This window comes from Sphingobium sp. Cam5-1, assembly GCF_015693305.1.
In the GTDB taxonomy this organism is placed as follows: Bacteria; Pseudomonadota; Alphaproteobacteria; order Sphingomonadales; family Sphingomonadaceae; genus Sphingobium.
Genome location: NZ_CP065139.1, coordinates 286,641 through 517,326, shown reverse-complemented (window position 1 = coordinate 517,326; position 230,686 = coordinate 286,641). Strand labels below are relative to the sequence as shown.

Below are 230,686 nucleotides of genomic sequence, written 5' to 3'. Positions count from 1 at the left end.
AGGTCCATGGTCTCGGCCGGGCGTGAGGTGAGGGCGCGGACGGCCTGGGGGATGCCGAGCTTTGGCCCTGCCCGATCGCGGGTCCAGTAGGTCAGCAGGAAGGTGGGATAGCTTGCATCGCAGATCGCCGCATAATGGGCGCCGCCGTCACCCAATCCCATGACCGTGTCCGGATGCGTGATCAGGTCATGCACCGTGTCGAGGCTGCCATTATAGAAGTTGCCGAGCGTGTTGTAGAGCATCCCCCTGCCATCGCCGCCGTTCATCATGAGGTCGTAGGCGACCTCCTCCGGCGTGAGGTTCAGGCTGCGCGCTTGCGCTCCGACGCTGCTTTCCGCTGGGGGTTCGTAGTTGGGCGGGTCGGAGAGCGGGAAAATCCAGTCCCAATTGCGGGTCATCATCGCCAGGGGATGGCCCTCATGCGGTTGTTCCGCGATGAGCTTTGCGCGGAAGGCGGCATCACGCAGATGCGCGAGTTGCTGATCGAGCGGCAGGGCGGCGATCGCCTCATAGCTTGGGCAGAGCGAGAAGGGATGGCTGGATAGTTCAAAGCCGCAGATCATGCCGACGGGGCGGGGGAGTATTTGGGGGCTGATCTTCAGGCCCTGCGCATTGGCTTCCTCGCAGATGCGTAGCGCGTCCTGCCAGACGGGCTCGCCTGTGTTGGAGGTGCCGAGCGTGAAGGTGGCTGGCCGGTTCGCCGCCTTTGCGACAGCGAGAAGGTGGGCAAGCTCGTCGGTCCAGCTGGAGAAGGGAGCGTCCAGCACCATTTGCAGGACGCCGGTGTCGGCTTCCCGCATGGCGGTTGCTATGGCTTTGAGTTCTTCGACATCGGCCTGATAGCTGGGGATATTCTCTCCAGCCTTTGTGCGGTGGATGAGGAGGCGCGAGCTTGCGAAGCCGATCGCGCCCGCATTTAGCGCCTCGCGGGTGAGGGCCTGCATCTTTTCAAGGTCGGCAGGGGTCGCGGCTTCGCGCTGCGCGCCGCGCTCGCCCATTACGAATACGCGCAAGGGGCTGTGCGGCAGAAGGGCGGCAACGTCGATGTCGCGGGGACGGCTTTCGAGGGCATTCAGATAGTCTGGGAAGCTTTCCCAATCCCAGCTGAGCCCTTCGGCCATGACGACTCCGGGGATGTCTTCGACACCCTCCATCAAGCGGATCAAACGGTCGTGATCAGCAGCGCGGCAAGGCGCGAAGCCCACGCCGCAATTGCCGATCACGACCGTGGTCACGCCATGGGAGGAGGAGGGGGAGAGTTCCTCCGACCAGATGGCCTGACCATCATAATGGGTATGGATATCGACAAAGCCGGGCGTGACGGTGAGGCCCGTTGCGTCGATGACTTCGCGGGCTTCGCCCGTAAAAGTGCCGACGCTGACGATTTTTCCATCATGGATGGCGACATCGCCCACGAAAGGCTCGCCGCCGCTGCCGTCGACGATGGTGCCGCCACGGACCAGCAGGTCGCATGTGCTCATTCGGCTGCCCTCGCGATGAGTTCGAGGCTGGTCTTGCCGTCCGACGCCCAGAAGGCGCCTTCTTGTGACGTATCGACATCTTCGACGCCGCGCACGCCCAGCGCCTCGCGCGCTTCGGCCAGCGGCAGGTGGAATACGGTTTCGAGCTTCTTCATGAAGAGGGCGTCGCTTTGCTGCCCTACCTTCATGCCGCGCTGGATCGCGTTGACGGCGGTCGGCCACACTTCGGGATAATGCAGCATGGTGCGCACGGTGTAGCGGAGCGATCCGAAAATCTGGATCATGTTGACCTCCGCCGCGAGATGCGGGTTGCGCATATGTTTGGGCACGTTGGTCAGGCGATACCAGTAGGGCACCAGTTCGCCCATGAAGTTGAAGCCGCCGCCGCAGAGAATATGTTCGAAGTCATGCGTCTGGCCGGAACGCAGATTGTAAAATTGAAGCTGTGTTTCGGGTTCTTTCCAGGGCGTGATCTGGATCTCATAATCTCCGGCCGTCATCTGCTGGTAGAAGATGCCGCCGAGGGAGCCGGGTTCATATTGTTGGAAATCTTCGATCTTGTAGGTGGAGATGAAGCCTTCGCTGAACCATGCGTCCAGTTCGGGATTTACCTTCCTCTCCTGTGTGAACATGTCTTCGATGGCGTCGAAGTCGCGGAGTGAATCCAGGATCGGGAGGAACTCGTACATTTCCGCAGGGGGTGGCACGTCGGGGCCGTTGCGCCGCAACAGGATCATCGCCAGCCATTCGCGCAGGCGGGGATTGTTCAGATATTTGGACGAGGAGATGAGTATGCTGCTGTCCGTTTCGACGGGCATCAGGCCGCGCGCGAGATAGGGAATGTCGACCATCTTTTGTAGTTCCTTCAATCAAGTACCAATTGCTTGTTGCCTGAACCCCAGGCGCTGATCCGTTCATCCCCCACCTTGAATTGCGGCAGCAGGTCGAAGAAGCTCTTGTCCGCGACGACGATGCGCTGGAGGCGGCGGGGCGTCATGCCGGTGAGGTCGCAGCGGGCATGCTGGAGCGCGATATTGTCCCAGATGACGAGGTCGCCATTGTTCCAGTGGTGGCGGTACACGCGATCATCGCGATAGAGTTCGGCAAACAGGGCGTTCAGCGTGGCGTCGCTTTCCGCCTGATCCATGCCGGTGATGCGGGCGGTCTGCATGTCGCTGATATAGAGGATGGGCTCGCCAGTCCGGGGGTGGAGGATGATGACCGGGCGTATCTGATGCGGCATGTCGGTCGAACTGTCATAGCCGACCGTTCGGTGCGTCTGGATCGGCGCGATCATCGTGACGGCTTCCCGGCCTGCGACGGCGGCCTTCAATTGCGGTGGCAGAACGGCGGCGGCGGCCGCGCCATTGGCGAAGTCGGTCCAGCTTTGCCCGTCATTCACGGCGACGGCATGCAGCGAGATGATCTTGAAGGGTTCTTCGGTGAAGGCCAGATCGCTGTGCCATGTGAGCGGCCCCGATCCGAGGGCGCCATCGCTGGAGATTTCGCGATATTCACCGTGCGACCCCAGGACCCGGCCGAAATTTTCGAGCAGCCGGACCTGATCGGCCTCGCTGAGCTTCTGATCGCGGAACAGGATGAGCTTGTGGCGATCGAATAGCTCGGTCAGGCGCTGTTCGAAGCCGTCGGGCAGCGGCCATTGCAGCCCAACGCCGATTTCTACGCCGAACGGTTCCAGCGGCCGTTCCGTCCATGGCAATGCCATTTTATCGCTCTCCATCTTTCTATATGACCGAACGGTATCGAACCGTTCGGTTTTCGTCAAGAAGCATGGGTGCATCGGTGCCTGAGCCTGTTATAGCAGGTTCCAATGTGCGGGGATGCTGAATGAAAGTGGTAGCGGAGGCCGGGAGCCAACTGGCGTCGCCGCGCGTCCGGCATTTGCTGTCGTCGGCGTGCGCGCAGTTTGTCGAGCGCGGTTTTGACGCAGTGAGCATCGATTCGATCGCCCGCACCGCAGGCGTCAGCAAGGAAACAATCTACCGCCATTTCGCCGACAAGGAAGCGCTGTTCCGGGCGGCGCTGGATGCGCAGGGCGCGGAGTTCGATGCTCGCGCGGCGGCGGTGCATGAAAGCGCGGCTACTGGCGGATCGGAACTGGCGGGACTCGCGCGGGCGATTCTTGATTCGGCGCTGGATCAGGGCATGTTCGGCGCGCTTTGGGTTGCGGCGGGCGTGGCACACAAGATGCCGGACCTGGCAGCATCACTACAAAGCGGGCAGGGCATGCGGCTGGAGCCTGTGCGGCTGGCACTGGAGGAGTATGCAAGGGAGAAGGGCGTTGACCGCCCGGTGCCGCTGGAACTGGCGCTGGATTTTGGATCGCTGGCGGTGGAAGGCCCGGTTGTCCTCATGGGCTTTCCTCCCGCTTCGCCAGAACATCGCGAGCGGATAGCGCAACAATCGGTCGCGCTTTTCGCTCAGGGTATCCGGCCGGGAGAGCCGAATGGCTTGCCTTCCCCGGAGCCGTTATTCGACGCCGAGCCGCCACTGCGTGAGGAGCCGCTTCCTCATATTCGGACCTTGCTGGATGTAGCAGGGCGCCATTTTCTGGATGAGGGGTATGAAGGCGCCAACCTGAACCTTATCGGGGAAGAGGCACGGGTGGGGCGGGGTACGCTCTACCGGCACTTCGCCAGCAAGGCCGGGCTGTTTGCAGCTGCCATGCGCATAATGGCCGAAGACTGCGCGCGTGAGGCAAGGCCGCCAGTGTTGCCATTAGGGGAAGCCGATCCGGCGGGATTAAGCCGCTATGTTGAAGCGGCCCTGGATAACCTGGCTTCCAGTCTTTCCATCCGGTTGCACCGCGTCGTCATTAGTCAGTCGCGTCGGGACGCTGCATTGGCGCGGGACGTCTACCTTATCCTGCGAAGGCCGTGGGTGACGGGTCTGATCCCCTGGCTGGAAAGCCTGAGCGTCAAGGAGAGTGCGGACTGGCACGCACGCCAACTGTTGGTGCTTGCGATGCGGGGCAACCGTCTGCTGGCGGGCGGGCATTCCATCTCAAAGATTGAACGGCGGCATTATGCGGAACGTGCGGCGTCGATGTTCCTGCATGGGTTCATGGCGGTGCTTTGAGCCTGTCTCGAATCCGCAGAAGCTGGTGAAGAAGGTTCCCAATTCACATCCTACGGTGTGACAGGCGTTCCCGATCGGATGAATGCTGCGGTTTCGGGCTCGCACGATTTCATCTGCTCCAGAAATTGCTGGATGCGTGGTTCCGCTACGCCAAGCCCGCGTGCGCAGAAGAGGATCGCGTCGCGCAACACGCGATCTTCCTCATAGGGTATCGCAGTCTTTTCATGGCAGCGCGCCACCAGCATCATCGTGCTGACATGTTCTATGAAAGCGCCGACATTCGTCGTCGAAAGCGCCTCTCCGGAGATTCCCCCGTCGGCCCTTGCCGCCTGCAACGCCTTTTCCAGATTGGGCAGTGTCAGGCGCAAGGCCCGGCGATAGACGAGGCGAGCGTAGCCTCCGTCGCCGGCAAGGCTGCCCAAGACCATGCGCAAGCCTTCTGCATTGAGGGCGTACATCCCGGCGGTTGCATATCTGAAGGTGCGCAGCAAAATTTCGAGCAAGCCCTCTGTGCTGGCTTCGGCGTCACCGAATGACCGGAAGACCCTATTCTGGTCTGAGATCACCTCGCGCAATACGGCCCGATAGATATGCGTCTTGGTAGGAAAATGCCGGAACAGCAGGGCTTCCGACACACCTGCGGCGCGGGCGATCTGCTGCGTCCGCGCGCCTTCCAACCCGTGGCGCGCGAAAACCGCCCTGGCCGCTGCGATGATGGAAGCGCGGCGACCGACGCTGGAAAGACGGGTGGCGGACATCGTTTGTACTATTACTCCGGGACCATGCTGGGCGGTCGGCGTCCCCGCCTCGGGAAATGTGAGAGGGCAGTTTAAGGCGTTACGGATCGGAAACAAGGCAGATGCATGTTGACCGCTATTCCGGTGAGGCGCCTGCCGTGGCTTTCCCGTCAGGCTGGTCCTGTTCGATCGTCGCGATAAATCGGCTGAGCAGCGCCTTTTGCCGCTCGATCATCGCTGGAGAGAGGGGGTCAATGCCTGCCAATCCTCGAGAAAGAGGGGCGGCCCAGAAATAGCCGAACATCATGTTGAAGATGGCAACGATCTGGAGGATCAGATCCTCAGCCGGAGGCTCTACCTCAGCCGCGCGTGTGATCCGCCGTCCATAATCCATCAGCCGTTCTACCCAGGCCATGCCGATTTCATCCCGATCCGATGGGGGCGACAGGATCGACCGGATAAGCAGCATGGACACATTGGGATGCTGTGCCAACACATCGATCAGCTTGTCGGACAGCGTGCGAAAGGAGGCTTCTCGCGGCGAGCGGCTGATTGTTGCCTCCATCTCGTCAGCCAAGGGTTGGAGCGCCCGTTGCAGAACCTGCCGGTACAGGGCGTCCTTGCTTTCGAAATGCTTGTACAGGCCGGGCTGCTGGATATTTGCCGCTGCTGCGATGTCGCGTAACGCGGTCGCTTCATAGCCCTTCTGCGCGAACAGCAGTTCCGCCGTGTCGAGCAAGCGGTCGGCGGTGCGCTGTCCCTTGCTGGTGCGTTGGACGACATGTTCGCTGATGGCGCGCTGGACGGTGCTGGTCATGGGTTTGTTCGTAACGGGCCGACCGGGATTTGGCCATATGTCGCGGCTGATCTGGTCTGAAAGCACAGCCGTTCCTATATGCTCACGGGCCGCCGCCACCCATGTGGCAGGGTGCGCATTGTCCTTGACAGTTGCGTGTGGGGGCGCATGAGCGCCTGCAAGTGCGGAACGGCGCATCCCATTGCTCAGAGGATCAGAGATGGAAGATATCTACATTGTCAGCGGCGTCAGGACGGCGATTGGCGATTTCGGCGGCTCGCTGAAGTCCTTCATGCCTTCGCAGCTCGGCAGCATCGTCGTGAAGGAAGCGCTGTCCCGTGCCGGTGTGTCGGCTTCCGACGTTGAGCATGTCGTGATGGGTCAGGTGATGCCGACTAGTGCCCGCGATGGCATGCTGTCGCGCGTCATCGCCTTGCAGGCAGACGTCCCGTTTGAGGTTCCGGCGCTGACATTGAACAGGCTTTGCGGATCGGGCGTACAGGCGATCGTATCGGCCGCGCAGATGATGAAGCTGGGCGAAGCGTCGATCACCGTCGCGGGTGGCGCTGAATCAATGTCCAATGTGCCTTATCATGATCATGGCACGCGCTGGGGCCGGAAGATGGGCGACAATCCGGTAGAGGACGCGCTGGTCTGCGGGCTTCAGGATGCGATCGGCGGATACCATATGGGCGTGACGGCGGAAAACTGCGCCGAACGGCATGGCATCACGCGCGAACAGCAGGATGCGCTGGCGGTTGAAGGGCATCAGCGCGCGGCGCGGGCTATCGCGGAAGGCCGGTTCAAGGAACAGATCGTGCCGGTCGAGGTCAAGACGCGCAAGGGCGTGACCATTTTCGACACGGACGAACATCCCCGCGCCGACACCAGCGCAGAGACGCTGGCCGCCATGCGTCCTGCGTTCAAAAAGGATGGCACGGTTACCGCAGGCAACGCGTCCGGCATCAATGATGGCGCGGCCGCCGTCGTCCTGGCGACGGCAAGCGAAGTGGAACGGCGCGGGTTGAAGCCGATCGCGAAGATACTTGCCTGGGGCCATGCGGGCGTGGAGCCGGAATATATGGGTGAAGGCCCGATCAAGGCGGTGCCGGTTGCCCTGAAGCGGGCCGGGCTGACACTGGATCAGATGGACGTGATCGAAGCCAACGAAGCCTTTGCGGCGCAGGCTCTTTCGGTAGCCAACGCGTTGCAGTTCGATGGGGAAAAGCTGAACCCGAACGGGTCGGGCATCGCCCTTGGCCATCCTGTCGGTGCGACCGGCGCGATCCTGACGATCAAGGCCGTTTATGAACTGAAGCGGATCGGCGGCCGCTATGCCCTTATCACCATGTGCATCGGCGGCGGTCAGGGCATCGCGCTGGTGATCGAGAATGTCGACTGACGATTGAATGTCACGCCGAACCCCGGACATGCGGGGTTCGGCGTGACTGTTGATGCCTGTGCGAGTGCGGCTCTGCTGCTTCCGATGGCCCTATCCCGAACATGATGCGTCATCTTCTTTCCTTATTTCGAGAACTCAATCACTTGTCGTGCGTTTGGACGAGGCGGCGGTTTGACCACCCGCTGGCATGGAGTAGATCATGTCCGTTCTCGTCGAGTTTCCCGGAGGCGTTTGCCGCGAAGTTCCCAGTCAACTCCGGGCGATCGGTCCTCGGCAAAATGGTGCGCCTGAATTTGAACAGGTCCCGCTCAATTGCGATTCCCACTGGAAATTTGAACGCGAAGATGGCCGTTGGATCGCGGTGCGCCGTCAGGGGCAGTTGTTGGCGCTACGTCCCGCTACCCCTGCGTGGTGGCATTTTGTCGCACTGATGATGGAGCCTGAACGGCTCCCGAGAGCTGCGGGCATTGAGGATCAGGGAGTCGAGGCAGGGCTTCAATCGGCGGCTTGATGGGAAAATTTCGCGTCCTGATCAGGGCGCTTTGCGCCGCCGGGCCTTGATGGCTTCCAGTTGACCGATGCATCCTGATCCCGATCGATGGGATCACCGATCAATCCCGGTCGGGATCACCCGATGATCCTGTCGCCCACTTGTCCGGCAGTGAACTTGCAGTGGTCGGCCGGGTCGCGATAGCCTGCATCCAGCACGATCGCCCCTAAGAGGCGACACAGATGCAATGGCTTCGGCTCAAGGGAAAACAAGCCTCAAGAGGAGAGAGAGATGACGGACATGTTGATCCGTGGCGGCACGGTGGTCGATGGCACAGGCGCGCCCGGCTATGCTGCTGACGTGCGCGTGGCAGGCGGCCGAATCACCGAGATCGGCGCGGGTCTGACCGCCACCGCCGCTGAGGAAGTGGTGGATGCCAGCGGCAGCTATGTGACGCCGGGCTTCATCGAAAGCCACACCCATTATGACGCGACGATGTGGTGGCAACCGGATCTTGATCCGCTGCCCGGCAACGGAGCGACCACGGTGATCCTCGGCAATTGCGGCTTCAGTGCAGCGCCGCTTTCGAAGGAGAAGGCCGCGCAGTTGGAGATGATCAAGATTTTCTCCTTCTTCGAAGATATTCCGTTGAAGCCCTTCCTTCAGAACGTCCCATGGGACTGGGAGAAGTGGTCGGAATATAAGGCATCGATGGAGCGCAACATCAGCCTGCCTGCCAATTACTCTGCGTTCGTTGGTCATATTGCCCTGCGTCTTGCGGCGATGGGTGTCGAAGCGTGGGACCGCGAGGCAACGGCTGAAGAGATTGCGCGCATGGCCGAACTGCTGGAGGATGCGCTGGCCGCTGGCGCGCTTGGGCTGTCGGACAATCTGCACGACCATGATGGCGACGACCGCGCCATCCCCACATTGCTCGCGGATGATGCGGAGTTCGAAGCGCTATTCGCCGTGATGGAGCGTTATCCCGGCACCACCTATCAGGTCATCATCGACACCTTCATGCGCAAGACCGGACCGGAAAGCCTGGAGCGGCTTGGGCGGCTGACGAAAGGCCGGGCGATCCGGATGCAGGTGGCGGGTGCTGTTCCAACGCTGGAATTCCAGAAGGATATTCTGCCCCGATTGCAGGACACCCTTGCGAAGCTGAAAGAAGAAGGGATCGATGTCTGGCCCGGCTATGCGCATGTGTCGCCGACCAGCACGCTGAGCCTCGTCAAGTCGCTGATCTTCGCCCAGTCCAATGATTATGTCTGGCATGAAGTCGTGCTGGCCGAAACGCATGAGGAAAAGGCGCGCCTGCTTGCCGATCCCGATTGGCGGGCGCGGGCGCGGGAAAGCTGGGACACCAAGGCCTGGCCGCATTCGCCGATGAATAATCCGCAGGACCTGTATCTGTTGGATAGCGAGAATGGCGCGGGGCCAGTCGGCGGAACGCTGAAGGAGTTCGCCGATGCGCGCGGGTTGCATCGTTCGGACGCGATGGCGCAGTGGATTCTTGAGAATGGCACCAAATCGACTGTGCACATGGCGCCCTTCCCGAAGGATGAGGAGCTGACCATCCAGCTGATGCTGGACCCGCAGACGGTGGGGAATATCTCTGACGCGGGCGCGCATCTTCAGATGCTGTGCGGTGGTGGCGAGAATATCCTGCTTTTCACCAAATATGTGCGGGAAGGGCTGCTGACGCTTGAGCAGGCGATCCATGTGAAGACGGGCAAGCTCGCCAATTTCTTCGGCCTGCACGATACGGGCGAGATCAAGGTCGGGCGGCGCGCCGACATTGCCGTCTTCAACCTGAGCGAGGTCGAATATCGCAATATGGAGAAGCGGTTCGACGTGCCCGATGGCGACGGGGGGACGACCTGGCGCTTCACCCGTCCGGCGGCGCCGATGCGGCTGACGCTGGTGAACGGAGTCAAGACCTTCGACGGCAACAGCTATACCGGTGCGCGTCCGGGCGAATATTTGGTGCCCACCGCCGCCGCAAACGACGCGCTGGCTTCGTTGGAAGCCGCTGAATAAAAGAAGGGGTGCGGGCGGTGCATGCCGTTCGCACCCTGTCCTTGCAAATAGGAATATGGATTTGGCTAAATTCGGCGCGATCGACCAGATCGGGATATTGGTGGACGATCTCGATGCCAGCATAAATCGCTGGATCAGTCATTCGGGCGTGGGTCCATGGACCCTATTCCGCAATGTCGCGCTGGATGGCCAATATCGTGGCGAGCCGACGCGGGTCACCATGCATGTCGGATTATCCTATCAGGATGGCGTGCAAATTGAGTTGATCGAGGCCACCAACGACGCCCCGTCACCCTATCGAGCTGATGATGGGTCGCGCTTGCTAGGCTTTCATCACATCGCCCGCATAGTCGATGATCTGGACGCGGCCGTTGAAACGGCGGTGGCGGGGGGCATGGAAGTGCTTTTCACGGCGCATAACCCTGCCACGCGCGTCGCCTATTTGCGCGTCCCCGGCGAGCCGGGGCAAATGTTCGAATTTATCTGCGGTCCCGATATGCGCGGCATGTGCGAAGCAGGGATCGCGGCGGCCCGCGACTGGGACGGCAGCGATGCTGTAACGGTGATCGACTTCGCGGCAATGTAGGTGGCGGCTGCCCCTCATTAGAGGAGCAGCGCCAGTCCTGATTTCACTCCGCCGCCATGGAGGGCATGCCCTGATGGCTTGGCCTGGGGTCTTCGCTGATTGCGGTAGTCCATGCCCATTCACCGGGCTTTGGCGGATTGGTGATGCCGAATTCCTCGCGAATATCAGTGACCTGCCAATCGAGATAATCGCGATAGGGTATGAGGAAGAGGGGGTGCTTCCAGTTACGCCCTTGTGCTGCGCCAATGTCTTCGGCGTCCAGTTCTATCTTCACCGATTCCGGATAGAAAAGCCCGCTCTTCATCATTGTCTTGGCGCGCAGATAGGAACCGACGCGGTTGAAGAAGGATGCGAGTTCGGGCGTGAAATATTTATAAATCGCCCGCATGTTCGCTGCCAGCAGCGCTATTTCACCGGCATGATTTGTTTCAAAACCCGTGATCATATGTTCGATATCATGGGTATGGGTCCGCTCCTTCATATAGAAGTCGAAATCGGTCTCTATCTCCATCCCCTGGAAGAAATGGTCCATATTATAGCCGCTGTTGACCACGAAATCGTAGATCACGGCGCGTAGCGTGCCGGGCTCCGCGCCTGCCAGTTCCTCATTCTTGAACAGCGAGACTTTTTTGCCGTCCAGCCATGTCTTGAATTCAGGAAGGCGCGCCTTTTCTTCCTCGAACAGCTGGAAGATACGGGGCCAGTTTTCTAGCTCCATCAATATCTTAACGACATCGGGAATATAGGCGGTGTTAGGCAGTTCAGCGCCATTCCGCCGCAGCATTTCCTGAGCGATCAGCGCGCGCAGTTGCGGGTGGTTGAGATAGGGCGAAGAACTGATCAAGACGGAGCTTTCGGTGGTGAAGCCCGGCCCCGAGCCATTATAATATTCAAAATCCGCGCTGCTTACGCGCGCTGAAATCTCGTTTTCCATCATCTCTCTCCTCTTCATTCTGTCTTTTAGAAACTTACCCCAAGCTCAACACCATAGGTGCGCCCGCGTTCGCAGCTGCGGTCAACGTTTCTGCTTTGTAGGGAATGCTGCTCAATATCCCTCTCGTGACATTGCCGGTGGATACCTTGCCATGGATTGCACGTTGCTGATGCGCAGTCGGTCGCGTTGTTCCGCGCCGATGGCGCTCACTGCGACGGGCGCCCCCTGCTGGCGTTCCTCGCGCCGTTGCGCTGTCATTAGCATCTCGGCCAACTGCCGTTGGACCGCAGCCTGTGGGGCCGGGTCGGCAGTCTGCGCCAGAGCCGCTGTCGTTTCGAGCGATGATGCCCGCTAACGCAACGGCAATAGATGAACGCATGGCAATCCCTTCCTTTCGTCGGGCGATGCCATCCCTCGATACGGGCCGTGCTCTGTTTAGAAGCGCGGTCCACCATCCGGGGCCGAACACGCGTGCGCGCATCCGGAAACGGACGTTTGGCGGTGTTCCGCCATTATATTGTTCATGATGCAGCCTGATCTGCGGCACATGGCCGCGAGTCCTTTCTGCATCCTCTCCTGACAGCTTCGGCCACCGATCAGCTCTTCGGCCGAGCTATCTTGTTTGCATGCAGCGTGTCTTGAAATGATCCCTTCGTCAAGGGTCGTCCACAATCAGCGAGGTTTTAGCGGCGCTACCGGACATGCCACTGCAAGAACAGCGTACCATTCCCCGGGCAGGGCCGAGGTGCGACGATCCGCCTGCGCGATTTCCCGTAGTTCGGCCCTGAAACGCTCGATCCTTTCGGCGACGCGCGCGACGCCCACGGGCGACAGCTTGACCGTTTCCACGCCGAAGATCGTATCTGGGTCCCCATAGTCCAGACTGAAGAACAGATGCTTCATATGCTGTTCGAAATGCCTGCGCATGGGTTCGCGTTGCCACACATGGGCCGGGTCCAGCCGCGCGCGCAGACGTCCTCCCGGCAGGCGATCGATCAGCGCCAGCCTTTCCAGCCGTTCGACATGTTGCGCGATATGTTCAGGTGGTATGCCAAAGCCTTCCTCGGCTTCGGACACCGGCCAACCCGTGACGATGATGAAGAAAATGGTGGATAGTTCGGGGCTTGTGGTCAGCGCCTTTTCCTGCGCCAGCGTCAGCTTGTCGGATGACCGATCGCGCACGGCGGCCTCTTCGGCGATTTCGGTGAGCGTGGTGTCGGCGAGCGCACATAGCTGCGACAAGGTGCGCAAACCCAGCCCGCGGCCATGCAGCCATCGTTTGACGGTAGCGGTGCCCACGCCAAGCTTTTTCGAGACGTCGGCCTGAGTCAGGCCCGCCGCTCGTAGCCGCCGCCGGAGTGCTGCCAGCAGCAGTTCATGTTCCATTCCGAAAGGGTCGTTGGACGGATGAGTGGGGCTCATCAGATGATCCCTTCCCACGCTGCAAGGATGATGTGGGTCGGTGACGGCGCTAGATCATATTCCGCGATGTTTGATCGTGGATGGTTCTGCGATCGATATCCATCCCTCGACTCTTCGGCTGCACGGCTTTCGTGCAGCCGAAGCTTCTTGTCTTCTCCAGTCATGGCCTCTCCAGCTTATTCTTTTGGGCAAGGGTAAGTAACTCGACGCCGCTGACAAGGTCCAACTGACCCTCGTCACCATTGGAGCATTTTCCTATCGCATTCGCGCATGCTTGTGCATAGTTTCGCTCTTGGAGCAGCGTGGGAGATGAATGGAATGAGCCAGTTTCTCGATTATCTTCAGACGCGGGCGGACGAGGAAGATGTGTCGGACTGGCTCCTGGTCAGTCAGGAGATGATCGACCAGTTCGCCGAAGCGACCAAGGATCATCAATATATTCATGTCGATCCGGAGCGCGCGAGGCAGTCACCCTTCGGCGGGACGATCGCTCATGGTTTCCTGACGCTTTCACTCCTGCCGCACCTATGTGCGGATGCGCGAGGCGACATCGTTCCCGACGGCGCTACGGAGATTAATTATGGGAGCAACAAGCTGCGTTTCCTGGCGCCCGTTCGATCCGGCAAACGTGTGCGCGGAAGGTTCAAGCCGCTGGAGATCGTCGAAAAGCGGCCGGGGCAGATTCAGCTGACCACCGAGGCGACGGTAGAGGTCGAAGGTGAGAGCAAGCCCGCCCTCATCTGCGAATGGATAACCCAGTTTCAGCTTTGATCCGACAATCGTCGGAGTAAGCGGGTTGGGCTATCCATTTAGGCCGCAGTGTTGGTCGTGTGCAGGCCGAAGGCCATGCGCGCGGCGTTGATGGTGTATTCATACTCCTCGCCGTCCGGTACGAGATCGTGCCAGTTCTTGTGCGTGATCGCCGCGAAACTGTCCTGCCATATCTTGCAGGCGATCAGTTGTATTTCTGTTTCCTTGGGGGGGCGCTGTGCTTCCAGGCAGTCACGCAATATCGCGTGAAAAACGGCGCCCCTTAATGGTGCGTGCTTCATTGGCATCCTCTCCAGGCTACTGATTCTTTGTCCAGATTGCCGAAGGGGAAAATTGCATAGAGGCGAAAAGACGTCAACTACGTCTCAAAATTTCCACGGGTATTTATCATGTATTCTATTGCGGTTTGACTGTTGCCCTGTCCACTTTTACTTTATAAACATCGCCGTTCATTATGTAAGCCATTGATCGGGAAGGCCGCGGGCTCTTTCTAGAAGCGGCCTTCCCCAGCATCAGAAGCTGAACTTGACGCCGCCCCTCACCGTTCGCGGTTCGACGACGCGGCTCAGCCTTCCCTCGACAGGCTCCACATCGGCGGCGGGAAGGTAGGACTCGTAATAATAAGCGATGTCCTTGTCCCGGCTGCCAAGGATGTTGAGCAGTTCGGCATAGATTTGCACCCGTTTTCCTTTCCATGCGGCGCGCGCGTTGACGACCGTGCTACCGGAATCGCGCACGCTATTGTCTTCGATCAGCGGCGAGGGGCCAAGGTGACGGACGCGGATGCTGGCTTCCCATGGATCGAACACGATGGCGGCCCCGGCGGAGGCGGCGTTTTTGAAGGCGTTGGGGATATGGTCGCCATTGGTGTAGCGGCTGTGGCTGGCGGTGTAGTTGCCGTCGAAGGCGAGCCAGGGGAGCGGGCGCCAGAAAGCGACAAGCTCATAGCCGTGGCGGCGGCTGGCACCGGTGGGTTCGACCGCGTTGGAGTCACCGACGAAGCGCAACTCGCTGCCCACATTCAGCCACCAATAGGTAGCGGTGAAGGTGAAGCCGGGCAGCTGGACGCGCGCGCCCAGTTCCTTGCCGGTTCCGCGCACCAGCAACGGTACGGGCGTGTCCACATTGACCGCGCCGCGCGCATCGTTGGAATGGAAGCCCCGGCCCCAATTGGCGTAAAGTTCGATGCTGGGATTGAGCCGCCAGGCGATCGCGGCCTTGGGCGAGAGGAGCGTGTCGGAACCGCTGCCTTCGCCCAACGCGTCGGCGTCGGCGTCCTTTGCTGTGACCGAATAATGATAATAGTCGCCGCGCAGGCCGCCCGTCAGACGCAGGCCCGGCAGCGGGGTCAGCGTCGCTTCGCCATAGAGAGCGGCGGAGGCTTCGTTCACGCGGTAGCGGCCGAGCGAGGAGAGGAAGGTGCGGACGGCGGTGCGGTTGACGCCGACATTGCCGATCGCGTCATAGCGGTTTTCCGTGCCGAGCTTCAGTTGCAGCGCCGAGCCAAGGTCCCATCGTTTTTCGCCGGTCAGGCCAAGGATCCAGCGGCGGTCGAACTGCTCGATCTGTGCGCTGGTGCCGTCGGGATCGGTGTAGGTGGGGTTGGAGAACATCGTCCAGTCGTAATATTGCGCGTAGAGATTGGCGCGCCATGTCGGCTGAACGGTGGCAAGATTGCCGATGATGCGCGTCGTCTCACCGCGCGCCGATGGATCGGGCGAGCAGAAGACATCGGGGCAAAGCGGCGTGCCGATGATGCGTTCGGGGATCTGTTCGGTCGGACGCCATGTCGCGCGATAGGCGTGCAGCGTGGCGTCGATCTTACCGGCCCCAGCGGGAAGCGTATATTTGGCGAAGCCCGCATAATGGCGCAGATGTTCAGCCTCCTGCCACGGGCCGTCATAAGCCTTGGCTTGGGCGACGAGGGTGAGATTGCCTGCGCCCGCCTTTACGGTGCCGCCTGATGCCAGCCTGCGCCAGCCGAAGGAGCCGCCCTCCGCCGCGACCCATGGACGGTCATAGCCGTCGATCGTGGTCATATAGGCCGCACCCGCGAGCGCGAAGTCGCCACCATCGGCGCGATAGGGGCCTTTGCGAAAATCCTCGCGCGCGATGATTTCGGGGATGAGGCCGTTCAAGTCGAGATAGCCCTGGCCGTGGCCATGGCTGCGGAAATTCATCTGAACCCCGTCGATATAGGTGGTGAAGTCCGATCCATGGTCGAGATTGAAGCCGCGGAGGAAATATTGATTGGCCTTGCCGCTGCCCGAATGTTGGGCCGCAACCATGCCCGGTACGGCTTCGAGCAATTCGGCAACGCGCAGCAGCGGGCGGACGAGCAGGTCCGCGCCGCTGATGCTGCCTTCGCTGGCCGCATGGGCGGTGCCGATCTTGTCCTCGCCCCGGCCGAAGACGATGATGGTGTCGGCGTCGTCGCCCGCGTCGTTCGCATCGGCGGCGAAGGCGGGCAAGGGAAGGAGCGTGGCGGTCAGCGCGCAGGCGGCGCGGTGGAGTTGATTGAGTAGTTTCACTTTATGCACTCCGGGCGTCTGGCGACATCCGGCAAGAGACCTGTCGCCCGACGACGACCGGCGCGCGCGAGCGACCGGACGCCCCCAAAGGCGGCCGCCAGCGTCACCGAAGCGGCCTCTTGCCGCTCGTTCGTCGCTCAGACGGAAACTACCGTGCCGCGGCCATCCCCTGGACCAAGGCAAGAGCGACCAGACGCTGGCAGGTCTCCTGGCTCGCGGGTCATCGCTTGATGCACGGCCTTCCCAGGCCTCGCAGGATTTAGCGTCCGGCCCAGTGACTTGCCCCAACCTGCCTGTGAGGTGGGGCGATGTGCATCGCGCTCGCCGCTTACAGTTGCAGGGACAGCCCTGGCTTGGGGAGGCGGGTGCCTCCTTTACCATGTTCCCTTTTAAGCCTCTTTCGAGGCACCGGCGCGATCATACCCGGGGTTGCCCCGAGTGACGGGGGCGATAGCGGAGGTGGTGAGGTGGGGCAAGTGGGGTTACTCCCTCTCCCCTTTAGGGGAGAGGGTTGGGGAGAGGGGAGTAACGTGGGTTGCTTTACAGTCCCCTCTCCCGCCTTCCCCCCGCCTTCGCCGGGGTCGGCACCTCGGCCAGAGTCACGTGCCTCTGGCCGACCCCTGAAGGGGAGAGGGGATGGCCGATGGATCAGTTCAGGGTCGCGCTGCGCTCGCGCTGAAGGCGCAGCGCCATGGCTTGGTAGCGGACGGCGCGTTCGTTGTGGAGGGCGATGGTGGCCTGGTCGGCGCCGCGCAGGCGCGCTTCCCTGGCTTGCCGCGCTTCCTGGGCGGCGCAGGCGGAAAAATGTGACGCGTCATTGGGGCGCATGGCCCTTATCCTCTCTCAATTTCTTATGGCTCGAACGATAACATCGGCCTGTTTCCCGCTGCTATTACGCAGGTTAACAGGGGAAAGCTTCTGTTTTTTGACAGTCGGCTTGCAAATGATTTCAGGAGGGGATTTCTACGCTTTTCAGGCAGTTGGGCGGGTGGCGCCAAGGTGCTTCTTGCTATCAGTCGCCCCGGTTCCACGATGCATCGCGGAAGATGTCGCGCAGGAAGCCGATGAAGGCGTCTACGGCGGCGGGACGGCCTGCGGCGCGGGGGTGGACGGCGTGGACGGCGAGGTCCTCGGGTCCTTCCCAGCTATCGAGGACGCGGACGAGGCTGCCCTGCCCGATCAGGTCGCCCACGTCCCAGAGCGAGCGTAACGCGATGCCGACGCCCGTCAGGGCGAGTTCGCGCACGATTTCGCTGCTGTTGGTGCGGACACGGCTTTGGCCATCGACCAGTTTGCGCGCGCGGCCGTTGACGAGCCGCCATGGCAGCTGCCCTTCGGCGGCGAGCAGGTGATGATGGGCCAGGTCGGCGATCTTTTCCGGCAGGCCATGCGCCGCGAGATAGGCGGGGCTGGCGCACAGGATGCGGCGGTTGGCGGCGAGGCGATGCCCCTCCAGATGCGCGGGAATGTCGCTGGTGATGCGGATGGCGACGTCGATCCGCTGGGCGAGGAGGTCTTCATAGGCGTCGGTCAAGTTGAGTTGGAGGTCGACACGTGGATGCTGTTGAAGGAAGCGGGCGACATGGCGCGCGACGTGTAGGCGGCCGAAGGAGGTGGGGGCAGAGATGCGCAACGGCCCCGACGCCGTGCGATGGCGGTTGGTGACGCGATCTTCGGCCTGCTGGATGGCGTCGAGGATGGCGACAAGATCGCGGTGCAGGCTGGCGCCTTCCTCCGTCAGGGCAAGGCGCCGCGTGGTGCGATGGATGAGGCGGACGCCAAGCCGCGCTTCCAGCCGGGAGATGCGTTTCGACATCATGGCGGGCGAGATGTTCAATATGCGGCCTGCCGCCGAAAGGCTGCCTGCCTCTACCGCGCGGGCGAAGAGAAGATAATCGGGATCCATCGATGATCTTTTCCTATGAGGAACAGATGCTTTGAGTTCTTATTGTCTAGTGCGAGGATGGGCGGGGGTCTATAGGCTTTTGCCACGGTATTTTGGATGGAGAGTTGCCCATGGGCGGGATGATCGAGAAATCGGGCCTGAAGGTCGCCGCCGAGCTGGCGCGCTTTATCGATGAGGATGTCCTGCCGGGGACGGGGCTTGAGGCGGAGGCATTCTGGCAGGGCGCTGCGGGAATTTTCGCGCGGTTCGCGCCGCGCAACGCGGCCCTGCTGGAAAAGCGCGATGCGATTCAGGCGCAGATCGATAGCTGGCATTGCGAGCAGGCGGGGCGGCCCTTTGATGCGGAGGCTTATCGGGCATTCCTAACTGAGATCGGCTATCTGGTGCCGGAGCCTGCGCCCTTTTCCATCGGGTCGGGCCGGGTGGACGCGGAACTGGCGACCTTGGCGGGGCCGCAGTTGGTGGTGCCTATCCTCAATGCGCGGTTCCTGTTGAACGCGGCCAATGCGCGTTGGGGCAGCCTTTATGATGCGCTGTACGGGACCGATGCGATCCCCGGCGCGGCGGCGGGCAAGGGCTATGATCCGGCGCGCGGCGCACAGGTGATTGCCTGGGCCAAGGCGTTCTTGGATCGGGCGGTTCCTCTGGCGGAAGGAAGCTGGGCCGATTGGGCGGGTGGCACGCCGGTCTTGCGCAATCCCGCGCAACTGGCCGGGCGGGCAGGGGATAACATCCTGCTTCGCAACAATGGGCTGCATATTGAGCTGGTGATCGACGCAAGCCATCCGATCGGGCGGGATGACCCGGCGCATCTGGCCGATGTTGTTTTGGAATCGGCGCTGTCGACCATTTGCGATCTGGAGGATTCCGTTGCTGCGGTAGATGCGGCGGACAAGGTTGCCGCCTACGCCAACTGGCTCGGCCTGATGAAGGGCGACCTGGAGGACAGCTTCGAGAAGAATGGCGCGATGATGACGCGGCGGTTGAATGGCGACCGTTCTTATGTCGCGCCGGATGGAAGTGCGTTCACGCTGCCGGGGCGGTCTTTGCTGTTCGTGCGCAATGTCGGGCATTTGATGACGACGCCTGCGGTGCGGCTGGCCGATGGGGCGGAGGCGCCTGAAGGGATATTGGATGGGATCGTTACGAGCCTGATCGCCTTGTATGATCTTCGGCGCAACGGCCGCTTCGTCAACAGCCGGGCGGGCAGCATCTATATTGTGAAGCCCAAGATGCATGGGCCTGAAGAGGTCGCCTTCACCAACGAGCTGTTCGACGCGATCGAGGATTTGTTGGGGCTGGAGCGGCATCAGCTGAAGGTTGGGGTGATGGACGAGGAGCGGCGGACTTCCGCCAACCTCGCCGCGTGCATCCATGCGGTGCGGGACCGGATCGTGTTCATCAACACGGGCTTCCTAGACCGCACGGGCGACGAGATCCACACGTCGATGCGCGCGGGGCCGATGATCCGCAAGGGCGAGATGAAGGGCGCGGCGTGGATCAAGGCTTATGAGGATCGCAATGTGCAGATCGGGCTGGCCTGCGGATTGTCGGGCAAGGCGCAGATCGGCAAGGGGATGTGGGCGGCTCCTGACAGGATGGCGGACATGCTGGAGCAGAAGGTTGGGCATCCGGTGACGGGGGCGAATACAGCTTGGGTGCCTTCGCCGACTGCCGCAACCTTGCACGCTACGCACTATCATGAGGTCGATGTTTTTGCTCGGCAGGAGGAGCGGAAAGCGGAGCCTGTGGCGGGGTTGGACACGCTGTTGACGATACCGCTGGCGGCGGGGGTGAACTGGTCGGCGCAGGATGTCCGCGATGAGCTGGACAATAATGCGCAGGGGATATTGGGCTATGTCGTGCGCTGGGTGGACCAGGGCGTCGGCTGTTCCAAGGTGCCGGATATTCATGATGTGGGGCTGATGGAGGACCGGGCGACGTTGCGGATTTCTTCGCAGCATATCGCGAACTGGCTGCTGCATGGGGTGTGTTCGGCAGACGAGGTCGAGGCGGCGCTGCGGCGGATGGCGGCCAAGGTCGACGCGCAGAATGCGGGCGATCCGTTGTACCAGCCGATGAGCGGGCGGGAGGAGAGCAGTCTGGCGTTTCAGGCGGCGCGGGCGCTGGTGTTTGAGGGCGTGGCGCAGCCTAACGGCTATACCGAGCCGCTGCTGCATTCTTATCGGGCGCGGGTGAAGGCGGCTGCTTGAACGGCTGTTGTGGGCTTTGATTTTCGCGCAGAGGCGCAGAGGTCGCAGAGGGGTTTTGCGCTGGCGTTGCTCTGCGGTCTCTGCACCTCTGCGCGAATATTATTTCATGAGGAGACGCGGAGAGGGTGCGTGTGAGGTGAGCGGGTGCGTCTTACTGACTGCACGTTGGATGCGAGGTTTTGAGGAATGCGCTGCGCGGGCCGGTTTGCCTTCGCGGCTCCGGGTGAAATAAATCAGTCTCGCAGCAGTTTGATCAATGCACGGGCTGCGCGAGTTACATCGTCCCATGTCTCATCGAAGCCTTCGTCCTCGCCGAAATAGGGGTCGGTGACGCTGGTGCCTTCGCGGCCGGGGATCAGGTCCATGAGGAGGCGGAGGTCGGCGGTGCCATCTGACGGGCGGATGCGGCGGAGGTTTTTGAGGTTTTCCCCGTCGAGGGCGAAGATGTGGTCGAAACGGTGGAAGTCCTGCGCGGTGACTTGGCGGCCGCGATAAGTGGATATGTCGATGCCGTTGCGCAGGGCCACGGCCTGCGCACGCTTGTCGGGCGGGGAGCCGACATGCCAGTCGCCGGTGCCTGCTGAGTCTATTTCCATGGATAGGTCCGCGCGTTCGGCTTCGGCGCGGAGGGCGGCTTCGGCCAATGGCGAGCGGCAGATGTTGCCGAGGCAGACGAAGAGGACGGAAATGGTCATCCTTCGGCTGCGGCTGTTGAGAGGCCGAGTTGCGGGACTCCGATCGAGCGGCGGCCGCCGAAGTCGGTGCGGGCGACGATGACGCCGATCTTTTCCATATAATCGATTAGGCGGCGGACGCGGCCTGGCGAGCTGGTGCCATAGGCGCGGGCGAGGGCGCTGTCGTCCGGGCAGGGCAGGCCCTGCATCGCGGCGCGGGCGATGAGGAGGAAGGGGGCGAGCATATCCTCCGGCAGAGGCTGGGCGGCTTTCATCGCGTCATCCCAGCGCGGGTCGGCGGCGTCGAACATGCCCGCCTGCGCCATAGCGAAACGCTTGCGGAAGGCGGCGAGGTCTAGTGGGGGCGTGCGCAGGCCCTTCATGCGGCAGCGGACGCCGAAATCCTGATAGAGGGTCGCGGCGCTGGGTTGCGCGTCTCCGAGGTCGGCTACGATTTCTTCGAGGACGGCGATGACGACGGGCTCATTCTGGCCGAAGTCGAGTTCGGGTGCGGCGGGCTTGGCCAGCGGCGCGGCGGCGAGGGCGCGCATCAGTTCTTCGGCGGGGAGCGGCGGCGGTTCGGCGCGCGGCGGGGGAGGGGGCGGTACGTCCTCCTCACCTGCGCTGGCGAAGAGCAGTTCCTGCATATTTTCGGTCGCGGCAGCGGGGGGCGGCATCAGCTTGTGGGTGCCGCCGCGCGTGCTGGTTTTCACGGTGCCGATCTTCACCGCGACGGGGCGGCGGCAGATGGCGGGGCCGAGGGCGAGGAAACGGCCGCGTTCGAGATCACGTATCTGTTCGGCCTGGCGGCGCTCCATGCCGAGAAGGTCGGCGGCGCGGGCCATGTCGATGTCGAGGAAAGTTCGGCCCATGAGGAAGTTGGATGCTTCGGCCGCGACATTCTTGGCGAGCTTGGCGAGGCGCTGGGTGGCGATGACGCCAGCAAGGCCGCGCTTGCGCCCACGGCACATGAGGTTGGTCATGGCGGCGAGGCTGAGGCGGCGGGCTTCGTCGGAGACGTCTCCGGCGGCGACGGGGGCGAACATCTGCGCTTCGTCGACGACGACGAGGGCGGGATACCAATGGTCGCGCGGGGCGTCGAAAAGGGTGGAGAGAAAGGTCGCGGCGCATTTCATCTGCGCTTCGAGTTCGAGGCTTTCGAGGCTAAGCACCACCGAGGCGCGATGTTCGCGGATGCGCGCGGCCATCTTTATGATTTCGCGTTCGTTATAGTCTCCGGCATCGATGACGACATGGCCATATTCATCGGCGAGGGTGACGAAATCGCCTTCGGGGTCGATGACGACCTGTTGGACGAGGGGCGCGCTTTCTTCCAGCAGGCGGCGGAGGAGATGCGACTTGCCGGAACCCGAATTGCCCTGAACGAGCAGGCGGGTGGCGAGCAATTCCTCTACGTCGATCGGAACGGGGTTGCCGTTGCCGTCGGTTCCTATGCTGATGGTGGCGGTCACGGACTTCCTTTGGCCCAGGCGGTGGGGTTCGCGCAAGGGTAGTGTGGGCATGTCTCACTCCTCCGTTCGCCCTGAGCTTGTCGAAGGGCTTTACTTCTTGAGAAGTGGAGGGCCTCGACAAGCTCAGCCCGAACGGGTGAGAGGTAAGTGCGCGGGAGGAGGGGAGGAGGCCCGACAGCGCAGATTCCCTTGACCCATAGCTTGTTGCGGCGCAGCATCGATCTCATGGCGACTCTTTCCTCACCTGTTCCTCCGGTCACGCAAAATCCGGACATTCGTTACCTCGGCCGTCTGCTGGGCGATGTGATCCGGGCTTATGGCGGCGAGAGGCTCTATCGGCAGACGGAATATATCCGTTCGGCCTCTGTTGACCGGGCGCGGGGCATTCATGGCGCGGATGTGGTGGATACCGGGCTGGAGGCGCTGAGCCTGGACGACACATTGTCCTTCGTGCGCGGGTTCATGCTGTTTTCGATGCTCGCCAATCTGGCCGAGGATCGGCAGGGGGTGGCGGCTGATCCGGATGCTGATGTGAAGTCGGCCATCGAGCGGCTGGAATCCCATGGGATTGGCCGCGATGCGGTGATGGCGCTGCTCGACCATGCGCTGATCGTGCCGGTGCTGACGGCGCACCCGACCGAGGTGCGGCGCAAGAGCATGATCGATCATAAGAACCGCATCGCCGACCTGATGGCGATGAAGGATGCGGGGCATGAAGAGACCGACGATGGCGAAAATCTGGACGAGGCGATCGCGCGGCAGATCGCGTTGCTGTGGCAGACGCGACCGCTGCGGCGGCAGAAGCTGTTCGTGCAGGATGAGATCGACAATGTCCTGACCTATTTCCGCGACGTGTTCCTGCCCGTGCTGCCTGCGCTTTATGCGCGGTGGGAGCGGGTGTTGGGGGAGCGGCCGCCCAGCTTCCTGCGGGTAGGAAACTGGATCGGCGGGGACCGGGACGGCAATCCGTTCGTGCAGGCGCCGCAGTTGCGGTCGGCGCTGGGGCGCGGGTGTGAGGCGGCGGTCGCTTATTATCTGGATGCGGTGCATGCGCTGGGGGCTGAGTTGTCGCTCTCGACGGAACTCGCGCAGGTGCCGCAGGCGGTGCTGGATCTGGCGGAAGCGAGCGGGGACAGCTCGCCTAGCCGAGGGGATGAGCCTTATCGCCGGGCGCTGTCGGGTATTTATGCGCGGCTGGCGGCGACCTACCGGGCGTTGGTGGGGAAGGAGCCACCGCGTCCTTCGCGATTGACGGGCGAGCCTTATGCGCTGCCGGGGGATTTGCGGCGCGATCTGGTGACGGTGGCACAGGGGCTGGCGAGTGAGGGCGATGGCGCGCTGGCGACCGGGGGAGCGCTGGGGCGGTTGATCCGGGCGGTGGAGACGTTTGGTTTTCACCTTGCGACGCTGGACATGCGGCAGAATAGCGATGTGCATCAACGCGTCGTTGCCGAGTTGCTGAAGGTCGCTGGCGTGGCGGAGGATTATGCCGCGTTGGATGAGGAGGCGCGGGTGGCGCTGCTGCGGCGTGAATTGGCGAGCAACCGGCCCTTGGGGTCACGCTTTTCGGAATATTCGGAGGAGACGACTTCCGAACTGGCGATCGTGCAGGCGGCGGCGGATGCGCACAGGACTTACGGGCCTGCCTGCATCAGCCACTACATCATTTCCAAGGCGGAGAGCGTTTCGGACTTGCTAGAGGTCAATCTGCTGCTGAAGGAAGCGGGGTTGTGGCGCGCGGGGAGGGATGGCGGCCCGGCGACGGCGGCGATCATGGCGGTGCCGTTGTTCGAGACGATCGCCGACCTTGAGGCCGCGCCGGACATCATGGCTGCCTATTTCGGTCTGCCGGAGATTAGGGGCGTGGTGCGGGAGCGAGGCCATCAGGAAGTGATGATCGGCTATTCCGACAGCAACAAGGATGGCGGTTATATCACCTCCACCTGGGGGCTGTATCAGGCGAGCAAGGCGCTGGCCCCGGTGTTTGAAAAGGCGGGGACGGCGATGCAGCTGTTCCACGGACGTGGCGGCGCGGTGGGGCGTGGTGGGGGATCATCCTTCGCGGCGATACAGGCGCAGCCGCGCGGCACGGTGCAGGGGCGCATCCGGATCACCGAACAGGGCGAGGTGATCGCGGCGAAGTTCGGCACGCGCGACGTCGCGATGACCAATTTGGAGGCTATGACGAGTGCGACTTTGCTCGCCAGTCTGGAGCCGGAGGGGATTTCCGATCGGGATGCGGCTCGATTTGCGGGGGCGATGGATGCGCTGTCGAAGACGGCTTTCGCGGCTTATCGGGACCTTGTTTACGGGACGCAGGGGTTCAAGGAGTTCTTCCGGCAGCTGACACCGATTCAGGAGATTTCAGGCCTGAAGATCGGGTCGCGGCCCGCGAGCCGGACGAAGAGCACACGGATTGAGGATTTGCGCGCCATCCCCTGGGTGTTCAGCTGGGCGCAGGCGCGCGTCATGCTGCCCGGTTGGTATGGGATGGGGCAGGCGATTCAGGCTTTCAAGGACAAGGCGTTGCTGGCCGACATGGCGCAGAGCTGGTCTTTCCTGCAATCGGCGCTCGCCAACCTGGAGATGGTGCTGGCGAAGTCGGATTTGGGGATTGCCGCGCATTATCTGCCGCTGGTCGAGGATCAGGCGGCGGGCGGCGCGATTTTCAAGCGTATTCGAGAGGGGTGGCAGCTGACGCATGACGGGCTGCTGGCGGCGACCGGGCAATCGCGGTTGCTGGAGAAGAATCCGAAGCTGGATGAATCGATCCGGTTGCGGTTGCCCTATATCGAGCCGCTGAACCTGTTGCAGGTGGAGTTGATGAAACGCCATCGCAGCGGGGAGGATGATCCGCGCATCAAGGAAGGGATCGAGCTGTCGATCAATGCGATCGCTACAGCGCTGCGCAACAGTGGGTGATCGGGGGAATTCGGGACGGCTGCAGTCCATGCCGCCCCGAACCCCTGACCTCCTCTTAAGGGAGGCGCGAGCCGATAATGAGGGGCGCGTCGATACGTGCCCGTTGTCAGAAATCCTAATCTATCCAATAAGATGAAGGTCGCATGAATATGCATGCCGACACGCGACGAACAGAGTTGGCTTTCATTCACAACCAATTCAACCTGCAGACGTTATCCTGTCTGTATTGGAGAAAAGGAGAAAGGCAATGACGTGGTCCGGACAGAAGTTTCTGGCTGCGATTAGCCTTGCCGGTGCGGTGGCACTGGGCGGCTGCGCCTATGATGACGGCTATTATGGCGGCGTGAGCGTGGGATCAGGCTATTACGGCGGTGGCTATTACGACGATTATTATGGCCCCGGCTATTATGGTTCGGGCTATTACGGTCCTGGCTATGGCTGGTACGGGGATTATTATTATCCCGGCAGCGGCTATTACGTCTTTGACCGCAGCGGTCGGCGCCATCGCTGGAATGATGATCAGCGCCGTTATTGGGAAGGCCGTCGCAATGAACGAGGTGATCATTGGCGCGGCAGTTTGGCGCGGCCGGAAGATGGTAGGCTCTATCGCGATGGACGCCCCGTAAGAGATGGGCGCTGGCGTGGGCGGGACAGGAATGATGCTGCCGCTCCTCCTCCGTCAGCTCAGAGCCAGCCGCGTGCGGGTAGTCCGCGGGGCAGCTGGGGCGGTGGCCGATCCGGGTCGGGATCTGGTTCAGGTTCGGGTTCTGGCTCCGGTAATGGCAGTTCCGACGGAAACCACTGGCGCGGGACGCTGCGTCGCTGATGCGGGCTGGGTGGGGCGCTGTAACGCTAATCACATGCCTCTCGCTCGCCGGTTGTGACGGGCGGGAGGAAAGCGCGATCGACAATCTCGCCAACGGCGCCAATGCGACGCAGGTGGAAAACAGCTTCCGCGCGGAGGCGCAGGCGGCGCTGGAGCCGCTAAGGCCGCCTGAACCGGGCACTCCGGGTGGATTGCCGCCGGACGCGGCGCCGATCGAGGAAGGGTCGATCGATCCCAAGGGACCGCAAGGCGCTGCGCAGGTTGTGCAGGGCTATTATGGCCTGTTGGAAGAACGCCGCTTCGACGACGCGCAGGATTTGTGGAGCGAAAAGGGCGCGGTTGGTGCGGAGGATGACGAGGCCTTTGCCCGGCGATTCCGTAATTTCAGTGAAATTCATGCGCATGTCGGGGCGCCCAGTGAGATGGAGGGCGCGGCGGGGTCGCTTTATGTGACGGTGCCGGTGCAGGTTTACGGGCGGCTCGCGGCCAATGGGAAGCCTTGGTACATGCTGCGGCAGGTGACGCTGCGTCGGGTCAATGACGTGCCGGGGTCGAGCGAGTCCGACCGGCGGTGGCATATCGAGACGATCGGGGCTTATGTTGCGCCGGTTGAGGGTGAGGCTGAGGTCGGGAACAACGCTTCAGCGGCGCGATGATATCGGGGCGAGCGGACATTACTCCGCTCGCCCTTGCGCCTGATCAGGAAACGGCAGCTTTCAGGATCTTGCCCGGGGTGCGGGGCGGTTCGCCCTTGGGCAGGGCGTCGACATGTTCCATGCCGGAGGTGACTTCGCCCCAGACGGTGTACTGGCCGTCGAGGAAGGTCGCGTCGTCGAAGCAGATGAAGAACTGGCTGTTCGCGCTGTTCGGGTTCGATGAGCGGGCCATGGAGCAAACGCCACGGACGTGGGGTTCGCGGCTGAATTCAGCCTTGATATCGGGGAGCTTCGATCCGCCCATGCCAGTGCCGGTCGGGTCGCCGCCCTGTGCCATGAAGCCGGGGATGACGCGGTGGAAGACGACGCCGTCGTAAAAGCCTTCCTTCGCCAGCTGAGAGATGCGTTCGACATGACCGGGTGCCAGATCGGGGCGCAGCTTGATCACGACGTCGCCGCCGCTGTCGAGGGTAAGGGTGAGCGTTTCTTCGGCCATGGAAATCTCCTCTTGAGGGGGAGTGGGGAAATGTTGGTCCATATAGAGCGTTAGGACCGGGATGGAAGCGTCTCAATCAATCTTTGGGGCATTGCTTTTAATTCATTCATGAGCAAAAGCAGCCAAATGTTACAGGAACCGGACAGTAGGGGACGCGATGAGCGAGCGAGCCGATATGGCCGAACCCCGGCCGGACGACCTGCCTGTTGACGACAGGATCGTTGAACAGCCCGAATCCCGTCATGACGAGGATGACCGGCTGAAGCCTGCATTTGTTTCCGCCGTGCTGGACGCGGTGGAAGATGAGGACCGCGATCGCGCGCGCGAACTGGTTTCGCCGTTGCATCCGGCCGACATTGCCGACCTTTTGGAACTCACCCCGTCCGACCGGCGCGGGGAAGTGGCGGCCGCGCTGGGCGATCTGGTCGGCGCGGAAGTGCTGTCCGAGCTTAACGATTATGTGCGCGACGACCTGCTCGACGCGCTGGAGCCGCAGCAGGTCGCGGACTTTGCCGCTGAACTCGACACCGACGATGCCGTCGCGATCATCGAGGATATGGAGGAGGCCGATCAGCAGGCCGTCCTTGATGCGATGGAGCCGGAGGACCGCGCGGCAATCGAAAGCGCGCTGGCTTACCCAGAGGAGTCCGCCGGGCGATTGATGCAGCGCGATCTGGTCGCGGTGCCCGAACATATGACGGTCGGCCAGGTGATCGACTATCTGCGCGACAATCGCGACCTGACCACCGATTTCTGGGAAATCTTCGTGGTGGACGAGGCGCACAAGCCTATCGGCACCTGCCAGTTGAGCTGGATACTCACCTGCCCGCGATCTATCGCGATGGCCGACGTTATGAAGCGTGAGCAGACGCTGATCCCTGTCGATATGGATCAGGAAGAAGTGGCGCTGCGCTTCCAGAAATATGCGCTGATTTCCGCCGCCGTGGTGGACGCGAGCGGGCGGCTGGTCGGCATGATCACGGTCGATGACATCGTCCACATCATCTCCGAGGAAGCGGGCGAGGATATCCTGCGCCTGTCCGGTGCGGGCGAGGGCGACATCAACCAGCCGATATTGGAGACGGTGCGCACGCGCCTGTCCTGGTTGGTGGTAAATCTGGGCACGGCGGTGCTGGCGGCGTCTGTGGTGGGCCTGTTTCAGGCCACCATTTCAAAATATGTGGTGCTGGCCGTGCTGATGCCGATCGTGTCGGGCATGGGAGGCAATGCGGGGACGCAGACTATGGCGGTGGCGGTGCGCGCGCTGGCGACGAACCAGCTGACCAGTTCGAACACGATACGGCAGATCGCGCGGGAGTTCCGGATTGCGAGCGCCAATGGGACGGCGCTGGGGATATTGATCGGGGTCGCGGTGGGGCTGATCTACGGCAATTACGATCTTGGGCTGGTGATTGCGATGGCGATGCTGATCAACAATCTGGTCGCGGGACTGGCGGGCATATTGGTGCCGGTTACGCTGGACCGGTTCAACGTCGATCCGGCGGTGTCTTCGGCGGTGTTCGTGACGACGATGACCGATGTAATGGGCTTCTTTTCCTTCCTTGGGCTGGCGACGATCTGGGGTTTGTGACGGGGCTTGACCGTTCGCGTTCAGCGCCCATCTTCTGCTGATGCCGCTTCATCTCACCAAGATCGCCTTTGGCAGTGAAAGTCCTGCGACGCTGCGTGCGTGGCTGGAAAGTCATGGCGAAGAGGCGCGGTTGACCACGCGCTATTTGCCCAAGCGGGTGGCGGAGATGGAGGGCGGGTCGCTTTACTGGATACATCAGCATAGGCTGGTGGGGCGCAGTCCGCTGATCGGGTTTCAGGAGACGGGGCAGGGGCGGTTCTGGATCAGGCTGGAGCCCCGACTGATCGCGGTGCGGGGTGCGCCGAAGCGGGCGCATCAGGGATGGCGCTATCTGGAGGGGAAGGACGCGCCGCCTGATCTGGGATCGGGCGAGGTGGATGATCTGGACGCTATGCCGCCCGCGATGCTGGGGGAGTTGGCGCGGTTGGGGTTGGTTTGATTTTCGTGGAAATAACGTCCGTTCGCCCTGAGCCTGTCGAAGGGCCCTACTTCCCTTTCTACCCGTGCCTTAAGAAGTGAAGGGCTTCGACAGGCTCAGCCCGAACGGAGGTGAGGTTATCCCTTCGAGTGTTAAGCCGCTTTGCCTTGGAGCGCTTTTTGGCGGCGCCTTTGCACCGAGGAGCCTATTCCCAAGGACTCGCGATATTTCGCGACGGTGCGGCGGGCGAGGTCCATGCCTTTGGCGCGGAGCAGATCGACCAGAGTGTCGTCTGACAGGATCGCGTCGGGCGCTTCGGCGGCGATCAGGGCCTTGATGTGGCTTTTTACTGCTTCGGCCGACACGGCGCCGTCGCCACCGGCCGCCGAGACGCCGCTGGTGAAGAAATATTTGAGTTCATAGACGCCGCGCGGGCAGGACAGATATTTGTTCGATGTCACGCGGCTGACGGTGGATTCGTGCATGCCGATGGCTTCGGCCACCATCTTGAGTGTCAGGGGCTTTAAGTGCGCGACGCCTTTGCGGAAGAAATCTTCCTGGCAGCGGACGATCTCGGTCGCGACCTTGATGATCGTCTTTTGCCGTTGATCGAGCGCCTTTACCAGCCAGTTCGCGCTGGCGAGACAGTCGGCGAGCCACGCCTTTGATGCGCGGTTCTGCGGGCCGGACGCGAGTTCCACATAATAGGAGCGGTTGATGAGCAGGCGGGGGAGGGTCGCGTTGTTGATTTCGATCGACCAGCCATCTCGCGCCGGATTGACGAAAATGTCCGGGGTCACCGGCGCGGCGCGATCGGTGGAATAGCGCAGGCCGGGCTTGGGATCATAGCCGCGCAGTTCGCGGATCATGTCGGCCATATCCTCCTCATCCACGCCGCAGATGCGGCGCAGTTGGGGCAGCGCGCCACGGGCCAGCAGGTCGAGGTTGGCGAGCAATTTCGCCATGCAGGGGTCGTATCGATCAGCCTCTTTGGCCTGAAGCGTCAGGCATTCGGCGAGCGATCGCGCGCCGACGCCTGTGGGATCGAAGCTATGGATCACGCCCAGAACGTGTTCCGCCTGCGCGAGTGGGACGCCCAGCGCATGGGCGGTTTCGAGGAGGTTGGCTTCCAGATAGCCCGCCTCGTCAATCTGGCCGATCAACTGCGTGGCGATGAGCAGGTCCATGCCGTCCAGCGCGCTGCGCGCCTGGTCCATCAGATGTTCCTGAAGGCCCTGTTCGGGGTTGGCGAAGCTGTCGAAGTCGATCGCTTCGCCGCCGCCCTGAAGCATGTCGATGCCGCCTGATCCCACGGCGCTGACGGCGCGATCGGAGGGGCCGTCGTCGATGAAGGTTTCCGCGCCATAATCGACGTCGAGCGGTGCGTCGGATTCGGCGCGGCCCTGGCCGATCAGAGCGTCGATCCCGCCGCTTTCGGGAGCGAGCGACGGGAGGTCGATCTGCGCGTCTATGCCATCAGCGGCGGGAGAGTTGTCGAGGGGGCCGCCCGTCTCCAGCAATGGATTCTTTTCCAGCTCGGCGGCGACGAAGGCGTCGATTTCGAGATTGGAGAGGGTCAGCAGTTTGATCGCCTGCTGAAGCTGCGGCGTCATTACCAGCGACTGGCTTTGCCGCAGGTCGAGACGAGGCCCGAGCGCCATCAGCCGGAGCCCTTGCCGTCATGCTGAAGGGAAGGGCGGGGGTCAGTCATTTCAGAGCGAGAAATTCTCGCCCAGATAGAGGCGGCGGACCTCGGCATTGGCGACGAGTTCAGTGGGGCTGCCGGTGAAGAGTACTTGCCCGCCATAGATGATGCAGGCGCGATCGACGATTTCCAGCGTCTCGCGCACATTATGGTCGGTGATGAGGACGCCGATGCCCCGCGTCTTGAGCTGCTTCACCAGGTCGCGAATGTCGGCGATTGATAGGGGATCGATGCCCGCGAAAGGCTCGTCGAGCAGGACGATGGATGGGTTGGCGGCGAGGGCGCGGGCGATTTCGCAGCGGCGGCGTTCACCGCCGGACAGCGCCATGGCGGACGAGTTGGCGAGCCGGGTGAGGCCGAATTCGTCGAGCAATTGCGCAAGGCGAGCCTCGCGGGCGGACTTGTCGGGCTCCGCCAGTTCCAGCACGGCGCTGATATTCTGGGCGACGGTGAGGCCGCGGAAGATGGACGTTTCCTGCGGTAGATAGCCAAGGCCCAGGATAGCGCGGCGATACATGGGCAGGCCGGTGATGTCCTCACCGTCAAGGATGATGCGGCCATGGTCCGGGCGCACCAGACCCATGACGGAATAGAAGCAGGTCGTTTTGCCCGCGCCGTTCGGGCCGAGCAGGCCGACCACCTCGCCCTTGCCCACCGTCAGCGATACGTCGGTCAGGACGGGGCGCTTGTCATAGCTTTTCGCGATGGAGACGACGGACAGTCCGTCGCTCACTTCCTGCGCGGGCATGTGCGCGCTGGCGCTTTGTCTATCCTGAATCACGACGTCGTCCATTACTCACCCTTGCTGCGACATGGTTAGCGCCAAGTAAAATACTCGCGCGGCCGAGGCAATTGGCAAGCTTTGTGCATGGGATCGCCGCCGGGGCAAGGGGAAAATCGGTGATCTTGGCATCCAGGGCGTCAAAAGCTTGATTTGGTGGGCCGCAAGGGTCAGGGCGGTAAAGCTGAGCCATCTGGTTGAAGGGCCAAGCTATATGCTGCTGTGCAATCGACGCGGATAAGAGGCGAGGAATGAGGGTAGAAGCGCTGATCCGGGAGCCGGTGGAGTCGCTGATCGAACAGGCTGAGGCAATGACCTTGGCCGCATTCGGGGCGACCGTCACCTATTCGCGCAAGGTCTTCATCCCGCTGACGCATCTGTGCCGCGACGTTTGCCATTATTGCACCTTTGCCAAGGCGCCGCGCAATGCGGGGGCGCCCTATCTGTCGATCGAGCAGGTGCTGGAGATTGCCCGCGCGGGCGAGGCGGCGGGATGCCGTGAGGCGCTGTTCACGCTGGGGGACCGGCCAGAGGATCGTTATGAGGTGGCGCGGACTGGGCTGGCGGCGCTGGGTCATGGCACGACGCTCAGCTATCTGCGTGAGGCGGCGGCTGCGGTGCTGGCGGAGACCAGCCTATTGCCGCACCTGAACCCCGGCATCATGGGTGACGATGATCTGGCGATGTTGCGGCCGGTCGCGGCGTCGATGGGGCTGATGCTGGAAAGCACATCCGAGCGGCTGTGCCAAAAGGGCGGCCCCCATCATGGCTCGCCCGACAAGGTTCCGGCGGTGCGGTTGGAGGCGATCGAGGCGGCCGGACGCGCGCGAGTGCCCTTTACCACCGGGCTGCTGATCGGCATTGGCGAGACGCGGATGGAGCGGATCGAGGCGTTACTGGCGATCCGCGATGCTCATGCGCGGCATGGACATATTCAGGAAGTCATCATCCAGAATTTCCGGGCCAAGCCGGGGACGCGGATGGCCGATCATGTCGAGCCGCCGCTGGAAGAGCATCTGTGGACGGTCGCCGCCGCCCGGTTGATCCTGGGGTCGGAGATGACAATTCAGGCGCCGCCCAATCTCCAGCCCGATGGCCTTACGGCGCTGATGCGCGCCGGGGTCAATGACTGGGGCGGGGTGTCTCCGGTGACGCCCGATCATGTGAATCCGGAAGCGCCCTGGCCGCATCTGATGGCGCTTAACGCCGCGACGGCGGCGGCCGGGCGGGTGCTGACCGAAAGGCTGGCGGTAGGGCCGGCCTATGCCAAGGAGCCGGAGCGCTGGCTGGAGCCGGACATCGCGCTGAAGGTCCGCCGGGCGGTGGACGCGAGGGGTCTGCCTATCGTGGAGCGGTGGCGCGCGGGGGCGGGTGAGGCGCCGCCGCTGCTGCCACTTGGCGGACGGACGCTGTCGGCCAAGCGGATTGACACGATATTGGACAAGGCGACGGCGGGTCAAGGGCTGGACGAGAGCGAGATCGTCACGCTGTTCCAGACTACGGGTTCCGATGTGCGACGGGTTATGGATGCCGCCGATGCATTGCGGCGCGAAGCGGTGGGCGACGCGGTCACTTATGTCATCAACCGCAACATCAATTATACGAACATTTGCACCTATAAATGTGGTTTTTGCGCCTTTTCCAAGGGGACGGCGAAGGCGCTGCGGGGGCCTGCCTACCGGCTCGATCTGGACGAAGTGGGACGTCGCGCGGCCGAGGCGCAGGGACGAGGCGCCACCGAAATATGCCTGCAGGGCGGCATCCATCCGGACTATGATGGCCACACCTATCTGTCGATCGTTCGGGCGGTGCGGGACGCTGCACTGGGCATCCATGTCCATGCCTTTTCCCCGCTGGAGATTACGCACGGGGCATCGACGCTGGGCATGGGGCTGGAACCCTATCTGGCGATGTTGAAGGAGGCGGGGCTGTCGACCCTGCCCGGCACGGCGGCCGAAATACTGCATGAGGAAGTGCGGGCGATCATCTGTCCCGACAAGCTGTCGGCGGATGAATGGGTGGCAGTCATGCGCGCCGCGCATCGGGTCGGCCTGAAAAGCACCGCGACCATAATGTTTGGCCATGCCGACGATTATCGCCATTGGGCGCGGCATTTGCGGGTGGTGCGCGATCTTCAGGCGGAGACGGGCGGTTTTACCGAGTTCGTGTCGCTGCCCTTCGTCCATATGGAAGCGCCGATGTGGCGAAAGGGCAATGCACGGTCAGGCCCGAGCTTCCGTGAAGCGATGCTGATGCAGGCGGTGGCGCGGATCGCGCTGCATGGTGCTATCCCGAACATTCAGGCGAGTTGGGTTAAGCTGGGTGAGGAGGGCGTGATTGCTGCACTCGGCGCGGGGGTCAATGATCTGGGAGGCGTGTTGATGGACGAATCGATCACGCGCGCGGCGGGTGGCGCGCATGGGCAATTTTTCGATGTGGAGCGTATGCACCGCACGGCCGAGGCGGCGGGCCGTTTCGCCCGGCAGCGCACGACGCTCTATGGCATGGTCAAGCAGGAGGTGGCCGCCTGATGGATGAAACTGGAACCCCCCGGTCGCGGCGTTTGCGATCATTGCTGTTCGTACCGGGCGATCGGCCCGAGCGGATGCGCAAGGCGTTGGGAAGCGGCGCGGACGCCCTGATCCTCGATCTTGAGGATTCCGTCGCCATTGGTGCCAAGGCGGGGGCGCGGGAAGAGGTGGCGGCGTTCCTGAAGGAGGCTGCGGACAGCGGAGTCATGCTTTTCGTCCGGGTGAATTCGCTCGACGGCGGACTCACGGATGCGGACCTCGACGCGGTGATTGAGGGTCGCCCGGCCGGGATCATGTTGCCCAAGGCAGAAGGCGCGGCATCGATCCGGGATTTGGACGAGCGCCTGCGCCAACGGGGCGATGATCGGGCGCTGATCCTGCCTATCGCTACGGAAACGCCCAAGGCGATCTTCCGATTGGGTGAATATGGCGATGTGCCGGATCGGCTGGCGGGCCTGACCTGGGGCGCGGAGGATTTGCCCGCCGCGATTGGAGCCCTTTCCGCACGGCATGCCGATGGCAGCTATACGCCGCCTTATGAGATAGCCCGTGCACTCACGCTATTTGCCGCCTGCGCGGCTGAAGTGCCGCCGATCGAGACGGTTTATCCGGCGATTCGGGATTTGGACGGTCTCGCGGCCTATGCGCAGCGGGGCGCGCGCGACGGTTTTCTGGGCATGATGGCCGTGCATCCTGATCAGGTTCCCGTGATCAATGCCGCCTTTACGCCGTCGGAAGATGAGATTGCGCGGGCACAGGCGGTAGTCGATGCCTTTGCGGCCAATCCCGGCGCCGGGGTCCTGACACTGGATGGCAAGATGATCGACCGGCCCCATCTAAAAAAAGCGCAGGCGCTACTGGCCCGCTGTTAAGCCCGGCCTGCTCGGCTTGACGGCCCCTCTCCCATATGGGAGAGGGTGGGTATGGGTTCTCTCTGGGCTGATCAGAATGAGCTGTTCCTGCCTCTGGTGGATGGGATTCATGAAAGCCCGCCTTTTGGCGCTTTCATCCGCAATCTGGTGGGGCGCACCTATGCGCGGCGGGCTTTCCTGATCATATCGCTGGCCAATGCCATGCCTGAGCAGGAACCGACCGTCATCCACATCGCCGCCCCACGTGCGTCGCAGGAGCCGCCTTTGGACTTCCGACGTCTGGAAGCCTTGCGCCTGCATCCTTATGGATCGCTGCGTCCGGGGCGTGTCTATGCGCTGGACGAGATGCTGAATTATGATGACGCGGATGAACTGGCGCGGCAGCGCGAGGCGTTGAATGAAATGAACATCCGCTATGGTCGGTGGTTGCGTGTGGCGGCGGGCGGGGTGGCCGATGCACATTTCCTGCTGGTGAGAGAGCGGGAGGATTTTTCTGCATCTGCCGTTGCCGTGCTGTCGAGCATTGCGCCGCATTTCGCCGCGGCGCTGCGGACCCTGGTGGCGTTGATCGAGGCGCGATTGCAGGTTGCCATGGCGCAGGGCGCGCTGTCGCGGTTGGGCGTTGCGCAACTGGCGTTCGATTGGGGCGGTCGGGTGATGGCCGCTGATCCTGCGGCCGAGGCGATGCTGGCCTTCACGATGAAGCCGGGGCCAAGTCCGGAGCGGCGGCTGCAGTTGTTGCCCGACGCTACCCATGCGCTTAACCGGGCATGCGCGGAAATGGCATCGGCACCACCGGGCGCGACGCGGGTGATCCGGATCGACGATAACAGGGATATCGACCTGCTGCTGCGCAAGTCTGACCTGGCGCTGAGCGAACCGTGCGCCTTGCCCGCCGTGATCGGCATCGTGCGTACCGCCCGTCGCGAACCTGCGCAAGCGGCGGCGGGGACTTTGGCGGCGCTGCATGGTTTGTCGGGCAGCGAGGCGGCACTCGCTCACGCGTTGAGTTTGGGCGAGAGCATCGTTGGAGCGGGTGAGCAGCTTAATCTGACCACGGAAACGGCGCGCAATTATTCCAAGCGGATATATGAAAAGACGGGGGCGAAGGGGCAGGCGGATCTGGTGCGGCTGATCCTCACGGGGCTGGCGCCCTTTGCATGATGGTGGGCGATCTGGCCATTTCCGCTGTTTTGAAACTGCAGATTTTTCGTCGTTCGGCTGCAAGTTTCGCGGCCTGTCGTCTGGCGCTTTGACGGAAAAGTGGATAAAGGGCCGCCCAACGCTACGCATATCAATTTGGAGGGGCAGGCGACTATGAGCAATAAGAAGGCAGCCCTCGAAGGCATCCGCGTCATCGACATGACCCGCGTGCTCGCAGGCCCCGTGGGCGCGCAGATATTGGGCGACCTGGGCGCCGACGTGATCAAGGTGGAACGTCCGGGCGTGGGAGATGATGGCCGGGTATATGGTCTTGCCGAGGTCAAGGGCAAAGATGGAATGAATGTCCGCCAAGCGGGTTTTTTCACGGCGGCTAACCGCAACAAGCGGTCGATCACGCTGAATCATAGCAAGCCCGAGGGGCAGGAAATCCTGCGCAAGCTGGTGGAGACGGCCGACGTCCTGATTGAAAATTACAAGGTTGGTGATCTCAAGCGGTTCGGGTTGGATTATGAGAGCCTGAAGACGATCAACCCGCGCCTTATCTATTGTTCGGTTACAGGCTTTGGCCAGACGGGGCCAATGGCTGCGCGGCCGGGCTATGATGGTTTGTTCCAGGCGACGGGCGGGATGATGGCCGTCACCGGCATTCCGGATGGGCAGCCGGGAGCCGGGCCGCTCAAGGCGGGACCGAGCCTCGTTGATTTCATCACTGGCCATAATGTCGCCATTTCCATATTGGCCGCACTCCAGCATCGTAACCAAACTGGTGAAGGGCAGCATATCGATATCGCCCTTCTGGATAGTTCGGTGGCGATGGTCAGCCATATCATGCAGGATTATCTGTTGAGTGGCGTGGTCCCGCCGCGCCTTGGCAATGGCGGCAATGGCGGCGGCCCCGCCGATCTCATCCATACCAAGGATGGCATGCTGTATCTCACCGCTGGTGGTGACGAGCATTGGCGGCGTTTGACGGTGCTGATGGGCCAGCCTGAACTATATCAGGACCCCCGCTTCGATGAGAATTTCAAGCGCGGCAAGTTGAACCGGCTGGAGTTGATGGACATCATCAATGAATGGAGCCGTGGCTTCACTTCGGAAGAGCTTCAGGCTAAGTTTGATGAGGTGAGCATTCCCGCTGCGCGTTACAATGAGCTGCCTGAGGTTTGGGAAGATCCGCAGGTCCAGCATCGCGGCCTTCGTGTGACGACGCCGCATCCCTGGGCGGAGGCCGGTACGGTTGACCTGATCGGAAGTCCGCTGGCCAATATGTCGGAGTCTCCGGCGACGATCCGCCGCGCGCCGCCGCTTCTGGGCGAACATAGCGCCGAGGTTCTGGGTGAGCTTGGCTATGACGAAGCGCGCATCGCCGAACTGCAAGAATCAAAGATCATCTGATCGGGTGGCTCCGGCGGCTCTTATGGTGCCGCCGGATATTCCTCATCCTCTGGGTTCTCTTGGCATAGCTAATCCGCGTTCGGCGATGATGTTGCGCTGGATCTGGTCGGTTCCGGCGTAGATGGTATCGGATCGAGACATGAGGTGCATGGTTGTGAGGGCGCCCATGCGTTCGTCGTTGATGCCTATTTCGCCCTCTTGTCCCATTACCGCCATGGCGAGGTCGCCAAGCGCGACATGCCAGCGGGACCAGTAGAGTTTGTAGGTGTATGCGGCGCCGGTGAGTTCGGGGTTGGCTTCGCCGCCTGAGAGCATGCGCAGGGCGTTGTAGCGCATGATCTTGAGCCCGGCATGGGCGGTGGCGATCTTCTGGCGGGTGAGCGGGTCTTGTGCCTTGCCGTTGGCCTTGGCGATGGCGATGATGTCGTCCAGTTCGTTCCTGAACTGCATCTGCTGGGCGAGGGTGGAGACGCCGCGTTCAAAGCCAAGGAGGGCCATGGCAACCTTCCAGCCTTCGCCTTCTTCGCCGATGCGGTCCATGGCGAGGGCTTGCGCTCCATCGAAGAACACCTCGGCAAATTCGGCCTCGCCGGTCATCTGGCGGATGGGGCGGGGGGTGACCCCGGGCTGGTCCATGGGGACCATGAGGAAGGAGAGGCCCTTGTTGCCGACGCTGCCGGGCTCTGTGCGGGCAACGACGAAGCACCAGTCGGCGATCGTGCCCATCGAGGTCCAGATCTTCTGCCCGTCGATGATGTACGTATCGCCTTCCAGGCGTGCCTTGGTCTTCACATTGGCCAGGTCCGATCCTGCGCCGGGTTCAGAATAGCCCTGGCACCAGATCGCCTTGCCGGTGGCGATGTCGGGGAGGAACCGGGCCTTTTGCTCCTCGGTGCCCATGGCGATCAGCGTCGGCCCGAGCAGTTCGACCCCCAGATGCCCCGCGCGCGGCGGACCCTTGGCTCTGGCATATTCCTCGGCGAAGATGATCTGCTGCGCGATCGAGGCGCCGCGCCCGCCCCATTGCTCAGGCCAGCCAATGACGCTCCAGCGCGCCTCACCCAGGGCTGCTTCCCAGGCGCGGCGCTCCTCGACATTGTCGACCTGGTTGGTCTGGCCGCGAATGGCCTTGAACGGACCGCTAAGCTGTTCGTTGAGCCAGCTCGCGGCCTCTTGCCGAAAGGCTTTCAATTCAGGGGCGAAGGCGAGTTGCATGGATCAGGCGACCTCGAACAGACCGGCAGCACCCATGCCGCCCGCGACGCACATGGAGACGACCACATATTTGACGCCGCGGCGCTTGCCTTCGATGAGGGCATGGCCAACCAGGCGCGATCCGGTCATGGCGAAGGGATGGCCAATGGCGATGCCGCCGCCATTGACGTTCAATTTCTCAGGATCGATGCCGAGCGTGCGCTGGCAATAGATCGCCTGGTTGGCAAAGGCTTCGTTGATTTCCCACAGGCCGATGTCGTCCATCTTGACCCCGGTGCGTTCCAAGAGCTTGGGGATGGCGAACACCGGGCCGATGCCCATTTCGTCAGCGCCGCAGCCTGCAACCTGAAAACCCCGATAGATGCCCAGGATAGGGAGCCCTTCCTTTTGCGCGGTGGCAAGGTCCATGACGACCTGGGCAGACGCGCCGTCGGAGAGCTGGCTGGCGTTACCCGCCGTCACATGCTTGCCTTCCTTGATGACGGTGCCGTTTTTGAACACGGGCTTCAATTCAGAAAGCTTCTCGTAAGTGGTGCCCGCGCGGATGCCCTCGTCCTTGGTCAGGGTCAGCTCTTCCTTGCCGGTCTCATTGCCTTCCTTGTCGAACAGGGCTTTCGTGACCGTGATCGGCACGATTTCATCGTCGAACTTGCCCGCTGCCTGGGCGGCGGCGGCGCGCTGCTGCGACTGGGCGGCAAAGCGGTCCTGGTCCTCGCGGCTGATGCCATAGCGTTCAGCGACGATCTCGGCGGTCTCGATCATCACCATGTACGCGTTGGGATCGCGCGCCTTGATGAACTCGGAGCGGTTGCGGAAGGCGGGATAATGTTTGTCGATGGTGAGCGAGACATTCTCCACGCCACCCGAGACGGCGCAGTCGATCTCGTTGGCGATGATGCCGCGCGCCGCGAACGCCAGCGCGTTCAAGCCCGACGAGCATTTGCGGTCCATCGAAAAGCCGCTGGTGGTGTCGGGGAGGACCGATCCGTGGACGGTGAGGCGCCCGACATTGTAGCTTTGCGTGTTCCACTGGTTGGCAACGCCCAGATAGACGTCGTCGACGCGGGCGGGATCGATCCCGGCGCGGGCGATGGCGGCATCGACCACATGGGAGGACATGAACGGCGCTTCGGTGTCGTTGAACGCGCCGCGATAGGCTTTGCCAACGCCAGTGCGGGCGGTGGAGATGATGGCTGCTTCACGCATTGAACAATATCCTTGGATTAAAAGCCGTGCATGTTGGTGGGGCCCCAATAGGCGCGCATTTCGACGACCTCATTGGCTTCGTTGAAGCGGAAGGTGTCGATGACGTCGATGCGCTTGGCCCCGCCATCGAAGTTCAGGTTCACCGAGAAGGGAAAGACGGCATAGTCGCCCGCGACCCGGACCGGGCCTTCGAGCTTGAGCTTCGCGCCGGTCTTCATGGACTGTGCGTAGAAGGCGCGGATTGCTTCGCGGCCCTTGTGGATGGGGGAGCCGATCGGGTCTTCGACGGTTGCATCAGCGGCATAGAGGGCGGCGACCTGGTCGGCGCTGCCTGCTTCGAACGCTGCGACATAGGCGTTGACGGCGGCTTCCATTTTTACAGGATCGGGCATGGGTCTTGCTCCAGCAGGGGTGGCGAGGAGAGCCAGGACGCAGGCGATGACGGTGCCCCGGCTCATAGTCCTTCAGCTTTCGGGAAAATAGCGGTTGATGGTTTCGACCACGCAGGCGGGCTTGTCTTTTCCTTCGATCTCGACGGTGACGCGGATCACCGCCTGGATGGCGCCGCCCTTTACTTCCTCGGCCGAGACGATTTCACCGGTGCCCCGAATGCGCGATCCGACCACCACCGGATTGAGGAAGCGGGTCTTGTCCATGCCGACGTTCACGCCTGCGGAAAAGCGCCGGACCTCGACGATCTGCGGCATGAACAGGTTGACGAGGGAGAGGGTCAAGTAACCATGGGCGATGGTCGCGCCGAAGGGCCCGTCTTTCGCGCGCACCGGATCGACATGGATCCACTGATGGTCGCCGGTGCAGTCGGCAAAGGCGTCGATGCGCGATTGCTCGATGGTGAGCCACTCCGAGGTGTCGAGCTTGGTGCCTTCCTTGCCCAGAAGATCGTGGGGATTTTCGAAGATGGTCGCCATGTTTACGCTCGCTGGCTGGAGACCGCGACGATTTCGCCGGTCATGTAGGAGGAGAGGTCAGAGGCGAGGAACATCATGACGTTGGCGATTTCCCAGACCTCGGCGGGGCGCTTGAACGCTTCCTTTTCAACCAGCTTGTCCAAGGCTTCCTGGGTCGTCACCTTGGCGAGGAAGGGGTGCATGGCAAGGGATGGCGAGACCGCATTGATGCGCACGCCATGTTCGGCCGCCTCGATCGCGGCGCAGCGGGTGAAGGCCATGACGCCAGCCTTTGCGGCGGCATAATGGGCCTGGCCCTTTTGCGCGCGCCAGCCCAGCACGGAAGCGTTGTTGACCATGACGCCCGACTTGGCGGCGTACATGGCGGGCAGGAAGGCGCGGGTCATGCGGAACAGCGAGGTCAGCGTCACGTCGAACACGCGGGCCCACTGCTCGTCGGTCATATCGACGATATCGGCTTCACCGCCGAGGCCTGCATTGTTGATGAGCACATCGACCCGGCCCAGCGCGGCGAGAGCGGCGTCGCGCAAGCCCTGCACGGCTTCCTCGCTGGTGACGTCGCACACAAATACAGCGGGCCGCTCGACCTTGGCTTCGTCGGCGATGCGGTCGGCCGCTTCATTGAGGCGGCGTTCGTGGAAGTCGCTGATGAGGAGCTTGGCGCCTTCCTCGGCGGCGCGCTTGGCGGCGGAAAAGCCGATGCCGGTGCCGGCCGCCGCGGTGACGACCACGGTCTTGCCCTTGAGCATGCCCAGCGGGGTCGGATAGGGGGAACAGGCGAGGTCGGGGTCATGCGGCGTCCTTCATGATGATCTTTGCGAGCGCTTCGCGATGCTGGTCTGGGGTGCCGAGCCAGCTGGCGCAAGCTCTGGCGCGCTTGAAATAGAGGTGGGCGTGATGTTCCCAGGTGAAACCGATGCCGCCATGGAGCTGGATGGCGTCGCCCGTGACCGAGCAATAGGCGTCCGACACATAAGCGCGCGCGGCATGGGCCGCTTCAGCCAGTTCCTCGCCATTTTCATCGATCGCGGCGGCGGCATAATAGGCGGCCGAGCGCGAGGCTTCGACCAGCAGCATCATGTCGGCGAGCATATGCTTGTACGCCTGGAATGAGCCGATGAGGCGGCCGAACTGGACGCGCTGCTTGGCATAATCGACGGTGGCGTCGAGGCTGTATTGCATGCCGCCGGTCTGTTCAGCGGCGAGCAGCCCTGCGCCGATGGTCAGCGTGCGTTCGATCGCGGCCTTGGCGCTGCCGGGGACGCCCAGGATCAGCTCCGGCGCCACGTCGCAATCGAAGGTGAGGGTGGCAAAGCGGCGAGTGCGGTCGAGCGCGGGCAGCGCCTCGATGACGAGGCCGGGGGTGTCGGCTTCGAGGACGACGAGGCTCTCGTCAGCGGTGGCCACCACGATGAGCTCTGCGACATGGCCGAAGGTCACGAACTGCGCGGTGCCGGTGAGCTTGCCGTTCGACAAGGTCGGGCGGCTTGCGGTCCCTGCAAAACAGGCGCGCGTGCCCGATGCCAAGCGGGGCAGCAATGCTGCCTTCTGTTCCTCGCTGCCTGCGCTCAGCACCGCCTGGACGGCGAGCACGGCGGTTTCGAAGAAGGGGACGGGCGCAAGGACCCGGCCGGTTTCTTCGAGCACCAGCGCCATTTCCACAGCGCCAAGGCCAAGCCCGCCTTGGGCTTCGGGTATCATGAGCCCGGCAAAGCCCATTTCACCAAGGCTTGACCACAGGCTTTCATCAAAGCCCGTGGCGCCTTCGACGGCGGCGCGGATGACGTCGGGGTTGGCGGCGTCGGTCAGGAAGTCGCGGGCCGCTTCCTGGATCGCGCGCTGGTCGTCGCTGAGCGCGAAATCCATCAGGCGGCTCCGTAGACGGGCTTTGCAGGCTCGCGGGTCTCGATGAGCTTGCGTACGATCGCGTCCATTTCGCTTGCCTCCAGGCGCGCGCCCTTGTCGAAGGCCGGGCTGTCGGTCCAGCCTTGCGAGAGGAAGACCTGCCCGCCCTTGAGTTCAAACACCTGGCCGGTGACGCCCTTGGACTGTTCCGAGACCAGATAGGCGACCAGCGGCGCCATGTTTTCCGGCGCGAACAGGTCGAACTCGCCTTCTTTCGCCTCCATGTCGAACGCGCCGGTATTGGTCATGCGGGTACGGGCGTTGGGGGCGAGCGCGTTGGCGGTGATGCCAAGGCGGCCAAGCTCTGCGGCCTGGACGAGGGTGAGCGTCGCGATGCCGCCCTTGGCGGTCGAATAAGCCGACTGGCCGACCGAGCCTTGGAGGCCCGCGCCGCTTGTCGTGTTGATGATGCGCGCATCGACCGGATTGCCCGCCTTGGACTGCGCGCGCCAATATTCGGCGGCATGGCGCGAGGTACAGAAATGGCCGCGCAGATGGACGCGGATGACCGCATCCCATTCTTCCGGGCTACAGGTGAAGAACATGCGGTCGCGCACGAAGCCTGCATTATTGACCACGGCGTGCAGCGCGCCGAAGCTGTCGAGGGCCTGTTCGACCATGCGCTTGCCCGACTCCCATTCAGCGACGTCGTCGGTGTTGGCGACGGCTTCCCCGCCCATCGCCTTGATCTCGTCCACCACCTGTTCGGCTGCGCCCTTGGTCGCGCCTTCTTCGCCATGGGTGCCAACGCCAAGGTCATTGACGACGACCTTGCAGCCTTCTGCGGCGAGGCCCAGCGCATAGGCTTTGCCCAGCCCATTGCCCGCCCCGGTCACGATCGCAACACGTCCTTCGCAGATACCCACTTGCCTTACTCCTCAAAATGCCTTGCGCGTCATGGTGCGACCGGGATCAGCAGATGCTGGCTCACGTCGCCGATAAGATCGAGCAGCGAATAATCCCGCTGCGAAAAATGCCATGCGCCGTCGGTGCGGACGAAGGCGTCATGATAGCGGCCCGCGCAGATCGCCTGGAGCGGCAGGTCCGGGGTCGCCTGGAACACGGTGTAGTAGGAGCGGCAGCTTGCCGTGCCTGCATCCTCGTCCACCTCGACGATGGGATTGGTGATGACATGCTTGGTGCGCGGCGTGCCGCAGGGGTAGAGGCGCACATGGGCCTGCCAGAGCGCGAGCATCGGTGCTGACCCTTCGATCGTCTCGTCCCCGCCAGTCTTGATCCGGGCGCGTTCGAACAGGGCGGCGACGCCTTCAAGATCGCATTCGTCCATCAGTTCGGCATAGCGGTAGAGGAGGTTGGTGATGGCGGTGGCGCTGTTCATGGCTTGGCTTCCCGCTCCGCCGCCTGTTTCTCGCGATGCTGCGCGGTCTCGCCGGTCAGGCGCACGGCCACCGCTTCTGACTGGCTGCGCTGGCCAAGCCGCTCTGCGTTCGCCTCGCGCAGCGGCTGCGCTTCGACCAGCCCAGTCCGCGCGGCGCGGGCGAGCTTTTGATATTCCCCCTCGCCATTGTTGCGCCAGGTGACCTGGTGCGGCTCGAAGGTCTTGACCACCTTGGCCGGGTTGCCGACGACCAGGCTGCGCGGCGGGGTCACCGTGTCGGACTTGACAAGGGCAAGGGCGGCGACGAGATTTTCGTCACCAATGATGGCATTGTCGAGGATCACCGCGTTCATGCCGATCAGGGCATTTTCGCCGATCTCGCAGCCATGGATGATCGACCCATGGGCGATCGTCGCGCCGCGCTTGATCACCGTGTCGCGCAGCTGGTTGGCATGGACGGTGACGCTGTCCTGGATCGAGCTGTCGCCCTCCACCACGATCCGCCCGAAGTCGCCGCGCAGGGAGGCGCCCGGCGCGATGAAGCAGCCTGGCCCCACGATCACGTCGCCGATCAGCGACGCCAGCGGATGGACGTAGCTCGATGGATCGACGACGGGTGTGATCCCCTGATAGGCGTAGCAGGGCATGGGGCCGCGCGCTTTCCCGTTAGAGCCGCTCGATGATGGTGACGTTGGCCTGGCCGCCGCCTTCGCACATGGTCTGGAGGCCATAGCGGCCGCCGGTGCGTTCGAGCGCGCCCAGCAGCGTGGTCATCAGCCGCGCGCCGGTGGCGCCGATCGGATGGCCGAGCGCGATCGCGCCGCCCTGCACATTGACCTTTTCGTGCGGGATGGCGAGTTCCTTCATCCAGGCCATGGTGACGCTGGCGAACGCCTCATTGCATTCGAAAAGGTCGATGTCGGCAATGCTCATGCCCGCCTTCTTGAGCGCATATTGGGTGGCGGGGATGGGGCCGGTCAGCATCCATACCGGATTGGCGGCGCGGACCGAGAGGTGATGGATGCGCGCGCGGGGCGTGAGGCCATGGTCCTTCACCGCCCGCTCACTGGCGATGAGGAGGGCAGCGGCGGCGTCGCAATTCTGGCTGGCGACCCCTGCGGTGATGATGCCGCCTTCATTGACGGGCTTCAAGGACGCCAGGCCCTCCAGCGATGTAGTCGGACGGATGGTTTCGTCGCGGGTGAGGCCTTCGAGGGGGCTACTTCATGATCGAACCAGCCATTGTCCCAGGCGGCCTGCGCGCGCTGGTGGGAGGCGAGGGCGAAGGCTTCCATCGCTTCACGGCTGATGCCCCATTTGTCGGCGATCATCTCGGCCGACCTGATCTGGTTGACCTCTTCCATGCCATAGCGCTCAACCCAGCCCTTCGACCCGTGGAACGGGCTGTCGAAACCATATTGCGCGCCCGCAATCATCGCCGCCATGATCGGGATCTGGTTCATTGCCTGGCTGCCGCCCGCGACGACCAGGTCCTGGGTGCCGCTCATCACGCCTTGGGCTGCGAAATGGACGGCCTGCTGCGAGGAACCGCACTGGCGGTCGACGGTGACGCCGGGGATTTCTTCAGGGAGGCCTGCGACCAGCCATGCGGTGCGGCCGATATCGCCCGCCTGGCCGCCGATCGTCTCGGTGCAGCCCCAGACCACGTCCTCGACACAGGACGGATCGATGCCGGTGCGCTTGACCAGTTCCTTGATCGGGTGCGCGCCAAGGTCGGCCGGGTGAACGGCGGCAAGGCTGCCCTTCTTGCGGCCAACGGGCGTACGGACGGCGTCGATGATATAGGCTTCAGGCATTTTCATGTTCCCGGGCAAAGGTCTGGTCCGGCCCCATGGGCTGGGTGAAGATGCGCGTGGCGATGCGCGCGCGGTGCTGGGCGGGCGTGCCCCATGTTTGCGTCAGCGCAAGGGCGCGCTTCAAGAACAGGTGGACGTCCACCTCCCAGCTATAGCCCATCGCGCCATGCACCTGGATCGAGGCGCGGGCGGCCTTGTCGGCCGCTTCCAGGGCCACGAGCTTGGCATGGCTGACGCGGGCGCGGGCTTGTACGTCACGCGCGCCGATCTCGGCGGCCGCCGCAGCGACCACGGGCTTGGCAAATTCGATGGCGACCTGGGCGGAGGCCAGGTGATGCTTGACCGCCTGATAGCTGCCGATGGGCTTGCCGAACTGCTGGCGTTCCTTGGCATAGTCGACGGCCAAGTCGACCGAGCGCTGGGCGAGGCCCAGGCCAAAGGCGGCGTTGAAGAGGGCCGCGCGGTCGAAGACGAGATTCCAGTCGGCCTTGCCGAGAGCCGTCGCCTTGTCCTTGTTCCACGCGACCGAGAAGAGACGGCGGAAGGGATCGATGCTCGGCTGCGCGGTCAGCGTCACCTGGTCGGGCGTGGCGAGATACGCCTCGCCATCGGCATGCAGGAGGATGCCGCCTGCGCTGTCGGCGTTCGCGACATAGAGGTTGGACGGATGCTGGATGGCGATGGTGGCGCCGGGGTCAGCGAGCAGTGGATGTTCGGGTGCCAACGCGGCGAGCATCGGCGCGGCAACGCCTGCGCTTTCAACCAGCGGTTCGGGCAGCGCGACATAGCCCGCCTCTTGCGCGATCAGGGCAAAGTCGATTTCGGCAAGCCCGATGCCGCCCGCGCTTTCGGGTAGCAGGACGAGCGTGAGGCCGGTCTCGACGATCGAGGCCCAGCGCGCATCGTCGCGTGCGACGCCCGCTTCCATCATACGGCGCCAATGATCGGGCGTGCAGCTGTCGGCAAACAGCGTCCGCGCCGTTTCGGCGAACATCAGCTGTTCGTCGCTGAGGGTGAAATCCATCTGTCTTCTCCCTTAGCGCGGCAGGCCGAGCATGCGCTCGGCAATGATGTTGCGCTGAATCTCGTTCGACCCGGCATAGATCGGCCCGGCGAGTGCGAAGATATAGTCCTCGATCCAGTCGACGGGGTTCGCGTCCGACGCCTCATGGGTGAGTTCGGCTTGCGGACCCAATATGGCGAGCGCGGTTTGCGTCAGGTGAATGTCCAATTCCGACCAGAAGATCTTGTTGGTGGACGCCTCCGGCCCGATCTTGGCGCCTGCCATCAGCCGCGAGGCGGTTTGGTAGATGTTGAGCGCATAGGCGTCGGCATTCATGTGCGCGCGCACGACATCGGCTTCGAGGGCCGGGTCGGCGCTTTCCTTGTTGGCGGTCCACAGCTCGGCCAGTTTCTTCGCTGCTACCTGATAGCGGGCGGGCGAGCGTAGCATGAGGCCGCGTTCAAAGCCTGCGGTCGCCATGCAGATGTGCCAGCCCTGGCCCTCGTCGCCGAGGCGATTGAAGGCGGGGACGCGGACATTTTCGAGGAAGATTTCGGCAAAACCGACATGGCCGTTGATCTTCTTGATCGCGTTCACCGTGACGCCGGGCGCATTCAAGGGGAAGAAGATGAGGCTAAGCCCCTTATGCCGCTCGGAGCCCGGCTCGCGGAACAGGCCGAACGCCCAGTCGGCGAACACCGCGCGGCTCGACCAGATCTTGTGGCCGTTGAGGATATAGTCGTCGCCCTCGCGGACGGCGGTGGCGCGCACGCCGGCAAGGTCGGAACCTGCCATCGGCTCGGACCAGGCCTGCGCCCAGATTTCCTCACCCGACGCCATTTTGGGCAGGAAGCGCTGCTTCTGCTCGTGCGTGCCGAATTCGATCAGCGTCGGCCCAAGCAGAAAGATGCCGTTCTGGTTGACGCGGCCCGGCGCGCCTGCGCGATAATATTCTTCCTCGAAGATCAGCCACTGGATAAGGTCGAGGCCGCGGCCGCCATATTCGCGGGGCCAGGTGACCATGCCCCAATCGCCGGATTTGAGCGTCTTTTCCCATTCCCGGTGCGCCTCGAACCCTTCGCGCGTCGCGTCGAAATGTTCGAGCGGATGCTCAGGCACATGGGCTTCAAGCCAGCTGCGCACTTCGGCGCGGAAGGCCTGCTGCTCTGGAGTATAGTTCAGGTCCATCAGAATTTCGCCGCGCCCTTGTTTTCCACGAAGGCGTCGCGCGCCTTCTGGCTGTCTTCATGCATGTACATTTCGAGGGTGAAGCCCTGTTCGATCCGGTAATGGGCCGAGGGGTCGGTGGGCTCGATGAGGTTCAAGGCCTGCTTGGCGATGACGAGCGCCGCGCGGCTCTTGGATGCGATCACCTCGCAAAAGGCGTAGGCCTCCTCTTTCAGCTTCTCGAGCGGCACGACCTTGTGGATCGAGCCATGGCGATGCGCGTCCTCGACCGGGATGCGGCCGCCGGTGAAGAAATTGGCGCGCACCATCTGGACGGGCAGCATGCGGCTCATGAAGGCAGCGCCGCCCATCGCGCCGCGATCGATCTCGGGCAGCGAGAAATAGGCGCCTTCCGCTGCAATCAGCGCGTCGCAGGCGCCCGCGATATTGACGCCGCCGCCGATGACGAAGCCGTGGAGCGCGCCGACCACGGGGATCGCGCATTCGCGGATCGCCTTGAAGGTGAGGTAATTATCCTTGTTGAGCTTTGCGATGCGCTCAGGGTGGGCGGCCATTTCCTTGATGTCGACGCCGCCGCAGAAACCACGGCCTTCGGCGCGGATCAGGATGACCTTCACATCCTCGTTCGCCGCTGCTTCGTACACCATGGCCGGGATCGATTCCCAGCCCTTGGTGTCAAAGGCGTTGACCGGCGGGTGGTCGAACAGGATTTCGGCGATGGCGCCGTTGATGCTGAGCGTGATCGGCATGGGTCTTCCTTCTTTCTCAGGCGGCGCTGGCGGTTTGCTGGCCCATCGCGGCAAGCGCGGCCAGGCGCTCGTGCGCTTCGGCGACGATACGATCGACAAGCTCCTGGCAGGTCGGGATTTCGCCGATCCGCCCGCCAACCACGCCGGTCGCCATCACGCCTTGTTCGATGTCGCCTTCGACCACTGCCTTCTGGATCAGCATCGGCATGGTTGCGGCCATCATCGCCTGTTTCAAGGGCATGGCGCCATGGGCGGTCATGCCGCGGGCGGACTTGATGAAGTCCATCCAGCTGGCGCCGGTCTGCTTCTTCATCGCCATGCCTGCTTCGATCGCGCGCAGCCACATGGCGAGCGGGCCGGACTTTTCGATCCGGTCCATGAGGCGGGTGCGGACCATCCGCTGGGGGATGCCGTCAAGCTTGGTGGTGACGACGATGCCGTCGGTCGTGGCTTTCAGATAAGCCGCCTTGGTCGTGTCGGGCACCGGGCTTTCTTTCGTCAGCAGGAAGCGGGTGCCCATGGCGATGCCGACCGCGCCATAAGCGAGGGCAGCTGCAAGGCCGCGCCCGTCGGCAAAGCCGCCGCTCGCGATCACCGGCACCTTGACGGCATCGAGTACCTGGGGAAGCAGCACGGTGGTGGGGACAGAGCCGGTATGGCCGCCGCCTTCGCCGCCCTGGACATTGACCATGTCGACGCCCAATTCGACCATCTTCTGCGCATGCTTGACCGCGCCGACGGTGGGGACGCAGAGGATCCCTGCATCCTTGAAGCGGCCGATCATCTTGGCATTGGGACCACGGCCGAAGCTGACAGCGCGCACCTGATCCTTGTTGGCAAGGATCAGCTCGACGATTTGGTCAGCGCCGGGCTGGAAGCTGTGGAAATTGACGCCAAAGGGCCGGTCGGTGCCCTGGCGCACGGCGAGGATCTTTTCGCGCGCTTCGTCCGGCGTCATGACCGCTGCGCCCAGAAAACCGAAGGCGCCTGCGTTGCTCGACCCGATGACGAGGCTGGGTTCCGCGACCCAGCCCATCGCGGTCTGGATGATCGGCCAGCGGCACCCCAACCGCTCGACAAGGATGGTGTGCAACGGATCGCCCATCATTCGCTCGCCTGTTTCTTATTGGCCTCTGCCATCTTCTTGGCGTCCAGCCCTGCGATCGAGCTGCCTTGCACAAGATCATTCTGGGCGTGGGCGAAATGGTGCATATGATATTGCGCCTCCATCGCGTTGCGCTTGCCCATCAGCTCCTCGACATGGTTGATCGCCTGCTTGGTGAGCCAGTTGCCAAGGCGCGGTTGCGCCACGAGCTTGGCCGCCATCGTCGCGACGGTTTCGCGCAACGCCTCGCGGGGCACGATCTTGTTGACCATGCCGAAGCTTTCGGCCCGCTGCGCGCTCATCCGCTCGCCCAAGAGCAGGAATTCCTTGGCGACGCGCGGAGGGAGTTCATAGGCGTGGGCGAAATATTCAACGCCAGGGATGCCCATGCGGTTGACCGGGTCCTGGAAGAAGGCGTCGTCGGTCGCGACGATCAAATCGCACACCCAGGCGAGCATGAGCCCGCCCGCGACACAGGCCCCCTGCACCATGGCGATGGTGGGCTTTGGCGCATCGCGCCAGCGCCGGCACATGCCGACATATTGCTCCTTCTCGCGGGTGTAGAGCAATTCTGCGGCAGGCTTGTTGACATGGCCCGGCACCATGAGGCGATTTTCGAAATGCTTGTGCACGTCGCGGCCGGGCGTACCGATGTCATGGCCCGCCGAGAAATGCTTGCCGTTGCCGCCCAGCACGATCGCGCGCACATCGTCATCGTTCACCGCGCGCACGAACGCGTCATCAAGCGCATAGGTCATCTGGCCGTTCTGGGCATTGTTGAAGCCCGGACGGTTCATCATGATCCACGCGACATGATCGATCACCTCATAGGTGACCGGCTCATCCGTTTCGTAAACAATGTCGACCTGCTGCGGTTCGACCAGGCGGTCGGTCTCGTTCATCTCAGGCTGCCCTTCTGTCTCCGGCCGGGTTGTCCTTGAACACGGTCGCCCGGACATTGTTGGGATCGATCCTGGCGATCAGCTCCAGCTGCTCTGCCGTCGGCGCAGGCGTCACCGGAATTTCGCCATCGACCTTTGCCAGCGGGAAGCCGGTATTGTCCTGCACTTCCTCGAAGGTGACGCCCGGATGCAGCGAGATCACGCGGATCTGGTGATCGGGGCCGCCAAAGTCCATCACGCAAAGATTGGTGATGATGCGGCGCAGGTCCAGGCCCTTAGGCGGCTGCCCATTGCGGTAACGCGCCGGGTTGTAGCCTGCCATGCAGACGAAATCGACTTCGCCTTCCACGAACGCGCGCTTGTTGTGGCTTGCAAAGAAGAAGCTGTTTGGATGGCTGATCGAGTTGCCCGGAAAACCGCGCGCGCCGAGCATCGCCGCCTTGGGCTTCTTGTGGTCGCCGATCACCGAGATGTTCGCCTGGCCGAAGCGGTCGATCTGCACCGGGCCGACCAGCGCATGGCGGCGGCCGCTCCACAGGGCGGAGAAGACGCGGTCATAATTGGCGATGCCTTCAAACTCAGGCTCGGCGGTGCGCTTGCCAGGGCCGACGGGCTCGCTGGTGTACCAGCATTCGCCATCGGTGGTCTGGATCGCGGGCGCGAAGGAAAGCTTGGCAAGGCCTGCGCCGATGCGGGGGAGGGGGCCGATGCCGGTCGCCATCACCTCGCCATTGTCGCGCCAGACTTCGGCGCAGGCGGCGATGACGAGTTCGGCGAGCGAATAGCTGTTCTGGGTCATGTCGGTCTCGCTCAGTAAATGGGGACGGGGAGCTGCTTGACGGCGTCCGCGCCGCCGATCGCTGCCTGATAGTCGGCTTCGGACACGTCGATATATTTCGCCTTATACTCGGCCCAGGCTTCGGGTGAGGCGGCGCTTTCGACATAGGTCTTGATGTGCTTGAGATCGAGCTGATAGTCCGGGTCAGCGCTTGAGGGGTGCGCGCCCAAGGGCGCTTCTGCAACGCCGGTGATCATCGCGCGCTCGACGAGGTTGTAGCGGCTGTTGGCCTTCATATCGAGCTGTGCCGTCGGCACGATCTTCTCGACCGTCACATAGCTTTTCTTCGCCGCGCGCACGAGCAGTTCGTCGAACAGCGCGTCCTTGCTCAGCGTCAGCAGGTTGCCGCGCTCGTCGGAACGGTGGGCGTGGATGAGCGCGATGTCGGGCACCAGCGCGGGCATGGCGACGAATTCCTCGCCATCTTCATAGGGGCTTTTGACAAATTTGAAGTCGAAGCCCGATTGCGTGATGATGTCGGTGCCGATGCCGACGCGGGTGGGGAGGAAGGGCAGCTTCATCGCGCCGGCGCGCAGGCCCCAATGATACATGCCCTCGTCAAGCTCCAGCACCTCGAAGCTGCCTGCCTGGCGGGCGTTGCGAAAATGCGGTTCGAGCGGATAATGGTCAAGGCTGGCAAAGGCGAAGACCAGCTTTTTGATCTTGCCGGTGGCGGCGAGCAGGCCGATGTCCATGCCGCCATAGCCCGCCATGACGGTCAGGTCCTTGAGGCTTGACCGGGCGATGGCGCGAATGAGCGCCATGGGCTTGCGGCGCGTTGCCCATCCGCCGATGCCGATGGTCATCCCGTCGGAAATCTGGTCGACGATGTCGTCGACGCTCATGCGCTTGTCGAGCATTATGTCAGTCATCCTTTTGCGTCACTCTTGGCAAGGCAAGCCCTGCGATTAGTCCTGCTCGTGGGCCCATTTATGGCCCCAGTCGCTGACCGAAAGGCTGGTGGTGGGAACCCATGTGTCCGGGTCTATGATGAGGCCGTTCCAGCCATATTCAATGTCGAAGCCGCCCGGTGTCTGCATGTAAAAGCTGGTCATCTTGTCATTGACATGACGGCCAAGCGTTGCCGAGAGCGGCACCTTGCCCTTGCTCTTCAAGACCCGGTCATAGGCGCGGCCGACATCCTCTAAAGAGCCGACCTCCAGCATCATGTGGACAGCGCCATTGGGGCTTTCAGGCAGCTGGCCAAGCGCCAGGCTGTGGTGGCGCGGGTTGCAGTGGAGGAAGGCAAAGCCCACGCCCGGATCATCCTCGCCCCCGCCCATCATGTAGAAGCGGCCAAGGTCGGTGTCGCCAAAGCCCATGACTTGCCTGTAGAAGGCGTGGGTCTCGTCGAAATTGGGGGCGGTCAGCACGACATGGCCCATCCCCATGTCGCCGTCCGCGCCCTTGGGGCTGCCGGTCACGAAGCGGCTGACGCCCACAGGCGAGACGAAGGGGACATAGTCGACGAAGCGGCCGTAGAAGATTTCCATGGGATTGCCCGCAGGGTCCGATGAACGGGCGAGTTCATAGACCTGACGGCCACGCGCCTCCATGACGCCGGCCCGTTCCACAGGACGGCCCGCTGCCTCAAGGCCAGCCAGCACCGATTCGAAGGCTTCGCGATTCGCGCATTCCCAGCCTGGCGCGACGAACCGGTCCTGTTCGCCTTTTTGCACCCGCAGGCGCCAGGGCCGGTCGTCCATGCGAAAGAGCGCCGCGTCCTCGTCCGGCGAGGAGGCTTCCATCAGCCCCGCGATGTTGCAGGCGAAGTCCCGCCAGGCCCCAAGGTCCCGTGCTTCGATCACCACATAGCCCAGCGCTGTCACTGCCATTTCCGCCGCCTCGCCCTTATCTGTGCCTGCCTGCCGCCATAGCCTTTGCGGAGCGTTTCAAAATGGCCTTCCCCATACGCAAATGGCAAGCGCTCAAGCCTTGGCATCCGCGCTTGGCGAGGGGCCATCAAGCACGCTCAACGAGCTTATGGCAATTCGTTCCCGATCCGCCTATAAGCAACGGCCCAAATGCGCAAGCCCTGTTTGCCTTGACAGTTTGCGTAATAGCAGTTTACATAAACTACGCATATAGCAAATTTGAAGAAGAGTCGCCTACAATGGAGAAGATCATGACCGGGGCAGTAGCAAGCCGACCCATTGACGAGGCGAATGCCGGGATACCTTCACCCGAAAGTCTGATCGCCTGCGCCCGGGCCATGATCCCGACGCTGCGGGAACGCGCGCGCGCCTGCACCATCGCCCATGACGTGCCGAAAGAAACCGTCGCCGAGATGAAGGCGGCCGGCTTCTTCCGCGTGCTCCAGCCCAAGCGCTATGGCGGCTATGAGATGCACCCCAATGTCTTCTTCGAAATCCAGAAGGCGCTCGCCGAAGGCTGCATGTCGACAGGCTGGATCTACGGCGTGCTTGGTTGCCACCCTTATGAGCTCGCCCTCTTCCATGACGAGGCGCAGAAGGAAGTGTGGGGCGATGATCCCGACATGCTCGTTTCCTCCACCTATCAGCCGGTCGGCAAGGTGGAAAAGGCAGAAGGCGGCTTCTACCTTTCGGGCCGCTGGGGCTTCTCGTCGGGCTCCTCCCATTGCGGTTGGGTGCTCTTGGGTGCGATCAATTTCGACACCGATGGCGGCCCGCCCGACATGCGCACCTTCCTCTTGCCGCGCTCGGACTATCAGGTGATCGAAGGCACCTGGGATACGTTCGGCCTCCAGGGCACCGGCAGCTTCGACATCGTGGTCGAGCGCGTCTTTGTGCCCGAACATCGCACCCACAAGGCGAGCGACGGCTTTGCCGGGACGAATCCGGGCCAGGAAACCAATACCGCGCCGCTCTACCGCATCCCCTGGGCGCAGCTCTTCATCCGCTCGGTCTCCAGCGCCGCCTTTGGCGGCATCCGTGCCGCAACCTCGGCCGCGATGGAGATCATGGCAAGCCGGGTCTCGACCAACACCGGCAAGGCCGCCAAGGCCGACCCCCATCTCCACGCCGCCATCGCCCGCGCGATCGCGGAAACGGGCGAGATGGAACTGACGCACAGGACCACGTTCAACGAACTGATGGACTATGCGACACGCAATGAGCCCATTCCGATGGAAAAGCGCGCGCTCTATGCCTATCAATCCGCCAATGTCGTGCGCCGCATGGCCGACCTTGCCGACGACATGGTCAAGCTCATGGGCGGCCGGGCGATCTACATGACAAGCCCGATCCTCCAGCCCTGGCTCGACCTCCACGCCGCGCGCGCCCATGTCGCCAACGATCCGGCCAACCGCACCAGCGACGTCATCGGCACGATGAACGGCGAACCGCCCGCCTTCACCTTTATCTAGCGTCTTGCGCTGGAGCGCGCGCCGCGCGCTCCAGCCTTGCCGTCACGTTCAGCGGGACTGGAAAACCAGCTCCCCCTCAGGCAAGACCCAGGGCCAAGCTTTTCGCACGATGCCCCAAAGGAACGATCCCCATGGCCAGTGAAGTGACCCGCAAGAGCTACAGCGTCGCGGGTGGATATGAGATTTCGATCGCGGAAATCGCAGGGGCGCAGGCAAACGCCCCCGCCGTCATCTTCATCCACGGCAGTGGTCCTGGCGCATCGGGCGCGTCCAACTTCCGCAACAATGCGCAAGATTTTGCCGACGCGGGCTACCGCGTCATCCTGCCTGACCTTATCGGCTATGGCGCTTCCTCCAAGCCCGAGACCGACTATCCGCTCGAGCTGTTTACCGAGACTTTGCTCGATGCGCTGAAGCAACATGGCGTCACCTCCGGCCATCTCATCGGCAATTCGCTGGGCGGCGGCATCGCCCTCCAGATCGCGCTCGATCATCCGCAATTCACCATCGGCAAGCTTGTCCTGATGGCGCCCGGCTGCGTCGCGGAACAGGCGAGCTATTTCACCATGCCCGGCATCGCCAAGATGCGCTCGGGCTTTGGCAGCCCGGAATTCAACATTGAGGAACAGCGCCGTCTGATCGGCAACCTCATGCACCCCTCGTCGGCGCATCATGTGACCGACGCGCTGGTCGAGGAACGCTTTGCCGTCGCGCGCACCCAGCCCAAGGATGTGCTCGCCCGCGTCAAGACCCCCGACCTTGGGCCGCGTCTTGGCGAGGTGAAGCAACCCATCTTCGTGCTCTGGGGCCTCAATGACGAATTCTGCCCCGAAAGCCACGCGCGGCTCTTCCTCGACGCCTGCCCTGACGTGCGCTGCCTTACCTTCTCGCAGACCGGCCATTGGGTGCAGGTCGAGCGGGCGCAGGAGTTCAACCGCTACTCACTGGACTTCCTGAAGAATGGCTGACGCCCTCCCTGCGCAATCCGTGCCTGTTCCAGAGCCTATCGACGTCACCACTGGCCTCAAGGGCGCGATGCGCCGCCTGCCCTCGGGCGTGGCGATCGTCACCGCGCTTGGGGAAGGCAAGGCGCCCGTCGGCATGGCGGCGACCTCGATCACCTCGCTTACCATGGACCCGCCCGCCGTCCTCGTCTGCGTCAACCAGACGGCCGGCATCCACGCCCATCTCTCGCCCGGCTGCCCGATCAGCATCAACCTCCTCTCGCGCCACCAGCGCGAAGTGTCGGCAGCGTTCGGCGGCGCTGTGGCCCGCGAGGCCCGCTTTGGCGTTGGTAGCTGGACCGCTGACGCCCATGGCCTCCCCATCCTCGATGAAGCGCAGGCCAACCTTAGCTGCACGGTCGAGAGCATGACCCCCTTTGGCACCCACAGCATCGTCATCGCCCGGGTCAAGGCGGTGCGCCTGTCCGACGCGGTCGATCCCCTCATCTTCCAGGACGGAGCCTATCTGTGAGCGATCTGAACAACCGGCTTGCAGACGAGCTCTACCAGGCGCTGCGCGAGGGGCGCACCGTGCCGCCGCTGATGGCGCGGCACCCTGAGCTTACCATCGATGATGCCTATGCGATCTCGCTGGGCGCGCTCGAACGGCGCAAGGCGGACGGCGAGCGCGTCATCGGCAAGAAGATCGGCGTCACCTCAAAAGCCGTGCAGGACATGCTGGGCGTCCACCAGCCCGACTTCGGGTTCCTTACCGACCGCATGTTTATCGAGGGCGACATCGATGTGGCGGCAAACGGCCTCATCGCGCCGCGCGCCGAGGCCGAGATCGGCTTCATCCTCAAAGACAGCCTCAAGGGGCCGGGGGTGACGGCGCAGGACGTGATCGCCGCCACCGACAGAATCGTCCCCTGTTTCGAGATCGTCGACAGCCGCATCCAGGACTGGAAGATCGGCATCGTCGATACCGTCGCCGACAATGCGTCCTGCGGCGTCTATGTGCTGGGCGAGGCGCGTGTCGACCCCAGGGCGCACGATCTTCCCAATCTCCATGTCACCGTCACCAAGAACGGGCAGCCGCTCAGCGAAGGCTATGGCCATGCGGTGCAGGGATCGCCCGCGCAGGCGGTCGCCTGGCTCGCCAATACGCTCGGCGCCTATGGGGTAACGCTTGATGCTGGGGATGTGATATTGTCAGGCAGCCTGGTGCCGCTCGAACCGGCACAGGCAGGCGACGTGTTTAAGATGCAGCTCCACGGGGTTGGCAGCTGCACCGCGCGCTTTATCTGAAAGATTTGAATGTGGCGCATCGCTTGGACGCGATCGCCGTGAGGAGTGAAGAATGACGGGCAAGGTCAAGGCGGCGATCATCGGGTCGGGCAATATCGGCACCGACCTCATGATCAAGATGATCAAATATCCCCAGAATATGGAACTGGTCGCGGTCGTGGGCATCGACGAGAAGTCCGAAGGCCTCGCCATGGCGCGCGAGCGCGGCGTCGCCACCACCCATGAGGGTTTAGAAGGTCTCATGAAGATGGACGTCTATCCCGAAATCGGCATCGTGTTCGACGCGACCAGCGCTTACGCCCACAAGGTGCATGACGAGGCGCTGCGCAAGGACGGCAAGCAGGTGGTCGACCTCACCCCCGCCGCGATCGGCCCCTACACCATCCCGACGGTCAATGGCGAAGCCAATCTCGACGCTGGCAATGTCAACATGGTGACCTGTGGCGGCCAGGCGACGATCCCGATGGTCGCCGCCGTTTCGCAAGTGGCGACCGTCCATTATGCCGAGATCGTGGCCTCGGTCTCCTCGCGTTCGGCAGGTCCCGGCACCCGCGCAAACATCGACGAGTTCACCCGTACCACCGCAGGCGCCATCGAAAAGGTCGGCGGCGCGGCGCAGGGCAAGGCGATCATCATCTTGAACCCCGCCGAACCGCCGATGATCATGCGCGACACCGTGTTCACCCTGTCGGAAGGCGCCGACGAGGACACCATCCGCGCCTCGGTCGAAGCCATGGTGAAGAAGGTCCAGGCCTATGTGCCGGGCTATCGCCTCAAGCAAGAGGTGCAGTTCGAGCGCTTCGGCGACAATAACAAGCTCACGATTCCTGGCCGCGGCGAGTTCACCGGCATCAAGACCATGATCCTGCTCGAGGTCGAAGGGGCGGGCGATTATCTCCCCAGCTATTCGGGCAATCTCGACATCATGACCGCCGCCGCCAAGGCGACCGGCGAGCTGCTCGCGCAGCGCATCGCACAAGGAAAGACGGTGGCGGCCACCGGCTCGCTTGCCGAGACGGAGAATTAAGACATGACCAGCACATTCAACGTCGAAGCGGGCGACAAGCTCTACATCCAGGACGTGACCCTGCGCGATGGCATGCACGCCATCCGCCACATGTATGGCATCGATCATGTGAAATCGATCGCCAAGGCATTGGACGATGCCGGCGTCGATGCGATCGAGGTCGCCCATGGCGATGGCCTCAACGGCGCGAGCTTCAACTATGGATTTGGCGCGCATACCGATTGGGAATGGCTCGAAGCCGTCGCTTCGGTGCTGACCAAATCGGTGCTCACCACCCTCATCCTGCCGGGCGTCGGCACGGTCGAGGAACTGCGGCGCGCCTATGACATCGGCGTGCGGTCGGTGCGGGTTGCCACCCATTGCACCGAGGCGGACGTCTCCAAGCAGCATATCGGCATCGCCCGCGACCTTGGCATGGACGTCTCAGGCTTCCTGATGATGAGCCATATGATCGATGCGGAGAAGCTGGCTGAACAGGCCCTGCTGATGGAAAGCTATGGCGCGCAGTGCGTCTATGTGACCGACAGCGGCGGCGCGCTCGACATGGATGGGGTCAAGGCCCGGCTCGAAGCCTATGACCGGGTCCTGAAACCCGAAACCCAGCGCGGCATCCACGCCCACCACAACCTCTCGCTCGGCGTCGCCAACTCGATCGTCGCAGCCCAGTGCGGCGCGGTGCGCATCGACGCATCGCTGACCGGCATGGGTGCGGGTGCGGGCAATGCGCCTCTCGAAGTGTTCATCGCCGCTGCCGACCGCAAGGGCTGGAACCATGGCTGCGATGTCAACGCGCTGATGGACGCGGCTGAGGACCTCGTCCGTCCGCTGCAGGACCGCCCGGTCCGGGTCGACCGCGAAACCCTGGCGCTTGGCTATGCCGGGGTCTATTCCTCGTTCCTGCGCCATGCCGAAAAGGCCGCCGAAACCTACGGCCTCGACACCCGCACCATCCTCGTCGAGCTCGGCCGTCGCAAGATGGTTGGCGGGCAGGAAGACATGATCGTCGATGTCGCATTGGATATGGTCAAGGCGCGCCAAACGGCCTGATCAGCCGCCGGGCGCGGCTTGTCCGCGCCCGGCACGGCTCACACGCCATGCAAGGAGGAGAGGATATGGCCGAAAGACGCCTGTCGCTCGACCATATCACCGTCACCGACACCACCCCCTGGCAGCTCGCGCAAATCGCCGCAGAGGTCGGCTGCCAGGGCATCTGCCCGTTCCTCCATTCCATGGAGGTGCTGCCCGCCATGCCCGCCTATGACCTGGTGCGCGACCCCCAGGCGCTGCGCCAGACCCGCGACGCGCTCGCCGCCACCGGGATCACGGTCGACCTCATCTACCCCTTCACCATGGCAGGGCGCACCAATCCCGCTGACTTCATCCCCGCGCTCGAGGCAGGCGCCGCGCTCGGCGCGCCGCTTGCCAATGTGCTCTGCTACGATCGCGATCCCATCCGCCGTACCGAAAGGCTCATTGAACTCGCCGAACTTGCCGCCCCGTTCAACATCGCCCTCGCTATCGAATTTTATCCCCCCTCCCAGGTCCAAAGCCTAAGCGCCGCCCTCGAGGAAATAGCCCGCTCCGGCCGATCCGACATCAAGGTCACAGCAGACCTCCTCCACATCATGCGCGGACCCGAACCCGACACCAGCTTCCCCCTCCTTGCCCACCCCGCCGTCGCCATCGCCCAGATAGCCGACGGCCCCCCAACCATCGATCCCAGCGAACTCGAACGCGAAGCCGGCATCCAGCGCCAACTCCCCGGACAAGGCACGTTCAATATCCCAGCGTTCCTCCACGCCCTCAATCCCAGCACACCAATCAGCGTCGAAATACCCCAGCAAGACGCCATCGACCAAGGCATCAACGCCAACCAGCGGGCAAAGTGGGCCGTGGATTGCGTGAACGAAATGGTCAAAAGAACCCACTGAACAACAAGAAATAGGAAAAATAGGAAAATAGGATGGGGCCGCAGAATTTTTTACATAGCGAATTTGTGCGGTTGTTACGCATCGGGTCGCTGAGCGATCATCTCGGTCGTGATATTCGGGGAAGCGGGTATCGGGCGTTGCGTCCTCGCAGGCCGCGCCAGGGTTTATGCCCCTGCCTTTACACGCCTCATGTGGCACTCTCCATTTCCACACGCTATACCTCCGTGGATCGACGGGAGTCATGGCGGCATGCAGATAAGAAATGGGCGGATGACAGCGCCGCCCTCATTGGACGCGCTGGACAATAATATCATCGAAATCTTGCGGACTAACGGACGAGCGACCAATCAGGATATTGCGCAGCAGCTATCGGTGACCGCCGCGACCGTTTCGGCACGGTTGCAGAAGATGGAAGATGCGCGCGCCATGCGGGTGGTCGCCGTTACCGACTTCGCCGCCAGAGGATATAATGTCATCCTGGCCGTGGGCGTCAGGGTGCAGGGGCGCGGCATTCAGGATGTGGGCCGCGATCTGGCGAAATTCCCCGAGGTGCTTAGCGTCAACGCCATGAACGGCGGGTATGACCTGGAACTGATGGTGGCGCTGCACGATTTTTCCGAGGTTCAGCAATTCCTCTACGATCATATTTCCGGCATCGAGGGTGTTGCCCATATCGATTCCGGTATCGCGGTGGATATCGTGAAATATGAATTCAATGTGGTGCCCTTGGGGCCGACCTGACTTTCACGGGGTTTGCCCTGTGGAGAGCGACGGCTTGGGCCTGATGGCGCAGGCGGCGGCGAGATCGTTGGTTACGTTGCCCACCGTGCGAAACAGGTCCGGGATCGCCTCGATCGCGAGGAGCAACGGCAGTGCTGTGACGGGAATGCCCGCAGCAATGCAGACAGGGGCGATCGTCGCGAAAAAAGATATTTGGGCCGGAAGACCTACTGCGCCAAGACTGATGGGAACGGCGACGAGTGCGATCAGCGCGAGGGTTGCGGCCCCCGGAAGAACGCCGTGTACATGTCCGAGATAAATAGCGACGGCGACGTTTGCGGCTACGCTGGCCGCGCGGAACAGCGAAACCGCCATCGGCAGTACAATGGCAGCTGTTTCTTCGGGAACATCCAGTTTGCGGGCCGCATCCACCATCACCGGCAAAGTCGCGAGCGATGATTGGGTGCCCAGCGCTACCGCCTGGGCGGCCAGGGCCGATCGCCCGAAACGCAACGGGGAGCGACCGCCTGTCAACGCAGCCCAGATATAGGCGAGCAGCGTGGCGGCAAGGCAGCAGGCTATGACAACCGCCACATATTGGGCAAAGGCGCCGACCACGCCGACGCCCAGCTTCGCGCCCGCGCCGAATGCCAAGGCGGCCACGCCGACAGGTGCAACCGCCAGCACCCAACCCACGATGATCAGCATGGTTTCGACCAGTCCGCGCAGTAGCCTAAGCAGTGGATCGGCCAGGTCCGCGCTGATGCGGGAGATGGCGAAGCCGAAGAATATCGCGAATGTGACGAGGGGCACCATGGCCGTTTCGGCGGCGGCTTTCAGAGGATTTGCAGGAATGATTCCGCGAAACCATTCGCTTTGTGAAAGAGGGGGAGGGGAGGTGCTTCCGACCTCCGCCAATCCTTGAGTGACAGGCCATAGCCGCAACAGCCCTTCTGCCAATAATGCGGCTGTTACAGAGGCGGCGGTCAGCATCAGGGCGAAGAGGACAAGGGCGCGGGTCGCGATGCTGCCAGCAGCGGCATTGCGGGAGGCGGAGGCGATGCCGGTGACGAGCAGGCCGAAGATTAGTGGGACCACCGTCATGGTTAAGGCATCGAGCCACAGACTGCCGATCGGCAGCAGGATTTTACCGACCAACTCCTGTGCCCGCCCACTGGTGGCGATGCCTGCAATCAGGCCGATGAGAAGACCGGCAAGAAGGTGCAACGGCCGACCCTTCACCGCGATCAAGCTGCGCTGTCCTTTCGTTCGATGATCGCGGCTATGAGCGCGATGCGGTCGACATCGGAATAGGCCTGATTTTCAAGTTCTTCGCCAAACACATCCGGGTCGATTTCGGTGTAGCGCAGTGCGCAGTTCCGCGCCGCCGCAAGATCGGCCAATCGGTCCTTCAGCTGGTCGCGGCCATCAACGATCGCGCTACCAGTATAAAGGATGAAGCGCCCGCCAGCGGTCAGCCTGGGAAGGGTCTGCTGTGCCATCATCAGCGATACTTCAGCGCCGTGCATGCCCCCGCCGTCACGATAGGCGCGGCCTGTGGCGTCCATGATATAAGGAGGGTTCGCGAGCAGGAGGTCGAACGTCCCATGTGCTGCGGACAGATCGCCGGTCTGGCGGAAGCGGGCCGTGATACCGGCGGCCCGCGCGTTGATGCGGGCGAGATAAAGCGCGAGGGGATTGATGTCGGTCATCATAATATCGACAGCAGGGCAAAGATGACCGGCCACGATTCCGCCTACACCAGCGCCCGTGCCGATATCGACAAGCCGCGCGCCCTCCTTTTGTGGACGTCGAGACAATTCATCGTTGATCAATCGCGCGAAACGATAGCTGTCAGGTCCGAAGAATACCGCTTCCTGACAATCGGTCGGATAAGCGGAGTGAAGGAATAGGTCGTTCCCAAGCGATGACACGCGGAAGCGGCATTTCAAGCCGTCTTCATATCTTTCCAGTGCGTTGGCCTTTGTCAGGATGCGAGCAAGTTCCGGGTCCAGCAGCCTTGGATCGAACGCTAGCGACCAGCCGAAAATATCCCGCAGGTCATGGGCGGGCCGACGCGACGCTCGTTTGACAACCCGTGCATGCGTGGCGGGCGTGGGCGTGACGAAACTATATCCACGGTTCTTCAGGACGTGTAGCAGATCAAGCAGAGCGGCGGCCCGGCCGTCGCCAGCCGTGATGTCCCCATCCATGCCATCTTCTTCCGATGGCTCGGCCGCCACCGGTGCCCCCAACTCCATGTGCTCCATGCACGCTTCTCCCATCATGAGGGCAAAACGCGGAGAGTGGCCTGTCGGGTCCCGTTATCGCATTTCTCTGAAGGAGTGGGAAAGTCAGCTGTCCATTTTGTCCAGGTTCGAACGGATGCCGTTCAGGAACAGTCCCGTGACCAACCGTGCATGCGCAGCCATTTCGCTCAGCCTAAGCGGAGGCCCGCCGAACAATAAGCGGCGTTGCCATTCGCCCAAGGCCATGGCGACGAATTGCGTGGCGAAGCTGCGGCTTTCCGCGGCGGAGGCGCCTTCTTTCTCCAACATCGCCGCCACCGGACTGACCTGAAACCGTTCAAACTGGTGACGAGCGATCTTCCGCAGTTCGTCGAACTCTCCGCCTTCCCGGTAGATCAGCCGGGAAATCCGCATGCTGCGGGTCGAGGAAAGCTGGCGCTGCATTTCCGTCGCGTAGGTGACAAGGCGCGTGTGCAGGTCACCCTTTAGGTCGGGGACGTCCGGCTGAAGCTGTGCGCCGGAATATTCAAGGCAGGCGGCAAAAAGCGCCAGCTTGTCGGGGAAATGATTGTAGAGGGTGCGGCTCGACACCTGCGCCTTTTCCGCGATGTCGCGCAAGGATGCCGCGTGAAAGCCTGCACGGGCAAATTCCTCCACCGCGATGAGAATCAGGTTTAGGCGCTTCTGTTCAGCCACCTCCGCCGTCGGGCGGCCCGCTCGCCTCTTGGTGCTCGTTTCATTCATCTTTTGCCTCGTCGCGCAGCGGAAGGGGAATGGCAAGCAAAGTCGTCATTGATCAATTACACACTAATGTGTAATTCATCTTCATCAGGTCCGAAAGCGGGCACATATGAGGAGAAACGGGATGCACGAACGGGTGCTGGACATGAATGCCAGGGTCGATGCCGCGATCGATGCGCTGGACCCCACCATGGCGCACCGCGCGAAATGGAAATGCTGACTATCTGATCAGATGATATAAGCTGAAACCAACAAAGGAGAGAACAGATGGAACTACCTTTTGGTGCGGAACAAGATATCGACTTCATGTTCCTGAAGTTGATCGTCCATGATATCGGTAAGTCAGAGCAATTTTACAAATCCGTATTCGGTCTTGTGGAAATGAACAGGATGGAAGCGAAGATCGTTGGTCGCGATGTCGTGGAAATCGTTTACCAGTCGACTTACAAGGGTGGCCCACTGTTCATTCTGGCGAGCTTTCCCGAGGATACGCAGCCTGCTCGCAATGAATCCATCGTCGGCTTTGCGAGTGGAGACCTCGACGCCTGCTTGCGGCGTGTCGAGAAGGCGGGCGGCACTGTGGTGGAAGACCGGGAGGTGCCAGGCTTCGGGCGTCACGCTTTTGTGAAAGATCCTGAAGGACACCTTCTTCAGATCAGTCAACGGCACGGCTGAGTGGCTATGCAGGGCCATATGCGGACGCACCGTAGATCGCTGCCCGATCGAAAGCTGTTCGACCAATTGCACCGGACGGTTGCACCGGGCGATCATTATGGTCTTGTATTCCCCATCTCTCCAGAAATGCTGGCGGAATTTGGTGCGGCGTTTCTGACAGAGGCCTTCCGGGCTTCGGGGGTCATGTCCGCCGACAATGAAGTCACGGCAATAGTCGCGCTGAATCCGATCAGTGTTCCAGGAGCATCCGAGCGAGCGCTTCTTACCGTAGCCTATGCGCGGGACGAAGAAGGATTGCACACCGAACTGTTCGCCAAGTTTCCACCGGCGGATGCCGATCATAAATTTGGCCTGATCCGCCTTGGTAGCGGCGAGATCGATATGCAGCGCCTTGCGCGTGAAGTTGATCTTCCGGTCACGACGGCGAAATATTATTTCGGTGACTATTCTGGTAGCACGACCAACTATATCCTGATTACGGAGCGTATCGCCTTCGGCGTGGCGCCGATCGAGCCGGCTCACCGCAAGGGATATGATCACGAGATCAGCAATGTCGAGGATCATTATGTGCTGCTCGCACGATCGTTGGCGCGTCTGGTCGCGGCGCAAAAACGCGGCGCGCTCGGGCCGGACATCGAGAAAATATTTCCCTTTGGAAAAGCCGCGCGCGACTTCGATCCGATACCGGATGCCACCGCCAAGATCGCGAGGCTGGAGAAATTCGTCACACGTACCGCGCCACATCTATTCATAGATGAGGTGTCCGATCCAGACTTCATGGCACGTTGGCGAGAGGATGTGCTGTTCGGGCTGGAGCATAAGGATGCGGTTATCGCCTATCTGCACGAGGACCGTGATTATACTGGCCTTTGCCACCCAAATCTGAACGTGGATAACGCCTGGTATTGGCGCGAACCGTCGGGAGAGCTCAAGGTCGGGTTGCTCGATTGGGGAGGCGCGGGCCAAATGAGCATCGCGCAGGCGTTGAGCGGCATGATGATGATGCCGGAGCCTGAAAGATACCGGGAACTGGTTGATCTGGTCCTCCGGACCTTCACGGCTGAACTGGAGGAGAAGTCCGGAATCCTGTTGGATCCCGTCGAGCTACGCCTGCAATATAAGGCATCGCTCTATTCCACGGCGATCTGCTCGATCCTGGATATAATCGCCGCTGTGCTTGATCAGGTTCCGGCAGATGTCTGGGCATCAATTCAGAACCGTTCGGATCAGGCATTGATGGATAGTGGATTGCTGCCCGCGATAATCTGGGTCGACAATATATTCCGCGAATGGTGCGAAGACATCACTCCTGGAGATGCATGCCGCCAGATCGTTGCGCCGATCCAATCCGCGAAGGCTTCATCCGGTCAAGGTCGCTGACGGCATCGACCTTGATCTATCTGGAGGGCCGAGCCCGAGAAGCCATGCGGTGCGGCGTGGAGAGTTTACTTGTGATGACGGTTCGAAAGGACATAAGGGTCGTAGAGTGTAAACTTTGGGTGGAACATGCCGCTTACGGGAAAGACGACAGAAGAGGCGGATTCCGGTGAGGCAAAGGCCGCCGATCGGCTGACGCCCAATCGCCGAACCGGCCGACCGCCCAAGAAAAAGGCAGGCCAGATCGATGAGGCGATCCTGAGCGCGGCGCGAGATCTGTTCCTGTCGGTCGGATATGAGGCGACCACCATGGAGGCGGTGGCACAGGGGGCAGGGGTTTCCAAAAGAACCCTGTATGCGCGCCATTCGACCAAGGAAGCGCTCATGAAAGCGGTTGTGGAAGACCGTGTGCGTAGATGGTCCAATGAAGCAAGCGCCAATAATGTCGATCTTCCGCAGGAGTTTCCCGAGCGACTGAAACGTCATGCCCGGATTGCGATGACGTCATTGGGAAATCCGGAAATTCAGCAGTTCGATCGGCTGATCCTGACAACAGCTTCGCGGTTTCCCGAAATCGCCGAAACCTTCTACAAGATCGGATATTGTTATGAACTTCAGTTCCTGACCGACGAAATCACAGAGGGAACGAAGAATGACCCGGTTCCTGCCGCAAATCCACAGCGCGTCGCCCGGCAATTGCTGAGCATGATCCAGGGATGGCGTCGGACGGAGGAAACGATACGGGTCTTGAGCCGGGAAGAAGCGGCGAGTTTCGCTGACGATGCGGTCGATGTCCTGTTACGCGGGCGGGACAGCTGGTAGTCGTTTAAAAGGGGGGAGAGAAGTCGATGGCCAGGGGCAAGAGCATGGCGATGCGCGTCCTTAAATGGCTGGTGGCGTTCATTGTCCTGGCGGTGATCGCGCTGGCGGTCATGTTCACGATGGCGGTGGGGCCGGGCAATGCGGGCCGCCTCGTCTTCGGCATTGGCGCTGGCTATGACAAGACCCCGCCGCAGCTGCCCGCCAAGCTTTCCGGCAACGCCATCCTGATCTTTTCGAAGACGAATGGTTTCCGCGACGATGAGCAGATCGTCGCCGCAAATCGCGCGTTGGAGGAGATTGCCCAGGCGCGTGGCTGGACCAGTTATACGACCGAAAATGCCGCCATATTCAATCCGGCGCAGCTCGCCCGGTTCAAGGCGGTGGTTTGGAACAGCGTCAGCGGCGACGTGCTGACGCCGGAGCAGCGCAGCGCCTTTCGCGCGTGGCTGGAAAAGGGCGGTGGCTTCGTTGGTTTGCATGGCGCGGGTGGCGACCCGCAATATGCGTGGCGCTGGTATGTCGATGACCTGATCGGCGCGCAGTTCATCGGGCATATCATGGACCCGCAATTTCAGACGGCGAAGCTGAATGTCGAGGATCGCGATCATCCCGCGACGCGTGATTTGCCGAAGGTCTGGCGGCGGACGGACGAATGGTATTCCTTCGCGTCAAATCCCCGCGACAAGGGCTACCGCATTCTCGTCACCATCGACGAGAAGAGCTACAGCCCGTTTGAAAAGCTGCTCCCCTTCACCAAGCCCAAGGACATCCGCATGGGCGCCGACCACCCGATGGTATGGACCCATTGCGTGGGCGATGGGCGCGCATTTTATTCTGCGCTGGGTCATGCCGCGTCCACCTATGGCGAACCGCTGCATCGCAAGATGATCGGCGGGGCCATCGCCTGGGCGGCTGGGCTGGAAGGACCGCGCTGTGTGGGCGGCGCGCTTTCGAAATAAGGGTCAGGCGGCGTGTAGCCGCCGCAATTCGGAAGAAAAACGGCGCAGGGTTTCGCTGGCTTCAACCCGCCCACTGCTGGCCGGGTCGATCAATATCCCGATCTTGCGACGTTGATCGAAGCCGGAAAGCGCGGGCATCGCTATGCCGGGTTGCAGGAAGCAGCGTGGCATGACGGTGATGCCCAGCCCGGCGCGGAGGAAGGCGACCGCGCGGTCGTCACTCACCGTGCGAGCGGTGAAGAAGGGGCGGACGCCGCGCTGTGTGAAGAAGCGGCTGACCGCGGCAAGTGCCTCGCAATTGCGGCGGACGATCATGTCCATGCCTGCGACCTCATCTGCGTCCAGCCTTTCTCGACTGGCGAGCGGATGCCTGTCGGACATGGCAAGGGCGTAGCCTTCCTCGAACAGGGTTTCGCGGGCGCGGGCATCATTGTCCAGCACGCCAATGACGGCATCGATCCGGCCACGTTCAAGGCGCGGCAGCAATTCCCTCATGCGTCCTTCAACGATTTCCAGCCTTTCACCTTTCGCCTGACAGGCTTCACGCGTGGCTTGCTCGATCCAATGGGAAGGCAATGTCGATATTATGCCGAGGCGGATGAGCTTGCTGCTGTCATTTTCCGCCATAGCCTGCTGGGCGCGGGCGAATTCCGCTTCGATCCGGCGGGCATGGGCGGCAAACCGGCTGCCTGCCGGGGTCAGTTCCACGCGTCGATTGGTGCGATGGAACAGGACGTGCCCGATCTGCGCTTCCAGCTTGGCGATGCCCACGGACAAGGTGGGCTGCGACACGCCGCATTGTTGGGCCGCGCGGGAAAAGTTGCCGTGATCCACCACTGCCAGAAAATAGTGGATGAGGTAGCGTTCAATCATAGATCGTATCTATGATATCATTAGTGTCTGGTCAATTTTCCAGCCGTCCCGCGGCATGGTAGAAAGGCGAAAGACATTCAGGAGAGGCCATGACGCCCGATTTCGATTTCGCTCTGGGTGACAATGCCCAGATGATCCGGGAAACGACCCACCGCTTTGCGACGGATTTGATCGCGCCACTGGCCGTGCGGATCGATGCGGAGGATTGGTTCCCGCGTGACCAACTGTGGCCCGCCATGGGCGCGCTCGGCCTGCACGGCATTACGGTTGCGGAAGAGGATGGTGGCTTGGGCCTCGGCTATCTGGAACATGTGGTCGCGCAGGAGGAGGTTGCGCGGGCCTCTGCCTCCATCGGGCTCAGCTATGGCGCGCATTCGAACCTTTGCGTCAATCAGATTCGCCGCTGGGGCAATGCGGAGCAGAAGGCGCGCTACCTGCCCAAGCTGATTTCCGGCAAGCATGTCGGAAGCCTTGCCATGTCGGAGGCGGGTGCTGGGTCCGATGTCATTTCGATGAAGCTGAAGGCGGAGAAGAAGGGCGACCGCTATATCCTGAACGGCACCAAATATTGGATCACCAACGCACCCTATGCCGATACGCTGGTCGTCTATGCCAGGACGGGAGAGGGATCGAAGGGGATCACGACCTTTCTTATCGAAAAGGGGTTCAAGGGTTTTTCGATCGGGCAGAAGATCGACAAGGTGGGGATGCGTGGATCGCCGACCGGCGAACTGGTGTTCGAGGATTGCGAAGTTCCGGAAGAGAACGTCATGGGGCCGCTGAATGGCGGCGCTGGCGTGTTGATGTCGGGTCTGGATTATGAGCGCACTGTGCTGGCCGGAATCCAGCTGGGTATCATGCAGGCGTGCCTCGACACGGTGGTGCCCTATGTTCAGGAGCGGCAGCAGTTCGGTAAGCCGATCGGCGCATTCCAGCTGATGCAGGCCAAAGTGGCGGACATGTATGTCGCGCTGAATTCGGCGCGCGCTTATGTCTATGCGGTGGCGCGGGCGTGTGACGCGGGCAGGACGACGCGCTTCGACGCGGCGGGCGCGATATTGCTGGCGAGCGAGAATGCGGTGCGGGTGTCGTTGGAGGCGGTGCAGGCGCTGGGCGGCGCGGGTTATACGAAGGACTGGCCGGTGGAACGCTATATGCGCGATGCCAAGTTGCTGGATATCGGGGCTGGAACCAATGAGATTCGCCGCATGCTGATCGGCCGGGAGCTGATCGGCGCATGAGCGGGCCAGCGCTCGACACGAAGCTGTCGCCGGAAGCGGAAGGATTTCGCACCAATGCTGCCCATAATCTGGCGTTGGTGGAGGAATTGCGGGCGAAGGTTGCCGCTGCGGCGATCGGTGGGCCAGCCAAGGCGCGGGACAAGCATGTCGGGCGCGGCAAGCTGTTGCCCCGTGAGCGGGTGGAGCGGTTGCTGGACCCCGGCAGTCCTTTTCTGGAGATCGGGCAACTCGCGGCCAATGACATGTATCATGGCGAGGTGCCGGGCGCTGGGCTGATCACTGGGATAGGCCGCGTTGAGGGGCGGCAGGTGATGATCGTCTGCAATGATGCGACGGTGAAGGGTGGCACCTATTACCCGCTGACGGTCAAGAAGCATTTGCGGGCGCAGGAGATCGCGCTCGAAAACCGGCTGCCCTGCGTCTATCTGGTCGATAGCGGCGGCGCGAACCTGCCTAATCAGGCCGACGTATTTCCCGACCGCGATCATTTCGGGCGCATCTTCTACAATCAGGCGCAAATGTCGGCGCAGGGCATCCCTCAGATTGCCTGCGTCATGGGCAGTTGTACGGCGGGTGGGGCCTATGTGCCCGCAATGTCGGACGAGACGGTGATCGTGCGCAATCAGGGGACTATCTTCCTCGCCGGGCCGCCATTGGTGCAGGCCGCCACGGGCGAGGTCATCAGCGCCGAGGATCTGGGTGGCGGTGACCTGCACGGGCGCAAGTCCGGCGTGGTGGATCATGTCGCGGAGAATGACGAGCATGCGCTGAGCATCGTGCGGGACATCGTCTCGACGCTTCAGCCGGCACCCGCGATCGACGTTAACATGCGCGAGCCGGTGTCGCCAAAATTTGATCCGCAGGAACTCTATGGCATCGTGCCGCAGGATGTCCGCGCGCCCTATGATGTACGGGAGGTCATCGCGCGGATTGTCGATGGCAGCGAATTTCATGAGTTCAAGGCGCTGTACGGGACGACGCTGGTGTGCGGCTTTGCGCATATCTGGGGGATGCCGGTGGCGATCCTTGCCAATAATGGCGTGCTGTTCAGCGAGAGCGCGGTCAAGGGCGCGCATTTCATAGAATTGGCGTGTCAGCGACGGATACCGTTGCTGTTCCTGCAAAATATCTCCGGCTTCATGGTGGGGGGGAAATATGAGGCTGAGGGCATCGCCAAAAATGGTGCGAAGCTGGTGACGGCAGTCGCTACCGCCAGCGTGCCGAAAATCACCCTGCTGATCGGGGGCAGCTTTGGCGCGGGCAATTATGGCATGTGTGGCAGGGCCTATAGTCCGCGTTTCCTGTTCACCTGGCCCAACAGCCGCATTTCCGTGATGGGCGGCGAACAGGCGGCGAGCGTGCTGGCGACAGTGCATCGGGATGCGCAGAAATGGACGGCGGAGGAGGCGGAAGCCTTCAAGGCGCCGATCCGCCAGAAATATGAGGATGAGGGCAATCCTTATCATGCGACCGCGCGGTTGTGGGATGATGGCGTGATCGATCCGGCGCAGACGCGCGATGTGCTGGGCCTTGCCTTTGCGGCGACGCTGAACGCTCCTGTCGCCGAGCGCCCGTCGTTCGGCATTTTCCGGATGTGATGGCGATGATCCAGTCTCTTCTCATCGCCAATCGTGGCGAGATCGCATGCCGGATCATCCGCACCGCGCGGCGGATGGGCATTCGTACGGTCGCCGTCTATTCGGACGCGGATGCCGATGCGCTGCACGTCCGTTCTGCTGACGAGGCGGTGCATATCGGCGCGTCGCCGGTGCGCGAAAGCTATCTGCTGGGGGGGCGCATCATCGATGCGGCTTTGCAGACCGGCGCGCAGGCTATTCATCCTGGCTATGGCTTCCTGTCGGAAAATGCGGAGTTCGCGCAGACGGTGATAGACGCCGGATTGATCTGGGTCGGACCCAATCCCGCCAGCATCACCGCCATGGGTCTCAAGGATGCGGCGAAGAAGCTGATGGGCGAGGCGGGCGTGCCGACGACGCCCGGCTATCTGGGGGAGGATCAGAGCCCCGACAGACTGAAAGCCGAGGCGGACGCTATCGGCTATCCGGTGCTGATCAAGGCAGTCGCTGGCGGTGGTGGCAAGGGAATGCGTAAGGTCGATAGCGCGGCGGACTTTGCCGATGCGCTACTGTCCTGCCAGCGTGAGGCGGCGTCTTCCTTTGGCAATGATCAGGTGCTGCTGGAAAAATGGGTGACGAACCCGCGCCATATCGAGGTGCAGATATTCGGCGACAGCCACGGCAATGTGGTCCACCTGTTCGAACGCGACTGCTCGCTTCAGCGGCGGCATCAAAAGGTGATCGAGGAAGCGCCCGCGCCGGGCATGGATGAACAGACGCGCGAGGCGATCTGCCAGGCGGCGGTTCGCGCGGCCAAGGCGGTCGACTATGTGGGCGCCGGGACGATCGAGTTCATTGCCGATGGGTCGGAGGGGCTTAGCGCCGACCGCATCTGGTTCATGGAAATGAACACCCGCCTTCAGGTCGAGCATCCGGTGACGGAGGAGATCACCGGGCAGGACCTGGTCGAGTGGCAGTTGCGGGTGGCGTCGGGCGAGCCTTTGCCCAAGGCGCAGGATGAACTGTCGATCAGCGGTTGGGCGATGGAAGCGCGCCTTTATGCCGAGGACCCGGCGAAGGGCTTTCTGCCTTCGATCGGCAGGCTGGACCGTTTCGATGTCGGGCCATGTTATCGTGTCGATACCGGGGTGGAGCAGGGGGCGGAGATATCGTCCTTCTATGATCCGATGATCGCGAAGCTGATCGCCTGGGGGCCTGATCGCGATGCTGCGCGGCTGAGTCTGGCCGCGACGCTGGAGGAGACGGTCATATGGCCGCTCAAGACCAATGCGGGCTTTTTGGCGAAGGCGCTCCAACATCCGGATTTCGCTGATGGTCGGGTAGATACCGGGCTTATCGGGCGTGAGGGGGAGGCGCTGTTGCCAGCGGCCTTGCCCTCAACGGCGGCTTTGGAGGATGCGGCCTCGAAGCTCGCGGCACCGGGGCCGATGGCGGGCTTTCGTCTGAATGCGGAGGCGCGGCGCGACGGCTGGTTCCTGTTGGATGGAGCGCCGGTGGAGGTTGCGCTGGCGGCTTCGAGCGGGGCCGGGACTGGACGCAGCGCGATCGTCGCGGAAGGTGGCCAGAGTTGGCAGCTGACGCCTTGGCGAGCTGCGGGACTGGGAGGCGGTGAGGCGTCCGATGGCGCGATCCTCTCGCCAATGCCGGGGCGGATCATTTCCGTGTCCGTCGCGGCGGGGGACAGGGTGACGAAGGGCCAGAAGCTGTTGACGTTGGAGGCCATGAAGATGGAACATGGCCTTGTCGCGCCGTTCGACGGGGAAGTCGTCGAACTGCATGGCGTCGAAGGCGGGCAGGTGAGTGAAGGCACGCTGCTCGTCAAAATAGCAAAAGCGGAGGCAGGTTGATGGCGGGGAAGTTTTTCGAACAATGGGAAGTGGGGCAGACCATTGTTCACGAAATCCGGCGGACGGTTACGGAAACCGACAACCTGCTTTTTTCGACAATGACGCATAATCCGCAGCCGCTGCATCTGGATGTCGAAGCGGCCAAGGCGAGCGAATTTGGCCAGATACTGGTCAACGGCACCTTCACCTTTGCATTGATGATCGGCCTGTCAGTGGGCGACACGACTTTGGGGACGCTGATCGCCAATCTGGGCTATGACAAGCTCGTCATGCCCAAGCCCGTATTCCTGGGCGACACGTTGCGCGCCGAGACCGAAGTCATGGAGCTGCGGCCGAGTAAGTCCCGGCCCGGTGCGGGTGTCGTCACTTTTTCGCATCGGATGCTGAACCAGCGGGACGAGCTTGTGTGCCAGTGCCTGCGCATGACGCTCATCAAGGGTGGCGATGCATGATCGTTGGTGAGCACCTATATTGGCAGTGGCACCGCTCGCTCGCGCTTGAAGGAAATTGTCATGCAGAATGATCCTGTTGTCATCGCTGGTTATGCCCGCACGCCGATGGGTGGGTTTCAGGGTATCTTCTCCCCTTTGAAGGCGACCGATCTGGGTGCGGCTGCGGTCAAGGCGGCAGTGGAGCGCGCGGGTGCGCCCGTGGACGCGATCGACCGCATCTATATGGGCTGCGTCCTGCCAGCGGGCTTGGGGCAGGCGCCCGCGCGGCAGGCGGCGCTGGGAGCGGGCCTTGGCCTTGATACAGAGGCGACCACCGTCAACAAGATGTGTGGTTCGGGCATGCAGGCTGCCATCATGGCGCAGGAAGCGTTGCAGGCAGGCGCTGCCGATCTGATCGTGGCGGGTGGCATGGAAAGCATGACGAACGCGCCCTATGCCCTGCCCAAGCACCGTTCCGGCGCACGCATTGGTCACGACCGGATCATTGACACGATGATGATGGACGGGCTGGAGGATGCCTATCAGCCCGGCAAGGCGATGGGCGTCTTTGCCGAGGAGGCGGTGCGGGATTATCAGTTCACGCGCGCGGAGCAGGATGGCTATGCGGTTCGATCGCTGGAGCGAGCGCAGGCAGCCATCGCGAGCGGCGCTTTCCGGCGCGAAATCGCGGGCGTGACGGTGCCCGGACGTGGCGGCGATACGTTGGTGGATACCGACGAGCAGCCGGGCAAGGCCCGTCCGGACAAGATCCCCTCGCTAAAGCCGGCATTCGTCCCCGATGGCACTATCACCGCGGCGAACAGTTCGTCCATCTCCGACGGGGCAGCGGCACTGGTGATGACGCGGCGCAGTGTGGCGGAGCGTATGGGTTTGCCGGTAATAGCCACGGTAGTGGCCAGCGCCGCACACGCCCATGAACCGGCGCGCTTTACGACCGCGCCCGTTCCGGCAATGCGTAAGCTGCTGGACAGGGCGGGCTGGTCCGTCGCCGACGTTGATCTGTTTGAGGTGAACGAAGCCTTCGCCGTTGTTGCGATGATCGCGGCCAAGGATCTTGGCATCCCCGCCGACAAGTTGAACGTCAATGGCGGTGCGACTGCGCTGGGGCATCCGATCGGGGCTTCGGGCGCGCGGATCATTGCTACTCTGCTGGGTGCGCTGGAGGAGCGCGGCCTCAAGCGCGGCGTGGCGAGCCTGTGCATCGGCGGTGGCGAAGCGACAGCGATGGCATTTGAGCTCGCCTGACGCATTGGCGCCTTCCCTTTTCAGCGCGGCAACAATAAGCCTCTCGCCCTGAGATCGGCTATAGAGAGACAGGCGCTGGATGAAGGCGGTGGGATTCAGGCAAGGCGGCCCGTTGGAGCGGGAAGACTCGCTGATCGACATTGAAGTCGCCGATCCGTCGCCCGGCCCTCGCGATCTGCTCGTTCGTGTGCATGCTGTGTCCGTCAATCCGGTCGACACGAAAGTGCGCGGCGGCGCCAAGCCCGGTGAGGAGCCGATGGTTCTGGGCTATGACGCGGCGGGCGTGGTGGAAGCCATCGGCTCTGACGTCACGCTTTTCGCGCCGGGTGACGAAGTCTTCTATGCTGGCACCATCAAGCGGCCGGGGACCAATTCGGAACTGCATGTCGTCGACGAGCGGATTGTCGGGCCAAAGCCGCGTTCCTTTGATTTCGCGCAGGCGGCGGCGCTGCCGCTGACCGGGCTTACGGCCTGGGAGCTGTTGTTCGACCGTCTGCGCGTGCCACGGGGCGGGGGTGAAGGGCAGACGATCCTGATCGTCAACGGCGCTGGCGGCGTTGGTTCGATGCTGGTGCAATTCGCGCGGCAGCTGACCAAGCTGCGCGTGATCGCTACCGCTTCGCGCCCGGAAACCATCGCCTGGGTGAAGCAGATGGGCGCGCATGATGTGATCGACCACCGCAAGCCGTTAAATGAAGGGCTAGCCGCGATCGGCGTCAAGGCGGTCAACTTCGTGGCAAGTCTGGCTGCGAGCGAGCAGCATCTGGCAGCATTTGCCCGCATCATCGCGCCTCAAGGAAGCCTGGCGGTTATCGATGATGTGAAGAGCTTCGACATTGTGGCCCTCCGGCAAAAGTCGATCACCGTCGCGTGGGAGGGTGTTTTTACGCGCTCCATCTACGAAACCCCGGACATGATCGAACAGCATCGCATCTTGTCCGAGATCGCGCGGCTGGCGGATGAAGGGGTTTTGCAGGGGACAATGACGCGCGATCTAGGACCGATGAGTGCCGCCACCCTTAAGGCCGCGCATGAACTGGTCGAAACGGGAGCGTCGATCGGGAAGATTGTTCTACGGGATTAGGTTTTCCCACTGGGCTTCTTCAGCCATGCTGCCGCAGCCTTGACCTTCCCCTCCCAAGATATGCAGAGACGCACGACGATCAGCAGAAGAACAGCATGGGACGAGGGGATGAGGTGTTGAGCCACGGCAGGGCCACTCTACGGCAAGGGCATGTCGCGCTCGGCATATTCCTTGTCGCCTACATCCTTTCCTTCGTCGACCGACAAATATTGAGTCTGATGGTCGAGCCGATCAAACAGGATCTGGCCCTTAGCGATTTGCAGGTCGGGTTGCTTCAGGGATTGGCCTTTGCCCTGCTCTATGCGGTGGTCGGCATTCCCATCGGCATGCTGGCCGACCGGATCAGCCGCCGCCGGATCATCGCCGTGGGAGTTTTGTTCTGGAGCGCCTGCACCGCGCTTTGTGGCTTTGCGGGTAGCTATGCACATCTGTTCGTCGCGCGCATGGGCGTCGGTTTGGGGGAGGCATCGCTATCCCCTTCGGCGCACAGTTGGCTGAGTGACGCCTATCCGCCAGCGCAGCTTTCGCGGGCGATGGCGATCTATAATCTGGGCATCACCATTGGCGGCGGGTTGGCGCTGCTTGTCGGGGGTGCCGTTGTCGATATGGTCGCTGCGCAGGGTGCCCTGGTGCTGCCCGGGATCGGGCCGATGCCTACCTGGCGGGCGGCATTCCTGCTGGTGGCCTTGCCCGGCCTGTTGGTGACGGCGCTGGTTTTCGTGGCCCGGGAACCGGCGCGCCGCGCAGGGTGGGTGAAAGCGGGCATGCCGTTTCGCGCGGCGCTGTCTCACCTGCGCGCGCATTGGCGGACATTCGCGGCGATCTATGCCAATTCCACCTTGCTGGGGACCATGGGTTATGGCCTTTCGGCATGGTATCCGACATTGCTCATCCGGACCTTTGACATGACGCCCGGGCAGGCTTCGCTTCGTCTGGGGCTGATCTACCTGCTGCTTGGGAGCCTGGGTTCCTTGGCGGGCGGTTTCGCGGCGGAGAGGCTTTCGCTGAAAGGCGTGCGCGATGCCAATTTGAGGATGGCGATGATCCTCGCCTTTCTGTGCGTTATTCCGGCGACGCTTGCGCCGGTCATGCCTTCCTCAACGCTGCTGCTGCTGCTCTTTTCAGTGCTGACCTTCTGCTTCAACGGCTATTTCGGCTGCTCGCTGGCTGCGATCCAACTCGCGACGCCGCCCAGCATGCGAGCAACCGGAGCCGCGCTGTTCCTTCTGGCGAACAGTCTCGTGGGCTTGTCGCTCGGAACAGCGATCGTGCCGTTGATCGACAATGCCTTGTTCGACGGCAACGGTCAGATCGGCCCCTCGCTGGCGACGGTGGGCCTGTGTGCATCGCTAATCGCCGCCCTCGCCGCATGGTCCGGATTGCGCAGCTATGCCGCGACCAATGAGGCGGTGGCACGCGGCTGAGCGCAGGAAAGTTCAGTGAACGACATTGATATTTCTGATTATAGCGTTGGTTATACCTTGCGTGAAATGCCCGGGCTTTCGGGACAATTCAAAGCTATGGAACCAATGCGCAAGTTTTGCGGACGGTTCGAAGCCGGAACCGTAGCCCTGCAAAGCTGGTTAGCGAGAAGCAGGTTATCCTGCAGTGCGACCCAAACTGCCCTGCCTTCTTTTCCGGAGGTAGGGCTTTTTGCATGTCAGGCCATATAGAGGCCGTCTGACACAGTTCAGGCGACTGGCCGCAGATATTCAGGAAGTTCTTCCGCCGAAGGACTGCGGCACTCGATCCGTGGTGACGCGCTATAGGTGCTGAAGTGTTCAAGAGGCATGGCCGATCCGCAGAAACTGCATTCGGCAGTCATTCGCCCTATGATCCAATGTTGCCTGTCACATCCGGGACAATGATTGGGCTCATCCTCCCGATATAGTGGAGAGTAGCTATAGGTTGCCGACCAGCCCGTCGCGCTTTCCATCCGCATTGATTTGCCTCATCTTTTTTACGACCTTCCTTGTTAACGGAAGGCGAGGCGTTCAGTTGCATTGGCGGGACCGCCACTGGGCTTGGCGGCTGCGCGGCTTCCTTGCTGATCAGGACAGGAATTTGATGATCGAGGAAAAATCCTGACCCGTTTCGCCCTTATTGGCCAGCAACTGATAAAGACTTTCCGCCTGCGCGCCCATGGGTACGCTGGCGTTGACGGAAGCCGCCGCTTCCAGCGCGAGCTTCAGGTCCTTCAGCATCAGGGCAACGGCAAAGCCGCCGCTATAACCGTTGTCTGCGGGCGATTGCGGACCAACGCCGGGCACCGGGCAGTAGCTTGTCATCGACCAGCTTTGCCCCGACGAAACGCTGGAAATGTCGTAGAAGGTCTGGGCGTCGAGCCCGATCTTCTCCGCCATGGCAAAGGCTTCGCACGTCGCGACCATGGTCGCGCCGAGCAGCATGTTGTTGCAGATCTTGGCCGCCTGGCCGTTGCCGTCACTACCGGCGTGGATCACCGCCTTGCCCATGGCGGACAGGATGGGCTTTGCCTTGGCAAAGGCTTCATCGTCGCCGCCCACCATGAAGGTTAGTGTTCCCCCATTTGCAGCGGCAATCCCTCCAGAGACCGGCGCGTCGGCCATCAGAAAACCCTTCGCCTTCGCTGCGGCGATGACCCGGCGAGCGGTCGCCACGTCGATGGTCGAACAATCGAGAAACAGTGCTCCTGCCTTTGCAGTGCCGAAAACCTCGTCATTATAGACCGCTTCGACATGCTTGCCGGCCGGTAGCATCGTGACCACTGCATCCGCCCCTGCGACGGCTTCGGCCGCGCTGCTGGCGCGGGTCGCGCCCGCCGCCTCGGCCTTGGCGAGGGCCGCGTCGGAAAGATCGAAGGCGCGCACGACAAAGCCGTTCTTGACGAGATTGGCGGCCATTCCGCCACCCATGTTACCCAGGCCGATGAAGGCGATAGTCTCAGTCATGCCGACTTCCTTCCGTTGATTGTCAGGCCGCGTTCATGGGCGCAGCAGATCGCGCGCGACGATCATGCGCATCACCTGGTTGGTGCCTTCCAGGATCGAGTGAACGCGCAGGTCGCGCCAGAAGCGTTCGACCGGATAGTCCATCAGATAACCATAGCCGCCATGCAGTTGCAGCGCGCGGTCGGCGATGGCGGACCCGGCGTCGGTGGCGAGCCGCTTTGCCATGGCGGCGAAGCGGGTCTTGTCGGGCGCGTTTTCCGTCACCTTGACTGCCGCCATGTAGAGCAGCGCGCGCGCCGCCTGAAGTTCGGTTTCCATGTCGGCAAGGGTGAATTGCGTGTTCTGGAAATCAGCGATGGCCTGCCCGAACTGTTTGCGGTCCTTGCTGTAGGCAATCGCCTCATCGAGGCAGCGCTGCGCGCCGCCCAGTGAGCAAGCGCCAATGTTGAGGCGTCCGCCGTCGAGGCCCATCATCGCGATGCGGAAGCCTTCGCCCTCCGCTCCCAATAGGTTTTCGGCGGGCACGCGGACATTGTCGAAATTGACCTGCGCGGTGGGTTGCGAATGCCAGCCGAGCTTGCGTTCCTGCGCGCCGAAGGTGACGCCGGGCATGTCCTTTTCAATGACGAGGCAGCTGATGCCCTTGGGACCTTCCTCGCCCGTGCGGACCATGGTGACATAGATGTCGTTTTCGCCGCCGCCGGAAATGAACTGTTTGGAGCCGGTGACGAGATAGTCGCTGCCGTCCTTTACGGCGCGGGTCTTGAGCGCGGCGGCGTCAGATCCCGATCCCGCCTCGGTCAGGCAATAGCTGCCCATCTGCTCCATCGGCACCATCGAGGGCAGGTATTTGTCCTTGACCGGCTGGCCGCCGAAACGGTCGATCATCCAGGCGGCCATGTTGTGGATCGATATGAACGCGCTGGTCGATGGGCAGCCATAGGCCATGGCTTCCATGATGAGCGCCGATTCCAGACGCCCGAGGCCGATCCCGCCCGACTCTTCCGACACATAGATGCCGCCAAAGCCCAGCTCCGCCGCCGCGCGGATCGTGTCGCGCGGGAAGATATGCTTTTCATCCCACTCGGCCGCATGGGGTGTGATTGCGTCTGCGGTGAAGCGCCGCGCCATGTCCTGAATCTGGCGTTGGTCGTCGGTAAGGTCGAACTGGGTCATCATGCATCCTGTTGCGGCGATGGCGTGCGCCAAGCGTCTTGAGGGAGAGCATGCGCTCTCCCCTGGCGGCTGTCACCCCATGGTGGGGATGACGAAGGCGCTGTCGCCGGACGCGCCGCCATCGGGCCAGCGCTGGGTGATGGTCTTCACCTTCGTCCAGAATTTGATGCCTTCCATGCCGTGCTGGTTGGTGTCGCCAAAGGCAGACCGCTTCCAGCCGCCGAACGTATGATAAGCGACCGGCACCGGGATCGGCACGTTGATGCCGACCATGCCGACATTCACCCGCGCGGCGAATTCGCGTGCGGCATGGCCGTTGCGGGTGAAGATGGCGACGCCATTGCCATATTGATGCTGGCTGGGGAGGGCGAGCGCCTCCTCGAAGCTCTGGGCGCGGACCATTTGCAAGACGGGACCGAAAATCTCTTCCTGATAGGTGCGCATGCTGGGTTTGACATGATCGAACAGCGTGGGGCCGACGAAGAAGCCCTGCTCATGCCCTTGCAAGGTGAAGCCGCGGCCATCGACGACCAGCTCGGCGCCTTCATCGATACCCATCTGGATATAGTTTTCGATCTTCGCCTTGTGCGCGGCGGTGACGACCGGGCCATAATGGGCTTCAGGATCGGTTGAGACACCGACGCGCAGCGCCTGAATGGCTGGGATCAGCTTTTCGCGCAGGGCGAGGGCGGTCTTCTCGCCCACCGGCACCACGACCGGCAGCGCCATGCAGCGTTCGCCAGCTGAGCCGAAAGCCGCGCCCGACAGGTCGTTGACGACCTGATCCAGATCGGCATCCGGCATGACGATGCCATGGTTTTTCGCGCCGCCCATCGCTTGGACGCGCTTGCCGTTATCGACACCGCGTTTGTAGACATAATGGGCGATGTCGGAGGAGCCGACGAAGCTGATAGCGCCAATGTCCGGATGATCGAGAATGGCGTCCACCATTTCCTTGTCGCCCTGCACGACCTGAAGAATGCCTTCGGGCAGACCAGCTTCAAGGAAGAGTTCGGCAAGACGCACAGGAACGGACGGATCGCGTTCGGAAGGCTTGAGGATGAAGGCATTGCCCGTCGCGATGGCGACCCCCGACATCCACAGCGGGATCATCGCCGGGAAGTTGAAGGGCGTGATGCCAGCGCCGATGCCGATCGGCTGGCGCATGGAATAAACGTCGATGCCCGGACCTGCTCCCTGCGTATATTCGCCTTTCAGCGCATGGGGGATGCCGCAGCAAAATTCGATGACTTCCAGCCCGCGCTGGATATCGCCGCGCGAATCCGCGATAACCTTGCCATGTTCGGACGAGAGCAGGTGTGCCAGCTCGTCCATATTCTGTTCGACCAGCGTCTTGAAGTTGAACATGACACGGGCGCGCCGCTGCGGATTGACTGCCGCCCAGGCGGGCTGCGCCGCCTTGGCCGCCTCTACCGCGCGATCAAGCAGGGCGCGATCGCCAAGGGCAACGCGAGCCTGAACTTGCCCGTCATTGGGATTGAACACATCACTGTAGCGCGCTGCCCCGCTATCATGGACAAAGGCGAGCTTGTGGGAAATTTCGCGCATGGCATCCTCTCGATGAGATTTGCCTAATCATGCCTAAAGGCGTTAATGCATTCAATTACCCTTTGTTGCAGAGTTGATCTGCATTTTTGCATGGATGGCGTGTGATGTTCGATTGGGATGATTTGCGCATATTCCTGACGGTCGCGCGGCTGAAGAAGGTGGCTCCGGCGGCGCGGGCGCTGGGCATTGATGCGACGACGATTTCCCGGCGCTTGGGGCGATTGTCGCAGGCGCTCGACGCACAGTTGTTCGAGCAGACGGGCGCGGAAAGGGCGCTAACGGAACATGGCGCCGCCCTGCTGCGCCACGCTGAAAGCATCGAAAGCGCGGCGATGTCCGCGATCGTCGATGTGAAGGGGGAGAGGCACAGTCTGAACGGCCAGGTGCGGCTGTCCGTTGCAGAGGGCTTTGGCCGATGGATTTTGGCCCCTGCCATCCCCGAATTTCACGCGCGCCATCCGGGCATCCGGCTGGACGTGATTACCGCGTCGGGATTCCTGAATCCGTCGAAACGGGAAGCGGACATGGCGGTCATGTTGGCGCGGCCGCAGCGGGGACATTTGGCGGTTCGAAAGCTGGCTGATTACAAGCTGCACCTTTATGCGTCGCCGGGCTATCTCGCGGCGCGGGGTGCTCCAGCGTCGCGCGAGCGGCTGCATGAGCATGTGCTGATCGGCTATGTGCCTGAGTTTCTCTACTCGCCGGAACTCGATTATCTGGACGAGGTCTATGCGGGACTGGAAGCGTCGCTCCGGTCGAGCAGCATCGGCATGCAGCGCCAGCTGATACTGGATGGCGCCGGGATCGGCGTGCTGCCGGACTTCATCGTCGCCGATGATGAGAAGCTGGTCCGCCTTTTTCCAGAAGAGGTGGAGATTGCGCGCTCTTTCTGGCTGGTGACGCATCCGGAAATGACGAAGCTCGCCCGTATTCTCGCCGTGTCCGACATGCTGCGGGAAAGATCGGAAGAGCTGCTAGGCGGGGGCGCTTCGATCAGTTGAAGCGCCCCGGCGAAGTTTGGCAAGTCAGGCGACCAGACGTGGCTCGACCGGGTCCTGCGGCACGCCCTTGGGCGTTCCCACATCATAGACTTGGGTCAGCAGGCGAATGAAATTGGTGTCGTGCAGTGGATCACTGGGCATCTCGAAGATTTCGCCGCGCGCGCGAAGGTCCTTCACGAATATGTCGAATGCCATGTCGGTCGTAATGTCGTCGCTATGGTCGCGCGAAATGCGGAGGTCGTTGAGATCGGTGTAAACCTGCGCGTTCCAGTGGAGAAGCAGGCGGAATTCCTGCTCCGGAATCCTGGCCACCACATCGTCGCCTGTCATGATGCGCCATCCGGCAGCGACATCGGGATCGGCCGATATGGTCGAGTTGATCGCAAGGCCCGCAGGTTTGCGCTGATCGACCGGGCCGCAGCCCTGCGCGGTGTGAAACATCATTTCATTTTCGACTACGACGCCGCGTCCCCACATCGGCGCTTCGAGGCAGACCGGATCATTTTGCGGCCCGTTCGGCCAATAGTGGAAGCCGCCGCCGATCGAGCCCTGATAATACCAGGCGATGACCTGTGCCTTTTTCGCCTGCCAGCGCCGGAACAGCCCGGACTTGGCCATGATGTTCAGCAGCCAGATCGGACAGTTGACTTCGTATAGTCCGCGAAAATGCGTGCCATCGACATGCGGCGATCCACCCGCCGAGCTTGGACCCTGAATGTTGAACATCAACTGGTCGCATTCGACATAGGGCGTGTTCCAGTAGGCGCGCGCCATGTCGAGGAACTTCTTGTTATAGAAGCAGTCGTCCAATTCCGGATAGCGATTGACGCCATTGTCGGCGAGGTAGCCCCGGAACACCGGGTTCATGAACATGTCCCAGGTGGGCGTGAAGCCTTCCGGAATGGAGCCGGTGGAGGTCGCGATCACTTCCTCGGGCGAGGCGAAATATTGCGCCAGGATCAGGGACCAGGGGCCTTCCCGGCGGATGACGTCCAGAACCCGCTGATGCTGATCCTCGGTATAGAGATTGTCGACGATTCTGGGCGGCGCGACGGGCAGGAAAGTGGAAGCGACATCGGCGGGCATAGGCTCTCTCCAGCAAGCAATTTCCCGGCGCGAACGGCAGGGTCTGAAGATGGGAATATCCCATCACCGCTTCGCTGGCAATAATTTCCGAAAATATGTTCGACTATTCGCCGCGCCGTGTGGCCACTCCGTCGAGCACCAGCGCCAGCGTGGTGCGCCAGCGGGGAAGGGCGGTATCGGCATAGCGGTCAGAATGCGCGGCGATGACCGGTACGTCTTCCGCCGAACGCTGCCTGATCGAGGAGCGCACGGCCTCGCGATATTCCGCTTCGCCGCCTGCAACCGCACGGGCGTAGGAAGAGAGGAATGCGCCGCCCAGCACGATGAGGTCGATAGAACGCAGCAGGTCCAGCGCGTCGGGCAGGTCGAACCCGCGTGCCAGCATGACTTGCAGCCATTGTTCCGAACTGTCGATCTCGACCGCTGGCCCCAGATTGCCGCTGACGAGGGTGGATACGAGCTGCCCTTCCTCCACCAGCTTGTGCAGCGCTTCGGCATATTGGGTGGCATATTCGCGCCAGGATTGGCCCTCATCCTCCGGGAAGGTGGCGGCCCCTGAAGCACGCTGCGCTGCAAGTCGCACCAATTCCTTGCGGCCGGTGACATAGGTGTACAGCACCGCCGGGCGGACCCCGAGCCGATCGGCGAGCGCCGCGATCCTGAGGCCATCGAGCCCCATTTCGATCGCAGCGTCGAGGATTTGAGCCAAGGTCAACCGGCGCGGCCGACCAACAGCGCGGGGAGTGGGTGGCGGCCCCTCCACCTTAACAGAGGAAGATTCAAGATTTTCGCTGCTCATGGCCCGACCCATAGCGTTGGAAGGATCAGCCGTCGATCCGGCTCTATGGAGCAACGCAGACGACGAGGATGATCCATCCGCATAATTATGCAGCGCCTTTTCAGCGGCATTCAAGCGTGAGGCGGGAAGCAGCCCGAACAGATATCGTCAGCAGATCGCGTCGTGACGTCGCGAGTTGTCGAACGGCCTGTCGGCGCCGTCAGCGCAACGGGTCAAGAAATGCTGTGCCGCATTGCGTGGTAACAAGGAACGCCTGGACCGAAGGCGCGTTTGCGTCCTGAATTTCAGGGAGAATGAACATGGCGCGTATCACGTCGATGATCCTGGCCGCAGGGTTGACGCTGGCGGCGTGTAATCAGGCGAGTGAGCAGCGCAACGCCGACGCACTGAATGCCGCGAAGAACGTTGCTGAAAATGCTGGCGACAGGATCGAGAATGCGGCGGAGAACGCGGTCGAGGCATTGAAACCAACCCCTGATGCGCAGGATTTCGTGAACCTTGCAGCCAGAAGCGATGCGTTCGAGATTGCTGCTGCGAAGCTGGCCTCGGCCAACGCCACGTCCGCGGAGGTAAAGGCCTTCGCCCTTCAGATGATCAAGGCTCATTCGGAGTCTACCGCGAAGATCAAGTTGGCAGCGGGCAAGGCACGGCCTGCCGTCATACCGAACCCTGACCTTACCGCTGGGCAGAAGAAGGATTTGGACGAACTGAGACAGAAGAAGGGCGCGGCGTTTGACGAGGAATATATCGATGGCCAGGTCGACGCACATGAAGACGCTCTTGCGCTGATGCGTTCCTATGCGTCGGGCGGGACGGACGCGGCGCTGAAGGCGGCAGCGGGCGAGATCGCTCCGGTAGTAGAGGGGCATTTGAAAATGGCGCGGGCGCTGGAGAGCAAGACTGATAATTGATCGCCGCTATCGGCTAAGGCGCAGTCTTGGTTCAAAGCACGGTCATCAGTAAACAGGGGCGGACTATTGCCCGCCCCTTGCACCTTAGAGCCCGTCGAGGCCTTTGCTGACGAGCACATTCACCGCGACGCGGCGGTTCTGCGCCTTGCCTTCGGCCGTGTCGTTGCTGCTGAGCGGGTCCGCTTCAGACATGCCGGTGGGGGTCAGCATGCGATAGGGCTTCCAACCGCAGGTCTGCTGAAGATAGTTGACAACCCGACTGGCCCGCTTTTCGCTAAGCGCCTGATTGAAGTTGTTGCTGCCGGTGGAATCGGTATAGCCTACAACGAGCAACAGGGCGTTGTTCATGCCTTCGGCCGCTGACGCAGTGGCGCACAGGTCGTTCTTTGCCTGATCGGACAATACCGCCTTGCCGACGTCGAAGTTCACGTTGGTCGTGCTTTTGACATTATATTTATCGATATCGCCCACGCGGCTGCGCAAGGCTTCCGTCGCGGCGGTCTGTTCGGCAAAGCCCTGGGCAGTGCCGCTGCGGATCATCGACGCGGTCTTCAGGTCCTTGCTCTTCAGATCGATCTGACTGGCGATCAGGTCGGCACCAGACTGAAGCGTTTTGATGGAAACCGGCAGGCCGTTCAGCAGCGATGCTGTGGCAAGCTTGCTGCGGCTAAGGCCAAGGAAACCGCCGCTGGACTTGACCCGGGTGGCATCATTGATGGTAACGACGGTGTTTGTGCCGTCGGCAGCGGTGACCTGCAATTTATCGCCGTTGCGCGCGGAAATGAGGCCTTCGACCTCCGGTCCTTCGGCCAGCTGCGCCGCTTCGGGCGCAGGGGCGCTGTAGGTTGCCGACAGATTGGCTTCCGGTGCCTCCTGCTGCGCCTCTTGCGCAAAGCCGACTGAAGCGGTCCCGGCCGCCACGGACAACAGTAAGAAAAGTTTTGGACTTTTTAGAATGTTACTCATTGCGCTACTCCTTCAAACTCGATCGGTCGGGCCTGCGTGATCGCAGCTTCTCGTCCGACCGCCGCATCCGTGATGTCGTAACGGCTGTCAGAACCCCCTCCATGTAGTCTCATTATGACGCGCGGTATTCGGCCGCACCTGAACAGCATGGGCGCCCTGCCTGTTCAGCCCAACCTTTCGCGGAGATGAACGCGTCCGTTCGCGCTCCGCTGCTGGGGCTGGTAGGACTGCTTCATGCGACGAACCGATGTCGGCGGAGTAAGTTTGTTAACTCGAAAGTTAAGATTAAGCAATTTCCCATCGATGCCGTGATAGCCGCGAGGATTAGCCGCGTGACTCGGACGGCTAGAATGCCACTGGAGCTACCAGGGATTTTCGGGCATGCTGGCGCATGCTGACGTAGGGGGCTTACGCGGTTGAAATATCTTGATTCCATCTGGTCTATGCCTTCGCCTTCATTGCCGATCGGTGTTCAGGGCTATCTTCTGATGGTTTCCGATTCCAGCGCGCCCAAGACCACAGGGTGGAATGCAACCGCCCGGACGCTGAACAGGGGGAATAAATCATGTCCGAACGGCAGCTGAAGGCGTGGCGGGACGCGGGGCTGATCGACGCCGATACGGCCGAACGCATTCGCGCGTGGGAACTGACGCATAGTCGGCCTGTCGGACTATGGGCTATCGTCGGCCTGGGTGCGTTGACGATCGGTCTGGGGATCATCTCCGTCGTCGCCGCGAATTGGGACGCGATACCCGGTGAGACGCGTCTGGCGATCCACTTCACCCTGATGACCGGCTTTGCGGGGCTGCTATGGTGGTATTTGCCGAGGGCAGCGGCGAAGAACAATTATTTCAGTGATGGATTGCTGTTCGTGGCCGCGGTTCTGGGCCTCGCCTTCTTTGGCCATGTCGGGCAGGTGTATCAGACCTCCTCGCCGCTCTGGCAGCCGCTGCTGGCATGGCTGGTCATCTTTTCGCCGCTGCTGCTCTTGTTTGGAAGAGGTTGGCCGATCGCGGGCCTCTGGCTGGCAGCGGTAGTCGGCACAGCATGGTCTCACGCCGACGAATATGGTCATGCGTGGGCATGGGGGCAGCATGTGCCCCAACCTGCTTTTCCAACGCTCTATTGGGGCCTGATCGCTTGTCCGCCGATGGTGGTGGCTGCCTTCGCCGCGTTCATGCGGGCCCGGAGCGACCGGCCCGCCTTCTGGCGCCTGCTGGAACAACTGGCGATCAGCGTGATCCTTGCGGGCATCAGCATCGCTATCATAGCGGGCGGCTGGGGCAGCCCGACCCACGCTGCCCTCGGCAGCATTGCCATACAGAGTCTGGCGCTGATCGGTGCCGCCGCGATCATATTCCGCGTCACGTCCACACGATCCGGAACAGCAACGGCGGGGATATTGGCCGCTGGGGCGCTGCTGCATTTCGCGCAGGCCTTGCTGGTCGATCTGCACGGTCCGATCCGCAGCCCATGGATCGGAGCTTCATTCTTCGTCATGCTGTGGGGCGCCGTCGCCGCAGCGGCCATCTTCGCCCGGTGGCGGCGGCTGTTCCAGGGGGCGATCGCACTGGTGGCGCTGCGCATCGTCATTTTGAGCTTCGAGCTTAATGACAGCCTGCTTGAAAGCGGGGCGGGCCTTATATTTTCCGGGGCTTTCGCCATTGTGGTGGCATGGGCGACCGTCCGTATCTCGAAACGCTATGCACCGGCGGGAGGGATGGTGGCATGAAGAGGTTTGCGTCATCGCCACGGCTTCTGCTCGCCGCCGCCCTGCTGCTGCCGATCATGGCCTTGGCTTACAGCTGGATCACGACCTATCGTCTCGCGCAGCAAGGGCAAGAATGGCTCATTCCCATTCGGGGTTATGATCCAAGGGATTTGCTTCGCGGGCACTATATTCAATATCAATATGACTGGCCCGTGGATGCTTCGCAGGACGATCGCAATCTCGGCAAAACTTCCTTTGATGCATCGCTTGCCAGTCAATTATGCATTGAGGGCACCGCTCCGAATATTGTCAGGGTTCGCGAATTGGCTCGTCCCGATGCGGAGCAAGCAAGGGGATGCGCGATCATTGTTCGCGCCTCGCTCGGCACACGGCGAGAGGTGCGTGGACTGGATTCCGGCATATTATTCACATCGCAGGCCAATGCCGTGTCATTGTCGCGTCGATTGGCGAATGCACAGGATCAGGGCTTGGTGCGCGTCAGGATCAGGCCCGATGGGGTCATGCGGCCGGTAAACCTAGAATTCGGAAAGCGTCAGCACCCAGATTGATCATTCTTTCCGCAACAGTGACATAAGTGCATCACAATATTGCATTGCTCAATTGCGTAGTTTGTTTCCATATTCTACTCTGAAAATCGACCGCCTGAACAAAGGCGGCGAACTAAAATAGGAGGGGATCTTGAAGAAGCATTCCGCACTGCTTTTCAACAGCGTAGCCTCATGCGCTGTTCTGATAGCCACACCTGCCTTGGCGCAGGACCCGTCAGACACCCAGCTTGGTGCGACGGCCGACATCATCGTTACTGCACAACGCCGCGCCGAACGCGCGCAGGACGTGCCTATCGCGATTACGGCTTTTTCGCCCGAACGACTTCAGCAACAAAACATCACCCAGTCGCAGGATCTGAACGCCAGCGTCCCGTCGCTGGTCGTCGGGTCCGCAGGGCAGGGTTCACGCGACTCCCAAACCTTTACGCTGCGCGGTCAGGGGGCCACGTTCCAGGCGTCGCCGGGCGTTGTTCTCTATCTGAACGAAGTCCCGCTACCGGCGCCGATCACGCTCAGCCAGCAGGGCGGACCCGGCAACTTTGTCGATCTTGAAAATCTTCAGGTGCTCGCCGGCCCGCAGGGCACGTTGTTCGGCCGTAACACGACTGGCGGCGCGATCCTTCTGGTGCCGCATAAGCCGACGAACGACTTTTCCGGCTCGCTGCTTGCGAAATATGGCAATTACGACGCCAAGGAGATTGAGGGCGTCATCAACGTGCCGGTGGTCGAGGACAAGCTGCTCGTCCGCGTCGTCGGCGCCTATCATGATCGCGACGGCTATACCCATGATGTGATCTGGAACAAGGATCGCGACGATACGCATTGGTATTCGGGACGCATCGGCATCACCTTCCGCCCGACCGAGCGCATCGAAAATTACCTGATGGCCTATGGCTCCTACTCGCGCTTCAACGGCACGGGGCTTATCCATAAGGGCTTCAATATCGACGGCACCGCCGGCCTCGCTCAGTTGGGGCTTTGCTCCAACACGCCGATCGCGACAAGCGGGCCATTTTCGTGCGACGTTTATCGCGCAGCAACGGCTCAGGCCGACGCGCTCGGCCCTCGCCAGACCGCGCACGGCATTGATGATTATCAAAAGACCAAGACCTGGGGCATCACCGATACCCTGTCCTTTGATCTCAACGATGAACTCGTGCTGCGTAACATAGTCAGCTATCAGAAGTTCAAGAGCTTCTACCGCTACGACGGCGACGGCACCGTCTTGCAGCAATATGATGTCGATCCCTACAAGCTGCCCGCATCGGGGCAGGTCACGCTTCCTGGTGTCGGCACGCCGGTCGTGTATAATAATACGTCGCCGGTCACGCTGCCCCGCGACAGCTACAAGCAGTTCACGGAAGAATTCCAGGTTCAGGGCACCTATCTGGACAACAAGCTGACCTTCACGGCGGGCGGCTTCTACTACAGTCAGAAGCCTGACGGCGATCAGGCGGGCAGCGCGATCAATTATTGCCCAGCGGGCCTGACTGGAACGCCCCTTCCGGGCATCCCGCCCGTCTGCGTAGCCAACGCGACGCCGGGCTATGTGGCGACGACGTCAAAGGCGCTCTATGCGCAGGGCACATTTGATTTCGGAGCGATGACGCCGTCTCTCGACAGTCTGCGGCTTACCGGCGGTTTCCGCTACACCTGGGACAAGATCAAAGGCTTCTCGCAAAGCTATACGCCGACCCTCACCGGACAGTTTATCTGCTCGGCGGACTCGTCGTTGGTGGATGCGATTTCGGATTGCAACTTCACCGCTTCGCTGAAAAGCAAGGCGGCCACCTGGCTCGTCGGGCTGGACTACAAGCCGGTTCGTGACCTGATGGTGTTTGCCAAGGTCAGTCGTGGCTACAAGGCAGGCGGGTTCAATCCTTACGCGGTTCGCGAAACCACTCGCACGTTCGAACCGGAAAAGGTCACCTCTTATGAGGCGGGGTTCAAGTCGGACTTCCGGATTGCCAGCGTGCCTGCCCGGTTGAATGCTTCCTATTATTATTTGAATTACCAGAATATTCAGAAGGCAACCGGCGATTTCAACACCGTAACCTTGGCCAGCGGCGCGCGGATCAACGCGGCGAAGGCGCATGTTTCAGGTGTCGAGGTCGACGCGTCCATCCGGCCGTGGAAGCCGATCGAGATCGGCGGCAATTTCAGCTATACGCGCTTTAAATATACCGAATATACTTTGCCATCGAACGGTTTCCTGGCGGATTGTTCCGGCACGGCGCTGCCGCCCGGGACGCCCACGGACCTGACCTGCCTGCCCGGCCAATATGTCGTGCCGTACATCTACAGCTTCCACGTGGCGGTGAACCTGCCCATCGCGGAAAGGCTGGGAGACCTTTCGTTCTTCGTGAACTATGCGCACAATTCGTCGCAACATACCGAAGCAACGGTCGTTGCGCCGCAGCAGCCGGGGGAGAAGCTGGAAGCCTTCGGCTTGCTGAACATGTCGCTGGATTGGAACAACATCGCAGGTTCCGGCCTGGATGCAGGCTTGTACGTCACCAATGCCACGAACAAGCTTTACCGGATCAGCAACACGGACGTGTACCAGGGCGGCTCGTTGCTGTCCTGGGCGACGATCTACGGTGAGCCGCGCATGTATGGCCTAAAGCTTCGCTATCGTTTCGGCGGAGAATAAGGCTTTAAGAACGGGGGCGGCGGTCATGACGGCCGTCCCCATTCAGTATCCCGGCCGGTTCAACAGCGTTTGCGTTGGACCGGCCGATCTGTTCTGGCAGCCGTTTCATTAGAGGATGCTGGCAATGGCCAGATGCCCGAAGCCCCCCCGATCAGTGTTCGTTAGCAGCGAAGGCGCCGATGCCGGTCTCGGCCCGTACGCGCTGCGCCGCATAGCCAGCCCTGTCGATCGCCCCACGTGATGAACGATCGAAGTGCGAGATCAGCCAGATAGCAAGGAAGCCAGCCGGCACTGAAAATATCGCGGCAGAGCTGTACGGGAAAGGAGCCGGACCAAGGTTAAAGGTGCTTGTCCAGACCGTCGGCGACAGCAGCGTGAGGATGAAAGCCGTAAGCAGGCCGATCGTGCCGCCCACTGCCGCGCCACGCGTGGTGCAGCCATTCCAGAGAAGGGAAAGGATCAGCACGGGGAAATTGCCCGACGCGGCCAATGCGAAGGCCAGGCTGACCATGAAGGCCACATTTCTGCTTTTCGAACAGAAGACCGAGCAACACCGCCAACGCGCCCAGCGCCAGCGTGGTCAAACGCGACACGCGCAGTTCGTCAGCCGGTTCCGCCTCGCCATGTTTCATCACGGTTGCATATAGGTCATGGCTGATCGCGGAGGCTGCCGACAGGGTCAGCCCCGCAACCACCGCAAGAATAGTCGCAAAGGCGACCGCGGAGATGAAGCCGAGGAAGAGATTCCCGCCGATCGCATGACCAAGATGGATCGCCGCCATATTGCCTCCACCCCGCAGCGCGCCTCCGGCATCCAGATAGGCAGGCTGCGTCCCGACCAGCACGATCGCACCAAAGCCGATGATGAAGGTGAGGATATAGAAATATCCGATCCAGCCGGTCGCCCACAGCACGGATTTGCGCGCTTCCTTTGCATCAGGAACGGTGAAGAAGCGCATCAATATGTGGGGCAAGCCCGCCGTCCCCAGCATCAGCGCGAGGCCGAAGGAAATCGCGGACACCGGGTCCTTGATGAAATTGCCCGGCGCCATGATCGAACGCCCTTTGTCGGCAGCATCGGCAGCGCTGGCGCCCGCATCGAACGCCGCCACCGTCTTGACTTCAACGGCGCGGGCGAAGAGCGCCTCCAAAGAGAAACCGAACCGCGCCAGCACCATCACGGCCATGAAGGTGGCGCCGCCAAGCAGTAACACGGCCTTGATGATCTGGACCCAGGTGGTCGCGCGCATGCCACCGAACAGGACGTAGAGCATCATCAGCGTGCCAACGATCACCACCGCTACGGCATAAGGCAGGCCGAATAGCAATTTGATGAGCTGTCCTGCCCCCACCATCTGAGCGATCAGGTAGAAGCTGACGACCAGAAGCGTGCTGACCGCTGCAAAGCTGCGCACCGGCGGCTGGGCAAAGCGGTAGGAGGCTACATCGGCGAAGGTAAAGCGTCCAAGGTTGCGCAGCCGCTCCGCCATCAGGAACAGCAGGATCGGCCAGCCCACCAGAAAGCCGGTGGAATAGATGAGCCCGTCATATCCGTCCAAGTAGATTTGCGCGGAAATGCCGAGGAAAGACGCGGCCGACATATAGTCGCCCGCCATTGCGAGGCCATTCTGAAAGCCGCTAATGCCTCCGCCCGCCGTGTAGAAGTCCGAAGCTGTGCGCGTGCGCGCAGCCGCCACCTTCGTGATCCACAGCGTCAGCCCGACGAAAGCGACGAACATGCAAATCGCGATCCAGTTGACTGGTTGGCGTTGAGCCTGTCCTTCCAGCGCGGCCGCAACAGCGGGGAGCGGGGCCAGCGTTATCGAAGCCAGGGCGATCGCTAACAAACGCCCCATCACGCGCTATGGTCCTTTCGGCGGTGTTCCTGAAGAATTGCGGCCATTTGTTCGTCATGATGACGATTGGCATAGGCGACATAGATTCCTGTGAGCGCAATCGCCAGAAGGATGAGACCAAGGCCGACGGGTATCCCGACCGACGTCATGCCACCAGCAATAGGTGCGCCAAGCGCTGCCTTGTCGAAGGCGATCAGCAGCAGATAGCCGACAAACGCAAGGAAGATGATGGCGGACAGCCACCAGCCAAGACGTGAACGCCTTGCCACCAGGTCAACATAACGCTGATCGGCCGCCACACTGGCGACCAAGGCATCTTCCCGGGCATTCATCACACTGCTCCCCCTGCAATATCATCATGCTAGGCGCGGCGCCCATGATTGCAATAGCGTCTGCCCCATTTGGAAGATCTTCATGAAGCGTGGGAGTCCGCCGCTTGGAGCGTGAAAGCAGCCTCACCCGCTATCCGATGGCTGAAGCAATTTGCGGCGGAATTCGGTTGGGGCCATGCCGGTCCATCCGCGACAGGCACGACGCAGCGCGTTGGAATCGCACAGGTCGAGCCGTTCGGCGATGTCCTCTATCGACAAGCGGCTGTTGGTCAGCATGTCGACGGCCATTTCATGGCGCAGTTCGTCCCGGATCGTCCGGAAGGAGGTGCCAGCGCTATGCAGCCTGCGTCGCAGCGTCATCGCCCCCACGGACAGGTGCCGTGCCAGTTCTTCGAGTGAGGGGAGCTTGCGCCTTTCCCGCAATGCCATCGCCATGAAGTGGCGCGAACGGCGGACGATTTCCAGCGGATCCTCACCCGTTCGCAACCCGAACAGGAAATTGAGCGTCGGCAACGCTTCGCAATCGGCTATGGTTCGGATGACCGGCTGGTCGAGAAGGGGTGCCGCAAAGCGCATTTCCAGCTGGTCTGCGTCCAGCAGCAGATCGAACGGCAGCAGTTGGCCGTCCAGATGCCGTCGGGCGAATTCGGGGAAATCGAGTGCCAGTGTGCCTTCCAACGGCTTGCCGATGAGCCAGCTGAAAATGGAGTGGAACATCAGTTGACCGTGCAGAATGACGATGAAGTCCATTTCTTCATCATCGCTGCGCGCACCCGTATATGACAGGCACGCCTGTCCGCCTGTCCCCCTCAACGTCATGTTGCCCATGCGTCCGTCGATTGCCAGCAGCAGTTCCTCCGTCCGCATGATGGCTTCGCGCAGGGTGCGGCTACCGACCAGGCAGTAGAAAAGCAGGCGCCAGTCGCCGCCACGAAAAGGGAGCCGTCCGGTGGCGTAGGCCTGCATATCGGACAGTTCCACGCTGGCACGGGACGAAAGCTTTTGCAGGCTGGCGATGTCCAGAGACGGGAGGGTGGCGGTCAGAAACCGGTCGAGCGGCTCGTCAAACCCGTTGACCCTCAAGACGCCGACAGCATTTCCCCCGCGTCGTGCGATCAGGCGAAGAAGGCGCGCAACGATGTGATGGCCTGGCTGCCCGATCTCGCCGGAAGGCGGGCCATGGTCTTGATCGCATCCTCCTCGGGGCGCGGCTTCGTGCACGACGATCTTGTCCATCATCCTCTCTTCTCGCCGCCAAGAAAATCCAACGACGGCGGCGAGTCAATGACGGGCATGATCGTGCCTGTTCCACATCATGGAATTAAACCGCGATCTATTTGATCCCCGATGCATGAAACTTCAAAGTTCCGTTCGATCGGAATCCGAGCATTGCACGATTTAAGCATAGCGATGCGGGATTCTGGTCGAAGCGATAACAATCGTAAATTGTGGGGAGTGGGGATGCTGAAACATCGTTTCACCAGATATGTCAGTCTACTTATGGTCGGCGCAGCCTTTGTCGCGGTTCCGGACGCCGATGCTCAGTCCGTTTCGGCGGCAGGGTCGGAAGCCTTGCCATCGGACATCATCGTTACCGCGGGCAAGCGCGAGGAAAAGCTGAAAGACGTTCCGATGGCGGTGGACGTCGCGACGGGCGAGCAGATTGAAAAGTTCAACCTGTTTGATTTCAAGGACGTTCCTGCACTTGCGCCGGGACTTCAGATCGCCAACACGTCAGGGCGCGTCAGCGTCGCCACGCTGCGCGGCATCTCGTTCAACCCCGACATTGGCGGCCCCGCTGCGGTCGCGGTCTATTACAACGAAGTGCCCGTCGATATTCAGACCGTCACCACCGCTATTTATGACATTGGTCAGGTGGAAGTACTGCGCGGACCCCAAGGCACGCTGCGCGGGCGCACCGCTCCTGCGGGCGCAATTACGGTGACCACACGGCGCGCGGACTTGAGCGAGCCGGAAGGCTATCTGCAAGCGACCGTCACCAACAAACATGCGCGCAACTTCCAGATCGCGGCGTCCACACCGCTGATCCAGGACAAACTGGCAATCCGCGTCGCAGCCGTACTCGACCGCAACCGGGCAAACCACGTCTACAACATTAACCGTGACGAATGGTCGAACCAGGAAACCGAGAGTGTTCGCGCCACGTTGTCCTTCGCGCCGACCGAGCAGTTGCGCGGCAATATCGTGTATCAATATCTGGAAAGCGATCTGCTGCAAAACCGAGCCGTTCAGGGACCGGGCAACCGACCCAGTCTGTTTTCGCCGTTCGTCAGCGGACCCGCGATCAGCGCGTCCGACCGGCTGGCGGTGCATGAGGGATTGTCTTTCTACACCAACCGCACTCATCTCGTGACGGTGGATGCGTCTTATGACCTTGGCACCCATCTGATTTCGGTGCTGGGCGGCTTCCAGGATTCATCGCTCCATTCGCGCACCGACCAGGATGTGGGCAATGCGGTGCAGGGATATGATCAGGTGCTGACGGTTCCTGACCCTACACGTGTCTATACGGCCGAAGCGCGTATCTCTTCAGCGTTTGAGGGGATTTTCAACTATACGTTGGGCGTATTCTACAATCAGACGAAAGCGGGCGGCCTGTCTTCCATTCGCGTCGATAGCTTCTTTGCCAATCGGGTGCCCAACACACCCTTCCCAGCGAATATGTTTGCCTTGCCCCTGTTGGCGGAAGTCGACATCACCAACAAGACCAGCGACCTTGCCTTCTTTGGTCAGACCCGGCTGAAGCTGACTGACAAGCTGAGGGTGGAGCTGGGCGCACGCTATACGCGCACCGTGGCTACGGCGCAGAGCTTCCTTGAGGTAACGACCACGGGCGGCGTCGGATTGCCTGTACCCGCTGGGGTCGTGGTGCCGCGCGCCGCGACAGTCGATCCCGATTTCGTGCGTCAGGTCAATCATCCGCTCACCGGGACGGCCAGCGTCAGCTATGACTGGACGCCCGACATCACGACCTATGCCACCTATGGCCGTTCCTACCGCCGTGGATCGGCGCAGTTGGGGGTCAACTCCCCGCTCGATTCCGATTTGCTGGTGCTGGAACCCGAACGGTCGGACGCGATCGAAGTCGGCCTGAAAGCGCAATTGCTGGACAAGCGCGTGTCGCTGAACCTGGCTGCTTTCTACCAGAAATTCGATGGCTTCGTGGGTCTGGTGACGGCGCCGACCGCATCGGCAAGAGACGGCGTAATCGATGGGTCGGCGGCATCGATAAGCTTCAATGGGGATGCGATTTCCAAGGGTGTGGAAATGCAATTGGATGCCCGTCCGATCGAGGAGTGGGACATTTCGATCAACGCGTCCTACGCCAACTCGCACTATGACAATGCAACCGTTCCCTGCCGCGATTCCAATGGTGATGGGGTGCCGGATACGGGCCAGCCAGCGGTGCCCATCGGGCAGCAGGTTGCCTTTTGCACCAGCAATGAGCGTCTGGCCAACATCCCCCGTTTCGCGCTGAGCGCGAATAGCGAATTGCGCTTTTCGGCTGGGGCATTGCAGCCGTTCATTCGAGGGCTGCTGACTTACCGGCCGGGCTTCTATGCGCAAAGCGCGGACTATCACTACAAGGCGATCACCAATGTGAACCTGTTCGCTGGCGTCCGTTCGCCCGACGCGGGATGGGAATTGACTGCGTTCGTCAAGAACCTCTTTAATTCCACGCAGATCACCAATGCGACCAGCGCAGAGTTGCAGATCGCGACGCGCTTCCTGGTTCCGGGGCCGACGGGCAACCCGACGCCCTTCCGCTCGGGATATTCGGCAGTGTCGGTCAATCCGCCGCGCGAATTTGGCGTAACGATGAATTACCGCTTCTAAAGGGGGCGTAGCGCCCGGATGGTTTCCGGGCGCTACTTTGCGCGCTGACAAGCGATTATGCTTGCTCTTTTCCTCCAGAGTTGAACGCGGAAATTCCCTGGCGCTTATTGGACCATGTGGAACAGGAACGAGAATCCCAATCATTATCTGCCGAACGTTCCAATATAGAGCCCGACCTGATGGCCCGACTTTCCGGAGGGGTCCTTGATCGCGAAGGCGATGCGTTGACCATCAGGGGACACGGTCGATTGATGCGCCTGCGCACCGGATCGGCTGACGTTGGTCAGCGCCCGGCGTGATTTGCCATCCATGGTGATGACGAAGATGTCGAAGCCTTTGCCGGAATTCGCCGCGGCGATCTCCGCTGCACGGCTTTCGCCCTTGAAGCGCAAAATCTGCTCGACGCCCGGCCTGATATGCCCGCTGATTCCGCGATAGGGGCCATCCGGATCGGAATGAATATTCGCTTCCTCCAGGCCATAGCGTTCGTCGGGAAATATGTGGGTTTCGTTATGGGAAGGAGTGGCATAGACCTTGCTCACCGCCTTGGTCGCGATGTCGACCTTATACATTTCGCTGTCGAGCGCCGCCATTTCGGTGGTCCAGAACATGACGCTGCGCCCGCCATCGATGAAGTCATATGCTTCGGGGAAGCTTGCCGGGCCGGGTTGGCCGGGGCGGTAGCTATAGACGGCCTGCATGTCGGCAAGCCGCGCGGTCCTGCCGTCGCGGACCAACCGGGCCACCGTCAGGTCGAGGCCGGTGGCCGAAGGACGCGACCAGGATAGGTTGATCGATCCATCGGCGTTGGGTTTGCGCGCTATGGCGATGTCGCCCATCACGCCGCTGTCGAGCGAAACCGGCCGGGCGAGTGTCTTCGACATCCAGAATAGCTGGGTCCCCAGAGCGTCGGTCGCGTTGCCGCCGCTGCCCTTCATGCCCGGCGCGGCTTCGATCAGAAAGCTGTTGTCGGGCAGGTAGAAGATGCGGGTGACGAACTGCGTTTCACCGAATTTGCAGGTGAGGCAACGCACCTTCTTCGTGCGCACGTCGATTTCATAGGCCGGGCCATCAACCAAATCGTCCTTCGTGAAGGCGATGCGGCGGCCATCGGGCGACCAATTGGGCCTGTTGCCCCAATCCAGAATGCGCTGCTGGTGAAAGGGTGCGGTCAGATAGTCGATCTTCGTATCCTTGGCCGTGGCGGCAGGCGCTGCCATCAGCGGCAGGGTGGCGTTCAACAGCGCCGCGCTCAGAAGTTGAGCAGCAATGCTGGACTTCCTGCGCTTGATAAGCTTCGTCACGTTCAGGCTCCTTGAGTTCAATATTCTAGCTGGCGTGTGCAATGGCCGCATCCCGACCATGCAGCACGGCAATGCGATCCGGGATGGAGGCCGCCGCGCCGAGTGACTGAACCGCGATCGATGCCGCCATGTTGGCCTCCGCCGCGGCATGTTCCATGCAATCCCCCCGCGCGAGACCGGCGGCGAGATAACCACAGAAACAGTCGCCTGCTCCGGTTGTGTCGACCACAGCCGTGGGCCATCCCGCTATGCGCTGGACGCCGCCGGCCGCAACGATCGCCACGCCATTCGCGCCCAATGTCACCAACAGGGTTTGGCCATGTTCCAGGCCAAGCATGGTCTTGCTCGAAAGCAATCCTGCGTTGTCCAGCATAGGGACGCCCTCAGCACCCGTCAGCAAGGTCAGCTCGCTTTCATTGACAATCAACAGATCGCACAGCGGCAGCAGCTGGCGCGCAGCAGTTGATGCGGGCGCAGCGTTGAGGATGGTGCAGGCTGCAGTGGCGCGAGCACGTTGAAACAGGGCTGCCGTGGCCGGGACGGGCGTTTCCATCTGGGCGAGGCAGACATCATCCGGGCCAAGATCGATCTCGGCGACGGTGGCATCGACATCCGCATTCGCCCCGGCGATATGAATGATCTGATTGTCCTGCGGTGATGTCGCCACCAGTGCGCACCCGGTGGGGGAGGAAGTGGTGCGCACCCGGCTGACGTCGACGCCATGATCGGCAAGCGCCGCGACCATCTGCGCGCCGTCCTCGTCTGCCCCGACGGCGCCCAACAATATGCAATGCGCACCCGCACGGGCTGCGCCGACGGCCTGGTTCGCCCCTTTGCCGCCCAGCTGACGCGTCAGATTTGTCCCTGACACGGTTTCACCCGCGCAGGGCAGACGCGGAGCGGTGATCAGAAGGTCGAGATTGATGCTGCCGAGCACCACGACCTTGCCCGCGCGCGCCGTCGTCATCCGCCTTGCTCCAGCAATGCGAGTTTCGCGACGCGGCGGCGGAAATGTTCTTCGTCGCTGAACTGCGCCGCCAGGAAATGGCGGACGATGTCCAGCGCGACCTGCGGGCCGGTGATCCACGCGCCAATACACAGTACATTCACGTCGTCATGCACCACCGCCTGCCGCGCGACATAGGTGTCGTGCGCGACAGCGGCGCGGATGCCGCGAACCTTGTTGGCGGCGATGCACGCCCCCGCGCCCGTGCCGCAGAGCAGGATGACGCGATCGGTATCCCCATCCAGGATGGTTTGTACCGCCCGGCGGGTAATGTCGGGAAAGTCCACTGGCTCTTCCGATCGCGCGCCGACGTCGATGATGCGGCCGCTGTGGCGGCCTAGCAGGTCCAGCACGGGCGGGCGTAGCGGGAAACCGGCATGGTCGTTGGCAAAGCCGATGACGTCCCGGAAAGGTATATGCTGTTCGTCCCCCGACAATGTTTCTGGCGTGTGCATCGATTCCCCGAATTCCCCGCCAGTGGCGCTTTCGCAGCATTTCACCGACAGAATCGAACCTGCCCACTGGCGCTTTGATTGCACCGTGGTATTACCAGTTTAGAATCCGATCAAGGGGGAGGACCGAATGACGCGTGGCAGGGAGGATGCGATGGGGCGTGGAAGGCTGGCGGCCTTTTGCGTCACCGCGCTCGCGATCCAGGCTTATGCGACGCTGGTCACGGTGTTCCTGCCCGAATTCTACGCCAATGCGCTGGCTCTGCCGGTCGGTGCCGTCGGCACGGCCTTTATGACGGTGCGGGTGTTGGATCTGATGATCGATCCGCTGCTGGGCGGGATGATGGATTCGACGCGCACGCGCTGGGGGCGCTACCGTCCTTGGCTGGCGGCGAGCGCGCCAATTCTGATGCTGTCGACTTATGCCCTGTTTCAGGCGGAGCGAGGGGTCGGCATGGCCTATCTTTGGGCGTGGCTGTTCATCGCGTTCATCGGCTTTTCGATGATCGTGCTGTCGCATCTGGCCTGGACGGCGACCCTGTCCACGGGATCGGCGGAACGGACCCGCATTTTCGCCTGGTGGCAGGTGTTCGCGACCGCAGGGCAGTTTTCGATCCTTGCCATATTGCCGGTGGTCGCCAGTGCCTATCCGGGCAATCCTGCGGCAGGGATGCAGGCGGCGGGTTGGGTGATGATCGTGCTGATCCCCGGAGCGATCCTGTTGGCGCTTTGGACCACGCCGGAAAAACAGCCCGGAGAGGGCGCTCAGGCCGCGCTCGCCATGCGGGATTATATCGCGTTATTCTCGCAAGGGCCGGTCGTTCGACTGGTGCTGGCCGACCTGCTGATCGCCTTGTCCACGGGCGTCGCCAATGCCGTAGCGCTGTTCTTTTACATGGGGCAGCTTGGTTTCGACCGGGCGGTGGCGAGTACCCTGATCCTCATCGCCTATGCCGCCGCCTTTGCCGGAACGCCATTGTTCGCCAAGCTGGCCGGGCGGATCGGCAAGGCGCGGGCGTTGCAGGCGGGCGCGTTCATTCAGGCGTTGCTGCAATTGGGGATGGCGATGCAGCCCGCCAATTCCTTTTGGCTGACGGCGGCCAATGTCGCGGCGCTCGGCCTGTGCATCCCGATCGCCTGGTTCCTGCCCCGTGCGCTGATGGCCGATGTCGCGGACGCAACGCGCGCGCGCTTCGGCGTTGACCGTACCGGGCTGCTTTATGCGATGCTCAATGGATCGATGAAGCTGGCATTGGGGCTGGCGGTGGGCCTGGCCTTCCTGTTGCTCGCCTGGCTCGGCTTCGATCCTGCGCATGCGAGCGACCCGCGCAACGCTCTGCCGCTACGCACTTTGATCGGCATCGTGCCAGCGCTCTTTTCGTTGGGCGTAGTCCTGTGCATGATGCGCTACCCCGAAACATCACTGCGAGAAGCGAGCCGCCAGGCCGCGATCGCTTGAAACTTCGAAAAACGGAAAAGAGATTGCCAATGAACCGTCGTGACTTGCTCAAATCCTCTGCCCTCCTGATGCTCGCAGTCGGTGTTCCTGTGGCTGCGCGACGGAAATCTGCCCCCCTGCTGGGGGAAGATGGCCCGGGCGTGCAACTCTACATGTTCGACCCGGACATTTATCGCGACCTTGACGGCACGCTGGCCAAGATCGCAGCGACTGGGGTGCGGTCGGTCGAGCTGGCGTCGTTGCACCGTCATACGCCCGCGCAGTTCCGCGCCGCACTGGACAAGGCTGGTCTGAAATGCCGCAGCGCGCATGTCGCTGCTTCATCGTCAGTCCCTGGCGCGAGCGGGCTGACCTTCGACAATCTGGACAAGCTGGTGGAGGACCTGAACATATTGGGATCGCGCAACGCCGTGCTGCCGATCCTTCAGTTCCCGAAGGACCCGGTCTGGGGTCCGCCGGTGTCCTTCATATCGCTGATAAAGCCGGGCAGCCCGCCGATCCCCGCAGAGCGCTATGAGCGGATGGCCGACTTTCTCAATGAGAAGGGCGCCGTTCTCAAGAAGCATGGCATCCGCATCGGCTATCACAACCATAATGCGGAACTGGCCCCGCTGGGGGACAAGACCGGTTTGCAGATCCTGCTGGAAAGGACAGACCCGCGCATCGTCGATTTCGAGTTGGACGCGGGTTGGCTGGCGGCGGGTGGGCAGGACCCTGTCGCCTGGCTCAATCGCTATCGCGGGCGGGTTACCCAGATGCATGTGAAGGACATCGCTGCCGGGACTGAGGTCAATTATCACATGCAGCAAAAGCCGACGGAGGTGGGGTCGGGAACGATGAACTGGCCCGCCATCCTGAAGGCGGCGCAGATTGCGGGCGTGCGCAACTTCTTTGTCGAGCAGGAGCCGCCATTCCCCGGCGCGCGCATCGATTCACTGAATAAGAGCCTTGCCTATCTTCGCACGCTGGAAACTGCACGATGAACTGCCGCCTGATATCTCGCACGGCAGTCTGCGCATCACTGATCGCCGCAGCCGTGCCGGGACAGGCGCAGAATGATGCAGCGCCAGCCCTGCTGTTTGACGATGTGACTGACACGCACGTGCCCGTTTCCAAATATCTCCACGCGCTGGACGTCGCGCTGGTGGATGTGGATGGCGATGGCGATCTGGACGCGGCGATCGCGGTCGAAATGGGGGCAAACCGGCTCTATATCAATGATGGGCAGGGCCACTTCACCTGGAAGCAGGGCGCGCTCGGCACAAAGGCGCATGATACGGAACATGTGCTGTCCGCCGACTTCAACCGTGATGGCTATCCCGACCTGATCTTCGTCGCGGAGGAGGACCATGCGCACCAGCTGTTTTTGGGCGGACCGGGGGGCGAATTTACCGACGCGTCGGATCGGCTGCCGAAAATGAGCGAGGGCAATGGTCTTGCGGTGGCCGAGGTCAATGGTGACGGTCTGCCGGATATCGTGATCGGCAATTCGGCGGAGGTGCGCTGGAACAAGCCGCGCGCGTCGGGGCAGAATTTCCTGTGGCTGAACGATCCCAAACAGCCCGGCACTTTCATTGATGCGACGGCGACGAACCTGCCCGCTTATGAAGACGATACCCAGGATATCGCGCTGGCCGACCTGGACAGTGACGGCGACCTCGACATGGTGGTCGCGAACGAAAGTCCGCCCAATCGCGTGCTGACGAACGATGGCAGGGGACATTTCCGCGAGGCGCCCAAGACGCTTCAGCTGCTCACGCCGCTGGAGACGCGCGAAGTGCATGTGTTCGACGCCAATGGTGACAAGCGTCCCGACATCCTGTTCCTGAACCTGACCAGCAACAACAAGAAATGGGACAAGGACCCGCAGGCGCGATTGCTGATCAACAAGGGGCGGGGCAAGTTCCGCGACGAAACCAAAGCGCGCCTGCCTGCCAACCGCTTTTCCAGCTGGGGTGGGATGGTAATGGACTTCAACCATGACGGCCATCCCGACCTGATCGTTGGTGCGATCGACGTGCCCGGTTTCAAGCCCTTGCAGCTGCGCGCCTATGCCAATGATGGCAAGGGACGCTTCACCGACGTGACGGCTTCGGTCATGCCTGCCGCGACCGTCGCGCGCAGTTGGAGCATGGCTAAAGGCGACGTCAACGGAGACGGCGTGGAGGACCTGTTCGTCGGCAGCTGGGGCACGCAAGCGCGCCTGCTGCTGGGCAAACGCAAATAGGGCGCGCCGCCTTTCTGTTCCGTCAGGCGGAATTGCAGTTTCCGTGTAAGTTGCAAATTGCAGCTTTCATTGCCGCTTTGTAAGCCCACTACAGAGCGGCGGTGAGGAAGCAGGTTTTGACGGACGGCGGGGAGATGAAAGAGGCGCGGATCGCGCTGGCGCGGGAGATGTTCGACGTCGCGCTGTCTGCGGTATCTGCCGAGCGATGCCTGCCTTCGCATATGCCGCCCCCGCCGAAAGGACGGCGGCTGGTGCTTGCCGTGGGCAAGGCGGGAGCGGCGATGGCGGATGTCGCGCTTCGCCACTCTCCACAGGGGACGCAAGCGATCATCCTTACGCCCTACGGCCATGGCTTGCCGCCGGGCACTTTTCCCGCCGATGCGCTGGTGATCGAAGCGGGACATCCCTTGCCCGACGAGCATGGTCAGCGCGCGGCGCAGATGATCCAGGAAGCCGTGCGTGACCTTGGTGAAGAGGATCAATTGCTGGCGCTGATCTCCGGTGGGGGCTCTGCGTTGTTGGCATTGCCGGTCGATGGCGTGTCGCTGGATGATAAGCGCCGCGTGACGCGCGAGCTGCTGTTTTGCGGCGCTACCATTTCGCAGATCAATTGCGTGCGCACGCACTTGTCGCAGGTCAAGGGCGGGCGTCTGGCCGCGCTGGCGTATCCCGCGCAGGTGGTCACATTGGCCTTTTCCGACGTGCCGGGTGACGATCCAGCCCTGATCGCTTCAGGCCCTACGGTCGCGGATCGCACCACGCTGGCCGATGCGCGGCGGGTGATCGAACGATACCGCATCACTGTTCCGGACAATGTGATGGCGGTATTGAGCGACGATCGCCATGCGACGCCGAGGCCGGGGTCGCCAGAGTTCGCGCGGGCCGATACGCGGATCATTGCGCGCAACCGCATGGCGCTGGAAGCCGCAGGGGAAGTCGCCATGGCGGCGGGATATAAGCCCGTCTATCTGGGCGACGATCTGGAAGGGGACGCGACCGAACTCGGCATCGTCCACGCGGCGCTCGCCCTGCATCATCAGCGCAAGGGCGGGCGCTGGGCGCTGCTGTCTGGTGGCGAAACCACCGTGCTGGTCGGCAATCCGTCTGGCAGTGGCGGGCGCAACAGCGAATATATGCTGAGCCTCGCCATGTCGCTGGACGCCGCGCCGGGCATATCGGCGCTGGCGTGCGATACGGATGGCATCGATGGCGTGGGCGGTCATGCGGGGGCCATCGTCGATGAAAGCACTTTGGCGCGGGCTCGTGCCGCAGGCATGTCGGCCAGCGGAATGCTGCGCGAAAATAACAGTTTCGGCTTCTTCAACGCGTTGGGGGATCTGGTGTTTACCGGGCCGACGCGCACCAACGTCAATGATTTTCGCGCGATCCTGATCGACGGGTGAGCCCACATGCGGAACGTCAGTCGGCGGGAGCCCCATGAACTTTCCAGGCCGCGCCGATGGCGAAATGGCTAAGGATCAAGTCGTCCGCCATCAGCGCGTCGCCCGCGCGGACGGCCTCATAGATGCGGCGGTGATGATCGACCAGATATTCCCGCGCCATCGGGCTGTCCGCAATGCCCTGGCGCCGTTCGACATGGGACCGTTCCAGCAGGTGCGTGATCGTACCGTAGACGGTAGACAGCGCAGGTGAATGCGCAGCCGCGACCAGCTGGGTATGGAAATTGAGGTCGGCATGACCACCTTTAGCGACATCGCCGATCGTCGCTTCTATATCCTCCAATGCCTGTTCAAGGTTTTGGCGATCTTCTTCCGTGGCGCGGGCGCAGGCCAGCCGTAGCGCCTGCCGTTCGAGCGCGATCCGCACCTCGACAATATCGTCGATGATTGCCGGTTGCTGCGCCAGAGCGAGGGAGAAAAACTCGCCCAGCACCGATGCATCGGGAACGCGCACGGTGCTGGCGCGGCCGTGGCGTGTTTCCAGCACGCCGATCATCTCCATCGCCCGTACGGCTTCGCGCACGGCCGGGCGGCTTACCCCGAGGCTCAGCGCCAGTTCCCGTTCGCCCGGCAGGCGGTGGCCGGTCTGGACGCCGCCATTCACCAGCAGCTCGCGCAAATGGGCAAGTACCCGGCGATATCCGGAACTTTCTGGCTCTGCGGCTAGAGTGGCGCACTCCATGGTCATCATGTGGCTTTATCGTCCGCAAGCGCTGCTGACCAGTGGTTAGTCTGGCTGTCCACATAGTGAAACGGCAATAGGCCCTGCTTGACTTATTACGGCCATCACGTTGCTTGCGCAGGGACAAGGAGACAGATCGATGAAGGCAAAATATCTCTCGTTATCCGTCATGCTCGCGGTGCTGCCCCTGTCTGCGCTTCCGGCGCAGACCTTTACGCGGGGCGATGCCGTTCCTGCTACGATGCCCCTGGGGAACAAGCCGGGCAATCCAATTCAGGACATGCCGCCTGGCCAACGGCTGATTTCAGCCTTTGGGGAGCGGCCGGTCTTTTCGCCCACGGGCGACAAACTAGCCTTCATCGGCAAATCCTACGGTGACGCTTTCGAATATGACATGGCGACGGGGCGTACCCGCAACTTGACAGGCCATGCGCCGAGCGAGGGTTATTTGCGGGTGCATTATCTTGCTGATGGCAGCTACGCGCTGCTTGGTCCCCGTATATTGGGAAAGACAAGGGAAGAGACGCGCCACGGCCGCATCGAACTATTCTGGATGGACCCGCAGGCGGTGCGCGCGCCAGTGCCACTGGGCGTCACGGTGTTCGAAGGGATCGCGCTCAGCCCACGCAGCAACATGATCGCGTGGAGCCAGGTAAAGCCCGCAGCAGGTGGCAAACCAGCATCGACCGCGGTCTACACGGGACGCATTGCTGTTGAGGGTCAGTCAGCAAAGCTGGAAGATGTACGGGAAATCGTGACGACGACCGAATGTTTCGTTGAGGCGCAGGACTTCCTGCCGGGCGATAAGGGGCTGGTCATGCCCTGCTATGGTTTTGGCAAGGGGCCGACGGGCGTGGAGACAAAGGTGTTGTCCGTAGATTTCGCGACCAAAAAGATCACCGAATATCCGACGCCTTCCACCCTTTATGGTGAGGTCGAAGGCATCTTCCCGGATGGCAAGCGGACATTGGTGGAATGCGCACAGGATCGCGCCAAGGGCATGGACTTGTGCGTTCTGGACCTTGATCCCAAGAAGCCGCGCTACACGCGCATGACGAACATCGTGCAATATGGCGGATGGAAATATGGCAATCCGGTCGTGCGGCCCGATGGCCGGATGATCGCTGCGCAAGTGGGATCGGCGGACGTGATCGACGCGGGCGTGGGGCAGGGCATCGTGCTGATGGACCTGGCGCCGGACTTTTGATCGTAGTGGATTGGGGAGGAACTGAGAGTAGCCTCCCCAACCCCGCAATCAAGCAAGCGTCAACTGCACCGCTTCGAACGTATCGACCGGCGGCAGGTCGAACCACAGATGGTCGCCATCGCCATTCCGTCGCTTACCCTTTACCGATTTGCCCGCCACCAGCATCTGCGCGGTGCTGCCCACTGATCCGCGCACGCCCAGCTTCAGGCCGTGAGCGATGACCGGATCGCCATAGTGGGTGTTGCGTTGGCCCGAATAGTTGATGACGTGCACCAGCATTTTGCCCGTATTGGCCTGCCGCATCGCCATCATCTCTATCGGTCCCGGCCCTTCCAGCACCAGCGGCGGGGGCGGCGCGTAGCGGGCGATCAGGCTTTCAAACAGCACCCGATGTGCATCCAGCCCGTCGCGATAATAGAGCCAGTCAGGCAGCCATGGGATGTGCACATGATGCCCCTTGCCATAAGCCATGACCAGCGCGCCAGCGTCGGCGCGGGCAGCTTCGCCCGGGCGCGCATAGGAAAATTCGGGTGGGCCGAAACGCTGGTCGGGCGCAAAGGGGATCAGGCTCGACGCGCCGCTGCGGGGAGTGACTGGGAAGAAGTCCGCATCGATCGGCATGCGGCCGGGTCCCATGGGAATGGCGGCCTTGCTCATGTCCAGTGACCAGCCATGCCCATCGCGCGGCTGACCGAAGCTGCTCACCGGGCTGGACTTCATCGCCGAGCCGGAGCGTGGCTTTCCCCCTTGCCTCTGTGCGCCGGTATAGCCGGTTGCGATGAGCAGGCCGCCGGCTTCGACAAAGGCGTCGAGCGCATCGGCATCCTCATCGCTCAAGGTCATGATATGCGGCATGATGATGACGTCATAGGCTTCGTCGCGCGTGGCGTTGCGCACCTGCATTCCGTTAGTCATCCAGAAGGGGAGGCGGGCATCGACCAGCGCCTGATATGCCCCGCGCTGCGCACCGATGCCATAGCGCGCCAGCCCGGCGCCGGGTGACTGAAAGATTGATCCTATATTGTAGATCGCGACGCGGGCAGCCGGGGTCAGCCCGGCATAATGCCGTTCATTGGCGGCGTGCCAGTGGAAAAGGCGCGAGACGGGAGGCAGAAACCGAGGATCGTCCTGATCGTTGAGCGTTCCCATCAGATAAAGGTCGAGCTTGGCGCCCGTGCCAAGCGCCTGCGCGAAACGCAACATGTGGTTTTCGGTGCTTTCCGTCACCTGCCGCCACGGATAGTCGATATGGGCGGTGGAGGTTGCGGAAAAGGCCTTGCCCGGCGCAAGTGCCATAAGCGCCCGTGTCTGTTCGCCCATGGCATAGGGCCATTCGGGCGCCTTGCGCGACACCCGGCGCTGCACCTCTCCACGCGCGACGACGCCGCCGAAAAAATCCATCAGTGGCACATGAGGCCGTGCCGCCTCAATGACTGCGCGTGCTTTTGCGGAAAGTTCGGTCATGACGCGTGTTTGGAATTGTTGATAGGCATCCCAATTGGGATCGGTGCCGTCTTCGCTCTTAGGCAGATCCAGCTTGTACAGTTCTCGGAATCGTCGCTTGCAATTGTCGCATACGCAAATGCCGTGATCGACATCGGAATAGTCGGTGCGGACGAAGCCGGTCATGTTGAAGAACAGACCGTCTACTTCATGACGTTCGACCCCTTCCTTCAATATCTGAAGGCTGTAATCCTGCGCCCAGCCGCCATTGGGGCAGGCCTGGTAGGTGCCGACATATTCACGCGGACTGCCATCGCGGTTGCGCATGAACCATTCGGGATGCGCGTCATAGGCAGGCTTCATCGCCTTGGACAGGTCAAAACGGCCGATATAGGCCAGCCCTTCAGAATGGGCGGCGGCGACCATCTCGCCAGCGAAATCGTTTTTCAGATAGGGGTTGCGATAGTGGAGCGGCAGCTCAGTGGGATAGAATGCGACGATCCCGCCGATGTTCGACACGATCATGTTCGCACCGAAGGCACGGGTTTGCCGGGTAATCTCTCGCGGATCTTCCAGGGCGTCGATTTCGCGCAGGTTGGTCTGGACTATGCGATATTCATGCTTCCACCATTCGCGCCGGTCGAAGCTGCCGGTGTTCTGAGCGGACCAGGCCGGGCCGGGAAGGGCGCTCATCATAGCCGCCGTCGGCAAGGCGCGTACGAGGTCGCGGCGCGAAATCCCGCCGTTCGCTTTCAAGTCCATCCTCCTCATGCTCCTGAATTGACAGATTGGAAGGTTTAGTCTGCACCGGCGTGCCTGTATGGACAATGATGCCACCGACGCCGTTTCGCGATATGGAACGGCACGCCGCCCGCCACAGTGTGTGTTCCGCATCGCGGAAAGGCGGGTATCTCTTGCCTGTCATCCTCCCTAGCGACGGTCCAACGGGTCACAGTGGGCGGCGAGTGGGGATACTGCGGAAATTCCGTATGATTTGAAATCGGCCGTGATAGGAAAAAGGGCAGGGATGGCACCATGATCTGGGCACAAAATTACGACCCTTTCGACAATGGCTTGCTGTCGGCTCTGGTTGCGGCCGTCCCCGTCGTCGTGCTGCTGGGGGCGATCGGCCTTTTTCATGTGCGGGCGCATATCGCCGCCCTGATGGGCTTGGGGGCGGGCCTTGCAGTCGCGGTGCTGGCGTTCGGCATGCCTCCGGGCCTGGCGGTGCGCGCAGCGGGTTTCGGGGCGGCCTATGGGCTGCTGCCGATCGGCTGGATCGTGCTCAACATCATCTTCCTTTACCAGCTGACGGAAACGACCGGGCAGTTCCATATCCTGCGCGGCGCGATCACGTCGATCACCGCGGACAGCCGGTTGCAACTGCTGCTGATCGCCTTCTGCTTCGGTGCCTTCTTCGAAGGAGCGGCAGGGTTCGGGACGCCGGTTGCGGTCACGGGCGCGATGCTGATCGGCCTTGGCTTTACACGGTTGCAGGCGTCCGGCTTGTCACTGATCGCCAATACCGCGCCCGTCGCGTTCGGGGCGCTCGGTACGCCGCTCGTCACGCTTTCGGGCGTTACCGGCCTGCCGCTGCTCGAACTATCAGCGATGGTGGGGCGGCAGATGACGCCATTCGCCATCATCGTGCCCTTTTGGCTGCTGGTCGCCTATTGCGGGTGGCGGCGGACGATGGAGGTGCTGCCTGCGGTGTTGGTCGCAGGCGTCAGTTTCGCGCTGGTGCAGCTCCTCATCTCCAACCTGCATGGCCCTTGGCTGACCTCCATCGGTGCGGCGCTCGCGTCGATCGCCGCGCTCATCGCGTTTCTGCGGATATGGCAGCCCGCACGCATCATGCATGTCAACGAGGCGAAGCTCGCGCCGGGTGACGAGCGGGACGTGGCTGCGACGGTTGATGCCGCCCATGCACAGCCCCTGCACGATCCCGCTGCCGTTCGGCGTGCCTGGATGCCGTGGATCATCCTGACGGCGTGTGTCTTCCTGTGGGGCCTTCCCTTCATGAAGCAGGGGCTGGACGCCATCTTCGCGCTACGTTTGCCCTTCGCCGGTCTGGACGGAATGATCCAGCGCCTGCCTCCTGTCGTCACCGCGCCGGAATTTGAGAAGGCAGTCTACAATCTCAACCTGCTGTCGGCCACGGGCACGGCGATATTGGTGGCCGCCCTTGCCTCCGCGCTGCTGTTGCGGGTGCCTGCGTGCACGGTCGGTCGCGTCTATCTGCGCACGTGGAAGCAGGTGCTGCCATCGCTGCTCACCATCGCGGCGATGTTGGGGCTTGGCTATCTCACCCGTTATGGCGGCATAGACGCGTCCATGGGCCTCGCCTTCGCGGCGACGGGGGTGCTCTATCCTTTCTTCGGCACCATGCTGGGGTGGCTCGGTGTCGCCGTCACCGGATCGGACACGGCCTCCAATGTCCTGTTCGGCGGATTGCAGAAGATTACCGCCGAACAGTTGAACCTGTCGCCTGTGCTAATGGCGAGTGCGAACAGCGCGGGCGGGGTCATGGGCAAGATGATTGATGCGCAGAGCATCGTCGTCGCCTCCACCGCGACGCAGTGGTTCGGTCAGGAAGGCCGCATATTGCGCCATGTCTTCGTTCACAGCCTGGTGCTGGGTTCGTTGATTGGCCTGTTCGTGATGCTGCAAGCCTATGTCTATCCCTTCACCCTTCTGGTTCCCTGAAGTGGCGCCTACTATGCAGACGGCCGCCGCCCGCGCTCTGCTGGAAAGCATCTATCTTGAGGCGCTGCAGTCGGTGCGCGGCGAAAGGCTGGTCGCATCGCTTGGCGTTCCCGAGGGTGGCCATTGGTCCATTCGCCACCAGGGCAAAGCCATAGACTGGCCACTGGCTCCAGATGGTCGCATCGTCGTGATCGGTGCGGGAAAGGCCGTGGGGTCGCTTGCGAAGGGGCTGGAAACGCTGCTGGGTGATCGGATTTCGGACGGCTGCATCATCGTCAAACATGGCCATGATGAGCTGCTCACGCGCATCCGGCAGCTTCAGGCGGGGCATCCGATTCCTGACGCGCAAGGAATGGAAGCCACCGCCGAAATGCTGCGGACGGTCGAAGGGCTGACCGATCGGGACAGTGTGATCGTACTGCTGACCGGCGGCGCGTCCGCGTTGATGGTTGCTCCGGTTGATGGGGTTACGCTGGAGGAGAAGGCGGCGACAACAGAAATACTGCTGCGATCCGGCGCATCGATCGAGGAGATCAACGCCGTGCGCAAACGCCTGTCGCGGGTGAAGGGCGGCGGGCTTCTGCACCATGTCGGCCCCGCATCGGTGCTGACCTTGCTGATATCCGACGTGCCGAGCGGCGACATCTGTATGATCGGATCGGGGCCAACTCTTGCGGGCGGGGAAGGAGCGGAGGACCCAATCGCCATTCTCAAGCGATATGGGCTGCAAGATACTGTGCCCGCATCGATCCGACGTGCGCTTGCCAAGGGCGTGCATCCGGTGCCCAAAACGGTGGGACGGCGCGAGACACTGCTGCTGGCCGAGAGCGCCATGCTGGTGGAGGCTGTGCATCGCATTGCGGCGCGGGAGGGTGTGGCCGTGGGAGATGTGGATACGGCGATGGCGGGCAACACCCATGACGCGGCGCTGGCGATGGCCGCTGCCATGCGCGTAGTACCGCCGCAGGATCGCCCCATGCTGCTGGTGTCGGCGGGGGAAACCACACTTCAGGTGACGGGCGACGGGCTGGGCGGACGCAACCAGGAATTTGCCCTGGTCGCCGCCATGGCGTTGGCCGGGCAGGACAATGCCGTTCTGCTTGCCGCTGGCACCGATGGCACCGACGGGCCAACCGATGCGGCGGGGGCTTTTGCCGATGGCGGGCTTCACGAGCGCGCGCGGGCGGTGGGACTCAACCCGGCGGAGATGCTGGCGCGCAATGACAGCTACCGGTTGTTCGACGCGACTGGCGACCTGTTCCGCACCGGACCCACGGGCACCAATGTCATGGATCTGGTGCTGGGTATCGCCTTCTGACCGGGCGCGAATTGAAAAGAGAGGAAGAGACATGGTCAAGCTGGCCGCCAATCTGTCGATGATGTTCCAGGACCTGCCTTTCCTCGACCGCTTCGATGCGGCGGCGGAAGCTGGCTTTTTCGCCGTCGAGTTCATGTTTCCCTATGACCATGGCGCGGAAGAGGCGGCTGAACGGGCGCGGCGATGCGGGCTGGACGTCGTGCTGTTCAACCTCCCCGCTGGTGATTGGGTCGGCGGAGAGCGGGGCATCGCGGCGCTGCCTGATCGCGTGGAGGAGTTTCGCGCGGGCGTCGCTAAAGGGCTGGACTATGCCAAAGCGCTGGGCTGCCCGCGCCTTCACCTGATGGCGGGGAAGGCGCCCGCGAGCGCGCAATGCCGGGCTGTATTGGTGGAAAATATCGCCTACGCAGCCGACCTGACGGCGGCCGATGGCATCGAGATATTGATCGAACCGATCAACACGCGCGTCGATATTCCGGGCTATTTCTATGGCACCATCGCCGAAGCATTGTCGGTGATCGACGAGGCGAGCCGCGCCAATGTCCGCCTGCAATATGACATCTATCATATGCAGATCATGGAAGGCGATCTGGCCCGCACGATCGAGCGTTTGCTTCCTCGCATCGGCCATATGCAATTGGCCGACAATCCTGGCCGCGCCGAACCCGGCACCGGCGAGATCAATTATCCCTGGCTGCTGAGCCACATCGACGCGCTGGGCTATGCCGGGTGGATCGGATGCGAATACCGGCCTGCGGGCGACACGAAGGCGGGCCTCGGTTGGGCGCGCGATTATCTGAAATCTCAGGAGGGCGTGACATGAAGATCGGTTTCATCGGCCTTGGCATCATGGGCCGTCCCATGGCCGGGCATCTACAGGCGGCGGGCCATGCGATCTACAGCTGTGCCAACCGCACGCCGATGCCGGATGAGCTGCGCGAAGGCGGTGCGATCGCCTGCACTACGCCCGCGGATGTGGCGGCCGAGGTCGAATGCCTTGTCCTGATGCTGCCCGACACGCCGGACGTCGAACGCGTGCTGTTCGGCGCGGACGGCGCGTCGCAGCGGTTGAAGCCCGGCACGATCGTCATCGACATGAGCTCCATCGACCCGATCGCGACACGTAACTTTGCGGGCCGGATCGAGGCGCTGAGCTGCGCCTATGTCGACGCGCCAGTTTCCGGCGGTGAGGTGGGGGCGAAGAATGCGGCGCTTACCATCATGTGCGGGGGCAAGGCGGATGTGTTTGAAAAGGTCCGGCCGCTATTGGAACTTATGGGCAAGAGTATCACATTGGTGGGTGACGTGGGCGCGGGACAGGTAACCAAGGTCGCCAACCAGATTATCGTCGCGCTGAATATCGAAGCGGTGTCCGAAGCGCTGGTCTTCGCATCGAAGGCGGGCGCGGACCCGGCGCGGGTGCGCGAAGCGTTGATGGGCGGCTTTGCGGCATCGCGCGTTCTGGAGGTGCATGGCCAGCGGATGATCGACCGAACCTTCGACCCCGGCTTTCGCGTCCGGCTCCACCAGAAGGATTTGAATCTGGCGCTTGCCGGTGCGTGTTCACTGGGAGTTGCGCTGCCTGCGACGGCAAATGCGCAGCAACTTTTCAACAGTTGCGTAGCGCACGGCGATGCGGAAAAGGATCACAGCGCGATGGTGACGGCGCTCGAACGAGCTGCTAACCACTTGGTGAGTGGTTACTCAACCGACGAAGTTTCCAACACCGACAGCTTATCCGGAGGATGCTCATGACCAGCAATAATCGTCTTAAAGACCGCCGTATCATCGTGTTCGGCAGCGCGACCGGCATCGGCGCGGCCACTGTGAAGCGCCTGGCCGAGGAAGGCGCGCGTGTCTGCGCCGCCGACATCAACCTCGAAGGCGCGACGCAAGTGGCGCAGGAAGCGGGCGGGGAAACCTTCGCCGTCTATGTCGACATTTCCGACGAGGCATCGGTGCAGAAGGCGACGGAAGAGGCGGTGAGCCGCTTCGGCGGCCTCGACGGGGCACATATCAATGCGGCAGACCTGCGCGTTATCATGGAAGACAGCGACGCGTTGGCCATCGACCTTTCCACATTTGACCGCACGATCGCTGTGAACTTGCGCGGCCACCTGCTATGCACCCGCGCGGTCGTGCCGCACCTCGTCAAGAGCGGCAAGGGAGCGATTGTCTACACCAGCTCCGGTTCGGCGCATGGTGGGGAACCGACGCGGCCCTGCTATGCCATGGCGAAGGCAGGCGTGAACGCGCTGGCGCGCCACGTCGGTGCGCGCTGGGGCAAGGAAGGCATCACCGCCAACGTGCTCGCCCCCGGCTTCACGGTGACCGGCGAGATGAAGACGGCGATGGAAGCGAACGCCGAGGAGGCCACCAAGTGGGCCGACTATTTCATGGCGCGCACCCCGCACACCCGGCTGGGCCAATCCGAAGACCATGCCGGCGTCGTCGCGATGCTGTTGTCGGAGGATGGCCGCTGGATCAACGGTGCGATCTATGACGTCAATGGCGGATCGCTGATGCGCGCTTGACGGTACTGGCTGCGGCGCTGGCTTCTGCACGGGCGGGCGCCGCAGCACTCGTTCAGTAAAGCGCGATCACGCGCGCGGGCATGCCAGTGGCGTTTTCCAGCGGCACGACGCCTGCGAATAGCAACCCGCCCGCAGCAGGCGCGCGGTCGAGATTGGCGAGCCCCTCCAACGCCCAGCGCCCGCTGCGCAGCCATGCCTGATGAACGGGGAAGGCGGGCATCGCCTCACCCGCATCGATCGACATGGTATCGACACCGATGCCGCGCACATCTCGCTTCATCAGAATATCCATAACGGCAGCATCGAATCCGGGGCTTTTGCGCCGTTCGGCGGGGGTGAGGCTTGCATAGCTCGAAAAGGGACTCAGAGGGTCCCAGCCAGACAGCATGGCAACGCAGGAACCGGACGGGATGCGGCCGTGGCGGCGTTCCCATGCGATGACATCCCGCGCTTCCACCCGAGCGTCGCGATCAGTTTTGACCTTGTCCCTTATGTCGATCACGACGAGCGGAACGATCAACTGGCTGACGGGTATGTCGCCGACCGATGCTCCATCAGGCGCGAAATGGCGGGGGGCGTCGAGATGCGTGCCGGTATGTTCGACGATCGAGATGCGATTGAGCGCCATCCCTGCCTTCATTCCCGATCCTTCCACGGCTTCCATGATCAGGCGGCCGGGGGTGAAGGCGAAGGCCCGGGTCAGCCTGTGCGTGAGGTCGAGGATGTGCAATTGGCGTCCGTGAAGGGAAAGACTGGCATGATCCGGCGTCACCGGAGCAGCATCCGCGTTGGACGCTGTGCCCAGGACAAGAGCCCCCAGCGCGCTCAGGGCTAGCATGTCGCGGCGATCGATCATGGCGGCTCGTTCCTTTTCTTGTTCTTCAAAGAAGTAGAGCCCTTCGACAGGCTCAGGGCGAACGGAAGTTAGGTTTGCACAAGGGGCCGCTCTTAAATTAAGTCGATCGCGACGACTTCGTGGAAGTCTATGTACGGCACATCGACTTCGACCCAGCCGTCCGCCGCCCCGTGTGGCACGGCTGTTCCCGCGGTCAGCAGCCGGGCCTGCGCAGCGCGTCTGCCTTGTGGCAGTTGCATGCGGACCCGGTAGGGGCCGGTCCTGATCGCCTCGCGATAGCTGCCCCGCATCGTCATGGGGTTGTTGAGATTGACCAGATGCGCGGTCATCGATTTTTCCTGGCGCCAGCAGGCGATGTCCAGCAGGCCGGGACCTTCAATCTGCAGCGGATGCGCTTCCTGATGGGTCCAGTCGAGCATGGCGTGCAGCAATGTCAGATGATCGCCATGACCAAGCTCTGCAAAGGTGCGGTCGATGTCCATTGGCAGATAGGCGACGCGGCCACGGCCGACTTGACGGCAGATCGCCATCGGAAGGTTGGTTTCCGTCTGGTCAGTGAAGACGCGCTCCATCGGCAGGTCGGGATAGCTGGGCACCAGCGTCAGTGCCACGTCCCTCTGGTCGCGCGCGGTGACAGGCTGGCGGAAGAGCGGGCCGATGGTGCGATTGATGTCGCTCAGGTCGGCCATGGCCGGGTGCGCATGGCGCAAGGTGAGGTAGGCGTTCTTGAGCGGTCCTTCGGACTCCCCGGCGATAGAGCAGCCGAACAGGTCCGCCAAGCCAAAGTCCGCCCGCCGCTGTCCGTCCCCATCATAGAGCGAGGTCTGATAGGTGGCGATCACGTTGCCGCCCCGCTTCACGAAGGCGCGAATCTGATCGCATTGCGCGTCGGACAGCACCGCCGCATTGGCGAGAATGATGGTGCGGAAGCGCGACAGGCTGGCTTCGTCCAGAAAATCCTCGTCGATAAGGTCGAAGGGCACGCGCGATTCAAGCGCCGCCTCGTAAAAGCCGCGCGAATGCCCCTCCAACTGCCCGCGCTGATTCCAGCCGCCCAGATAGGCAGTCGTCCTGGGTGAATGGACGATCGCGACCCGCGCCAGATTGCCTCTGTTGCGCAGATAGGCTTCGTTGGCGTGGTGCCAGCTGTAGATTTGCCGGACCACCTCCATCCAGCGGCGGTCGAGCGGCTTGGCATTGAACTTGGTGATCCACGGCCGCGCGCCCTGGGCGATCGCGCCTGCCGCCCAGATGCGGATTTCGGCCGGGCTCTGCACCGAATCCTTCCAGCGATAGGCTTCTTCCACCCCTACGGAGATGATGTGGCCGACCGGCTTGTCTTTCATGAAGGCGCGCAGTTCGCGAGTGTAGCGGCCCGCGCCCCAGACCTCGGGACCCGTGCCCCAGCCCGAATCGTCGGACGAGCGTGCCTGGCGATCGCAAAAGGAGAGCGGTAGACGCTTTGACAGAGCGGGGCCGTTCAGATCGACCAGTCCTCGGCGGTCACCGCCTGGGATGAAGAAGGCCTGGGGCCGGTGCTTGCGCGCGGCCGCGTTCCAAAGGTCCATGAGGGCGAAGAGCCGGTCTTCAACCCAGGCCGCATATCGCCGCCCTTCCAGTTTGGAAGGGTCGGGGTCAGCCGGAATCTCCTGCCCTGACGCGGCGTGGTAAAGCGTCCGGCAGCTTTGGCAATAGCAGGTGCCGCTGCCGTTCCAGCGGTTGCCGAAGAAGCCATCCACCGGATAGCGCTGGGCGATTTCCTCGATCACCTTGGGCATCAGGTCGAAATTATAGGGGCCATAAGCGCAGGTCAGGGTCAGGTCCGGCGCGCTGCCGTGCCGTTTGATCTTTCCGTCCGGGCCGGTCAGCGCCCATTCGGGATGGGCAGCGGCGGCAGTCGCGTTCATCGCATGGGGATCAATGCGCGCGAGTACGCGCATGCCCAGCTTCTTGCACGCGGCGACCATGTCGCCGAACGGGTCCATGCCCTTACCGATGCCCTGCGCCATGCCATGATAGGGAATGGTTGTCGGGTAGAAGGCGATGCCTCCCCCGGCACTCAGGCAGACTCCATCGGCATGAATCTGCTGGAAATACTCGATCCAGAAAGCCGGATCGTAGCGGCCCGGATCATCTTCGGTAAAGGCAAGCTGAAACCAACGCATGGGTTCGCTCGCCCAGTCCGGCGCGCCGTTTTGTCCGATTTTGCGGGCAAAGGCGGGTTCAATACCGGACAGCAGCGCACCTGCCCCCAGCGTCAATGCCGTGCGGCGATCGATCGGCAAGATGTCGGGCATGATCCTCTCCTCAGCTTGGGCTGATCCTTAGCCCAAGGCCGTCGATCCACAATCGGCCATCCCATGATGCGGGACGGTGATGCGAACAGGATGTTTTCCTGACACGCATGATGGATACGGGCCGGTCGAAGGCCAACGCAAAGCATATCGACAAAGGTGGGAAAACAGGTCATACCAGTTTCTCTAAGGCTGCGTTCGCGCGACGACAGCTCAGCAGGCGAGGAACAGGATGTGACCGATAGTCAGCAAGAGCCGGAGGACGGTCTGCTTGGGCGAGTGCAGTCGCTGGTGCGGGCGTTCGGCATTCTCGATGAATTGGCCAAGAGCGATCATATGACGCTCAGCGACCTGTCCCGTGCCGTGGGCCTGCCGCGATCCACTACCCATCGCCTGCTGACGACCATGGAGGCATTGCGCTATGTCGCTTTCGACCGGCGGAAAAATGGCTGGTCGGTCGGTGTCCAGGCCTTCACCGTGGGCGCGGTTTTCGCTCAGACGCGGGACTTGGGCCAGTTGGGCCACACGATCATGCGGTCACTGATGTCGGAAGTACAGCATTGCGTGAATATCGCCGTGCCCGAGGGGGCGGGTGTCTGTTATGTTGGCCAAGCCGCGACCAACGGTTTCCGTCAGACCGCGGCGCGGCCGGGTGCTGTGTTGCCGCTGCATAGCACGGCGTCGGGCAAGGTGTTGATGGCGCAATGGTCCCGGCTGGAGTTCGACCGCTATCTGGACAGCACGCCGCTCAAGGCCCGCACCGCGCGCAGCATCATCGACGGTGACCGTCTGCGCAGCGAATTGGCGCAGATCAGGGCACGCGGATATGCGCTGGACGACGAAGAGCATAGCGACGGGCTGCGCTGCGTCGCTGCTGTGGTCAAGGACCGCTACGGGCTGCCCAAGGGGTCACTGTCGATTTCGGACCGGTCGTCTCATCTGACCCGCGCCCGGCTGGACGAGTTGGGGCCTGCATTGATCAGCGCGGCGCAGCGGATGAGCGTGGAAATCGCGACGCAGAGTTTCTGATCAGCCTGACTTGCCTAAATCCAGCCTTACCGCACATTTCGGATCACTTCTGCCGCTTCGGTGAACAGTAACGCCGTGGCGCACGCCCGCGCGGCTGCATGATAACGGACGAAGAAACACCGGCGTAACAGCGCTGGCGGCAGGAGAGGGTGATGAAAGACATAAGATCCCATGGGCGCGACAGGCGTGTCGCGGCGGGATTGCTGGCGATGGGCAGCATGATGGCGATTGGTGCGTCCGCGCCGCAGCAGCAGAGCTTTTCCTTTGCGCTGACCAACGTCTATGTGGCGGCTTACGAAGATGAAAAGGCGTGCCGCGCGCCGTCGCTCAGTTCGTCCGACCTGTTTCTGAAAACCCTGCCGCCCGCCGAGCGCGCGAAATATGAGGCGCCCGACAAGGTGCAGGAGTTGCACAAGCTGATGGGCCAGCGCCTTGGCTTCAAGATGGTGCCCACCGGCAAGCCTTCCGGCTCCAATGGCAGCATGGCTCAACTGAGCGAAGCGGAACAGGAAGCCTTGCGCCAGAAATATCATATACCCAAGGGGAAGGGCACGGCTGCCTTCCTGGGCACCCGTTTCGCCTATGACAGCTGCACCAATCCGGAAGACTTTCCCTTCATGGAAAAGGGAAATGAGGATTATCGCGGCCCCATCGCCTACGGCATCGATCTGGACGGCCGCGCGAGCAAGGATGATTATGTCAGCCCCGATCAAAAGCCGGGCGTCGATAACCAGTTGATCCGGGCGGTGGGATGCACTTTTTCCACGCGCGATTTCGGCACGCCCAAGGTGGCGGACGAGGTCATCACATCGATGTCGTCGCCCACGCTGGTCGAGGTGAGTGGCGTCGATGATCCGGTCAACGACGATGATGTGACCGTGCGCCTTTATGCCAGCGCCAATCCTTTGGAACTGTCTGGTGCGGGGAAGCCGCTGGCCTGGGCCAGTCTGGATGTTGATCCGGATCGCCGCTTCATGGCGGAGACCAAGGGAAAAATCCGCAATCGCGAACTGCTAACTGAACCGTTCGACTTACGGTTGCGGCTGCGTGAGCAGATCATCGACAGCTATCGCGAGGTCCGGCAGGCGCGCATCCAGGCGAAGATCAAGCCGGGCGAAGCCATAGAGGGTGGCATTTACGGCTATCACACTTTGGCAAGCATAGAGGACAACTATCATCAGTCGACCCAGGTCGGCGCCAATCTGACGCGCATGTCCTGCCCCGCGCTGATCAAGGCGGTGCGGCGCTATGCCGATGCCTTCCCTGATCCGAAGACGGGGCGCAACACGGCCATTTCATCGGCACTGCGGTTCAAGGGTGTACCTGTCTTCCTGATCAAAGCGCAGCAAGTGGCGCAAGGAGTGCAGCCGTGAGCGGGCCGGTGATCTCATCCCGCGTCCTTCGCGCGCTGTCCGCAGTCACGGCGCTCTGTTCCATCGGCGCAATCCTGATGGCCGCCAGCGCCGGACAGGCGGATGCGCCAGCGCAGCAGCAGGCGCAGCAGGCACAGGTGCCCAAATTCCGGCGGCTGACCGAGGCGCAATATCGCGCGACCATCGCCGATATATTCGGGCCTGACATCAAGGTGAGCGGTCGGTTCGAACCGGACTTGCGGATCGGCGGTTTGCTGGCGGCGGGCACCAGCGCAGTCTCGCTGACCCCGGCGGGGGCGGAGCAATATGAGCAGATTGCGCGCGGCATCGCCGAACAGGTGGTCGATGCGAAACATCGCGATCGCCTCGTGGGGTGCGCGCCGTCGGCGTCCGATCCGCAAGGCGCGGCCTGCGCGGCTGATTTCTTCAAGCGGGTCGGCCTCAGGATTTACCGGCGGCCACTGACCGATGGGGAGATAAAGCTCGCCGTCACCCAGACGCTGGCAGCGGCGGCGACGCTCAAGGATTTTCACGGCGGGCTGGCGATCATGCTGACGGCGATGCTGTCGGACCTGCCCTTCCTGTTTCAGACCGACCGGGAGGTGGCCGACCCCAGTGCGCCGGGCGGCCGGACGATCGACGCATGGTCGCGCGCCAGCAAGCTCAGCTATTTTCTGTGGAACAGCACGCCCGATGAACAATTGTTGCAGGCGGCGGCGGACGGCAGCCTGATGACGCAGGCCGGGCTTGTCCGGCAAGTGGACCGGTTGATGGCGTCGCCCCGGTTTGAAACCGGCGTCCGGTCTTTCTTCGACGATTTTCTCCAATTGGAAGGGATGATGTCGCTGTCGAAGGACGGGATCATCTACCCGGCGTTCCGATCCTCCGCCGCGCCAGCCGCGCGGGAACAGACGCTGCGCACCATCACGACACTGCTGGTGGAGGAAAATGGCGATTATCGCGACCTGTTCACCACCCGCCGGGTGGCGATGAACCGGCAGTTGAGCCCGCTCTACCGCATGCCTTACGGGCCGCGTGACTGGTCGATGATCACCTTGCCGGATCAGGACCCGCGCGTCGGGCTGCTGACACAGATCAGCTTTCTGGCGCTCCATTCCCATGAGGGGCGGTCTTCGCCCACGCTGCGGGGCAAGGCGCTGCGCGAAGTGCTGATGTGCGAACATGTGCCGACACCGCCCGCTAACGTCAACTTCACTATCGTCCAGGACACGAGCAATCCCGCCTTCCGCACCACGCGCGAGCGGTTGAAGGCGCATCTCGACGATGAGGAATGCGCCAGCTGCCATAAGCTGACTGACCCGATGGGGCTGACGCTCGACAGTTTCGACGGCGCGGGGCAGTTCCGGCCGACGGAAAATGGCGTGCCGATCGACACGTCGGGCATGCTGGACAAGGTCGTCTTCAACGACAGCGCGGGTCTGGGCAAGGCTTTGCACGATAATCCCAAAGTGACGCAGTGCCTGGCGCAATCGGCTTGGCGCTACGCGGCGGGGCGGTCGCTGCTTCCGTCCGAAGAGCCTCTGACGACGCGCCTGCATGACGATTTCGCCCGCGCCGGATTTCGCATTCGGCCGCTGTTCCGGCGGATCGTTATCGATCCCCAATTCTTCGCTGTCCGGGCGCCAGCGGCGTCACGGATAGCGGGCAAGCCATCGTCAGGAAGGAAAGGTTGATGACGCAGTTCGACAGGCGCGGCTTTTTGCTGCGTGGCATGCTTGGCGGCGGCGCGGTGGCCGTGGGCTTGCCGTTCCTCGACTATTTCCTGGACAATAGCGGCGCGGCGGTGGCCGCGACCTATGGTGGTGGCCGTTTGCCGGTGCGCTTTGGCACATGGTTCTGGGGCTGCGGGATGATCCCTGACCGTTGGAATCCCAAGATGGCTGGCGCCAATTACGATCTGCCGCCTGAACTCGCGCCGATCAAGCCGGTGCAGGACAAGGTTTCCGTCCTTTCAGGCTTCGGTGTCACCTTGGGCGGCAAGAGCAATCAACCGCATATCTCGGGCAATGTGGGCCTTCGAACCGGGACGCCCAGCGATACATGGCAGCAGCTCGTCGGCCCGACATTCGACGTCAGCATCGCGGATGCGATCGGCGCGGGTACGCTGTTCCGCAGCCTGGAACTGAGTGCCGATGGCAATGCGCGTACCAGCTTTTCCTATCGCAGCGGGACGGAGATGAACCCCAGCGTCGCATCGCCCATGGAGCTGTATCGTCGCATCTTCGGCGCGGATTTTCGTGACCCCAATGCGGCGGAATTCACCCCCGATCCCAAGGTGATGGCGCGCCGCAGCGTCTTGTCCGCCGTGACCGATGAACGGCGCCGGATGCTGGGCAAGCTGGGGGCGGAGGACAAGGCGCGGGTGGACAGCTATTTCACCTCCATCCGTGAGGTCGAGAACAAGCTGGCGCTGCAACTGGAAAAGCCGCCCCGAGCAGAGGCGTGCGTCGTGCCGACACAGCCTGCCGACCTGCCCGCCAGCACAGACGTTACCGCCCGCCAGCAGTCGCACAAGCTGATGGCGGAACTGCTGGCGATGGCCGTCGCCTGCAACCAGACAAAGGTGTTCAACATGGTCTTTTCCACCGCCACCGCCGACCTGCGGCAGGCCGGATCGCCCACTGCCTATCATCAGGCTACGCATGAAGAACAGGTGGATCGTACCAAGGGCTATCAGCCGACGGTCGATGCCTTTTCCACGCAGAGCATGCAGGGCTGGGCCGACTTCGTAGCCGCAATGTCAGCGATCAAGGAAGGGGACGGCACTTTGCTCGACAACATGCTGGTCGTCGCTCATTCCGAGGTAAGCTATGCGAAAAACCACGATGTGAACGGCATCCCTGTGATGCTGGCTGGACGAGCAGGCGGGAAGGTGAAGAGCGGCATCCATATCGCGGGGCAGGGCGACCTGATTTCGCGCGTCGGCCTCACCATGCAACAACTGATGGGGGTTCCCGTCGACGCATGGGGCACGGACGCCATGCGGACGTCGCGCAGCTTGTCGGAGATCATGGCATGAAGCGCGTCGCGATGATTGCCCTGTCCGCGCTGCTGGCAACAGCGCCCGTTTATGCGGAGATGCGAGATCAGCCTACGATGCCAGGATTCGGTTTCCTGTCGCTGGAGGTGGCCGACATGGCCCGCGCCCGATCCTTCTATGTCGATGCGCTCGGCATGAAGTCGGTCTTTACGATCAGCAAGCCGGGTGATCCTGCCGAAAAGATCGCATTCAATTTTTCCGGTGATCCCCGGTCCAACGAACCGCTGCTGATCCTTATTCATTATGAAAAGCCGAACGCCACCCAGAACCGATCGACGGGCGCGAAGGTCGGCATTCGGGTCAGTGACAGTCGGGCCGCCGCGCTGCGCGTGCAGAAGGCGGGTTTTCCCATCGTCAGGATCGCTGCGGCGGACGAGAAGGGGCCGGTGATCAACAGCGTCGTGCGCGATGCCGATGGCGTAATCGTGGAACTGGTGCAATTGCGGGGTCAATAAGGCTTGGCGAGCAGTGGTGAGCTCTGTTCCGCCTCTTCGGGAACGACCTTCTCTCGCCTATTGTCAGCGTTGCATGAGACATTTATGGCCGATTCGAACGGTCAGGTGGCGGACTGTGCGCAGACAAGTTCGCCTGATTCTGCTTAAAATGCGGATTTTTTGATCGATCGCCGTCAGGGAATCGCGCCAAAGCTATTCCCTGCCGTTCGCCGCGCGTGTAATGGCGCGCTCGCAAGATCGCACGGAATGGAATGTGAATGGCTTACCCAAGCAAGCAAGGTTTATATGATCCCGGTAATGAGCATGACGCATGCGGCGTCGGCTTCATCGCCAACATAAAGGGATTAAAAACCCACGATATTGTTCTTCGTGGCTTGGACATTCTGCGCAATATCGACCACCGTGGCGCAGTCGGCGCGGACCCTCTGGTGGGTGACGGCGCGGGCATTCTGATTCAGATTCCTGATTCGCTGTATCGCGACTGGGCCACCGGCGCGGGCGTCGATTTGCCGCAGCCCGGCGACTATGCCGTCGCCATGTGCTTCCTGCCGCGTGACGGGGATGCCGAAGCCGCCGCCGTGCAGCAGCTTGAGCGGTTTATCCTGAAGGAAGGTCAGGTCCTGTTGGGTTGGCGCGACGTACCGGTAACCCTCGACGGGCTGGGCCAGACCGTCCTCAATGAGATGCCGACTATCCGTCAGTGCTTCGTCGGCCGAGGCGCCGGAACGAAGGATCAGGACGCGTTCGAGCGCAAGCTGCTTGCCATCCGCAAGCAAACGCAGAATCCGCTGAAGGAATTGTCGCAGAAGCAGGGGCTGGAGGCGCTGGCCGATTTTTATGTGCCGTCCTTCTCCACCCGCACCGTCGTCTACAAGGGGCTGCTGCTCTGCGATCAGGTCGGCAGCTTCTATGACGATCTGCGCAACCCGCTGTGCCAGTCGGCGCTCGCGCTCGTCCACCAGCGCTTTTCCACCAACACCTTCCCCTCGTGGAAGCTGGCGCACCCCTATCGCTTCATCGCCCACAATGGCGAAATCAATACGGTTCGCGGCAATGTGAACTGGATGAACGCGCGCCGCCGCACGCTTGAATCGCCGCTGCTGGGCGCGGACCTCGACAAGATGTGGCCGCTGATCCCGCATGGTCAGTCGGACACGGCTTGCCTTGACAATGCGCTCGAACTGCTGGTCGCCGGTGGCTACCCCCTGGCGCAGGCGGTCATGATGCTGATCCCGGAGGCATGGGCGGGCAATCCGCTGATGGACCCGAAGCGCAAGGCTTTCTACGAATATTTCGCCGCGCTGATGGAGCCGTGGGACGGCCCCGCCGCCATCGCTTTCACCGACGGTCGCCAGATTGGCGCGACGCTGGACCGCAACGGCTTGCGTCCGGCGCGCTTCATCGTGACCGACGACGATCATATCGTCCTGGCATCGGAAAGCGGCGTCCTGCCCTTCAAGGAAGAAAATATCGTCCGCAAGTGGCGGCTTCAGCCGGGCAAGATGCTGCTCATCGACCTCGATCAGGGCCGCATCATCGAGGATGAAGAAATCAAGGCGCAGCTCGCTGACGAACATCCCTATGAGGAGTGGCTGAAGGAAACGCAGTACAAGCTGGAAGAGCTGCCTGCTTCGCTCGGTGAGGATCTGCTGCCATCGCGTGGCAACGACGCGGCTGCGTTCCTCGATCGCCAGCAGGCGTTCGGCTACACTCAGGAAGACGTGCTGAAGTTCCTGGAACCGATGGCGCGTAATGCGGAAGACCCGATCGGGTCCATGGGCATCGACACGCCTATCGCCGTGCTCAGCCAGAAATCGCGTCTGCTCTACGATTATTTCAAGCAGAATTTCGCCCAGGTCACCAACCCGCCCATCGACCCGATCCGCGAGGAACTGGTGATGAGCCTGGTGTCGATGATCGGCCCGCGGCCGAACCTGTTTGGCCATCATGCGGGCACGCACAAGCGACTGGAAACCCTCCAGCCGGTGTTGACCGACGCCGATCTCGCCAAGATTCGCGGCATCCATGATGCGCTCGACGGTGCGTTCCGTACGCAGACCATCGACATCAGCTGGCCGACGGCAGACGGCGCCGCCGGTCTGGAACGCGCGCTCGATCGCATCTGCAATGAAGCGACCGAAGCGGTGCTCGCGGACCAGAACATCCTGATCCTGTCCGACCGCAACGTGTCGGCCGAGCGCATCGGCATCCCGGCCGCGCTCGCGACCGCAGCGGTCCACCATCACCTGATCCGCCAGGGCCTGCGCATGCAGACCGGCCTGGTTGTGGAGACGGGCGAAGCGCGCGAAGTGCATCATTTCTGCGTCCTCGCCGGTTACGGTGCGGAGGCGGTGAACCCCTATCTCGCGTTCGAGACGCTTGAGCAGATCCGCGTGAAGCAGAACCTGCCGCTGTCCGCTTACGAAGTTCAGAAAAACTACATCAAGGCGGTCGGCAAAGGCATCTTGAAGGTCATGTCCAAGATGGGCATTTCGACCTATCAGAGCTATTGCGGCGCACAGATCTTCGACGCGGTCGGCCTCAATTCCGCGTTCCTGGAGCGCTATTTCACCGGCACCGCCACCACTATCGAGGGCATCGGCCTTGCCGAAATTGCGGAGGAAACGGTCAACCGCCATCGCGAGGCGTTCGGGGACAATCCGATCTACCGCAACATGTTGGATGTCGGCGGCGCCTATGCTTATCGCGTCCGTGGCGAGGAACATGCCTGGACGCCGCAGAGCGTCGCATCACTCCAGCATGCGGTGCGCGGCAACAATCCGAAGGAATATGAAGCCTTCGCCGCGTCCATCAACCAGCAGAATGAGCGGCTGCTGACCATTCGCGGCCTCATGAAGTTCAAGTTCGCGGATCAGGCGATCCCGCTTGAAGAGGTCGAGCCCGCCAGCGAAATCGTGAAGCGGTTCGCGACCGGCGCGATGAGCTATGGCTCGATCAGCTGGGAAGCGCACACGACCCTGGCCGTTGCCATGAACCGTATCGGCGGCAAGTCGAACACGGGCGAGGGCGGCGAAGACCCCAAGCGGTTCACCCCGCTGCCCAACGGCGATTCCATGCGCTCGGCGATCAAGCAGGTGGCCTCGGGCCGCTTCGGCGTGACCACCGAATATCTGGTCAATGCCGACGATGTGCAGATTAAGATGGCGCAGGGCGCAAAGCCGGGTGAGGGCGGTCAGCTGCCGGGTGACAAGGTCGACAAGACCATCGGCAAGACGCGTCACTCGACGCCGGGCGTCGGCCTTATCTCGCCGCCGCCGCACCATGACATTTATTCGATCGAGGATCTGGCGCAGCTTATCCACGACCTGAAGAACGTCAATCCGGGCGCCCGCATCTCCGTGAAGCTGGTGTCGGAAGTCGGCGTGGGCACGGTTGCGGCGGGCGTCAGCAAAGCTCGCGCGGACCATGTCACCATTTCGGGCTATGAAGGCGGCACGGGCGCGTCGCCGCTGACGTCGCTGACGCACGCGGGGTCTCCATGGGAAATCGGCCTCGCCGAAACCCAGCAGACGCTGCTGCTCAACGGCCTGCGCACCCGTATCGCCGTGCAGGTCGATGGTGGCCTGCGCACTGGCCGTGACGTTGCCATCGGCGCGTTGCTCGGCGCGGACGAATTTGGCTTCGCCACCGCTCCGCTGATCGCGGCGGGCTGCATCATGATGCGCAAGTGCCACCTCAACACTTGCCCCGTGGGCGTCGCAACCCAGGACCCGGAACTGCGCAAGCGTTTCACTGGCCAGCCGGAACATGTGATCAACTATTTCTTCTTCGTGGCGGAAGAGTTGCGCACGATCATGGCGCAGCTGGGCTTCCGCACGATCGATGAGATGGTGGGCCGCGTCGACCGGCTCGACATGCGCGATGCCATTGATCACTGGAAGGCGAAGGGCGTCGACCTCAGCCGCCTGCTCCATCAGGTCGCGCCGGATCAGGACCTGGTCCTGCGCAACACCGAAGGCCAGGACCATGGTCTGGACGCCGCGCTTGATCAGGAATTGATCAAGGCGTCGATGGACGCGCTCGAAAGGCGCGACCCGGTTCGCATCGAACGGCCGATCCGCAACGTCAACCGCACCGTGGGCGCGATGCTGTCGGGCGAGGTTGCCCGTCGCTTTGGCCATGCGGGTCTGCCCGACAACAGCATCCTGGTGAAGCTGCAAGGCGTCGCGGGCCAGAGCTTCGGCGCTTTCCTGGCGCATGGCGTGACGCTGGACCTGACCGGTGATGCGAACGACTATGTGGGCAAAGGCCTGTCTGGTGGCCGCATCATCGTCCGCCCGCCAGCAGATACCAAGCGCGTCCCCACCGACAATATCATCGTCGGCAACACCGTTCTCTACGGCGCCATTTCCGGTGAAGCCTTTTTCAGCGGCGTGGGTGGTGAACGTTTCGCGGTTCGCAACTCGGGCGCGATCGCAGTCGTCGAGGGCGTAGGTGATCATGGCTGCGAATATATGACCGGCGGCGTGGTCGTCGTGCTGGGGCAAACCGGCCGTAACTTCGCGGCGGGCATGTCGGGCGGCATCGCCTATGTCTACGATCCCGACGGCAGCTTCCGGTCGAAGGTCAACCCCGCGATGGTCGATGTTGACCCGGTCTCGGCAGTGGCTTCGGATGACGATGGCCTTGGCCGTCCGCTGCAACGCGGCGTGGACGTGCATGACTGGGGCATGGGCGACATGCTTCGCCATGACGCCGACCGCCTGCGCATCCTGCTCGAACGGCATAAGCTGTACACGGGTTCGGAACGCGCCGAGGCGCTGCTGGCCGACTGGCAGGGCACGCTTGCGAACTTCGTCCGGGTCATGCCGAAGGATTATCGCAAGGCTCTGCAGAGCATGGAAGATGAACGCGTTGCCGTAGCCCCCGTGGCCGCCGAATAGGCTTCATGGGGGTGAGGGCATTACTCCCTCGCATGCGACAAGATTGAGAAGTTTGGAGAAAGAGTTTGGGCAAGCCCACCGGTTTCCTCGAGGTTGAGCGCAAAGATCGCAGCTACACCGCGCCCGAAGAGCGTCTGAAGCACTGGAACGAGTTCATCGTCCCGCTGTCGAAGGAAGAGATCCGCGACCAGGCCGCGCGCTGCATGGCCTGCGGCATCCCCTTCTGTCACAACGGTTGTCCGGTGAACAACATCATCCCGGACTGGAACCATCTGGTCTATGAGGATGATTGGAAGACGGCGCTGGAAACGCTGCATAGCACCAATAACTTCCCGGAATTCACCGGCCGCGTCTGTCCCGCCCCGTGCGAGGCGAGCTGCACGCTGAACATCGTGGACTCCCCCGTCACGATCAAGTCGATCGAATGCGAAATCGTCGATCGCGGTTGGCGTGAAGGTTGGATCGAACCGCAGCTGCCCGTGCGCAAGACCGGCAAACGCGTCGCGGTCGTCGGGTCTGGCCCGGCTGGCCTTGCCTGCGCGCAGCAGCTCGCCCGCGCTGGCCACACCGTCACTGTGTTCGAAAAGAATGACCGAGTCGGTGGATTGCTGCGTTACGGCATCCCCGATTTCAAGATGGAAAAGCATCTGATCAACCGCCGCGCCCAGCAGATGGAAGCGGAAGGTGTGGAATTCCGCACTTCGACCGAAATCGGCGTCGCCATCTCGATGGACGCGCTGCGCAGCAATTATGACGCCGTGGTCCTGTCCGGTGGCGCGGAACATCCGCGCACGCTGGACATTCCCGGAAGCGAGCTGGCTGGCGTGCGGCTGGCGATGGAATTCCTGACGCAGCAGAACAAACGCAATGCGGGCGACGATGAACTGCGCGCCGCGCCGCGCGGCACCTTGTCCGCGCAGGGCAAGCATGTCGTCGTCATCGGCGGCGGCGACACGGGGTCGGACTGTGTCGGCACCTCCAACCGGCAGGGCGCCGCTTCGGTCACCCAACTGGAGATCATGCCAAAGCCACCCGAGAGGGAGGAAAAGTCGCTTAGCTGGCCCAATTGGCCGCTCAAGCTGCGGACGTCTTCTTCTCATCAGGAAGGGTGCGACCGCGACTGGGCGGTTACTACCAAGCGGGCGATCGGCAAAAACGGCCAGATCGAGGCGCTCGAATGCGTGCGCGTCGAATGGGTTGATGGCAAGATGCAGGAAATCGCGGGCAGCGAATTCCAGCTGAAGGCCGACCTCGTCCTGCTGGCGATGGGCTTCGTTGGCCCTCGCAAGGCAGGCATGGTCGAGCAATCGGGTGCCGAACTCGACGCGCGCGGCAATGTGAAGGCGAACATGACCGACTATGCCACCAGCCAGCCGTCGGTATTTGCCTGCGGCGACATGCGCCGCGGCCAATCGCTGGTGGTCTGGGCCATTCGGGAGGGCCGACAGTGCGCTCGCGCAGTCGATCTGCACCTGATGGGTGTCAGCGACCTTCCTCGTTAAGCACTGAAGGCAATCGTGACGGTGAAAGGCTCCGAAGGACGGGGCCGATCATCAGTGTACCCCCGCAAGGCCTCGACCCGATCGCCATACCTCGCTGCTCGCCTGCTCTTGAGCGAGGGGGCAGCGGCGTTTGAATGGCGGCAGGGGGCGGGGCTTTGTGTTTACCCCCTGTGAGTTGGCGACGAACGGATAGCCTCCTCTATAATGAGGACCAGCGGCCTTCCGGAGTTCGCGTCGATGGTCTTCAGATGGTTCTACACCAGCGCCAGCAGGCTCGCCGAGGATGAGGCCGATGAGCTGGTCGCGGATATCATCAAGGATTCCGTCCCGCGCAATCACCGCCTCCACGTCACGGGCGCGCTCCTGTTCACCGGCCGCAATTTCGCGCAATATCTTGAAGGGCCAGCAGACGCCGTGGACGCGTTGCAGCGTCTTATATTCGATGACCTGAGGCACGAAAATATCCGCACCATCGCCGAAGGCGTCTATCCTCACCGGCGGTTCGTCACTTGGTCGCTGGCCTATGTTCTACCTGCTCAAGCGAATTATCCGGACGTTGAGCAGCTATTGAGGGAAGCTGCCCATGATCCCGTAAACTGCGCAGAAGCACTTGCCCGGTTCATGTCCGAAACGGCCATGATGGGCCGGGGATAATGTGCGGCGGATTCCTTATCGCCGCTGCGTCGATCAGCGCCATTTCCTGCTACACGGCATGCTCAGGCCCTTCCCATGACAAAGTTGTAATCTGCCGACCATGCGTCGGTTAGGCCATGCCAGCTATCCCGTGCAGCGGCTCACATGGTGGCCACGTAAGTGAGAGGCGGCGCTTACCCCTGTTGCGTCGCCTCTCCAGTCGGATAGGCGAACGATGCACAGGCCAGTTTTCTACGATGCCACCGGCCGCAGGCGCCGCTTGACGCTGCCGACTCTATTCTGCCTGATCATGGTCATTCTCGCCGCCGGAATGGCCTTTGCCTATACCATCATCAATGTGCCCATCCCACCTGCCGTTCCATTGCAGATGGAGCGCCGCCGTCCGGAAGGCATCGGCCAACGCCTGAACCATTTTCAGGCTACCGTCCGCCACCGTCTTTCAGAATGGCTGCCGCATCGGGGTCAGGGCGCCGCTGGTAAGGCTGTTAGCGTTGCCTTCTATGTACCGTGGGACGACGCAAGCCGGGCATCTTTGCGCCAGCATATCGGCCAGATCGACTGGGTGGCCCCGACCTTGCTTTCTGTTACCGGCCCGCGCCACGACCTGCGCGTCACGAATGATCCGGTTTTCACGTCGCTCATCCGCACCTCGGCTCATCGCCCGCGCGTCATGCCCGTCGTACAGAATGCCGATGATGGCGATTGGGACGGTGCCGGAACGGCGGCACTGCTGCATGACCGCGCGGCGCGGAAGGCGCTGCTCCTGCGTCTGGTTCAGTCGCTGAAGGCGCTTAAAGCATCAGGGGTAATATTCGATCTGGAAGCGCTGCCGCCTGGCGCGCACGCCAATTATCTATCGTTCCTCAAGGAAGCAGGAAAACTGCTGCACAGTCAAAATCAGCAAGTGATGCTGACCGTGCCCGTGGATGATGCGCGTTGGAACCTGCATGCCTATGCGCGCGTGGCCGACCGCCTTTTCCTGATGGACTATGACCAGCATTTCATCGGCGATCAGCCGGGTCCGATTGCCGCGCAGCCCTGGTTCGTCGCCCGTTTGCGGGCCGCGCTGCGTGCCGTCCCGGCATCCAAGGCGATCGTGGCGATCGGCAACTATGCTTATGATTGGAAACAAGGCGGCGGCCCAGCTTCAATCCTGTCGATCGAAGATGCATGGCTGACGGCGCATGACTCGGGCGCTCCGATCCGCTTTGACGGCAGGAGCGGCAACGCGACCTTCGACTATTCCGAGGATGGCGTTGTCCATCATGTCTGGATGCTGGACGCGGCTAGCGCCTGGAACCAGGTTCGCGCCGCGCGGATCACCGGCGCAGGCGGGATCGCGCTGTGGCGCCTGGGGTCGGAGGACCCCGGCTTCTGGTCCGCGCTCGCCGGGAAGAAGGGCAAGGTGGAGGGGCTCGGACGGCTGACCAGCTTCAATTCCGTCGATGTCGAGGGCAATGGTGAAATCCTGCGGATCGACGATGTGCCCACCATCGGTCATCGAACGGTGCGCATGGGTTTAGGGCCGCTCAGCGGGCTGATCATCGACGAACATTATGCGAGCCTTCCTACCCCCTATGTCATCCGGCGGACGGGCTACCGCCCGCATATGCTTGCGCTGACCTTTGATGATGGGCCGGATGCGGTATGGACGCCGCCGATCCTCGACATATTGAAGCGCGCGCATGTGCCCGCCACCTTCTTCGTCATAGGCGAAAATGCGATCATGCATCCTTCGCTGTTGCGGGAGATCATCGCGCAGGGCAGCGAGATCGGCAGCCATAGCTACACCCACCCCAATCTGGCCCAGGTCTCGCCACGCGGCGTCTCGCTGGAACTGAATAGCACGCAGCGCCTGGTGGAAGCCTATACCGGCCGGGCCATGCGTCTATTCCGCGCACCTTATTTCGGGGACGCCGAACCCACCAGCGCGGACGAGATCGGTCCCGCGCTGGAGGCGCAGCGCGCAGGTTATTTGAATGTCGGCTTGCATGTCGATCCGGGCGATTGGACGCGGCCGGGCGTGGATGCAATCGTCGATCGCACGGTTCAGCAGGTTGAGGCCGGGGACGCTGACCGCTCAGCACAGGTTGTTCTGCTGCACGACAGCGGCGGGGACCGGGCGCAGACGGTCGCGGCGTTGCCCCGCATCATCAAGCGGCTGGAGGCGAAGGGCTATCGCTTCGTCACCATATCCACCCTCGCAGGGCTGACACCGGACAAGGTGATGCCAAGGATCGGCGGGGCCGATCTGGCGGCGGTGCGGATCGACGTTGCGGTCTTTCTTGTGCTGGCCGCGATCGCGGCGGCGCTTAAATGGCTGTTCTTTGCGGTAATCCTGTTCGGCATCGGCCGGGCGCTGATGCTGGCGGCGCTCGCGCTTGGCAGCCGCCTGCGTTCCAACCGAGTAGAACCGCCAGCGATGCAGCAGGACGTTCTTGTGTCGGTGATCATCCCCGCCTTCAATGAAGCCAAGGTGATTGAGGCGTCGGTGCGCCGCGTGCTGGCGAGCGAGCAGGTGACGCTGGACGTCATCGTAGTCGACGATGGCTCCACGGACGGAACAAGCGCGATCGTCACACGCGCCTTCGCCGGGGACGAACGCGTCCGGCTGCTTACCCTCACCAATGGCGGCAAGGCTGCGGCACTCAACCGTGCACTGGAGCTGGCCCGCGCCCCGATCATCGTCGCGCTTGACGCGGACACGCAATTCGAGCCGCTGACCATCGCGCGGCTCGCCCGCTGGTTCGCCGATGAGGATGTGGGCGCGGTGGCGGGCAATGCGATGGTCGGCAACCGCGTGAACCTCGTCACCCGCTGGCAGGCGGTGGAGTATGTGACGGCGCAGAATCTGGAGCGGCGGGCGCTGGCCCGGTTCGGCGCGATCACGGTTGTGCCGGGTGCGGTGGGCGCATGGCGGCGGGCGGCGCTGGACGAGGTGGGCGGCTATCCGCTCGACACGCTGGCGGAGGATCAGGACCTGACGATCGCGGTCCAGCGTGCGGGCTGGCTGGTCGCCTATGACACTGAAGCCGTCGCTTGGACCGAGGCCCCTGAAAGTTTCCGCGCGCTTGCCAAGCAGCGGTTCCGTTGGGCTTATGGCACGTTGCAGTGCCTGTGGAAGCATCGCGGCATCTGGCGCGATGGCAAGCCAGCGGGTTTGAGCTGGGTCGGATTGCCGCAGGCCTGGCTGTTCCAGATCGGCTTTGCATTGGTGTCGCCGATCATCGACCTGGCCCTGATCGTCAGTAGCATCGATACGGCGGTGCGCATCCATCAGCATGGCTGGGCGCAGACGCAAACCGATGTGCTGCGCATGGGTCTCTATTGGCTCGCCTTTTGCGCCATCGACGTGCTGTGCGGCGCTGTCGCCTACAAGCTCGAACCGCGCGAGCGGCACTATCCGGCCTTGCTGCTGGTGGCGCAGCGCTTTGTTTATCGCCAGATCATGTACGGCGTCGTGATCCGTGCCACCGCGACCGCCATATTGGGGCCATGGGTCGGATGGGGTAAGTTGGAGCGGAGCGGCCGGGTTCAGGCATCGGGCGGCGCGGCGGAGGATATGGCGGCATGGAGCAAGGCGGCGTGAAATCGCTGGCGCGCACATTGCTGCCGTTATGCGGCGTCATTGTCCTGTCCTTCTGGTATCTGGGATATGTGGGCGGGCATCTGTTCGACGTCATGCCTGCCAAGACGGGGCAGAAGGCGGATCGGCATGCGGTCGCGCTTTACCTGTCTGGCGACATGGGCTTCCATGCGGGACTTGGCCCGGCGATCGCCGATCGGCTGACGGCCCATGGCATCCCCGTGGTCGCCGAGAACAGCCTGCACTTCTTCCGCGTCCGCCGCACACCTGAGCAGACGGGCGCAATGATAGCCGACGGGTTGCGACGCGCGATCGCGATCGATCCTCAGGCCCGGCTGCTGTTGTTAGGCCAATCCTTCGGAGCCGATGTCATCGCGCCATCCCTGCCCTATGTGCCGAATGAACTGCGTCGCCGGATCGCCTTTGTCGGCCTGATCGTGCCCGGCGGAACGCGGGAATGGCGCGCGTCGCCTTCGGAAATATTCTCTATCGGGGAGCCCGAGGAGGATGCCTCTCTCGCGGGTCGCAAATTGAGTTGGGTGCCGCTGCTCTGCATCCATGGCGCGGAGGAACGGTCGAGCCTTTGCCCTTCGCTACGCCAGCCTAACGCGACCACCGTCCGCCTGCCCGGCGGACATGAACTGCACCATGATGCGGACAGCGCGAGCGGGATATTGTTGCAGGCGATAGACCGGACGCTCGCCTTGCCCGTCCACCCGGCATGACGCCGTGATCACTGCCCTATCCTCTGCCAGACATCGGCGCGCCCTTTCCGTGGCGCTCCTCCTGCTGATGATGGGATTGGGGCTGGCGATGGTGTTCCACCTCCTGTCCGAGGTACATGGCCATGACCTGCGCGGCGCGATCCGGGCCATCACGCCCGGCGCGCTTGCTGGCGCATTGGCCCTGACGATCCTCAGCTATCTTTCGCTGACGCTGTATGACCATATGGCGCTGCGCATCATCGGCAAGCGGATCGCCTGGCGCACCGCGGCGCTCGCATCCTTTTGCAGCTACACACTCAGCCACAATCTTGGGCTTTCGCTGCTGACCGGCGGATCTGCGCGCATGCGTATCTATGGGGCGGCGGGATTGGGGCCGGGCGATGTTGCGCGGGTAATTGCATCGGCCAGCCTGTCCTTCTGGGGTGGGGTGATCACAATGGCCGCGCTGTTCCTGGCGGTCGATCCGATGCCGATCGCCATCAAGGCGTTTCCCATTGATGCCTCGGCTCTCCAACTGCTTGGCTTCTGCATGCTCGCGGGGGTCGCAGTGGCATTGGCTGCGCTAAGGCGCACGTCGCATCCCGTCCGGCTATTCGGATGGACCCTCATGCTGCCATCGCGCGGACAGGCGGCGGCACAGATCGGCATTGCCTGTGTTGACCTCACGCTGTCGAGCGCGGCGTTGTTCGTGCTGCTGCCGCATACCGCGATCGCCCTGTTTCCAGCTTTCTTCCTGGCCTATACGCTGGGCATCATCATCGCCTTGATCAGCCATGTGCCGGGCGGCGTCGGGCTGTTCGAGGCCGTGGTCCTCGCTACCGTGCCGCAGGTGGCGAGGCCTTCGTTGTTCGCTGCGCTGCTTGCCTATCGCCTTGTCTATTATCTGCTGCCCCTGGCGGCAGCGGCATTCCTTATCGTCCTGCACGAACGACACGCATGGCAAAGCCCGGTTCGACGCGTCCTTAGTGGTGCGGAAAGTCTGGGTCGGGAGATTGCTCCTGCGGTTCTGGCCATGCTGGTGGCAGCTGGTGGCATCGTCCTGCTGGTGTCCGGATCGCTGCCCGCCATACCGGCCCGGTTCAGGGCCGTGAGCAGCATCCTTCCCATGCCCTTTGTTGAGGCGTCCCACTTGGCCGCCAGCATGATCGGGGCTATGCTGGTGCTGCTCGCTTCGGGCCTCTACCGACGGCAGGATGGCGCATTCTGGCTGACCCGGCTGCTGTTGCTGGCGGGCGCTGGCTTCTCACTGATGAAGGGGCTGGATTATGAGGAAGCGGCCGTCCTGATCGTCATTACCGGCCTGCTGCAATGGAGCCGTCCCGCCTTTTACCGCAAGACCAGCCTGACCTCTGCCATGCTTGCTCCGGGCTGGATCATTGCGCTGGCGGTGGCGATCGGCGTTTCGATCTGGATCGGCTTTTTCGCCTTCAAGCATGTCGATTATCAGAATGACCTATGGTGGCAGTTCGGTCGGCACCATGACGCATCCCGCTTCCTGCGCGCAGCCCTTGCGACCGGCGTCCTGCTGATTTGGGCGGCCTTGTGGCAGTTGCTCCGTCCGGCATCGCCCTTCGCCGGACCGGTCATCTCGACCAGCCCCAGTCAGGAGGCGCTGGCGTCCGCCCGGAAAACCGACGCGTTCCTGTCGCTGACCGGTGATAAGCTGTTCCTGACGTCTCCATCGGGCAGGGCGTTCCTGATGTATCAGATTCAGGGCCATAGCTGGATTGTAATGAGCGACCCGGTTGGGGACCCGAGCGAATGGGGTGGCCTGCTTTGGGAATTGCGTGAGCGGGCGGACGCAGCGCAGGGGCGGCTTCTGCTTTATCAACTCAGCCTTGATGCTCTGCCCCTTGCTATCGATCTTGGCCTGTCGCTCGTCAAATATGGGGAGGAGGCACGCGTCGATCTGTCCCGCTTCACGATTGACGGACCCAAGGGGAAGCCATTTCGCCACGCGTTACGCCGAGCCGAAGGGGAAGGCGTGACTTTCGAGATCGTGTCCGCCGCTGACGTCGCCCTGCTGATCGATGAGCTGGAAGCGGTGTCGCGCCGCTGGCTCAAAGCCAAGGGGGGTGCCGAAAAGGCGTTCAGCGTCGGCCGGTTCGACCCGGCCTATTTGCAGCGTTTCGATTGCGCGGTCGTGCGACGGGAAGGCAGGATCATCGCCTTTGCGAACATATGGGCTACCGCCGACCGTAGCGAACTGTCCGTGGACCTGATGCGGCATGATGCAGACATGCCCGCGGGCATGATGGACTTCCTCTTTTGCCGCCTCATGCTTTGGGGAAAGGCGCAAGGCTACCGCTGGTTCACCCTCGGCATGGCGCCGCTGTCGGGACTGGAGGCGCGGCGGCTGTCGCCCATCTGGGTGAAGGCGGGAGCGCTGATTTTCAAGCACGGCGGCAGCCTCTACGGCTTCAAGGGGCTGCGGGCCTATAAGGCGAAGTTCGCGCCCTGCTGGGAGCCGCGCTTCATCGCCGGGCCGCAGGGGTTGTCGATGCTGCGGGCCATGCTGGACCTTCAGCGCCTTATCGAAGGCGGGCCAAGGAGCGCCGTTAGTCGGATGCGGAATGCTGGACGGAGGGCTTTGGATGTCCGATAGGGCGACCATGAGTTACAAAGTGCTGCTCGTCGAGGATGATGCCACGACGGCCGACTATATTGCAAAGGGCCTCGCCGAAGAGGGCTTCACCATCGACCGCGCCGAGGACGGGCGGGAGGGGCTGTTCATGGCGACCGAGGCAAGCCACGATGCGATTATTCTCGACCGAATGCTGCCAGGCATGGATGGAATGGCCGTACTCGCGGCCCTGCGCGCGGCGGGCATCGAAACCCCGGTCATGATCCTGTCCGCGCTCGCGACGGCTGACGAACGGGTCAAGGGATTGACCAGCGGATCGGACGATTATCTCGCCAAGCCGTTTGCCTTCGCCGAATTGCTGGCGCGACTGCGGATCATGTTGAGGCGCGGGAAAGCCGGTCAGGCCGAAACGCGGCTGACATGTGGCGATCTGGAAGTGGACCTGCTTTCAAGGAAGGCCATGCGGGGGAGCCGGTCGGTCGATCTGCAACCGCGCGAGTTCCGCCTGCTCGAATATATGATGCGCCACAGAGGCGAGGTCGTGACGCGGACCATGTTGCTGGAGGGGGTATGGGATTATCATTTCGACCCCGGCACCAATGTCATCGATGTCCATATCAGCCGGTTGCGGCGCAAGATCGATGAAGATGGGGAGCCGCCGCTGATCCATACGGTGCGCGGCGCGGGCTATCGCCTGAGCGAGAATGGCTGATGCACGTCATGCGCTGGCGCTATTCGGTGATCTGGCGCTTTGCCCTGCTGATCTTCCTGATGCAGATCGCCTGCGTGCTGGTGTCGTTGTGGGCAGTCCATCGCTTCACCAGCCAGTCGGTCAACCACGCCAGCCGCGAGATCGCGGTCGGCCTGCGCGACGATATATCGGCCACCTACGCCGCCGCCGGACTAGCCGCTGCTGGGGCAACGGTGCGCAGCCGCATTGCCGCCGATCCGGTTGGCGATTCCATCCTGCTGCTCATGGGACCCGACGGACGCCGCATCGCAGGCAATCTTGATAAATGGCCCGATCATGTCGGCACGGCTGAATCCTGGCGTTTGGTGAACCTGCTGCACGCCCCCCGCCAGCATGGCGATCCGCAGGTCATGGGCATCGTCAGCACCCGTTTCCCTGACGGCACGCGCCTGCTGACCGGACATGTGGTGGAAAGCGACTTGCGCTTCGGCGGCTATCTGGAAGCCGCGCTGTTGAGCGCTGTCTTGATCGCGGTCCCGCTGGCCGCCGGGGCCGCCTGGCTTTCTGCCTCCATCATGCGGAGGCGCCTGCACGCCGTAGCCGATACGGCAAGCGCGGTGAAAACAGGCGACATGGAACGCCGCATCGCCCTGACCGGCAGCGGAGACATGTTCGATACGCTGGGTCAGGCGATCAACGCCATGCTGGACCGGATTACCGGGCTGGTCGATGAACTGCGGCTGGTGACCGACGGCCTTGCCCATGACCTGCGTTCGCCGCTCACCCGATTGCGTGCCGTGCTGGACGGCGCGGTCAAGCAAAGTCATGATGAGGCCAGCGTCAGCGCACTTGAACGCGCGGTTGAGGAGAGCGACACGCTGCTGCGAATGCTGGACACCGCCCTGCTTATCAGCCGGGCCGAAGCCGGAATAGGCCGGGACAGCTTCATGCCGGTCGATATCGCTGCGCTGCTCCATGATTTTCAGGACATGTACGGCGCCTTGGCTGACGAACGGGACGTTACCATTTCAGTAGACGCTGAACCCGGCTTGTTCCTGTTTTCCAATCGAGAGATGCTCGGGCAGGCGTTGTCGAACCTCATCGATAATGCGCTGAAATATGGTGGTGATCGCATTGGGCTTTCAGCGCGCGCTGAAGCCGGATCGATACTGATTCAGGTGTCCGACAATGGTCCCGGCGTTCCAGAGGAGCATCGCGAGCGCGCTCTCAGTCGCTTTGCCCGGTTGGACCTGTCACGCCACATCGCGGGCGCTGGCCTAGGCCTTTCGCTCGCCGCCGCTGTTGCGCGGCTCCACGGCGGCGCCCTTGTGCTTGGTGACGCGCAACCCGGATTGCTTGTCACGCTGTCGTTCCCCTATTCGCCGAGTGACGGTGAGGCTGCGCAATCGACTCCTCCACATTCAGGCCGAGATATCTGAGCGCGCTCAGCCTGGCCGACCAGCTGTCGCCTATTTTTGCACGGGCAGAGCCTTGAGTTCCGCATCGATCTTCGCGGCGACGGCATCGTTCATCTCGGGCACATAGGGCTGCATCGCGCGCAGCCTGATCTGCGGTGCCAGGCCCAGTTGATCGGCGGCGCCGAGCGTCGGCAGATATTTGACGATGATCGCCTGCGCGCGCGGATCTTTCAACAGGTCGCCAAGCATGGAATCTATGCTGTAACCGGGTCCTTCGACCACCTTTGGCCCCGTCAGCGGCGGCAGGTCGCCGGTGCGCGCGGCGCGAACCGTCACCGTAGATCCCGCTTTGCTTGCCGCGACCTTCAGCAACCGTGCGTTGGGCGGGGACAGCACACGGCCACCTTCCACCGTGACCGTATATCCTTGGGGATAACTAGGGGCGGGCATGGCGATTTCCGTCGTCAATCGATAACGATCCCGCCCGTCCGGCCCCTTGGTCGACCAGCGATAATCGAGTGAGCCTTTGTCCGCGTCGAAAGTCAGCGCAATCGGGGTGCCCGCCGTCGCTGCCGCGTAAGGGCGGGCATAAGCGCGCAACACGGCATCCCGATTGGGCGCAGGCTTGGTCGCGGCCTTTGGATTGACCAGCGCCTCGAACGTGCCGCGCGTCCATGCCAGCCATGGGATCATGCGATTGTCGAAATCCTGCGCTTGCGATGCCAGGTCGGCGGCATCGTTGCTGAACCCCCATTCGGTGTTCAGAATAGCGGCAGGCGCAGCGACGGCTCGGGCCAGCGCTGCCTCGCTCACCTTTTCGCGGATGGGGCGGAAGGGGCCATAATTATGATAGGAAAGGCCCTGTTGCTTGGCGCCGGGCATCGGTGTGTTGATGGGAATGCCAAGTGCCCCCTGCAACATGAACGGTTCGACGAACAATATTGTGTTCGGCGCGGCCTTGCGCATCGCCACGCCTGCCTTGGCGTAGAAAGGCGCAAGCAGTTGTTGTTCTAGTTCCGGGCAGTCCGCGATCTTTGGATCGGGCTGCGCGCATTTCGACCCGGTCGACGGCTCGTTCATCAGATCGATGCCGAACACCGCAGGATTCTTGGCGAAGCGCCGCCCCAGTGCCGCCAGCATGTCGATGTAGACATCCTGTACGCCACGTCCGTCCACGGTCGGTTTATTTGCCCAAAAATTGTCGAACGCGCGCTGGACAGCGGCATCCTTGAAATATCGGTTGGGGAAATCGAGCTTCGGATCGCTTTTCAGACCGTCAGTCAATGTCATCCAAGCGGGCATGCCGCGTTCGCCGATCGTGTCGCTATATTCGTCCTGATGCAGGTCGATGAGGACATGGATGCCCTGTCGGGAATAGGCGGCGACGGTGCGCGTCACGGCGTCGAGATAGGCTTCATCGACGTGCCCGGGCTGCGGCGTGATGCGGCTCATGAACATGATGAGGCGGATGCCATTGAATCCTGCCTCACGCATCAGGCGCGGCGTGTCATCGCTCCATTGGGTGCTATGTCCGCCCGAGCCAAGATGATGGGCGTTGCCGATCAGTTCGATCATATTCGCGCCGTGCAGCATGACGACACGGCCCTGCGGATCGATGAGCCAGCGATCCTGCTGCGTCAACCTCATCGGAGTGGCGGTGACAGTGGCGCTCCGCGATGTCGCATTAGCCGTCGAAGTGACATTCAACGATAGACACGCCGTTGCGATAAATGCCGACCGGAAGAGTAGCGTCCTCATATTTCACCTGCGCATTTTACAATCTCTAACTCACTGTAACATAGTGGATCGCTATAAAACAGACGAATACGTTCGATATTTTAGGCGGACTCTAGAATGGCTCCCAAAGCTGTTCCGCTTTTCCACGAAATCAATCTATTGACGGCGCGCCATATCGCATTTAGCCCGCGCCGGGCTGGACAACTCACGGAATAAGCCGCGACGCGATCTGGACTTCGAAGGCCCAGCCGAACGTGGCGATCGGCCGCTGCAAAGGACTGGACTATGCTGCTGCCGGGCATCGCCGCGGGAATGTTGATGATGGGCGCACAGGCGGCAACGGTCGACGCGCCGCCACCCGAGGCCTCACCGACGGTGGATGTGGCAAGCGCTGCGGCAGCGTTGAACATATCTCTGCCTCCCAAATCGGAAAACGGCGCGGAGGAGCAGCCCACCGACATCGTGGTGACCGGCGCAGATCGGCCTCCGGCGGGTGATCCGCTTGAGCATCTCAATGCAAAAAGCTTTGAAGCGGTTCAGTCGGTTGACAAGGCCGTGGTCGAGCCAGTGGCGAAGGCCTATAACAAGGGACTGCCCAAGCCCGTTCGGAAGGGTTTCCGCAACTTCTTCGCCAATTTGCAGGAACCGGTGGTGTTCGCCGCTTACATGCTCCAGCTGAAGCCCGGCAAGGCGGTGGAAACGGTGGGGCGCTTCACGATCAACACGACGCTGGGGGTCGCGGGCCTGTTCGACGTCGCCAAGCGCAAGCCCTTCTTCCTGCCCTATCGGCCCAACGGTCTCGCCAATGTGCTTGGCTATTATGGCGTAGGGCCGGGGCCATATATGTATCTGCCCATCGTCGGGCCGACCACGCTACGCGATATCATCGGCGATACAGTGGACAAAATGGCGGTGCCCTTCCTGATCGGAAAGCCCTTCACAAAGCCTGCCTACGTCATTCCGGCGACGATCCTCAACCAGCTTGGCGAGCGTGCGGCCTTTGACGATACCGTCCAGAAAATCCGCAGGGAGGATGACCCCTATGCAGCTTATCGCGAGCTGTATCTGAAGCAGCGCAAGGCGGAGATTGAGGCGCTGCACGGCCGGGCGAGCGATGACGTGGTGCCGGTTTATGGGCGACAGATGGGAGAAGGTGGGACGGCGTCGCAATAACAGGCGCTCTGCTGATCTTCGACGCCGCTCAACCTGAATCGTGTCACAAATTGAACGGCGCGGGGGCAGTGTCCTTGAAGAGGCGCACCGCGAATGTGGCGAGAATATAGAAGATCCCACGCAGCGCCTTCTGCGTTCAGGCGCTGTTTACGCCCGTGCAGATCAACTTCAATTCCACATAATCATCGATGCCCCAATGGGAGCCTTCGCGCCCAAGGCCTGACTCCTTGACGCCGCCAAAAGGCGCGACCTCCGTCGAGATCAGTCCGCTGTTAAGGCCGACCATTCCATATTCCAGCGCTTCCGAAACGCGGATGCTTCGATCCAGATCCCGCGTGTAGACGTAGCTGGCAAGGCCAGCCGGAGTGTCGTTGGCCATCGCGATCGCTTCAGCCTCGCTTTGGAACCGTACCAGGCCAGCGACCGGGCCGAATGTTTCCTCCTTGCAAAGCAGCGCGTCGGCGGGAACATTCGCCAATACCGTTGGAAGGAAGAAATTGCCTTCGCCCCTGATCGCGTGGCCTCCGGCAAGGATATGCGCTCCGCGCGATACCGCGTCGTCCACATGGGCGGATGCCTTGGTCACCGCCCGCTTATCAATCAGCGGCCCTTGGTCTGTGGGGCCGCTCATGCCCGCGCCCACCACGAACTGGCTGACGCGTTCGGCCAAGCGCTTTGCAAAGGCGTCGAAAATGCCATCCTGAACCAGAAAACGGTTCGCGCAGACACAGGTTTGGCCGGTGTTGCGAAATTTTGAAATGAGAGCGCCTTCAACCGCGCTTTCGACATCGGCGTCATCGAAAACGATGAAGGGCGCGTTGCCGCCCAGTTCCAGGGAAACGCGCTTCACGGTCGACATACAGCGTGCCGCCAGCATCTTGCCCACGCCCGTCGAACCCGTGAAGGTGAATTTTCGAACTCGCGGATCCGTGGTCAGGATGTCGCCGATCGGGGCCGCATCGCCGGTCACGACGTTGAATATCCCGGCAGGCACCCCGGCCTCTTCCGCTAACACGGCGAGCGCCAACGCCGAAAATGGCGTGAGCTCGGATGGCTTGAGCACCATCGAGCAACCGGCGGCCAAAGCAGGCCCTGCCTTGCGGGTAATCATCGCGAGGGGGAAGTTCCAGGGCGTGACGGCGGCGACGACGCCAACCGGCTCCTTACGCACGGCCAGACGGCGATCGGATGCGTGGGGCTGGATCAGTTCGCCATTGATCCGGCGTGCTTCCTCCGCAAACCATTCCAAAAAGGACGCTGCATAGGCGACCTCGCCTTTGGCCTCGGCAAAGGGCTTGCCCTGCTCCAGCGTCAAAATTGTCGCCAGATCGTCCTGGTGCATGAGCATCAACTCGCCCCAGCGCCGCAATATGGCGCCGCGCGCCTTCGCCGCCAGCTTGCGCCAGTCGACCTGAGCCCGCCAGGCGGCAGCGACCGCCTGTTTTGTTTCGTCCGCGCCCAAATTGGGCACAGTCCCCAGTTCAGAGTCGTCTGCGGGATTGGTGACGGCGATCTTCGCCGTCCCCTCGATCCACAGCCCGTCAATAAATGCCGCTTCCTTGAACAGGGCGGATCGAGAGAGAGTGTGCGAGAAGGTCACGCAACCTCCCTCGAGACAGCGGTCAGCGCCTTCTCCAGAATATTCAGGCCCTGCTCCAACGTGTCGTCTTCAACAGTCAGCGGCACCAATATCCTTATGGCCTGACCAAATTGGCCGCAGCTTAGCAAAATCAATCCATTTGCCAGTGCGCGCGCGCAGACGCGCTTCGCTTCGTCGCCATCCGGCTGGCCATGTTCGTTGACGATGTCGAAGGCAATCATCGCTCCGGGGCCGCGCAGGCCGGTGATTTTCACCATGTCGTTGCGCTGGGCGAACTGCGTAATCCGTTCGCGAAGTCTGTGGCCGATGACATTGGCACGGTCGAGGAGGCGTTCATCCTCGATAACGTCAAGCACGGCCAAGGCTGCGGCCAACCCGACCGGAGAGCCGCCATAGGTGCCGCCCAAGCCACCGGGGCCGATGACGTCCATGACATCCGCGCGCCCGATGACACCGGATATCGGAAAGCCGCCGCCCAGCGACTTTGCGACGGTAAGGAGGTCGGGCTTGATCGGTGCATGTTCAATGCCGAACATCTTTCCGGTGCGGGCGAAGCCGGTCTGAACTTCGTCCGCGATTATCATGATGCCATGGCGACGACGGATATCATCGAGCGCCTGGAAAAATTCGGGCGGCGGGCTATGGAAACCGCCTTCGCCCTGGACCGGTTCGATGATGAAAGCCGCGATGCGCTCTGGTTCGATGTCGGCCGCGAACAGGAAGTTGAGAGCCTTGAGCGTATCCTCAACGCTAACCCCTGTGGTCGGGCTGGGATAGGGGAGATGGTAGATTTCGCCAGGAAACGGCCCAAGGCCCTTCTTGTACGGCGAAACCTTGCCGGTCATGGCGGACGTCAGCAGGGTCCGGCCATGGAAGCCGCCCGCAAAGGCGATGATGCCGGGGCGGCCGGTGGCCGCGCGTGCGATCTTGACTGCGTTTTCGGTCGCTTCCGCGCCGGTCGTGAAGAAGATGGTTTTGGCGTCGCCATCGACGGGCGCCAAAGCGTTCAGCCGCTCAGCCAATTCGATATAAGGCGGATAGGCAACCACCTGAAATGCCGTGTGCGTGTATTTGTCGAGCTGGTCGTGAACCGCCGCGATCACCTTGGGGTGACGATGGCCGACGTTGAGAACCGCGATCCCGCCCGCAAAATCGATATAGGCATTGCCTTCGACATCCCAGATGGTGGCGTTCTCGGCCCTATCGGCGATGATGTTGGTGGCGGTGGCGACGCCCTGCGGGATGGCTTCCTTGCGACGGGCGTTATATTCGGCGTTCCGCATCTGACGACCTTCATGATGGTTTCTGGAATCTGTCCTGATGCTGATACATTAGGGGATTTTGCATCCCGGAAGCAGTTGCTTTCGGCGGCCGCTTTGGTAACCTGAGGTCACCATCTACTCCTATGGCTGAACGCGATGAATTCACCATTGCCTCCTTTCTCCGCTCTCAGGGCCTTTGAGGCAGTGGGCCGATTGGGCGGTATCCGACGAGCAGCGAAGGCCCTTGGCGTAAGCCATGCCATAGTCAGCCGTCACGTAAGAGGGCTGGAAGAGCGTCTGGGCGTTACCTTGCTGGACCGGGAAAGCGGGCAGATGACAGCGGTTGGCGTTGATTATCATGGCCGTCTGGTGAAGGTTTTCAATGAATTGAGGGAAGCAACGGACGCGGTTCGGGGCAGGACCGATGGCAAGCTGGTAATATCCTGCGTCGGGGGATTGGCATTGCATTGGCTCGCTATGCGGCTTGCGATGTCTTCGGGCCGAAACGGAATGCCGCCGGTCGATCTTCGATCGGAAGATGGGCTCCTTGACCTTTCGAACAACGCCGTTGATGGCGACATTCGATATATTGGCGATGGCCAGACGCTGGACCGGAAGCGCGGGGTGAGAACCCTTGAACTGGCGAGGCCGCATGTTTTTCCGTTGGCCTCGCCGATGTTCGTTTCTCGCTGGGGCGACAGGATTCGTTCGGCGGAAGACCTGGCTACATTGCCGCTGATCGAGGAACGCAGCGATGTGGAATGGCGTATGTGGATGAGGGCGCAATCTATCGATCTTCCGCCGAACACTCCGACCGGCAGATACGGCCATGCTCATCTGGCGCTGGCCGCCGCGCGGGCGGGGCAGGGGATCGCGCTTGGCAATCACTATCTCATTGCCGAAGATCTTGCGGCGGGTAGACTGGTGAAGGTCGTGCCTCGTGAAAAGGAATTCGTGCCTGTGACACTGGGAGCTTATGTTTTCAGGGGACCCGCCAATCGGTGGTCGGACCCATCAATCGTCCGATTCAGACGCTGGCTTGCGGCGCAATTCAGCGCGGACCCGGCATATTGACGCGTCTTCAACGGGTTTGCCGGGACGCGTTTGCCTGAACATGTTTCGTTTTGAAGTCAGGGCAGGGGGGAATGTCTGAAATGTTGTCACTGGAATATCTGGCTTCCCCTGAGTGGAATGGCAAGATCGCGCAGCTTATCGCTTTGGAAGGTAAAGCGAGAGCAGAGGCGCTGTTTGACATGTTTTCGGCCGCGCTCCGATCAGATGAGATGATGTTGTTTCATTTTCGGGAAAATGTTGGGCCAGAGGTAGTCGAACATCGGACGCCGAAATCTGTCAGGCAGCAGCAGATTAACGATTATAAAAACGGATTTTACCTTACCGATCCATTCTATCTCGCCATTGAGCGGTCCATCGAAAATCAGGCGATCAGTCTTAAGGACGTGGTAGATCAGGATGATTTTCAAACGAGCGATTTTTTCGTTCGGCACTATGTGGATACCGACCTTGTTGATGAGATGTGCTATTGCATGTCCGACGGGCAAGGTGGGCACATATTGCTTTCCTTCGCGCGCTCCCGTGACGCGGGGCGTTATTCGGATAAGGAATTGGAACTGGCCAAGGCGATTGCCCCGATTGTCTTCGGCACGCTTTCTTCGAGCTGGCGACATTTTGCCGATCCGAAACTATTTGCTCCTCCCTCGCCCGAAGAAGTGAAGCTGCACGACGATCTGAAAAGAGCCCGCGATAATTTCGGCCGCTCCCTGTTGACCGATCGGGAGTTCGAGGTCGTTCAGATGATGCTGAGAGGATATCCGATCGATGTGATCGCGAAACGGCTGAAAATGGCCGAAGGCACGGCGAAGGTGCATCGGAGGAATATATACGCCAAGCTGGATATCAGTTCGATGGCGGAACTGTTTTCGCTGTTCATCGACGTGGTTGGGGAAGTGAATGTCGGCCTGGATGCCGATCCGTTGCTTCAATATGGGCAGGTGCCCCGCAGCAACTGACTTGCCTGCGCGTTTGTGCGGCCACGCTAAGCCACGCGAGGGATGGTTATGGTCTCTTGGGCATTCGGTGACGAACCAGCCGTCATCATGTTGGCTGCGCGGACGGTATTCGACAGGAGGCATGCGATGGTCATGGGTCCGACGCCGCCGGGCACAGGGGTGACGGCGGCGGCATGATCCAGCTCGGAAGTTACTGCATCACCCACTATCATGCTCCGGCCATCCTTATCGACAATCTTGTTGATGCCGATGTCTATCACGATCGCTCCGGGCTTGACCCAGCCGCCGCGCACCAGGCCGGGGCTGCCCGCGGCCACGACCACGATGTCGGCGGTCGAGACGATAGAGGGCAGGTTGCGCGTGTTGATGTGCGTGACGGTGACCGTGCATTCTCTTTCAAGCAAAAGCAGGGCGACGGGCTTGCCGACGATGTTGGATTTGCCGATGACCACTGCCTTGAGGCCACAAAAGTCCTTGACCACGCTTTCGAGCAAGAGAAGGCAACCAAGCGGCGTGCAGGGGATCAATCCGTGCGTGCCTGTCGATAGGCGACCGACATTCACCGGGTGGAAGCCGTCAACGTCCTTCGACGGGGAGATGCGATCCAGGACAACTGCTGCATCGATGTGACGGGGCAGCGGCAATTGAACCAGAATGCCATGCACGGCAGGATCCATGTTCAGCGCGTCGATCTCCGCCAGAAGGGCGTCCTGGGTCGTTTCGCAGGGGAGGCGCCGCTCGATCGACGCTATGCCGACCCGCTTCGATGCCTTCAACTTGCGCGAGACATACACATGGCTCGCGGGATCATCGCCCACCAGAATGACCGCCAAGGTGGGTGAGATACCGCAGCGCCACCGAAAGTCGTCCACGTCCTGGCGAACGGTCTCCAGAATGCCCTCGGCCATCATTTTGCCGTCAATGATCTTCGCCATAATCCGCCTTGTCATTCATGTGTTGTGGACGGCAGAACGCCGACGGCGTTTCAGCCCACGCGATCGGCGGCGTAGCTGCCCGGACTGGCAGGGAAGACGATTGTCCGGTCTCCGTTCACGAATACGCGATGATGTATGTGCGCGTGGATCGCGCGCGCCAATGTGCGGCTTTCCACGTCCCGTCCGATGGATACATAATCGTCAGCGCTCTGCGCATGCGTGACGGCTATGGTTTCCTGCTCGATTATCGGACCTTCATCCAGTTCCGCGGTGACATAATGGGCGGTCGCGCCGATCAGCTTCACGCCGCGCTTATGGGCCTGATGGTAAGGCTTTGCGCCCTTGAACCCGGGGAGGAAACTGTGGTGGATGTTGATGATCCGGCCCGACATGGAGCGGCACAGATCGTCCGAAAGCACCTGCATGTAGCGCGCCAGAACGATCAGCTCGGCTTGCGTCCGCTCGACGATCGCCCTCAGTTCCGCTTCGGCTTCGGCCTTGTTGTCCTTGGAGACCTTGATGTGGTGGAACGGCAGATCATGGCTGAGCACGAGATGCTGATAGTCGAAATGATTGGACACGACGCCCACGATGTCGATCGGCAGCATGCCTATCTTCCATCGATACAATATGTCGTTCAGGCAATGTCCAAAGCGGGACACCATGAGGATGACCTTCATCCTGGCCGTGGAGTCGTGAAACTTGAAATCCATGTTCCAGTCCTGGCCGATCGGAGTGAAACCTTCAGCGATCTCCGAAAGCGCCTTGCCCTCTTCGGAGACGAAGCTGACCCGCATGAAGAAGGTGCCGGTTTCCACATCATCGAATTGGGAGGAATCCGAGATGCTGCATCCTTGACTTGCCAGATAGCCGGAAATGGCGGCCACTATCCCACGCTTTGACGGACAGGATACGGTGAGGATATCGGTCGTCACATTCTTCTCCAAAAATTCATGGCGAGTTGCGCGCTATGGGCTTCACAGCTTCGTGGTCAGTTCAGGGACGGCGGTGAAAAGATCGGCGACGAGCCCGATGTCGGCGACCTGAAAAATCGGCGCGTCCACGTCCTGATTGATGGCGATGATGGTCTTGCTATCCTTCATGCCAGCCAGATGCTGGATCGCGCCCGATATGCCGACCGCTATGTAAAGTTCGGGAGCAACGATCTTGCCCGTCTGCCCCACCTGATAGTCGTTGGGGGCATAGCCCGCATCGACGGCGGCGCGGCTGGCGCCCACGCCCGCACCCAGCTTGTCGGCCAGAGGCATGATGATCTGCTCGAATGTCTGAGCATCCTTGAGCGCGCGGCCGCCGGAAACCACGATCTTGGCGGAGGTCAGTTCAGGGCGTTCCAGCTTCGCGATTTCCGCACCCACAAAGGTGGACAGGCCGGTGTCCATCTCGATGGAAACCTCCTCGATCGTGGCGGAACCCCCGGTCGCGGGCGCCATGGGAAAGGCCGAACCCCGCACGGTGATCACCAGCTTGGAATCAGTGGACTCAACGGTCGCGATGATGTTTCCGGCATAGATCGCGCGGGTGAAGCTTCTTTCTCCCTCCACGGAGAGGATTTCCGAAATCTGCATGACGTCAAGCAATGCGGCGACACGTGGCGCGACATTCTTCCCGACGCTTGTAGCCGGGGCGAGAAACGCGTCATGGCTGGTCATCAGGGTTGCCACCAGCGGCGCGACATTCTCGGGCAGCGCATGCTGGTAACAGCCGTGATCCGCCAGAAGGACTTTATCGACACCCACGATCCGTGCGGCCGCTTCTGCCACGGCGCGGCACCCGAAACCGGCCACCAGCAGATCGACGGGGCCGAGTTTGGCAGCGGCCGTCACAGCGGAGAGAGTGGCATCTCTTACCGTGCTGCCATCATGTTCGACCAAAAGGAGAGTTTTCATCTCAGGCAACTCCCATTTCCTTGATTTTGGCCGCCAAGGCGTCCGCGTCGGCGACTTTGATGCCAGCGGAGCGGGCAGGCGGCTCGGCCAGCTTCATGGTTTTGATGCGCGGGGTGCAATCCACCCCGTAATCCGTGGGACCCGTCATGGTGATAGGCTGCTTTTTCGCCTTCATGATGTTGGGCAGCGAGGCGTAGCGCGGCGCGTTCAGCCTGAGATCGGCAGTGATGATCGCTGGCAGGGCAAGCCTAACCGTTTCCTGACCACCGTCGATCTCACGCGTCACATTGATTGTGTCGCCATCGACGCTGACCCGGCTTGCAAAGGTGCCTTGCGGCCGGTTCATGAGCCCCGCGAGCATCTGCCCCGTCTGGTTTGCATCGTCGTCGATCGCCTGCTTTCCGAGGATGACGAGGTCGGAACCGGTTTCTGTCACGATCCCTTTCAAAATCTTCGCGACGACCAGCGGTTCGACGTCCGCGTCGGTTTCGACCAGGATGGCGCGGTCAGCACCCATAGCCAAGGCCGTGCGCAGCGTATCCTGCGCCTTGGCCGGGCCGATGGACACGGCGATGACCTCGGTGGCCTGACCCGCTTCCTTAAGGCGGATCGCTTCCTCAAGAGCGATTTCGTCGAAGGGGTTCATGGCCATCTTGACGTTGGCAAGGTCAAGGCCGCTTCCGTCCGCCCTGATCCTTGGCCTCACGTTGAAATCTATGACCCGCTTCACGGGAACGAGAATGCGCATGATATTCTCCCGGCAATGTCATTGCCTTCAAGATGCAGCTGTCGATGAGAGTGAGTGGGATCTGGCGCCTCACGCCTTGATGCGTAGGCCCTTTGGATCATACCAAGGCCCCAACTGCGCCTCCACCTCATGCCGTTTCCATGCGATCTCGACCTCGAAGCTGCTCGCCTCAAGAAATGCCTTGTCGACGCCATCCTCGTGATGGACATAACCCATCCCCAGCGAAGCGCCGATGCGATGGCCATATGCTCCCGAGGAGATGTCGCCGATTATGCGGTCACCGATCCAAAGCGGCTCGTTATGGAAAACAAATGGGGCGTCGGGATCCTTCAGCTTGAACTGGACGAGGCGCTTGGTGAGCTTGCCTGCTTCCTTCTGACGCAGGAGTGCGTCGCGGCCAATGAATCCGCCCGGCTTGTCCAGCGCGACCGCGAAACCGAGGCCACCCTCAAGGGGCGTATCCTCCTCGCCGATATCATGCGCCCAGTGGCGGTAACCCTTTTCCATGCGGAGGGAATTGAGGGCGAAGAAGCCAGCGTCGCGAAGTCTGAACTCCGTTCCCGCTTCGACCAGGACATCGTAGACGTGCTGGGCGAATTCGGCCGGCATGTAGAGTTCCCAACCCAGTTCACCCACAAAGGTGACGCGGCTGGCGCGGACCTTCGCGTAGCCAAGGTCGATTTCCTGACTGGTGCCGAAAGGAAAAGCTTCGTTGGAGAAGTCGGCGGGCGAAATCTTCTGCAGCAGTTCGCGTGACTTGGGACCCATGACCGCCAGCATCGGCAATCCGGACGTGATGTCGACCACATGGGCGTGCGCATCGTCCGGAATATGCCGCTTCAGCCAGGCCATGTCGCGGCGCTGGGACGCAGCGATCGTGACAATCATGAAGGACGTTTCGGACAGGCGCGTGATAGTGACGTCGGCCTCGATACCGCCCTTGGGATTGAGCCACTGGGTATAGACCAGCTTGCCGACGGGCACGTCGATCTCATTGGCGGAAAGCCGGTTGAGAACCTTGAGAGCGTCGCGGCCCTCCATCAGATATTTCACGTAGCAGCTGAGGTCGAAGACCGACACATTCTCCGCCGTGTTGCGGCATTCGGCAGCAGTGTCGTCGAACCAGCTCGGCTTGTGATAGGAATATTCTACTTTCGGTGTCGTCCCCGCACCGCCGAAGAAGCCGGGCCGTTCATAGCCATTCATCTCCGTCATCCATGCGCCCTTCGCGATCAGGCGATCGTGGAAGGGGCTGCGGCGCACGTTCCGCGCGGTCTCCATCTGCAGGTTGGGCCAATGCATGTTGTACATGGCGCCCAGTGTTTCCGTCGTCCGGTCGTGAAGATATTTCTTGTTCGTCTGGAACGAGACCGTGCGACGGACATCGACATCGACTAGCTCCACGGGGGGCATGCCGTCGTTGATCCAGTCCGCAAGAACCTTGCCGACGCCGCCCGATGACAGGATGCCCACCGAGTTGAAGCCGCAAGCGGTGAAGAGGCCGCGCACCTCGGGCGTTTCGCCCAGCAGGTAGCGGTCGTCGGGGGTGAAGCTTTCAGGTCCGTTGAAAAACAGCTGGATACCGGCATTGGCCAACAGCGGCACACGGTTCACCGCGAGTTCGAGGATCGGTTCGAAATGGTCGAAATCTTCGGGCAGCGTATCGAAGCAGAAATCGGGGGAGATGCCGTTCATGCCCCAGGGCTTGGCGTTCGGTTCGAAGCAGCCGAGCAGGAGCTTGCCGGCATCCTCCTTGTAATAGGCGTGTTCATCTGTGACGAACATGACCGGCAGGTTGCGTGGAAGTTCGGGGATCGCCTCGGTGACGATGTAGAAGTGTTCGGCTGCATGAAGCGGGAGGCTGACGCCAATTTGCGCCGCCAGATCGCGCGACCACATGCCGCCGGTGATGACGACCTTCTTCGCCCGGATTTCACCTTGCTCGGTTATGACGCCGACAGCCTTGCCGCCTTCGACGATAATGTTCTTGACCAGGCATTGCTCAAGGATCTTGGCGCCGCCCATGCGCGCGCCTTTGGCATAGGCCATCGTTACGTCGATGGGATTGACCTGACCGTCATTTGGGAACCAGAAACCGCCGACGATGCCGTCGATGTTGACCGGCGACCAACGCTCCTTGATCTCGCCGGGGGTTACAGGTTCGACAGGCAGGCCGAAATTCCGCCCCATCGATGCGCCGCGGGCAAGCTCTTCAAGCCGTTCGGGCGTCTTGGCAAGGCGCAGCGATCCCCGCTGCATATAGCCGGTCGCCATGCCTGTTTCGGCTTCCAGCTGTTCGAACAGCTGCCCTGTATAATAGGCGAGCTCCGTCATCCGCCGGTTTGCGCGGAGCTGTGTGACCAATCCCGCCGCGTGCCAGGTCGTGCCACAGGTCAATTGCTTGCGTTCACACAGAAGTACATCTGAAATACCTAATTTGGTCAGATGGTAGGCTATGGAGCATCCTGCGATGCCGCCACCGATGATTACGACTTCGGCGGAACTCGGATATGATGTCACGAAGAACACTCCAGATGTTTGCTATCCAGCGATTGCGCAAAGATATTCATATGCGCATGTGCGGCAGTGCGACGACGTATCCAGTCGTCAAACGGTAACAGATCTATTCCCGATGAACGCGATTGTTGGTCCGACAAATTTATTACCTGCTTTTCAAACGAAGCGCGCTTCAGGGAAAGTTGAATGGTATCGAAGGCATAGTGCTGATGAGGACCTGGCGTAACAATACCCCGCCGGGGGTAGTATCCGCGCAGGCGCGGGCGCGGCCGACCTGAAGGCTGGGTGGAAAGATGTCGCTGCCTCTGGCCGCCATCGGTTAAACATGCGGCATCCGCCGCTCTCGCACGCCGTCTGTATCGAGCATGGCGAATGTAGCCCGGAAAACTACTCCGATGAGGGTAGGAGCATGGCCCGCGCAAGCAGGCTATATGTGTGTGTGTCACAAACAGGCGGCGGGACGGAGGCGCTCTGAACTGTTTCAGGACGCAGGTCTGCGGGGGCGCCTTTCCATCTGACCCAGTGAACGGAACACAAGCCTGTAGATGCGCCACGGCTGGATAGGCGTCGCAAGACGATGGGCAATTGGAGGGAGGGAGAGTGTGAGAGAACATGAGCTCCGCCAGCGGGTCGTGGGGGAAATGCATCTTCGACGCTGGCCAAGGCTTTCCGCGCCGATGGAGATAGTGCAAATCCTCAACATCCTGGATGATGGCGACCGGATGCGGGAAAGTGATTTCATCGCCCAATTCAGCGGAAATCCGGCGTGCCTGTCCGGCGCGAGCCATGTTTCAGGGATGCTGCATGGCGCAATAGCCTACATCTGGGAGCGGCACAGCGAAGCGAGCACCGTCACTCTTTTTGCCGGATCAGGCCAGCGCGGTGCGATCGACGATGCCGTTTTGCAGATGGAAAATTTGCCGGGCGCCGCGATACGCGCGACCAGGATCACGATCGTCGAAGATGAGGATAAGGCCCGGGCCTGCCTGGAGGATATGGCGTTCGTCGGCGATGAGCTGGTATCCTGTCACGTAGGCGACGGCATTCGGGTCTGGTCCGATTTTCGGATCGGTGCTGACGGTTATGGCAGGCTTCTGGTCGCCGCAAACGGCGCGTGCGATGGCGATCTGACACGAACGGTGCAGCGCCTGCAGGAACTCGGCAATTATCGTAATCTGGCCCTTATGGGCTTGCCGGTTGCTCAGGCGCAATCGCGATCGCTGCACGAAGCCGAAGCCAAGCTGCAGGAGCTTGGCCAGATGCTGAGCCATCCTGAGGCCCGCGACGACGATCTGCTGGACCAGCTGTGCCAACTCTCATTGGAGATCGGCGCGCTCGCTGGCGCAACGAACTACAGGATGAGTGCGACGTCGGCCTATGCCCAGCTGGTTGACGAGCGGCTTGCCGAACTGGCCCCGCAGCCGGTGAGGGGGTGCCAGTCGCTGGCCGACTTTACTCAACGCCGCCTTCTTCCAGCGGTGCGTACCTGTGCGAGTTTCACCAGAAGATTGCAGCAGATCGCCAATCTGGCGGCTCATCTTTCCGGTTTGCTGAGGACACGTATCGAAACGCGGATCGAGAACCAGAATGCGAAACTTCTGGCCTCGCTTGAACGCAACGCCAGCATGACGCTGAGGCTTCAGCAGCTGGTGGAAGGATTGTCGGTGGTCGCCATCAGCTATTATGGCGTGTCGCTGCTAGGGCATATGCTGGAAGGGATCGAACCCTTTGCGCCGGGTCTGCACGCTTCCACGATCCTGTCCGTGGCGACACCGCTAATATTGATGGGAAGCTGGTTCTGCCTGCACCGGCTCCGCAACGCAGTGCTGCGGCGGCCTGAAGTTTAGAACGCGCAGCGTTGAAAGGGCGACCTGTTGATGAACGGGTTGGCTCCTTCCAGACGGGTAGCCAGCAATGTTCAGACGAGCATAGGCTACCCTTCACAGGGTATTGTATAAGAATTTCTTCAGCCTGATCCTCCGCACGTCTCACATTTGGCGAACGGGACCTCGCCCAACAACGATCCGGGGGTTTATTCAATGGCTTATTACAACAGATTATGCGCTTCTCAATCCTCGAGTAACAGGACAAGTCTATTGCAGATCCGCAGCGTACGCGCGATGCAGATATCGGTCGCAGCGCTGGCGATCAGTATCGGCATGCTCCCGACCAACACTCTGGCCCAACAGGGCGGGCAAGGGGCCAGCGCAAATGCTTCCCAGCAGGATGGCCTGGGGGGCGATATTGTGGTCACCGCGCAGCGACGTGAGCAGCGGCTGGACAAGGTCGGCCTTTCGATCTCTGCCTTCTCGTCCGATCAGATGCAGGCGATGGGCGTCCAGTCGGCAACTGAACTTGCTTCCAAAGTTCCCGGCGTCGTGCTGGAATCCAGCGGCGGTTCAGGGTTGAACGGCAACCTGACGATGCGGGGCGTCGCGGCAACCGACTTTTCGACCAATCAGGAATCGCCCAACGCCATATATTTCGACGATATCTATGTCAGCTCGCCTTATGAAACCAACTTCCCCGTTTATGATCTGGAGCGCGTAGAGATTCTGCGCGGCCCGCAAGGGACGCTGTTCGGCCGAAATTCCACTGGCGGCCTCGCCAACTTCATCACCAAGAAGCCGACAGAACAGTTTGAAGGTTTCGTGTCGGCCACGATCGGCAACTATGATCAGAAGCGCCTGGAGGCTGCGGTTGGCGGCCCGCTGGACGACAAGACGCAGTTTCGTATTTCGGGCATGCTCGACTATTCGAATGGCTGGTGGAAGAACGCAGTCGGTCCAGACACGAATGCGCAGAAATTCTTTGGCGTGCGCGCGCAGATCCAGCGGGACCTGAGCGACAATTTAAAAGCCTATTTCGCAATCTCCTATGATCGCAATCCGCGTGCAAGGATCGGGACCTATGACTCTCAGCCAGCCTATCTGGTGAATGGCAGGCCGGAACTCCTTCCCGCCGACGTCGATGCATATGGCACCGGCCCGGGGAACGACGCCACGGGATATCGCGATCCCTATCCAGACGCGCGCAAGACTGCGTTCAACGCCGTCGGCTATTTGAAGAAAGAGCGGATTTCACCGACCTTGCGCCTTGAGTGGAGCGCTTCGGATGAAATCAGCCTTATTTCTCTCACCAACTACACGCACTTCAAATTCGCCTATGCAGAGGATTGCGATGGTACGCCCCTGAATTCCTGCTATTTTCCCAGCGGCCAGAATTTGAACCAATGGTCCGAAGAGCTTCGCGTGTCGAAAGTCGGCGACAGGTTTAACTTCACCGGCGGTGTATATTTCCTGGATATAAAACAGTCCAATTATCAGAACTATTCATTCCCCGCTTATGCTGGCACGGAGTTCGCGTTCGACATCAGCAACGTCTTCGACCAGCATGTCCGTTCCTATTCGGCGTTCGCACAGGGTGACTATACGCTGACCGATCGCCTGAAATTGACCGTTGGCGGGCGGGTGCTTCATGACACCAAGAGCTTTTCTTCGCAGGTATATTATAATGAGTTGGGAGACGGGGTTACCAACACCGTCTATAATCCTCCGCTGCTCGGATATGATTTTTCGGAGGCGACCGTTGGTCGCGCCGCGAAGAAGAAAGAATGGTTGTGGAGCGGCCGCCTTCAACTCGATTACACCGCCAGTGATGACGCGCTGCTCTATGCCAGCGTCTCGCGAGGCGTGAAGGGCAGCGGTTTCAATAGCAATGCGGGCGGAACCACATCTCTCGCACAGACGCCCTTTGGCGCTGAAACAATGATAGCCTACGAAGCAGGATCGAAGCTCAAGCTGTTCGATCGTGCCGTTCGCCTGAATCTCAGCACTTTTTATTATGACTATTCCGATTTCCAGGCGTTTCAGCTCCAGGGTTTGACATCGTTCGTCACCAACAATGATGCCTATATGTATGGTGGTGAGATGGAACTGTCTGTCACGCCTATGCGGGGCCTTGATCTTCAGCTGGGTGTAGCAAATCTTCATACGAAGGTTTACGATGTGAATACGAGCTATAGCGGCGTTATCGACCAAGGCGCGGTCAATGCTCCCAAGTGGACCGTCAATGGCTTGGCTCGCAAGTCGTTCGATGTCGGCGCCGGCCAGCTCGCCTTCGTGTATGATTTCAGCTATCAGTCGAAGCGTTACTCATCGGTCGACAACAATGCGATGAACCTGCTTCCCGCCGCTACGCTGCATAACGCTCGCGTAAGTTATTCGCGCAATGGCTTTGAAATTGCTGCGTTCGTGAAGAACTTTACCAACGCCGCAAAGCAGGTCTCCGCGTTCGATTATATCGCGCTGTTTGGAACCAGAATTGTCACCTACGTTCCTCCGCGTCGTTATGGTATTGAACTTCGCAAAGATTTCTGACGTTTCATCTCCTCTCTGATTGGCGGCCCTTCCGGACTTGTTCGGCAGGGCCGTCTTTTTTCTGGCTGCGCGTTGCACCCCATGCCTATTCTGGACTGGGATGCATTCTCAAATCTTGCGATTGCCGGGTCCGGTCAGCAAGTTTGAGAAGCCCCAACGCGATCGCGAGGATAGTGGCCGCAATCACGGGCATGTGCCACTTTCCCTCTCGCGCGATAAAGTTCTGAGCGACCACGAGAATGAGAAGCAGCGCTCCGGCAGCCGGTGGCGCCAAATGTGCGAAGCTGGTGACGGATTCCCGGCGCAGGATCAGGATCGCGCCCAAGCTTATCAGGAAATAGGGCAGCAGCCAGAAATTGATCACGATGCTTGCCAGTGTGGTGATGGCCTCGATAGGGCTTTCGGCTCCGCTCAGCCGTATCAGCATCGGCACGATCGCGCCGATAATGCCGACCAGCAAAATTGCGCGGCGGGGCGCATGGCTTTCAGGGTCGATGATCCCTAGCGATGCTGGCAGCATCGAATCCTGTGCGGCCGTCGCCACGATGCGGGCGGCGAAATTGAAGAACGCGATCGTCGATGCCACGACCGAAGCGCCGACCACAAGGTCGAACTCGGCCGTCAGGCCAGGCAGGCCCGCCTGCGCTGCAAGGACAGATATAGCCGTTCTGCCTGCGAGAATATCGTTCATATGCGGCGCCAAAACCGAGTATTGAAGCAAGGATCCCAGCGACCATGTCACCCCGCATAAAAGTAGGGTGTAGGTCAGGATGCGAGGAACATTTTTCCGCGGATTCACCGTATCCGATGCGACCGAAGTCAGGCCGTCGAAACCGACATAGATCGCCATGCCCCATACCGCCCCCGCGAGTATTCCTCCGGCATCGAATTTGCTCGTGTTGAACTGATCGAAAAATCCGGCTGAATGGTTTGAGAAGGCGAGGAGCATTATCACCATGATGACCGGCAAGCTGATCAGGGCGAGCAATCCTGCAACGCGGGCGGACAAATCCGGGCCGCGATAAGCGAAAAATGCCGAGAAGGCGGAAGCGACGAGACTTAAGGCGCATTGCCAGGGTAAACTCGTCGCCTGGGGGAATCCGGTCTCGGACAGCAGGCTTGTCAGATAATATATCTCGTCATTCACGATCATCGCGATTACGCCGAGATAACCGAGCATGAGCGAGATGCCCACCACCCGTTGCCCCCAGTTGCCAAACGCGATTTCGGCGTAGGAGACAAGTGATCCGCTGACGACATATCGGCTGGCGAAGGTTGTGATCGCGCGCCCGATGAGGAGCGCGACGCCCAGCGTCATCAGCGCACTGATCCACGAGCCAGCGCCTCCGAACTGAAGCAGCAGCGTCGGTACGCTCGCCAGACATGGCCCGACCTGCATTGCTGCAAATCCAAGAGCTACTGCCTTTAAGGGAGATAGAGCGCCGGAGGTGGCAGTGTCTTGCGTGGACGTTGTCAATGCTGGATCCCGTTTATATACTAAAGGCTGATCGCATCGGATCGAACCCTCTCACTCGTTTTGTTTTTCCTGACTGCGAAATCAACGCAGATATCAGAAGCGGAATGAAATATCGGCACCATATGTCCGGGGCGCGCCCGGTGTGGCCAAGTTGGCGTTCATGAACGATTTGTAGTCGACGAGATAAGCATAATAGCGTTTCTTCAGAAGGTTCTTGACCCATAGCCCAATTTCCAAGCCGGTATTTCCGATGGGCTTGGTGAGCCGACCGTTGACCAGCCAGTAGCCAGGTTGTGATATATCGGCTGTGTTGAAGGCGTCGAAATATTGAAGGCTCGAATATCTCGCGTCCATATGGATCGCGAACGCTGCGTCGGTGTCCTGAAGCAACTTCCAATCCACAGCCCCGTTCAGCGTCCATCGCGGCGCCGAAGTCAGCCTGTTGCCGTCGAGTACGACCCCGCCAAGCGTCAGATCCTGGAATTTGCCGTTGGTGTAGCCGATCCCCGCGCTGAGCGTCAGGTTCCTGGTGGGAGCTGCCGCTGCCTCCAGTTCCGCGCCCCATATCCGGCTGCGCGGCGCGTTCACCAGGATTTCCAGCCCCTGATCCGTTACGTCGAGAAACTGCTGGTTCCTATATTTATAATAATAGATCGCCCCATTCAGCCGGAGCTTTCTGCCGAACAGTTCGCTCTTGGCTCCGATTTCAAAAGCGTCGAGGATCTCAGGCTTGACGATCGTGATCTCGGCGGGGTCGAAATAGGCGTAGCCGTTGAATGTGCCCGATCGATAGCCTCGGCTGAAGCTGGCATACACGCTGGCATTGCTCGTGAGCTTGTAGCGCAGCGCCGCTTTGCCGCTGAGATTGCGGTTGGTGAAGCGGTCCTGTGGCGGTCCATCGATGAAGGTGCTGACGCCGTAAACCGGATCGCCGGTCGCAGGATCGAAATAGCCCAGATAGGCCTTATATTCATTTATGTCCGTGCGATCGTTGGAATATCTGAGCCCGAGCTGAATTTCGATCCCGTTGTCGAACTTGTAGGTCGTATGGCCAAATGCGGAAAGGCTGCGGCGCTTCATCCTAAATTGATTGGTGTAAACGCATCCCGTCACATAATCGATCAGGCAGATGGGCGTGCCGGCGACGTCTTCGGTAAAGGAAGCGTAGGAATCATAGCGGGTGGCGCTGCTGATCTTTTCATCGGACGCGGCAGCGCCCAAGAGCCAGGTGAAGGGTCCGGAACCGCGCGAAGCCAGGCGAATTTCCTGCGACCAGACGCGTGCCTTGGCGTCGCTGCCGTCCGCCAGAATGCCTTCGGGTCGGTTGTCGTCATCGCTATAGGCGCGGAAGCGGCCTTTGTCGTAGGTCGTCACTGACGTCATCATGATGTCGGGACTCATGTCCCACTCAGCGCGCAGGATGACGCTGTCGTTGTCGACCTTGAGATAGCCCTGATCACCTGCATTCACATCGTAGAAGCCGAGACCCTGATTGAAGATACCGGCAAATCCCAGACCTTCCGGGCCGACATTGGTCACCGTGTAACCTGCGGGCCGCGTGTCGGAACGGCTGCGGCTATAACCCAGATTGAAACGAAGGCCGGGGCTGGGACGGAACGCGGTATTGACCCGGAACGCATAGCTGTCGTCGTTGGCGAAATTCTTGAGTCCCGGCTGAACCGCGTGGAGATAGCCGTCGGACTTGCGGCCATCGAACGCGGCCCGGATGCCGAAGACGTCCTGGACTGGCGTAAACTCGAGGGCGGCGGTCAATTCCCGCAGTCCGTAATTGCTGACCCCGGCGGTGACGAAACCTTCCGTGCCGTCCAGATCGGGCTGCACGGTATAGATGTTCACCGCGCCGCCAGTGGTGTTGCGGCCAAAGAGCGTTCCTTGCGGCCCGCGCAGCACCTCGACCCGGTCAATGTCGTAGAGTTGCTGCGCGCGGAAAACGCCGGCTCCCTTATAGTCCTCATCAACATACATCCCGATCGGGCCTTGCTGATGCTGAGAATAATCGACCAGCGAGACGCCGCGCATGGCGAATATCGGCTGTACTTCACCGAAGGGCGTTTGAACGGTCAGGTTCGGAACCTGGACTGCGAGTTGAGAGGCGTCAGTCAGCTTCAGGTTCTGCAACGCGCTGCCGGAAATCGACGTTACTGAAACGGGAAGATCCTGCATTCTCTCCCGCCGCTTTTGGGCGGTCACGATAATCTCTTCCAACTGCCCTCCCGTTGAGGCCGGAGGCGCCGGGGCCTCCTGCGCGTTCACGGACTCCGTGGCGGTCAGTGCTACGAGCGCAAAAAGGCTGCTCGACAGCCGGAAATATTTTAGCTGGCCCATGAGGACCTCCCCTTTTTCAAGAACCCTAATCTCCCTGCGTCCCAGCGTGGATCAGGTGAAAATCCGTGCACCCTTATTTGTCGGCTCACGGGTCGCCTCATCAAAAATCCGGCCCAGGACATAAGGAAGATATGTCTTTCCGCCCTCAAGCCTGTCGACACGTTCGACGAGGTAGCCGCCACCCCCATAGGTCATTGTAGCGCTGACTATTTTCCCCAGTTCAAGGGTATCCACCGGGTCGAAGCCATTGGGCCGCAGCGCGACGCGCACGTCGTTTAGCTCCTTTCCATAGACCGTGTCCCATCCATTGTTGAGCGTGACCAGTGAAGGATCACTGGCGAAGCCCGAGCCGTCTGGCGCGAAGTCGTATTTGATGGTGAAGTAGCGGGAACGTTCGTCCGTGGTGGTCGGCAAGTCGTTGCCGAGGCTGGCCTCAATCTCGATAACTCGCGTACCGTGGCGCTCAGCCCAAGCGTAAACCGTTTTGCTGTCGCTATATATTTGGGCCGATCCGCGCTTCTTGGGATTGCCCCAGAATTCGCGGCCTGATGAGACTTCATAGTCGCCGCTGACGATCTCCTGAAGGGAATATATCCCCTCACGGCCCTCATGGACGGCCTTGATCACGATCCAGCCGATTTCCTCCTCCGCGCGAATCTCATTCCCTTGTTGCAGGCGGCCTTTGAACGATTCTCGCATCAATCCGACGCTGATGGTGATCGTGGGATTTTCAGGAACGTCGAGGCATGGTGGGAGAACGGAGCGCGCGAAACTGGATGTTGTTTCAAACTCGACATTCACGAAACAGCTATGCGTGTGAGTGTTTTCGCTATGGAAAATATCGAGAAAATTGCGAACCTGCTCTTCCGACCACACATATGACATTGAAATACCTCAGTTATTATCATTTGATGTCCGGCACCTCGAATCTGCAGAAGGTGCGTTAGCTTGAAAAGCTGTCATAGCTTTGAGGATGTCGTTAGCCGTTTTCCGCAAGCTGTTGCGGGATGGTTGCGAATGTGCCAGCCTAAGCAACTAGGAGAGGGGTGCGCCACCGCGCATCGCCTGCGAATTGAAGCGCGTAAATGGACGAATTGGATAGCATCGGCTGGCCTCACATCCGTCCTGCAAGGGGACGCGATCTGCCTTTGCCGTTGCCCCGTCGTCCTACATCCTTCCCTGACGAACATGCCGAAATCAAGGAGATGAACTGGCGCACGCAATATGTGCAGCTGTTGCCCGGCCTTTTTGAGGGGGCGCTCTTTGACATGGAAATGGCTGGCGTAACGGTTGGGCTGGAAGAATATAACCTGCCGATGGAGGAGATGTTTTGTGCGCCCCCCGGCAAATTCTTCTATTTCCGGGCGCGCTCCAATGGCGAGGCATTTTGTGAAGGGCAGGCGCTGAATGGAGAATTCGGACTGATATGCGCGGATGAGGCTTTACTCCACTTTCTGGTACGCGGCGATTATTCCGGCTTCTACGTGGCGATCGACCAGGATTTGCTCGACGTTTTGCTGGCCGATTTTGACTGGCGGGCATATTTCAGGCTCAGAAAATGGATTTCGGTGTCAGCGGAGCGCACAGCCATGCTGGACGCAGCCGTTTTTGATCTTCTGAAATGTTTGTCGGACGATCCGCGTAACGTTGAACTGGTGGACCGGGGTGAAAATGTGGCGCTCGCGGCTGGAGCCGTCGTGGCTGCCCTGGACATTCAGGCGAGCAGCAGGCCCTCGCTCGACACACGAACCTATCTCTTTCGAAAAGCGCGTGACTATATCCTGGACAGGATTACCGAGGACTTCAGCGTCGCAGAGCTTTGTGAAGCTCTGCGCGTCAGTCAGCGCACCTTGGAATATAGTTTTGCCGATATCACGGCGCTAAGCCCGAAACGATATATTCTGACGCAAAGGTTGAACCGTGTACGTTCAGATATTCTCCAAAAAGGTGCCAGGACCGACGTGCTCGACCTGGCGTATAAATGGGGCTTCCGCCATCCGAGCCGCTTTTCCCAGCAGTATCGGCGTCATTTTCACGAGCTTCCTTCCGCTACCAAAGGCCGCCTGATCGGCCGTCTCGGCAACGCGGAGAGAGGGAGGGTGTCCAAGTAAGAAAAAGGCCGAGGAGCTTGGCCCTATGAATCGCTGCCTTTGCCGAAGGGCAGAGCTTCGATGATACCCTCGCAGAGGTATTGCCGATCAACGTCGCCACCGGCACCATCGGACGAATAAGCTACGGTCGTCTTCTAGTTGCAAATAGCAGTCGGCCTTCCAGCAGCTGTAGCAATTTTCGCGGCCTTGAAGGCGTGCACTCTTAAAAAAAGAACAGAGTTTTCATAACTTTGGAAGTTAGAGGATCAGGCGGCGCGTGAACACGATGGATTTGTTCAAGCTCAATGGGAGAGTGGCTCTCGTAACGGGAGGCGCGCGCGGCATTGGCTTTGAGCTAGCCACGGCCCTGTCGCATGCTGGCGCGATTGTTTATTGTGCTGATATCGATGGGGCTGGCGCTGAAGAGGCGGCTGAACGGATCGCCGCCGATGGCGATTACGCCGCCTATGGAATACAGGTGGACGTGTCTGAGGAATCGTCTGTCACTCGCATGGTTGATGCCGTCATGAAACGGCACGGACGCCTTGATGTCTGTATCGCCAACGCAGGCATCGCTGAACTCAATCTTCCTATATCGTGGCAGGATTACACGGCCGATCTCTGGCGTCGGCTGATCGATGTCAATCTGTCGGGCGTCTTTTTCACCGACATGGCGGCGGCCAAGGCGATGAAGGGATGTGGCGGAGGCTCCATCATCAATATTGCCTCCATCGTCGGCGTGACCGCGGACTCGCAGTGGGGCTGCATTGGCTACGCAGCGGCGAAAGGCGGGGTCGTGCAGCTTACGCGCCAGTTGGGAGCCATGCTGGCTGCCGACGGCATTCGGGTCAATTCGATAGCCCCCGGCTATGTCGCCACCGGATTGAGCGAAGGCGAGCAGCTGGACCATCCCGATCCAGAGGTGCGCCGCCTCCAGGCCGAACTGTTGGCTCGCACGCCGATGAAGCGTTACGCCCAGCCCCAGGAACTGCGGGGCGCGGCTCTCTTCCTCGCGTCCGACGCCTCATCCTATTGCACGGGCTATACCTACGCAGTCGATGGAGGCTGGCTCGGTGCGTGATCGTGCGCGTGGAAGTGAAACGCATGCGAATTTCAGCATAGTCTTTCTGGGAGTATTTTGATGTCGGGGTTCAAGCCATTTGCGGACTATAGCAACCATATCCTGGTGGACGGAGAGCTGCGGCGAAGCGCTTCCACGACCGCGCTTGATGTGATTGATCCCGCCACGGAACAGGTGGTTGCCAGCGTGTCGGATGCGACCGACGCCGAACTCGATCAGGCGGTCGCGAGCGCGAAGCAGGCGCAACGCGCATGGCTCAAGCTTTCGGCGCTGGAACGCACTGAAGCGCTTCATAAGGTCGCGCAGGCGATCGAGGACAACCGGCCGTTGCTGGCTGAATCGATGACACGCGAAATGGGCAAGCCGTACAAGGAAGCCTTTGACGAGGTCACATGGTCGGTGTGGGCGTTCCGCTACTATGCCGAAGTGTCCCGCCATGATCATGGCCGCGTCGTCGGGCCGGTCGTGGGCGGCCATATGAACCTGGTCACCAAGCATCCGCTCGGCGTCGTCGGCATCATCATGGCGTTCAATTTTCCCTACTGCCTCTATTCCTGGGAAGCGGCCGCGGCGCTGGGCGCCGGGAACGCCGTGATCCTCAAGCCGTCCGACCACACGTCGGTTTCGTCGATCCTTTTCCTCAAGACGATGATGCCGCACCTGCCGCCCGGCCTGATCGGCCTCGTCACCGGCGGCGTTCGTGTCGGCACGGCGATGGTGGCGCACAAGGACATTCATGGCATCGCCTTCACTGGCAGCGTGGGCGCAGGCCGGGCCGTTGCGAAAGGATGCGCCGAAAATTTCAAGAAGGCGCTTATCGAAACGTCGGGCAACGACCCGTTTATCGTCATGCCGTCGGCCAATCTCGACATTGCTGCGCGCGCCGCCGTTTTTGCCGCCAATCTGAATGCGGGTCAGGTCTGCACGTCGGGCGAGCGTTTTTATATCCATCAGGACATCCACGATGCCTTCATCGAAAAGGTGGTCGGACTGACGCGCAAGATCCGTATCGGCAACGGGCTGGACAAGGTCGATATGGGGCCGATGGTGTCGGAGCGCGAGCGGAGCCGCTACGAAGGACTGGTCTCGCGCGCGATCGAGGCGGGAGCCCGGGTGGCGACAGGCGGCGCGCGACCGTCTCACCTCAATGCTGGCTATTTTGTCGAACCCACGGTCCTGACGGATGTTCAGCCTGACGCGGAAATCCTGAATGTCGAAAGCTTTGGTCCGGTGATGTCCATCTGCCGCGTGGCGGATTTTGACGAAGCGCTGACGCTCGCCAATCGGTCGGACTATGGTCTGGGATCGACGGTCTACACCACTGACCTTGGTGAAACGCACCGCGCCATCGAAGAACTCGAAAGCGGCATGACCTGGATCAACGCGCCGCTGATGGATAATAATGCCGCGCCTTTCGGCGGCCGCAAGATATCCGGCATGGGTAGCCAGTTGGGAGCGGAAGGGCTGGACCAGTTCCGGCACTCGAAGATGGTGATGATCGATCCGTCCTGCACGTCCCAGGACTTCTGGTGGTTCCCTTACGCCGATGCGGAAGCATTTGCCGGCGAGAAGTGAACTCCATTTTATCTTAATTTGTGAAAGAAATCGCAGAAAGGCTAGTCAATGAGTTTCGTCAAAACAGACCAGGAAGTCGCCGAAATTGAGGGTTTGCTGTCCAAGGGGCAGTTTACGACCGAATCCCTGACGATTGAGTTCAAGACCACGCAAGAGTTTCTGCGCAAGGTCCTGCCGCCCTGTTTCGACCTGCCCGACGAGCCAATCGCCTACGCCAATGTGTCGCATTGGCAGTCGGCGCTTTGCGGTGAATTCGACTGCGGTATCATCTATCTGTCGTGCAAATATAAGGGTGAAGCTGGCACCACCATGCTGACCTTGTTCGTCAGCGGAGATATGCCTGTCACCATTGGGCGTGAGATGTGGGGTGAAGGCAAAAAGACCGGTAACGCGCGCCTGTATGTCGATGGCCATGAAGTTTACGCTTATGCGGAACGCAACGGCGTGCGCCTGATCGAGATACAGGCCGAACTCGGCGCTGACCTCGGCCCGGCGCAAAACAACGTCAAGGATTTCGAGCTGAAAGCGCAGCCGCACACGACCGGCAAGGGCTTCCAGAACAAGGTGGTGTTGAGCTGCCTTGACACTGCGGAGGACTTCCGTGTCACGCGGCAGGGCACGGGGACGCTCAAGCTCGCGGGCACCGCGATGGACCCGCTCGACACCATCCCGGTCGTCGAAGTGGGCGGCGTTTCCTATGGCGAAGGCGCCTCTTGCTGGACCATCCCTTTCTGGGAAGAACTGGATGACGGTCATGACTATCGTCCGTATATCTATGGCCAGAAATATGACGACTTCCGGTTGTTCAACAAGGCTCGCCGCTTCACGAAGTAAGAATGAAGGCATCTTGGACTCGCGCAAAAGTGGCGGCCGGTCTTGCGCGGCCGAGACAAAATTGGCATGGCGGGCTGCGTCTGATTTGATGCAGCCTGCTCTAAGCCCCCCCGCGCTGACGGACGTCGAACGGAGTGATCAGGTGACAGAGAAAAAGCAGCCAGACTTCCGCGCATGGGTGGCTCTGGCGCTGTGCTTCATAGCGACGGTCATCATCTTTCTTCCCTATGTGGGCTATTCGACCCAGATCGCGACGATGATGAGCGATCTTTCCATGGACTATACCATGGCCGGCGCCCTGGCATCGGGAACGGCCCTGTCGGGCGGCATCGTCGTTTATTCGGCCGGAGGGCTTTTTAACCGTTGGGGGGCCAAGAATGTCTGCGTCGCGGGGCTTGTCTTGTCCGCTCTTGGGCAGTGTTTATTCTCATTCGCCTCAACCTATCAAATGATGTTTGCCGTACGCATTCTTCAGGGTGCCGCCATTCCGCTGCTTTTCGTCGGGCCCTATACCATCGCCATGCATTGGGCGGAGCATTCCAAAAGGCTTGGCGTCTTCATGGGCATCATGCTTTCCACCGATGGTATCGGCACAGTGTTTGCCGGATATGCCTATTCGCACGTCCTCGAAACCTGGGGCTGGCGCGTCGGATCGCTGTGGGGAGCGGCGGCGCTTCTGATTATCGCTGGTCTGGTCTGGCTGCTTCTGCGCGAACCGGAGTCCACAGCGCGGGCCGATCCCGCAGCGTGTGCGGACAAACCTTCTCAGTTTGCTCAATATCTCTCCGTGCTGCGCCAGGCCAATGTGCGGGTGGCCGCGCTTTTTCTCACCGGAGTTTGGGGCACATATTCGATTGCCGTCTATTGGGTTCCCACGCTTCTGATCGAGGAAGGCCATTGGTCCGAAGCCGCTGCCGGGTTTGCCGGTGCGCTCTATCCATTTGCCGGGGTCGTTTCGGCTGTGACCTTTGGTCTGCTGTCGGATCGTCTTGGACATCGCAAGCCGCTGATGCTGATTTCCGGTGTAGGCATGGTCTTCTCCTTCATGGGTGCGGCGATGGCGGTCGATCAGCATCGATATGATTTGTTGGCGATGACGCTGCCACTGGGCGGATTGTTCGCCTATGGCGGGTTGCCGCTGGCCTATTGTCTAGCGGCTGACGCTGTCGGGCTGGAAATGGCCGGGATGGCGACAGGCTGTATCATGGGCACCGGACTGATATTCGGAGGCGTTATCTACCCGCTCGTCCTGGGATATGTTCGCGATAGAACGGGCCTTTATACGCTCGGTTTTGTTTTGGCCGCCGTATCTCTCCTGATATTCAATTTTATCACTGTTCTGTTCGGGCGTGATGTCGTTCGATCAGGTCAGGGCGCGGATCAGGGTACGCCTGCCCAGTCAGCTGTGTAGCGCGGCTTGACATCCCACTAGAAAAAGGAAGGGCCTGGATGGAAATTTCAGTAGTCACCGGGGCAGGCTCAGGCATCGGCGCTGGCGTCGCCATGAAGCTCGCCGCACGCGGGAGCTTCATCGCTTTGGCCGACCGAAATGACGATGGTGTCAGGGCGACGCTTGAGCAGATCGAACGCGCTGGCGGACAGGGCATAGCGGCGACTGTTGATGTGACCGATGAAAATCAACTTGCCGGTTTCATTCAAAGTGTCGCGAAGGATTTCGGACGGCCCTCGACCGCGGTCGCCTGTGCGGGCATCGCTGCCACGGGCACGGTTGTAGATACGTCCGCCGAGCTGTTTCGGAAGATGATCGATGTCAATCTTACAGGCGTGTTCCTCTTCGCGAAAGCAATCATCCCGTTCCTGGAAAATGGGGGCGGGACTTTCACCGCCATCGCGTCGGACGCTGGCCTGAATGGCTTCCAGGGCTACGCCGCCTATTGCGCGTCGAAGCACGCCGTCGCGGGACTTATAAAGAGCATGGCGCTGGACCATGGCCCGAAGGGCGTTCGCTGCAACGCCATTTGCCCCGGATATGTTGAAACGCCGATGCTCGATCAGTTGCTGGCGGAAATCGGTTGGGCGTTCGATGATGCGGCAAAGGCGGTTCCGTTGGCGCGTTTCGCGAAGGTGAATGACGTCGCCAATCTTGTGGATTTCGTATCGTCAGAGCTTGGCGGATACATCAATGGGACTCTTATACCGATCGACGGCGGAGGCTCTGCGGGACCCTTTTCGCCAGCGTGAGGGCTGGGGCGACTACCAGATATGGCCTGCTGCCGGATTGGTGGACAACGAGATAAGGTGTTTTTACCTATCGGAGACCAGCCAATCGGCTGGATCGACAGAGTAGTTGAGTAGCACACCGCATTTATCATCGCGCGCCCATATGATGGTTGCCAGGAGTTCGAGCCGGTCTGTGATGATCGAGACCTGCGATCCAAGCGGTGGAGCGTACTGAACCGACAGCATCGCGCCGTAGCTTGATATGTTCTTGATTGTCGCCGACACGCCGACACCATCATGGAACAGTGTGGCGGGGATGTTCGCCTCGTGCCGCAGTTCAACGCGTTCTTCGCATTGCCTCAGTGCGATCCTCATGTTTTTTCTCCGGTTTCCCCCCGGTTTAAGGCGACACTGATCGGCAAGAATGAACACGCGCTTTCCAATCATGGTTAGCGCGCACGTCGGAGCGCCCATATCACCACATCGGCCGGATGATTTCAGGCGAAGAGTTGAAGGTGCGAAAAGGGCTGGCGGGCTTACGGGGGCGGGGCATGAACCTGCTTACCACCGCTATCATAACGAGCGGTGCATTTGGTCTGGCAGTGCCCTTCGAACGAAGAAGGGGGATAGCCTCAACAGCTATCCCCCTTTCCCTTACCTCCCGTAATTCACCGACAACGTCACGCCATAGTAGCGAGGACGCGTGTAGATGCTTTCCAGGAAGCCCAGGCTCGAAACATCCAGCGCATAGGTGCGATATTTCTCCGCCGTCACATTCTTCGCAAACGCGGTCAGCGTGAAAGGATCGAACTTGTAGCTCAGGCTCGCATCCAGCGTCTGATACGCCTTTTCGCGCTCCACCGGGGCGCATACGACGCTGAAGCAGAAGCCACTGGTGAACGTGCCGTCCAGGCGGGCGGTCAGGTCTCCGCTGCCCACCGGCAGAGTGTAGCTGATGCTGGCATTGCCGGACAAGCGAGGCGCCTGGGGCAGGCGGCTATCGGTGGTCGTGCCATCGGGCAGGCCGATACCCTTGACCTTGCTCTTGAGATAGGAAAGGCCGCCCGAAATGTTGAGGCCCTCCACCGGCACCGCTGTTATCTCCAGTTCGCCGCCATAGACCCAGGCGTCATGGTTGCTGATCGTCTGAACGAGGTCGATCAGCGAAAATGCCTGGTAGTTTTGATAGTCATAATAGAAGGCGGTACCGTTGATCAGCAGGCGATTGTCCAGAAGTTTGGACTTGAAACCGGTTTCATAGGACCACAGCACTTCCGGCCCATGCGGCAGGCGCGACACTACTACAGGTGCGGAAACCGGGGCCGAAAAATTCCCTGATTTCGTACCGCGCGTGACGCCTGCGAAGAGCATGATGTCATCCGTTGGCGAGTAGTCCAGCTGGATCTTGCCCGAATAGAGATTGTAGCGCTTGCGTGCGTCATTCGGATAAAGCGACGGGTTGAACAAGACGACCTGATTGTCCGTAACGCCGCCGCTGACAGAGGTGAAATCAAGACGGTAATCATCCGTCTTTTTGTCACGGGTGTAGCGCGCCCCGGCCGTCAATTTCAGCTTGTCGGTGAGTGCATACGTGCCTTGTGCGAATACGGACGGTGATTTGGTACGGATCGAATAGTCGGAATCTCCGGTCGAAAAATAATCGAGCGCGATCAGATTATATTCGGCATGAGATTGGTAATGCCCGTCAATGTCGATATAGTTGACGCCTGCTACCCAACGAAGGCTGCCGGTGTCACCTTCGGCACGGATTTCTTGCGAAAACTGGCGAAGATTGGTCCGTGGGGAGAAGATGCAGCCATTGAGCGGCGTGCCGTCGCAATCCTCCCGGTAGAATTTTCTCATCCGTTGATAATCGGTGATCGAAATGATCGTCACATCGCCAACGGACCAGTCGATCCGGCCGGTATAGGCCTGGATCGTTCGACTGAAGACGGACGGGATATTATTGTTGTTTTCATACAGGCCGTAGCTTGCCGGTTTCACATAGCCGTTCGGATCGACGCCGGGGCCAGTACCCCAGAAATCATCGGTGGGCGACTGTGTGACGCCGCGGCCATGATCGGCCGGAACGGCGGGCGTGTAGGTGTAGGTGCCGCCCGCGATTGAATTGTCATCGCGCGATCGCATGGCGCGCAGCAAGACTTTCAGGTTGGGCGTGGGTTTCCAGAGCAGCTGGACACGGCCGGCGAACTGATCCGTTTCGCCACTGTCGCCAATGGCCGGATTGTTGCTTTTGACGAAGCCATCCCTCTGGACCCGAGCAATGGCGAAACGGGCCGCAAGCGTATCCGAAACAGGGCCACCAGCGCCGATCTCCGTCGCGTAGCCGCCGTCGCTGAACCATGTGGCCGAAGCGTTGAGCGAAAAATCGTTGGTGGGCTTGCGCGAGATATACTGGATGGCGCCACCGGTTGCGTTGCGGCCGAAAAGCGTCCCTTGAGGGCCGCGAAGGACTTCCACGCGTTCAATATCGAACAGGGGAAAGCCCGCAGTCGCCATAGAACTCAGATAGGAATCGTCCTGATATACCGCGACCGGCGGTTCCAACTGATCGGAATAGTCGTTCTGCGATACGCCGCGAAGATTATAGACGGTCGTGGAAGGACTATAGGCATTATATTTGAGAGCGGGGACAAGCTTTACGATGTCCGTGCTGTCCACGATCGCCCTGGCTTGCAGATCCGATCCCGACAAGGCGGTCACCGACACCGGCACCTTTTGAAGATTCTCCTCGCGGCGCTGCGCGGTGACCACGATTTCCTGAATACCTTGAGCGGGCGCAGGTGCCGCCGCCGGTTCCTCCGTCTGCTGTGCCAGCGCTGCGGCTGGGAAGACCATCACCATGGCGAGCGCTCCGAGGCTGGAACTGCCACGCCTGCACAAGCGGTTTTTCAACTTCGACATACCCTTCGCTCCCTTTGTTGATCGAGCAGATATCAACAAGCGCAGGTTCGACTCCTGCATCTCTTATTGTGAACGCATGTTCGTATCTAAAACTTAATCTGTCAATATGTCATATGATCGAATGAAACTCCGCGATAATGACCCATATATCGAGACGATATGCGATGATTCATGCGCTGAATTCAACGATTGACAATTCCTCTCGAATCCCATTAGCATGAATACATATTCGTATTAATGTGCGAAATTCATGTTGCCGCTGGGTGCGGCGGAGCTTGTATTGGAAATGGGTAGGGGATCGCATGGTGAGGACGCGCAGACGCCTTGATGCCGCAGCTGCGCGCGGGCCGAGCCTCCTGGCGATCCCTCGGGAATTGGGATTGATCGACGCGAGCGAAGCGTCTCAGAATTTTATCAAGGCAGACGGCCCATGGCGCTGTTGGGGATGGCCCGGCAAGATCGCCTGCAATTGACACGAGAGGACTGGAGCGATGTCATTGGATTTCTTTCCCACGATCGCAAATCGCGAATGGCGCGAAGGCAAAGTGGAAGCAGTTATCGAACCTGCGACCGGGGACCAGATCGCCGAAATGGTCGATGTCGGCGAAGCCGGGGTGAATGCGGCTGTAGGCGCGGCGAAGGATGCGCGTCGATCATGGGCGGCCACCACGCCGAAGGATCGCGCGGCGATGCTGTTGCGCCTGGCTGACGCGCTTGAAGCGAATGCCGATCAGTTCGCGGAACTGGAAGCGCGCGATGTGGGCAAGCCTTTGGCAGACGCGCGGGCGGAAATGTTCTCCGCAGCCGATAAGTATCGGTTCTTCGCGGGTGCAGGCAGGGCGCTGACAGCGCCTGTATGCGATGAATATAAGCCCGGCATCACCAGCCTGGTGCGGCGCGAACCGCTGGGCATCGTCGCGGCGATCGCGCCCTGGAATTATCCCATGGGGCTGACGAGCTGGAAGATTGGCCCGGCACTGATGGCGGGCAATACCGTGGTGCTCAAGCCTACGAACGAAACGCCGCTGACATCCCTTCTGCTCGGCCGCATCGCTGCGGAGATATTCCCCGCTGGCGTCCTGAATGTCGTGACGGGTGGTGGCGACAGTGTCGGCAAGGCGCTGGTGCGGCATCCTGACGTTGCCATGGTTTCGCTGACCGGCGGCACCAGCACCGGCAAGACCATCATGCGCGACGCCGCCGACATGGTGAAGAAGGTCCATCTGGAACTGGGCGGCAAGGCGCCCGTGCTCCTGTTCGACGATGCCGATCTCGACAAGTTCGTGGCGACGATGCGCGGCGCTGCGTTTCGCAACTCCGGTCAGGATTGTACGGCGGCAACCCGCGTCTATGTGTCGAAATCGCTGTTCGGCGAAGTAACCGAACGGCTCGTGCAGATGGCGGAAGGATTGACCGTCGGCAATGGCTTCCTCGATCCGGCGGTCCAGATGGGGCCAGTGGTGTCCCAGCGCCATCGCGACAGCATCGCGCGGCAGGTGGAAAGGGCGGTGGGCGAGGGCGCCCGGATCGTCACTGGCGGCGAGGGTAGCGGCGCTTTCTACACGCCCACGATCGTTACCGGCGCCGACCAGCGCTCGGCGATCGTTCAGGAGGAACTGTTCGGCCCCGTATTGGTCGTCAGCACCTTCGATGACGAAGATGACGCGATCGCAAAGGCCAATGACGTCGCCTACGGACTGGCGGCGTCGATCTGGACGCGGGACATCAATCGCGCCGTCAAATGCGCCGCGTTGATCGAAGCCGGGACGGTGTGGATCAACGATCATGGCCCGACTGCGGCGGAAATGCCCTTCGGCGGTTTCAAGCTGTCGGGCATCGGCCGCGACATGTCGATCCATGCGATCGAGGAGCATACGGCGCTCAAGCATGTCGCCATCAGCCATGGATATCAGCTGTGACCGTCGCCTCTGGCATGAAGCTTGGCTTCGCGCCGGACATTGGTTCGGCGTTGCAGGAGCAGGTGAGCGCCATCCTGTCCCAGTGGACGTTGCCCGATCTTGCCGACGACTATCTGATCAGCCCGATGAGTGGCGGCGGCAGCAACGTTAACCTGAAGCTGGAAGGATCGCGCCACGCGCTTGCGCTGCGTGTCTGCGCGCCTGACCCGCAGCGCTGGGGCGTCGATCGCGCAGCGTCTATCCAGGCGCAAAAGGATGCCGCGCGTGCGGATCTCGCGCCGAATGTCCTGGCCTCGACATTGCCGGAGGGGCATTTCCTGTGCCCGTTCCTGACCGGCGGTGTCATGACGCCAACGCGCATGCGGGAAGAGGGGCTGCTGAGTGATGTCGTGGAGACGCTGCGCAGCCTTCATGCGCAGCAGACCTCCGCTCGTGTCTTTTCGCCTTTCGAGGATGCAGCGCATTTCGTGAAACTGGGCGATGCGGAAGGCGCTGTGCGGCCTGCCGAATTTGCGGACATGTATGATCGGGTGAGGAAAATCGCGCAGCTTTTCGCCGCCATCGATGCACCGCGGGCATTTTGCCACAGCGATCTCGTGCCGCAGAATTTCATCGTCGGCGACCGTATGCGCCTGATCGACTGGGATTATGCCGGGATGGGCTGGGTCGCGTTCGAAATGGCGAGCTTCGCCTGTCAGGCGGGCCTGTCGGACGAGGAAACGGAAACCTTCTTGCGCCTTTACGATCCGCAGGTCGATGATAGTCAGCGCGCCCGTGTTGCCCTGATGCGCGCGGTGGCGGGTGTGCGGGAAGCAGCCTGGGCGACCATGGCCGAACCGATCCTGTCGGCCCATACGACCCCGCTCGATGGCTGGACTTATCAGGGCTATGCCAGTTCCAACCTGGCCGAAGCGCGCAATGCCTGGGGACAGGGCAGCTTTGCCGAGATGCTGAAGGCCGCAGCCCATGTGCGGGAAGGGGCGCGTTTCTGATGCCGCCTTTCGCAACGCTTTGGCATGCGCTTCGCCACTGGGCGGACGAAACGCCGGGACGGATCGCCCTGCGTCAGGGTGAAAGATCGGTCGAATATCACGATCTCGCCGCCAAGGCGGAAGACTATGCGCGCTTCCTTCGCTCAACCGGCGTGCAGAGCGGGGACCGGGTGATCATCGTCGGCCTCAACGTCATCGAATGGGTCGTCGCTTATCTCGCCGTCATGCGCCTTGGCGCCATCGCCGTGCCCGCGAATAATCGCATCAGTGCGCTGCAGATGGCCGACCTGGTGAACCTGCTCGAAGCGCGCGTGGCGATTGCGGACAAGCGCCACGCATCGCTTCTTGCCCAGAGGTCGATATTGACGCTCCCATTGGAAATGGCCACGGCCATGTCGGCGCAGGAAGATCTGCCCGATTTCGTGACGGGGGAAGCGCCCGCGCTGATCAGCTTTAGTTCTGGGACTACCGGCGAACCAAAGGGCGCGCTGCTCAGCACCCAAGCCTTGTGCATGGCGTCGGAGGTCTTTCGCCAATTCTTCCGCGCGACCAGCGACGACAGCACGGTCGTGATCGCCCCCATGTTCCACAACACGGGTTTCATCGACCAGTTCGGCCAGATGCTGCTGGCGGGCGGGGAGACGATGCTGGTGGAGGAATTTCACCGCAAGGAAGCGCTTGCCGCCTTCAAGGCCGCGCCCGCGACCTTCGTTACCGCCGTGCCCAGCGTGCTGCGCATGCTGATGATATTGGACGATGCGGATGCGGTGTTCGGACCGGCTCGCACCGTCCTGTTCGGCGGATCGCCGATGCCTGCCGCCTGGTCGAGGGAGATGCTGGAACGCTGGCCGCATCTTGAGCTTGTCCATGGCTATGGACTGACGGAATTTGGTTGCGCGTGCAGCTTCCTGCCACCCGCGATGATCACCGACTTTGGCGAATCCGTCGGCTTTGCCGCCCCCTTCGCGGAATTGCGGGTAGTGGGCGAAGACGGCCGGGATGTGGCGCAAGGGGAATCCGGCGAAGTCTGGGTCGCGGGACCCACTCGCATGACGGAATATTGGCGGCGCCCCGAGGCTAATGCTGAAAAATTATCGGGCAAATGGTTGCGGACGGGCGACCTTGGCCGGTTCGATGAAGCTGGCCGCCTGTTCCTGGAAGGACGGCGCGATGATGTCATCAATCGTGGCGGCGAGAAGATATTGCCGTCCCATCTGGAGTGCCTGCTCGCGGAACTGCCGGAGATCGGCTATTGCGTGGTGATCGGCATTCCCGATCCGATCTTGCAGGAAGTGCCCGTCGCTGCGCTTGAAATCAGGCCGGGCCGGACGTTCGACGAAGCTAGTGCGCGTGCTTTCCTAGCCGCGCGGCTGCCCGCCTATGCGATGCCGGTCCACTTCATCCTTTTTGACCCCTTCCCGCGCATTGCGTCCGGGAAAGTGGACCGCCGGAACGTGCGCGATGCCGTCATCGCGATGCTGAACGATCAAGGCCCAAATTCGGGAGAGACTGATGAAACGTGAATTCGATGTCGTGGTGATCGGGGCTGGCGGCCGCCAGGCGCAAGCCATGCTTGCCGCAGCCGCGCGGGGCACCGATGTCACGCGCTGGCTTGCGCTCGATCGCGCCTGGCGGCCTGAAACGCTGGCTGCAACGCAGGCGCTTGGCATGCAGACGAGAGAACAGGACCCACTGGCCGACGCGGGTACGCTGGACGCGCTGATGCGTTCAACGGCGATCGTCGCGAACCTCGCAGGCCCCTATTACCGCACTGGTTTTACTGTCCTGGACGCGGCGATCGGGGCCGGGACTGACTATCTCGATATCTGCGATGACGCCGACATCACCGTTCCGATCCTGTCGCGAGACGAAGCCGCCAAGGCGGCGGGCGTTACGGCGATCATTGGGCTGGGTTCGACGCCCGGCGTGTCGAACATCCTCATCCGGCTGGCAGTCGATCATCTGAAGGGCGCGGACGATGTCGAAATTGCCTGGGTGGTCGATGCCAAGGACATGACCGAGGCGGCGACCAAGCATTTCTGGCATTGCTTCAACCTTGTCGATTTCGACGGGACGGTTCATCCCGTGCCGCTTCCCGGCGAAATGGATTCGCGCGTCGTTGATTTCCCCGGAACGGTCGGGCGGCAGACAGTTGTGAAGCTGGCCCATCCCGAGCCGCTTACCGTTCCTCGATTCCTGCCGGTCAAGCGGGCGGTCAACTATGGAGCCATCGCCCCGATCGACGCGCATGCGGTGGCAGCGGCCCTTGCCGCCGTCGCGGACGAGCAGCAGCCCGGCAGCACGGGCGAGCGTACCGACATGCTGGTCAAGGCGTTTCAGCAATTCCTGGCCCGATTCGAGGGTGGCGAACGGATCGGAAGCGGGCTTCAGATTGACGTCCATACCAACGGCAACGGGCTTCGCTACGCTTCGGGCGCGGACACCAGCATGGAAGAGGCGACAGGCGTTCCTGCCGCCGCAGGAGTGATCATGCTGGCGGAAGGCGATACGCCGCGTGGCGGCGTATTTGCGCCCGAAGCGCTGTCCCCTGCGAAATTCTTCGCCGCGCTTCGGCGTGTCAGCCTGGGCGGCGGCGGGCTCGGCGTCTATCGTCTCGAAAACGGCCGCCAGGGTGAAAGGCTGCGCATCCGCGACCTGATGGCTGATACATCGGAGGCTGCATGAGCGAGGATCTGGCAGGCAGGGTCGCACTGGTTACAGGCGCGGGCCGGGGACTTGGCGAAGGCATCGCCATCACCTTGGCCAAGCGCGGAGCTACGGTCGCGCTGAGCGGGCGTAATCCGGCCGACCTTCAGGCTACCGCGAAAAAGATCGAGGGCCTGGGCGGCAGCGCCAGCGTGCAGCCGGGCGACGTGTCATCGACCAGTGACGTCGACACTGTCGTTGCCGGCACAGTGCAAAGTCATGGGCGGTTAAACATCTTGGTCAACAATGCGGGAATTGCCGACGAAGCGGCGTTCCTCGACATTGAAGAGGCTGGGTGGCGCCGGGTGATCGACGTCAACCTGAACGGCGTTTTCTTCATGACGCAACGAGTAGCACGGCACATGCGCGGCCAGGGCGGCGGCGCCATCGTCAACATCGGGTCGATCGAGGCGCATGCGGCAGATGGCCCCTTCGCCAGCTATGTCGCCGCGAAGTTCGGTTTGCGCGGCATGACCATGAGCGCGGCGATCGAGCTGGCCCAATATGGCATTCGCGTCAATTCGGTCAGTCCGGGCTGGGTGCATACCAAGATGGTGGAAGAAGCGCTTCGACCGGCGATGCTGCAACATATGCTGCATGATTTCAGACGCGTACCCATGAAGCGCATGGTCACCGTCGATGAAGTGGCTGGCGCGGTCGCCTTCCTTGCCAGCGACGCCGCATCGGGCATCACCGGCACCGATCTGGTGGTCGATGGCGGCACACTCGCCGACATTCATGTCCATCGTTCCCTTCCCAATGATGAGGATGACCAGTGACTCGACCCCGGATTGCCATCATCGGCGCTGGCACCGCCGGTTGCGGCGCCGCCCTTCGTGCCGCGGAACTTGGCGCGGACGTGATCGTGCTGGAACGGGACGCGCCCGCTAGCGGGTCGTCCGGCCGGTCCGCTGGCGTCTATAATTATCAGACGCTCAACCCGCTCGACATCGAGATCCGCATCCGCGCGAAGGAGTTGTTCCTTCGGCTGGAACGGGAACGCGACCTGCCGCTTGCCAAGATCGGCAATGTCCGCGTCGCTTATACGAGTGAGCAGATGGACCGGCTGGCGCAGGCGGTGAAGGTGCAGCGGGAACTGGGCGGCCTGGATTCTCGCCTGATTGATCGGGAGGGGCTGAAGCAACTGGTGCCCGACATGCGTGTGGATGACCTGGCGGGCGGGCTTTTCGGGCCGACCGATGGGCATCTGGACGGATATCTTCTGTGCACGACGCTTCTGGAAGAGGCCAAGGAAAAAGGCGCGCGCGTCAGTGTGCAGACGGACCTTCTTTCTCATTCCAAGGTGGGCGGAGTGCATCGGCTGGAAACCAGCAAGGGCGTGGTCGAAGCCGATATCGTGATCAATGCCGCTGGCGCATGGGCCGGAAATGTCGGGAAACTGCTGGGCCATGCGGTGCCGATCAAGCCGCAGGTGCATGAAGTCTTTTTGGTCCGATTGCCGCGCGACCTTGGCTATACTGTTCCCATGGTCAATCTCTACATGCCGGGACAGGAGGGCGAGGGTCTTTATTTCAGACAGGATGGCCCGGATAGCCTGATCGCCGGGCTCCACACCTATGAAGCTATCGACGGGCTTGATGTCGATCCTGACAGTTTCAGCCCGCCGTCCGGCGATGATCATCTGATCACTGTCGCAACTCTTTTGACCGAGCGGATGGGGATGGATGATTTCGGATTTTCCAATGGCTGGTTCGGCCTTTATCCCATCAGCATGGACGATCGTTTCCAGGTCGGGCCGTATGAAGCCGATCCGTCCATGCTGGTGGTCGGCGGGCTGGGCGGCGTCGGCGTCACGTCCGGATCAATCCTTGGCATGTGCGCGGCCGAATGGGCGATCTTCGGCAAGCCTGTCACCGTGCCGGGGGTAGAAGCGCTCCGGCCCGACCGCCCCAGTTTGAGCAGCTTTCGATGAGCGAGGTTATCATGGACGTTCTGTTGACGAACGATGACGGTTATCAGGCGGGCGGCATGGCTGCCATCCGGGACGCGATGATCGATGCGGGGCTCAACGTCCTGTCGGTCGCGCCGGACGGGCCGCGTAGCGGCACGTCCCGCTCTGCATCCTTCCGCAAGCCGGTGGTGATGACGCGGGATGGCGGCGATGATCGCAACCCGATTTATCGCGCCGACGGCACCCCCGTCGACTGCGTGCGCGCCGCGATCCTGTCCGGCCTTGCCAAGGATGTCCGGCTGGTCGTTTCCGGCATCAACGAAGGCGCGAACCTGGGCGACGACGCCACCTATTCGTCCACCTTCGGCTCTGCGGCGGAAGGCGCGTTGCTGGGCTTGCCTGCGTTGTCGATTTCGCAGCAGGCGCGTGACGGGCGCTTCCGCTTGGTCGATCTCACCGATTATGATTATGGCTGGTGCAGTGAGGTCGGCGCTGAACTGGCGGCGTGGATGATAGCCAGCCCGCCGCCGCCCCGCAGCATCCTTAATGTCAATGCGCCCGGCATGTTGAAGGACCGCCGCCTCAAGATCACCGCGCTCGACCATCGCGTCTGGGACCCCGTCCATTATGAGGCGGTGGAAACGGACACCGGCCACGGTTGGTACACCTTCCTCACCAATGTCGATCGCGATCCCGTTTTCACGATGCGGCCGGGGTCAGACGCCAGCGCCGTCGCGGCCGGCCATGTTTCGGTCACGCCGGTCAGCTTCGATTTCGGCGATGTGCGCGCGGCCGGTCGCCTGCGCCGCTGGCTCAGGCAGTCGGTGGAAGTGATCAATCCGCGCTTGGGCGCCAGCGATGGTGAATGCAGGAGCGGCTGCTGTGGATGAACGGCCAGTCGCTCTGGTTACTGGGGCAGCAGGGGAACTGGGCCGGGCCATCAGTCAGCGGCTGGCGGATGCTGGCCATGCGCTTGCCCTGTTCGAGCGCGACGAAGCCACGGCTGCGGCCCTGCGCCAGGACATGCCGGGTGACTGCCTCGTCTTGGCGGCGGATCAAACCGACCGGGGTGCGATCGATCAGGCGATGGACAAGGTGCGTGCCCATTTCGGCCGCCTTGACGTTGTGGTCGCCAATGCCGGATACGCCAAGTTCACCGGCTTTCTGGAGATGGAACCAGCCATCTGGGACCGGCACGTCGCGATCAACCTGAGTGGCACTTTTCACATCTGCCAGGCAGCCGCGCGGCTGATCGCGGAGGGCCGCCGGGGCGGGTCGATCGCGGTCATCTCATCCTCGCTGGGGCTGAGGCATGCCGATCAGATCGGCGCTTATTGCGCGACCAAGTCGGCCCTGTTGATGCTGGTCCAAACCATGGCGGCGGAACTCGGCATCCACCGCATCCGGGCAAATGCCATCCTGCCGGGCGTCATCGAAACGGCCATGACGAAATGGATGGTGGAAAAGCCAGGTGTCCGCCGCGACCTTTTGCAGAAAACGCCGATCGGTCGCCTGGGCCTGACCGACGACATTGCGGAGGCTGTCGCATTCCTGTGTTCCGACAAGGCAGGCTTCATCACCGGCGCCAACCTGTCGGTCGATGGCGGACAGTCCATCTATGGGCAACCGGCATGGACGCGTCAGGATCGCTCGATACCCTTTGAGCCGGAATGGACGGCTGGCCTCGGCGACGAGGCGTGAAAGGAAGAATGTGACGAACATCCCGGAGCGTCGGGATGGTGTCAGGCGTGCGGCTGACGGTCGCGCCAATCGACGGGGGCGATCGCGATAAAGACGGTCGCCTGCTCCCCTTCATAACGCAATTCAGTGCCGTTCCCGATCCACAGCATGTCCCCCGGTCCCAGTTCGTGGACCTCGTCCCCCGTACGCAGGCGGAACTTGCCCGAAAGGCACAGGATCATCTCGTCATATCGCACCGTCCATGGCACAGACCGGCCATCGAACGTCGCGAAATAAGCGCCCATCGTCTGGCTGCTATCAGGCCCGATCAATCGGGCAATGCTGGCCGAACCAGGACCATCGCCATAATCCGACATTGGCGTATCCTGCAGGCGAAACAGGCGGATGTCTGCGGTCACAGCAGGGCTCCTTCAAGGGCATGCAGTTTCGTATCGGACGGCGCCGTAGCCGCTTCGGCCGTTGCCTTATCCTCCTCCTCGAAGCGCAAGGCGCGTGGCACCGACAGCCAGCGCGCGACCAGAATGCCGCAGATCGCCCCGACCAGCTTGCCGAACATCAACGGCACGATCAACGAAGGCTGGAAATTCGCGATAAAGGCCAGGGAGTCACCCAATATCCATGAACCGCACACCGCATAGGCGATCGTCATCACCTTGTTGCGTGCATCCATTTCTGGGATCAGCCTGAATAGCGTCAGCGGGTTGGCGGTGGTCGCTATCAGCCCGCCGCTTCCTACCGCGCTGAAGCCGGTCAGCTTGCCGAGCTTCTCGATGGCTTTGCCGCAATAGCGGCGCAGCGCGTAGACCATCGGAAAGGCACCGGCCAGCATGATGCCGATATATCCGGCGATCTCCAGCCCCCTTATGGAATTGGCCGCGTCGGCCAGCAGTGGATCGAACGGCCATCCGCCGAACAGATAGCTGAAAATGCCCGTGAAGTATTGGACGATGCAAGCGCCGAAGATCAGCTTTATCGCGGCATCGGCAAGGCGGCCGAAGCCCATGAACCCTCGCACCATCAGGTCCGGGATGAACCGCAGGCCCGCCACGATAGCGCCGACGATGATGGTCAGTGGGAAAAGATCGTGAAGTATCTGGCCAAAGGTCATGGCGAGGCGGAATGTCGCCGGGCCGCCGGTCGCGACCGTGGGCCGGATGAGCGGGTGGGTCAATGCGACGACGCTTAATCCTACGAACAGCGCGATCGGTATGGTGATAAGCCCCGCCATCATGCCCAGGGCCAGATATCGATGGTCCTTCTTGGGCAGCATCGCCAGCGCGACAGGGATGGTGAAAACGACATGCGGCCCCAGCAGGAAGCCGTTGAACGATGCGATGATCCAGTTCTCGCGGCTGGCAGCAAGAGCGTCGGCCATCTGATAACCGCCCATGTCGACGGAAACCAGGGTCGTTGCCGCCATCGCCCTGTCGGCCCCAACAAAGGAAAAGAGGGGGGCAATAGCATGGTTGATGGCCGCTGACAGGACGGGGGCGGCTGCGAGAACGGCGCCAACTGGAAGGAAGAGGATTCCCGTCGTGCGGATACCCTCCATGAATTCCCAGCCCATGCCTGTGCTATCGTCCCGGACCGCGGCGATCGCGCCCCACATCGCGAACAGCATCACGACGCCGATCACATATTGACCCAACCCGCTCATTTTCGAGTCTTCCCGCCGTCATTAATACGAATGTTCATTCATATTAACTTGACCTGCGATGTCGTCAAGTGTCTTCGGGTCAATCAACCTTTAGCATGTTACGGGCAAGTTCCGACATACGTCGAGCGACCTTTTCCGGGCTGTCCGACCCGCCCGGACGATACCACATCAATACATTGTCGCACATCGTGCCTATGGCCAGCGCGCAAATGCGTGGTTCCAGTGCGTTATCGGATCGTCCGGCCAAAATGTCTCGTACAATCTGGGTGAGGACGTCGAGGTATCGGCGCATATGTGAACGGATTTCCTGCTTTGCGCCGGGGCTTCCGATCCTTTCCAGCATCGCCGAATCTATCAGCCGATCGTTCGCCTTGGCGAAGGCGGCGTTGGCAATCTGATACAGCACGTGACGGCGGATAAGTGCGTTCATCCGTTCGACCGGCGGCATATCCGCCTCGTCATTGTCCACCACTTCGCTGTTGAACATGTCGAGGGCAGCAAGAACCGCCGAAACGAGCAATTCATCCTTGGATTTGAAATGATTGTAGAAGGCGGGCGGCTTCAGCCCAACTTCCGCCGTGATGTCCCGCAACGACACTGCTTCATAGCCGCGAGAACCGAACAGCTCCACCGCAGCCTTCAACAGCTCCTCCCGCATTCCCGATTTGCGACGCGTCCGTTTCGGCCGAACGCGCTGTGCCGAGGCGATCGGAGCCGCCGTAGCATCGCCGACCTTTGCGGAGTTCGTTTGCAGCGGTTTAACGTTACTATTCTTCACTGACACGCTTCGATGCCCCAGTCGCGGATGTATAAATGCAAACGGTCTTTCATATTAAGGCATATGCCCTGTCGGACGGCGTCGTTCAAATGGAAACTATTTCGTTCGGATGGCGGACCACGTTGATGGGCGCCATCTGCCTCGCGTGCACTCGCGTGTTTTTTGGCCGATTAGGCGTATAAGTTGGCCATCAACCCGCTTCGCGCCAGACGTCATTGTGTCATAAGGATGGAACACGGCCCCTTCGCAGTTTCAGACGTGGCCCTGAAATTTTCCTTCGGAAGCGTGGCCCCTCAGGGCGCACGCTCTAAGGATGGTGAGACTTCCAACGGGTTGGAGGAGCGTTCACTTGGTTGACACTAGTAGACATACCAGCGCCGTCCATGTGCTTGCCCGCAACTTCGTCGAAGGCGACGTCATCTCGGCGCATTCGCATCCAAACGGTCAGTTCGTCCACGCTGTTTCAGGCGTCATGGAAATCAGGGCGGATCACAAACTGTGGGTCGTTCCGCCACAACGCGCCGTATGGATACCGCCCGGGACCGTACATGAATTCCGGGCGCGAACGCCTGTTCTGCTACGTACGCTCTATATCGCGTCGGATCGAACGCCGCCCCGGCTGGGCGAAAGGGCGGGGGGATTCGTCGTTACGCCGCTCGTGCGTGAACTCATATTGCGAGCGATCGATCAGGCCGTTCCCAGCTGGGATTCAGCGCGCGCTCTGCGCCTGCATGCGCTGTTGCTGGACGAACTGAATGATCTGCCGGCGGACGCCGTGATGCTCGCGATGCCGTCCGATCCTCGCCTTGTCCGCGCATGCGAGCAGATTCTCGATAGCCCTGGTGGCCCCGATATCGAGGAGCTTGCACGGTCATCGGGTGCTTCGGCGAGAACATTGTCGCGTCTGGCCCGCGATGAACTGGGTTGCCCTCTTTCCGTCTGGCGGCAGCAAGCGCGGATCGTCGCGGCATTGCCCAAACTCATCGCGGGAGAGCCCATCCTGAGCACGGCCTTGTCGCTGGGATATGAAACGCCGAGCGCTTTTACCGCAATGTTCAAACGCTTGATAGGAACAACGCCGACCGCCTTTGTCACCGAACGGAGCGGTTTCGTAATAAGGCCAGAGAGATGACGCCGTTGGATTGAAACGGGGCTAGCCAGTGGCCACCCATCATAAACGAACAGTTGCTGACAACATAAACAAACGTTAATTATTGTATCTGTCCGAGCGCTCCTCGGCTTTGCAAAAGCGGAAGCGGTACGCGATGAACATCCTGTTGACCAACGCGGAAGGTTACGACGCACCGGGCATCGCTGCCCTGCGCAGCGCGTTGATACTGTCCGGCTTCAACGTGCTGACGGTAGCGCCCGCAGCCCCGCAGGTTCGGCTTTCAAAAGCGATTTCGGAGTGCGAGCCAGTGTTGGTGGAAAGGTCGGGCGGTGATGATCGTCACCCGCTGTATCGCGTGCACGGCACGGCGCCCGATTGCGTCCGCATCGCGATCCTGTCGGGCCTTGCAAGTCAGGTGCGCGCCGTCGTGGTTGGGATAGGCGAGGAAGCCAATGTCGGAGAGGATGCAAGCAATAGCTCGACATTGGGCGCCGCCCTGGAAGGCGGGATGCTGGGATATCCGGCCATGGCCATCTCGCAACAGGCGCATGGGAGTCACTCATGCTGCGGGAGCAGGGGCACCCCCGACTTCGCATGGGCGAGCACGGTCGGTGCGGAGCTTGCCGCCTGGTTGGCCGGCTCGCCGCCGCCCGATCGCAGCGTTCTGAACATCAATGTACCGGCTCATCTGGCAGACCGGCATATCAAGCTGACCTCTTTCAGCGAATGCATCTGGGAACCGCTGGATTGCCGACGGGCAAACGTTGAATCTGAGGACAGCTGGCTGGTGCAGCCGCACGCCAACGGGCTTCCCCGTTTCGCGAAAGAGCCGGGATCAGACGCATGGGCGCTGGACAAGGGTCATGTTTCGGTGACGCCGCTCAGCTTTGATCGTGGGATTGGCCGCTCGGCGGTGAAGCTGCGCGCCTGGACCCGTTCCATCATCCAGCAGGTCGACCCCCGGCTCGGCGCCACGGATGGCGCATGTTCCGCGGGCTGCTGCGGATAGATGAGTGAGTGAGATTTGCGGCGGCAGATATGTCGTCGCGGATAGTTGGATTACGGAAGCGTAGGAGTGAAAAATGGTTAAGATTGATTGGGATAGAGTTGGGAAAGGTGTCGCTCGCGAAAATGAGCGGATGATCTGGCGGCCTTACGGCGCGCCGATCGTTCTGGATCTGGAACATTCTGCGTTCCACGATGCACCGATCTCCGTTCCATGGAATATCCCTGAAACCCTGGCGGTATCCGTGGCCATTACCGGCGCTTTCTTCCGCCGTTCGCAGAACCCGAACCAGCCGTATACACCGGAAGAAATCCGCAATTCTGCCCGCGAATGCCTTGAGGCAGGGGCAAGCACGGTCCACATCCATGTTCGCGACGATGAAGGCTATAATGTTCTCTCGCTCGATCGCTTCGAACAGGTCGTCGCGCCCTTGAAGAAGGACTATCCCGACCTGTCGGTCGATGGCTGCCTTGTTCCTGCGCTGGAAGGCGAATGGGCTGAAATGAAGCGGGTGCTGGCGACTGGTCTGCTGGACGGTGCGCCGATCAACACCACGACGACCTATATCGGCGACTCTCTGTTCAGCAAGCCCGCGCCGGTCATGATCGAAAAGGTGCGCCTCATTCTGGAAAATGGCGGCATTCCTGAAATCGCCGTCTATACTGACGCCGACGTTGCCAATGCCGACCGCTTCCTGATCAAGAGCGGCCTCATCAAGGGACCGGCCTTCTGGCTGATCCTTCCCGCCTTGCCGGGTTGCAGCCCCATGGAAAATCCACGCCAGATGGTCGAGGGCCTGATGCGCACCGTCACCACGATCCGCGACGTCGATCCGGACGGCGTGATCATGGTGTGCGCGGCTGGCCGGGCATCCATGTATGTCGCTACGCTGGCGGCTGCGATGGGCCTGCACATTCGCGTGGGCATGGAGGATACCTATTGGCTCTGGCCGCATCGCGATGATCGCATCCAGTCGAACCTGCAGACCTTCGAACTCGGCGCGAAGCTGGGTGAGGTTCTTGGCCGCCGGGTCGCAACACGCCAGGAATATACCGACATGTTGAGATCCTGCGCCCAGGGATAACCGGCTGCGGAGTTAAAGAGACGGCCATGCTCCAGTGGACGGGAGCATGGCCGTTCCTATGCCGATTATGGGGTCCGCTTCAGTGGCGGTAGCGGTCGGCTTCGGGACGACCTATTGATAACCCGCCCTGATGGTCACGGAGAAACCACACTGCCAGTGCTTGACGCGCATCGACGTCAAGGGATCAGGCAACCCGGTGTTACCTGTCGATGCCAAGCATCCGTCTTGCCAAGTCCCAGTAAGTCGCGACGAGATCGTCGTCAGCTGCCTTTGAGGTGGAAACGTACCAGCGTCCGACCTGGTCATACATGGTCGATATGGCACTCGACACGATCCTGTAGTCGGCCTTCACCGAAGACTCTTCGACAAGCAGAGACACCAGCTTTGTCACTTCGCGTAAATATACTCGCAGTCGATCCTGAATGGCCTGCTGGAATGTTATTTCGCCGACGCGCTGAAGCAGATTGTGTGCCATCAAAATGTCGAAGGCCCTGGCGATGACCGGGTTGTCCAATTGGTAGCGGATGTGCCGCTCCAAAATCCCTTTCAAAGCTTCAACATTCGATTCACGGGGGTCGCGAGGACCCAGGACCCGCTCGTTGAAATCCTCCATTGCCCATAGCAGAGCTTCGCCTAGCAACGCTTCCTTCGATTTGAAGTGGTTGTAAATCGCGGGCGCCTTGATACCTGCGAACTGAGCGAGGTCACGCATCGTCGAAGCTTCGAAGCCGTTCTTCGAAAACAGGTCGAGCGCCGCGACCAGCAGCCGTGCCCGGGTATCCGATCGCGTGGCGCGGTTCTCCCGCTCGATCGCCAGCTCTTCGGATTCGGCCAGTCGGGCCTCGTATCCAGCGCGCTTTCGCAGGACCTTGGTCTGATTTGTCGGTGAAGTCATTCTGCCGGTTCCTTAATACTCTCCGAAGCCTGATGGCAACCATCGATGCAACAGGCGGCGACGTTGTTTGGCTCCTGATCCGTCACAGCAACTCCAACTTTGCACTTGCATTAACAAACGTTCGCTATCATATTCGAAATCGAAATGCGATAGTATGCGTAGTTGGATGGGAATGACAACGGGGGCACCTGCGTGAAATCCGCCATTGCCGAGGCATTATCTTCGAGCGGCTGGCCTCACGACGATCTCCCCACCCTTTGCCGATCCGATCACGCGTCGTCCGAGTGTCTCGCATGCTCGGGCTGCTCGAACCATCCGCCCTTCAGGGCGCCTGGTCCATGTCTGGGCCAAGTAGGGAATGTTGAGGCATGAGTTTTACTATTTCCGTGGATACGGGAGGCACCTTTACCGACGTCATCGTTCGCGATGCGTCGGGCAAGCAGACGATCGGCAAGGCGCTGACCACCCATGGCCGCGTGTTTGGCGGCCTTAGCGAGTCTATCAAGGCTGCGGCTGCCGACCTTGGCCTCGGCTTTGAACAGCTGCTGGCGGACACGACGCTGTTCATCTACGGCACGACGCGTGCCACCAATGCGATCGTGACGCGCAATGTCGCGAAGACGGCTTTCCTGACGACCGAAGGTTTCCCGGATATCCTTGTGCTCAAGGAAGGCGGGAAGCTGGACGGGTACGACTTCACCAAATCCTATCCCGCACCCTATATTCCCCGTCGGCGGACCTTCGAAGTGCCCGAGCGGATCGACGCGGAAGGCAAGGTGGTCGGGGCGCTGGATCAGGACGCGGTGCGCGCCCTGCTGCGGCAGCTGGGCGATCGCGGTTTCGAAGCGATCGGCGTCTGCCTGCTATGGTCGTTCATCAATCCCGAACATGAGCTGGCGATCGGCGCGCTGATCGAGGAAGTTCTGCCCGGTATTCCCTATACATTGTCGCACCGGCTCGCGCCCATCATCCGCGAATATCGCCGGGCGTCGGCGACGGCGATCGACGCGTCGCTCAAGCCATTGATGCAGAAACATCTGTTCGAGTTCGAACAGGATATACGCGCGGCGGGCTATAAGGGGCAGATCTTGGTTTCGACCAGCTTCGGCGGGGTCATGGACCTGGAATCGGTCATGCAATCGCCGATCAACATGGCCAAGTCCGGCCCGTCTATGGCGCCGGTCGCGGGCGTCACCTATTCGGTCGCCGAAGGGCTTGGCGACAATATGATCGTCGCCGATACGGGCGGCACCACCTTTGACGTCGGCCTCTCACGCAATGGTCAGCTGGTCTATAGCCGTGACACCTGGCTGGGCGGCTTGTGGGAAGGCGACCTGCTGGGCATCTCGTCGGTCGATATCCGTTCGATCGGCGCAGGGGGCGGGTCGATCGCGTGGATCGACGATGGCGGCATGCTGCGTGTCGGCCCGCAATCGGCAGGGTCTGAACCAGGTCCAGCCTGCTACGGACGTGGAGGGCAAAATCCCACGACATCGGACGCAGCGTGCGTGCTTGGCTATTTCGACCCCGATTACTTCCTGGGCGGTCGCATGAAACTGGACGTTGCCGCCGCGCGGGCGGCCATCGCGAAGGTCGCTGATCCGCTTGGCCTGTCCATCGAAGCTGCGGCCTGGGGCATCATGCGCATCGCCACCGACCATATGGTCAAGGCCATTCACGAGATCACGGTCCAGCAGGGCATCGACCCACGGGAAAGCACCGTGGTCGCAGGCGGCGGTGCGGCAGGCATGAACATCATGGCGATCGCCGCCGAACTGGGCTCTGACTCAGTGGTGCTGCCCAAGGTTGCGTCAGCCTTGTCGGCATCGGGCATGCAGTTCGCCGATATCGTCACGGAAAGCACCGCGCCGCATTTCACATCGACGCTGCGCTTCGACAGGGAAGGGGTGAACGCGGCGTTGGCCAGGATTGAGGCCGAACTCAATCGCTTCCGCTCGCAGCTTGAAAATGCCGGAGACGCGCCGTGGCGCATCGAATTTTTCGCCGAGGCGCGCTATCTTGCGCAGGTCTGGGAACTCGACACGCCGGTTTCCTGCGACCGCTTCAACGGCCAGGCGGACATCGATGCGCTGACCACAAGCTTTCATGATCTGCATGAGCGCGTCTTCGCTGTCCGCGATGAAGAATCTCCGGTGGAAATCATCAACTGGAAAGGTCGCCTGACCGTCGAGCTTTCCAAGAAGATGGACCCTTCGCCCAAGGTGGACCGTTTTGCCGCGCCGACGCCCGATCATAACAGGACCTGCTATTTCGGGGGTGATGCAGCCATCGATACGCCGATCTTCAAACCGGCCGACCTAAAGACCGGCATGATCATCAGCGGCCCCGCCATCGTCGAGGAGCCGACCACGACCCTGGTGGTCTATCCGGGCATGTCCGCCGAGATCAGCGGCGCGGGCAATTACATCCTTCACACCCGTGCGGAGCAGGCATGATGGCAGAAGACAGCAAACGGAACGACGCCATATTGATGGCCGTCCTCGCCAACCGGATGGACGGCATCGTTCGGGAGATGACGAACACGTTGCTGCGCACGGCACGGTCGTCGGTGATCAATAGTGCGCGGGATTTCTCCTGTGCCATGTGTACGGCGGAAGGCGAACTGTTCGCCTGCGCCGAAGGTTTGCCCGTCCACATATTCGGCGTGCAGAAACAGGCCGCCGAAATGGTCCGCATGCATCCCGACCTGAAGGAAGGGGACGCGTTCCTGGACAATGATCCCTATGTCGGGAATTCGCACCCCGCCGACCATTGCACGCTGGTCCCCATCTTTCTTGATGGCGAACATATGTTCACCGCGACGGTCAAGGCGCACCAGGCCGACATCGGCAATTCCCTTCCGACCAGCTATTATTCTTCGGCGGTCGATGTCTATCAGGAAGGCGCTTTGATCTTCCCGGTCGTGCAGGTTCAGCGTGACTATCAGATGATCGACGACATCGTCCGCATGTGCCGCCGCCGCATCCGCGTGCCGGGGCAATGGTATGGCGATTTTCTGGCGGCGATCGGATCGGCGCGGATCGCCGAACGACGGCTTAAGGAACTTTGCGATAAATATGGCAAGGACACGCTGAAGGCATTCAAATCCTATTGGCTGGAATATTCCGAGGCGCGGATGGAAAAGGCCATCAACGCGCTGCCTGAGGTGAAGCTAAAGAATAGTGGCCGTCACGATCCTTTCGAACCCTTCCTGCCCGACGGCGTGCCGCTGAACGTCGTGATCGATGTGAAGCCGGGCGAGGGCCGGATCGAAGTCGACCTGCGCGATAATATCCCCAATGTCGATTGCGGCCTCAATCTGACCGAAGCCACGACAATGGCGAGCGTGTTCGCGGGAATCTTCAACGCGATGCCCGGTGATGTGCCGAAAAATTCGGGCGCGTTCCGCCGCGTCGATGTGAAGCTGTCGGACGGCTGCGTCGTCGGTAGGCCCAAATTCCCGCACAGCTGCTCAGTCGCGACGACCAACATCGCCGACCGGCTGGTGAACATGGTCGGTTCGGCCTTTTCCCAGATAGACGGCTTTGGCGTTGCCGAAGGGGCCACCGGCGTGGGCGTGGGTTATGCCGTACTGTCCGGGCGCGACCACCGCTATGATGATGCGCCGTTCGTCAACCAGCTGGTGGTTGCGGCCAATGGCGGCCCGGCCAGCGACAGCGCGGACGGCTGGGTCACTTATGGCCTGCCGGTGGTCAGCGGGCTCATGTATCGCGATTCCATCGAGATCGATGAGCTTAAAATGCCCATCATCTACAAGCATATGCGCCTGCGCGGTGGCACCGGCGGCGCAGGCAGGCGCCGGGGCGGCATGTCGTGTGATCTGGCCTATGGACCGACTAATTATCCCGTCACCGCCATCTATCAGCTCGACAGCCAATATTATGCGCCAAAGGGTGTGCGTGGGGGCCAAGACGGGCTGACGGCGGGCGGCTGGCATGTATTGGCAGACGGGACGGAGGTCGCGCTGCCCAATTCCATTCAGGTGGAGCTGAAAAAGGGCGAATATCTGCGCGGCTTCGACTCTTCGGGCGGCGGGTACGGAAATCCGCGTGAGCGTGATCCTGCGCTGGTGCTGGACGACGTGCTGGAAGGATGGGAAACGATCGACCGGGCAAGGGACGTCTATGGCGTCGCCTTCACCGGCCGGGTCGAGGACGAGACGCTGGCGGTCGATGCGGAAGCCACGGCTGCCCTGCGCAGGGCAGCGCCCGTGGCCCAGTTTCAGGCGGGGTGAAGGCAATGACGACGCCCAGCCTGTCCGCCTTTCCCGACGCCATCCTGTCGTCCGCGCCCGCCGCGCATGCCGTCGAGCCTCATGGCAAGCTGTCCGGCAATATGGGTGTGTTCGACCTTACCATGACAGTCCTCGCGGCATCCGCGCCCCTTTCCGTCATGGCGGCGTTCGCGCCGGTATCAATGGCGGTGGGCAACGGCGTCGGTCTGGTGTCGTCTTTCCTGATCGCCGGGGCGGCGCTGTTGTTCTTCGCTTTCGGATTCATGGCGATGGCGGGGTCCATTGCCCGCAAGGGTGAGGGGGCGGGCGCTTTCTACATCTATCTCACTAAAGGGTTGGGCCGACAGTTCGGGCTGGGCGGCGCCTTTCTGGCGATTTTTGCCTATACGCTGCTACAGACCGGCACCTTCGGAATGGTCGGCGTGTCGATCGTCCAATATCTTCACGCCCGGCTCGGTGTCCCCGCATTTCCCTGGTGGATCGCCACAGCGGCGGCCTGGGCCGCGGTCGGGGCTCTTGGATACCGGCGCATCGATCTTTCCGCCCGGATGCTGGGCCTTGCCATGTTGGGCGAGATCGGAATCGTCGCGTTGCTGGACGCAGCTGTGCTGTGGCGCGGCGGTCCGTCGGGCGGTCTGGACTTCACGCCCTATTCGTTGACGTCGCTCTTTTCAGGCAATGCGGGCATCGGGATCATGATGGCTGTCGGCAGCTTTCTAGGGTTCGAGGCGACCGCCATCTACAGCGAGGAGGTCCGATCGCCGGACAAAACCATCCCTCGCGCGACCTTCCTTTCGATCATCCTCATCGCCCTCTTCTACTCGATATCCACATTCCTGCTCATCAACGCCTATGGGGTGACGGCGGCTGCTCAGAAGATCGCGACCGATCCGGCGGGCATGTTCCCCCAAGCGCTGGGAAATTATGTGGGGCAGGTGGCAGTGGACGCGATGTATCTGTTGTTGATCAGCAGCCTGTTGGCCGCCGTCCTATCGTTCCACAACGCCATCGCCCGCTACTTCTTCAACCTGGGCTGCGATGGCGTGTTGCCTTCGGCCTTTGGCAAGACCCATGCCCGCCATGGTTCGCCTGCGCTGGGATCGTTGTTGCAGAGCGCGACCGTCGTCGCAGTGGTCGTGCCGGTCGTCCTGTTCAAGATTGATCCGGTGCTGCAATTCTATGCCTGGGCCGTGGGGCTCGGGACTATGGGGATGCTGTTGCTCTTCGCGATCGCATCGCTGGCGATTATCCGATACCTGTCACGGCAGGAAGAGACGGGCAGCCTCTGGAGCTACCGTATTGCACCCGTGCTGGGCTTCATCAGCCTCACGGCAATTGCGATCTACGCGACGATCAACTTCGAAGTGTTTGTGGACGCCTCCCCCACCTTGGCCACCCTATTCTTGGCTTCGCTCTATGCGACCTTCGCTGCGGGCGTGGGGCTGGCCATGCGCTGGCGAAAGACGCGGCCGGACTGGTACGGCCACATCGTCACGGCCAGCACCTTCCCTGATGACGACGCGCAATGACGTTGATCCCCACATGCCAATGAACAGGTGTTGATCCATGAAATATGACGGAAAAGTGGTGGTGGTGACCGGAGCGGGTTCTGGCATGGGACGCGCCATGGTGAGCGAGTTCGTCGCTCAGGGCGGTCGCGTGGCGGCTCTGGGGCGAACGCTGGACAAGATACGCCAGACGGTCGAACTGGGTGGCGGTCCCGAGAGGGTCATGGCCATCCGCGCGGATGTCGCGGTGGAGGCCGATGTGATCGGCGCGATTGACGAGGTTATCGCGCGCTGGGGCCGTATCGACCTGCTCTGCAACAATGCAGGCGTGCTGGACAGCTATCGCCCGGCACATGAAGTCAGCCTGGACGAATGGAACGAGGTGATGGCCGCCAACGCGACCGGGCCGTTCCTGATGGCGAAATATGCCATTCCCCACATGCTGAAACAGGGCAAGGGCGGGATCATCAACATCGCGTCCACCGCTTCGTTCAGCGCGGCAGGCGGCGGTTCGGCCTATACCGCGTCCAAACATGCGGTGATGGGCCTCACCCGTCAGCTTTGCTTCGAATATGGCGCGCTCGGCATCCGGGTGAATGCGATCTGCCCCGGCGCGACTGCGACGCCGATGGCGATCCCCGATACGCAGACCGCTACGTCCCCCGACATGGAAGCGGCGGTGGCGAAGGTGCCCGCACGCCGATGGTGCCAGCCTGAGGAGATCGCGAAGATGACAGCGTTCCTTGGCAGTGACGATGCCGATTACGTGCATGGCAGCGCGTACGTCATCGATGGCGGCTGGCTGACGGCGGCGCGGGAAGCATTCTGAAAATGACGGGGCATCGCATGGCGATGCACCATTCTGATACTGACGAGGTTAAAAATGGCAATCTGGCCTGACCAGGACTCCCAATCGAGGCAACTCTACGAACGCGGGCTCAAGGTCTATCCCGGGGGCATTACGCGGCTGGTGCCGTGGCTTGAGCCCTTCCCGGTCTATACGAAATTCGGCAAGGGCGCCTATGTCACCGACGTCGATGGCACGTCGCGGCTGGACCTGCTCAACAATTTCGCATCGCTCATCCATGGTCATGCCAATCCGGCGATCATAGAGGCAGTTTCCAAACAATTGGTGCTGGGCACAGCCTTCACCAATCCGACCGAGATTGAAATCGAGCTCGCTGAACTGCTGTGTGACCGCATAGAGTCGGCGGAAAATGTCCGGTTCAGCAATAGTGGTTCCGAAGCGGTGATGTCGGCGATCAAGGCCGCGCGCGCCTATACCGGCCGCCCGGCGATCGTGAAGGTGGAAGGCAGCTATCATGGCTCCTACGACTATGCCGAAGTCAGCCTCGATACACCCAAGGAACAGTTCGCCACGCCGCCCAAATCGGTCGGCTATGCGGCGGGTGTTCCCGATCGATTGCTCGAGGATGTCTATGTCATTCCTTTCAATGATCCGGAAACCGCCGCCAGCGTGATCCGGGCGCATAAGGACCGGATCGGCGCGATCTTGCTGGATGCCGCGCCAAGCTATCTGGGCTTTACGCCCGTATCGCCGGAATTTGCAGCTAGCCTGCGCGACCTTGCGACAGAGATCGGCGCAGTGTTCATCCTGGATGAGGTCATTACCTTCCGGCTCGACCATGGTGGGGCGCAGAAGAAATTCGGCGTGAAGCCCGACCTGACCGTGCTGGGCAAGATCATCGGCGGCGGCTTTCCGGTCGGTGCGCTCGTCGGATCGAAGGAGGTCATGCAGGTCTTCGATCATCGCTCGGGCAGGCCGCTGGTCCCTTGGAGCGGGACTTTTTCGGCCAATCCCATAACGATGACGGCGGGCAAGGTGACGCTGGACCTGCTGACGCCTGAACTGGTCGCGCATATCAACACGCTGGGCGATCGCGTCCGCGCCGGTTTGACGCAAGCCTTCGCCTCATCAGGGTTTCCGGGGCAGGTTACGGGCGTTGGATCCATGTTCAAGATCATCACGCATCAGCGCCCCGTCTACGACTATCGCAGCCAGCGACACAGCCCGGCGGAAAGTGCGGCGATGATGGAATTGCAGCGCATGCTCGTGCTCAAGGGCTTCCATGTGTCGGGCGCCGGCATGGGGTTCCTGTCCACCGCCATGGTTGCGCAAGACATCGACAATTTCTGTGCGGCTACGGAGGAATGCCTCCGTCAACTTCCTCATCCTGATAGCGGGAAATGACCCAAATGTTCAGACATGAACGCCTGAAGGGAACATCGGACGCTTCGCCGGAGCGCGCGCTCGTCACCGGGGCGACATCGGGCATCGGGCGGGCCACTGCGCTGCGGCTGGCCGAACGGGGGGCGACGCTCTGCCTGGTGGGGCGCAATGAAAGCGCGGCGAAAACGTTGAGCGCTCAAATTGAAGATATGGGCAGCCAAGCCCTCGTTGTTCTCGCCGATGTGAGCGATGGTCATGCGGTGGAACGAGCGGTACGCAGGTTCGCAGAAGCCTATGGCGGCATCGACACAGTCGTCGCGTCGGCTGGGGTCGCTCCCAAGGGAAATGCGACTGAAACCAGTATCGAAGATTGGAAACAGTGTATATCGATCAATCTGGATTCAGTCTTCTATCTCGCACGTTTTGCAATGCCTGAGCTGATCAAGACACGCGGCACGTTCACGATCATCAGTTCGGACGCGGGCATGTGGGGTGACTCCGACTTTGCGGCCTACATCGCTTCCAAACATGGCGTGCATGGGCTGATGAAGTCGCTGGCGCTTGACTATGGACGTTATGGTGTGCGGACCAATGCGGTCTGTCCCGGCTTCGTCGAAACGCCGATGGCCGACAAGCTGTTGGCGAACCTGTCGCCTGAAAAGCTGGAAGCGCTTCGAAAGGCGGTGCCCCTTGCAAGATTTGCGCAGCCCGAAGACGTGGCCGACGTGGTCGCACATTTATCTTCGGATGAAGCGCGCCACACCAATGGCACTGAATACCGGCTCGATGGCGGCAAGACCTGTGGTCATTACAAGCCCTGATCATCCTCACGGCCTCTGAACTTGAATGGACAAGTAAGATATGGGTGAATTTTCGGGCAGGACGGTCCTGATCACTGGTGCGGCCGGTGGGTTCGGCCGTGTGCTGACGTCAAAGCTCCTGGAAGCTGGCGCCAACCTCGTGCTGGGCGATCTCAACGAAGCGGCGCTCGCGGAACTGGCCGCCTCGATTCCTGGCCGGATCGCGTGGGTACGATGCGATGTCACCGTGGAGGGAGATCAGAAAGCTTTGGTTGACCTTGCGGTCGCGACCTTCGGCCGCCTTGACATCGCGATCAACAATGCGGGGGGCACCTCGCCCATGAAGAGCTTTTTGGACACGACCGAACAGGACCTTGACTGGAACTTCACGCTGAATGCCAAGAGCATTTTCCTGGGCATGAAGCATCAGATCGCGGCGATGATCGCGGGCGGCGGCGGCTCGATCATGAACGTCGCGTCCGTCGCTGGCATCGCGGGCGCACCGAAAAATCTGGCATATGGCGCGGCCAAGCATGCAGTGGTCGGCATGACGCGCACCGCTGCGGTGGAATTTGCGCGCAGCAATGTTCGGGTAAATGCGATCTGCCCCTATTTCAGCCTCACCCCGCTTGTCACGGAGAGCAACCTCATCGAGCGCAAGGCGCAAATGGAAGCCGCCGTGCCCATGAAGCGGCTGGCCGAACCAGAAGAGGTCGCGTCTGCCATATTGGCGCTCGTATCGCCTTCCAACAGCTATTTGACCGGTCAGGCCGTTGCCGTGGATGGCGGACTGACCGCTTTTTGATCCAGCGGAAACGCCGTGAAGCGCAACCCGGAACGGGGACCGATGAAGGAGCAGCGAATGCCAGTTGATCCGATGGAAAGCGGCGCTCGGGCGAAGGGTGCTCCTGGCGCCTTCCTGCGCAACGCCTGCCGCTTGTTGGGCGCCTTGCTTGCCCTTGTCGGGTTGATCCTGCTGCTGGGTGGTGCATGGCTCGTCCTGCTGGGTGGCACGCCCTATTATCTGTTGTCTGGGGCCGCATTGACGCTCAGCGGTGGCTTCCTCATGCGCGCGAAGGTCATTGCGTTCTGGATCTTTGCGGCAGCCTATGCGGGCACAATCGTCTGGGCGCTGGCTGAAGCCGGATTGAATTTCTGGCCTCAATTGCCCCGCCTGGGTCCCTTTCTTGTCATGGGTGTGATCATGGCGTGGCTCTGGGGGCGGCTGGTCCCGTCGAAGCGCCGCGCAGGCCGCGCGGCGGTCGCGCTGCAATTGCTCATCATCGTCGCCGGGATAGCGGCTATGTTCCTGCCGCATGGTGTGATCCACGGTGCCGATACCCGCGCCGATGGCGTGGAAGCAGTGAACAACCCCGCATGGCAATGGCGATCCTATGGCGGGGATGCAGGCGCGGGTCATTTCGCGCCATTTGCCCAGATCAACAGGGATAATGTGTCCCAGTTGAAGCAGGCTTGGATCTTCCGCACGGGAGAGGTCAACGATAGTCCCGACATGCAGGCCACGCCGATCCAGGTGGGGTCAAACCTCTATTTCTGTACGGCGCATAACCGCATATTCGCCGTCGATGCCGATACGGGACGGCGCGTCTGGTCCTTCGATCCGAAGGTCAGCGCCAACGGTACCTGGAACCGGTGCAGGGGCGTCGCCTTCCATGAGGTTTCCGCGCCAGCGACAGGCAAAATCGCAGGCGACTGTACCCAGCGTATTTTGGCCACCACCATTGATGCCCGACTGATCGCACTCGATGCGACCAATGGACAGCCCTGCCTCGGCTTCGGCCGTAACGGGCAGGTCGATCTGACCGTAGGATTGGGCACGATGAAGCCGGGATGGTACTATCCAACCTCCGCGCCTCTTGTGGCGCGGGGCAGGGTGATCGTTGGTGGCTGGGTATCCGATAATCAGTCAGCGGATGAGCCGGGCGGGGTGGTCAGGGCCTTCGACGCCGTTACGGGCCGCCTTGTTTGGGCATGGGATGCTGGACGGGAAGGGGGGCAGCCTCAGCCTGGCGTCGCCCAAGACCAGTCCGTTAAATTCGCTCGTTCCACGCCGAATTTCTGGGGTACGGCGACCTTCGATGACCGGTTGGGGCTGGTCTATGTGCCCACCGGCAACGGAACGTCAGATCATTGGGGCGGCATGCGTTCGCCCGAAACCGACCGCTATTCAACCTCCGTCATCGCCATCAATGTGGAGACCGGGCGCCTCGCCTGGCATTATCAGACGGTCCACCATGACCTCTGGGATTGGGACCTGTCCGCGCCTCCTTCCTTCGTAGATATGCCCGATGGGCGAGGGGGGACGATCCCGGCCTTGGTGCAGGTCGGCAAGGCTGGTCAGATCTATGTTCTCGACCGGCGGAACGGGCGTCCGGTCACGCCGGTGGCCGAGCGCCCGGTTCCGCAAACTGCTGCGCCCGGCGATCACCTGTCGCCGACGCAACCCTATTCGGTTGGCATGCCGCAGTTGATCCCGCAGCGCTTGACCGAACGCGATATGTGGGGCCTTACCTTCTTCGATCAGCTCGCCTGCCGCATCGCATACCGCAAGTTGCATTATCTGGGGCAATATACACCCCCGGCCGAAAGCGACACGCTGATCTGGCCCGGCTATCTTGGCGGCATGAACTGGGGCGGGGTGGCGATTGATCCGGCGCGCAAGCTTCTGATGGTCAATGACATTCGCCTTTCCACCATTGTCCGACTGGTCCCGCGTAAGGACGTGGAAGGCAAAGTACAGGCCAATTTCAGCCATGCAGGCTATGAACTCCATCCCGTCAAGGGTGCGCCCTTCGGCGTCGAGCTGAAGAGCTTCCTGTCGCTCCTCGGATTGCCGTGCGAACAGCCGCCCTGGGGCAAGATCACCGCGATTGACCTCCAGAGCCGCCGCGTCAGATGGCAAGTACCGGCTGGCACGGGATTGGAGCAGACATTCAACCTGGTCGGTGTGGAACTGCCGGTGAAGCTGGGCATGCCGTCCATTTCATCGACCATGATGACGGCGTCAGGCCTTGCCTTTTACGCCGGTGCCAACGACCCCTTCCTTCGGGCGTGGGATTCCGCCAGCGGGCGTGAGCTATGGAAGGCGCGGCTTCCCGCCGGGTCGCAGGCGACGCCCATGTCCTATCTGTCCCCGCGCACAGGACGGCAGTATGTCGTCGTGGCTGCGGGTGGAACGCCTTACAGCAAGCGTGTTGGGGACTATGTCGTGGCCTATGCCTTGCCGTGATGAAATCCCGCGTCGGTTTCTATTCGCAACCGGCGACGCTCATCGTGCGCACCGGGCGATCGCCAGGTCCAAGGCAGCCTTGCGATCGACCTTGCCTGAAGCCATCCGCGGCAGCCGATCTACGACGACATATTCCTTGGGAACGGCATAGCAGGGCAGGTTGGCGGTCAAATGAGCGACGGCGTCGGAGCGACTGAACGCCTGATCTTCCCGGCGTTCCACCACGGCGACCGGCACCTGGTGCAGCACTGGGTCAGGAACGCCAACGACGGTGCAGTTGGCGACGCCGGGGCATTCCGATAGCAGGCACTCGACGTGAGAAGGCAGGATCTTCTCCCCGCCGCGATTGATAATGTCGTCCACCCGGCCGCTTAGATATAGGCGTCCGTCCTGGTCCATCTTCCCCAGATCACCAGTCCGCAACCATTCGCCACGGATCTTTCGTGCGGTTTCGGCCGGACAGCGCCAGTAGCCCAGCATGCGTGTTGGCCCTGCCACCCATATCTCGCCGACTGTACCCGCTGGCACATCGTTGTCCTGGTCGTCCACGAGCCGCATTTTCACCCCCGGTGCGGGAAAGCCGACAGACGCGCCATGATCATGAATAAGCGTGGCCGGGAGGAAAGTGCAGGCCGATCCGAACTCGGTGAGGCCGTAGCCGTGGACCAATGCCAAATGAGGCCAACGGTCGTTAAGTTCGCTCGACCAGGCCTGAGGCATGGGCGATCCCCCGAACACAACAACACGGGCAGGTCCGAACACGACATCGCTTTCGTCCATCAGCATCAGCATGCGCAGCACGCTGGGAACAGCAGTGACGAAGGTGGAGGGCGACTGGCGGAAAGCCTCAATGGCATCCTTGCGATGAAACTCTGTCACCAGCACCGTCTCGCCGCCGACGATCAGCATCTGCCCCAATTGGTCGATAAAACCCGTATTGTGGAACAGGGGCGAAAGCACGATGGTGTTGTCGTCCGGGCCGGTATTCAGAAACCGCTGATAGGTGGCGGATGCTTCGAAAATGGCCCGCGCGCTCAGAACCGCGCCTTTTGGCAGCCCCGTCGTGCCCGACGTGAAGCTTATGACTGCCGGATCGTCGGCGGCAGGGAGAGGCGGAAGTGACATTTGAAGCGGCCGTTCCCATGCTTCCAGCACATCAAGCCGCACGTTCGCGATACCGAACATATATTGGTGCTTGATGTCCGCCAGGGCGAGTTTCGCCTCCAATAACGCAGCAGAATCGGCCATCTGCTTAGGCGAAATCCGGTTATTGACCAGAGCCGCGATGGCTCCCAAGCGCATGATGCCCAGATAGGCGACCACCCAGTCGATGCTATTATAGCCCACGACGATGACCCGATCGCCAGCCGTCACGCCCAGATTCATGAGCCATTGCGCCCGGCACTCCGCCTCGTGCGCCAGTTGAGCGAAGGTCATCAGCCTCGATCCGTGCCTGATCGCGACCCGATCGGAACGATGCTCAGCCCAGTGATATAGGCTGTCCCAGAGACGTTCGAGTTTGGGCATGTGGGACGGACTCTCTCTGGAATGATCCGTTTGCCCAACGGCATCAGATAGGATCATCACTATTCCGCCACTTCCTCTCGCTATATCCGACTATCGATGGACGCAGGCGGCCTGAGATGGCTTGTCTGCGCGTTGCAAAAGTCAACATATCGTCTCGTTTGCACCACCCATATCTTTACTCCCCCAATGACGGCAAATGATCTTTGCCCCCGTGTGGATCGCGCTTCCGCTGGGCACGGCCAGTCCGATGGCTTGGATCGCAACTCTAAGACGGATGGCGTTCGTCAATCCTCCACTCTTATCCTTCTTCGCTGCGACTAAAGGGCGTCTCCTGCTTGATGTCATATGTGCTTTTTTATCAGCCCGGCTCCTCACCATCGAGGAGATATCAACTTATCCGCTTGACGTACGAACGATCGTTCATTAATATCCACTTCACTCCAGCAGATCTTCAAAGACACGACGGGGGGATTCCATGAAAATATTAGGCAAATTTACGTCTAACCAGTTGGGGCGACTCAGTGATGATCCTGTCATCAGCGGTGCTCAGGCGCGGATATTGCGGCAGGCGTATCGCGCCGGTCTTCTTGCAGGCGGATGCCTCTCGCTTGTCATGATCAGCCCTGCTCATGCGCAGGCGCCGAACAGCCAAGCCCGTGAGGGCATGGGTGAGATCGTCGTCACGGCCCAGCGCCGTGAGCAATCCATCCAGAAGGTCGGTATTGCCATCACGGCGTTGTCGGGCGACGAACTTTCCAAACTGGGTGTCGCGACGGCTGCTGACATAGCGCGTCAGGTCCCTGCGCTGGAATTTGACAGCGGCAGTGGCGGCGGGCTCAATGCTTTTGTGACCATACGCGGTGTGTCGCAGGTCGACTATTCGGAGCATCAGGAAGCGCCCAACGCCGTCTATCTTGATGAAGTCTACGTTCCGACGCCATCGATGGTCGCCTTCCCTGTCTATGACCTTGCGCGCGCGGAGGCGCTTCGTGGGCCGCAGGGAACGCTTTTTGGCCGGAACTCGACAGGTGGCCTGCTTCAGTTCGTGACCAAGGATCCCACCAAGGATTGGGACGGCTATTTCAATACCGAATATAGCAGCTTTTCCACCGGACGCGTCGAAGGGGCCGTCGGTGGGCCGATTGCGGATGGTGTCGCGTTCCGCCTCGCAGCTTTTGGACAGATCGGTAACGGTTGGTTCAAGAACAACAATCCGGCGGGCGGCAAGGACAGTTTCGAATCCAATAGCTTCGGGATACGCGGGAAGCTCGCCTTCGACATTGGCTCGGACTGGAAGGCGATAGTGACCGGGTCGCTCAACAAGAGCCCCAAGCATCGGGAGGGGGTCTACAAAGCCTACCCGGTCTATGTTGATGCCAATGGCGTAACCCAGTTCGTCCCTGCGGATGTTGATATTTATGGCACGGGTGCCGGCAATGATCCGTTCGGATATCGCGATCCGAGCAGTAAGGGAACCGAAGGGTCGTTCAACGATATCGGCTTCCTGAAGAAGCAGACCTATTATGGAACGCTCAAGCTGCAAGGATCGGTCGGCGGAGCAACCCTGACTTCGATCAGCAATTATACCAAGTCCAAGATCGATTATCTTGAGGATTCCGACGGTACGCCAAATAATATCTTTAATTTCGCGAGCGGCGGTTACACGCGCCAATTCTCTCAGGAATTGCGACTTTCAGGTGACGCGGGTCCGTTGAACTGGACCGTGGGCGGCTATTTCCTGGACCTTAAAGGCTCCTACTATACAGACTTCATTCTGGTAGGTAATTTCGACGCCATCAATACCTATCAGCAACGCACGCGTTCCTATGCCGCCTTCGGTCAGATCGAATATGAGATTCTGCCATCGGTGAAGGTTACCGTCGGCGGACGCTACACCCATGACCGCAAAGTGTTCAATTCGCAGGTGGCGCTGGGGCCGTTGGACCCCAATTACACCGGCACGTCTGCCGACCTTTATTGGGATTTCAATGCCCAGTCAGCAGCGGCGTGGGGTAGTTCCAACAAGCAGAGTCGTGGCGATTGGACCGGCAAGTTCCAAGTCAGCTATGAACCCAACAATAATATGCTGCTGTACGCGGGGGTCAGCCGGGGCATCCGCGGCGGGGGTTTCAATGCGACGGCGGACGGCACGCTGGGCCTTCAACCCGATGGCGTAACCGTCGACTATTCGGCGGTGCCCTTTGGTAACGAGACGGTGGTTGCGTATGAAGGCGGTGCCAAGCTGCGCATTTTCGACGGCAAGGCCAATGTCCGCGCAAGCGCTTTCTATTACGACTATTCCGGTTATCAGGCGTTCAACTATAATGGCCTGATCTCCACAGTGTCGAACAACGATGCCTATTATACGGGTGGTGAACTCGAAATCTTCGCCAATCCAATGGAAGGTCTGAATATTTCGCTGGGCGCGGCCTATCTGGATGCGAAAGTTAAGGGTATCGCGACACCCGGAGGAATTGTTGACGTAAGACCTGTTAAGGCACCGAAATGGTCCCTGAACGGCGTTGTTACCAAGAGATTCGATATCGGTATCTATCAGCTCGGCCTGCAATATGATTTCGACTATCAGTCGGAAAGCAAGGCCAACCTGATCGTGTCGCCTGTGACCACCTTGCCGTCCAGCTGGATGCACAACGCGCGCATCAGCATCGGGCGCAAAGATCAGGGATGGGAACTGTACGGCTTCGTTCGCAACTTTACGGACGTGAACCGCAAAGCCTTTGCCTACGACAATAGTTGGACGGGGCTTGCTCTCGGTTCTTTTGCTCCGCCGCGCACCTATGGCGTCGGGTTCCGAAAGGATTTCTGAGCGGGTTGAGGCCGACGGCTGCTAGTCGTCGGCCTCCTTTTATCCTGTAATTATCTCGCCGCAGACAGGTGCGACTGGCTGTGAGGATCGTAGGCTGCCGATGCAGATAGCTGAAACGAGAAACCGTGGATTGTGCAGGGCGGGGAAACGATGTCAGCCGTTTCGGCGCGCTGCAGGAGATGGCAGTGAAACTTGATCGCCGTAATTTTGTGACTGCAAGCACGGCCGCCTTGCTCGCGGGTCGGGGCTTGCTTGCAAGTTCGGCATCGGACGCAGCTATCCCCGCGGCCCGCCGCATGGTCAAAACGGCCGAGGGCACGCTGCGCGGCTATGAAACTGCAAAGCTCGCCATCTTCAAGGGGGTCGCTTACGGAGAGGACACAGCGCACCGGCGCTTCCAGGCGCCTGTTCCTGTCAAACCGTGGAATGGCGTGCGGGACGCGCTTACCTACGGGTCGCCCTGCTATCAGAATAATCCTGACCCCCCGGCATGGCAGGATGCGCAGCCGGAAAGCGAAGATTGCCTGAAGCTCAATATCTGGGCGCCCAAGGATGCCCGGAACGTGCCCGTCATGGTCTGGATTCACGGTGGCGGCTATTGGTGGGGTTCAGGCGGTATGCCCGCCTATGACGGTTCTGCCCTGGCCGAAAGAGGCGGGGTCATCGTAGTCACGGTGAACCATCGGCTCAATGTCTTCGGTTATCTGAACCTGGGTTCACTGGTTCCTGAATTTGAAAATATCGGCAATCCCGGTCATCGCGATCTGGTGGAAGCGCTCCGCTGGATTCAACGGAACATCGCGGCCTTTGGTGGCGATGCTCAGCAGGTAACGATCTTTGGGGAATCAGGGGGCGGGGGCAAAGTCACGACCTTGCTTTCGACGCCCAGCGCCAAGGGGCTGTTCCAGCGCGCGATTGTGCAGAGTTTGTCAGCGCCGCGATTCCGAACGAATGACATGGCGCAGAAGGAAGTGCGCGACCTCTGCGCGTTGGTGGGGGTCGATCCGAACAACCCGCGTGCTCTGGTCGATGTGCCTGCGACCGAATTAAAGCCGGCCTACGCGGAATTTTTCAAGGGTGACGCGCTGATAGGGGATATCGGCCTGCTGCCCCTGGCGCCCGTCCAGGACGGCAATCTGCTGCCCTATCAGCCACGCGATCCACGCGCGATGGCCCTTTGGGCAGATGTGCCGCTTCTGGTCGGCACTACGCGGGACGAAGCGGTGTGGCTGATGTCGCAAAATGGGTCGCTTCCCAACCCGTCAAACGACGAGGAGCTTTTGGCAGCGCTTGCACCGATGCGTCATCTTGGACGGCCGCGACTGGACGCCTTGGTCCGCGCCTTCCGTCATCAAATGCCGAACGCTGATCGGCAGCATCTGATGGTCGCGGTCGGGACCACCATTTGGATGGGCGCCGATGCGGTGCGTCAGGCGGACATGAAAGCCGCGCTCGATGCTGCGCCGGTCTATTATTACCGCTTCGACTGGGAAGAACCATTCATGAACGGATTCTGGGCGTTGCATGGTGGGGATGTCGGCTTTGTATTCGGCACCCAGGATCTGCCGACGATCGTCGACGCGAAATCGGATGTCATCGCGGAGCGCAGCAAGCGCTACCGCAACAAAGAATGGTACGCCGTGCGAGATGCGATGATGGATAGTTGGATCGCCTTTGCCAAAACCGGCAATCCCGGCAACAAGACGGTGCCGGATTGGCCCGCTTATTCGCTGGCAAGCCGTTCCTTCATGCGGTTCGATGTTCATTCTTCGGTGGCCCAGGACCCGCTTCCGGCTGAAGTTATCGCCTTGATGTATGATGCTTGAAAGTGAGCCCGGCGCGGAGGCGGTTTCTGCCCCGCGATTGCCCAATAGAAGCATTTGACGGACGGCATGGCCATGCATAGCCTCCTTGAAGAAACAATCGTTCGTTCTTAAACCAATGTTTCATTTCACCTTTGTGAGGTCCCTATGAGCAAGGCTGAATTCAACCGCAAATTGATCAATGACTATCTGGATTGCTGGGAACGCGGCGATATCGAGACTGCGCAGAGCTATTGGTCCGACGATATGTTTTTCTTCCAGGCCGGTCACAGCAGGCTGGCCGGAAAGTTCGATAGTCCGGCGGATTTCAATAAGCGCTGGGTGGGGCCGTTGCTCGAAATGACCAACAATCGCTGGACGGTCACGTCCAACCCGGAAGTCATCTTGTCGGGCGATGATGGCTGCGTCGTCAACATCTACGAAAAGATGGTGCGCGACGGAAAGGGCGAGATCGATACGAACAAGCTGGTCGTCTACACTATTCGCGGCGACAAGATTACCAGCTGCCGCATGTATGACGGCGACCAGGGAGCTATTGACGACTTCTGGTCGTAAACGGCGACGGGGCGGCGCTGGGTTCGGCAGCCGGGCGAGAGGAAATCTGACCAAGGCCATGCAACGACCGCTTATTGACATACGAACAATCGTTAATTAATATAATCACAACAGGGCGAGGTGGAGCAGCAATCATGGACGTGATGGATGAGGCGAGTCTGAAGCAGTTCGATGTCCCGGATCATATTCCGAGGGACAGGATCTACGACTTCGACATGTACAACCCTGCGGGCAATGGTGAAAAAGACTATTATGATATCTGGCGGACGCTGCAGGAACCCGGCGTGCCGGACATCATCTGGACGCCGCATAATGAAGGCCACTGGATTGCTACGCGTGGCAGCACAGTCTCAGAGGTGTTGAAGGATTATACACGCTTCACCAGCGAGATATTCTTCATTCCCAAGACGATGGGCGCGGAATGGGACGGTCTGCCGTCCATGCTCAATCCTCCTGAACATACGCCCTATCGCCAGATTCTGAACCGTTACATGGGTCGTGACAAGATCATGGCCATGGAGCCGGAAATCCGGGCGCTGTCGATCGAACTGATTGAGGCGTTCGCCGCAGATGGACATTGCGAATTGAAATCGCAGCTGGCGGATATCTTCCCCATCAAGATGTTCCTCGCACTCACCAAACTGCCTTACGAAGATGCAGACAAGCTGCTCCGCTACGTGGCAATGATGATGAAGCCGGAAGGCACGGCTGAAGAAATGGCCGATAGCTTGGTCCGGGGGAAGAAGGCACTCTACGATTATATCGCGCCTGTTCTGGCGGAGCGTACCGCAAATCCCGGCAGCGACATTATCAGTGGAATTGCCCATGCCACTGTCGACGGGCGGCCGCTGACCACGGATGAGAAGAACCGCCTGATCACGATCGTGCTGCTGGGCGGGCTCGACACGGTGCTGAACTTCATTCCGGTATGCTTCGCTCATCTCGCTCAGCATCCCGACGTGGTGGAAGAGATCCACAAGAATGCCGATCGTCTGGCGATGGTCAGCGAAGAACTGTTCCGGCGCTTTCCACTCGTAAACGAAGGTCGCATGGTGGCAAAGGACATCGAATATGACGGCGTCCTGCTGAAAGCCGGTGACATGGTGCTCGCGCCCACGACGATGCACGGCATCGACGATCGCGAAAACGAGTGCCCGATGAAGGTGGACTTTACCCGTAAGAAGAAGTCGCACAGCACTTTCGGGGCGGGTGCGCATGTCTGCGCGGGAATGCATCTTGCGCGGATCGAAGTGATGATCCTGCTGGAGGAATGGCTGAAGCGGATCCCTCGCTTCCGCATGAAGCCGGGATTCAAGTTCATCACGCGTAGCGGCATCATCGGATCGGCTGATGCGCTTGAGCTCGAGTGGGACGTAAACTGAGCCCGCCTCTCGGCAACATGATAAAGACAGTAAGGTAATAAAATGGGCAGACTGGACGGAAAAGTTGCGTTGATCACCGGCGGAAGCGCTGGTCTGGGCCGGGTGACCTCGCTCCTTTTCGCGCAGGAAGGCGCCAAAGTCGTGATCAGTGACCTTTCCGACGGCGCGGAAGCGGTTGCCGATATTGAAGCAATCGGTGGACAAGCGCTTTTCGTGAAGGCGGACGTCAGCAAATCGGCTGACGTTCAGAATATGGTGCAGGCGGCCGTGGACAAGTTCGGTCGCCTGGACATCCTCTATAACAACGCTGCCATCTGGTTTGAGCAGCCGCCGCTCGCGGATATTTCGGAAGAGGATTTCGACCGTGTGTACCAGGTGAACGTCAAGGGCGTTTTCCTGGGTATGAAATATGGCATCCAACAAATGCTGAAGCAGGGCGGCGGCACGATCGTCAATTGCGGTTCGATTAATTGCTTCGTCGCAGAGGCGGGTTCGAGCGACTATGCGACCACGAAGGGCGCGGTGCTGATGCTGACGAAGCAGGGCGCCGTTGAATATGCGAAGAACAACATTCGCATCAACTGCGTCTGTCCCGGCCCGATGCTGACGCCGATGGTGCGCGCCGCCGCCGAAAAGGCCGGTCAGACGATCCCGGAATTTTCTCAGCAATGGAACCTGCCCCGTGGGCTGGTTGCCGATCCGCTGGAAGTGGCGAAGGTCGTTCTGTTCCTGGCCAGCGACGATTCTTCCAATCTCTTCGGCGCGTCCATCTTGGCGGACGGAGGCTACACGGCACTATAGCCGGTAGGTCGATGTAAGATCCGAAGGGCGAAAGATGAGCATCCAAAGCGGCCGCGTCTATGGGAAGGTCGCGCTGATCACCGGCGGCGCAAGCGGCATGGGAGCGGCGATCGCCACCCGGTTCGTGCGGGAGGGCGCGTCGGTCATCATTGCCGATATGGACGCCGGTCGCGGTAGGGCATTGGAGGAAAGGCTGGGCAGTCAGGCGCGCTTCATGCCGCTGGACGTACGGTTAGAGGAGGACTGGACCAGCGCCGTCAATGAGGCCGAGCGGCAATTTGGCCACCTCAGCATCCTCGTGAACTGTGCCGGTATCCTGAAGGAATCGTCGCTGGAGGACACGACGCCGGAGGAATATCGCCTCCTGACCGATGTCATGCAATTCGGCGTCTATCTGGGCATGCGCGCCGTCGCGCCATCCATGCGCAGGGGGGGCGGCGGATCGATCATCAACATTTCCTCGACCGCGGGCATGGTTGGCTATCCTCAGACCTTCGCTTACACGGCAGCGAAATGGGCTGTGCGCGGCATGACCAAGGCTGCGGCGCTGGACCTTGCGGACGGAAAAATCCGCGTGAACAGCATCCATCCCGGCAATACGAATACGCCCATGATACAGGGCAATGATTATTCGGTGGAGGAAGTGCCGCTCAAGCGCAACGCCAGCGCGGAGGAGATCGCCCATCTTGCGCTATTTCTGGCATCCGATGAATCCCTTTACATCACTGGCGCGGAGCATGTCATCGATGGTGGTTTTACCGCATATTGACGCGACGGGCATGCGGGAATGAAAGTAGGGACATGATGAAGGTCAAGGACATCGGCATGACCTTCGTCAAATGCACCCGGTTCCTGAGCGTGGACACCGCGCGTATTGAAACGCACGGCGTCGATGGCGACAGGGAGTTTATCCTGCTTGATCAGCATGGTGCGCCAATGCCGTCTCATCATCACGGCTTGTTCGCGCCGCTCGCCTTCCATTTCGACCCGGCGACCGAACGGCTGACGCTGACCTTCCCCGACGGCCGCACCGTCGAGGGCAGCGGAGCAGGGAGCGGCGCAACCATGGCGCTGGATTATATGGGCATGCGGATGGTCGACGTGCGCGACGTCGATGGGAATTGGAACCAGCTTCTGACCGAATATGCTGGCCGACCCGTGCGCATGGTCCGCAGCATCCGGGCCGGTGGCGGTATAGATGTTCTGCCGATCACCTTCTTCACCACGGCATCACTGCGCAACTTGTCTGCAAAAATGGGACAAGCCGTAGATGCAAGGCGATTCCGGGCGAATTTGGTGATCGATCATGATCAGCCCTTTGCCGAGGACGGTTGGGAAGGCTGCACTTTGAGGATCGGCGAGGTGTTGCTGCGTGTGCGTAGCGGCGTGCCGCGTTGCGTAGTCACCCAATGCCATCCGGAAACAGGCGCTAACGACATGGCGGTCGTTCCGACGTTGGGCAAGTTCCGAAGCCGCGTCCATTTGCCTGACGGCTTAATGCCGAGCTATTCCACGCCTGCCTTTGCATCCTATGCCGAGGTGCTTGAGCCCGGCGTCGTGAAGCGTGGAGACCATGTGCAACTTACCGCCGCACCGCATTGACGATGCTCATCGCCAGCGTTATAAGAACAACCGTTAATTAATATGGTTGTGTGCGAAGGGGACCTTTATCGAGTGGCCGCATATCCGGCTGACGGGTTTAGCGGCGTCGAAAAGGGGAGGGCGACTCGTCTGGTCGTCATGACGATACCGGGATGCCGGGTCGGATCTTCGCACAGATTGGCCATGAGGGTATGAGGATGTTGGAATGACCACTGGAAATCCGCATTTGGGCGAGTCCAAGCTTGACCTCGTCGTCCTGTCGCGCCGGGACGCAGCCGAAGGGGTGGTCGTCCTGGAGTTGGGATCGAAGGATGGAGCCGACCTGCCGACCTGGGAGCCGGGAGCGCATATCGACCTGGAGCTTGCGAACGGGATGATCCGTCAATATTCGCTGTGCGGGTCGCCGTCCGATCGGAAGCGCTGGAAGATCGGCGTACTGCGCGAACCCGAGAGCCGGGGCGGCAGTGCCTTCATTCATAATGTACTGAAGGAAGGCATGGCGGTCCACGTCGTTGGTCCGCGCAACCATTTCAAGCTGGAGCCGAGCGGGCGTTACATCTTCATCGCGGGCGGCATCGGCATCACGCCGATCATTCCCATGATCGCCGCGGTCGATGCTGCGGGAGCGGATTGGACATTGGCCTATGGCGGCCGCTCACGCGGATCGATGGCCTTTATGGAAGAGCTTTCCAGTCGCGGTTCCGCCGTTTCAGTGCAGCCTTTTGACGAGGTGGGTCATATCGACCTGGCGTCTCTCCTCGATCATCCAGATTCCACTGCGCTCGTCTATTGCTGCGGCCCTGAACCGCTGCTTTCGGCGGTGGAAGGCAAATGCGAAAGCTGGCCGAGCGGCGCGCTCCATCTGGAGCGCTTTTCCGCCAAGCCGCTGGAGCAGCCGTCCTTCGATGGACCGTTTGAGGTCGAACTGGCGGGCAGCGGTCAGGTTTACACCGTCACGCCGGGCGAATCGATCATGGAAGTTCTGGAGGATGCGGGCCTCGATGTTCTCTGCTCCTGCCGGGAAGGCGTGTGCGGCAGCTGTGAAACGGCCCTCATTTCAGGCGCGGCCGACCATCGCGATTCTGTCCTGTCTGACGATGAGAAGGCGCAGAACAGCCGGATTATGATCTGCGTATCACGCAGCCGCACCGGCGAACGGCTTGTGCTCGATCTGTGACAGTTGCAGCATGTCGGCCTCGTAGGCTGCTGATAGCGATGAACTTAATCGTGGAAGAATGTGAGCTGTAGATGATCGGGACGATGATGGATTTTGAGCTGACGATAGGCTCTATCCTGCTGCATGCGGATCGATTTCACGGGGATCGCGCAATCGTGTCGCGCCAGCCCGACGCCAGCATCGTGCGCAGCTCCTATTCGCAGGTTCTCAATCGCTCGCGGCAACTGTGCAATGCGCTGACTGCCCTGGGCGTCGTTGCCGGAGACCGGGTCGCCACTCTGGCCACCAATTCCTTGAGGCATCTGGAGGTGTATTTCGCCGTCCCCGCCATGGGCGCGATCATCCATACCGTAAATCCCCGGCTGTTCCCGGAACAGGTCGAATTCATCATCAATCACGCGCAGGACAAGGTCCTGTTGGTCGAGCCGCAATTCGTTCCGCTAGTTGAACAGATCAGGGGAAGCCTGAAAAATGTTCGTCACATTGTCGTCATGGGGTCGGACGACGGGGACGCTGCCGGGCTTCTGCCTTATGACGAACTGGTCGAAGCAGCGTCCCCTGTCTTCGACTTTCCGGTGATCCCCGAACGAACCGGGTCGGCGCTCTGCTATACCTCAGGCACCACGGGCGCCCCCAAAGGAGTCCTTTATTCCCATCGCTCGGTCGTGCTGCAATCGCTGGTGATTTCGGGCATTGACTGGTTCGCGGTCCGGCGCCGGGACAGCCTGCTTCCCATAGTTCCCATGTATCATGTGAATGCGTGGACGCTGCCTTTTGCTGCGGCGATGAACGGGTCGAAGCTCGTCCTCCCGGGCAGCGCTCTGGATTCACGCAGCCTGTTCGAACTAATCAGCACGGAACAGGTGACGCTGGCCGCAGGGGTGCCCACGATCTGGAGCGACCTGATCCAGTTTCTGGAAGCGCAGGACGAACGCGTCGACTCGCTTGAGCGGGTTATCGTCGGCGGGACGGCTCCCACGCCATCGATGATCAAGACGTTGGAGGAAAAATACGGCGTCCAGACCTGCCATGGCTGGGGGATGACCGAAACCAGTGCTGGTGGTCTTTTCAACGCTCCCCATGATTGGGATCATCTGGACAATGAAGACAGGCGCGTCATGCTCGGAAAGCAGGGCCGCACTCCCTACCCGTTCAATATTCGCATCGTCGATGCGGACGGGGAGGAGGCTCCCTGGGATGGGAAGACTTTCGGCAGCCTGCAAATCCGTGGCCCCAGCGTAACGTCCAGCTATTATAACGGCGATGGTCCTCCGATCCAGGCCGCGCGCGATGGATGGCTACCGACCGGCGACATCGCCGTCGTCGATCCCGCTGGCTATGTCGAAATCGTGGATCGCGAGAAGGATGTCATCAAGTCCGGCGGGGAATGGATCAGTTCCATCGCGCTGGAAAATATCGCCGCGTCTCATCCCGATGTTGCGGAAGCGGCTGTCATCGGTATCCCGCATCCACGATGGGACGAAAGGCCGCTGCTGGTCGTAGTTCCTCGCGCTGACTGTCGACCGGACCCGGCCGACCTTATCGCCTATTTCGCTGGCAAGTGCGCAAAATGGTGGATTCCCGATGAGGCGGTCCTCGTAGACAGCATCCCAAGGCAGGCTACGGGCAAAGTCTTCAAGGCGCGGTTGCGGGAAGACCATGCAAAAGCCAGAGCGGAAAGCCCATCCGTGGAAACCGGGTCAGGTCCGGTCTGAACTGGCATGTCCGCCTTTCCTCACATGCTTGCGGCGGGCCGCTGGCATGATGTGGACAACGGATGTTCGTATATTTTGGAAGAGTAGCTGGGGAGCAGAAAGTGGTTCACATCCAGGACGATCTAGCCAAGGCGCAGGACGAGTTCCTGCCACTTGGCGACCCTGAATTTGTCAAAAATCCCTATCCCTGGTTTGAACGGCTGCGCAAGGAGCGTCCATTGCATCGGCTGCCGAACGGCACCTATGTCGTGTCACGCTACCATGATATCGTCAAATATGGTCGCTTGCCCGAACTCACTATCCTGGAGCCGGAGGACGCGCCGGAAAATGCCTTCACGGCGGGCTTTGGGGATACGATGCTCAGCAGGGAAGGTCCGGCGCATGTCGCGCTGCGTGGCCGGACGGCCAAATGGTTCACGCCTCCGCTGATCAGGCAATATGCCGCCGCCGCTGAAAGGGCGGTCAACGAGGCGCTGGATGAATATAAAGATGGCGAGGTGATCGACGGGCATCACAAGCTTGGCATGATCCCGACCCACGCGCTGATGTGTGACGCGCTCCAACTGCCCACCGATGATCCGGAATCCGCGGTGGGCGCGATGCTTGACGTGATGCGAGGGATCAGTTCGGTCGCCACCGCGAAGGACGACGAGATTGCGGCGAAGGGTTTTGCCTATTTGCGGTCTCGTGTGATGGATCTGATCGCTTACAAGAAAGAAAATCCCGGTACCGGGCTTGCCGATGCGCTGATCGAAGCGGAAGAAAAGGGAGAGATCACACGCGAGGAGATGATCCAGACGCTTTCGCTATTCTGGGGGTCTGGCGCGCACAATCCATCTTATCTGATCGGTGCGGCCCTCGAATATTTCGCGAAACATCCTGACCTTTACCAGATGTATCGCGAGCAACCGGAAAAGCGACGCGCGATCCTGAATGAGATCATTCGCCTGTTCCCTGCGGAATTGTCATTCATAAGGAACACCACGGAGCCGGTCGAGATATTGGGCACGCTGATCCCGGAACGCACGCCGGTTCGATTTCTGCTCAATTCGGCCAATCGCGACCCTGACGTTTTTCCTAGTCCGGATGAGGTGGATCTCAATCGCCCGGCCAAGGCCATGCCGCTCAGTTTCGGCATTGGGCCGCACGCCTGCGCCGGGACCGCCATCGCCCGGATCGGAGCCGAGATTATCTTCGATGTCATCGCAAGTCGGGTCAAGCGGATCGAGATGGCGGGGGATTCCGTGTTTGACGCCACGGATCGGTCGCGCGCCTTCATCAGTCAGGCGCTCAGGCTGTATCTCGACTAAACGGCTTCGCGCGCCTGCCGGCATGCCACCTCGCCCCAGATTCAGTCAGACGATCTGGGGCAACTCTTTGTGATTGTCAGCTTACCGAACCGCGCAGCCATTTGATTTGGCTGCCACCCGGTTCTCCAGCCTGTCGGCGAGGGAGGATCTGACAGGTTCGCCTCTCATGATCTTCCTCCAGGTGTTGTAACTTATGCCAAATACCTGATTCAAAGACTCGTCTGTCAGGACGAAATCTTCTGATTGCATGAGATCAACCGTATGCGGGCTGACTTTCTTCAGACGTTTACAACCATTGATCTCAGATTTTCCGAACATCGAATTTCTCACTGAAACGTGGTTTGCCCAGAGGGATGCTCAAGCGCCTGACGAGCGCGAACGACCGCAGCATATACATATAAATGAACGTTTGTAAATATACTGAAGTTTCGATTTAAACGTTCCATCACCAAGGCCGCAATTTACTCCGGACCCGTCATGCCTTGGCGAGGCCGTTCGTCATTCACCTGACGCCCGCGTGGAGGATGCATGGCTGTGGCCAGCTCATGTTGAAGGCATTCCACTACAGTTCGGACTTTCGGCAAGAGGTGTCTACGCTGTGGATATACCGCCCAGATCGGTTCGTCCTTCGCTCGATAATCTTCCAGAATTATCTCGACCATACCATGCCGAAGGTAGGGAAGGATGTAAAAGTCCGGCAGCTGACAGATGCCGAGACCGGAAATGCAAGCGTCGATAACGGCTTGCCCGCTGTTGCACCGAAAACGGCCCCTCGGTCGATGAAGTATCTCCTGCCCAGCGTCCGCAAAGCGCCATAGCGGGTTGGTGCCGATGATATGTTCATGGCGGTCCAGTTCCTCGATGCTGTGGGGTGTCCCGTGTCTGGCGAGATAACTGGGCGCTGCGCAGGTGTAGAGAGTCCGTGACGCAACCTCTATTGCGATCAACCGGCTGTCTGTCGGTTTGCCGGTACGAACTGCGAGGTCATATCCTTCTGAAATGGGATCGACGACTCGGTTGGTAAGGTCGATGGTAACGTTCAGCTTGGGATGGTGCATCGCAAAGCGGCGGATGATGGGCGCAACAAAACGTTCCCCCATCGCGGTCGAGCAGGTGACCTTCAACTCTCCTTGAGGCACGCCCTCTTCACCGATCATCGCGACCGCTTCATCTCTCTCCTGCGCGATCCGCTCGCATCGTTCGAGGAAGATGCGGCCCGTGTCGGTCAGGCTTACCCGCCGCGTCGTCCGATGGAACAGTTGAGCCTGGACGCGGCGTTCCAGGGCCATGATCGATCTGCTCATATGCGTCGATGACATGCCGATCAACTGCGCCGCGCGTGTGAACGACCCGGTGGACGCCACCGCGAGAAATTCGTCGAACCCGTCCCAGGACGACATAACTATCCCTCCTACACAATAGTGTATTGAGAAAAAACCCTATTATCGCCTTATTGGCCTAGTGCTAAGAGGCGCTATGTCATTTTGGATCGAGGAAATCGAATGAAAACCCGCGCCGCCGTCGCTTTCGAAGCCAAAAAGCCCCTTGAGATCGTGGAGCTGGACCTGGAAGGCCCCAAGGCTGGCGAGGTACTGGTGGAAATCATGGCGACGGGCATCTGTCACACCGATGCCTACACGCTCGATGGGTTCGACAGCGAAGGCATCTTCCCCTCGATCCTTGGCCATGAGGGGGCCGGGATAGTTCGAGAGGTCGGGTCAGGCGTAACGTCCGTAAAGCCCGGCGATCACGTCATCCCACTCTACACTCCGGAATGCCGCCAGTGCAAAAGCTGTCTTTCGGGCAAGACCAACCTGTGTACCGCGATCCGTGCGACCCAGGGCAAGGGGCTGATGCCCGACGGCACAACCCGCTTTTCCTACAAGGGACAGCCGATCTTTCACTATATGGGCTGCTCGACCTTCTCCAACTTCACGGTTCTGCCGGAAATCGCCGTAGCGAAAATCAGGGAAGACGCGCCGTTCCAGTCGAGCTGCTATATCGGCTGCGGCGTCACCACCGGGGTCGGTGCGGTCGTCAACACCGCAAAGGTGAAGGCGGGCGAGAATGTGGTCGTCTTCGGCCTTGGCGGCATCGGCCTCAATGTGATCCAGGGCGCCAAGATGGTGGGCGCGGGCAAGATCATCGGCATCGATATCAATGCCGACCGTGAGGAATGGGGCCGCAAGTTCGGCATGACCCATTTCATCAACAGCAGGGGCCTGTCGCGCGCCGAAACCGTGGCGGAGATCCTGGAGGTCACGGATGGCGGGGCCGACTATAGCTTCGATGCCACCGGCAACACCGAAGTCATGCGCACCGCGTTGGAATGCTGCCATCGCGGCTGGGGTGAAAGCATCATTATCGGCGTGGCTGAAGCGGGCAAGGAAATCAGCACCCGCCCGTTCCAGCTCGTCACCGGCCGGGTCTGGAAGGGGACGGCCTTCGGTGGCGCGAAGGGCCGGACCGATGTCCCCAAGATCGTCGACTGGTACATGAACGGGCATATTCAGATCGACCCGATGATCACGCATCTTCTGACGCTCGAAGAAATCAACAAGGGCTTCGACCTCATGCACGCGGGTGAAAGCATCCGCTCCGTGGTTCTTTTCTGAAAACACCGATTTAAAAGAGAGAGGAATATCCAGATGGCAGTTATCTCCGGTGACGGCGTGTTTTCGCACGCCTGTGTTGGCGCCAATGACCTCGCGCTCTCCTCGGCTTTCTACGATGCTGCGCTGGCGCCTCTGGGCGTCAAGAATCTCGGCCCGTTCGGAGAAAATGCGGTTCTCTACGGCAAGGATAAGCCCGCCTTTCTGGTTCTCCGCCCCGGCAATGGCGAAGCGCCTTCCGGCAATGGCGTGACGATCGGCTTTGCGGCGCAGGAGCCGGGTCAGGTTGACGCCTTCCATGCTGCCGGTCTGGCGGCCGGAGGCGTTTGCGAAGGTGCCGCTGGCCCTCGCCAGCACTTGCCCGGCGCCTATGCTGCCTATCTTCGCGACCCGGCGGGCAACAAGATTTGCGCATACAGCTTTACGGGCGACAACTGATCAATGGGTATAGAGCAGGTCAGCGCGAACCGTTCGTTCGAAGGCGTGCAAGGCGTGTACAAGCACGCGTCGAGCACGACCGGAACAGAGATGACCTTTTCGGTCTTCGTCCCACCACAGGCAGAGGGAAGCAAGCTCCCGATCGTGTGGTATCTGTCCGGGCTGACCTGCAACCACGCAAATGTGACGGAAAAGGGCGAGTTTCGCCGCGCATGCGCTGATCTTGGCCTAATATTCATAGCGCCGGACACATCGCCGCGCGGCGATGATGTGCCGGACGATCCGGCGGGCGCCTATGACTTTGGCCTTGGCGCGGGTTTCTACGTTGATGCGACCGAGGCTCCATACAACCGCCATTATCAGATGTGGTCCTATATCACGGACGAACTGCCGCGAGTGATCGCGGATAACTTCCCTGCGGATATGACCCGGCAGTCGATCATGGGCCACTCCATGGGCGGCCATGGTGCCTTGACCATCGGACTGCGCCACCCGGAACGATATGCGGCAGTCTCAGCCTTCGCCCCCATCGTTGCCCCAAGTCAGGTGCCCTGGGGCCAAAAGGCTTTGTCAGGATATCTCGGCAACGACCGCAAAGCGTGGCGAAAGCATGATGCAGTCGCCCTGATCGAGGATGGCGCCAGGGTCAGCGCGCTGTTGGTAGACCAAGGCGGGGCAGACACGTTTCTGGATCAGGAACTGCGCCCGCATCTGTTGAAGGACGCCTGCGCCGCAGCGAACATCGATCTCACCCTCAACATGCGCGAGGGCTATGATCACAGCTATTATTTCATTTCCACCTTCATGACGGATCATCTCCATTGGCACGCGGCACGATTGAGCTGTTCATAAATGAACGGCAGATAGTTCAACCGATATTCGATGTGGAATAAGTGCTCCGCTTCGACACAGTCCGGCTGCATGGTCGAGAGATGCTGCGACGTCGATCGTCAGCCATGCGCGCGATATGATATAGTGCCGTAGTGCGTCCCCGATACGACCACCCTACGTCAAGCATTCAAAGCTCCCGCCTTGGCCTATTGACATCAACATGGTGTCGAAAAGCAGGGACGTAGATCAGACGAGGAGCCGAGATGGACCAAGCCCGTCACGATCATCACGCCTCCAAGGTGGAGCAGGACGTGCGCGATCCCGTCTGCGGTATGATGGTCGATCCGCATGGCACGGCGCGTCGCGCCGAGCATGGCGGCAAGACTTTCTATTTTTGCAGCAGCAAGTGCCAGGCAAAATTCGCGGCCGATCCCCTGCGCTATATTGGCGAAGCGCCGCCCGTCCCGAACGCAAACCCCGAGGGCACGATCTGGACCTGCCCGATGCACCCGGACGTGCGACAGGATCATCCCGGCGCCTGTCCGATCTGCGGCATGGCTCTCGAACCGGAAATGGCGCGTGCGGAGAGCGGCCCTAGTCCGGAACTGGCTGACATGACACGTCGCTTCTGGATTGGCCTCATCCTCGCCTTTCCCGTGTTCGTGCTTGAAATGGGCGGGCATTTGTTTCCCGCTCTTCATCATTTCGTGCCCATGGCGGTTTCAACGGGAATCCAGCTAGTGCTGGCGACGCCCGTCGTGCTTTGGGCCGGATGGCCGTTTTTTACGCGGGGATGGGCCTCGCTCAAGACCCGCAACCTGAACATGTTCACCCTGATTGCCATGGGCACGGGTGTCGCATGGGCCTACAGCATGGTCGCCGCACTGGCCCCCGAGCTGTTCCCTCCGGCCTTCCGCAATGCCGATGGTACGGTGGCTGTGTATTTCGAAGCAGCGGCGGTGATCACTATCCTCGTCCTGCTCGGCCAGCTTCTTGAGCTGCGCGCGCGCGAGCGAACCTCAGGTGCGATCAAGGCACTCCTCCGCCTTGCCCCCAAGACGGCCCGCCGTCTGCTCGCAAATGGCGAGGACGAGGAGGTCAGTCTCGATCTCGTCGGCGTTGGTGACCGTCTTAGGGTGCGACCGGGCGAAAAGGTGCCCGTAGATGGGACTGTCGAGGACGGACGTTCATCACTCGACGAGTCCATGGTGACGGGAGAATCGATGCCGGTCACCAAGGCCAAGGGCGACTGCGTCATTGGCGGTACACTCAACCAGACCGGCGCGCTTGTCGTCGTGGCGACCAAGGTTGGCCGCGACACGATGCTGGCTCGCATCGTGCAGATGGTCGCCGAGGCACAGCGCTCGCGCGCGCCGATTCAGCGCATGGCCGATCAGGTTTCGGGCTGGTTCGTGCCGGTCGTCATCGCCGTCGCCGTCCTTGCTTTTGCCGGTTGGGGTATCTGGGGGCCGGAGCCACGCTTCGCCTACGGTCTCGTGGCGGCGGTGGCAGTGCTCATTATCGCCTGCCCCTGTGCGCTGGGTCTGGCAACGCCGATGTCGATCATGGTCGGCGTCGGCCGGGGCGCGGGCTTGGGCGTCCTCATCAAGAACGCCGAGGCGCTGGAGCATATGGAGAAGGTCGACACACTGGTCGTTGACAAGACCGGCACGCTTACGGAAGGGCGCCCGGCCGTGATTGCGATAGTGCCGACTGCGGGCCAGATGGAGGCCGAGTTGCTACGCTTCGCCGCCTCGGTCGAACGGGCTTCGGAGCATCCGCTTGCTCATGCCATTGTCGAAGCCGCCCGCGCTCGGTCGATGGCCTTGCCTGAGGTCAGCGCGTTCGATTCTCCGACCGGACGCGGAGCGACCGGCATCGTCGAAGGGCGCAGGATTGTCCTTGGTAACGCTCCATTTCTTGATGATCAGGGCGTCGATATAAGTGTGCTTGCCGCTGCCGCTGACGATCTGCGGAGGGACGGCGCGACCGCGATCTTCGTTGGTATGGACGGCGAAGCGGCAGGCATTATCGCCATCGCAGATCCCGTCAAGCAGACGACGCCGGAAGCGCTCGCCGCGCTGCGTAAGGAGGGAATCCGCGTCGTGATGGTGACAGGCGACAACAAGACCACGGCCCGTGCGGTGGCGGCACGGCTGGGGATCGACGAGGTCGAGGCGGACGTGCTGCCAGATCAGAAGAGCGGGGTCATCACCAAACTCAAAAATGAGGGCCGGGTAGTCGCCATGGCGGGTGATGGCGTGAACGACGCGCCAGCCCTCGCTGCCGCCGATGTCGGCATTGCTATGGGTTCTGGAACCGATGTCGCCATCGAGAGCGCGGGCGTGACACTGCTAAAGGGCGATCTCAACGGCATCGTTCGCGCCCGCCTCCTTAGTCGGGCCACGATGTCGAACATTCGACAAAACCTGGTCTTCGCCTTCATCTACAATGCTGCCGGCATCCCGATCGCGGCGGGCCTGCTCTACCCACTATTCGGCATCCTCCTTTCACCCATGATTGCAGCGGCGGCGATGGCGCTGTCATCCGTCAGCGTCGTCACCAATGCTCTGAGGCTGAACAGGCAAACTCTATGAGCATGGCGCGCGCTCTGTGCCAACCTTGCGCCCCGGCTTTTCACGAAACTCGCTCACGGGGATGTCGGTCGAACCAGAAGTCGCGCGCCTGAAATGGTCAGCTATCTGTTCAGAGCGCGTAGTCGATCTGCGCCCAGAATTTTTTCGTGTCAGCGTCGCCGGTGAAGCTGGCGGCACCCTTGCGATCATAATCGGCATATTTGACGAGCGCGCTCAGATGCTTGTCGAGCTTCAGCGTGACCTGCGCATTATATTCGTTGCCATAATGGATCGACAGCCGGTCGCTGCTGAAATGATGATAGGTGAAGGACGCGACGAGCGGTCCCGCCTTGCCGATCTTGGGCACGGTATAGCCGACGCCCGCATAATAGTCCTGAATGCCTGTCCCTGGCGTCGTCAGGAACTTGTCGGCCCAGCCGTTGAACTTGTGCAGCGTCGCGAAGGGCGTCTGGAAAGCGAAGCCGCCCGCGATCCCCGTCGCGCTCGCATCTGAGCCGAGCAATTCATAACCGCCGGTCAGCTTGAATGCAGCGACATCCAAACCCAGTTCCGCAGCGGCGTAATCCGCCGAATAATCAACCGGATTGCCCCTATAGTCGCTTTGATGCGCATAGCTGGCGAGGTAGCTGAGCTTCACCTTCTTCGACAGCGGCATCGCGCCCGCGAACCGCGCACCATAGGTCTGGCTGCTGTTCCGGCGCAGCGCCGCCACGGCTTCATCCTCATCGACCAGATAGGCAAAGCCGGTCAGCGTGCCATATTTGGTCTTGTAGGAAACATTGGCGAAAATATCGTCGCCGTCGATTTGGGTCGGCCGGTTGGTCGCGCCGAACTTGCCGCCGTCGATGCCCCAGATGGTCCGGGCCGAAATCGCGTAGGTCACATCGACCTTCAGATTTTTGACGCCCATATATTCGACCCGCACGGCATCGAACGTCTGTTCATTCTGGCGCCAAGCGACTGATCCGACGAAACGCTGATCGTCCAGATTGATCCGCTGACGGCCGACGGTCACCACTAACGGCTTCGTGCGATACTGGAACTGGAGGCGGTTCAGCTCGACATTTTCCGGGTCTGGCACCACCGGATAGAGCGCCTTGCCATTGACGCCGCTATTATAATCCTGGTCGATTGCCAGCGTGCCTTCCCCTTCAGCCAGAAAGGCGAAGGGCCCCTTGGAAATCTCGCCGCCCGCGCGCAGACGCACGGTCACCGCATCGGCATCGCGGCTGCTGGTCAGCGGCGCAGGACCCTCCTGATCCACCGTCTCGTACCGCAGACGCGCCTCAATGATCGGCTTGAACACAATGTCCTGCGCCAGCGCCGGTCCCGCGATGGCAGTCAGGGCCGTTGCCGACAACAGAAATGAAATTCTACCCATAAATCCCCCTTAAAATTGCTCCCGATGGCCTTTTTCGGCCTATTCAGGGCATCCTCTCCAAGCTGGACTATTTTGGTGAAATCTCAGGCCGCGAGCGTTGCCGGATTGCGGTAGCGCTCGTGCAGGAAGTGGATGACGGCCGATCGCGCCTCGGCATATTCGGGCGTATCGATGGCTTCGAGCCGGTTGCGCGGCCGGGCGAGGGCGATGGAGCGATCCTCGCCGATGCGCGCCGCCGGGCCGTTGGTCATCATCACCACCCGATCGGCCAGCAGCACCGCTTCATCAACATCATGGGTGATCATCAGCACGGTGTTGTTGAGCCGGGCTTGCAAATCCATGACCACATCCTGCAACGCCGCCCGCGTCAATGCGTCGAGCGCGCCGAACGGTTCGTCCATCAGCAATACGCGGGGGTTCATGGCGATGGCGCGGGCAATGCCGACGCGCTGTTTCATGCCGCCCGAAAGCTCGCCTGGCCGCTTGGCGGCGGCATGCGCCATCTGGACCAGTTCCAGATTATGCATGACCCAATCCTTGCGTTCGGCCTTGCCCTTGCCCTGCGCCGTCTTGTCGACCGCCAGCCGCACATTTTCCTCGACCGTCAGCCAGGGCAGCAGCGAATGGTCCTGAAAGACCACGGCCCGATCCGGCCCCGGCGCGTCCACCACTTCCCCGTCGAGAAAGATGGCGCCGCGCGTCGGCTTGACCAGGCCCGCCACGGCATTAAGCAGGGTCGACTTGCCGCAGCCAGAATGGCCGATCAGCGCGACGAACTGTCCTTTGTCGACTTCCAGATCGATCCCGTCGAGCGCGCAGAAGCGTCCCGCCTTGGTCGGAAATTCGACCGTGATACCCTCTAGCGCGAGATAGCTGCGTTGTTTCATGAACGCCTCCCTTGTTCAGCCTGCGCGGCCGATGATGCGGCCCGCAAAGGCGACGATGCGGTCCAGCGCGAAGCCCACCAGCCCGATCCAGATCAGCGCGACGATGGTGTCGGTCAGCAGCGAGCTGTTGTAACTGTCCCAGATGAAGAAGCCGACGCCGGTGCCGCCCTGCACCATCTCAGCCGCCACAATCGCGAGCCAGCTCATGCCCACGCCGATGCGCAGGCCGGTGAACATATGCGGCACCGTGGCGGGCAACATGATGCGGGTGAAATATTCGATCGGGTTGAGCGCCAGCACCTTTGCGACATTGCGATAGGCCGCCGGAAGGGTTTGTACGCCCGCGGCGGTATTCAGGATGACCGGCCAGATCGCGGTGATAAAGATCAGGAAGATCGCTGAAGGCTGCGCCTGCTGGAATATGGCGAGGCTGATCGGCAACCAAGCCAGGGGCGGCACCGTCCGCAGCACCTGAAACAGCGGATCCAACGCCCGGAAGGCGAATATGCTCTGCCCGATCAAAATGCCCAACGCCACGCCGACGACCGAGGCCAGGCTGTAACCGATTAGCACACGGCTGAGGCTGGTCAGCACATGCCCGGCAATGCCGACATCGCCGCCGTCCTGAATGCTGAAATGGGTCAACCCAATGTCCACGCCCTTGAAGGGAGGGACGATCACCTCATGACTTTCCTGCCAGACCTTGAGCGGGCTGGGGAAGGTCGCGTCGGGCGAGCTGCACAGCAGCTGCCAGAAGGCGAGCAACCCGACCAGCATCACCAGCGTCGGCAGAACATTGGCGGCCACGGCCCGCGCCGCCTTTACCAGCGGATGTTCCGGCGCCGCGACCGGTTCGAAACTGCGGCGGGCAATCGCTTCTTCGGGATAGGGCAGGATGACCCCCAATTCGGTAGCGGCTGTAGCGGCACCGGCGGCCGAAGCCGACGGTACGCTTTTGCCGTTGGATGATGGTGAAGCCATGGCGTTCTCCCTCAATCAGACGCGCTTGATTGCCAGGCTGGCCAGATAGGCCTTGGGATTGGCGGGATCGAATGTCTTGCCGTCGAAGAATTTCTCGACACCGCGGCTGTCACTGGCCGGACCCTTGCCACCCAGCATCGCGGCCGCCTTGCGCCAGATGTCGGATCGGTTGACCTTGGCGATCGTACCCTTGGTGTCGAGCGCCATGGGCAGCTTGCCCCAGCGCTGCTCCTCGGTCAGGAACCACAGGTCGTGGCTTTTGTAAGGGAAGCTGGCATAGCCATTCCAGAACTTCATCCTGAACGGCGCGTTGGGATATTTCCGCCCGTCACCCATGGTGAAATTTCCCTGCAAACGGTCGGCAATGTCGGTGATCGGACATTTCAGATAATCGCGGCCCGCGATCGCCCCGGCAAGTCGCGTGACATTGTTCGGATTGTCGGCCCAGCGCTGCGCCTCCAGCACCGCCGCCGTGATCGCGACCGCCGCGCGCGGATATTTGGCGACCCAGTCGGAACGCATCGCAAAGCTTTTTTCGGGATGGTTCATCCACATCTGGCCGGTCGAAACGGCGGTGTAGCCCAATTGCTGCGCGACCAGCTGGTCGTTCCACGGCTCGCCCACGCAGAAGGCATCCATCGTGTCGGCTTTCATATTCGCAACCATCTGCGGCGGCGGAATGGTGATCAGTTCCACATCCTTGTCGGGATCGATGCCGCCCGCCGCCAGCCAGTAGCGTATCCACAGATCATGCGTGCCGCCGGGGAAGGTCATAGCCATGGTGATCTTCTTGCCCGCGCCCTTGCGCTGCGCGATCACGCCCTTCATCTTGGCGGCGTTGAGATCGGCCTTGGCGCCCAGATATTCCTTGGACACTGAAATGCCCTGACCATTGACGTTGAGGCGGGCAAGAATGCTCATCGGCGTTGCCTTGCCGATCCGGCCCAGCGTCAGCAGATAGGGCATGGGGGTCAGGATATGCCCGCCATCGATGCCGCCGCCTGCGCTGCCCAGCACCAGATTGTCGCGCGTCGCGCCCCAGCTCGCCTGCTTCGCCACCTGCACGTCGGGCATGCCATATTTGGCGAAGAAGCCCAGTTCCTTGGCGATGATCAGCGGCGCCGCATCCGTCAGCGCGATGAAGCCGAGCTTGGCGCCGGTGACTTCCGGCCCGACCCCAGCTGCAAAGGCGCCAGACGGAAATGCCTGCTGCACTGCGGCAAACAGGGCCGCAGTTCCGGTTGTCTTGAGCAGCCCGCGCCGACTGACGCCATTCGGATTGTCCACCTCTGCCATTCCCTAAATTCCTTCCCTGTTGAGCGCTTCCGATGCACGAAGGGCGCAGCCAGCCGTCGCCGGAAATGCGTTCCGGCGTTTGAAGATGATGTTGAGAGCCGCCCGGCAGCATCTAGGCCGCCAGCGGAAAACCAATAAAAAAGCCGCCTGGATACAGGTCAATCGACCTATCCGGGCGGCGTCATTGCCGTGCAGATCCATTCCAGGATCGAAGTTGAACCCTGCCGTCATCGGCCCGGCTCAACCTATGGATCGAAGCGCCCCTGCTCCGATCAAAAGCAAGCTGTCATCGATTCATTCGAGTCGCAAGCAATTTTTTGCGCTGCACAAATTTATTTTGGCCAATGGTCCGAGAAGCGAAATAGGCCTATTGAGATATAGGGCAAGCCCGCTCGCTTGGTCGCCAGCGGGACATCAGCCGCCGCTTGATCGCCTTCCGCTCAGACGAGGAGGATATAGGCCGCCCCCAAGCCAGCGCACGTAAACAGGACCGGGATCATGCCGACTTTGAAGCGGAAGACGGCGATCGCTGCGCCCACTGCCAAAACAAGCGCCGGAAGGTTCAGCGACGCCAAAACGGGCATATCGAAACTGCTGCCCAGGAGATGGATCGGCCGTACTTCACGGAACAGGGTATGGATCGCAAACCACAGCGCTAGATTCAGGATAACCCCGACCACGGCGGCGGTGATCGCACCAAGCGACGCCGAAAGTGCCCGGTTCCCTCTCAGCCCTTCAACAAAGGGCGCGCCCGCGAATATCCAAAGAAAGCAGGGCACGAACGTGACCCAGGTGGTGAGGATTGCCCCCAGCGTTGCGGCCACGAGCGGATTCAACCCGGTCGATTCGCGAAATGCTGCAAGAAAGCCGACGAACTGCGTGACCATGATCAGCGGCCCGGGCGTCGTTTCCGCCAATCCCAGACCATCCAGCATCTCACCGGGGCGCAACCAGCCGAAGGTGCCTACCGCCTCTTGCGCCACATAAGCCAGAACCGCGTAGGCTCCGCCGAAGGTCACGACCGCCATCTGGCTGAAGAAGGCCGCGATTTTGGTGAAGACATCGTTGGGTCCCGCGAAAACGAACAGCAGGACAACGGGTGCAAGCCAGAGGAACAGCAAGGTCCCCGAAATCTTGAGCGACCAGAAAAGGTTCGGCCGGGCGTGATACGGCAGCCCTTCGCCAAGTGCGGTGTCGCGGTCATGGACAATGTTGCCGCGGCCCGATCCGTGGCCGCCGCCGCCCTTGAACGCGGGAAGGCCCGCCCGGCCGCCGATATAACCGCCAAGTGCGGCCGCCAATATGATGGCGGGGAAGGGCGCGCCCAGGAAGAAGATGGCTGCGAAAGCTGCGGCCGCTATGCCTCGCATGACGTTGTTCTTGAGCGCGCGGGAGCCGACGCGAACAACCGCCTGAACGACGACCGCCAAAACTGCGGCTTTGAGGCCGAAGAAAAGGCCTTCGATCAACGGCGCATGACCAAGCAGTACGTAAATGTAGCTCAGCGCCAGGATCGCCAGGAAGCCGGGGAGGACAAACAGGGCTCCCGCGACCAACCCGCCCTTGGTCTTGTACAACAGCCAGCCAATATAGGCCGCCAGTTGCTGCGCCTCGGGGCCAGGCAGTAACATGCAATAGTTGAGTGCATGTAGGAAGCGCTCCTCACCGATCCAGCGTTTCTCATCGACAAGGATGCGGTGCATGACGGCGATCTGACCTGCCGGTCCGCCGAAACTCAGCGCGGCGATCCGCGCCCAGACGCGCACGGCCTCTCCAAAGGCGATTCCATGATCTCCGTGCGAAACAGCGGCGCCTTCGTGAAGATCGGTGATGGTGCTGCTCATCGCTCGGACTTTCTGGTGCTGAAATAGGCGTGGAACTGGTTGAGCGCCTCGCTGGCGCTGGCGATGCGCTGGAGATCATCGTCGGTCGATGCGCAGACGCCCGACAGCATGGCGCCGACGCCCGCCGTTTCCGGCCGGGCGAACTTACCATCGCCAATGTCCAGTTCATGGATGATCTCGCCGATTGCCACGAGCGCGTGATCATTCATCAGGTTGGCGCGCAACATCAGCGTTTCGAAGCTGCAACGGTCGCCTTCATGCGTGAATTCGGCATCGACCATGTCGAAGCGCAACTCGCCCTCGACGGGATGATAATGGCGGCTGTCGACGAATTTGAACCGGGCGTCCGGGTCGATGAAGCGCCGGATCAGCCAGGCGCAGGCGATGCGATCGACATGGATGCCACTGCGCGTGACCCAGGTGCGGCCGATAAGGTCGACCGGCTGTGGCGTGTCCGCCGGTTCGGCTCGGCTCACATCGGGATGCTGGTAACGTTGGCGGTCCAGTTCCGCCAGCGCGGCCTCGGCGTCCTGACGACCATGAGCGCCGAAGAAATCCAATCGGCTGACCTCTTCCATCCGTTTTTGCAGGCGGGCAATATCGGCGCCGCTGGTCGGCCCCGTTTCCAGCAACCGGCGAGCGGCCTGCGCGATCTCGTCATAATCCGCATCTCGCGCGGTATCGAACAGCGTACGCACGTCCAGGTCGGTCTGGCCGACCAACAGACGGGCCTCGATGAGGGTCGCTTCGCCGCCATTTTCCGTGATCTCGGTCAGAAGCTCCCGGAACGCCGCTTCACCCACGGCCGAGCGCGGCAGGACGTGAACGGCATTTTTGAGAGGAACAGCGCCAATCGCTTGCAATCGCCGCCAGATTTTCACCCGGAGATAGGGCGGCTTCGCGGGAAGCTGATGCAGAAGGGCAAGCCACAGGCTGGTCTCGGTTCGACTCATGATGCATATGTATCATCCGAGTGAAATTGATGAAATATACATATCAATGTCTCGTATATGGATGCTTTGCATACAGGCTTTGCATAGCTGAATGCGATTTCTGTACTTTTAGGCACAGGCCGATGACAGTTAGTGTCTGACAAAATCGCATTTATCGGGACTGAAATGGGCACTGCCGCACAGGAAGAGACGTTTTCAGATATTCGGGAAGGCATCCGTCGCCTTTGCGCGCGGTTTCCCGGCGCCTACTGGCAGGAACTGGACGCTGAGCGGCGCTATCCCACGGAGTTCGTGACCGCGCTCGCTAGCGAAGGCTGGCTTTCGGTGCTGATCCCGGAAGAATATGGCGGCTCGGGGCTTGGGCTGGCTGCTGCAACGGCGGTGCTGGAAGAAGTGCATCGCTCAGGCTGCAACGGCGGCGCGGCGCATGCGCAAATGTACACGATGGGCACCCTCCTTCGTCACGGGTCGGAGGAGCAGAAGGCGCGCTACCTGCCCAAGATCGCGTCGGGTGAGCTGCGCCTTCAGGCGTTCGGCGTCACCGAGCCGACGAGCGGCACTGATACGACCCGCATTCGGACATTCGCCAAGCGGGATGGTGATGACTATGTCGTCAACGGCCAGAAGATCTGGATCAGCCGCGCTGAACATTCCGATCTGATGGTTCTTCTCGTGCGCACGACGCCGCGCGA

187 protein-coding genes, 2 pseudogenes and 1 riboswitch (2 of these 190 only partly in view) are annotated in these 230,686 nt (G+C 61.3%); of the genes and pseudogenes, 110 read left to right on the top strand and 79 right to left on the bottom strand.

Annotated elements, in window-relative coordinates; all coding sequences use genetic code 11:
• The 3 genes in view from IZV00_RS16360 to IZV00_RS16350 are tightly spaced (at most 14 nt apart) and all read right to left on the bottom strand, a layout consistent with a single transcriptional unit that may run on beyond the window.
• Positions 1–1,481 carry the 5' portion of an N-acyl-D-amino-acid deacylase family protein gene (locus IZV00_RS16360; RefSeq protein WP_196226693.1) on the bottom strand. The gene continues 274 nt to the left of window position 1, outside the view, so 1,481 of the gene's 1,755 nt are visible here — the first part of the coding sequence; the start codon lies at positions 1,479–1,481; the stop codon falls past the left edge of the window.
• Positions 1,478–2,332: a hypothetical protein gene (locus IZV00_RS16355; RefSeq protein ID WP_196226692.1), complete on the bottom strand. Its 855-nt coding sequence runs from the start codon at positions 2,330–2,332 to the stop codon at positions 1,478–1,480. The genes IZV00_RS16360 and IZV00_RS16355 overlap by 4 nt, the downstream gene beginning before the upstream one ends.
• A 14-nt stretch (positions 2,333–2,346) precedes the next feature.
• Positions 2,347–3,207 carry a TauD/TfdA dioxygenase family protein gene (locus IZV00_RS16350; RefSeq protein ID WP_196226691.1) on the bottom strand — a complete coding sequence of 287 codons (861 nt, stop codon included), beginning with the start codon at positions 3,205–3,207 and terminating at the stop codon, positions 2,347–2,349.
• Positions 3,208–3,329: 122 nt separating this feature from the next.
• On the opposite strand from IZV00_RS16350, the gene IZV00_RS16345 reads away from it, so the two are divergent.
• Positions 3,330–4,580: a TetR/AcrR family transcriptional regulator gene (locus IZV00_RS16345; RefSeq protein ID WP_196226690.1), complete on the top strand. Its 1,251-nt coding sequence runs from the start codon at positions 3,330–3,332 to the stop codon at positions 4,578–4,580.
• Positions 4,581–4,630: 50 nt separating this feature from the next.
• On the opposite strand, the gene IZV00_RS16340 is transcribed toward IZV00_RS16345, so the two are convergent.
• Entirely contained in the window at positions 4,631–5,338 is a 708-nt protein-coding gene (locus tag IZV00_RS16340; protein ID WP_196226689.1) for a TetR/AcrR family transcriptional regulator, read from the bottom strand.
• 115 nt (positions 5,339–5,453) lie between these two features.
• Positions 5,454–6,134, bottom strand: coding sequence for a TetR/AcrR family transcriptional regulator (locus tag IZV00_RS16335; protein ID WP_196226688.1), 681 nt, complete (start codon positions 6,132–6,134; stop codon positions 5,454–5,456).
• 199 nt (positions 6,135–6,333) lie between these two features.
• Here IZV00_RS16335 and bktB point away from each other — a divergent pair, with 199 nt between their 5' ends.
• From bktB to IZV00_RS16315, 4 genes are all read left to right on the top strand, one after another.
• Positions 6,334–7,515: a beta-ketothiolase BktB gene (bktB, locus tag IZV00_RS16330; RefSeq protein ID WP_196226687.1), complete on the top strand. Its 1,182-nt coding sequence runs from the start codon at positions 6,334–6,336 to the stop codon at positions 7,513–7,515.
• Positions 7,516–7,714: 199 nt separating this feature from the next.
• Entirely contained in the window at positions 7,715–8,026 is a 312-nt protein-coding gene (locus IZV00_RS16325) for a hypothetical protein (RefSeq protein WP_196226686.1), read from the top strand.
• A gap of 270 nt (positions 8,027–8,296) precedes the next feature.
• A complete protein-coding gene (locus IZV00_RS16320) occupies positions 8,297–10,048 on the top strand; it encodes an N-acyl-D-amino-acid deacylase family protein (protein WP_196227442.1) in 1,752 nt (583 codons plus the stop codon).
• 55 nt (positions 10,049–10,103) lie between these two features.
• The gene (locus IZV00_RS16315) at positions 10,104–10,634 is read left to right on the top strand and encodes a VOC family protein (RefSeq protein WP_196227441.1); all 531 of its coding nucleotides are present in this window, start codon (positions 10,104–10,106) and stop codon (positions 10,632–10,634) included.
• A gap of 43 nt (positions 10,635–10,677) precedes the next feature.
• On the opposite strand, the gene IZV00_RS16310 is transcribed toward IZV00_RS16315, so the two are convergent.
• Both IZV00_RS16310 and IZV00_RS16305 read right to left on the bottom strand, forming a co-directional pair.
• The gene (locus IZV00_RS16310) at positions 10,678–11,571 is read right to left on the bottom strand and encodes a hypothetical protein (RefSeq protein WP_230463476.1); all 894 of its coding nucleotides are present in this window, start codon (positions 11,569–11,571) and stop codon (positions 10,678–10,680) included.
• A 669-nt stretch (positions 11,572–12,240) separates the two neighbouring features.
• Positions 12,241–12,990, bottom strand: a complete 750-nt coding sequence (locus tag IZV00_RS16305) for a helix-turn-helix domain-containing protein (protein WP_196227440.1) — start codon at positions 12,988–12,990, stop codon at positions 12,241–12,243.
• A gap of 318 nt (positions 12,991–13,308) precedes the next feature.
• Here IZV00_RS16305 and IZV00_RS16300 point away from each other — a divergent pair, with 318 nt between their 5' ends.
• The gene (locus IZV00_RS16300) at positions 13,309–13,761 is read left to right on the top strand and encodes a MaoC family dehydratase (protein WP_230463475.1); all 453 of its coding nucleotides are present in this window, start codon (positions 13,309–13,311) and stop codon (positions 13,759–13,761) included.
• 38 nt (positions 13,762–13,799) lie between these two features.
• On the opposite strand, the gene IZV00_RS16295 is transcribed toward IZV00_RS16300, so the two are convergent.
• Together IZV00_RS16295 and IZV00_RS16290 are read right to left on the bottom strand one after the other, a co-directional pair.
• Positions 13,800–14,042: a hypothetical protein gene (locus IZV00_RS16295; protein WP_196227438.1), complete on the bottom strand. Its 243-nt coding sequence runs from the start codon at positions 14,040–14,042 to the stop codon at positions 13,800–13,802.
• A gap of 231 nt (positions 14,043–14,273) precedes the next feature.
• Positions 14,274–16,232, bottom strand: a complete 1,959-nt coding sequence (locus tag IZV00_RS16290) for a TonB-dependent receptor (RefSeq protein ID WP_230463477.1) — start codon at positions 16,230–16,232, stop codon at positions 14,274–14,276.
• Between the two features lie 241 nt (positions 16,233–16,473).
• A riboswitch (cobalamin riboswitch) is annotated at positions 16,474–16,720 on the bottom strand.
• A 208-nt stretch (positions 16,721–16,928) separates the two neighbouring features.
• On the opposite strand from IZV00_RS16290, the gene IZV00_RS16285 reads away from it, so the two are divergent.
• Positions 16,929–17,102: a hypothetical protein gene (locus IZV00_RS16285; protein ID WP_196227437.1), complete on the top strand. Its 174-nt coding sequence runs from the start codon at positions 16,929–16,931 to the stop codon at positions 17,100–17,102.
• A 202-nt stretch (positions 17,103–17,304) separates the two neighbouring features.
• Here the strand turns inward: IZV00_RS16285 and IZV00_RS16280 are convergent, their stop codons facing one another.
• Entirely contained in the window at positions 17,305–18,198 is an 894-nt protein-coding gene (locus IZV00_RS16280) for a LysR family transcriptional regulator (RefSeq protein ID WP_196227436.1), read from the bottom strand.
• 110 nt (positions 18,199–18,308) lie between these two features.
• Here IZV00_RS16280 and IZV00_RS16275 point away from each other — a divergent pair, with 110 nt between their 5' ends.
• Positions 18,309–20,411: a malate synthase G gene (locus tag IZV00_RS16275; protein ID WP_196227435.1), complete on the top strand. Its 2,103-nt coding sequence runs from the start codon at positions 18,309–18,311 to the stop codon at positions 20,409–20,411.
• 233 nt (positions 20,412–20,644) lie between these two features.
• Here the strand turns inward: IZV00_RS16275 and IZV00_RS16270 are convergent, their stop codons facing one another.
• Together IZV00_RS16270 and IZV00_RS16265 are read right to left on the bottom strand one after the other, a co-directional pair.
• Positions 20,645–21,106, bottom strand: coding sequence for a low molecular weight protein-tyrosine-phosphatase (locus IZV00_RS16270; protein WP_196227434.1), 462 nt, complete (start codon positions 21,104–21,106; stop codon positions 20,645–20,647).
• Positions 21,103–22,557, bottom strand: a complete 1,455-nt coding sequence (locus tag IZV00_RS16265) for an ATP-binding protein (RefSeq protein ID WP_196227433.1) — start codon at positions 22,555–22,557, stop codon at positions 21,103–21,105. Before IZV00_RS16265 ends, IZV00_RS16270 begins: the two co-directional genes overlap by 4 nt.
• Before the next feature lie 225 nt (positions 22,558–22,782).
• Between IZV00_RS16265 and ppc the strand changes: the two genes are divergently transcribed.
• The 3 genes from ppc (at position 22,783) to IZV00_RS16250 (ending at position 26,961) form a co-directional block, all read left to right on the top strand.
• Entirely contained in the window at positions 22,783–25,479 is a 2,697-nt protein-coding gene (ppc, locus tag IZV00_RS16260; RefSeq protein WP_196227432.1) for a phosphoenolpyruvate carboxylase, read from the top strand.
• 247 nt (positions 25,480–25,726) lie between these two features.
• Entirely contained in the window at positions 25,727–26,305 is a 579-nt protein-coding gene (locus tag IZV00_RS16255) for a hypothetical protein (protein WP_196227431.1), read from the top strand.
• Positions 26,305–26,961: a hypothetical protein gene (locus IZV00_RS16250; protein WP_196227430.1), complete on the top strand. Its 657-nt coding sequence runs from the start codon at positions 26,305–26,307 to the stop codon at positions 26,959–26,961. The genes IZV00_RS16255 and IZV00_RS16250 overlap by 1 nt, the downstream gene beginning before the upstream one ends.
• Before the next feature lie 43 nt (positions 26,962–27,004).
• Here IZV00_RS16250 and IZV00_RS16245 read toward each other — a convergent pair whose 3' ends face one another.
• The gene (locus tag IZV00_RS16245) at positions 27,005–27,457 is read right to left on the bottom strand and encodes a peptidylprolyl isomerase (RefSeq protein WP_196227429.1); all 453 of its coding nucleotides are present in this window, start codon (positions 27,455–27,457) and stop codon (positions 27,005–27,007) included.
• 157 nt (positions 27,458–27,614) lie between these two features.
• Between IZV00_RS16245 and mgtE the strand changes: the two genes are divergently transcribed.
• Positions 27,615–29,048, top strand: a complete 1,434-nt coding sequence (mgtE, locus tag IZV00_RS16240) for a magnesium transporter (protein ID WP_196227428.1) — start codon at positions 27,615–27,617, stop codon at positions 29,046–29,048.
• Positions 29,049–29,088: 40 nt separating this feature from the next.
• Positions 29,089–29,487 (top strand): DUF1489 family protein, encoded by a 399-nt coding sequence (locus IZV00_RS16235; RefSeq protein ID WP_196227427.1) that lies wholly within the window; start codon positions 29,089–29,091, stop codon positions 29,485–29,487.
• 131 nt (positions 29,488–29,618) lie between these two features.
• Here IZV00_RS16235 and rpoN read toward each other — a convergent pair whose 3' ends face one another.
• Entirely contained in the window at positions 29,619–31,127 is a 1,509-nt protein-coding gene (rpoN, locus tag IZV00_RS16230) for an RNA polymerase factor sigma-54 (RefSeq protein ID WP_196227426.1), read from the bottom strand.
• A gap of 51 nt (positions 31,128–31,178) precedes the next feature.
• Positions 31,179–31,964: an LPS export ABC transporter ATP-binding protein gene (lptB, locus tag IZV00_RS16225; RefSeq protein ID WP_196227425.1), complete on the bottom strand. Its 786-nt coding sequence runs from the start codon at positions 31,962–31,964 to the stop codon at positions 31,179–31,181.
• 239 nt (positions 31,965–32,203) lie between these two features.
• On the opposite strand from lptB, the gene cofH reads away from it, so the two are divergent.
• The 4 genes from cofH (at position 32,204) to IZV00_RS16205 (ending at position 37,914) form a co-directional block, all read left to right on the top strand.
• The gene (cofH, locus tag IZV00_RS16220) at positions 32,204–34,483 is read left to right on the top strand and encodes a 5-amino-6-(D-ribitylamino)uracil--L-tyrosine 4-hydroxyphenyl transferase CofH (RefSeq protein ID WP_196227424.1); all 2,280 of its coding nucleotides are present in this window, start codon (positions 32,204–32,206) and stop codon (positions 34,481–34,483) included.
• The gene (locus IZV00_RS16215) at positions 34,483–35,355 is read left to right on the top strand and encodes an HpcH/HpaI aldolase/citrate lyase family protein (RefSeq protein WP_196227423.1); all 873 of its coding nucleotides are present in this window, start codon (positions 34,483–34,485) and stop codon (positions 35,353–35,355) included. The genes cofH and IZV00_RS16215 overlap by 1 nt, the downstream gene beginning before the upstream one ends.
• Before the next feature lie 51 nt (positions 35,356–35,406).
• Complete coding sequence (locus IZV00_RS16210) at positions 35,407–36,519, top strand: helix-turn-helix transcriptional regulator (RefSeq protein ID WP_196227422.1); 1,113 nt, start codon at positions 35,407–35,409, stop codon at positions 36,517–36,519.
• 153 nt (positions 36,520–36,672) lie between these two features.
• Positions 36,673–37,914, top strand: a complete 1,242-nt coding sequence (locus IZV00_RS16205; RefSeq protein WP_196227421.1) for a CaiB/BaiF CoA transferase family protein — start codon at positions 36,673–36,675, stop codon at positions 37,912–37,914.
• Positions 37,915–37,956: 42 nt separating this feature from the next.
• Here IZV00_RS16205 and IZV00_RS16200 read toward each other — a convergent pair whose 3' ends face one another.
• The 18 genes and pseudogenes from IZV00_RS16200 to IZV00_RS16115 all read right to left on the bottom strand — a co-directional run bounded on the left by IZV00_RS16200 (position 37,957) and on the right by IZV00_RS16115 (position 53,945).
• Positions 37,957–39,129 carry an acyl-CoA dehydrogenase family protein gene (locus IZV00_RS16200; protein WP_196226996.1) on the bottom strand — a complete coding sequence of 391 codons (1,173 nt, stop codon included), beginning with the start codon at positions 39,127–39,129 and terminating at the stop codon, positions 37,957–37,959.
• A 3-nt stretch (positions 39,130–39,132) separates the two neighbouring features.
• Complete coding sequence (locus IZV00_RS16195) at positions 39,133–40,335, bottom strand: acetyl-CoA C-acyltransferase (RefSeq protein WP_196226997.1); 1,203 nt, start codon at positions 40,333–40,335, stop codon at positions 39,133–39,135.
• 17 nt (positions 40,336–40,352) lie between these two features.
• Entirely contained in the window at positions 40,353–40,793 is a 441-nt protein-coding gene (locus IZV00_RS16190) for a nuclear transport factor 2 family protein (protein ID WP_230463419.1), read from the bottom strand.
• A gap of 6 nt (positions 40,794–40,799) precedes the next feature.
• Positions 40,800–41,264 (bottom strand): MaoC family dehydratase, encoded by a 465-nt coding sequence (locus tag IZV00_RS16185; protein WP_196226998.1) that lies wholly within the window; start codon positions 41,262–41,264, stop codon positions 40,800–40,802.
• A 2-nt stretch (positions 41,265–41,266) separates the two neighbouring features.
• Positions 41,267–42,013, bottom strand: coding sequence for an SDR family oxidoreductase (locus tag IZV00_RS16180; RefSeq protein WP_196227420.1), 747 nt, complete (start codon positions 42,011–42,013; stop codon positions 41,267–41,269).
• A 40-nt stretch (positions 42,014–42,053) separates the two neighbouring features.
• On the bottom strand, positions 42,054–43,130 hold the full coding sequence (locus IZV00_RS16175; RefSeq protein ID WP_196227000.1) for an acyl-CoA dehydrogenase family protein: 1,077 nt from the start codon (positions 43,128–43,130) through the stop codon (positions 42,054–42,056).
• Positions 43,130–44,035, bottom strand: coding sequence for an SDR family oxidoreductase (locus IZV00_RS16170; protein ID WP_196227001.1), 906 nt, complete (start codon positions 44,033–44,035; stop codon positions 43,130–43,132). The genes IZV00_RS16175 and IZV00_RS16170 overlap by 1 nt, the downstream gene beginning before the upstream one ends.
• 29 nt (positions 44,036–44,064) lie before the next feature.
• Positions 44,065–44,508, bottom strand: coding sequence for a nuclear transport factor 2 family protein (locus IZV00_RS16165; protein WP_196227002.1), 444 nt, complete (start codon positions 44,506–44,508; stop codon positions 44,065–44,067).
• Entirely contained in the window at positions 44,505–45,155 is a 651-nt protein-coding gene (locus IZV00_RS16160; RefSeq protein ID WP_196227003.1) for a gamma carbonic anhydrase family protein, read from the bottom strand. The genes IZV00_RS16165 and IZV00_RS16160 overlap by 4 nt, the downstream gene beginning before the upstream one ends.
• A 19-nt stretch (positions 45,156–45,174) precedes the next feature.
• Positions 45,175–46,325, bottom strand: a pseudogene (locus IZV00_RS16155) (acetyl-CoA C-acetyltransferase).
• Entirely contained in the window at positions 46,318–47,349 is a 1,032-nt protein-coding gene (locus IZV00_RS16150; RefSeq protein ID WP_196227004.1) for an acyl-CoA dehydrogenase family protein, read from the bottom strand. The pseudogene IZV00_RS16155 and the gene IZV00_RS16150 overlap by 8 nt, the downstream one beginning before the upstream one ends.
• Positions 47,350–47,361: 12 nt before the next feature.
• The gene (locus IZV00_RS16145; RefSeq protein WP_196227005.1) at positions 47,362–48,516 is read right to left on the bottom strand and encodes an acyl-CoA dehydrogenase; all 1,155 of its coding nucleotides are present in this window, start codon (positions 48,514–48,516) and stop codon (positions 47,362–47,364) included.
• Positions 48,516–49,265, bottom strand: coding sequence for an enoyl-CoA hydratase family protein (locus IZV00_RS16140; RefSeq protein ID WP_196227006.1), 750 nt, complete (start codon positions 49,263–49,265; stop codon positions 48,516–48,518). Before IZV00_RS16140 ends, IZV00_RS16145 begins: the two co-directional genes overlap by 1 nt.
• A gap of 16 nt (positions 49,266–49,281) precedes the next feature.
• On the bottom strand, positions 49,282–50,373 hold the full coding sequence (locus IZV00_RS16135) for an NAD(P)H-dependent flavin oxidoreductase (RefSeq protein ID WP_230463420.1): 1,092 nt from the start codon (positions 50,371–50,373) through the stop codon (positions 49,282–49,284).
• Positions 50,370–51,272, bottom strand: coding sequence for an enoyl-CoA hydratase (locus IZV00_RS16130; protein ID WP_196227007.1), 903 nt, complete (start codon positions 51,270–51,272; stop codon positions 50,370–50,372). Before IZV00_RS16130 ends, IZV00_RS16135 begins: the two co-directional genes overlap by 4 nt.
• A gap of 1 nt (position 51,273) precedes the next feature.
• Positions 51,274–52,071: a CoA-transferase subunit beta gene (locus IZV00_RS16125; RefSeq protein ID WP_196227008.1), complete on the bottom strand. Its 798-nt coding sequence runs from the start codon at positions 52,069–52,071 to the stop codon at positions 51,274–51,276.
• An 11-nt stretch (positions 52,072–52,082) separates the two neighbouring features.
• Entirely contained in the window at positions 52,083–52,982 is a 900-nt protein-coding gene (locus tag IZV00_RS16120; protein ID WP_196227009.1) for a CoA transferase subunit A, read from the bottom strand.
• 36 nt (positions 52,983–53,018) lie between these two features.
• Positions 53,019–53,945, bottom strand: coding sequence for a VOC family protein (locus IZV00_RS16115; protein ID WP_196227010.1), 927 nt, complete (start codon positions 53,943–53,945; stop codon positions 53,019–53,021).
• A 290-nt stretch (positions 53,946–54,235) separates the two neighbouring features.
• Between IZV00_RS16115 and IZV00_RS16110 the strand changes: the two genes are divergently transcribed.
• The 8 genes from IZV00_RS16110 to IZV00_RS16075 all read left to right on the top strand — a co-directional run bounded on the left by IZV00_RS16110 (position 54,236) and on the right by IZV00_RS16075 (position 61,407).
• Positions 54,236–55,456 carry an acyl-CoA dehydrogenase family protein gene (locus tag IZV00_RS16110; protein ID WP_230463421.1) on the top strand — a complete coding sequence of 407 codons (1,221 nt, stop codon included), beginning with the start codon at positions 54,236–54,238 and terminating at the stop codon, positions 55,454–55,456.
• 131 nt (positions 55,457–55,587) lie between these two features.
• The gene (locus IZV00_RS16105) at positions 55,588–56,424 is read left to right on the top strand and encodes an alpha/beta fold hydrolase (protein ID WP_196227011.1); all 837 of its coding nucleotides are present in this window, start codon (positions 55,588–55,590) and stop codon (positions 56,422–56,424) included.
• A complete protein-coding gene (locus tag IZV00_RS16100) occupies positions 56,417–56,932 on the top strand; it encodes a flavin reductase family protein (RefSeq protein ID WP_196227012.1) in 516 nt (171 codons plus the stop codon). Before IZV00_RS16105 ends, IZV00_RS16100 begins: the two co-directional genes overlap by 8 nt.
• A gap of 71 nt (positions 56,933–57,003) precedes the next feature.
• Positions 57,004–57,708, top strand: coding sequence for a fumarylacetoacetate hydrolase family protein (locus IZV00_RS16095; protein WP_230463483.1), 705 nt, complete (start codon positions 57,004–57,006; stop codon positions 57,706–57,708).
• Between the two features lie 52 nt (positions 57,709–57,760).
• On the top strand, positions 57,761–58,735 hold the full coding sequence (locus tag IZV00_RS16090; RefSeq protein WP_196227014.1) for an acetaldehyde dehydrogenase (acetylating): 975 nt from the start codon (positions 57,761–57,763) through the stop codon (positions 58,733–58,735).
• A 3-nt stretch (positions 58,736–58,738) separates the two neighbouring features.
• Positions 58,739–59,782: a 4-hydroxy-2-oxovalerate aldolase gene (gene dmpG / locus IZV00_RS16085; protein ID WP_196227015.1), complete on the top strand. Its 1,044-nt coding sequence runs from the start codon at positions 58,739–58,741 to the stop codon at positions 59,780–59,782.
• Between the two features lie 65 nt (positions 59,783–59,847).
• Complete coding sequence (locus IZV00_RS16080; protein ID WP_196227419.1) at positions 59,848–60,666, top strand: sugar phosphate isomerase/epimerase family protein; 819 nt, start codon at positions 59,848–59,850, stop codon at positions 60,664–60,666.
• Positions 60,667–60,915: 249 nt separating this feature from the next.
• Positions 60,916–61,407 (top strand): Lrp/AsnC family transcriptional regulator, encoded by a 492-nt coding sequence (locus tag IZV00_RS16075; protein WP_230463474.1) that lies wholly within the window; start codon positions 60,916–60,918, stop codon positions 61,405–61,407.
• A gap of 3 nt (positions 61,408–61,410) precedes the next feature.
• On the opposite strand, the gene IZV00_RS16070 is transcribed toward IZV00_RS16075, so the two are convergent.
• The 3 genes from IZV00_RS16070 to IZV00_RS16060 form a co-directional block, all read right to left on the bottom strand.
• Positions 61,411–62,628: a dicarboxylate/amino acid:cation symporter gene (locus IZV00_RS16070; RefSeq protein ID WP_230463494.1), complete on the bottom strand. Its 1,218-nt coding sequence runs from the start codon at positions 62,626–62,628 to the stop codon at positions 61,411–61,413.
• Between the two features lie 5 nt (positions 62,629–62,633).
• On the bottom strand, positions 62,634–63,647 hold the full coding sequence (locus IZV00_RS16065; protein ID WP_230463473.1) for a methyltransferase: 1,014 nt from the start codon (positions 63,645–63,647) through the stop codon (positions 62,634–62,636).
• A gap of 93 nt (positions 63,648–63,740) precedes the next feature.
• Positions 63,741–64,379 (bottom strand): TetR/AcrR family transcriptional regulator, encoded by a 639-nt coding sequence (locus IZV00_RS16060; protein WP_196227417.1) that lies wholly within the window; start codon positions 64,377–64,379, stop codon positions 63,741–63,743.
• A 264-nt stretch (positions 64,380–64,643) separates the two neighbouring features.
• Between IZV00_RS16060 and IZV00_RS16055 the strand changes: the two genes are divergently transcribed.
• From IZV00_RS16055 to IZV00_RS16040, 4 genes are all read left to right on the top strand, one after another.
• A complete protein-coding gene (locus IZV00_RS16055; protein WP_196227416.1) occupies positions 64,644–65,051 on the top strand; it encodes a VOC family protein in 408 nt (135 codons plus the stop codon).
• A gap of 18 nt (positions 65,052–65,069) precedes the next feature.
• Positions 65,070–66,431, top strand: a complete 1,362-nt coding sequence (locus IZV00_RS16050) for a hypothetical protein (protein WP_196227415.1) — start codon at positions 65,070–65,072, stop codon at positions 66,429–66,431.
• Between the two features lie 126 nt (positions 66,432–66,557).
• Positions 66,558–67,250, top strand: coding sequence for a TetR/AcrR family transcriptional regulator (locus IZV00_RS16045; protein ID WP_196227414.1), 693 nt, complete (start codon positions 66,558–66,560; stop codon positions 67,248–67,250).
• Positions 67,251–67,276: 26 nt separating this feature from the next.
• Positions 67,277–68,209: a ThuA domain-containing protein gene (locus tag IZV00_RS16040; RefSeq protein WP_196227413.1), complete on the top strand. Its 933-nt coding sequence runs from the start codon at positions 67,277–67,279 to the stop codon at positions 68,207–68,209.
• Between the two features lie 3 nt (positions 68,210–68,212).
• Here IZV00_RS16040 and IZV00_RS16035 read toward each other — a convergent pair whose 3' ends face one another.
• Complete coding sequence (locus IZV00_RS16035; RefSeq protein WP_196227412.1) at positions 68,213–69,082, bottom strand: LysR family transcriptional regulator; 870 nt, start codon at positions 69,080–69,082, stop codon at positions 68,213–68,215.
• 89 nt (positions 69,083–69,171) lie between these two features.
• Here IZV00_RS16035 and IZV00_RS16030 point away from each other — a divergent pair, with 89 nt between their 5' ends.
• From IZV00_RS16030 to IZV00_RS16000, 7 genes are all read left to right on the top strand, one after another.
• Entirely contained in the window at positions 69,172–70,323 is a 1,152-nt protein-coding gene (locus tag IZV00_RS16030) for an acyl-CoA dehydrogenase family protein (RefSeq protein WP_196227411.1), read from the top strand.
• On the top strand, positions 70,320–71,921 hold the full coding sequence (locus tag IZV00_RS16025; RefSeq protein WP_196227410.1) for a carboxyl transferase domain-containing protein: 1,602 nt from the start codon (positions 70,320–70,322) through the stop codon (positions 71,919–71,921). The genes IZV00_RS16030 and IZV00_RS16025 overlap by 4 nt, the downstream gene beginning before the upstream one ends.
• 5 nt (positions 71,922–71,926) lie before the next feature.
• Entirely contained in the window at positions 71,927–73,768 is a 1,842-nt protein-coding gene (locus IZV00_RS16020; protein ID WP_196227409.1) for an acetyl/propionyl/methylcrotonyl-CoA carboxylase subunit alpha, read from the top strand.
• A complete protein-coding gene (locus IZV00_RS16015) occupies positions 73,768–74,220 on the top strand; it encodes a MaoC family dehydratase (RefSeq protein WP_196227408.1) in 453 nt (150 codons plus the stop codon). The genes IZV00_RS16020 and IZV00_RS16015 overlap by 1 nt, the downstream gene beginning before the upstream one ends.
• Before the next feature lie 60 nt (positions 74,221–74,280).
• The gene (locus IZV00_RS16010) at positions 74,281–75,465 is read left to right on the top strand and encodes an acetyl-CoA C-acyltransferase (protein ID WP_196227407.1); all 1,185 of its coding nucleotides are present in this window, start codon (positions 74,281–74,283) and stop codon (positions 75,463–75,465) included.
• 79 nt (positions 75,466–75,544) lie between these two features.
• Positions 75,545–76,549: a zinc-binding alcohol dehydrogenase family protein gene (locus IZV00_RS16005; RefSeq protein ID WP_196227406.1), complete on the top strand. Its 1,005-nt coding sequence runs from the start codon at positions 75,545–75,547 to the stop codon at positions 76,547–76,549.
• Between the two features lie 95 nt (positions 76,550–76,644).
• On the top strand, positions 76,645–77,973 hold the full coding sequence (locus IZV00_RS16000) for an MFS transporter (protein WP_196227405.1): 1,329 nt from the start codon (positions 76,645–76,647) through the stop codon (positions 77,971–77,973).
• 627 nt (positions 77,974–78,600) lie between these two features.
• Here the strand turns inward: IZV00_RS16000 and mmsB are convergent.
• The 3 genes from mmsB to IZV00_RS15985 form a co-directional block, all read right to left on the bottom strand.
• The gene (mmsB, locus tag IZV00_RS15995; RefSeq protein WP_196227404.1) at positions 78,601–79,479 is read right to left on the bottom strand and encodes a 3-hydroxyisobutyrate dehydrogenase; all 879 of its coding nucleotides are present in this window, start codon (positions 79,477–79,479) and stop codon (positions 78,601–78,603) included.
• A 33-nt stretch (positions 79,480–79,512) separates the two neighbouring features.
• A complete protein-coding gene (locus tag IZV00_RS15990) occupies positions 79,513–80,658 on the bottom strand; it encodes an acyl-CoA dehydrogenase family protein (protein ID WP_230463472.1) in 1,146 nt (381 codons plus the stop codon).
• 69 nt (positions 80,659–80,727) lie between these two features.
• Positions 80,728–82,224, bottom strand: a complete 1,497-nt coding sequence (locus IZV00_RS15985) for a CoA-acylating methylmalonate-semialdehyde dehydrogenase (RefSeq protein ID WP_196227403.1) — start codon at positions 82,222–82,224, stop codon at positions 80,728–80,730.
• 104 nt (positions 82,225–82,328) lie between these two features.
• Between IZV00_RS15985 and IZV00_RS15980 the strand changes: the two genes are divergently transcribed.
• Positions 82,329–83,225, top strand: a complete 897-nt coding sequence (locus IZV00_RS15980) for a LysR family transcriptional regulator (protein WP_196227402.1) — start codon at positions 82,329–82,331, stop codon at positions 83,223–83,225.
• Between the two features lie 24 nt (positions 83,226–83,249).
• Here the strand turns inward: IZV00_RS15980 and IZV00_RS15975 are convergent, their stop codons facing one another.
• Together IZV00_RS15975 and IZV00_RS15970 are read right to left on the bottom strand one after the other, a co-directional pair.
• Positions 83,250–84,311 (bottom strand): hypothetical protein, encoded by a 1,062-nt coding sequence (locus tag IZV00_RS15975; protein ID WP_196227401.1) that lies wholly within the window; start codon positions 84,309–84,311, stop codon positions 83,250–83,252.
• Positions 84,312–84,414: 103 nt separating this feature from the next.
• Positions 84,415–85,110, bottom strand: coding sequence for a TetR/AcrR family transcriptional regulator C-terminal domain-containing protein (locus tag IZV00_RS15970; protein WP_196227400.1), 696 nt, complete (start codon positions 85,108–85,110; stop codon positions 84,415–84,417).
• Between the two features lie 299 nt (positions 85,111–85,409).
• Between IZV00_RS15970 and IZV00_RS15965 the strand changes: the two genes are divergently transcribed.
• Positions 85,410–86,021, top strand: coding sequence for a DUF4142 domain-containing protein (locus IZV00_RS15965; protein ID WP_196227399.1), 612 nt, complete (start codon positions 85,410–85,412; stop codon positions 86,019–86,021).
• An 84-nt stretch (positions 86,022–86,105) separates the two neighbouring features.
• Here the strand turns inward: IZV00_RS15965 and IZV00_RS15960 are convergent, their stop codons facing one another.
• Positions 86,106–86,987: an OmpA family protein gene (locus IZV00_RS15960; protein WP_196227398.1), complete on the bottom strand. Its 882-nt coding sequence runs from the start codon at positions 86,985–86,987 to the stop codon at positions 86,106–86,108.
• 565 nt (positions 86,988–87,552) lie between these two features.
• Between IZV00_RS15960 and IZV00_RS15955 the strand changes: the two genes are divergently transcribed.
• From IZV00_RS15955 to IZV00_RS15945, 3 genes are all read left to right on the top strand, one after another.
• Positions 87,553–88,719, top strand: a complete 1,167-nt coding sequence (locus IZV00_RS15955) for a DUF2157 domain-containing protein (protein WP_196227397.1) — start codon at positions 87,553–87,555, stop codon at positions 88,717–88,719.
• A 56-nt stretch (positions 88,720–88,775) separates the two neighbouring features.
• On the top strand, positions 88,776–89,267 hold the full coding sequence (locus IZV00_RS15950; protein ID WP_230463471.1) for a GDYXXLXY domain-containing protein: 492 nt from the start codon (positions 88,776–88,778) through the stop codon (positions 89,265–89,267).
• Between the two features lie 130 nt (positions 89,268–89,397).
• The gene (locus tag IZV00_RS15945; protein ID WP_230463470.1) at positions 89,398–91,920 is read left to right on the top strand and encodes a TonB-dependent receptor; all 2,523 of its coding nucleotides are present in this window, start codon (positions 89,398–89,400) and stop codon (positions 91,918–91,920) included.
• 151 nt (positions 91,921–92,071) lie between these two features.
• On the opposite strand, the gene IZV00_RS21555 is transcribed toward IZV00_RS15945, so the two are convergent.
• The 4 genes and pseudogenes from IZV00_RS21555 to IZV00_RS15930 form a co-directional block, all read right to left on the bottom strand.
• Complete coding sequence (locus IZV00_RS21555) at positions 92,072–92,431, bottom strand: hypothetical protein (protein ID WP_268934794.1); 360 nt, start codon at positions 92,429–92,431, stop codon at positions 92,072–92,074.
• 85 nt (positions 92,432–92,516) lie between these two features.
• A pseudogene (locus tag IZV00_RS21550) lies at positions 92,517–93,536 on the bottom strand (sodium:solute symporter family transporter); the annotation flags it as partial.
• Between the two features lie 239 nt (positions 93,537–93,775).
• On the bottom strand, positions 93,776–94,108 hold the full coding sequence (locus IZV00_RS15935) for a DUF485 domain-containing protein (protein WP_196227395.1): 333 nt from the start codon (positions 94,106–94,108) through the stop codon (positions 93,776–93,778).
• Positions 94,109–94,231: 123 nt separating this feature from the next.
• Positions 94,232–95,347, bottom strand: coding sequence for a helix-turn-helix domain-containing protein (locus IZV00_RS15930; protein ID WP_196227394.1), 1,116 nt, complete (start codon positions 95,345–95,347; stop codon positions 94,232–94,234).
• 222 nt (positions 95,348–95,569) lie between these two features.
• Between IZV00_RS15930 and IZV00_RS15925 the strand changes: the two genes are divergently transcribed.
• Positions 95,570–97,966 (top strand): TonB-dependent receptor, encoded by a 2,397-nt coding sequence (locus IZV00_RS15925; protein WP_196227393.1) that lies wholly within the window; start codon positions 95,570–95,572, stop codon positions 97,964–97,966.
• Positions 97,967–98,109: 143 nt separating this feature from the next.
• Here the strand turns inward: IZV00_RS15925 and IZV00_RS15920 are convergent, their stop codons facing one another.
• From IZV00_RS15920 to IZV00_RS15910, 3 genes are read right to left on the bottom strand one after another with little or no spacing between them, the layout of a single operon-like run.
• Positions 98,110–99,270 carry a PD40 domain-containing protein gene (locus tag IZV00_RS15920; RefSeq protein WP_196227392.1) on the bottom strand — a complete coding sequence of 387 codons (1,161 nt, stop codon included), beginning with the start codon at positions 99,268–99,270 and terminating at the stop codon, positions 98,110–98,112.
• 25 nt (positions 99,271–99,295) lie between these two features.
• On the bottom strand, positions 99,296–100,237 hold the full coding sequence (locus IZV00_RS15915) for a ribokinase (RefSeq protein ID WP_196227391.1): 942 nt from the start codon (positions 100,235–100,237) through the stop codon (positions 99,296–99,298).
• A complete protein-coding gene (locus IZV00_RS15910) occupies positions 100,234–100,731 on the bottom strand; it encodes an RpiB/LacA/LacB family sugar-phosphate isomerase (RefSeq protein WP_196227390.1) in 498 nt (165 codons plus the stop codon). The genes IZV00_RS15915 and IZV00_RS15910 overlap by 4 nt, the downstream gene beginning before the upstream one ends.
• Positions 100,732–100,858: 127 nt before the next feature.
• Between IZV00_RS15910 and IZV00_RS15905 the strand changes: the two genes are divergently transcribed.
• The 4 genes from IZV00_RS15905 to IZV00_RS15890 all read left to right on the top strand — a co-directional run bounded on the left by IZV00_RS15905 (position 100,859) and on the right by IZV00_RS15890 (position 105,817).
• Positions 100,859–102,187 carry an MFS transporter gene (locus tag IZV00_RS15905; protein ID WP_196227389.1) on the top strand — a complete coding sequence of 443 codons (1,329 nt, stop codon included), beginning with the start codon at positions 100,859–100,861 and terminating at the stop codon, positions 102,185–102,187.
• 29 nt (positions 102,188–102,216) lie between these two features.
• Entirely contained in the window at positions 102,217–103,170 is a 954-nt protein-coding gene (locus IZV00_RS15900) for a sugar phosphate isomerase/epimerase family protein (RefSeq protein ID WP_196227388.1), read from the top strand.
• Entirely contained in the window at positions 103,167–104,414 is a 1,248-nt protein-coding gene (locus tag IZV00_RS15895) for an FG-GAP repeat domain-containing protein (RefSeq protein ID WP_196227387.1), read from the top strand. The genes IZV00_RS15900 and IZV00_RS15895 overlap by 4 nt, the downstream gene beginning before the upstream one ends.
• Before the next feature lie 101 nt (positions 104,415–104,515).
• Positions 104,516–105,817 (top strand): glycerate kinase type-2 family protein, encoded by a 1,302-nt coding sequence (locus IZV00_RS15890; RefSeq protein ID WP_230463469.1) that lies wholly within the window; start codon positions 104,516–104,518, stop codon positions 105,815–105,817.
• Positions 105,818–105,833: 16 nt separating this feature from the next.
• Here IZV00_RS15890 and IZV00_RS15885 read toward each other — a convergent pair whose 3' ends face one another.
• On the bottom strand, positions 105,834–106,565 hold the full coding sequence (locus tag IZV00_RS15885) for a FadR/GntR family transcriptional regulator (protein WP_196227386.1): 732 nt from the start codon (positions 106,563–106,565) through the stop codon (positions 105,834–105,836).
• 130 nt (positions 106,566–106,695) lie between these two features.
• Between IZV00_RS15885 and IZV00_RS15880 the strand changes: the two genes are divergently transcribed.
• Positions 106,696–107,763 carry a hypothetical protein gene (locus IZV00_RS15880; protein ID WP_196227385.1) on the top strand — a complete coding sequence of 356 codons (1,068 nt, stop codon included), beginning with the start codon at positions 106,696–106,698 and terminating at the stop codon, positions 107,761–107,763.
• A 48-nt stretch (positions 107,764–107,811) separates the two neighbouring features.
• On the opposite strand, the gene IZV00_RS15875 is transcribed toward IZV00_RS15880, so the two are convergent.
• Positions 107,812–109,968, bottom strand: coding sequence for an alpha-amylase family protein (locus IZV00_RS15875; RefSeq protein WP_196227384.1), 2,157 nt, complete (start codon positions 109,966–109,968; stop codon positions 107,812–107,814).
• A 273-nt stretch (positions 109,969–110,241) separates the two neighbouring features.
• Here IZV00_RS15875 and IZV00_RS15870 point away from each other — a divergent pair, with 273 nt between their 5' ends.
• From IZV00_RS15870 to IZV00_RS15850, 5 genes are read left to right on the top strand one after another with little or no spacing between them, the layout of a single operon-like run.
• Positions 110,242–111,912, top strand: a complete 1,671-nt coding sequence (locus tag IZV00_RS15870; RefSeq protein ID WP_196227383.1) for an L-lactate permease — start codon at positions 110,242–110,244, stop codon at positions 111,910–111,912.
• A 13-nt stretch (positions 111,913–111,925) separates the two neighbouring features.
• Positions 111,926–113,230: a glycerate kinase type-2 family protein gene (locus tag IZV00_RS15865; protein WP_196227382.1), complete on the top strand. Its 1,305-nt coding sequence runs from the start codon at positions 111,926–111,928 to the stop codon at positions 113,228–113,230.
• Positions 113,231–113,261: 31 nt separating this feature from the next.
• Positions 113,262–114,053, top strand: coding sequence for a 2-oxo-tetronate isomerase (gene otnI, locus IZV00_RS15860; protein WP_196227381.1), 792 nt, complete (start codon positions 113,262–113,264; stop codon positions 114,051–114,053).
• Positions 114,050–114,985 carry a 2-hydroxy-3-oxopropionate reductase gene (locus IZV00_RS15855; protein ID WP_196227380.1) on the top strand — a complete coding sequence of 312 codons (936 nt, stop codon included), beginning with the start codon at positions 114,050–114,052 and terminating at the stop codon, positions 114,983–114,985. The genes otnI and IZV00_RS15855 overlap by 4 nt, the downstream gene beginning before the upstream one ends.
• Positions 114,982–115,764, top strand: a complete 783-nt coding sequence (locus IZV00_RS15850; protein WP_196227379.1) for an SDR family NAD(P)-dependent oxidoreductase — start codon at positions 114,982–114,984, stop codon at positions 115,762–115,764. The genes IZV00_RS15855 and IZV00_RS15850 overlap by 4 nt, the downstream gene beginning before the upstream one ends.
• A gap of 52 nt (positions 115,765–115,816) precedes the next feature.
• Here IZV00_RS15850 and IZV00_RS15845 read toward each other — a convergent pair whose 3' ends face one another.
• Together IZV00_RS15845 and IZV00_RS15840 are read right to left on the bottom strand one after the other, a co-directional pair.
• The gene (locus IZV00_RS15845) at positions 115,817–116,620 is read right to left on the bottom strand and encodes a cyclase family protein (RefSeq protein ID WP_196227378.1); all 804 of its coding nucleotides are present in this window, start codon (positions 116,618–116,620) and stop codon (positions 115,817–115,819) included.
• 92 nt (positions 116,621–116,712) lie between these two features.
• The gene (locus IZV00_RS15840; RefSeq protein ID WP_196227377.1) at positions 116,713–118,917 is read right to left on the bottom strand and encodes an alpha-amylase family protein; all 2,205 of its coding nucleotides are present in this window, start codon (positions 118,915–118,917) and stop codon (positions 116,713–116,715) included.
• A 231-nt stretch (positions 118,918–119,148) separates the two neighbouring features.
• Between IZV00_RS15840 and IZV00_RS15835 the strand changes: the two genes are divergently transcribed.
• The 13 genes from IZV00_RS15835 to IZV00_RS15775 all read left to right on the top strand — a co-directional run bounded on the left by IZV00_RS15835 (position 119,149) and on the right by IZV00_RS15775 (position 140,917).
• Complete coding sequence (locus IZV00_RS15835; RefSeq protein ID WP_196227376.1) at positions 119,149–119,943, top strand: IclR family transcriptional regulator; 795 nt, start codon at positions 119,149–119,151, stop codon at positions 119,941–119,943.
• Positions 119,944–120,095: 152 nt separating this feature from the next.
• Entirely contained in the window at positions 120,096–121,316 is a 1,221-nt protein-coding gene (locus IZV00_RS15830) for a hypothetical protein (RefSeq protein ID WP_196227375.1), read from the top strand.
• Positions 121,313–123,010, top strand: coding sequence for a DUF1592 domain-containing protein (locus IZV00_RS15825; RefSeq protein ID WP_196227374.1), 1,698 nt, complete (start codon positions 121,313–121,315; stop codon positions 123,008–123,010). Before IZV00_RS15830 ends, IZV00_RS15825 begins: the two co-directional genes overlap by 4 nt.
• Positions 123,010–124,356, top strand: coding sequence for a DUF1552 domain-containing protein (locus tag IZV00_RS15820; RefSeq protein ID WP_196227373.1), 1,347 nt, complete (start codon positions 123,010–123,012; stop codon positions 124,354–124,356). Before IZV00_RS15825 ends, IZV00_RS15820 begins: the two co-directional genes overlap by 1 nt.
• Positions 124,302–124,832, top strand: a complete 531-nt coding sequence (locus IZV00_RS15815; protein ID WP_196227372.1) for a VOC family protein — start codon at positions 124,302–124,304, stop codon at positions 124,830–124,832. The genes IZV00_RS15820 and IZV00_RS15815 overlap by 55 nt, the downstream gene beginning before the upstream one ends.
• Positions 124,833–125,089: 257 nt before the next feature.
• Entirely contained in the window at positions 125,090–129,736 is a 4,647-nt protein-coding gene (gene gltB, locus IZV00_RS15810; protein WP_196227371.1) for a glutamate synthase large subunit, read from the top strand.
• Positions 129,737–129,801: 65 nt separating this feature from the next.
• On the top strand, positions 129,802–131,238 hold the full coding sequence (locus IZV00_RS15805; protein WP_196227370.1) for a glutamate synthase subunit beta: 1,437 nt from the start codon (positions 129,802–129,804) through the stop codon (positions 131,236–131,238).
• Positions 131,239–131,475: 237 nt separating this feature from the next.
• Entirely contained in the window at positions 131,476–131,892 is a 417-nt protein-coding gene (locus IZV00_RS15800) for a BLUF domain-containing protein (RefSeq protein WP_196227369.1), read from the top strand.
• Between the two features lie 214 nt (positions 131,893–132,106).
• Positions 132,107–135,481 carry a glycosyltransferase gene (locus IZV00_RS15795; RefSeq protein WP_196227368.1) on the top strand — a complete coding sequence of 1,125 codons (3,375 nt, stop codon included), beginning with the start codon at positions 132,107–132,109 and terminating at the stop codon, positions 135,479–135,481.
• On the top strand, positions 135,478–136,203 hold the full coding sequence (locus IZV00_RS15790) for an AcvB/VirJ family lysyl-phosphatidylglycerol hydrolase (RefSeq protein WP_196227367.1): 726 nt from the start codon (positions 135,478–135,480) through the stop codon (positions 136,201–136,203). Before IZV00_RS15795 ends, IZV00_RS15790 begins: the two co-directional genes overlap by 4 nt.
• A gap of 49 nt (positions 136,204–136,252) precedes the next feature.
• Positions 136,253–138,808: a bifunctional lysylphosphatidylglycerol flippase/synthetase MprF gene (gene mprF / locus IZV00_RS15785; protein ID WP_230463468.1), complete on the top strand. Its 2,556-nt coding sequence runs from the start codon at positions 136,253–136,255 to the stop codon at positions 138,806–138,808.
• 7 nt (positions 138,809–138,815) lie between these two features.
• Entirely contained in the window at positions 138,816–139,499 is a 684-nt protein-coding gene (locus IZV00_RS15780; RefSeq protein WP_196227366.1) for a winged helix-turn-helix domain-containing protein, read from the top strand.
• On the top strand, positions 139,499–140,917 hold the full coding sequence (locus tag IZV00_RS15775; protein ID WP_230463467.1) for a HAMP domain-containing sensor histidine kinase: 1,419 nt from the start codon (positions 139,499–139,501) through the stop codon (positions 140,915–140,917). The genes IZV00_RS15780 and IZV00_RS15775 overlap by 1 nt, the downstream gene beginning before the upstream one ends.
• A 30-nt stretch (positions 140,918–140,947) precedes the next feature.
• Here IZV00_RS15775 and IZV00_RS15770 read toward each other — a convergent pair whose 3' ends face one another.
• Positions 140,948–142,543, bottom strand: a complete 1,596-nt coding sequence (locus IZV00_RS15770; protein WP_230463466.1) for a cellulase family glycosylhydrolase — start codon at positions 142,541–142,543, stop codon at positions 140,948–140,950.
• A 375-nt stretch (positions 142,544–142,918) separates the two neighbouring features.
• On the opposite strand from IZV00_RS15770, the gene IZV00_RS15765 reads away from it, so the two are divergent.
• Positions 142,919–143,806 (top strand): MlaA family lipoprotein, encoded by an 888-nt coding sequence (locus IZV00_RS15765; protein ID WP_196227364.1) that lies wholly within the window; start codon positions 142,919–142,921, stop codon positions 143,804–143,806.
• A 136-nt stretch (positions 143,807–143,942) separates the two neighbouring features.
• On the opposite strand, the gene IZV00_RS15760 is transcribed toward IZV00_RS15765, so the two are convergent.
• Together IZV00_RS15760 and gabT are read right to left on the bottom strand one after the other, a co-directional pair.
• Complete coding sequence (locus IZV00_RS15760) at positions 143,943–145,406, bottom strand: NAD-dependent succinate-semialdehyde dehydrogenase (protein ID WP_196227363.1); 1,464 nt, start codon at positions 145,404–145,406, stop codon at positions 143,943–143,945.
• Entirely contained in the window at positions 145,403–146,689 is a 1,287-nt protein-coding gene (gene gabT / locus IZV00_RS15755; protein ID WP_196227362.1) for a 4-aminobutyrate--2-oxoglutarate transaminase, read from the bottom strand. Before gabT ends, IZV00_RS15760 begins: the two co-directional genes overlap by 4 nt.
• Before the next feature lie 135 nt (positions 146,690–146,824).
• Here gabT and IZV00_RS15750 point away from each other — a divergent pair, with 135 nt between their 5' ends.
• A complete protein-coding gene (locus IZV00_RS15750; RefSeq protein ID WP_268934793.1) occupies positions 146,825–147,742 on the top strand; it encodes a LysR family transcriptional regulator in 918 nt (305 codons plus the stop codon).
• 71 nt (positions 147,743–147,813) lie between these two features.
• The gene (locus IZV00_RS15745; protein ID WP_196227360.1) at positions 147,814–148,695 is read left to right on the top strand and encodes a helix-turn-helix transcriptional regulator; all 882 of its coding nucleotides are present in this window, start codon (positions 147,814–147,816) and stop codon (positions 148,693–148,695) included.
• 26 nt (positions 148,696–148,721) lie between these two features.
• On the opposite strand, the gene IZV00_RS15740 is transcribed toward IZV00_RS15745, so the two are convergent.
• The 5 genes from IZV00_RS15740 to IZV00_RS15720 form a co-directional block, all read right to left on the bottom strand.
• Positions 148,722–149,630 (bottom strand): bifunctional 5,10-methylenetetrahydrofolate dehydrogenase/5,10-methenyltetrahydrofolate cyclohydrolase, encoded by a 909-nt coding sequence (locus IZV00_RS15740; protein WP_196227359.1) that lies wholly within the window; start codon positions 149,628–149,630, stop codon positions 148,722–148,724.
• A gap of 50 nt (positions 149,631–149,680) precedes the next feature.
• Positions 149,681–150,565: a formyltetrahydrofolate deformylase gene (purU, locus tag IZV00_RS15735; protein ID WP_196227358.1), complete on the bottom strand. Its 885-nt coding sequence runs from the start codon at positions 150,563–150,565 to the stop codon at positions 149,681–149,683.
• A gap of 42 nt (positions 150,566–150,607) precedes the next feature.
• On the bottom strand, positions 150,608–151,537 hold the full coding sequence (locus IZV00_RS15730; RefSeq protein ID WP_196227357.1) for an electron transfer flavoprotein subunit alpha/FixB family protein: 930 nt from the start codon (positions 151,535–151,537) through the stop codon (positions 150,608–150,610).
• 1 nt (position 151,538) lies between these two features.
• The gene (locus IZV00_RS15725) at positions 151,539–152,285 is read right to left on the bottom strand and encodes an electron transfer flavoprotein subunit beta/FixA family protein (RefSeq protein ID WP_196227356.1); all 747 of its coding nucleotides are present in this window, start codon (positions 152,283–152,285) and stop codon (positions 151,539–151,541) included.
• A 69-nt stretch (positions 152,286–152,354) separates the two neighbouring features.
• Positions 152,355–154,805, bottom strand: a complete 2,451-nt coding sequence (locus IZV00_RS15720; RefSeq protein WP_196227355.1) for a GcvT family protein — start codon at positions 154,803–154,805, stop codon at positions 152,355–152,357.
• A 542-nt stretch (positions 154,806–155,347) separates the two neighbouring features.
• Here IZV00_RS15720 and IZV00_RS15715 point away from each other — a divergent pair.
• Both IZV00_RS15715 and IZV00_RS15710 read left to right on the top strand, forming a co-directional pair.
• Complete coding sequence (locus IZV00_RS15715; protein ID WP_196227354.1) at positions 155,348–156,649, top strand: DUF3422 domain-containing protein; 1,302 nt, start codon at positions 155,348–155,350, stop codon at positions 156,647–156,649.
• 249 nt (positions 156,650–156,898) lie between these two features.
• Positions 156,899–159,181, top strand: a complete 2,283-nt coding sequence (locus IZV00_RS15710) for a TonB-dependent receptor (protein ID WP_196227353.1) — start codon at positions 156,899–156,901, stop codon at positions 159,179–159,181.
• 85 nt (positions 159,182–159,266) lie between these two features.
• On the opposite strand, the gene IZV00_RS15705 is transcribed toward IZV00_RS15710, so the two are convergent.
• The 3 genes from IZV00_RS15705 to IZV00_RS15695 form a co-directional block, all read right to left on the bottom strand.
• Positions 159,267–160,580, bottom strand: coding sequence for an APC family permease (locus tag IZV00_RS15705; RefSeq protein ID WP_196227352.1), 1,314 nt, complete (start codon positions 160,578–160,580; stop codon positions 159,267–159,269).
• 171 nt (positions 160,581–160,751) lie between these two features.
• Positions 160,752–163,004 (bottom strand): TonB-dependent receptor, encoded by a 2,253-nt coding sequence (locus IZV00_RS15700; protein WP_196227351.1) that lies wholly within the window; start codon positions 163,002–163,004, stop codon positions 160,752–160,754.
• A 51-nt stretch (positions 163,005–163,055) separates the two neighbouring features.
• Positions 163,056–163,889 carry an acetoacetate decarboxylase family protein gene (locus tag IZV00_RS15695; protein ID WP_196227350.1) on the bottom strand — a complete coding sequence of 278 codons (834 nt, stop codon included), beginning with the start codon at positions 163,887–163,889 and terminating at the stop codon, positions 163,056–163,058.
• 341 nt (positions 163,890–164,230) lie between these two features.
• Between IZV00_RS15695 and IZV00_RS15690 the strand changes: the two genes are divergently transcribed.
• From IZV00_RS15690 to IZV00_RS15665, 6 genes are all read left to right on the top strand, one after another.
• Positions 164,231–165,115: a helix-turn-helix domain-containing protein gene (locus IZV00_RS15690; protein WP_230463465.1), complete on the top strand. Its 885-nt coding sequence runs from the start codon at positions 164,231–164,233 to the stop codon at positions 165,113–165,115.
• A gap of 265 nt (positions 165,116–165,380) precedes the next feature.
• On the top strand, positions 165,381–166,175 hold the full coding sequence (locus IZV00_RS15685) for an SDR family NAD(P)-dependent oxidoreductase (RefSeq protein WP_230463493.1): 795 nt from the start codon (positions 165,381–165,383) through the stop codon (positions 166,173–166,175).
• A 60-nt stretch (positions 166,176–166,235) separates the two neighbouring features.
• Entirely contained in the window at positions 166,236–167,750 is a 1,515-nt protein-coding gene (locus IZV00_RS15680) for an aldehyde dehydrogenase family protein (protein WP_196227347.1), read from the top strand.
• 48 nt (positions 167,751–167,798) lie between these two features.
• Positions 167,799–168,584, top strand: coding sequence for an acetoacetate decarboxylase family protein (locus tag IZV00_RS15675; protein WP_196227346.1), 786 nt, complete (start codon positions 167,799–167,801; stop codon positions 168,582–168,584).
• Complete coding sequence (locus IZV00_RS15670; RefSeq protein WP_329604520.1) at positions 168,496–169,995, top strand: MFS transporter; 1,500 nt, start codon at positions 168,496–168,498, stop codon at positions 169,993–169,995. Before IZV00_RS15675 ends, IZV00_RS15670 begins: the two co-directional genes overlap by 89 nt.
• Positions 169,996–170,033: 38 nt before the next feature.
• Positions 170,034–170,786 carry an SDR family NAD(P)-dependent oxidoreductase gene (locus IZV00_RS15665; protein WP_196227344.1) on the top strand — a complete coding sequence of 251 codons (753 nt, stop codon included), beginning with the start codon at positions 170,034–170,036 and terminating at the stop codon, positions 170,784–170,786.
• Between the two features lie 63 nt (positions 170,787–170,849).
• Here IZV00_RS15665 and IZV00_RS15660 read toward each other — a convergent pair whose 3' ends face one another.
• Positions 170,850–171,140 (bottom strand): PilZ domain-containing protein, encoded by a 291-nt coding sequence (locus IZV00_RS15660; RefSeq protein WP_196227343.1) that lies wholly within the window; start codon positions 171,138–171,140, stop codon positions 170,850–170,852.
• Positions 171,141–171,419: 279 nt separating this feature from the next.
• The gene (locus tag IZV00_RS15655; RefSeq protein WP_196227342.1) at positions 171,420–173,690 is read right to left on the bottom strand and encodes a TonB-dependent receptor; all 2,271 of its coding nucleotides are present in this window, start codon (positions 173,688–173,690) and stop codon (positions 171,420–171,422) included.
• Between the two features lie 491 nt (positions 173,691–174,181).
• Between IZV00_RS15655 and IZV00_RS15650 the strand changes: the two genes are divergently transcribed.
• Genes IZV00_RS15650 through IZV00_RS15615 form a run of 8 tightly spaced genes read left to right on the top strand, consistent with a single transcriptional unit; the run spans position 174,182 to position 182,920 of the window.
• Positions 174,182–175,609, top strand: coding sequence for an aldehyde dehydrogenase family protein (locus tag IZV00_RS15650; protein ID WP_196227341.1), 1,428 nt, complete (start codon positions 174,182–174,184; stop codon positions 175,607–175,609).
• Positions 175,606–176,601, top strand: a complete 996-nt coding sequence (locus IZV00_RS15645) for a phosphotransferase (protein WP_196227340.1) — start codon at positions 175,606–175,608, stop codon at positions 176,599–176,601. The genes IZV00_RS15650 and IZV00_RS15645 overlap by 4 nt, the downstream gene beginning before the upstream one ends.
• On the top strand, positions 176,601–178,124 hold the full coding sequence (locus IZV00_RS15640) for a class I adenylate-forming enzyme family protein (protein ID WP_196227339.1): 1,524 nt from the start codon (positions 176,601–176,603) through the stop codon (positions 178,122–178,124). Before IZV00_RS15645 ends, IZV00_RS15640 begins: the two co-directional genes overlap by 1 nt.
• Positions 178,114–179,286 (top strand): saccharopine dehydrogenase family protein, encoded by a 1,173-nt coding sequence (locus IZV00_RS15635; RefSeq protein WP_196227338.1) that lies wholly within the window; start codon positions 178,114–178,116, stop codon positions 179,284–179,286. The genes IZV00_RS15640 and IZV00_RS15635 overlap by 11 nt, the downstream gene beginning before the upstream one ends.
• Positions 179,283–180,086, top strand: a complete 804-nt coding sequence (locus IZV00_RS15630) for an SDR family NAD(P)-dependent oxidoreductase (RefSeq protein ID WP_196227337.1) — start codon at positions 179,283–179,285, stop codon at positions 180,084–180,086. The genes IZV00_RS15635 and IZV00_RS15630 overlap by 4 nt, the downstream gene beginning before the upstream one ends.
• Complete coding sequence (locus IZV00_RS15625; RefSeq protein WP_196227336.1) at positions 180,083–181,240, top strand: NAD(P)/FAD-dependent oxidoreductase; 1,158 nt, start codon at positions 180,083–180,085, stop codon at positions 181,238–181,240. Before IZV00_RS15630 ends, IZV00_RS15625 begins: the two co-directional genes overlap by 4 nt.
• Positions 181,237–182,109: a 5'/3'-nucleotidase SurE gene (surE, locus tag IZV00_RS15620; protein WP_196227335.1), complete on the top strand. Its 873-nt coding sequence runs from the start codon at positions 181,237–181,239 to the stop codon at positions 182,107–182,109. Before IZV00_RS15625 ends, surE begins: the two co-directional genes overlap by 4 nt.
• Positions 182,102–182,920, top strand: coding sequence for an SDR family NAD(P)-dependent oxidoreductase (locus IZV00_RS15615; RefSeq protein WP_230463464.1), 819 nt, complete (start codon positions 182,102–182,104; stop codon positions 182,918–182,920). Before surE ends, IZV00_RS15615 begins: the two co-directional genes overlap by 8 nt.
• 41 nt (positions 182,921–182,961) lie before the next feature.
• Here IZV00_RS15615 and IZV00_RS15610 read toward each other — a convergent pair whose 3' ends face one another.
• The 3 genes from IZV00_RS15610 to IZV00_RS15600 form a co-directional block, all read right to left on the bottom strand.
• Complete coding sequence (locus IZV00_RS15610) at positions 182,962–183,318, bottom strand: hypothetical protein (RefSeq protein ID WP_230463463.1); 357 nt, start codon at positions 183,316–183,318, stop codon at positions 182,962–182,964.
• Positions 183,315–184,577 (bottom strand): ethanolamine utilization protein EutH, encoded by a 1,263-nt coding sequence (locus IZV00_RS15605; RefSeq protein ID WP_196227333.1) that lies wholly within the window; start codon positions 184,575–184,577, stop codon positions 183,315–183,317. The genes IZV00_RS15610 and IZV00_RS15605 overlap by 4 nt, the downstream gene beginning before the upstream one ends.
• Positions 184,578–184,656: 79 nt before the next feature.
• Positions 184,657–185,355, bottom strand: a complete 699-nt coding sequence (locus IZV00_RS15600) for a TetR/AcrR family transcriptional regulator (protein WP_196227332.1) — start codon at positions 185,353–185,355, stop codon at positions 184,657–184,659.
• Positions 185,356–185,704: 349 nt separating this feature from the next.
• Between IZV00_RS15600 and IZV00_RS15595 the strand changes: the two genes are divergently transcribed.
• The 3 genes from IZV00_RS15595 to IZV00_RS15585 all read left to right on the top strand — a co-directional run bounded on the left by IZV00_RS15595 (position 185,705) and on the right by IZV00_RS15585 (position 188,556).
• Complete coding sequence (locus IZV00_RS15595; protein WP_196227331.1) at positions 185,705–186,487, top strand: AraC family transcriptional regulator; 783 nt, start codon at positions 185,705–185,707, stop codon at positions 186,485–186,487.
• Between the two features lie 133 nt (positions 186,488–186,620).
• Complete coding sequence (locus tag IZV00_RS15590) at positions 186,621–187,475, top strand: 5'/3'-nucleotidase SurE (protein ID WP_196227330.1); 855 nt, start codon at positions 186,621–186,623, stop codon at positions 187,473–187,475.
• Between the two features lie 73 nt (positions 187,476–187,548).
• On the top strand, positions 187,549–188,556 hold the full coding sequence (locus IZV00_RS15585; protein WP_196227329.1) for a 3-keto-5-aminohexanoate cleavage protein: 1,008 nt from the start codon (positions 187,549–187,551) through the stop codon (positions 188,554–188,556).
• Between the two features lie 199 nt (positions 188,557–188,755).
• Here the strand turns inward: IZV00_RS15585 and IZV00_RS15580 are convergent, their stop codons facing one another.
• Positions 188,756–189,451, bottom strand: coding sequence for a TetR/AcrR family transcriptional regulator (locus tag IZV00_RS15580; protein WP_196227328.1), 696 nt, complete (start codon positions 189,449–189,451; stop codon positions 188,756–188,758).
• A gap of 368 nt (positions 189,452–189,819) precedes the next feature.
• Here IZV00_RS15580 and IZV00_RS15575 point away from each other — a divergent pair, with 368 nt between their 5' ends.
• Genes IZV00_RS15575 through IZV00_RS15540 form a run of 8 tightly spaced genes read left to right on the top strand, consistent with a single transcriptional unit; the run spans position 189,820 to position 201,455 of the window.
• Positions 189,820–191,907 (top strand): hydantoinase/oxoprolinase family protein, encoded by a 2,088-nt coding sequence (locus tag IZV00_RS15575; RefSeq protein WP_196227327.1) that lies wholly within the window; start codon positions 189,820–189,822, stop codon positions 191,905–191,907.
• Positions 191,904–193,706: a hydantoinase B/oxoprolinase family protein gene (locus tag IZV00_RS15570; protein WP_230463462.1), complete on the top strand. Its 1,803-nt coding sequence runs from the start codon at positions 191,904–191,906 to the stop codon at positions 193,704–193,706. Before IZV00_RS15575 ends, IZV00_RS15570 begins: the two co-directional genes overlap by 4 nt.
• A 5-nt stretch (positions 193,707–193,711) precedes the next feature.
• A complete protein-coding gene (locus IZV00_RS15565) occupies positions 193,712–195,235 on the top strand; it encodes an APC family permease (protein ID WP_196227326.1) in 1,524 nt (507 codons plus the stop codon).
• A gap of 37 nt (positions 195,236–195,272) precedes the next feature.
• Entirely contained in the window at positions 195,273–196,043 is a 771-nt protein-coding gene (locus IZV00_RS15560; protein WP_196227325.1) for an SDR family NAD(P)-dependent oxidoreductase, read from the top strand.
• A 54-nt stretch (positions 196,044–196,097) separates the two neighbouring features.
• Positions 196,098–197,426: an aspartate aminotransferase family protein gene (locus tag IZV00_RS15555; RefSeq protein ID WP_196227324.1), complete on the top strand. Its 1,329-nt coding sequence runs from the start codon at positions 196,098–196,100 to the stop codon at positions 197,424–197,426.
• Positions 197,427–197,431: 5 nt separating this feature from the next.
• A complete protein-coding gene (locus tag IZV00_RS15550; RefSeq protein ID WP_196227323.1) occupies positions 197,432–198,226 on the top strand; it encodes an SDR family NAD(P)-dependent oxidoreductase in 795 nt (264 codons plus the stop codon).
• 40 nt (positions 198,227–198,266) lie between these two features.
• Complete coding sequence (locus IZV00_RS15545; protein ID WP_196227322.1) at positions 198,267–199,010, top strand: SDR family NAD(P)-dependent oxidoreductase; 744 nt, start codon at positions 198,267–198,269, stop codon at positions 199,008–199,010.
• Between the two features lie 57 nt (positions 199,011–199,067).
• Positions 199,068–201,455 (top strand): membrane-bound PQQ-dependent dehydrogenase, glucose/quinate/shikimate family, encoded by a 2,388-nt coding sequence (locus IZV00_RS15540; protein WP_196227321.1) that lies wholly within the window; start codon positions 199,068–199,070, stop codon positions 201,453–201,455.
• Between the two features lie 39 nt (positions 201,456–201,494).
• Here the strand turns inward: IZV00_RS15540 and IZV00_RS15535 are convergent, their stop codons facing one another.
• Entirely contained in the window at positions 201,495–202,982 is a 1,488-nt protein-coding gene (locus IZV00_RS15535) for a class I adenylate-forming enzyme family protein (RefSeq protein WP_196227320.1), read from the bottom strand.
• A gap of 475 nt (positions 202,983–203,457) precedes the next feature.
• Here IZV00_RS15535 and IZV00_RS15530 point away from each other — a divergent pair, with 475 nt between their 5' ends.
• The 10 genes from IZV00_RS15530 (at position 203,458) to IZV00_RS15485 (ending at position 216,174) form a co-directional block, all read left to right on the top strand.
• Entirely contained in the window at positions 203,458–205,809 is a 2,352-nt protein-coding gene (locus IZV00_RS15530) for a TonB-dependent receptor (protein ID WP_196227319.1), read from the top strand.
• A 185-nt stretch (positions 205,810–205,994) separates the two neighbouring features.
• Positions 205,995–207,635 carry a carboxylesterase/lipase family protein gene (locus IZV00_RS15525; RefSeq protein ID WP_196227318.1) on the top strand — a complete coding sequence of 547 codons (1,641 nt, stop codon included), beginning with the start codon at positions 205,995–205,997 and terminating at the stop codon, positions 207,633–207,635.
• Between the two features lie 144 nt (positions 207,636–207,779).
• On the top strand, positions 207,780–208,187 hold the full coding sequence (locus IZV00_RS15520; RefSeq protein WP_196227317.1) for a nuclear transport factor 2 family protein: 408 nt from the start codon (positions 207,780–207,782) through the stop codon (positions 208,185–208,187).
• Positions 208,188–208,321: 134 nt separating this feature from the next.
• The gene (locus IZV00_RS15515) at positions 208,322–209,569 is read left to right on the top strand and encodes a cytochrome P450 (RefSeq protein ID WP_196227316.1); all 1,248 of its coding nucleotides are present in this window, start codon (positions 208,322–208,324) and stop codon (positions 209,567–209,569) included.
• Positions 209,570–209,611: 42 nt separating this feature from the next.
• Positions 209,612–210,370: an SDR family NAD(P)-dependent oxidoreductase gene (locus tag IZV00_RS15510; RefSeq protein WP_196227315.1), complete on the top strand. Its 759-nt coding sequence runs from the start codon at positions 209,612–209,614 to the stop codon at positions 210,368–210,370.
• A gap of 34 nt (positions 210,371–210,404) precedes the next feature.
• Positions 210,405–211,139 (top strand): SDR family oxidoreductase, encoded by a 735-nt coding sequence (locus tag IZV00_RS15505; RefSeq protein ID WP_196227314.1) that lies wholly within the window; start codon positions 210,405–210,407, stop codon positions 211,137–211,139.
• A gap of 32 nt (positions 211,140–211,171) precedes the next feature.
• The gene (locus tag IZV00_RS15500) at positions 211,172–211,972 is read left to right on the top strand and encodes an MOSC domain-containing protein (RefSeq protein WP_196227313.1); all 801 of its coding nucleotides are present in this window, start codon (positions 211,172–211,174) and stop codon (positions 211,970–211,972) included.
• Positions 211,973–212,177: 205 nt separating this feature from the next.
• Positions 212,178–213,149 (top strand): PDR/VanB family oxidoreductase, encoded by a 972-nt coding sequence (locus IZV00_RS15495; RefSeq protein ID WP_196227312.1) that lies wholly within the window; start codon positions 212,178–212,180, stop codon positions 213,147–213,149.
• Positions 213,150–213,220: 71 nt separating this feature from the next.
• Entirely contained in the window at positions 213,221–214,864 is a 1,644-nt protein-coding gene (locus IZV00_RS15490; protein WP_196227311.1) for a long-chain fatty acid--CoA ligase, read from the top strand.
• Positions 214,865–214,965: 101 nt separating this feature from the next.
• Complete coding sequence (locus IZV00_RS15485) at positions 214,966–216,174, top strand: cytochrome P450 (protein ID WP_196227310.1); 1,209 nt, start codon at positions 214,966–214,968, stop codon at positions 216,172–216,174.
• Positions 216,175–216,635: 461 nt separating this feature from the next.
• On the opposite strand, the gene IZV00_RS15480 is transcribed toward IZV00_RS15485, so the two are convergent.
• Positions 216,636–217,574 carry a LysR family transcriptional regulator gene (locus IZV00_RS15480; protein ID WP_196227309.1) on the bottom strand — a complete coding sequence of 313 codons (939 nt, stop codon included), beginning with the start codon at positions 217,572–217,574 and terminating at the stop codon, positions 216,636–216,638.
• A 102-nt stretch (positions 217,575–217,676) separates the two neighbouring features.
• On the opposite strand from IZV00_RS15480, the gene IZV00_RS15475 reads away from it, so the two are divergent.
• The 4 genes from IZV00_RS15475 to IZV00_RS15460 all read left to right on the top strand — a co-directional run bounded on the left by IZV00_RS15475 (position 217,677) and on the right by IZV00_RS15460 (position 222,652).
• Complete coding sequence (locus IZV00_RS15475) at positions 217,677–218,789, top strand: S-(hydroxymethyl)glutathione dehydrogenase/class III alcohol dehydrogenase (RefSeq protein WP_196227308.1); 1,113 nt, start codon at positions 217,677–217,679, stop codon at positions 218,787–218,789.
• A 33-nt stretch (positions 218,790–218,822) separates the two neighbouring features.
• Entirely contained in the window at positions 218,823–219,224 is a 402-nt protein-coding gene (locus IZV00_RS15470; protein ID WP_196227307.1) for a VOC family protein, read from the top strand.
• A 9-nt stretch (positions 219,225–219,233) separates the two neighbouring features.
• A complete protein-coding gene (fghA, locus tag IZV00_RS15465; RefSeq protein ID WP_196227467.1) occupies positions 219,234–220,076 on the top strand; it encodes an S-formylglutathione hydrolase in 843 nt (280 codons plus the stop codon).
• A gap of 242 nt (positions 220,077–220,318) precedes the next feature.
• Positions 220,319–222,652: a heavy metal translocating P-type ATPase gene (locus IZV00_RS15460; protein ID WP_196227306.1), complete on the top strand. Its 2,334-nt coding sequence runs from the start codon at positions 220,319–220,321 to the stop codon at positions 222,650–222,652.
• 109 nt (positions 222,653–222,761) lie between these two features.
• On the opposite strand, the gene IZV00_RS15455 is transcribed toward IZV00_RS15460, so the two are convergent.
• From IZV00_RS15455 to IZV00_RS15430, 6 genes are all read right to left on the bottom strand, one after another.
• Positions 222,762–224,033, bottom strand: a complete 1,272-nt coding sequence (locus IZV00_RS15455) for an alginate export family protein (protein WP_196227305.1) — start codon at positions 224,031–224,033, stop codon at positions 222,762–222,764.
• An 83-nt stretch (positions 224,034–224,116) separates the two neighbouring features.
• Positions 224,117–224,920, bottom strand: coding sequence for an ABC transporter ATP-binding protein (locus IZV00_RS15450; RefSeq protein WP_196227304.1), 804 nt, complete (start codon positions 224,918–224,920; stop codon positions 224,117–224,119).
• 15 nt (positions 224,921–224,935) lie between these two features.
• On the bottom strand, positions 224,936–225,901 hold the full coding sequence (gene ntrB / locus IZV00_RS15445; protein WP_196227303.1) for a nitrate ABC transporter permease: 966 nt from the start codon (positions 225,899–225,901) through the stop codon (positions 224,936–224,938).
• A gap of 15 nt (positions 225,902–225,916) precedes the next feature.
• On the bottom strand, positions 225,917–227,197 hold the full coding sequence (locus IZV00_RS15440) for a CmpA/NrtA family ABC transporter substrate-binding protein (RefSeq protein ID WP_196227302.1): 1,281 nt from the start codon (positions 227,195–227,197) through the stop codon (positions 225,917–225,919).
• Between the two features lie 440 nt (positions 227,198–227,637).
• Positions 227,638–229,041 carry a chromate efflux transporter gene (gene chrA / locus IZV00_RS15435; protein ID WP_196227301.1) on the bottom strand — a complete coding sequence of 468 codons (1,404 nt, stop codon included), beginning with the start codon at positions 229,039–229,041 and terminating at the stop codon, positions 227,638–227,640.
• Positions 229,038–229,994 (bottom strand): chromate resistance protein ChrB domain-containing protein, encoded by a 957-nt coding sequence (locus IZV00_RS15430; protein ID WP_196227300.1) that lies wholly within the window; start codon positions 229,992–229,994, stop codon positions 229,038–229,040. The genes chrA and IZV00_RS15430 overlap by 4 nt, the downstream gene beginning before the upstream one ends.
• Positions 229,995–230,159: 165 nt before the next feature.
• Here IZV00_RS15430 and IZV00_RS15425 point away from each other — a divergent pair, with 165 nt between their 5' ends.
• A protein-coding gene (locus IZV00_RS15425) for an acyl-CoA dehydrogenase family protein (RefSeq protein WP_196227466.1) crosses the window boundary here: on the top strand, positions 230,160–230,686 show its 5' portion. It continues 640 nt past the right edge of the window; the window shows 527 of its 1,167 coding nt (coding positions 1–527); its start codon is at positions 230,160–230,162; its stop codon lies beyond the right edge, outside the window.

Coding starts and splice junctions, on each gene's coding strand:
- IZV00_RS16105 (WP_196227011.1), top strand. CDS start 55,588: ATGGCCAGTGAAGTGACCCGCAAGAGCTACAGCGTCGCGGGTGGATAT.
- bktB (WP_196226687.1), top strand. CDS start 6,334: ATGGAAGATATCTACATTGTCAGCGGCGTCAGGACGGCGATTGGCGAT.
- IZV00_RS15585 (WP_196227329.1), top strand. CDS start 187,549: ATGGTTAAGATTGATTGGGATAGAGTTGGGAAAGGTGTCGCTCGCGAA.
- IZV00_RS15845 (WP_196227378.1), bottom strand. CDS start 116,620: ATGATCGATCGCCGCGACATGCTAGCCCTGAGCGCGCTGGGGGCTCTT.
- IZV00_RS15820 (WP_196227373.1), top strand. CDS start 123,010: ATGACGCAGTTCGACAGGCGCGGCTTTTTGCTGCGTGGCATGCTTGGC.
- IZV00_RS15510 (WP_196227315.1), top strand. CDS start 209,612: ATGGGCAGACTGGACGGAAAAGTTGCGTTGATCACCGGCGGAAGCGCT.
- IZV00_RS16335 (WP_196226688.1), bottom strand. CDS start 6,134: ATGACCAGCACCGTCCAGCGCGCCATCAGCGAACATGTCGTCCAACGC.
- IZV00_RS15800 (WP_196227369.1), top strand. CDS start 131,476: ATGGTCTTCAGATGGTTCTACACCAGCGCCAGCAGGCTCGCCGAGGAT.
- IZV00_RS15635 (WP_196227338.1), top strand. CDS start 178,114: ATGAAACGTGAATTCGATGTCGTGGTGATCGGGGCTGGCGGCCGCCAG.
- mmsB (WP_196227404.1), bottom strand. CDS start 79,479: ATGACTGAGACTATCGCCTTCATCGGCCTGGGTAACATGGGTGGCGGA.
- IZV00_RS15880 (WP_196227385.1), top strand. CDS start 106,696: ATGAAGGCAAAATATCTCTCGTTATCCGTCATGCTCGCGGTGCTGCCC.
- IZV00_RS15570 (WP_230463462.1), top strand. CDS start 191,904: ATGATGGCAGAAGACAGCAAACGGAACGACGCCATATTGATGGCCGTC.
- IZV00_RS15815 (WP_196227372.1), top strand. CDS start 124,302: ATGGGGCACGGACGCCATGCGGACGTCGCGCAGCTTGTCGGAGATCAT.
- IZV00_RS16235 (WP_196227427.1), top strand. CDS start 29,089: ATGCCGCTTCATCTCACCAAGATCGCCTTTGGCAGTGAAAGTCCTGCG.
- IZV00_RS15455 (WP_196227305.1), bottom strand. CDS start 224,033: ATGGGTAGAATTTCATTTCTGTTGTCGGCAACGGCCCTGACTGCCATC.
- IZV00_RS15910 (WP_196227390.1), bottom strand. CDS start 100,731: ATGCACACGCCAGAAACATTGTCGGGGGACGAACAGCATATACCTTTC.
- IZV00_RS16125 (WP_196227008.1), bottom strand. CDS start 52,071: ATGACCCAGAACAGCTATTCGCTCGCCGAACTCGTCATCGCCGCCTGC.
- lptB (WP_196227425.1), bottom strand. CDS start 31,964: ATGGACGACGTCGTGATTCAGGATAGACAAAGCGCCAGCGCGCACATG.
- IZV00_RS15630 (WP_196227337.1), top strand. CDS start 179,283: ATGAGCGAGGATCTGGCAGGCAGGGTCGCACTGGTTACAGGCGCGGGC.
- IZV00_RS16005 (WP_196227406.1), top strand. CDS start 75,545: ATGAAGGCGGTGGGATTCAGGCAAGGCGGCCCGTTGGAGCGGGAAGAC.
- IZV00_RS15505 (WP_196227314.1), top strand. CDS start 210,405: ATGAGCATCCAAAGCGGCCGCGTCTATGGGAAGGTCGCGCTGATCACC.
- IZV00_RS15450 (WP_196227304.1), bottom strand. CDS start 224,920: ATGAAACAACGCAGCTATCTCGCGCTAGAGGGTATCACGGTCGAATTT.
- IZV00_RS15895 (WP_196227387.1), top strand. CDS start 103,167: ATGAACTGCCGCCTGATATCTCGCACGGCAGTCTGCGCATCACTGATC.
- IZV00_RS16280 (WP_196227436.1), bottom strand. CDS start 18,198: ATGGATCCCGATTATCTTCTCTTCGCCCGCGCGGTAGAGGCAGGCAGC.
- IZV00_RS15740 (WP_196227359.1), bottom strand. CDS start 149,630: ATGGCGAAGATCATTGACGGCAAAATGATGGCCGAGGGCATTCTGGAG.
- IZV00_RS15780 (WP_196227366.1), top strand. CDS start 138,816: ATGAGTTACAAAGTGCTGCTCGTCGAGGATGATGCCACGACGGCCGAC.
- ntrB (WP_196227303.1), bottom strand. CDS start 225,901: ATGGCTTCACCATCATCCAACGGCAAAAGCGTACCGTCGGCTTCGGCC.
- IZV00_RS15590 (WP_196227330.1), top strand. CDS start 186,621: ATGAACATCCTGTTGACCAACGCGGAAGGTTACGACGCACCGGGCATC.
- IZV00_RS16055 (WP_196227416.1), top strand. CDS start 64,644: ATGGAACTACCTTTTGGTGCGGAACAAGATATCGACTTCATGTTCCTG.
- IZV00_RS15875 (WP_196227384.1), bottom strand. CDS start 109,968: ATGGACTTGAAAGCGAACGGCGGGATTTCGCGCCGCGACCTCGTACGC.
- IZV00_RS16190 (WP_230463419.1), bottom strand. CDS start 40,793: ATGAGCCGGGGCACCGTCATCGCCTGCGTCCTGGCTCTCCTCGCCACC.
- IZV00_RS16145 (WP_196227005.1), bottom strand. CDS start 48,516: ATGGACCTGAACTATACTCCAGAGCAGCAGGCCTTCCGCGCCGAAGTG.
- IZV00_RS15685 (WP_230463493.1), top strand. CDS start 165,381: ATGGATTTGTTCAAGCTCAATGGGAGAGTGGCTCTCGTAACGGGAGGC.
- IZV00_RS16120 (WP_196227009.1), bottom strand. CDS start 52,982: ATGACTGACATAATGCTCGACAAGCGCATGAGCGTCGACGACATCGTC.
- IZV00_RS16095 (WP_230463483.1), top strand. CDS start 57,004: ATGGCGCGGCACCCTGAGCTTACCATCGATGATGCCTATGCGATCTCG.
- IZV00_RS15700 (WP_196227351.1), bottom strand. CDS start 163,004: ATGGGCCAGCTAAAATATTTCCGGCTGTCGAGCAGCCTTTTTGCGCTC.
- IZV00_RS16345 (WP_196226690.1), top strand. CDS start 3,330: ATGAAAGTGGTAGCGGAGGCCGGGAGCCAACTGGCGTCGCCGCGCGTC.
- IZV00_RS15475 (WP_196227308.1), top strand. CDS start 217,677: ATGAAAACCCGCGCCGCCGTCGCTTTCGAAGCCAAAAAGCCCCTTGAG.
- IZV00_RS15705 (WP_196227352.1), bottom strand. CDS start 160,580: ATGCAGGTCGGGCCATGTCTGGCGAGCGTACCGACGCTGCTGCTTCAG.
- IZV00_RS15650 (WP_196227341.1), top strand. CDS start 174,182: ATGTCATTGGATTTCTTTCCCACGATCGCAAATCGCGAATGGCGCGAA.
- IZV00_RS16075 (WP_230463474.1), top strand. CDS start 60,916: ATGCAGATAAGAAATGGGCGGATGACAGCGCCGCCCTCATTGGACGCG.
- IZV00_RS16355 (WP_196226692.1), bottom strand. CDS start 2,332: ATGGTCGACATTCCCTATCTCGCGCGCGGCCTGATGCCCGTCGAAACG.
- IZV00_RS15480 (WP_196227309.1), bottom strand. CDS start 217,574: ATGTCGTCCTGGGACGGGTTCGACGAATTTCTCGCGGTGGCGTCCACC.
- IZV00_RS15965 (WP_196227399.1), top strand. CDS start 85,410: ATGGCGCGTATCACGTCGATGATCCTGGCCGCAGGGTTGACGCTGGCG.
- IZV00_RS15540 (WP_196227321.1), top strand. CDS start 199,068: ATGCCAGTTGATCCGATGGAAAGCGGCGCTCGGGCGAAGGGTGCTCCT.
- IZV00_RS15830 (WP_196227375.1), top strand. CDS start 120,096: ATGAAAGACATAAGATCCCATGGGCGCGACAGGCGTGTCGCGGCGGGA.
- gltB (WP_196227371.1), top strand. CDS start 125,090: ATGGCTTACCCAAGCAAGCAAGGTTTATATGATCCCGGTAATGAGCAT.
- IZV00_RS16340 (WP_196226689.1), bottom strand. CDS start 5,338: ATGTCCGCCACCCGTCTTTCCAGCGTCGGTCGCCGCGCTTCCATCATC.
- IZV00_RS15470 (WP_196227307.1), top strand. CDS start 218,823: ATGGCAGTTATCTCCGGTGACGGCGTGTTTTCGCACGCCTGTGTTGGC.
- IZV00_RS16200 (WP_196226996.1), bottom strand. CDS start 39,129: ATGCAACTCGCCTTCGCCCCTGAATTGAAAGCCTTTCGGCAAGAGGCC.
- IZV00_RS15495 (WP_196227312.1), top strand. CDS start 212,178: ATGACCACTGGAAATCCGCATTTGGGCGAGTCCAAGCTTGACCTCGTC.
- IZV00_RS15500 (WP_196227313.1), top strand. CDS start 211,172: ATGATGAAGGTCAAGGACATCGGCATGACCTTCGTCAAATGCACCCGG.
- IZV00_RS15950 (WP_230463471.1), top strand. CDS start 88,776: ATGGCCTTGGCTTACAGCTGGATCACGACCTATCGTCTCGCGCAGCAA.
- IZV00_RS15670 (WP_329604520.1), top strand. CDS start 168,496: ATGACGGTCATGACTATCGTCCGTATATCTATGGCCAGAAATATGACG.
- surE (WP_196227335.1), top strand. CDS start 181,237: ATGAGCGAGGTTATCATGGACGTTCTGTTGACGAACGATGACGGTTAT.
- rpoN (WP_196227426.1), bottom strand. CDS start 31,127: ATGGCGCTCGGGCCTCGTCTCGACCTGCGGCAAAGCCAGTCGCTGGTA.
- IZV00_RS16015 (WP_196227408.1), top strand. CDS start 73,768: ATGGCGGGGAAGTTTTTCGAACAATGGGAAGTGGGGCAGACCATTGTT.
- IZV00_RS16300 (WP_230463475.1), top strand. CDS start 13,309: ATGAGCCAGTTTCTCGATTATCTTCAGACGCGGGCGGACGAGGAAGAT.
- IZV00_RS16150 (WP_196227004.1), bottom strand. CDS start 47,349: ATGGATTTCACCCTCAGCGACGAACAGCTGATGTTCGCCGAAACGGCG.
- IZV00_RS16250 (WP_196227430.1), top strand. CDS start 26,305: ATGCGGGCTGGGTGGGGCGCTGTAACGCTAATCACATGCCTCTCGCTC.
- IZV00_RS15795 (WP_196227368.1), top strand. CDS start 132,107: ATGCACAGGCCAGTTTTCTACGATGCCACCGGCCGCAGGCGCCGCTTG.
- IZV00_RS15725 (WP_196227356.1), bottom strand. CDS start 152,285: ATGCGCATTCTCGTTCCCGTGAAGCGGGTCATAGATTTCAACGTGAGG.
- IZV00_RS15750 (WP_268934793.1), top strand. CDS start 146,825: ATGAATTCACCATTGCCTCCTTTCTCCGCTCTCAGGGCCTTTGAGGCA.
- IZV00_RS16020 (WP_196227409.1), top strand. CDS start 71,927: ATGATCCAGTCTCTTCTCATCGCCAATCGTGGCGAGATCGCATGCCGG.
- IZV00_RS15640 (WP_196227339.1), top strand. CDS start 176,601: ATGCCGCCTTTCGCAACGCTTTGGCATGCGCTTCGCCACTGGGCGGAC.
- IZV00_RS15840 (WP_196227377.1), bottom strand. CDS start 118,917: ATGCCCGACATCTTGCCGATCGATCGCCGCACGGCATTGACGCTGGGG.
- IZV00_RS15850 (WP_196227379.1), top strand. CDS start 114,982: ATGACCAGCAATAATCGTCTTAAAGACCGCCGTATCATCGTGTTCGGC.
- IZV00_RS16100 (WP_196227012.1), top strand. CDS start 56,417: ATGGCTGACGCCCTCCCTGCGCAATCCGTGCCTGTTCCAGAGCCTATC.
- IZV00_RS15900 (WP_196227388.1), top strand. CDS start 102,217: ATGAACCGTCGTGACTTGCTCAAATCCTCTGCCCTCCTGATGCTCGCA.
- IZV00_RS16305 (WP_196227440.1), bottom strand. CDS start 12,990: ATGAGCCCCACTCATCCGTCCAACGACCCTTTCGGAATGGAACATGAA.
- otnI (WP_196227381.1), top strand. CDS start 113,262: ATGGTCAAGCTGGCCGCCAATCTGTCGATGATGTTCCAGGACCTGCCT.
- IZV00_RS15980 (WP_196227402.1), top strand. CDS start 82,329: ATGTTCGATTGGGATGATTTGCGCATATTCCTGACGGTCGCGCGGCTG.
- IZV00_RS15970 (WP_196227400.1), bottom strand. CDS start 85,110: ATGAGCAGCGAAAATCTTGAATCTTCCTCTGTTAAGGTGGAGGGGCCG.
- IZV00_RS15955 (WP_196227397.1), top strand. CDS start 87,553: ATGTCCGAACGGCAGCTGAAGGCGTGGCGGGACGCGGGGCTGATCGAC.
- IZV00_RS15565 (WP_196227326.1), top strand. CDS start 193,712: ATGACGACGCCCAGCCTGTCCGCCTTTCCCGACGCCATCCTGTCGTCC.
- IZV00_RS15695 (WP_196227350.1), bottom strand. CDS start 163,889: ATGTCATATGTGTGGTCGGAAGAGCAGGTTCGCAATTTTCTCGATATT.
- IZV00_RS15490 (WP_196227311.1), top strand. CDS start 213,221: ATGATCGGGACGATGATGGATTTTGAGCTGACGATAGGCTCTATCCTG.
- IZV00_RS16160 (WP_196227003.1), bottom strand. CDS start 45,155: ATGCCCTGCTACGCCTATCAGGGGATCACACCCGTCGTCGATCCATCG.
- IZV00_RS21555 (WP_268934794.1), bottom strand. CDS start 92,431: ATGGTCAGCCTGGCCTTCGCATTGGCCGCGTCGGGCAATTTCCCCGTG.
- IZV00_RS15870 (WP_196227383.1), top strand. CDS start 110,242: ATGATCTGGGCACAAAATTACGACCCTTTCGACAATGGCTTGCTGTCG.
- IZV00_RS16195 (WP_196226997.1), bottom strand. CDS start 40,335: ATGCGTGAAGCAGCCATCATCTCCACCGCCCGCACTGGCGTTGGCAAA.
- IZV00_RS15865 (WP_196227382.1), top strand. CDS start 111,926: ATGCAGACGGCCGCCGCCCGCGCTCTGCTGGAAAGCATCTATCTTGAG.
- IZV00_RS16090 (WP_196227014.1), top strand. CDS start 57,761: ATGACGGGCAAGGTCAAGGCGGCGATCATCGGGTCGGGCAATATCGGC.
- IZV00_RS15460 (WP_196227306.1), top strand. CDS start 220,319: ATGGACCAAGCCCGTCACGATCATCACGCCTCCAAGGTGGAGCAGGAC.
- IZV00_RS16205 (WP_196227421.1), top strand. CDS start 36,673: ATGAGCAATAAGAAGGCAGCCCTCGAAGGCATCCGCGTCATCGACATG.
- gabT (WP_196227362.1), bottom strand. CDS start 146,689: ATGCGGAACGCCGAATATAACGCCCGTCGCAAGGAAGCCATCCCGCAG.
- IZV00_RS16320 (WP_196227442.1), top strand. CDS start 8,297: ATGACGGACATGTTGATCCGTGGCGGCACGGTGGTCGATGGCACAGGC.
- IZV00_RS16040 (WP_196227413.1), top strand. CDS start 67,277: ATGGCCAGGGGCAAGAGCATGGCGATGCGCGTCCTTAAATGGCTGGTG.
- IZV00_RS15545 (WP_196227322.1), top strand. CDS start 198,267: ATGGGTGAATTTTCGGGCAGGACGGTCCTGATCACTGGTGCGGCCGGT.
- dmpG (WP_196227015.1), top strand. CDS start 58,739: ATGACCAGCACATTCAACGTCGAAGCGGGCGACAAGCTCTACATCCAG.
- IZV00_RS16030 (WP_196227411.1), top strand. CDS start 69,172: ATGACGCCCGATTTCGATTTCGCTCTGGGTGACAATGCCCAGATGATC.
- IZV00_RS16025 (WP_196227410.1), top strand. CDS start 70,320: ATGAGCGGGCCAGCGCTCGACACGAAGCTGTCGCCGGAAGCGGAAGGA.
- IZV00_RS15440 (WP_196227302.1), bottom strand. CDS start 227,197: ATGGCAGAGGTGGACAATCCGAATGGCGTCAGTCGGCGCGGGCTGCTC.
- IZV00_RS15915 (WP_196227391.1), bottom strand. CDS start 100,237: ATGACGACGGCGCGCGCGGGCAAGGTCGTGGTGCTCGGCAGCATCAAT.
- IZV00_RS16325 (WP_196226686.1), top strand. CDS start 7,715: ATGTCCGTTCTCGTCGAGTTTCCCGGAGGCGTTTGCCGCGAAGTTCCC.
- IZV00_RS16165 (WP_196227002.1), bottom strand. CDS start 44,508: ATGAACAGCGCCACCGCCATCACCAACCTCCTCTACCGCTATGCCGAA.
- IZV00_RS15520 (WP_196227317.1), top strand. CDS start 207,780: ATGAGCAAGGCTGAATTCAACCGCAAATTGATCAATGACTATCTGGAT.
- IZV00_RS16350 (WP_196226691.1), bottom strand. CDS start 3,207: ATGGCATTGCCATGGACGGAACGGCCGCTGGAACCGTTCGGCGTAGAA.
- IZV00_RS15930 (WP_196227394.1), bottom strand. CDS start 95,347: ATGATGGACAAGATCGTCGTGCACGAAGCCGCGCCCCGAGGAGGATGC.
- mgtE (WP_196227428.1), top strand. CDS start 27,615: ATGAGCGAGCGAGCCGATATGGCCGAACCCCGGCCGGACGACCTGCCT.
- IZV00_RS16060 (WP_196227417.1), bottom strand. CDS start 64,379: ATGAATGAAACGAGCACCAAGAGGCGAGCGGGCCGCCCGACGGCGGAG.
- IZV00_RS15530 (WP_196227319.1), top strand. CDS start 203,458: ATGAAAATATTAGGCAAATTTACGTCTAACCAGTTGGGGCGACTCAGT.
- IZV00_RS15680 (WP_196227347.1), top strand. CDS start 166,236: ATGTCGGGGTTCAAGCCATTTGCGGACTATAGCAACCATATCCTGGTG.
- IZV00_RS15925 (WP_196227393.1), top strand. CDS start 95,570: ATGCTGAAACATCGTTTCACCAGATATGTCAGTCTACTTATGGTCGGC.
- IZV00_RS15580 (WP_196227328.1), bottom strand. CDS start 189,451: ATGACTTCACCGACAAATCAGACCAAGGTCCTGCGAAAGCGCGCTGGA.
- IZV00_RS16180 (WP_196227420.1), bottom strand. CDS start 42,013: ATGCTCAAGGGCAAGACCGTGGTCGTCACCGCGGCGGCCGGCACCGGC.
- IZV00_RS15770 (WP_230463466.1), bottom strand. CDS start 142,543: ATGAGGTTGACGCAGCAGGATCGCTGGCTCATCGATCCGCAGGGCCGT.
- IZV00_RS15660 (WP_196227343.1), bottom strand. CDS start 171,140: ATGAGGATCGCACTGAGGCAATGCGAAGAACGCGTTGAACTGCGGCAC.
- IZV00_RS16035 (WP_196227412.1), bottom strand. CDS start 69,082: ATGATTGAACGCTACCTCATCCACTATTTTCTGGCAGTGGTGGATCAC.
- IZV00_RS15555 (WP_196227324.1), top strand. CDS start 196,098: ATGGCAATCTGGCCTGACCAGGACTCCCAATCGAGGCAACTCTACGAA.
- IZV00_RS15560 (WP_196227325.1), top strand. CDS start 195,273: ATGAAATATGACGGAAAAGTGGTGGTGGTGACCGGAGCGGGTTCTGGC.
- IZV00_RS15605 (WP_196227333.1), bottom strand. CDS start 184,577: ATGAGCGGGTTGGGTCAATATGTGATCGGCGTCGTGATGCTGTTCGCG.
- IZV00_RS16140 (WP_196227006.1), bottom strand. CDS start 49,265: ATGCCGATCACGCTCAGCATCAACGGCGCCATCGCCGAAATCCTGTTC.
- IZV00_RS15885 (WP_196227386.1), bottom strand. CDS start 106,565: ATGATGACCATGGAGTGCGCCACTCTAGCCGCAGAGCCAGAAAGTTCC.
- chrA (WP_196227301.1), bottom strand. CDS start 229,041: ATGAGCAGCACCATCACCGATCTTCACGAAGGCGCCGCTGTTTCGCAC.
- IZV00_RS16050 (WP_196227415.1), top strand. CDS start 65,070: ATGCGGACGCACCGTAGATCGCTGCCCGATCGAAAGCTGTTCGACCAA.
- IZV00_RS16210 (WP_196227422.1), top strand. CDS start 35,407: ATGGGTTCTCTCTGGGCTGATCAGAATGAGCTGTTCCTGCCTCTGGTG.
- IZV00_RS16185 (WP_196226998.1), bottom strand. CDS start 41,264: ATGGCGACCATCTTCGAAAATCCCCACGATCTTCTGGGCAAGGAAGGC.
- cofH (WP_196227424.1), top strand. CDS start 32,204: ATGAGGGTAGAAGCGCTGATCCGGGAGCCGGTGGAGTCGCTGATCGAA.
- IZV00_RS15905 (WP_196227389.1), top strand. CDS start 100,859: ATGACGCGTGGCAGGGAGGATGCGATGGGGCGTGGAAGGCTGGCGGCC.
- IZV00_RS16080 (WP_196227419.1), top strand. CDS start 59,848: ATGGCCGAAAGACGCCTGTCGCTCGACCATATCACCGTCACCGACACC.
- IZV00_RS15935 (WP_196227395.1), bottom strand. CDS start 94,108: ATGAATGCCCGGGAAGATGCCTTGGTCGCCAGTGTGGCGGCCGATCAG.
- IZV00_RS16065 (WP_230463473.1), bottom strand. CDS start 63,647: ATGGAGTTGGGGGCACCGGTGGCGGCCGAGCCATCGGAAGAAGATGGC.
- IZV00_RS16315 (WP_196227441.1), top strand. CDS start 10,104: ATGGATTTGGCTAAATTCGGCGCGATCGACCAGATCGGGATATTGGTG.
- IZV00_RS15990 (WP_230463472.1), bottom strand. CDS start 80,658: ATGATGACCCAGTTCGACCTTACCGACGACCAACGCCAGATTCAGGAC.
- IZV00_RS16255 (WP_196227431.1), top strand. CDS start 25,727: ATGACGTGGTCCGGACAGAAGTTTCTGGCTGCGATTAGCCTTGCCGGT.
- IZV00_RS16295 (WP_196227438.1), bottom strand. CDS start 14,042: ATGAAGCACGCACCATTAAGGGGCGCCGTTTTTCACGCGATATTGCGT.
- IZV00_RS16310 (WP_230463476.1), bottom strand. CDS start 11,571: ATGATGGAAAACGAGATTTCAGCGCGCGTAAGCAGCGCGGATTTTGAA.
- IZV00_RS16000 (WP_196227405.1), top strand. CDS start 76,645: ATGGGACGAGGGGATGAGGTGTTGAGCCACGGCAGGGCCACTCTACGG.
- IZV00_RS15975 (WP_196227401.1), bottom strand. CDS start 84,311: ATGCCCGCCGATGTCGCTTCCACTTTCCTGCCCGTCGCGCCGCCCAGA.
- IZV00_RS15730 (WP_196227357.1), bottom strand. CDS start 151,537: ATGAAAACTCTCCTTTTGGTCGAACATGATGGCAGCACGGTAAGAGAT.
- IZV00_RS16215 (WP_196227423.1), top strand. CDS start 34,483: ATGGATGAAACTGGAACCCCCCGGTCGCGGCGTTTGCGATCATTGCTG.
- IZV00_RS16110 (WP_230463421.1), top strand. CDS start 54,236: ATGACCGGGGCAGTAGCAAGCCGACCCATTGACGAGGCGAATGCCGGG.
- ppc (WP_196227432.1), top strand. CDS start 22,783: ATGGCGACTCTTTCCTCACCTGTTCCTCCGGTCACGCAAAATCCGGAC.
- IZV00_RS16275 (WP_196227435.1), top strand. CDS start 18,309: ATGGGCGGGATGATCGAGAAATCGGGCCTGAAGGTCGCCGCCGAGCTG.
- IZV00_RS15575 (WP_196227327.1), top strand. CDS start 189,820: ATGAGTTTTACTATTTCCGTGGATACGGGAGGCACCTTTACCGACGTC.
- IZV00_RS15535 (WP_196227320.1), bottom strand. CDS start 202,982: ATGCCCAAACTCGAACGTCTCTGGGACAGCCTATATCACTGGGCTGAG.
- IZV00_RS15985 (WP_196227403.1), bottom strand. CDS start 82,224: ATGCGCGAAATTTCCCACAAGCTCGCCTTTGTCCATGATAGCGGGGCA.
- IZV00_RS16010 (WP_196227407.1), top strand. CDS start 74,281: ATGCAGAATGATCCTGTTGTCATCGCTGGTTATGCCCGCACGCCGATG.
- IZV00_RS15550 (WP_196227323.1), top strand. CDS start 197,432: ATGTTCAGACATGAACGCCTGAAGGGAACATCGGACGCTTCGCCGGAG.
- IZV00_RS16175 (WP_196227000.1), bottom strand. CDS start 43,130: ATGGATTTCGCGCTCAGCGACGACCAGCGCGCGATCCAGGAAGCGGCC.
- IZV00_RS15765 (WP_196227364.1), top strand. CDS start 142,919: ATGCTGCTGCCGGGCATCGCCGCGGGAATGTTGATGATGGGCGCACAG.
- IZV00_RS16115 (WP_196227010.1), bottom strand. CDS start 53,945: ATGGCAGTGACAGCGCTGGGCTATGTGGTGATCGAAGCACGGGACCTT.
- IZV00_RS15855 (WP_196227380.1), top strand. CDS start 114,050: ATGAAGATCGGTTTCATCGGCCTTGGCATCATGGGCCGTCCCATGGCC.
- IZV00_RS15715 (WP_196227354.1), top strand. CDS start 155,348: ATGCGCCACGGCTGGATAGGCGTCGCAAGACGATGGGCAATTGGAGGG.
- IZV00_RS15960 (WP_196227398.1), bottom strand. CDS start 86,987: ATGAGTAACATTCTAAAAAGTCCAAAACTTTTCTTACTGTTGTCCGTG.
- IZV00_RS15655 (WP_196227342.1), bottom strand. CDS start 173,690: ATGTCGAAGTTGAAAAACCGCTTGTGCAGGCGTGGCAGTTCCAGCCTC.
- IZV00_RS15675 (WP_196227346.1), top strand. CDS start 167,799: ATGAGTTTCGTCAAAACAGACCAGGAAGTCGCCGAAATTGAGGGTTTG.
- IZV00_RS16245 (WP_196227429.1), bottom strand. CDS start 27,457: ATGGCCGAAGAAACGCTCACCCTTACCCTCGACAGCGGCGGCGACGTC.
- IZV00_RS15515 (WP_196227316.1), top strand. CDS start 208,322: ATGGACGTGATGGATGAGGCGAGTCTGAAGCAGTTCGATGTCCCGGAT.
- IZV00_RS15775 (WP_230463467.1), top strand. CDS start 139,499: ATGCACGTCATGCGCTGGCGCTATTCGGTGATCTGGCGCTTTGCCCTG.
- IZV00_RS16270 (WP_196227434.1), bottom strand. CDS start 21,106: ATGACCATTTCCGTCCTCTTCGTCTGCCTCGGCAACATCTGCCGCTCG.
- IZV00_RS16285 (WP_196227437.1), top strand. CDS start 16,929: ATGGCCGATGGATCAGTTCAGGGTCGCGCTGCGCTCGCGCTGAAGGCG.
- IZV00_RS16135 (WP_230463420.1), bottom strand. CDS start 50,373: ATGATGGGCGATCCGTTGCACACCATCCTTGTCGAGCGGTTGGGGTGC.
- IZV00_RS15665 (WP_196227344.1), top strand. CDS start 170,034: ATGGAAATTTCAGTAGTCACCGGGGCAGGCTCAGGCATCGGCGCTGGC.
- IZV00_RS15430 (WP_196227300.1), bottom strand. CDS start 229,994: ATGAGTCGAACCGAGACCAGCCTGTGGCTTGCCCTTCTGCATCAGCTT.
- IZV00_RS16045 (WP_196227414.1), top strand. CDS start 66,558: ATGCCGCTTACGGGAAAGACGACAGAAGAGGCGGATTCCGGTGAGGCA.
- IZV00_RS16130 (WP_196227007.1), bottom strand. CDS start 51,272: ATGAACGAGACCGACCGCCTGGTCGAACCGCAGCAGGTCGACATTGTT.
- IZV00_RS15745 (WP_196227360.1), top strand. CDS start 147,814: ATGTCTGAAATGTTGTCACTGGAATATCTGGCTTCCCCTGAGTGGAAT.